Source organism: Anaeromyxobacter paludicola (genome assembly GCF_023169965.1).
Classification (GTDB): domain Bacteria; phylum Myxococcota; class Myxococcia; order Myxococcales; family Anaeromyxobacteraceae; genus Anaeromyxobacter_B; species Anaeromyxobacter_B paludicola.
The window spans coordinates 3,784,906-4,011,196 of sequence record NZ_AP025592.1 but is presented as its reverse complement, the minus strand read 5'-3'; the positions used below and the strand labels follow the sequence as shown (position 1 = coordinate 4,011,196).

Here is a 226,291-nt window from a genome sequence, read left to right as displayed (position 1 = left end):
CATCTGCCACTTCCCGCAGGACAACACCATCTGGTCGGTCGGCTCCGGCTACGGCGGCAACGCGCTCCTCGGCAAGAAGTGCCTCGCGCTGCGCATCGGCAGCTACCTCGCCCGCAAGGAGGGCTGGCTCGCCGAGCACATGCTCATCCTCGAGGCCGAGAGCCCGCAGGGCGAGAAGACCTACGTCGCGGCGGCGTTCCCGTCGGCCTGCGGCAAGACCAACTTCGCCATGATGATCCCGCCCCCGGCGTTCGAGGGCTGGAAGATCCGCACCGTCGGCGACGACATCGCCTGGATGCGCGTGGGCGAGGACGGCCGGCTCTGGGCGGTGAACCCGGAGAACGGCTACTTCGGCGTGGCGCCGGGGACGAACTACAAGACCAACCCCAACGCCATGAAGTCGATCGAGAAGGACACGCTCTACACCAACGTGGCCCTCACGCCCGACGGCGACGTCTGGTGGGAGGGGAAGGACGGCGAGGTCCCCGAGACCCTCACCGACTGGAAGGGCAACCCCTGGAAGAAGGGCTCGACCGAGAAGGCGGCCCACCCGAACAGCCGGTTCACGGCGCCGGCCCGAAACAACCCGGCCCTCTCCGACAAGGTGGACGATCCGAAGGGCGTGCCCATCTCCGCCATCATCTTCGGCGGCCGCCGCTCCACCACCGTGCCGCTGGTCCTCGAGGCCTTCAACTGGACCCACGGCGTGTACATGGGCTCCACCATGGGCTCCGAGACCACCGCCGCCGCCACCGGCGCGGTCGGCGTGGTGCGGCGTGACCCGATGGCCATGCTGCCCTTCTGCGGCTACGACTGCGGCAGCTACCTCGGCCACTGGCTCGAGATGCAGTCCCGCATCCCGAACCCGCCGCACATGTACCTCGTGAACTGGTTCCGCAAGGGCCAGGACGGCAAGTTCCTCTGGCCGGGCTACGGGGACAACATGCGCGTCCTCAAGTGGATGATCGACCGCGCCCACGGCCGCGTCGGCGTCCAGGAGACCCCCATCGGCAACGTGCCGAAGCAGGGCGACCTCGACCTCAACGGCGTCAAGGCCACGCCGGCGGAGGTGGCCCAGGCCACCCGCATCGACCTCGGCGAGTGGGAGCAGGAGCTCGGCTCGCAGACCGAGTGGTTCCAGAAGCTCGGGAAGACGCTCCCGCGCGCCATCGCGCTGCAGCGCGAGCAGCTCCTCGAGGCGGTGAAGACCGCCCGCAAGGTGCAGGGCAGCTAGCCGAGCCGGAGCGCGCAGGACAGGCGGCGAGGGCGCATCCCGGGTAGAAAGACCGGGTGTGCACCCTCGCCGTCGCCTTTGGAAGCGACCGCCGCTTCCCGCTCGTCGTGGCCGCGAACCGCGACGAGCTCCTCGCCCGGCCCGCGGAGGGCTGGGCCGTCCGCGAGAACCCGCGCGCCAGGCCCGGCGGGCCCTCCCGGATCCTCTGCCCGCTCGACCTCTCGGGCGGGGGCACCTGGATCGGCCTCTCCGAGACGGGCCTCTTCGCCGCGCTCACCAACTTCCACCCCGAGGACGGCGACTGGCCCGACCGGCGGCGGCTCTCCAGGGGCGAGCTGGTCCTGCGCGCGCTCGCCGAGCCGGACGCGGCCCAGGCGGCGGCCGCCGCCCAGGCCGTCGCGACCGACCGCCACAACCCCTTCCACCTCGTCGTGGCCGACCGGGAGCGCGCCTTCCTCTGGCGCCACGACGGGCGCCGCGCCGCGCTCGGGCCGCTCGAGCCGGGGCTGCACGTGGTGACGGAGCGGAGCGCCGACGGCTCCGACCCGCGCGCCGTCCGGGTGCGCGCCCGCTGGCCCCTCGACGCGAGCCCGCCCGCGCTGGCGGCGCTGCTGGCGCTCCACGAGGGCGGCCCCGGCGAGCCGGCGGTCTGCATCCACCACTCGGAGCTCTACGGCACGCGGTCCGCCACCCTCCTCCGGCTCGCGCCGCGGCTCGGCGAGTCCGAGCTCCAGACCGCCGACGGCCCGCCCTGCCTGGCGCCGTTCGAGGACAGGGGCCGGCTCCTGCGGGCGCTCGCCCGATCGTCTTGACAGGCCCCCCTCCGGACCAACATCTTCAAGCCCTCATGGGACTCCTCGACCGCATCCCCTCGCGCCCGAAGCCGGCCGCGCCCCCCGAGTCGATCGACGTGAACGACCGGGGCGAGCTCGAGATCGCCTGGCCGGGCGGGCCGCGCGTGATCATCCCCCCGGTCCAGCTCCGCGACGCCTGTCCGTGCGCCGGCTGCATCGAGGAGGGCACGGGCCGCAAGCTCCTCGACACCGCCTCCATCCCCGCCGACATCCGGCCGCTCGGGATCGACCCGGTGGGCAGCTACGCGGTGCAGATCCGCTGGTCGGACGGCCACAGCACCGGCCTCTACACCTGGGAGACCCTGCGGCGGGCCTCGGGGCTCGAGCCCTAGGGAGCCTCCCCGCTGCTGGTCTTCATCTCAGACCTCCACCTCCGGCCGGGCGCGGCGAGCCGCATCTCGCGCGCCGCCCAGCTCACCCGGCTCTGGCAGCGGATCGAGGGGGGCCGCCCCGGGGCGCCGGTCCGGCTCTGCCTCGTCGGCGACATCTTCGACCTCGTCCGCGCGCCCGACTGGCTCGACCGCGGGGTGAAGCCGTACCACCCGCCCTCGCCGGAGCAGGCCGCGGTGGTGCTCGAGGCGGTCGAGGCCACCATCGCCGCCGAGCGCCGCTTCTTCGACGCGCTGCGCGGCAAGGTCGAGGACGGCACGCTCGAGGTCCACTACCTCCTCGGCAACCACGACCGGCTCCTGGCCCACGCTCCGGCCGCGCGCGCGGCGGTGCGGCGCGCCCTCGGGCTCCCCGGGGGGGAGGCGGCGCTCCCCACGCGCATGATCTTCCCGGAGGAGCGGGTGCTCGCGTACCACGGCCACACCGTGGACGCCGTCTGCCACGAGCCCGACGGCTCCGCGCCGCTCGGCGATCTGCTCGCCTCCGAGCTCATCGTCCGCTTCCCGGTCGAGATCCGGCGGGCGCTGCAGGTGGAGCAGGCGAGCCTCGACGACATCGACGACGTCCGCCCGGTGCTGGCGGTGCCGGCCTGGGTGCGCACCCTCGCCGAGGGGGAGCCGCGCCAGGTGGCGCGCGTGGTGGCGCGGGTCTGGCGCGACCTCATCGAGGAGTTCCTCGAGAACCCCTTCGTGAAGGACTGGATGAAGGCGCACCACCGCCCGCTCAAGCTCGACCTGGCGCAGCGGGTGAAGCTCCTGCTCGCGCTCTCGGCCCGGGCGAAGCAGCGCGACGAGCCGCGCCTGACGCAGCTCTACTACCTGCTCTTCCGGCTCATCGACGTGCGGCTCGCGAAGGCGGCGGTGAAGGAGCTCGAGAAGCGCGAGCACCGGGGCCTCTCCTACGTGGTGAACGGCCACACCCACTTCGCCGGCATGAAGCCGCTCGGCGTCGTCCAGGGCGAGAGCGCCTGCTACTTCAACACCGGCACCTGGCGCACCCTGCACCAGCTCGGCAACGTGGCGCGCGGCCGGCCGTCGTTCCTCGCCTACGACGCGGCCGCCTACCTCGTCTTCTTCGGCCCGGGCGACCCGCTCGGCCGGCGGTTCGAGTGGTGGCAGGGAGCAGGCGGGTGACGGGCGGCGCGCGTCACCGCAGCGCCGCGGCCACGCCGCGGTAGCGGTTCACCTCGGGCTCGCCCCCCTTGCGCGCCTCCGAGAACGACACCGCGCCGAGCGACCCCTCCCCGCCGCGCAGGGCGTGCAGGAGCATCCGCAGGGGCGCCAGGTCGGCCCCCGACTCCCGCGCCTCGCGCACGAGGACGTCCAGCGCGGCGCGCGGCTCGTAGGGGCCTGAGCGGAACGGCCGGGGGGCGGTGAGGGCGCTGAACGCGCTCGCCACGCCCACGGCGGCGACGAGCGGCGACGCGGCCGCCTCGAGCCGCGGGTACCCCTCCCCCGCCCAGCCGTGGTGGCCCAGCGCGACCTCCACCGCCGGGTGCTCCCCGAGCAGGCTCGCCACGTACAGCGCCCCGAGGAGCGTGTGGGCCGCCACCTCCCGCGCCTCGGCGGCGTCGAGCGGTCCCGTGGCCTGCCGGATCCGGACCGGCACCTGCCGGAGGCCGATGTCGTGCAGCAGCCCGGCCGCGACCGCCTCCGGGAGGCCCGGGGGCTCGGCGCCCTCGGCCGCGAGCAGCATCCGGGCGGTCAGCGCCGCCGTCGAGAGCGCGTGGGCGTAGCGGAGCGGGTCGGCCAGCTTGACCGCCGAGAGCTCGTCGAACAGCGGGCCGGGCAGGCTCACCGCCCGGAGCGCCCGGAGCGTGCCGGCCTCCGCCGCCGGGCCGCGGAGCAGCCACTCCTGGGAGGCGCCGAGGAGCGGCAGCCGGAGATCCTGGGCGACGAAGCTGTCGGCGAGCAGGCGCCGCGGCCCCCGGGGCGCGCGCCGCGCCGCCTCGCGGATCGCGGCCGGCGAGACGACCGCCCCGCGCCGGGCGACGAGCACCCCGCGGCCGTCCACGATGTCGTGCTGGAGGGTGGCGCTGTCGAGCATGCCTCACCCAGCGTAGCGCGGGGGCGGCCGGCGCGCGACCGGCGTCGCGCCCGGGGCATCGCACGGGGGCTGCGCCCCCGCCCCGTCGGCAGAGCCGCCGGGGCCGCTCACCGCCGCTTCCGGGACATGGCCCGGTCCATCTCGCGCTTCGTCTCGCGCTCCGCGATGGCGTCGCGCCGGGCATCGCACGGGGGCTGCGCCCCCGCCCCGCCGGCAGAGCCGCCGGGGCCCCACCCCTGCTCGGCGGGTCCCTTGCGCTTCGCTCCGCGAAGCTCTCCCGCCGGGAGGGGCGCCGCCCCTCCCCGGCCGTCGCCGAGGCCGCTCACCGCCGCTTCCGGGACATGGCCCGGTCCATCTCGCGCTTCGTCTCGCGCTCCGCGATGGCGTCGCGCCGGTCCTCGTGCGTGCGCCCCTTGGCGAGCGCGAGCTCCACCTTGGCCCAGCCGTCCTTGAAGTAGAGGGCGAGCGGCACGAGGGTGTAGCCCCGCTGCTCCACCTTGCCGCGGATCTTCTCGATCTCGGCCCGGTGCAGCAGGAGCTTGCGCTCGCGCAGCGGCGGGTGGCCGAAGAAGGCGGCCGGCTGGTACTCGCCGATGCGGCAGTTCACGAGCACGAGGTCGGCGCCCTTGGGCTGGGCGTAGGCGTCGGACAGGCTCACGTTGCCGGCGCGCAGGCTCTTCACCTCGCTGCCGGAGAGCGCCAGCCCCGCCTCGAAGCGGTCCTCCACCTCGAAGGCGAAGCGCGCCTTCTTGTTCTGGGCGATCATGCGAACGCCGTCCGCGGGCCTGGCCGCGCCGCCCTTCTTGTTCATGGCAGCCGCAGGTTGTCGATGAGGCGGGTCTTCCCGGCGAAGGCGGCGACGAGCATCACCGTGCCCGGCACGGCCCGCTCCACCGGCCGGAGGGTCTCCGGGTCCATCAGCTCCACGTAGTCCACGCGCACCCCGCCGGCCTCGAGCGCCGCCCGCGCGCCGGCCACGAGCCGCGCCGCGTCGCGCTCGCCGGCGGCCGCCGCGTCGCGGGCCTGGAAGAGGGCGCGGGAGAGCGAGAGCGCCTGGGTCCGCTCGGCCGGCGAGAGGTAGCTGTTGCGGGAGCTGCGGGCGAGCCCGTCCGGCTCGCGCACGATGGGCATCCCGACGACCTCCACCGGGAACCCGAGGTCGCGGACCATGGCCCGCAGGACTTGAAGTTGCTGGAAGTCCTTCTCGCCGAAGAAGGCGAGGTGCGGCTGCGAGAGCAGGAGGAGCTTCGCCACCACCGTGGCGACGCCCCGGAAGTGGCCCGGCCGGCGCGCGCCGCAGAGCCCCTGCGAGACGCCGGCCACCTCGATCCAGGTCTGGTGGCCGGCCGGGAACATCGCCTCCGGCGCGGGCGCGAGGACGCGGGTGACGCCCGCCTCGCCGCACCGCCGGAGGTCGCCCTCGAGGTCGCGCGGATAGGCGGCGAGGTCCTCGTTGGGCCCGAACTGGGTGGGGTTCACGAAGACGCTCGCGAGCACCACCCCCTGCGGGCCGACGCGCCGGCGCGCCTCGCGCATGAGCGAGAGGTGGCCGTCGTGCAGGAAGCCCATGGTGGGGACGAGGGCGAGGGTGCGGCCCTGGGCGCGGTCCTGGAGCGCGCGCGCCTGCCAGGCCGCGGGGTCGCGGACGAGCTCTGGGGTGGTCATCTCGGAAAGGCTCTCCTAAACCGGCGCTCCTATCACGGAGGGCTCGCCGCCGTCCCCCTCCACGAGCTGGAGCAGCCGCAGGCTCTGCCCGTGGAAGCTCTGCTCCTCCGCCGGGAACTGGGCCTCGCGGACGTCGGAGACGTACGCCTTCACCGCCTCGCCGATCGCCTTGCCCACCTCGCCGTAGCGCCGCACGAACTTGGGCTTGAAGCCGTCGTCGAGGCCGAGGAGGTCGTTCACGACCAGCACCTGCCCGTCGCAGTGGACGCCGGCGCCGATGCCGATGGTCGGGATGGGGAGCTGGCGGGTGATGAAGCGGGCCAGCTCGGCCGGGATGCACTCGAGCACCACGGCGTACGCGCCGGCGGCGGCCATGGCGCGGGCGTCGGCCAGGAGCTGCTGCGCCTTCTCCTGGTCCTTCCCCTGCACCACGTAGCCGCCGAGCTTGTGGACCGACTGCGGGGTGAGGCCGACGTGGCCCATCACCGGCACGCCGGCGCGGACGATGCGGCGGACCACCTCGGCGTAGTCGTGCCCGCCCTCCACCTTCACCGCCTCGGCGCCGCCCTCGGCCACGAGCCGCATGGCGTTCTTCACCGCCTCGTCCACGCTCGCCTGGTAGCTGCCGAACGGCATGTCGCACACCAGGTGGGCGCGGCCGGAGCCCCGGTCGAGGCCGCGCCGGACCGCGGCGCAGTGGTGGATCATCTGGTCGAGGGTGACGGGGAGCGTGGAGCCGTGACCGAGCTGGGTCATCCCGACCGAGTCGCCGACCAGGACCACGTCGATCCCGGCGGCGTCGACCAGGCGCGCCATGGTGGCGTCGTAGGCCGTGACCATGGCGATCTTCTCGCCAGCCTGCTTCATCCGGAGCAGGTCGTTGACGGACAAGCGCTTGGGGGGAGCGTTCTGCTTGGACATTCTCTGTGGACCTCTGGTGCAGGCCCGTCGCCGGGTCCCGCCCTGGGTGAGAACGAGTTCGCCCTTTTGTAGCCGCTCGGCCGCCCGGATGAAAGCGCGCCGGCCTTGAAATCCGGGGCCCATCGAGACCGCTTGCTCCCCCGATCGGCGCATGTCATGTAGATCGCGCCAACCGTGATCTTCGGATCGCGGACACCCTGATCCGGGGATCATGGTGCGCCTTGACAGGCCATGCATGGCAACGTATCGTCACACTCGTTTCCGGCCCCGGCTGGAACGGGAATCGGAACGGGAGGCGTCAGGATGGGTGCAGCGCGGAGGTCGGCGGGTCAGGCGGTCGCGGTCGCCGCCCCGGTCGCGGCGAGGCGGGGGGAATCGATGGAGGTCGACCCGGCCTTCCATCGGGCCATCTTGAAGATCGCGCTCGAGCTCAAGAAGCCCGAGGCGACGAGCTACGACGAGATCGTGGAGCGGACCATCCGCGCCATGAAGCTCGATCCGGTGGGGTTTCGGCGGTATCTCGGCGAGAACGGGGCTCGGAACATGAGCCTCCTGCTCGCCACGGCGCGCGCGCTGGGGGTCTGAGCCCGGGGCGTGCCGGCAAGGGTCAATGGGCGCCTGTCCGACTGAAGGTGGACGGGCGGCGGGCGAGTTTGCGGCCAGGCGCCCATTGTTTTTCCGCTGAGCGGCGCGCGCTCCTTCGAGCGCACCCCCTCCCCGGCCCTCCCCCGCTCCGCGGGAGAGGGGGAGCCGGGCTCACCTCTCGGCCGCGATCTTCGGCAGCGCCCGCGCCAGCCTCGCCCACTCCTCCACGCTGAGCGTCTCGCCGCGGCGGCGCGGCTCCACGCCGGCCTCCGCGAGCGCGCCCAGGATCACCTCGGGCGCGCCGAGCCCGGCGCCGGCGAGGGCGTTCGAGAGCACCTTCCGCCGCTGCGCGAACCCGGCCTTCACCACCCGGCGGAACCAGGCCGGGTCGTCCACCGGCACGAGCGCCTCCCCGAAGCCGACCCGCACCACCGCGCTCTCCACCCTGGGCGGCGGCAGGAAGGCGCCGCGCGGCACCCGGCGCTCGAGCGACACGGTGGCGCGCTGCTGCAGGAGCACCGAGAGCAGCCCCCAGTCCTTCGTGCCCGGCGACGCGGCCAGCCGCTCCGCCACCTCCGCCTGCACCAGGAACACCGCCCGCGAGACGTGGTCGGCCTGGTCGAGGAGCGAGAAGAGGATGGGGCTCGTGAGGTGGTACGGCAGGTTCCCCACGACCGCGATCCGCCCCCCCGCGGCGAGGGCGCCGTAGTCGAGCCGGGCCGCGTCGGCCTCGAGGAGCGTCACCCGCTCGCCGAGCTCGCCCCGGAGCACACGCGCCATGTCGCGGTCCCGCTCGACGGCCACCACCACGCCGCCGTGGGCCGCCAGCCGCGCGGTGAGGTGGCCGAGTCCGGCGCCGAGCTCCACCACGCGCTCGCCGGGGGACTCGACCGCGAGCCGGGCGATGCCGTCGAGGATCTGCTCGTCGCCCAGGAAGTTCTGGCCCCAGCTCTTCTTGGCGCGCAGGCCGTACTTGTCGAGGAGGGCGCGGGGGCTCGGGTGCGAGCGGACGGTCTGTTCGGGCAAGGGTGGTCTTCCGTGTGTGCTAGAGCCGCCAGGCCGGGTCGGCGTTGAGCTCCGGTCCCTGCGCCTCGCCGCGCCGGAGCGCGTGGGTGCCGGCGACGGCGATCATGGCGGCGTTGTCGGTGCAGTGGCGGATCGCGGGCAGGAAGACCTCGATCCCCTCGAACTCGGCGGCCTTCTCCTGCACCGCCTGGCGGAGCCGCCCGTTCGCGGCCACGCCGCCGGAGAGGACCACCCGGTCGAGCTGGAGCCGGCGCGCGGCGCGGAAGAGCTTCTGCACCAGGGCACCCACGATGGCCTCCTGGTAGGAGGCGCAGAGGTCGGCCAGCGCCTGCCCCTCCGGGACCCCGAGCTTCTTCACGTGGTGGAGCAGCGCGGTCTTCAAGCCCGAGAAGCTGAAGTCGAGGTCGGCCCCCTTCACCACCGCCTTGGGGAAGCGCACCGCGGCGCGGTCGCCGTCCTTCGCCAGCCGGTCGATGGCGACGCCGCCGGGGTACGGCAGGCCGAGCAGCTTGGCGCCCTTGTCGAAGGCCTCGCCGGCGGCGTCGTCGCGCGTCTGGCCGAGGCAGCGGTACCGGCCGAAGTCCTCGGCGAGGTAGAGCGAGGTGTGGCCGCCCGAGACCACCAGCCCGAGGTACGGGAAGCTCGGCGGCGGGTCGGCGAGGAAGCTCGCGAGGAGGTGCCCCTCGAGGTGGTTCACCCGGGCGAGCGGCTTCTCCCACGCGAGCGCCAGCGCCTTGGCCGCCTGCACGCCGACGAGGAGCGCGCCCACCAGGCCGGGCCCCGAGGTGACGGCGATCCCGTCGATCCCGGCCGGCTCGACCCCGGCGCGCGCGAGCGCCTCGTCCACCACCGGCATCACCTGCACCACGTGGTTGCGCGAGGCGAGCTCCGGCACCACGCCGCCCCAGCGGCGGTGGATCTCGATCTGCGTGGCCACGACGTCGGACAGCGCGCGGCGCCCGTCCTCCACCACCGCCGCCGCGGTCTCGTCGCAGCTCGTCTCGATTCCCAGGATCCTCACGCGTGCCTCGTCAGCGGAAGAAATAGACGAGACCGGCCGCGGCCGCCAGCGCGGCGAGGACGGCGGCGAGGGTCAGCTGCCGCCCCGGCGGCTCGGGCGCGGGGCGCGGGGGCGGCGCCGGCCGCGCGCGCACCGGGCGCACCGGACGCGGCGGGGACGCAGCCGGGGCGGCGGCGCTCGGGGGCGGCACCCGCTCGCCTCCGAGCGGCACCGGGCCCGCGCTCGGCCGGAGCGGCTCGGGGCGGGGCGGGGGACCGGCCGGCGGGAAGCGCAGCACGGCGGGCGCCGGGCCGGACGGCCGGGGCGCGCCGAACTCGAACTCCTCCGCTGGGATCGGCGGTCCCTCCGGCGCGGGAGGGGGCGCCGGGGCCGGCGGCTCGGGCGCGCCCGGGTCCGGGCTCGCGAACCACTCGAGCTGCTCGGCCTGGGCCCTCACCTCGGGCGTCCGCAACAGCCCCTCGAACCAGAGCTTCGAGAGCACGGTCAGGTTGGCGAGGTCGTCCCCCTCCGCGTCGGCCACCACCGCGTCGAGCGAGCGCCGGCCGTCGAAGAGCCGGAGCAGCCCGTTCACGTCGTCGGGGATCTCCTGCAGCCGCTCCGCCAGGAGCGCCGCGTCCACCTCCAGCACCTCGCCCAGCGGCGGCAGCGCCTCGAGGAGCCGCGCCTTCTCGTCGAGCCGGCGCATGCCCTCCATGAGGAGCGCCTGCGTGCTGCCGGCGATGCGCCGCTCGCGCTCCACCGGCCCGAAGTCGATCCCGAACTCGCCCTCCTGGATCTCGAGCAGGCGGTAGAAGGCGCGGGCCCCGCCGGCCCCGCCGAGCTCGCAGTCCACCACCGCGCCCTCGCGGAACCAGACCGTGGCCTGCCGCCCGCCGGAGGTGATGCGCAGGGCCCCGCTCTTGCGCCCCAGCATCAGGGTCTGCACGAGGTCCACGATGCCGAGGTCCGCGAGGTTCCCGGCGAAGCGCGCCCGCTCCCGCTTCTCCAGCCGGTCCTTCTCCCGGCGCTGGAGCAGGATCTTGACCCGGGTGACGATCTCCTTCGTGTAGATGGGCTTCGTGAGGTAGTCGTCCACCCCGAGCTCGAGCCCGCGGACCTTGTGCTCCACCGACCCCTGGCCGGTGAGGAAGATGAACGGGATGTCGGCGAGCCGCGCGTCGGCCTTGAGGCGCCGGCAGAGCTCGTACCCGTCCATCACCGGCATCTGGGTGTCGGAGAGGACCAGGTCCGGCTGCGACATCTGGCACTTCTCGAGCGCGTCGGCGCCCTGGGCCGCGGAGGTGACCGAGAAGCCCGCGTTTCGCAGGCTCACCTCCATCAGCCTCAGCGACTCGGGGTCCGCGTCTACGAGGAGCAGGTGCTGCTTGGCCAAGGGTGCCTTCGGGTCTGTCGAACGTGGGTGCCCAGCGGGGGGCAATCGTCTGCCGGGGGCGCGCTGGCGTCAAGCCTCTGGGCTGCCCCGCCTGCGCTGGATCAGGACGGCCGCTGGCCCCGGCGCAGCGCGATGAGCCGCAGCTCCCGCGCGGCCTCGAGGTGCCGGGGGTTGGCCGCCACGGCCCCGCGAAAGAGCCGCTCCGCCCCGTGCTCGTCGCCGTCGTCGCGCGCGAGCAGGGCCGCCACGTAGAAGGCCCGGTCGCAGGAGGGGTCGTGCATGGCGGCGGCGGAGAGCTCCGCGGCGCGCGCGCGGTCCGGCCGCGCCGGGTCCATGAGGCAGGCGAAGGCGAGCAGCGCCTGGTACTCCGGGCGAGGGTCGGCGGCCACCGCCGACTCGAGGAAGCCGCGGGCGCGCACCCAGTCCCGCGTCTTCACGCAGGCGTCGCCCTTCTTGAAGTCCACGAGCGCGTACGGGTCCGGCGGCCGCCCGGCCGAGGTGCGGGCCAGGTACTCGGCGCGCCGGCCGGGATCGGCCAGCACCTGGTAGGCCTCGTTCACGGCGCCGAAGAAGGCGGAGACGCGCGGCGCGAGCTGGCGGACGCCGGGGGTGGCGAAGAGGTCGGGGTGGAACCGGCGCGCCAGGTCGAGGAAGGCGCGGCGGGCGCCGTCCACGGTCGCGGCCGGCTCGAGCCCGAGCCGGACGAAGAGATCGGCGCTCGCGGCGCGCGACTCGGCGAGCTCGAAGTCGAGCCGGAGCTGCCGCTCCTCGCCGGTGGCGGCGAAGCTGGCCCGGCTGGCCGGGTCGGCGGCGCGGAACTGGTCGCTCGCGCCGGCGTCCCGGCCGGCAGGGAACGCGGGCGGGGAGACCCGGGCCTCCCGCCGCGGCGGCGCGGGCGGGCCGTGGGGCGCGGGCGCCGGGGCCCCGGGCGGCGGGGGCGGGCCGTGGCGCGCGGGCGCCGGGGCTCCGGGCGGCGGGCGCGCGCCCATGTTCTCGAGGGCGCGCGCGAGCAGCCGGGCGCGGCGCCGACGTGACTCCTCGGCCGCCTCGTCCGGCGGGCGCGGGCGGGCCGGGGCGGCCACCGGCGCGGGACGCGGCGGCGCGGCCGGCGCCGCCTCGGGCGCGAAGGCCTCCTCGGTGGCGTCCGGGATCTCCACCTCACCCGTGATCTCGATGACCTCGGGCAGCTCGATGGGAGGCGCGGCCCGGGCCTCGTCGCCGCCGGCCAGCCCCAGCAGCACGAGCGCGGCGAGCACCGCCCTCGCCCGCTCCGGCGGGAGGTCGCCGCCCGCCACGAAGCGGGAGGGCTCCACCGGCGAGGCGAGCCGGGCCACGAGGGTGGTCTCCTCGGCGGTCCAGCCGAAGGCGCGGGCCACGGCGGCGTAGCCGGCCCGGAAGGCGACCTGGGGCCCCGCCTGGGCGAAGGCCGCCTCGACGAGGGACGCCGCCTGGGGCGCGGTCAACGCGTCCACCACCGCCCGGAGCGGGCTGGTGCGCACCCCGCGGGTCCACTCGGGCGGCTCGCCGGGCTCGAAGCGGAAGGTCCCCTCGGCGAGCCGCGCCACCTGCGCGAGGTAGCCCGACTGCTGCCGCGAGAGGGCGGCGTCCACCGCCTCGCGGCTCACCGCCCCCATCTCCACGAGGAGGTCGCCCTGCTTGCGGCCGGTGCGCGACATCTCCACGAGGCTCTTCTCGAAGGCCGGCAGGTCGATGAGCCGCGCCGCGAGCAGCTCCTGCCCGAGCGGCCGGAACCCGGCGTAGCTCTGGGCGCCGACCGGGACCCCGGCGCGGAGGTAGAGGCGCGAGGCGCCCCCGCCCGCGTCGAACAGCAGCGTGCCGGTGGCGCGGGCGTTGAAGGCGTCGAGCAGCACCGCCGCCAGCGGCACCGCCGACAGATCACCCGTCTTTTCCAGGAGCCCCACGCGACGGCGAGTGTACCGCAACTCCGGGTGCGGTAGATCTTCCCGGGCGGCCGAGGGGCCGGCCGGCGAGGGGGAGCATGGCGGTCATCGGCATCGTCAACAACCCGGGCTCCCGGCACAACCGCCGCCACCCCGACACGCCGCGCCGCCTCGCGAGCCTCGTGGACGGCGAGGGGCTCGTGGCCGACGCCAGCAACCTCGAGGAGCTCGCGCGCGCGCTCGGGGAGTTCCGCGGCGCGGGGGTCGAGGTCCTGGGCGTGAACGGCGGGGACGGCACCGCCCACGTGGTGCTCACCGCGGCGGTGACGGCCTGGGCCGGCGCGCCGCTCCCGGCGCTGCTCATCCTGCGCGGCGGCTCGATGAACACGGTCGCGCACGGCCACGGGCTCAAGGGCACGCCGGAGTCGATCCTGCGGCGCTGGGTCGAGGGGCGGCGCGAGCGGCGCCCGCTGCGGCAGGTCGAGCGCGACCTGCTTCAGGTCGAGTGGGGCGGCCGCCCGCCGCAGTACGGCTTCCTCTTCGGGACCGGCGCGGTGGTCCGCTTCCTGGAGACCTACTACGCGCGCGGCCGGACGACGCCGCTTCGCGCGGCGGCGCTCGCGGCCCGGGCGGTCGGCTCGGCCCTCGTGCGGGGCCGCTTCGCCGCCGACCTCACCCGCCGCGAGCCGGCGCGCGTCGTCGCCGACGGCGACGACTGGCCCTCCCTGCGCTACCTCGCGGTGCTCGCCGGGTCGGAGCCGGACATCGGGCTCGGGTTCAAGCCGTTCGCCCGCTGCGACGAGCAGCCCGGCTTCTTCCACGCGGTGGGGGTCACCTCGAGCGCCCTCACCCTCGCGGCGGCGCTCCCGGCGATCCGGCTGGGCCGGCCCTGGCGGCGGCGGGTGGCGATGGACGCGGTCACGCGCGACCTCGCCATCGAGGCGCCGGAGCCGTTCCGCTTCACGCTCGACGGCGATCTCTACGACTCCGACGGGTCGGTGCGGATCACCACCGGGCCGCCGGTGCGCATCCTCCTACCGTAGCGCCCGCCGGCCCACCCTTGACGGGGGCGCCGCGAGCCGGTACGAGCGCTCGCCGCGCCATGGAAACGACCTCCTCGCCCGCCCCCGCCCCCCGCCCCGGCCTCGCCGGACGGATCGCCGCCACCCCGCGCTCCTACCTCTACGGCTCGCTCGCCGGGATGGGGGCCTACCTCCTGGTGATGGGGCTCACGCTGGGCAACCGGCCGGAGCAGTTCCTGCTCTGCGCCCTGATGTTCCTGCTCGCGGTCTGGAGCGCCGGCACGCGCCGCTTCTTCGCGGGGATGCTGCCGTTCCTGCTGTTCGGGATCATCTACGACCTCACCCACCTCACCGAGCCGCTGGTGCGCTACCTGCACGTGCACGTGGCGGAGCCGTACCACTTCGACAAGCTCTTCTTCGGCGTCCCGGTGGACGGCGTCCGGCTCACGCCCAACGAGCTCTTCGCCCGGTTCCACTGGCCGGCGGTCGACCTCGTGACCGGGTCCGCCTACATCCTCTACCTTTACTGGTCGCTCGGCTTCGCGGCCTGGCTGCTGCTCGCGAAGCGGAAGGACGACCGGATCCAGCGGCTGGCGCGCCGCTTCGGCTGGACCTTCCTCGCGGTGAACGTGGCCGGGTTCGCGACCTACTACATCTACCCGTCGGCCCCGCCCTGGTACGTGACGCAGTACGGCCTCGGCCCCGCCAACATGGCGGCGCAGGCCTCGGCGGCGGCGGCGGCCCGCTGGGACGCGATGACCGGCCTCCACTACTTCGCCGCCTTCTACGGCCGGAGCGCCGACGTGTTCGGGGCCATCCCCTCGCTCCACGTCTCCTATCCGCTCTTCGTGTTCCTCTACGGCCGCCAGCTCGGCAAGCGCTGGCTCGACGTGGTCAGCTTCGGCTTCTTCCTCCTCGTCTGCTTCTCGGCCGTCTACCTGCAGCACCACTACATGCTCGACGTGCTCCTGGGCGTCACCTACACGCTCGTGGGGGTGGGGATCGAGCGGGCGCTCGCCCGCCAGCCCGCCGCGGCGGCCGCTCCGGCCGCGATGGAGCCGGCCGACGCCGAGTAGCCCGGGCCCTTTCCCGCTCGGCCTCTGCTAGGCTGCGCGCGCCATGTCCGAGACACTCCACCCGGTCGCGATCCTCGTGCCGTGCCTCAACGAGGAGGCGGCCATCGAGGCGGTGGTGCGCGGCTTCCGCGCCGCCCTGCCGGGCGCGCCGGTCTACGTCTACGACAACGGCTCGACGGACCGGACGGTGGAGCGAGCCCGGGCGGCGGGCGCGGTGGTCCGCACCGAGCCGCTGCGCGGCAAGGGCAACGTGGTCCGGCGGATGTTCGCCGACGTGGAGGCGGAGGTGTACGTCCTCGTGGACGGCGACGACACCTACGACGCCGCGGCGGCGCCGAGACTGGTCGCGAAGCTCGAGGACGAGCAGCTCGACATGGTCTGCGCGGCGCGGGTGACCGACGCGGTCGCCGCCTACCGGCCGGGGCACCGCTTCGGCAACGCGCTGCTCACCGGGCTCGTGGCCCGCATCTTCGGGAACCGCTTCCGCGACATCCTCTCCGGCTACCGGGTCTTCTCGCGCCGGTTCGTGAAGTCCTTCCCGGCCCTCTCGGCGGGGTTCGAGATCGAGACCGAGCTCACGGTCCACGCCCTCGAGCTGCGCATGCCGGTGGCCGAGGTGGACACGGCCTACCGGGAGCGGCCGGCCGGCTCGGCGAGCAAGCTCAACACCTGGCGCGACGGGGTCCGGATCCTCCGCACCATCCTGGCGCTGGCGCGGGAGGAGCGGCCGCTCCTCTTCTTCTCGGTCGCGAGCGCGCTCCTGACCACCCTCGCGCTGGCGCTCGCGGCGCCGCTCGTGCCGACGTACCTGGAGACCGGCCTCGTGCCGCGGATGCCGACCGCGCTCCTCTCCACGGGGCTCGTGATCCTGGCCTCGCTCTCGCTCGCGTGCGGGCTCGTCCTCGACACGGTCACGCGGGGGCGGCGGGAGCTGAAGCGGCTCCAGTACCTCCGGTGGCGGGCGCCGGAGCGGGCGGCGGGGCACGGGGCGCGGCGGGGCGGCGCGGCGGCGTAGCCGCAATGTCAGTCAGTCAACGAGCTTCCCTCGGCAGAACGGCGCTCGCGCGTCCACCCCGGACCTTCTTCGGGCCCTGACGCGAGCGGAGGGGGCACGCGCGAGCGATCCCGTCGATCTCGGCGGCGGCGCCGCCGCCTCGCCGGACGGAGTCTGTGCGCGCGAACGCGGGGGCCGGTGCAACGAGGCCGCGCCCGCGAGGAGGGACGGCTCGTGCCAGCAGCTCCGCGCAGCGTGCCACCATTGCTGCCGGTCCGTTTCGTTACCCATGCACCCAATCCGGACCGCGTCTTCGCTTGACACGACCCTGGGCCTTCGCGCCTCGCGACGGTCCCGCGCGCTGGGCCTGCCCCTCCCGACGCGTCCGGCGCGCCCTGCGCGGTGCGCTCGCCGTCTCCGAGGGAGCGCGGAGGCTGCTCCGGGAAATCCCGGCCACGGGCCGACCAGACCCCTTCCCGGAGGGCTCGAAAACCGCTGATAAAACGGAGCGTATGAACGCTCCGCTCTCCTCCGACCCGGCCGCGCTGTCCGACCGCGCGCTGCTCGATGCCCTCACTTTCCTCGTCCGCCGCGAGCGCGAGGCCACCGCCGACTTCGTGGCGCACCTCGCGGAGGTCGATGCCCGCAGGCTCTACCGCGACCACGCCTGCCCCTCGATGCACGCCTACTGCGTGAACGTGCTCCACCTCTCCGACGAGGCCGCCTACAAGCGCATCAACGCCGCCCGCGCGGCGCGCCGCTTCCCCGTCATCCTGGAGATGCTCGCCGATGGCAGGCTCCACCTCTCCGCCGTATGCCTCCTCGCGCAGCACCTCACCGAGGAGAACCACGGCGCGCTCCTGGACGCCGCGGTCCATCGCAGCAAGCGCGACGTCGAGCAGCTCCTCGCCGAGCGATTCCCCAGGCCGGACGTCCCCGAGGCCCTGCGCAAGCTCCCGAGCCCACCGCCGCGCTTCGCGCCGTCGGCGCAGCCCGAAGCGTCGTCGCTGGTCGCTCCGCCGGAAGCGCCTTCGCTCCTCGCTGCCCCCGCGCGCTCGCGCCCGCTCCCACGCCGGTCGCGGTGCCGCCACCGCCGCGCGCTGCGCTCGCCCCCACGGCGATAGTGGCGCCTCCTCCCCCGCCGCCGCGACCCGTGCTCGCCCCGCTCGCGCCCGAGCGCTACAAGCTCCAGCTCACCATCTCTCGCCAGACCCGCGACCGGCTGGAGGAGGCCAGCGACCTGCTCGGCCATCAGTTGCCGACCGGAGACCTCGCCGAGGTCGTCGACCGGGCGCTCGAGCTCCTGGTCCGCGAGCTTCGCAAGCGAAAGTTCGCCGAGACCCGAACGCCGCGCGCACCCAGGTCCGCCCCGGCGACCGAGGGCTCGCGGCACATCCCCAACCACGTGCGGCGCGAGGTGGCCCTTCGCGACGGCAACCAGTGCACCTTCGTCGCTGAGGACGGACGGCGCTGCCCGGCTCGCCGCAGGCTCGAGTTCCACCACCAGCGGGTCGCCTTCGCGAAGGGCGGGGAGGCGACGGCCGACAACATCTGCCTGCGCTGTGCCGCCCACCATGGGCTCGCGACCGAGCACGAGTTCGGCCGCGAGCACGTCGCCCGACGCGTCGCCGAGGCCCGGCAAGCGCGCGAGCGCCGCCGCGTTGCCAAGGCGCCGTCCCCGGGGACGGCGTTCACCACCTCATCTTTCGCGTTCGGCCCGACCTGACCGATGCGCGGGGCGCGTGCAGCTCCGTGCTCCATCCGCCGGTTCCTCCCACCGCGCGCGGCGGGACGAGCTTCCGTGAGTGTTCCTCATCTCGCGGGCGCGGCCTCGTTGCACGGGCCCCCGCGCTCGGGCGCACAGACTCCGTCCGGCGAGGCGGCGGCGCCGCCGCCGAGCTCAACGAGATCGATCGCGCGTGCCCCTCCGCTCGCGTCATGGCCCGAAGGACGCCGGGGTGCGACGCGCGAGCGCCCGCTCAAACCGAGGGAGGCTCGTCAGTGACTGGCATTGCGCCTGCCTCCCCGGCCCTACCGCCTCGCCACCCGCGCCTCGGCCCAGGGGGTCTCGAGGATGAGCCACTGGCGCGGGCTATCGGGGGCGGCGTAGGCGAGCGCGAGGTCGCCGGGGAACCCCTCCAGCGGGAGCGAGCCGTCGGGCCCGAGCGGGAGCAGGTCGTAGAACAGGTAGCGGCGCGCGGCGGGGTCGGCCGGCGAGCCCATGTGGGCGAGCGCGGAGCCGTCGAGCACCACGTAGCGGACGCGGTGATCGCGGAGCCAGTCGAGGAGCTCCTGCGCGGGCACCGGCTTCTCGTCCCAGCTCGCGGAGACGATGAGCTGCTCGGCGCCGGGGAGGAGCCAGCTCGCCTGCAGGTGGGTGCGGGCGTCCACGGCGTAGGTCTCGCCGGGGCGGACGTGGGCCACGAGCCAGTCCTCGACGGCGGCCATGCCCGGGGGCGGCGTCATGGCGGGGGCGTGGAGCAGCGCGGTGGCGGCGACGGCCCCGGCGGCGCAGAGGGCGGTGCGGCGGACCAGCGGGCGGGGCGCGGGGGCCTGCAGCGCCTCCCAGAGGCGCGAGGCGAAGGCGGGGACGAGCGTGGTCGCGACGAGCGGGAGGAAGTAGCGCGAGTTGGCGCCGCTGGCGCTGAAGGCGACGAAGAAGGCGTAGCTCCAGGCGCAGTGGACGAGGAGGAACGTCCGCGCCGGGCCGCGGGGCATGCGCCAGAGCCAGCGCAGCGAGATCACGAGCGCCGCCAGGGCGGCCACGATGAGCGCGACGTGGACCGGGCCGCCGGGCGTGGGCGCCACCAGGGCGAAGGCGTCGAGGAGGTTGAAGCTCACCTCCCCCACCCCGCCCACGACGCGCCAGGCGAGCGCCCTGGGCGTCACCTGGGCCACCCAGGCGAGGAAGCCGTCCGGCAGCTTGTCGTAGGCGTGCGGGGCGAAGACCTCGGCGAAGTCGGGGAGCTTGTCGATCCAGACGAGCCGCGAGTTGAACTGGTAGAGCGGCGTGTGGAAGAGCCGCACGTTCCGGCAGAGGAGCGGCGAGGCGGTGACGAGGAAGGCGCCGCCGAAGAGCCAGGCGCCGCGGTGGACGAGGGCGCGCCACCGCTGCTCCACGAGGAGCGCCAGGGCCACGCAGACCGGCAGGAAGATCGCCGTGCCCTTGGTGAGGAACGCGAGCCCGGAGAAGACGCCGCCCGCGAGCCAGGGCCAGGGCCGCCCGGGCCGCCGCAGGCCGTCGAGCACGGCGCCGACGGCCTGGGCCCAGAGCGCGACGAGCAGGGGCTCGCACCACTCGCGCGACGCCACGTTCACGAAGGTGCGGCCGCAGGCCAGCAGCAGGACGGCGACCAGCGCCGGCCCCTTCCCGAAGTGGCGGCGGATCACCTGCCAGCAGGAGAGGAGCGCGACGACGCCGAGGGCGAGCGTCAGCAGCTGCGCGTCGCGGTGGTAGCCGAGGTCGGGGCGCGCGACGAGCGACAGGAGGGCGAGGAAGAGCGGGTGGCGGTTCGACTCGGTGTAGCGGTGCCCGGCGTAGAGCTCGCGCAGGAGCCCCAGCGGGCCGCCGAGGGCCCGGATCTGGTGGCCCATCTCGAGGTACCCGACGTCGTCGAAGTACGGGTAGCTGTTGCGCCACGCCTCGGCGCCCGCGAGCGCGAGGAAGAGGACGCAGGCGAGCGCGACGACGAGCTTCTCGGCGCGCGGGCTCGGCGCGGGGACGGGGAGGCCGGCTTCGTTCACCGGCGCAGACTAGACCGGGGCCGGGCCGGGGCCAAGCGCGCGCGGCCCTCCGGCGCTACCGGCTCGCCTTGGCGCCGCCGGCGCCGCCGCTGCCGCCCTTCTGCGGCCCCTTCTCCAGCTTGGAGATGAGCGCCTCGACGCCGTCCTTGTTGATGATGCGCGCGAAGGACGAGCGGTAGTTCGCGACCGTGGAGACGCCGTCCACCACGATGTCCTCGATGCGCCAGCCCTCGGACCCCTTGCGCATGGCGTAGCTGATCTCGGTCGGCTCGCCCTGGATGGTCATCTCGGTGGGCACCTTCACCACGTCCTCGCCCGCCTTCTCCTCCGGCTTGTAGGCGATCTCGGTGGAGCGGTAGCCCTCCACGTCGCCGGTGGTGGCGCTGCGGAAGCGCTTCTCGAAGGCGCCGATGAGCCGCTTGCGCTGGCTCTCCGTCATCTTGTCCCAGTTGTGCCCGAGCGCCGCCTTCGCCATGGCGCGCAGGTCCACGGTGCGGGTCAGGAGCTTCTCCAGCTTCGCGCGCACGGCCGGCGTGATCGCCTCGCCCTTGGGCGGGAGCTCGGCGCGCACCTCGGCCGCGCGGGCCTGGAGCGCCTCGGTGGCGGAGCCCGGCGCGGCGGCGACGGCGAGGAGGAGCGCTAGCGCGAGGGACATGGATCGGTTCCTTTCCTGGGTGAGACGCCGGCGACCTGGTCGAGCTTGGCCCGGGCCACGAGGAGATCGTAAGCCGCCTGGACCTGCTCCACCTGCGTCTCGACATAGCCGGCGTAGGCGTCGAGCAGCTCCTTCGGCTCCGCCACCCCGGCCTCGAAGTCGAGGCCGGCCGAGCGGAACCAGCTCTTGCCCGAGCTGAGCGCGGCGCGGGCGGCGGAGAGCCGCTCCCTCGCCTGGACGACGTCGGCCACCGCCGACTCCACCTGCACGGTGACGAGGCGCATGAGCCCCTCGCGCTGGCGGCGCAGCGTCTCGCGCTCGGCGCGGACCTTGCGCGCCTGCGCGGTGAGGAGCGGGAAGGCGAGGTCCTGCTTGACGCCGAGGGCGACGCCGCCGCCGACGGTGTTGAAGGGGTCGTAGGCCCAGGGGTTGAACTGCGGCGAGCGGTTCGGCGCGTAGGCGAAGGTGAAGCTCCCCCCGAGGAAGAGCTGCGGCTTCATGGCGCCGTAGGCGGCGTCGAGCTCGGCGTCCTTGGCGAGGAGCCCCTGCTCGAGCGCGAGGAGGTCGGGCCGGTGCTGCACCGCCGCCGCGCGCGCCTCCTCCATCGTCGGCGCGGGGCCGGGGTCGAGCGGGAGGGGCGCGTCCTTGAGGACCAGCTCCTCCGGCAGCATGGCGGCCGTGGCGGCGAGGCCGTCGTGCGCGAGGGCCAGGCCCCGGGAGGCCTCGGCGCGCCGCTTGCGGAGCTGCGCCTTGTAGAGGTCGAGCCGGTACCGGTCGGCCTGCTTCACCGAGGCGTCCCCGGCCTCGAGCGCGTCGGCGAGCTGCTTCTCCACCTGGGAGAGGTTCTTCTCCACGTCGTCGCCGATGGCGAGGAGCTTCCTCGCGGCCGCCTCACCCCAGTAGAGCTGCACCACCCGCTGCTGCAGCTCGGCCACCTTGTCGGTGACGAGCAGCTCGCGCGCCCGGACCCCGGCGTCGGCGGCGTCGCGCGCCGCGTCGAGCCGCCCCCAGGTGTAGAGCGGCTGGACGACCTGCAGCTCGAACCGGACGAACGGTCCCAGCCCATCGAGCGTGCGGTTGGTGGAGGTCTCGGGGTGGAGGATGGTCCCCTTGGCCTCGGGCACCGGCCCGCCGAGGAAGGTGAGGGAGGCGCTCGGGAGGATGCGGGCGGCCCGGGCGATCGACTGGTCGGCCTCCGCGGCGCGCAGCTCCGCCCGCCGGATGGCGACCTCGTCCCCGTTGCGCGCGGCGAGGGCGAGCGCGCCGTCGAGATCGACGGGCCCGCAGACCGGCGCGGCGCCGAGCAGGAGGGAGAGGGACAGGGTGAGGAGCACGCGCACTCCGGCGAGTTCGATGGACGGGCAACCTACTTGGCAAGACTGGCGAAGTTCAAGTATTTAAGGGCGCGCGTGAAGGACGAGCTCCTGGTCTGGGTCAATTCCCCCGCCACCACCTGGCTGCCGCTGGTCGGCTTGACCGGCGCGCTGTTCGCGACGCTCCTCGCCTTCGGCCTGAAGAGCGCCATCCACGGGCGGCCCCACTCGGCGCGGGTCGCCCAGACCGGTGGGACGTTCCTGCTCGGCGAGTTCTTCATGGAGTGGGGGCTCTGGGTATTTGCCCCCTTCGCCCGATTCGCGGTCCGCCTGGGGCTGCACCCCGACACGCTCTCCTGGACCTCGCTCGTCCTGACCATCGCCGCCGCGGCCCTGATCGGGCAGGGCGCGTTCGGGCTGGGCGGCTGGCTGCTGCTCGTCGGCTCCGCGTGCGACTCGCTCGACGGCTCGGTGGCGCGCGCCCGCGGCCTCGCCTCCGACGCGGGCGAGACGCTCGACGCCGTGATCGACCGCTGGGCCGAGATCGCCACCTTCTTCGGCTACGCCTACTACTACCGCGACGACCCGATGGCCTTCTCCATCGCCTGCGCGGCCTGCGCCGGCGCGGTGCTCGTGAGCTACACCCGCGCCAAGGGCGAGGGCTTCGGGATCGACGCCAAGATGGGGACGATGCAGCGCCACGAGCGCGCCGCCTACCTCATCACCGCCACCATCCTCTCCTCCATCGCCGAGGTGGTCTGGCCGTCCGCCGGCCGCCCGCGGCACCTGCTCGTGCTGGGCGCCCTCGCGCTCATCGCCATCTTCGCGAACTGGACCGGCGCCCGCCGCACCGCCTACATCCGCGCGGAGCTGCGCAAGCGATGAGCTCCCTCACGCCGCAGGCGGAGGGCTGGGCGGCGGAGGCCGGCCGGATCGCCCGGGCGCAGGCTTCGTCCGCCCTCGCCACCTTCGTGGACTGGGCGCTCATGACCTCCCTCGTCGCCCTCCACGTGCACTACCTCGTGGCCGCCTGCGTGGGCGCCCTCGCCGGGGCCGTCACCGACTTCTCCGTGAAGAAGTGGTGGGTGTTCGGCGCCGGCCACGGCCTCATCCACGCCCAGGCGCTCCGCTACGCGGCGGTGTCGGCCGCCTCGGCGGGCTGGAACGTGCTGCTCGCCTGGGCCATCGTGGACCTCGCCGGCGTCCGCCCGGCCGGCTCGCCCGTGCCGGGCGTGATCCTGGCCTCGCTGATCGTCGGCTTCGTCTGGAACTACCCGCTGCACCGCCACTTCGTCTTCTCCCGCTCCACAGGGCACGCCTCGACATGAAGAAGATCCAGCTCCGCACCGAGATCCCCGGCCCCCGCTCGAAGGAGGTCGTCGCCCTCGAGCAGCAGCACCTCTCCCCGGGGCTCCAGGGCTTCGCGCTCTGGGCCGGGGTCGCCATGGCGAAGGGCCAGGGCTCGACCCTCACCGACGTGGACGGGAACGTCTACGTGGACCTCATCGGCGGCATCGGCGTGAACGCGCTCGGCCACTGCCACCCGCGTTACGTGGCGGCCCTGCAGCGCCAGGCCGAGACGCTCACGGTCGGCAGCTTCACCTCCGAGCCGCGGGCGAAGCTCGTGAACGAGGTCTGCGCCATGGCCCCGGCCGGCCTCGACCGGCTGCAGCTCTACTCGGGCGGCGCCGAGGCGGTCGAGTCGGCCCTCCGGCTGGCGCGGCATCACACCGGCCGCTCCGAGGTGGTCTCGTTCTGGGGCGGCTTCCACGGCAAGACCGCCGGCGCGGCGGCGCTGCTCGGCACCCCGGCCCGCGACGGGCTCGGCCCCCTCCCGGCGCACGCCACCCAGATCCCCTACGCCGACTGCTACCGCTGCCCGTTCCGCCTGGAGCGGGCGAGCTGCGACCTCGCCTGCGCCGACTTCGCCCGCAAGGCGATCAAGGCCCAGCCGGCCGGCCCGGTCGCCGCGGTGATCATGGAGCCGATGCAGGGCACCGCCGGCAACGTCGTCCCGCCGCCGGAGTTCGTGGCCGCGGTGGCGGACGCGGCGCACGAGGTGGGCGCGCTCTTCATCGCCGACGAGATGATCTGCGGCTTCGGCCGCACCGGGAAGCCGTGGGGCGTGTCGCACAGCGGCGCCCGCCCGGACATCGTCACCCTCGGCAAGGGCTTCGGCTCCGGCTTCCCGGTGGCGGGCGTGCTCACCACCGACGCCATCTCCAGGGCGAAGCCCTGGTCGAACCCCTCCGGCGCCTCCTCGAGCTACGGCGGGAACGCGCTGGCCGCCGCGGCCGCGCTCGCCTCGGTCTCGGTGATCCGCGAGGAGAAGCTCTGGGAGAACGCCGAGCGCGTGGGCGCGGCGATCCTCGCCGAGCTCCGGCGCATGCAGGAGCGCCACCCGTTCATCGGCAAGGTGGACGGCGCCGGGCTCTTCCTCGGCGTGGAGCTGGTGAAGGACCGGAAGACCCGCGAGCCGGTGGACGGCAAGGTGATGCAGCAGGTCTACCGGGACTGCGTGAAGAAGGGGCTGCTCGCGATGAGCTACTCCCCCCACCTGCGGCTGCAGCCGGCGCTCACCATCGACGCCGAGACGGCGCTCGAGGGGCTGGCGGTCCTCGACGAGGTCTTCGCCGAACTGAACCGGAGCGGCGCCTGGCGCTAGCCTCCGCGCGTGCCGCGGGCGCGCCGACGGAATAAGGAGCAAGTGAGATGACGGGAAGGACGAGCTCGGGTCGGCGCCTCCGCGGCGCCCTGGTCGGCTTCGGCTTCATCGGGGCCAAGGGGCACGTGCCCGCCTACGCGAAGCGGGAGGACGTCGAGATCGTGGCCGTGGCCGACGTCTGCCCGGCTCGCCGCGAGAAGGTGGCCGAGCAGCTGCCGCGCGCCCGGGTCTACGAGAGCCACGAGGCGCTCCTCGCGGCCGAGCGGGAGCTCGACTTCCTGGACGTCGCCACCCCGCCCTGCGACCACGCCGCCATCGCGCGCGCCGGGCTCGAGCTCGGGCTCCACGTGCTCTGCGAGAAGCCGCTCACCACCACGCTCGCCGACGCCGCCTCGCTGCTCGAGACCGCGAAGCGCGCCCGCCGCGTGCTCTTCCCGGCCCACAACTACAAGCACGCGCCGGTGGTGCAGGCCATCCGCGAGATCATCGCCAGCGGGAAGATCGGCAAGGTGCGCTCGGTGACCCTCGGCACCTACCGCAACACCCACGCCAAGGGCGTCACCGAGTGGAACACCCACTGGCGCCGCCAGGTCCGCTACTCCGGCGGCGGCATCGCCATGGACCACGGCAGCCACAGCTTCTACCTGACGTTCGACTGGATGGGGGCCTGGCCGACCGCGGTCACCGCCAAGATGTCGAACCTCGAGCCGCAGAAGTACGACACCGAGGACAACTTCTCGGTCGTGCTCACCTTCCCGAACGGCCTCGCGCACGCCCACCTCACCTGGACGGCGGGCGTCCGCAAGGTCCAGTACTCGGTGCAGGGCGACCAGGGCGCGATCACCGTGTCCGACGACGACCTCGAGATCGCGGTGATGAAGCGGACCGGCGGCGAGGACGTGGCGCAGGGCAACGTCACCTGGGAGTTCGAGAAGCGGACCATCGCCTCCGACTGGATGGACGCGAGCCACACCCGCTGGTTCAACGCCATGTTCGACCAGTTCCGGGCCGCCATCGACCGCGGCGACTACGCCGGCAAGGAGGCGCAGGACGCCTACCGGTGCATCGAGATCATCACCACCGCGTACCAGTCCGCCGCGCAGGGCTGCCGCGAGCTCCCGCTCGGCGTCCCGCCGGACGAGGCGGTCCGGAGCGGCAGGTGAGCCGAGGCGATCGGGCCGCCGGCGAGGCGGGCACCGCCCCGGGGGAGGCCCCGGAGGGCGGGGGGCCGGCGACGGAGACCTGGAGCGATCGCCTGGTCGCCTTCCTGGTCCGCTGGCGCAAGCCGATCCTGGTCCTCGCGGCCGCGCTCACGGTCGCGGGCGGCTGGTACACCCGCCAGCTCTACGGCGACCTGCGCTCGAGCGTGGAGGAGCTCCTCCCGGAGAGCGCGCCGTCCGTGGTGGCCGCGCGCACGCTCGGGCCCAAGCTCCACACGGTGACGCACCTCTCGATCGTCTTCGAGGGGAAGGACGGCGACGCCCTCGAGCGGCTCGCCGACGACGTGGTGGCGAGGCTGCGGCAGCTGCCGAAGGGCATGGTGGACTCGGTCGAGTACCGGACCGACGCCCAGTCGGAGTTCATGCACCGGTTCGGCCCGCTCTACCTGCACCTCGACGACCTGCGGGAGATCCAGCGGCGCATCGACGCCCGGGTGGCCTGGGAGAAGCAGAAGGCCAACCCGCTCATGGACCTGCTCGGGGAGAACGACCCGGGCCCGGCCCCGCCGCTCGACTTCTCCGACATCGAGAAGAAGTACGAGGGGGCCACCGGCCTGCTCTCGAGCTTCCGCAACGGCTACTACCAGACGCCGGACGGCCGGATCCTCGTGATCCTGGTCCGCCCCCCCGAGCTCATGGGCGGCTACGAGGCCAACAAGAAGCTCGTGAAGGCCGTCAAGGAGACGGTCGCGTCGATGCAGCCGGCCCGGTACGACCCGAGCGTCAAGGTCGGCTACGACGGCGAGGTCGAGTCGCTGCTCGAGGAGCAGGACGCGCTCGTCGCCGACCTCGCCTCCTCCACCGCGGTGGTCGTCGTCTTCGTGCTCGGGGCGCTCTGGCTCTTCTACCGGCGCTGGCGCGCCATCTACGCCATCTGCGCCGCGCTGCTCGTGGGCTGCTCGCTCACCTTCGGGGCCGCCTGGTTCCTGGTCGGCCACCTCAACGCCAACACCGCCTTCCTCGGCTCCATCGTCCTCGGCAACGGGATCAACGTCTCGATCATCCTGGTGGCGCGCTACCTGGAGGAGCGGCGGCTCGGGGTGCCCATCCTCCCGTCGCTCCAGGTCGCCTGGCGCGGCACGCTCGCCGCCACCTTCGTGGCCTCCTTCGGCGCCGGGCTCGCCTACCTCTCGCTCTCGGTCACGAGCTTCCGCGGCTTCAGCCAGTTCGGGCTCATCGGCGGCGTGGGCATGGCGCTCTGCTGGGTGACCGCCTACCTCCTCATCCCGCCGCTCGTCGCCACCATCGACGGCCGCCACCCGGACGAGCTGCCGCGGCAGGCGCCCGGGTACGTGGGCCTCTTCGCCTCCACGCTGGTGCAGCGGCACGGCAAGGCGATCCGCTGGGGCACGGTGCTCCTGCTGGTCGCGGCGGCGGGCGGGATCCTCTCCTACCGCGGCGACCTCATCGAGTACGACCTCTCCAAGCTGCGGGCCGCCAAGAGCGCCCGGAGCGGCTCCATGTTCTGGGGCCGCAAGGTGGACCAGGTCTTCAAGGCCTACCTCACGCCCATCGTGGTGCGGGCGGAGACGCCCGAGGAGCTCGAGCGGGTGGTCTCCACCATCGAGCAGAGCCGCAAGGCGCTCGGCGCCGGCGACCCCATCCGCGAGATCCGGACGCTGCAGAACGTCATCCCGGAGCACCAGGACGAGAAGCTGCCGCTGCTCGACAAGCTGCGCCGCTCGCTCAGCGACCAGCGGCTCTCGAAGCTCCCGCCCGACCAGCGCAAGCTGGCGCTCGAGCTGCGCCCCCGCCCCGACCTCCACCCGGTGACGGTCGCCGAGCTCCCCTCCTCCATCTCCGTCCCGCTCACCGAGCGCGACGGGACGGCCGGCCGCGTGGCGCTGGTGTTCCCGCGCGTGGTGGGCACGCTCGGGCCGAAGCAGCTCTCGGAGATCACCGGCCTCGTGCGCGGCTCGATCGAGCGCTCCGGGGTGCGGGCCCAGGCGGTGGGCGAGTCCCTGCTCTTCAACGACATCGCCGGCGCCATCTGGAGCGACGGGCCGCGCGCCACCTTCGCCGCGCTCGCCCTGGTCTGCCTGCTCGCGACGCTGGTCTTCGGCCGGCTCCGCCCGAGCCTCTGGACCGTCGGGAGCCTGCTCGTGGGCGTGGCCTGGCTCCTCGGCGCGGCCGCGGCGGCCCGGGTCCGGCTCAACTTCCTCAACTTCGTGGTGCTGCCGATCACCTTCGGCATCGGCATCGACTACGCGGTGAACATCGTCCAGCGCTGGCAGCTCGAGGGCGAGGGCTCGATGTGCCGCACCGTGCGCGAGACCGGGGGCGCGGTGGCGCTCTGCTCGGCCACCACCATCATCGGGTACGCCTCGCTGCTCGTGGCCGACAACCGCGCCCTGCGCGGGTTCGGGCTCCTCGCCTCGCTCGGCGAGGTGGCCTGCCTCACCGCCGCCCTCCTCGTCCTCCCCGCCTGGATCGAGCGCGGCGATCGATGTAGGACGGAGTAGGCGTTCCGTCCGGGCGGTCGCTTGACGCGACGCCTCCCGTTCGATACTCACGCAGCGCGGCGCCGAAGGGCCCCGGAAAGGGCGGAGAGTCAGGAACATGGCAGACATCTTCGAGAAGTGCGTCAACTGGAAGGACGCCGACCTCGCCAAGCTCGCGGGCCACTACGCGTACTACCGGGTCATCCAGGAGACCGACGGCACCGAGGTGGTGATCGACGGCAAGCGGGTCATCATGGCCTGCTCCAACAACTACCTCGGGCTCGCCAACGACCCCCGGGTCAAGGAGGCCGCCGCCGAGGCCTCGCGCCGGTGGGGCGCCTCCACCTGCGGCTCGCGCGTGCTCAACGGCACCACCGAGCTGCACGACGAGCTCGACCACCGGCTCGCGAAGTACCTCGGCCGCGAGGCCGCGGTCACCTACTCGACCGGCTTCGGCACCAACGTCGGCGTCCTCTCGTCGCTCATCCTGCGCAAGGACACCATCTTCGCCGACCGCATGGTGCACGCCTCGCTCGTCGAGGGCATCCAGGCGGCGCTCGGCGACTGCAAGCGCTTCCGCCACAACAACATGGACGACCTGGAGCGGCTGCTCGCCAGCGCCGATCCGGACTCCGGCAAGCTCATCGTCGTCGACGGCATGTACTCGATGGAGGGCGACCTCGCGAACCTGCCGAAGATCGTCGAGCTGAAGAAGAAGTACAACGCGCGGCTCTTCGTGGACGACGCCCACGGCTTCGGCGTCCTCGGCGAGGGCGGACGCGGCACGGGGGAGCACTTCGGGCTGCACGACGAGGTGGACCTCCAGATGCTCACCTTCTCGAAGTCGCTCGCCTCCATCGGCGGCTGCATCGCCGGCCCGAAGGAGGTCATCAACTGGCTCAAGCACAAGTCGCGGCCGCTCGTCTTCTCGGCCTCGATGACGCCGGGCGCCGCCGCCGCCGCGCTCAAGAGCCTCGAGATCATCGAGCAGGAGCCGGAGCGCCGCGCGCGGCTCTGGGACATCTCCGAGCGGCTCCACCGCGAGCTGCGCGGGATGGGCTTCGACACCGCGCCGTCGGTCACCCCGGTGCTCCCGATCGTGATCGGCGACCAGACCCTCTGCCTCTCCTTCTGGCGGAGGCTCACCGACGCCGGCATGTTCGCCTCGCCGGTGGTGAGGCCGGCGGTCGAGAAGGAGCTGGTCCGGACCGTCTTCACCGCGACCCACACCGACGAGCAGGTGGACCGCTCGCTCGACATCTTCCAGCGCTGCGGCCGCGAGATGGGGGTCATCCCCTACAAGAAGCCCTCCACGCGGGTGGAGGTGAAGATGGCCCGCCCCGGCTGCAACGGGTTCTACTCGTCGGCCGAGGACGGCATCACCGCCATCTCGGTGGAGCGCAGCCCGGTGAAGGGCAGCCTCGGCGTGGGCGAGGTGCTCCAGCAGTCGGACCGCCCGCTGTCGGAGCGGCTCGGCGACGTGGTCGAGATCATGACCTGGCGCGCCCTCAACGCCGGCCCCGAGGACGTGAAGAAGCTGGCGGAGCTGCCGACCACCCTCTGGCAGCAGCGCCGCCGCCTGCGCACCAAGCTCATGGGCGCCGGCGTGAAGCTGCTCCAGCGGCGCCAGTCCGGCGGCCGCACCGCCGACCGCGAGTAGCGGAGCGAACTTGCAGGATCCGAGGCACGACATGGTCCAGCCCGCCGTCACCGAGCACCCGGCCACCCAAGGCCAGCCCGCCCGCCCCGACCCGGAGGTGGAGGTCGTCTCCGTCCAGTCCGGGCTGGAGAAGGACGCCTTCATCCGGCTGCAGTGGCAGATCAACAAGGGCGATCCGAACTGGGTCCCGCCGCTGCTCATGGAGCGGCACGAGTTCCTCGATCCGGCCAAGAACCCGTTCTTCAAGCACTCCGAGGTGGGGCTCTACCTCGCGCGGCGCGGCGGGGAGACGGTGGGGCGCATCGCCGCCGTCAACGACCGCAACTTCAACGCCTTCCACGGCTCCAAGACCGCCTACTTCGGGCTCTACGAGTCGGTGAACGACCCCGGCGTCTCCGCCGCGCTCTTCGGCGCCGCCAAGGCCTGGGCGCGGTGGCGCGGCCTCGACTCGATGATCGGGCCGCTCAACCTCTCCACCAACTACGACTGCGGCCTCCTGGTGGACGGCTTCGACACGCCGCCGTACCTGCTCATGCCGCACAACCCGTACTACTACGCCGACCTCTTCGGCGCGTGCGGGCTCAAGAAGTCGAAGGACCTCTACGCCTTCGAGCGCACCGCCGCCGAGCCGCCGCCCGAGAAGTTCGCGAGCATCGCGGAGAAGGTGCGCAAGCGCGAGGGGCTCCTCGTCCGGCCGGTGAACCTGAAGGACTTCGAGGCCGAGGTGGCCCGGCTCAAGGCGGTCTACAACGCCGCCTGGGAGAAGAACTGGGGCTTCGTCCCCATGACCGACGCCGAGTTCGACAAGCTCGCCCGCGACCTGAAGCAGCTCGTGGCGCCGGGCCTGTGCCTCGTCGCCGAGGCCCACGGCGAGCCGGTGGCGTTCTCGCTCACGGTGCCCGACTTCAACCAGGCGCTGAGCCACGTGGACGGCCGGCTCACCCGCTTCGGCCTGCCCATCGGGCTCGCCAAGCTCATGTACTACTCGCGCCAGATCGACCGGGTGCGGCTCATGGCCCTCGGCGTGATCGAGCGCTACCGCAAGCGCGGCATCGACGCCGTCCTCGTGGTCGAGACCATCCAGCGCGCCCGCCAGCTCGGCTACAAGGGCGGCGAGATCTCCTGGACGCTCGAGGACAACCACCTCATCAACCGCGCCATCGAGGCCTGCGGGTGCGTCCGGCACAAGACCTACCGGATCTTCGAGACGCCGGTCGAGTAGGACGCGTCCGCCCGGTCCGGCGGGCGCCGGAGGGATCCCCGCGGTGAAGGTCCTCGTCACCGGCTCGACCGGCTTCATCGGCCAGCACGTCTGCCGCGTCCTGCTCGCGCGCGGCCACGCGGTGCGGGCGCTGGCGCGCAACCCCGCCGCCGCCGCGCCGCTCTCGGCGGCCGGCGCCGAGGTGGTGAAGGGCGACGTCTGCGAGCCCGCCACCCTGCCCGCGGCGGTGGAGGGCTGCGAGGCGGTGCTCCACCTCGCCGGCGTGGTGAAGGCCCTCGGCCGGCCCGCCTTCTTCGCGGTCAACGCCGGCGGGACGCGGCACCTCGCCGACGCCGCCATCGCCGCCGGGGCCACCCGCTTCGTCCTCGTCTCCTCGCTCGCGGCGGCGGGCCCCTCCACTGCGGCGCGGCCGCGCACGGCGGACGACCCGCCGGCCCCGGTCTCGGCCTACGGCGAGAGCAAGCTCGCCGCCGAGGCGGTGCTGCGGGACCTCGCCTTCCGGCTCGAGGCGACCGTGGTCCGGCCGCCCATCGTCTACGGCCCGGGCGACCGCGAGGTGCTGCCGCCGCTCCTCGCCATGGCCCGCGCCGGGCTCATCGTGAAGGCCGGCCTCGCCGAGAAGCGCTACAGCGTGGTGCACGTCGAGGACCTGGCGCAGGGGATCGCGCTCGCCCTGGAGCATGGGCGCCGGCTCGGGCCGGCCGGCGGCGAGGGCGTCTACTACCTCGACGACGGCGCGACCTACACCTGGGAGGAGATCGGCCGCGCCGCGCTCGGTCCGCTCGGGGTCTCGGGCCGCGTCCTCGCCCTGCCCGAGGCGGTGAGCTGGGTCGCCGCCGCCGGCGCGACCGCCTTCGCGCAGCTGCGCCGCAAGGCGGCGGTCTTCTCGCTCGACAAGGTCCGCGAGATCCGCCAGCCCTCCTGGACCTGCGACGCCTCCCGCGCCCGCAGCGAGCTCGGCTACGCGCCGCGGTTCCTGCTCGGCGAGGGGATGCGGCAGACGCTGGTGGCCGAGGGGCACCTCGCGGGCGGGCCGGCGCCCTCGCCGTGATGCCCCGTCATGGTCACCCGGTGACCATGACGGGCGCGTGGACCTCGCGCCGCCCGGCTCACCCCTTCGCGATCTTCTGCGCGGCCTCGCGCAGGATCCCGATCACCCGGCGGAGCTCCTCGACCGCGGCCCCGCGGCGCGACCGCACCGCCTCGCGCAGCGCATGCACGGCGTCGTGCAGCTCGGCCCGCTCCGGCGCCCCGCGCGCGTCGCCCTCCACCTCGTCGGCGAAGGCGTCGCGGACGCGCGCCATCCTCTCCCCGATGCGGGCGAGCTGCGCGAGGAGCGCGTCGGCCTCGGTCCGTCGCGCCGCGAGGTCCTTCGCGCCCTCCTCGGTGAGCCGGTAGCGCTTGCGCGCGCCCTCCGCCTCGGAGGCCGCGAGCCCCGCCTCCTCGAGGTAGGTGAGCGCCGGGTAGATGACGCCGGGGCTCGGCGTGTAGAAGCCGCCCGACCGCTCCTCGACCGCCTTGATGAGCTCGTAGCCGTGGCGGGGCGCCTCGCCGATCAGGGCGAGCAGGAGCAGCTGCAGGTCCGACGACGAGAGCTTCCGCCCCGCGCGGAACCCGAAGTCGCCCGGATCGCCGCCGCGGCCGAAGCCGAACGGCCGCCCGTGGCCGTGGTGACCGTGGCGGTGACCGCCGAAGCCGCGTGGCCCGCAGGCCCACGGGCCGAAGCCGGCCTCCGCGAGGCCCTGCTCCATCGCGTGGTGAAACCGATGTCCGAAGTGCATGTGCGTTCTCCTCGAAGCGGACGGCGCCGCGCCGCCCTGATCGCTCGACGTATCGAACGATACAGTCACTAGATATGTCGTACGATATAAGCCGTCAAGCGAAGCGCGCCTCGGGGCCCGCTGCTGCGTCCAACACCTCGTTCCTACAGGGAATCTCGCCGGTCGGAGGGAAGGCTCTCCCTGCTGTCGCAGGGGCCGGCGACGCGCTTCTAGCCGGCGGGAACCCGCAACGTCCCCGCCGCCACCGCGCGCTCGACCCGCTCGCCCGCCGCGACCTGGGTCCCCTCCCAGAGCACCGCCTCGCGCACCCGGGCGCCCTCCCCCACCCGGCTGCCAGGCTCGAGCACCGCCCCCGGCCCCACCTCGGCGAAGGCGCCGACCTCCGCCCCCTCGCAGACAAGCGCGGGGCCGTGGAGCCGCGCCTGCGGGTGGACCCGCGCGCCGGGCGCGACGCGCACGCCGGGCGCTGCCTCCCCGCCCGGGAGCCGCACCGCGCCCCCGGTCCTCCCCGCGAGCGCGTCGAGACAGGCCTCGAGGTAGCGGGCCGGCGTGCCGAGGTCGTTCCAGTAGCCGCTCGCGACGAAGCCGCGCACCGCGCCCGAGGCCATGAGCGGCGGGTAGACGTGCCGGTTGACGTCCACCTCGAACGGCGCCTCCGGCACCCGCGCCAGCAGCCCCGGCGAGAGCACGTGCACGCCGGAGAAGTGCCAGGGCGTGAGCCCCTCCCCGCCCGGCCCGAAGCGGCTCGCGATCCGGCGCACCGCGCCCTCGCCGTCCACCTCGACCGAGGCGTAGGTCGCGCCGGCGGGCATGGGGAGGAGCACCATCGTGGCGAGCGCGCCGCTCGCGCGGTGGGCGGCGAGGGCGGCCTCGAGGTCGAGGTCGAAGAGGATGTCGCCGTTCCAGAGCACCACCTCGCCGGCGCCGTCGAGGTGGCGCCGCGCCTCGCGCAGCGCACCGCCGGTCCCCGCGATCACCGGCTCCTCGGACACCGCGAGCGGGAGGCCGACCTCGGCCGCCGCGCCCTCGGCGGCGCGCGCGAGCGCCCCCGGGAGGTGGTGCGCGTTGACCACCAGGCGGGCGGCACCGGCGCGGGCGAGCGCGCGGAAGGCGTGGCCCAGCAGCGGGGCGCCGCAGACCGGCGCCGCCGGCTTGGGGAGGAGGTTCGTGAGCGGGCGCAGCCGCGTCCCGAGGCCGGCGCCGAGCACCATGCCGACGAGCGGCGCGCGCGGCGCGGGGCCGCTCTCCCCGGGGCGTTCCATGGTAGGAGCACCATAACCGATGACGACGCCCGCGCGCCTGCGCCTGTTCTACGCGCTCTACTACGGCAGCGTCGGCGCCACGCTCCCGTTCCTCGCGCCCTACCTGCGCGGCCTCGGGTTCTCCGGCGCGGCGATCGGGACGGTGCAGCTCATCGGCCCGCTGCTCTCCGCCCCGGTCGCCCTCGGCTGGGCGGCGGCGGCCGACCGGCTCGGCGCGCCGGCCCGGGCCCTCTCGCTCGCCGCGCTCTGGGCGGCGGCCGCCACCGCCTTCCTGCCGCTCGCCCACGCCCCGGCCGCGGTCGCGCTGGTGCTGGGGCTCCAGGCGCTCGCGCAGCCGGCCGTCATCCCGCTCGCCGACGCCGTCACCCTCGAGCAGACCCGTCCGCCGGGGCCGTCGTACACCCGCATCCGGCTCTTCGGCTCGCTCGGCTACATCCTGCTGGCGCAGGGGCTCGGGCTCCTCCTCACCGCGCGCGGCGACCGGGCCGGGGACGCGGCGGTCCCGCTCGCCATCGCCGCCTGCGTGGCCGGCTACGCCTGGGCGGCGCGCCGCCTGCCCGAGACCGCGGCCGCCGGCCCGAGGCCGGCCCTGCGCGAGACGCTCGCCCTGCTCCGGAGCCCGCCGCTCCTGGCCCTCATCGCCGCCTGCGCGCTGCACTGGGCCGCCTGCGCGCCGTTCCACCTCCTCTTCGGGGTCTTCGTCCGCGACGCCGGGCTGCCCTCGGGCGTCACCGGGCTCGCCATGACCGTGGGCGTCGGCGCGGAGGTGCTGGTGCTCCTCGCCTACCCGCGGCTCGCCGCCCGGCTCTCGCCGCGGGCGCTCTTCCTGGCCGCCTTCGCCGGCTCGGCGCTCCGCTGGACGCTCCTCTCGCAGGCGCGCTCGGCGGCGGCGGTGGTGGCGCTGCAGTCGCTGCACGGGCTCACCTTCGGCCTGTTCTGGGGAGCGGCCATGTCGGCGATGACGGCGCTCGTCCCCTCGCGGCTGCGGGTCACCGGGCAGGCGCTGTTCTCGGCCGTGGTGTTCGGCGCCGGGAACGGCCTCGGCTACCAGCTCGCCGGCATCGGCTACGACCGGCTCGGAGGCGTCGGGCCGCTGTTCGGCTGGGCGGCGCGGGTGGAGCTCGTGCCGCTCGTCCTCGCGGGCCTGCTCGCCCGCCGCTGGCGGCGTTGACCCACGGTCGCGCGAAGAGTTCCGCAGTCCGCTTGGGTCACGCCCCATTCATCGGGTGAATCGGGTACCCCCGTCCGGTCAAGGGAAGATCCGTCTTTTCCCCCTCTTGGCGCTGGAGGCGCACCCGATGGCGACGTCCGGAACCACCACCTTGCCCCCCTTGCACCGCCCGTCCGGAAGCGCGGCCGCGGCGATCACCCGCGACGAGAAGATGGTGATCTTCGCCTCGTCGCTCGGGACGGTGTTCGAGTGGTACGACTTCTACCTGTACGGCTCGCTGGCGGCGATCATCTCGAAGCAGTTCTTCTCCGGGGTGAACGAGACCAGCGCCTTCATCTTCGCGCTGCTCGCGTTCGCGGCCGGCTTCGCGGTCCGTCCCTTCGGCGCGCTGGTCTTCGGCCGGCTCGGCGACATGATCGGCCGCAAGCACACCTTCCTGCTCACCATCCTCATCATGGGGCTCTCGACCGCCATCGTCGGCCTCCTGCCCTCGTACGCGACCATCGGCGTGGCCGCCCCCATCATCCTCATCGGGCTGCGCCTCCTGCAGGGGCTCGCGCTCGGCGGCGAGTACGGCGGCGCCGCCACCTACGTGGCCGAGCACGCGCCGCCCGGGCGGCGGGGCAACTTCACGAGCTGGATCCAGACCACGGCCACGCTGGGCCTCTTCCTGTCGCTGCTCGTCATCCTGGCCTGCCGCACCGCCCTCGGCCCCTCGTTCGAGACCTGGGGCTGGCGCGTGCCCTTCCTCATCTCGGTGCTCCTGCTGGCGGTCTCGGTCTACATCCGGCTCCAGCTCGCCGAGTCGCCGGTGTTCAAGCGCATGAAGGAGGAGGGCAAGGCCTCGAAGGCGCCGCTCACCGAGTCCTTCCTGCGCTGGGGCAACCTCAAGATCGTGCTGCTGGTCCTGTTCGGCGGCGTCGCCGGCCAGGCGGTGGTCTGGTACACGGGCCAGTTCTACGCGCTCTTCTTCCTGCAGCAGACGCTGAAGGTGGACCCGCAGACGGCGAACCTGCTCATCGCCGGCGCGCTCGCCCTCGGCACGCCGTTCTTCATCATCTTCGGCTCGCTCTCCGACCGGATCGGCCGCAAGTGGATCATCCTCGCCGGCTGCCTCGTCGCCGCCCTCACCTACTTCCCGATCTTCAAGGGGCTCACCCGCTTCGCGAACCCGGACATCGCCGCCGCCGAGGCCGCGAGCCCGGTGACGGTGGTGGCCGACCCGAAGGACTGCAGCTTCCAGTTCGACCCGGTCGGCAAGACGCAGTTCACCTCGTCCTGCGACGTGGCCAAGAGCTGGCTCGCGAAGAAGGCGATCCCCTACCGCAACGAGGAGGCGCCTCCGGGCACGGTGGCCGCGGTCAAGATCGGCGGGACCACCATCCCGAGCTTCGCGGGCCGGCAGCTCGCCCCGGCCGACTTCAAGGCCCAGAGCGCCACCTTCGACAAGGCCATGGGCGGCGCGGTGAAGACCGCCGGCTACCCGGCCAAGGCCGACCCGGACAAGATCAACTACGTCGTGGTGCTGCTGCTGCTCACGCTGCTCGTGATCTACGTGACCATGGTGTACGCGCCGATCGCCGCCTGGCTGGTGGAGCTCTTCCCGGCGCGGATCCGGTACACCTCGATGTCGTTGCCGTACCACATCGGCAACGGCTGGTTCGGCGGCTTCCTCCCGACCATCTCGTTCGCGATGGTGGCGGCGACGGGCGACGTCTACTACGGCCTCTGGTACCCGATCGTCGTCGCGGTCATCACCTTCGTCATCGGCGCGCTCTTCATGCCGGAGACGAAGGACCGGGACATCCAGCACGCCTGAGCGAGCAGCCCGGTGCGCGACCTGGGGGGCGCGCACCGGTGCTCGCTCAGGCCAGATCAGAAGGGGGCTGCGCCCCCTCCCCGTCGAGCAGAGCTCGCCGGGGGCCCTCCCCTGCCGCGCCGGAGCCGGGCGCGCGGCGCTCCTCGCTTCGCTCGCGAGCTTGCGCGCCTTCCGGCGGGGAGGGGCCTGCCCCTCCCCACCTTCGGTGGGGCCCCTCCCCGCTCCAGTGACCGGGCGCCGCAGCCCACGGCTTCCGCTCACCTCGCCCGCACCACCGTCACCGAGCACGGCGCCTCGACCGCGACCCGGGTCGCGACCGTGCCGAGGATCCGCTTGAGCGGCCAGTCCGGCGGCGGGCCGCCGATGACCAGGTGATCGACCCGGTTCGCGCGGGCGTAGGCGAGCAGCGCCGCGGCCGGATCGGAGCCCTCGATGGCGTGGAACGAGACCCGGCCCGGCTCGAGCCCGAGCGGCTCGGCCCAGTGGCGCAGGATCGCGAGGTGCCGGAGCCGCCGGCGCGTGGCGGTGTCGGCCGCGTCGGAGCCGCCCAGCTCCGGCGCGGGCGGGATCACCGTCACGCAGGCGAGCCGGTTGCCCGGGTCGGCCGCGAGCAGCCGGCGCGCCGCCTCGCGGACCGCCTCGAGCTCCGCCCGGTTCCGGTGCTCGGTGGCGATCGCCGCGAGCACGATGGGCGCCCGCGCCAGGTGGACCGAGGGGTGCGACGGCGGGGGCGGCTCGAACCCGAGCGTCTGCAGCCAGCGCAGGAGCTCGCGGAGCCCGGCGCGCCGCCGCAGCCGCCGGCCCCGCTCGGTGACCACGATCTCGCCGGGGTGGGCGAGGTCCAGGGCCAGCTGCGCCGCCGAGGGGTGGCGCCGCTCCGGGTCGGGCTCGAGGCAGCGGAGCACCACCTCCTGCAGCCACTCCGGGATCCCGGGCGCGACGGCGCGCGGCGGGAGGGGGTCGCGGAAGAGCCGCTTGCGCAGCCCGGCGGGCGAGGTGGGCGCGCCGAACGGGAGCCGGCCGGTGGCGAGCTCGTACAGCACCGCGCCGAGCGCGAAGAGGTCGCTCCGCAGGTCCCCCCGCTGGCCGAGCACCTGCTCCGGCGCGATGTAGGGGGCCGAGCCGACCGGGTGGCGCACCTCCTCGGCGAGGAGATCGGGGAAGTGGGCGTGGTGCGCGAGGCCGAAGTCGAGCAGCACCGCCTCGCCGTCCGGCCGCAGGATCACGTTCGAGGGCTTGAGGTCGAGGTGGATCGCCTCCTGCGCGTGGACGTCGTGCAGCGCGCGGGCCACCGCCGCGCCGAGCCGCGCCACCTCCTCGGGCGGGAGCGGCGCCCGCTCCAGCTCGTCGCGCAGCGGGCGGCCCTCGACCCGCTCCATCACCAGCCACGGCCGGCCCTCCTCGAGCCCGCCGGCCGCCACGAACCGCGGCACGTGCGGGCCGCGCAGCGCCGCGTGCACGGTCTGCTCCACCTCGAAGGTGACCACCGTCTCGCCCGGCTCGCCGAAGCCGAGGCGCGGCACCTTCATGACGAGCGGCGCCTCCGACCCAGGCCGCCGCGCGGCGTAGACCACCCCCATCCCGCCCGCGTGGAGCGGCTCCCCGACGACGAAGCCGCCGAGCTCGGTCCCGGGCGCGAGGAGCTCGCTCGTCACCGCCCGCGCTCCAGCCGCGCGGCGAGCCGCTCCGGCAGCCCCGCCGCCCGGATCCGCGCCGCCGCGCCGGCGACGTCGTACGGCACCCGGTGAAAGGTGAGCGTGCCGCGCGCGAGGTCGGCGAGGGCGTAGCAGGCGGCCGCGATGCCGTCGCGCGGCTGGCCCGCCGAGCCGATCACCGCGAGCCAGCGCCGGTGCCCCGGCACCGGGATGGCCACCTCCGGCACCGGCGTGAAGGGGAGCACCCGGCCGCCGGCGCCGGCGTAGTAGAGGGCCGGCTGGTGCACGTGGCCGCAGTAGACCCAGGTCGCGCCCGCCGCCGCCAGGCTCTGCGCCGCGCGCCAGGGGTCGGTCACGTAGGTCCAGTCCGCCGGCCGGTCGGCGCTCGCGTGGACCAGGGCGAGCTCGCCCTGGCGCGCCACCAGGGGCAGCCCCTCGAGGAAGGCGCGCTCGGCCGGGCCGAGCCGGGCGCGGGTCCAGGCGATGGCCTCCGCCGCGGCCGGGTCCATGCTGCCGGTGAGACCGTCGATCGCCGCCTGGTCGTGGTTGCCCCGCACCACCATCGCGCCGCGCGCGGCGTGCTCGGCGACGATCTCCAGCACCGCCACCGGATCCGCCCCGTAGCCGACGAGATCGCCCGCGAACGCGTGGGCTTCCGCGCCCTCCGCGCGCGCGTGCGCGAGGCAGGCGCGGAGGGCCTCGAGGTTGGCGTGGACGTCGGCGAGGAGGGCCAGCCGCATCGATCTCAACTTCGCGCAAACGGACGATTACTGCTGCATCAGATCAAGCTCAAATGGGTGCGCAACGGCTGCGTCAAAGTAAATTTGCGATTTTCGCCTGAAACACCAGCGCGTTGACTCGATTGGGCATTGATCCGCCCCGTCTGAGCCATTGCGGCGTCTGGTACAGTTCTCTGGTCCGGAGGAGGTCTGGAGGAGGCGCGCAGGAAATTCCGCTGGCACCCACCCTGCGCACCGGCCGGAACGAATGTCGTGAAGTGCGGAGTGAGCGACGTACCCCCCACGCTGCTCGACCGAACCCGACGCGGGTCGATACGAGCCTGATGAGAGGTCATCGATGGCGAATGCGACGCACCAACTGAAGCAGGCTTCCACCGGCCCCGAGAAATCGGCGCACGAGGTCATCAACTCGCACGAGTTCAAGCGGCTCGTCGCGAAGCGCTGGACCGTGAGCACGGCGCTGCTCGCGGCGCTGTTCGTCACCTACTACGGCTTCATCCTCCTCATCGCCAACGCCAAGCCGGCCATGTCCCAGAAGATCGGCGAGGTGACCACCCTCGCGATCCCGGTGGGCATCGCGGTCATCGTCATCGCCTTCGTGCTCACCGCGATCTACGTGGCCTGGGCGAACGCGAGCTACGACCCCGAGGTCGAGCGGCTCAAGGGACAGCTGAAGAAGTAGGGCGACCAGACCCCCACGCGAGGAAACCGACCCATGCCCCCCAGCGCCCAGCCCATGCAGACCACCCTCGGCAGCCCCCAGGCGTCCTCCATCGCCTTCTTCCTCCTCATCGTCCTCGTCACCCTGGCCATCACCTACTGGGCCGCCAAGCGGACCAAGTCGGCCAAGGAGTTCTACGCGGCCGGCCGCAGCGTCTCCGCCGTGCAGAACGGCCTCGCGCTCGCCGGCGACTACATGAGCGCCGCGTCCTTCCTCGGCATCGCCGGCATGGTGGCCCTCAAGGGCTACGACGGCATGATCTACGCCACCGGCTGGCTCGTCGGCTGGCCGGCGCTGATGTTCCTCATCGCCGAGCCGCTCCGGAACCTCGGCAAGTTCACCTTCGCCGACGTGGTGGCGTTCCGGCTGCGGCAGACGCCGGTGCGCATCGCCTCGGCGGTGGGCGGCATCCTGACCGTGCTCTTCTACACCATCGCCCAGATGGTCGGCTCCGGCGCCCTCATCAAGCTGATGTTCGGCATCAAGTACGAGTACGCCGAGATCCTGGTGGGCTGCATCATGCTCGCCTACGTGCTCTTCGGCGGCATGGTCGCCACCACCTGGGTGCAGATCATCAAGGCGGTGCTGCTGCTCCTCGGCGTGAGCCTCCTCACCGTGCTCGTGCTCGGCAAGTTCGACTTCAGCCCGGGCAACCTCTACGCCGCCGTGGCCGGCCAGTACGGGCAGGCCGCGCTCGAGCCGGGCGGGCTCGTGACCAGCCCCCTCGACGCCATCTCCCTCGGCCTCGCGCTGATGTTCGGCCTGCTCGGCCTGCCGCACATCCTGATGCGCTTCTACACCGTCCCCGACGCCAAGGCCGCCCGCAAGTCGGTGCTCTACGCCACCGGCCTCATCGGCTACTTCTACATCATCATCCCCATCGTCGGCTTCGGCGCCGCTGCGCTCGTCGGGCGCAAGATGATCACCAGCATCGACAAGGGCGGGAACATGGCCGCCCCGCTCGTGGCGGAGCTCCTCGGCGGTACGCCGTTCCTCGGGTTCATCGCCGCGGTCGCCTTCGCCACCATCCTCGCCGTCGTCGCCGGCCTGACCCTCGCCGGCTCGTCGGCGTACTCGCACGACATCTACGTGTCGATCATCAAGAAGGGGAAGGCCACCGAGGAGGAGCAGATGAAGACCGCCAAGGTGGCGACCGTCATCTTCGGCCTGGCCGCCGTGATCCTCGGCATCTCCTTCAAGGGCCAGAACGTGGCCTTCATGGTGGGCCTCGCCTTCTCCATCGCGGCGAGCGCCAACTTCCCCGCGCTGCTCATGTCGGTGCTCTGGAAGCGCTTCACCACCCCCGGCGCGGTGGCCTCGATCCTCACCGGCGCGTTCCTCTCCATCGGCATGATCGTGCTCTCGCCGACGGTCTGGGTGGACGTGTTCCACAACGCCACCCCGATCGTCGGGCTCAAGAACCCGTGCATCGTCTCGATGTCCTGTGCCTTCGCGATCGGGATCATCGTCTCGCTGCTCACACCCGAGCCCCGCGCGCAGGAGATGTTCGAGGACGAGAAGCTCCGGACCTACCTCGGCGTCGGCGCCGAGTAGCTCTCGCGAGAAGCCTCCTGAGCCCAGGCGGGCGCTCCTCCTCGAGGGGCGCCCGCCTTTTCTTCGCCCGTCCGAGAGTCCTTGCCGGAGAGCCGTAACTCATTGCCCGTGTCAGGTCCCCGAGTGGCTCCAGAAGTCACCTGAACGGGGCTCTCGCCTCGCTGTGACCCGGGCGAGCAGACCACGCCGGGCAGCAGCGCGCACGCTTGCGCGGCGCGCGAGGAGGAAGACCCGACCGATCGACGAACGCTCCCCCGCGCTCCGAGCGAGGGCCGAGCCTGTTCCTACAGATGCTCGCGTCCTGGCGGGCGAATCAGGCCGGCACAGCGCAGCGGACGTCGTGCTCGACTCGCAGGTGGTACGTGCCCGCTGGGAACAGCGCGTCTCGCACGCCGGATCGCAGCTCCACGAGCGCGCTGCGGTAGGCTTCGAGGAAAGTCCGTAGCCTCCCGATGGCCTCGATGCGCTTCCACTTGTCCTGGGCGGCGATCCGCGGGTTGAGCGTTCTCCTGGGCGCGCCTGCCGCTGGCCGGCTGAGCGGCTGTTCCGCGAGCACGCGCCTCCGGCCCAGGAAACCGCGCGCTGGCGCCTCTGCCCGTGCCTTGACCTCGAGCTCCTCGAGCGCGGACCCGACGAGCCGCTGGAACTCCTCCACAGACGCGAATCCTGCGGGAAGCGACAGGTCGAGCGTGGCCGTCCCAGGCATCGTTGCGCTGAAGAAGACCTCCGGTCGGGCCGCCGTCAGGGTGGCGGTGCCGAGCAGCTCGGGAGCGGACCAGAGCCCGGGCCAGTCGCGCCCGTGACGAACCAGGCCTGCCGAGGCGGGATTTGCGAGGGTGTAGGCGATCTTTCGAACGACATCGCCTGAGTCCGCCTGTGAGACGGCGCTGTATGAAGCGTCCGCCGACCAGAAGCCCTCCCATCGACCGAGCGAGGCGTTCACTGCCCTGGCGACGAGGCCGTCGAGGTACTGCATGAACGCCGGCAGGCGGGCCTCGGGATCCGTGACCACGAGGTGGTAGTGGTTGGAAAGTACACAGAACGCGTGCACGCGGACGCCGTGAGTCCGGGCCGCGAGGGCGAGCACGTAGAGGAAGATTCCGTTCGTCTGCGCCGAGGGCCGCAAGAAGAGGCGGCGCTCCGAACACCGACGAGTGACGAGATAGACGGCCCCTGGAAGAATTTGTCTCGGCGCGGTCATGCCATTCCACAGGGCAGGAGGCGTGCCGGAGTTGGGTTCGAGCGAGATCGCGGACTTGGACCGACTCAGGCCGAGAGCGGGCGTCCGCCGCGCGGACCATGATCCGCGGTTCAGTTCTCTCGGTCGGGCGCGGCTACAATCCCCCCGTGCACCCCGCCCGCGCCCTGCGCCTCGTGAAGCTCGTCCACACCGCCGTCTGGGCGTTCTTCGCCGGCTGCATTCTGGCCATCCCGGTGCTCGCGCTCTCGGGCCGCCTCCGCGCCGCCGCCACGCTCTCGCTCGTCGTGCTCGGCGAGGTGCTCGTGCTCGCCGCGAACCGCCTGCGCTGCCCGCTCACCGACGTCGCCGCCCGCTACACCGACGAGCGCGCGGACAACTTCGACATCTACCTGCCGCTCTGGCTCGCCCGGCACAACAAGCTCGTCTTCGGGACCCTCTACGCGCTGGGCGAGCTGGTGCTGGCCTGGCGCTGGCTGGAGTGAGGGGCCGCCCAAGACATCCCGGGGGCGCCTCTACCCGAGCAGCTCCGGCACGTGCCTCCCGAGCACCCCCCGCAGCTCCGCCAGCTCCGGCAGCCGCCCGAAGGCGTCCCGGACGTACCGCAGCGACGCCGGGATCGAGACCAGGAACCCGGGGTTCTTCTTCACGCGGTCGATGAAGACGAACCTCCCCGCGTCCTTGAGCTTCCGCTGGACCGTGAGGAGGTCGAACAACTCTCGGAAGGGCCCGTACTCGAGCCGGGGCCCGCCCGCCTCGTGGAACCGCTCCAGCCAGCGGCGCAGCATCCGCTCCACGAGGTCGGCCGGGAGCTCGACGTAGCTGTCCCGGAGCAGCGCCACGAGATCGTACTGCCGCGGCCCGAGGAGCGCGTCCTGGAAGTCGAGGACCGCCTGCTCGCCCCCCGGGAGCACCATCAGGTTCCGGGATTGGTAGTCGCGGTGCGTGAACCCGAGCGGCTCGGCCGCGAGCCGGGCCGAGAGCCGATCGAACTCGGCGTCCACGAAGGCGCGCTCGTCCGGCGCGAGCGAGGCGCCCTTCCAGGCCTCGAGCAGCCACTCCCGGAAGTGGTCGAGCTCCCAGCGGTAGAGCCCCTGGTCGAAGCGGCGGCCGAAGGCGACGCAGGCCGGGTCCGGCCGCGCCTCCGCCGCGGCGCGCAGCCGGGCCAGCTGGTCCACGGCGGCCTCGTAGAGCTTCTCCCGGTCGTCGCCCGCCAGCAGCCGCGTCTCGAGCATGTCGTCCCCCAGGTCCTCGAGGATCATGACCACGCCCGGCACGCCCGCGAGCGCCCCCTCCGGCGGGAAGAAGGCCAGGATGCGCGGCACCCGGACGCCGATCCGGGCGAGGTACCGCTGCACGTTCACGAACGGCTCCTCCGCCGGCGGCCCGCCCTGCGTCGCCTCCTCCGGCTTCGCGCCGGGCGGCATGACCATCACCATGAGCGAAGGGGAGGCGCCGCGCGCCCGCCAGTAGGTGCGCAGGGAGGCGTGCCCGCCCAGCCCCTGCACCGGACCGTCCGCGACGGCGGCCCCGGCGTGGCGGCGCAGCGCCTCGCGCACCCGCGCCTCCGCCAGGGGCCCCGTGGTGGTCGTCACCGGATCGCTCGCCATCGCCTGCCTCCGAAGCCCTTCCGCGCCCCGACCCGCGCGTTGACACCCCCGCGAGCGGACGCCTATAACCCCTCGTTTACAGCCCGCAAATCCTCACCGGAGCCAAAGGCACATGCCCTACCACGACAGCGTCCTCTCGGCCATCGGCCACACCCCGCTGGTCCGGCTGCAGAAGGTGGTCGGCCCCGAGGACGCGACCGTCCTGGTGAAGCTCGAGTACCTGAACCCCGGCGGCTCCATCAAGGACCGCATGGCCCTCCACATCCTCGAGAAGGCCGAGCGTGCGGGCGTGCTCAAGCCCGGCGGCACCATCGTGGAGAACACCAGCGGCAACACCGGCGTCGGCGTGGCGATGGCCGCGGCCGTGAAGGGGTACCGCTGCATCTTCACGATGCCCGACAAGATGTCGAAGGAGAAGCAGGACACGCTCAAGGCCTTCGGCGCCCAGGTGGTCGTCACGCCGACCAACGTGCCCGCCGAGTCGCCCGAGAGCTACTACTCGGTCGCGAAGCGGATCGCCGCCGAGACGCCCAACAGCTTCTACCTGAACCAGTACCACAACCCCGACAACGTCGAGGCGCACTACCGGGTGACCGCGCCGGAGATCTGGGAGCAGACCGGCGGCAAGTTCGACGCCTTCGTGGCCGGCGTCGGCACCGGCGGGACGATGAGCGGCTGCGGCCGCTACTTCAAGGAGAAGAACCCGCAGATCCAGAACGTCGGGGTGGACCCGGTCGGCTCCGTCTACCACTCGATGTTCAAGACCGGGAAGCTGTCCCAGCCGCACGTCTACAAGGTGGAGGGGATCGGCGAGGACATGATGTGCGGCGCGATGGACCTCGCGGTGATGGACGACGTCCGCCAGGTGGACGACCGCCAGGCCTTCACCATGGCGCGGCGCCTCGCGCGCGAGGAGGGCATCTTCGCCGGCGGCAGCGCCGGCGCCGCGGTGCACGTCGCCGTGCAGCTCGCCAAGGAGCTCGGCAAGGGCAAGACCATCGTCGTGCCCCTCCCCGACGGCGGGCGCGCCTACATCTCCAAGTTCTTCTCCGACGAGTGGATGCGCGACAACGGCTTCCCGGTCGCCGAGGGCGCCGAGGGCGTCGCGTCGGCCACCGTGCGCGACATCCTCGGCGGGCGTCGCGGCGAGGTGATCACCGCGCGGAAGACCGACAAGGTCGAGGTCGTGGTGAAGGCCATGAAGGAGCACGACATCTCGCAGATGCCGGTGGTGGACGACGCCGGCCGCGTGCTCGGGATGATCCACGAGTACGACCTGCTCAACTTCCTCATCGAGGGGAAGCACCGGCTCACCGAGGTGGTGGAGCCGCTCGTCCAGCCGCTGCAGGGCGTGGTGTCGGCCGACACCGCCATCGGCAAGCTGCGCGACATCTTCAACGACGACAACGTGGCGGTGGTGAAGGAGGGCGACAAGGTGACCGGCATCGTCACCAAGATCGACCTCATCGACTTCCTGGGCCGCAAGCTCCACTAGCTCTTCGCGAGGCGACGACCATGGCCGACGACAAGGACCTCCGCTTCGAGACGCTGGCGATCCACGCCGGCCAGCGCCCCGACCCCACCACCGGCGCCATCATGACGCCGGTCTACCTCACGAGCACCTACGTGCAGGACGGCCCCGGCGAGCACAAGGGGTACGAGTACTCGCGCACGCAGAACCCGACGCGCGACGCGCTGCAGGGCTGCCTCGCCGCGCTCGAGGGGGCGAAGCACGGGCTCGCCTTCGCCTCCGGCCTCGCCGCCACCGACGCACTGATGCACCTCCTCGAGGCGGGCGACCACGTGCTCGTGTCCGACGACGTCTACGGCGGCACCTTCCGCATCTTCGACAAGGTGTACCGCCGGCACGGGATCGAGTTCAGCTACGTGGACGCGAGCGACGCCCGGAACGTGGAGCGCGGGCTCCGCAAGAACACCCGGCTCGTCTGGCTCGAGAGCCCGACCAACCCCATGCTGAAGCTGGTGGACCTCGCCGAGGTCTCGCGGCTCGCGCGGGCGCACGGCGCGCGCACCGTCGTGGACAACACCTTCGCCTCGCCCTACTTCCAGCAGCCGCTGTCGCTCGGGATCGACGTGGTCACCCACTCGACCACCAAGTACCTGAACGGCCACTCCGACGTCGTCGGCGGCGCCGTGATGACGAGCGACGACGCCCTCCACGAGCGGATCAAGTTCCTGCAGAACGCCGTGGGCGGCGTGCCCGGCCCCATGGACAGCTTCCTCGTGCTGCGCGGCCTCAAGACGCTGCACGTGCGGATGGAGCGCCACGCCCAGAACGCGCTCGCCGTGGCGAGGTTCCTGGAGGGCCACCCGCAGGTGGAGAAGGTCACCTACCCGGGCCTCGCCTCCCACCCGCAGCACGAGCTCGCCCGGCGCCAGATGAAGGGCTTCGGCGGCATGCTGACCTTCGTGGTGAAGGGCGGACTGGAGCCGGCCCGGGCCTTCCTGAAGGCGCTGCGGATCTTCGCCTGCGCCGAGTCGCTCGGGGGCGTCGAGAGCCTCATCGAGCACCCGGCCATCATGACCCACGCGAGCGTGCCCCCCGAGACCCGCGCGAAGCTCGGCATCGCCGACGGCTTCATCCGCGTCTCCTGCGGCATCGAGCACGTGGACGACCTCGTGGCCGACCTGGAGCGCGGGTTCGCGGCGGCGAAGCGGGCCTGAGGCGCCCGCCGCGGCGGCCCCGCTCCCGGAGGTGCGGGGGAGCCGGCCGCTGCTCCAGCGCGTGCTCGCGAACCTGCTCGAGGACGCCGACGAGTACTCCGGCGCCGGCCTACTGCGGCTCGACCCCCCGCTCCACCGAGCAGCTCCCGCCGACGCCCAGCTTCCGGAAGATCGTCGCCGCCGGGCAGAACCCGGTGAGCGCGCTCTGGAACAGGTTCGCGCCCACGAACGCCGTGAACCAGAGGAACCAGCTGCTCACGTACACCGGGCTCGCCGGCGCGCCGAGCGCCAGCGAGAGGAGCACGAAGGTCCCCGCCAGCATCCGCACCGCTCGTTCGACCGTCATCGAAGATCCTCCAGCCGGCGTCCCTGCCGGCGCAGCCGGTGTGAGCCGCGCCCCCCCGGATCGGTTCGCGGGACCGTTCGGGGATGCCCGTCTGGCCGCTTTGCTTGCACCCCCCGGACGGAGTGTTATCTCCCGCGCCATGAACCTCTTCAGCCCCCTGAAGCTGCGCGAGCTGACCCTCCGCAACCGCGTCGGCATGTCCCCCATGTGCCAGTACTCGGCCGAGGCCGGCCGGGCCAACGACTGGCACCTCGTCCACCTCGGCAGCCGGGCGGTGGGCGGCGCCGGCCTCGTCATCTTCGAGGCCACCGCCGTCACGCCCGAGGGGCGCATCAGCCCCGCCGACCTCGGGCTCTGGGAGGACGCCCAGATCGAGCCGCTGGCGCGCATCGTCCGGCTCGTCGAGTCGCACGGCGCCGCCTCCTGCCTGCAGCTCGCCCACGCCGGTCGCAAGGCCAGCACACGCGTCCCGTGGGAGGGCGAGGGCGCGGTGCCGGAGGCGCAGGGCGGCTGGAAGGTGGTGGCGCCGAGCCCCGTCCGCTTCTCGGACGACTACCCGTCCCCCGCCGCGCTCGACGAGGCGGGGATCCGCCGGGTGGTGGACGCCTTCGCCGCCGCCGCCGGCCGCGCGCGGCAGGCCGGGTTCCGCTCCGTCGAGGTCCACGCCGCGCACGGCTACCTCCTGCACCAGTTCCTCTCCCCGCTCTCCAACCTGCGCAAGGACGGCTACGGCGGCTCGTTCGAGAACCGGATCCGGCTCACGCTCGAGGTGGCGCGCGCGGTGCGCGAGGCCTGGCCGAGGGAGCTGCCGGTCTTCATCCGCATCTCCGCCACCGACTGGGCCGCGGGGGGCTGGGACCTCGCGCAGTCGGTCGCGCTCGCGAAGGCGCTAGAGGGGACGGTGGACCTCGTGGACGTCTCGTCGGGCGGGCTCGTCCCCAACGCGGCCATCAGCGTGGGCCCCGGCTACCAGGCCACCTTCGCCGAGCAGATCCGGCGCGAGGCCGGCGTCGCCACCGCCTCGGTCGGCATGATCACCTCCCCGGCGCAGGCCGACCACATCATCCGCAGCGGCCAGGCGGACCTCGTGCTCCTCGCCCGCGAGCTGCTGCGCGATCCGTACTGGACCCTGCGCGCCGCCCGCGAGCTGCGCCAGGAAGGGCCCTGGCCGAAGCAGTACCTGCGCGCCTCCCGGTAGTCGCGCGGGCTCCGGGGACGCGGCCGCCCGCCGCGCCCCGGGCCGCCGGCGCACGACCGACCCGGGGCCGGCCCCGAGCCGGAGCTGGCCGGGCCGCCTGCCTCAGGCCCGGCCGCCTTCGCCGACCCTCGCCGCGGTCCCGGGCTCCTCCTCCCGCGTGGAGCCCGGCGCCACCACCCGGCCGCGCCGCTCGAGCGACCAGCCCGTCTTCAGCCCCAGCACGAACCAGCCCAGGATCACCGCGCCGATGGCGAAGAGCGTGTCGCCCGGGACGCGCAGCCAGCGGAGCGCGTTCATGGTGGGCGTCTGCAGGAACTCCGACGAGCGGGCCCACCAGGTGCCGACCTCCACCGAGGCCCAGGCCTGCAGGAGCCCCAGCGGCAGGAGCGACAGGAGCACCATCAGCGACAGCCCCACGTTGATGGCCCAGAACGAGACCGCCAGCGGCGCGTTCTTCCAGGCCGCCCCGGGGCGCAGCGCCCGCAGGCAGAAGAGCATGAGGCCGATGCCGAGCATGCCGTACACGCCGAACAGCGCGGTGTGGCCGTGGACCGGCGTCGTGTTGAGCCCCTGCATGTAGTAGAGCGCGATGGGCGGGTTGATGAAGAAGCCGAAGAGCCCCGCGCCCACCAGGTTCCAGAACGCCACCGCCACGAAGTAGTAGATGGGCCAGCGGTAGGCGGCGAGCCAGCTCCGGGCGCGCGCCAGGCGCAGGTTCTGCCAGACCTCCATCCCCACCAGCGTGAGCGGCACCACCTCGAGGGCGCTGAAGACCGCCCCCACCGCCAGCACCCCGGCCGGCGTGCCGGTGAAGTAGAGGTGGTGGAAGGTGCCGAGGATGCCGCCCGCCAGGAAGACGATGGTGGAGAAGAAGACCGCCTCGGTGGCGCGGTGCACGTCGAGGAGCTGCAGCCGCACGAAGAGGAAGGCGATCACCACGGTGGCGAAGACCTCGAAGAACCCCTCCACCCAGAGGTGCACCACCCACCAGCGCCAGTACTCGACGAGCGCGAGGTGGCTGTTCTTCCCGTACATGAGCCCGGCGCCGTAGAAGGCGGCGATGGCCACGCTGGAGAGGACGAAGAGCAGGAGGAGCGGCCTCGAGTCGGCGGGCGCACCGGCCCGCCCCGCCAGCTCCGCCTCGCTCCGCCCCGCCCCCGCCGGCGCGGCCGTCCCGCGCAGCGCCGGCCAGAGCGCCCGCAGCATGATGAAGAGCCAGATGAAGAGCCCGGCGAAGAGGAAGAGCTGCCAGAAGCGGCCCAGGTCCACGTACTCGTACCCCTGGTGGCCGAACCAGTACCAGGCGTCGCCGGGGAGCCGCTGCTTCACCGAGAGCCACTCGCCGGCGAGCGACCCCACCACGATCACCAGCAGGGCGGCGAAGAGCACGTTCACCAGCGCGGCCTGGCCGCGCGGCTCGTGCCCGCTCACCGCCGGCGCCACGTAGAGGCCGGTGGCGAGCCAGGAGGTGGCGATCCAGAAGATGCCGAGCTGGGTGTGCCAGGTGCGCGCCACCGCGTACGGCAGCACCTCCGCGAGCGGGAAGCCGTAGAACCCGCCGCCCTCCACGCCGTAGTGGGCGGTGACGGCGCCGAGCAGGATCTGCACCACCAGGAGCGCCGCCACCACCCAGAAGTACTTCACGGTGGCGCGCTGGCTGGGCGTGGGCGCGAGCCCGAAGAGCGGGTCGCGCTCCGGCAGCGCCGGGCGGAGCGCGTGCTCCTCGCGGCCGGACTGGTACCAGACCAGGCCGCCGATGCCGGCCAGCAGGAGCACGAAGGAGAGCACGCTCCAGACCAGCGCCGCCCCCGTGGGGCGGTTGCCGACGAGCGGCTCGTGCGGCCAGTTCTGGGTGTAGGTGACCGTCGAGCCGGGGCTCTCGGTCCCGGCCGCCCAGCTCGTCCACCAGAGGAACGCGGCGAGGTCCTGCAGCCGGCCCGGGTCGGTGAGCGCGCCCCGCGGGATGGCGTAGGCGTCGTTGCCGTCGCGGAAGACGCGGCCGTAGTGCTCGGCGTTGGCCCGGAAGGCGGCCGCCCGCTCCGCGCCGAGGGTCACGGCGCCGGTCGAGGGGTCGTAGGTGTTGCGGCGCATCACCGCGGCCAGCCGCGCCTTCAGTCCGGCCTGCCGCTCCGGCCCGAGCGCCGCGAACCCGCTCGCCCCCTCGTCGCGGGCGAACCGCTCCAGCACGAAGACGCTCTCGCGGTGGAGCCAGTCGGCGCTCCAGTCGGGCGCGACGTAGGCGCCGTGACCCCAGATGGTGCCGACCTCCTGGCCGCCCATCGACTGCCAGACGTTCTGGCCGCGCTGGATGGCGCCCGGCCCGGCCAGCAGCGCTCCGCCGGGGCCCACCACCCGCTCCGGGATGGGCGGCTTGGCCGAGTCGATGCGCGGGACGAAGGCCGCCAGCGCCGCGAGCGAGCCGAACACGACGAGGGCGAGGGCGATCCAGTAGCCGCGGTAGCGCATGCGAGGGCTCCTCCGGGCGATGCCGCTCGCAAAGCTAGTGACCGCCCGGGTTCGCGCCATCGGGCCTGAAGGGGGAACCGGCTGGCGGTCGTCCGGCTCCCGCGGATCGCATCGACCGCCCGCCGCCCGGGCGCCCGAAAGGTTCGCCTCCCGCCCCGTCCTCCCTTACGATCGACGCATGCTGAAGCTCGGCCGTTACCAGCTCGCCTCGCTGCTCGACTGCACCTTCGCGCTCGACGGCGGCGCGATGTTCGGCATCGTCCCGAAGCCGCTCTGGGAGAAGAAGATCCCGGCCGACGCGCGGAACCGGATCCGGCTCGCCGCCCGGTGCCTCCTCGCCGTGGACGAGGGGAGCCGCCGGCGCATCGTGGTGGACGACGGGATGGGCGAGCGCTGGGATGCGAAGCGCGTCGAGATCTACGGGATCGAGCGCGTCCAGGGCGGGCTCCTCGCCGACCTGCGCCGGCACGGGGTCGAGCCGGAGGAGGTGACCGACGTGGTGCTCACCCACCTCCACTTCGACCACGCCGGCGGGACCGCGGTCGGGCCCGCGGGCGCGGCCCACCTCGCCTTCCCCAACGCCACCTGGCACCTGCAGCGGCGCAACTGGCAGTGGGCCCACGCGCCGAGCGAGAAGGACGGCGGGAGCTTCCGCGAGGAGGACTTCGCGCTCCTCGCCCACTCCGGGCGGCTGCACCTCGTGGAGGGGGACGCCGAGCTCTTCCCCGACGTGGAGCTCATCGTCTCGGAGGGGCACACCGTCGGGCAGCAGCTCCCGCGGTTCCACGGCGACGGCACCCACCTCACCTTCTGCGGCGACGTCATCCCGACCCACGCCCACCTGCGGACGAGCTGGGTGATGGGCTACGACCTCTACCCGCTCACCACGATCGAGGAGAAGAAGATGATCCTCGCCGAGGCGCTGGAGGAGGACGGGATCCTCTTCTTCGAGCACGATCCGGCCTACGCGGCCTGCCGCCTCGCCGAGGAGAAGGGCGAGCCGGCCTTCCGCGAACCGGTCGCGATGTAGTACGAAGCGGACCCCCTATGGAACCCTACGTCACCGTCACCCGGCGCGGCGCCGACCGGCTCGCCCACGGCCACCCCTGGATCTACCGCGGCGACGTCGAGTCGGCCCCGGCGCGCGTCGAGAGCGGCGACGTGGTCACCATCCAGGACGGCCGCCGCAAGTTCCTCGGCAAGGCCTTCTGGTCCGCCCGCTCCAAGATCGCGCTCCGCCTGCTCACGCGGGACGAGGAGCCGGTGGACGACGACTTCTTCGCCGAGCGGATCCGGAGCGCCATCGACCTGCGGCGCGTCGCCTTCGGGGACGAGCCCGCGGTGCGGCTGGTCCACGGCGAGGCGGACCTCCTCCCCGGGCTGGTGGCCGACCGCTACGGCGACGTGGCGGTGGTGCAGACGCTCGTCCCGGGCACCGACCGCCGCAAGGCGCTCATCGCCGACGTCCTGGCGGGCGAGCTCGGCCTGCGGACCGTGGTGCAGCGCAACGACGTGCGGGTGCGCGAGCTCGAGGGGCTGCCGCAGGAGAAGGGCGTGCTCCGGGGCGAGGCGCCGGGCGCGCTCGAGTACCGCGAGGGCGAGGTGCGGCTCGGGCTCGACGTGCTCGAGGGCCAGAAGACCGGCGCCTTCCTCGACCAGCGGGAGAACCACCTCGCGGCGGGGGGCTACGCGCGCGGCCGCTGCGTGGACTGCTTCAGCTACGCCGGCGGGTTCGCGCTGCAGCTGGCGCGGCGCGCCAGCGAGGTCACCGCGGTCGAGATGCAGCCGGTCGCGGCCGGGCTCCTGCGGGGGAACGCCGCCCGCAACCGGGCCGGCAACCTCTCGGTCGTGGAGGCGAACGCCTTCGACTGGCTGCGCGACGAGTCGGAGAAGGCGCCGTCCTGGGATCTCGTGGTGCTCGACCCGCCGGCCTTCGCCAAGAACAAGGAGGCGGTCCCGGCGGCGCGGCGCGGGTACAAGGAGATCAACCTGCGCGCCATGCAGATCCTGAAGCCGGGCGGGATCCTGGTCACCGCCTCCTGCAGCTACCACGTGCCCGAGGCGATGCTGGAGGAGATCGTCCACGAGGCGGCGCGCGACGCCGGCCGGCCGGTGCAGGTGCTGGAGCGCCGCGGGGCGGGGCGCGACCACCCGGTGCTCCTGGGCGTCCCCGAGACCCGCTACCTGAAGTGCTTCGTGCTCCGGCTGCCGTAGCCGCGGGCGCGCCGCGGCCGCTCCCCGGGGAAGGTGCAGGCGGCGGCCAGGGCCGCGAGGGCGGCCAGGGGTTGGCCGAGGCGGCGTCCCCGACGCTAGAATCGCCCCACATGCCCGCCCTGCCCGAGCCGTCGTCCCCGTCCTCCCACCCGGTCCAGGGGCGCTCGATCCCGCGCTCGCCCACGGTGACGGTCCGCCGCGGCGAGCGGGTGGACACCGTGCCCACCGGGACGCGCGTCGGCGCGCTCCTCCCCGGCGAGGTGGGCGGCGTGCTGGTGGTGGCCGGGCTCCTCGGCCAGAAGCCGGTCTCGCTCGCCACCCCGCTCGTCGCCGACGCCACCCTGGCGCCGCTCACCACCGAGCACTGGGAGGGGCGGCGCATCTACGCCCGCAGCGTGGCGCTGGTGCTCCTCGAGGCCGCCCGCCGGCACTGGCCGGAGTGCGTGGTCCGGCTCGGGCCCTCCCGCGGCCGCACCCAGGTGGTCGCCTTCGAGGGCGCGGCCCCCGCCAAGCTGCCGGTGCTCGCCGCGACGCTCACCGCCGAGATGGCGCGCGTCGCCGCGGAGGACCTCCCCATCCGCCACGAGACCTGGATGGTGGAGGAGGCCATCTTCCTCTTCGAGCAGCGCGGGTGGCGCGAGGCCGCCCGCCTGCTCCGGCACCGGCGCGAGAACACCGTGCCGCTCGTGGCCTGCGGCGAGATCTACGCCCTCGGCATGGGCCCGATGCTCCCCTCCACCGCCGAGGTCCGCGGCTTCACCCTCACCGCGGCCGAGAACCACCTCCTGCTCGACCTCGGCCGGCGCGACCCGCGCAACGGGGTGCAGGCGGTCGCCGCCGCGGAGGCGAGCGAGAGCTCCATGGAGCGGGCGCACGAGGCCTGGCTCGAGGCCATGGGCGTGCGGAGCGTGGGCGACTTCGGCGAGGCCTGCGTGAGCGGCCAGGTGAGCCAGCTCATCAACGTGGCCGAGGGGTTCCACGAGAAGCGGATCGGCCAGATCGCCGACGACATCGCCGCCGCCGGCGACCGGATCCGGATCATCGCCGTGGCCGGCCCCTCCTCCTCCGGCAAGACCACCTTCATCCGGAGGCTCAAGGTCCAGCTCCAGATCGACGGCAAGAACCCGCTCGGCCTCGGGCTCGACGACTACTACGTGGACCGCGAGAAGACCGTCCGCGACGCGGCCGGCGAGCTCGACTTCGAGGCGCTCGAGGCGCTCGACCTCCCGCTCCTGCAGGACCACGTGCGCCGGCTCCTGGCCGGCGAGGCGGTGCGCACCGCGCGCTACGACTTCAAGACCGGCCGGTCACACCCCGAGGGCGGACCGGTCATCCAGCTCCGGCGCGGCGACGTGCTCATGCTCGAGGGCATCCACGGCCTCAACCCGGCGCTCCTGGGCGGGATCCCGCGCCCCGGCGAGCTCTTCCGCGTCTTCGTGCACCCGGCCACCACGCTCGCCTTCGACCGGCTCTCGCGCGTCTCGGCGACCGACCTGCGGCTCCTGCGCCGGATCGTCCGCGACCGGCACCAGCGCGGCTACTCGGCCGCCGAGAACATCCTCCGCTGGCCGTCGGTGCAGGCCGGCGAGCGCAAGCACATCTTCCCCTTCCAGGCCGAGGCCGACGCGGTCTTCGACACCTCGCTCATCTACGAGCCGGCGGTGCTGAAGGTCTACGCCGAGCGGTACCTGCTGGAGGTGCCGGCGAGCCACCCCGCCTTCCCCACCGCGCACCGGCTCCGGCTGCTCATCGACCAGTTCGTCTCCATCTACCCCGATCACGTGCCCCCGACCTCGCTCCTCCGGGAGTTCATCGGCGGGAGCGGGTTCGAGTACTGAGGCGGGGGCGCCTCGCGCTGCAGCTCGGCCGCGCGGCCGCGCCGGGCGTAGAGGTAGTAGAGCACCGGCACCGCCACGCGGGAGAGGAGCGTGGCGGCCACCTCGCCGGCCATGAGCGAGATGGCGAGCCCCTGGAAGATGGGATCGGCGAGCATCACCGCGCTCCCCACCAGCACCGCCGAGGCGGTGAGCAGCATGGGCCGGAAGCGGACCACGCCGGCCTCCTCCACCGCCGTCTCGAGCGCCATCCCCTCGCGCAGCTTCAGCTCGATGAAGTCCACGAGGATGATCGAGTTGCGCACGATGATGCCGGCGCCGGCGATGAAGCCGATCATGCTCGTGGCCGTGAAGAAGGCGCGGGCGAGCCCGTGCGCCGGCAGGATGCCGATGAGCGAGAGCGGGATGGGCACCAGGATCACGAGCGGCACGAGGAAGCTCTCGAACCACCCGACCACCAGCACGTAGATGAGGACCAGCACCGCCGCGAAGGCGAGCCCGAGGTCGCGGAAGACCTCGAGGGTGATGTGCCACTCGCCGTCCCACTTGATCGAGGGCGTCTCCGTCTCCTCGGGGTGCGCGAGCCCGAAGCGCGGGACCACCTCGCCGCCCTGGCCGCGCAGCGCGTCGAGCTTCCGATCCAGCGCCGCGAGCGCGTAGACCGGGCTCTCGATCTCCCCGGCCAGGTCGCCGAAGACGTACGCGACCGGCTTCAGGTTCTTGTGGAAGACGGGCGCGTCGGCCCGGCCCTCCACCGGGCGCACCAGCTCGGAGAGCGGCACCGCCCCCCGCGCGCCGGGGACCGTGAGCTGCAGGAGCTGCTCGGCGCGGGCGCGCCAGGCCGGCGCGAGCTGCAGCACCACCGGCACCTGCGCCGCCCCGCGCTCCACGTGGAAGGTGCCGAGCCGGTCCCCCTCCCCCGCCGCGGCCAGGGTCTGCACCACCGCGGCCGGCTGCACCCCGTGCAGCGCCGCCTTCTCGGCGTCGAGCACCAGCGAGAGGCGCGGCGAGGTCGGGGTGAGCGTCGAGTCCACGTCCACCACGCCCCGGGTGCCCTGGAAGGCGGCGAGCACCTCGCCGGCGATCCGCTGGCGCTCCGCGGCGCTCGGCCCGTAGACCTCGGCCACCAGCGTGTCGAGCACCGGCGGGCCGGGCGGGATCTCCACGATCTTGAGCCGCGCCCCGGCCGGCCAGGCGAGCTCCTGGAGCGCCGGGCGCAGCCGGGTGGCGATGGCGTGGCTCTGGGCCTTGCGGTCCGACTTGGGCACGAGGTTGACCTGCAGGTCCACCTGCTCGGCCTCCTCGCGCAGGAAGGAGTGGCGCACCATGCCCACGAAGGTGAACGGGGCGGCCACGCCGGAGTGGACCTCGACGTCCCTCACCTCCGGCTCCTGCAGCAGGCGGCGCGCCAGCCGCTGCCCGACCGCGAGCGCGTCCTCGCGCGCCGTCCCGGCCGGCAGGTCGAGCTGGACCTGGAACTCGCTCTTGTTGTCGAAGGGCAGCATCTTCACCTTCACCGCCCCGAACCAGACCAGCGAGGCGGCGCCGGCGAAGAGCACCAGCACGAGGGCCAGGAACCCGAGCCGCGCCTTCCCGGAGCGGAGCAGCGTGCCCATCACCTTCCGGTAGGCGCGGGTGGCGGCGCCCTCCGGGGCGTCGGCGTGGCGCCGCTCGTCCTCCGGCGACGGCCTCGCCGGCTCGCGGGCCGGGTCGGCCGGGTGCAGGCCGGAGGGGTCGCACGCCGGGAGGCGGGCCTCCTTGCGGAAGACCTTCATCGCCGCCCAGGGGCTCACCGCGAAGGCGATGATCAGCGAGAAGATCATGGCGACGCTGGCGCCCACGGGGATGGGGCGCATGTACGGCCCCATGAGCCCGCGCACGAAGGCCATGGGCAGGATGGCGGCGATGACGGCGAAGGTGGCGAGGATGGTGGGGTTGCCCACCTCGTCCACCGCCTCGATCACCGTGGCGGCGAAGCTCCGGTCGCCGCGCGGGAGGTGCAGGTGGCGGTGGACGTTCTCCACCACCACGATGGCGTCGTCCACCAGGATGCCGATGGAGAAGATGAGGGCGAAGAGGGTGACGCGGTTGAGGGTGTAGCCGAACAGGTAGGTGAGGAGCAGGGTGAGGGCCAGCGTCACCGGCACCGCCACCGCCACCACCAGGCCGGCGCGCCAGCCCATGGCGAGCGCGATGAGGGCGATGACCGAGAAGGTCGCGATGAGCAGGTGCTCGATGAGCTCGTTCGACTTCTCGCCGGCGGTCTCGCCGTAGTTGCGCGTGACCGTCACCTTCACGCTCTCCGGCACGAGCCGCCCGCGCAGCGACTCGAGCTTGCGCTGGACGCGCTCGGCGAGGGCGGTGGCGTTGGCGCCCTTGCGCTTGGCGAGGGTGATCGACACCGCCTGCTCGAAGCCCGCGCTCCCCTTCTCGCCGTACAGCACCACCGCCGGCTCGGGCTCGGGGCCGTCCGCCACCCGCGCCACGTCCTCCAGGTAGAGGGGCCGGCCGCCGCGGACCGCCACCACCACCCGCCGCAGCTGCGAGGCGGTGAGCACGAACCCGCGCGCCTCCACCTCGGTGCGACGGCCGCCGTCCACCAGGGCGCCGGCGGGGAGCTGGGCGCTCGCGCCCTCGAGCGCGGGGCGGAGCTCCGCCAGCGAGAGGCCCAGGCTGCGCAGCTTGTCGGGATCGGGCTCGATCCGGACCACCCGGCGGGCCCCGCCCAGCACCTTCACCTGCGCGGTCTCGGGCACGTCGGCGAGCTCGCGGGCCACCTCCTCGCCGAGGGCGCGCAGCACGCCGGGCGGCGTCGGGGCGCCGTGCAGGGTGAGGGTGAGGAAGGGGACGTCGTCGATGGTGAGCAGCCGCACCAGCGGCGGGCGCGCGCCGGCCGGCAGCAGCTCCGGGTGCGCCACCAGCTCCTGGTGCACCTTCACCAGCGAGGGCTCGAGCGGCTCGTTCACCTTGAAGCGGACGGTGAGGAAGGCCGCGCCCGGGGAGCTCGTGGAGTAGAGGTACTCGACGCCGGGGATGCCCCAGAGCCGCCGCTCGAGCGGCGTGGTGAGCTGGCTCTCCACCTCGCGCGGGATGGCGCCCGGGAAGGGGACGATGACGTCCACCATCGGCACCACGATCTGCGGCTCCTCCTCGCGCGGCGTGAGCAGCACCGCGACGGCGCCGAGGAGGATGGCGGCGACCACCCCGAGCGGCGTGAGCTTGCTCGTGAGGAACGCCTGCGCGATGCGGCCGGCGAGGCCGCGCCTCGGAGCGGAGGTCATGGCGCGACCTCGACCGGCTCGCCGTCCTTGAGCGGGCCGGGCGCGTCGATCACCTGCTCGCCCGGGGCGAGGCCGGCGCGGACGGGGATCCGATCGCCGGCGGCCTCTCCCACCGCCAGCCAGCGCAGCTCGGCCCGGCCGCGGTCGAGCACGAAGACGCCGGTGAGGTCCCCGCGCTCCACCACCGCCGAGCGCGGGACCCAGAGCCCGGCCCGCGCGGCCGCGGCCGGGCCGCCCGCGGCCGGCAGCTCCACCCGGGCGAAGGCGCCGCTCGCGAGGCCGGCGGCGCCCTCCACCACCCGGGCCCGCAGGCTGCGGCGGTGGGAGAGCGGATCGGCGCCGGTGGCGAGGCCGGTCACCAGGGCCCGGCCGTCCTTGCCGTCGGCCTGGAAGCGGAGGCGGGTCCCGATGCGCAGCCCGGCGGCCTCCTCCTCGGAGAGCGTGACCTGCACCTCGAGCCCCCCGGCCTCGAGCTCCACGAGCGGCTGGCCCGGGCCGACGAGGTCGCCCGCCTGCACCCGCCGGGCCTGCACCGTCCCGTCGAAGGGGGCGCGGATCTCGGTGTAGCCGAGGCTGGCGCGGGCGGCGGTGACCGCCGCCTCGGCCTGCGCCCGCTGCGAGGCGGCCAGCTCGAGCTCGCTCCGGGTGGCGGCGCGCTCGGCCTCGAGCCGCTGCATGCGCGACTCCTGCGCCCGGGCCGCGGCGAGGGCGGTCTCGGCGGCCCGGCACTGGCCGCGCAGGTCGGCGTCGTCGAGCCGGACGAGGAGCTGGCCCTTCCTGACCCGCTGCCCCTCCTCCACCGCCACCTGGCGCACCTGGGCGGCGAGGCGGGTGGAGAGGGTGGCGCGCCGCTCGGCGGCGAGGCTGCCCGCGACCCAGCGGCCGGCGCCGGGGCGCTCGGACGAGACCAGGCGCACCGGGCGCGGCGCGGGGGCGCCGGCCGGGGCGGCCAGGGGGATGGCCGGGGCGACCCAGGCCAGGAGGAGGGCGAGCGCGGCGACGGGGCGCGCGAGCGACGCGCGGACCGCGGCGGGGGTGGCGGGGACGATGGTCTTCATGGCTGCACTCCTTCCACGGGCTCTCCCCGGGCGAGCTGACGCTCGGCGCGCGCGACGCGGGCCTCGAGCCGGCTGCCGCGCAGGAGGGCGCGAGCGCCGGCGAGGCCGGCCTCCGCGTCGAGGACGTCGGTGAGGGGCAGGAGCCCCTCGCGGTGGCGCGCCTGGCGGAGCGCGCGGGCCGACTCCGAGGCGGCCACCGCCTCCTCCGCGGAGCGGACGCGCGCGTCGGCGGCGGCGATGGCGCGCTCGGCCTCCTCCACCTCGCGGGCGGCCTGCCGCTCCTGCCACTCGAGGTTCCGGGCCGCGGCGGCGGCGCGCGCCCGGGCGGCCTCGACCTCGCGGCCGGTGGCGAGCGAGAGGTTCCAGCGGGCGCCGAGCACGGCGGTGAGCCAGGTCGCGCCCTGGTCGAGCGCCGAGCGCATCGTCTCGACGCTGCCCTGCGCGAAGACCTCGGGGAGGAGCCCTCCGCGCGCGGCGGCGACCCCCTCCCGCGCCGCCTCGACCTGCGCCCGGGCGGCGAGGAGGTCCGGGCGGCCCCCGGCCGCACCCCCTCCCCCGCCCTCCCCCGCTGGCGCGGGAGAGGGAGACGCAGCCCGGAGCTCCGCCCCTGCCGGCGCGGGAGAGAGGCCGCTCGGCCCGGCGCCCCCGGGAGCCTCCGCGAGCGGCGTCGTGAGCTGCGCCTCCCGCGCCCGCTCCCCCACGAGCAGCGCCAGCGCGGACCGGGCGCTCGCGAGCCGCTGCGCCGCCCCGGCGCGCTCCGCCTCGGCCTGGGCGCGGAACGCGGTCGCCCGCGCCACCTCGGAGTCGAGGAGGAGCCCCCGCGCGTTGCGGGCCCGCACGAACCGCTCCGTCTCCTCGGCCTGCCGCCGCACGTCCTCCGCGTGGGCGAGCCCCTCCGCCGCCACCTCGGCGCCGAAGTAGCTGCGGACCACCGCGAGCGCGAGCTCCTGCCGCCGCCGCGCCTGGCTCTCCCCCTCCGCCTCGGCGCCGAGCGCGGCGGCGCGGGCGCCGGCCGAGATCCGCCCGCCGCTGTAGAGGGGCACGGTGACCGAGCCGGAGAGCCCGAGTCCCCCGACCGGGGTAGGAGCATTGAGCCGGTCGGGCGCGAAGTCGCCCGCGGTGATCCGCTGCTCGTCGAGCCGCAGCCCGAAGGCGTTCATCGGCTCGTCGGTGACCAGGGCGCGGGCGCCGAGCCCGAGGGTCGGCCAGTGACCGGCCCGGGCCGCCTCGGCCTGGGCCCGGGCCGCCTCGAGCTGCGCCTCGCCGGCCGCGAGCCCGGGGTGGCTGGCCCAGGCGGCGCGGATGGCGTCGGCGAGCGAGAGCGACTCGGCGGCCCGGGCCGGCGCCGCGAGGAGGACCGCCGCCGCGGCGACGGAGATCAAGGAGCGGGTCATGGTGGGCCTCGGCGTCGGCACGCACGGTCCGAGCCAACACCTCGGCGGAGGATTCGAGAAGCGGCAGGATGGGGCGAGCCCGGACCCATCCCCGAAGGGCCGGAGCGCGCCTCCGAGCCTCCGGCCGGCCGGCGGGAGCCGCCTAGAGGAACTCGCAGGCGGGGAAGAGCAGCACCTCCTCGATGCGCTCCGCCCCGGCGAGCAGCATGAGCAGCCGGTCGAGGCCCACCGCCACCCCGCCGGCGTCGGGCATGCGCCCGACCGCCTCCACGAACCGCTCGTCGATCGGGTAGGCCGGCCGCCCGAGCCGCGCCCGCAGCGCCCGCTCCTCCTCGAGCCGCCGCCGCTGCTCGGCCGCGTCGTTGAGCTCGCAGAACCCGTTCGCGAGCTCGAGGCCGGCCACGTAGAGCTCGAACCTTCGCGCGTGGCGGCCGTCCGCCGTCAGCTTGGCGAGCGACGCCATCCGCGCCGGCCAGTCCACGAGGTAGACGGGGCGCGGGGCGCCCAGGCCCGGCTCCACCCGCTCGAGGAAGATGCGGAAGAAGAGGTCGTCGAACCCCTCCCCCTCCGGCCCGACCGGCAGCCCCCGGTCATGCGCCGCCGCCCGCAGCCGCTCGCCGTCCTCCCCGCAGGCGTCGAGGTCGAGCCCGGCGCGCCGCTGGAAGGCCTCCGCCACCGCGAGCCGCTCGAAGGGCGCCGCGAGGTCCACCGCGACCCCGCCGCGCCGGACGGCGGTGCCGCCCGCCACCGCCCCGGCCGCCGCCTCCACCAGCCGCTCGAGGTCCCGCATGATGTCCTCGTGGTCGGCGTGGGCCCGGTAGAACTCGAGCATCGTGAACTCGGGGTTGTGCGTCGCCGAGACCTCGCCGTTCCGGAAGACGCGCGCGAGCTGGAAGATGCGCTCGAACCCGGCGGCGAGGAGCCGCTTCATGGCGTACTCGGGCGAGCTGTGCAGCCAGAGCGGCACCGGCGCGCCGCCGCCCTCGGGCACGAACGGCGCCTCGAAGCAGGCGATGTGCGGCTCCATCCCGGGGGCCGGCACGAGGCACGGCGTCTCGACCTCGTCGTAGCCGTGCTCGGAGAAGAAGGCCCGCACCGCGGCGTTGAGCCGGGCGCGGGCGCGCGCCCGGGTCACCTTCTGGGGATCCATGCGCCGGAACTTAACCGAGGCCGCGGGCGGGTGGTTAACATGCGTCCTCGTGAGAACCCCCGCCCTCCTCGCCGCCCCGCTCGCGCTCGCGCTCGCCTGCGCCCACGCGACCCCGCCGCCGGCCGCCCCCGCGCCGGCCGCGCCCGGCGCCGCCCCGGCCGCGGGGGCCCCGGCCCCGAGCCCGCTCGCGCCGGTGCGCGACGAGGTGGACCGGCTCCTCCACGACGAGGCCGACGCCATCTGGAAGGGCTGGACCACCGGCGCCCCCATCGACCTCGACGCGGTCCACGCGCGCCACGCCCGGCTCTTCACCCCGGAGACCCTGGCCGCCGTGCGGGCCGCCCGCGCCGGCGCCGCCGGGGCCGAGCTGCAGGCCCTCGACGCCCTCGCGCGCTACCTGCAGGGCGAGCTCCTGGCGCGCGCCACCGCGGCCGAGTCCGAGCGCGCGGCGGCGGCGGCCGCCGCCGCCACCGTGACCTGGGACGGCCGCAAGGTGGCCGCGAGCCGCGTCCCGGCCCTGCTCGCGGCCGAGCCCGACCCGTCCCGCCGCGCCGCCCTCGAGCACCTCGCGGCGGAGGCGGCCCGCGCCCGGGCCCCGCTCGCGCAGGCCTGGGCCAGCGCCGTCCGCGACCAGGCCGGCCGGCTCGGGTACCCGGACGCCCGCGCCCTCGTCGCCGACCTGCGGGGCGCGCCCCCGGAGCGGCTCGCCGCCCTCGCCGAGGACGCGCTCTCGGCCACCGACAAGCTCTACCGGATGCTCCTCGCCGACCTCGCCGGGCGCGAGCTGAAGCTCCCGCTCGACCGGCTCCGCGAGCGCGACCTGCGCCGGCTCTTCCGCACCGCCCGCGACGCCCGGACCTTCCCGGCGCCGCGCGTGCTCGGCCACGTCTCGGCGCTGATGGACGGGCTCGGCTTCGCGGTGGGGCAGCAGAAGAACCTCACGGTGGACGACCGGACCGACGCCCGCAAGGATCCGCGGCCGCTGGTGATGCCGGTGGACGTGCCGGGCGACGTGCGGGTCTCCTTCGTCCCGCAGGGCGGCGCGCCCGAGCTGCGCGGGGTGCTGCACGAGCTCGCCACGGCGCAGTTCCTCGCCCACGTGCAGACGCCGGTCATGGAGTTCCGGCGGCTCCCGCCGCCCGCGCTCACCGAGGCCTACGGCACGCTCTTCGAGTGGCTCACCGCCGATCCCACCTGGCTCGTCGAGCGCGCCCAGCTGCCGCTCGGCCACCGCGACCTCGCGGTCCGCACCGAGCTCTGCGACCGGCTCCACGCCGTCCGGGGCCTCGCGGCGCGGGTGCTCGTCGAGGCGGCCCGCCTGAAGGACCCGGCCGGCGCCGAGGCGGCGGCCCGGCGCTTCGGCGAGCGGGCCTTCGCCCACCCGGTGGAGGCCGACGAGGCGGCGCTCTTCCTCGTGGACCAGGACCCCCTCCTCGCCTCGGCCGAGGAGCTGCGCGGCGCCCTGCTCGGCGCGCAGCTCGAGGCCTACCTCTCGCGCCGGGCGGTGGACGCGCCCTGGTGGCGGTCGCGCGAGGCGGGCGGCTGGCTGCTCGACCGCTGGTCGGTCGGCGGCCGGCTCACGCCCGACGAGCTGGCCCGGCTCACCGGGAGCCGCGCCCTCGACGCGGCCGGGCTCGCGGGGCTGGTGCGGGCGCGCGCCGAGGCGGCCGGTCTGCGGCTATGATGCGGCGCGCCCCGCGCTCCGCATGAGCCCTCCCTCGCACATCGACGTCGCGCACCCGGCCGACCTCGCGCCGCTCGGGAGCGCGCTCTCGGCCCTCGGGATCGGCCTCACGCTGGTCGATCGCGACCTCAAGGTCGAGTGGGCCAACGAGCACGTCTGCGCCTACGCCGCGGAGCTGTCCTGCGGCGGCCACCACTGCTTCGCCGCGCTCTGGAAGAAGGCGCACCGCTGCTCCGACTGCCTGCCGCTCCTCGTGTTCCGCACCGGCGAGCCGCAGGAGGGGGTGCGCGAGCGGTCCCGGCCCGGCGGCGAGGTGGAGGCCTGGCGCGTGCGCGCCGTGCCGGTGCGCGACGCCGCGGGCGCGATCCGCTGGGTGGCGGAGAGCTTCGTCCGGCTCTCGGCCCTCATCCCCGATCTCGCCGGCGGCCGGGGCCGCCTCGCGGCCCAGTCGGCGGCGGCGAGCGGCGCGGCCTTCCTGGTGGTGGACCGCGAGGAGCGGATCGTCTCCTGGGGCCCGGCCGCCGCGGCGATCTTCGGCTGGCCGCTCGAGGAGGCGCTGGGGCGCCGGGTGGAGCTCATCGTCCCCGAGGACCGGCGCGACGAGGAGCGGCGCGTCGCGGAGCAGGTCGCGGCCGAGGGGCAGGCGCCCCGCTTCGAGACGGTGCGCCGCGCCCGCGACGGGCGGCTCGTGCCGGTGGCGCTCTCGGCGGTGGCGCTCCGCGACGAGGCCGGCCGGCTCATCGGCCGCTCCTGCGTGGTCGAGGACCTCTCCGCGCTCGACCAGCTCCGCGGCCGGGTCGCCGCCCAGGAGCAGCTCCTCGCCCACATCACCCGCGAGGCGGCCGACGCCATCCTCGCGGTGGACGCCGCGGGCACCATCACGAGCTTCAACCGCGGCGCGGAGCGGCTCCTCGGGCTCACCGCCGCCGAGCTGGTGGGCCGCCCGCTGTCGCGGCTCGTGGACGGGCAGGAGGTGGCGCGGCTCCTCGAGCGGACCGAGCGGCGCGGCACGCTGCGCGGCGTGCGGCTCGCCCTGCGCGACGCCCGCGGCGAGGCCATCCCGGTGGACGTGTCGGCGGCGGCGCTCGGCGGCGGCGGGACGGCGCTCGTGGCCCGCGACGCCTCCGGCCGCGAGCGGCTCGAGCGGCAGCTCATGCGCTCCGAGAAGCTGGCGGTGGTCGGCAGCCTCGCCGCCGGCCTGGCCCACGAGATCGGCACGCCGCTCACGGCCATCAGCGCCACCGCCGAGTACCTGGCGCTCGACGCGCGCGACGAGGCGCAGCAGAAGGAGCTCGCCGCCATCGTGGGCGAGACCGAGCGGATCGGGCGGCTGGTGCGCGACCTCCTCGGCTTCGCCCGCAGCACCCCGCGGCCGCCCCAGGCGGTGGCGCTGGCCGAGGCGGTGGAGCGGGTCCGCGGGCTCCTGCGCATCCCGGCGGAGAAGCGCCGGGTGGAGCTCCTCTGCGAGCTGCCCCCGGGGCTGCCGGAGGTCTTCTGCGACCCCGACGCGCTCCACCAGGTGCTCCTCAACCTCATGCTCAACGCGGTGGCGGCCGTCGGCGAGGGGGGCCGGGTGGGGGTGCGCGCCCGGCGCGACGACGAGGCCGAGCCCTCGCTCACCTTCGAGGTCCACGACGACGGCCCGGGCGTGCCCGAGCCCCTGCGCGAGCGGATCTTCGACCCGTTCTTCACCACCCGCGCCGACGGGACCGGCCTCGGCCTCGCCGTCTGCGCCCAGGCGGTGGCGAGCCAGGGCGGCGACATCCGCGTCGGCACGGGGCCGCTCGGGGGCGCGAGCTTCCAGGTGCAGCTCCCGGCAGTGGCGCGGTCGCCGGCGCCCGGGGAGGCGCCGTGACCCGCGCCCTCGCGGTGCTGGTGGTGGAGGACGACGCGCGGCTGCGCGAGATCCTGGTGCGGCACCTCGAGCGGATGGGCTACGCGGTGCGCGACGCGCCGGGCGCCTCGCGGGCGCTGCAGCTCCTCGAGGAGGCGGCGGCCGACGTGGTGCTCTCCGACGTCCGCATGCCCGGCATCGACGGCCGCACGCTCCTGCAGCTCGTGCGCGAGCGCTTCCCGGCCACCAAGGTGGTCCTCATGACCGCCTTCGGCAGCGTGGACGACGCCGTCGAGGCGATGCGCGCGGGGGCCTACAGCTACGTCACCAAGCCGTTCCGGGTCGAGGAGGTCGCGGCGGTGCTGCGCAACGCCGCCCGCGAGGTGGCGCTCGGGCGCGAGGTGGAGGGGCTGCGCCGGGCCGCCCGCGGCCGCTTCAGCGCCGACCGGCTGGTGGGCCGCAGCGCCGCCATGCAGCGGGTGCGCGCCCAGCTCCTCGAGGCGGCGCGGGTCGGCTCGACCGTGCTCCTCACCGGGCGCAGCGGCACCGGCAAGGAGATGGCGGCGCGCGCCATCCACGGCGAGGGGCCGCGCGCGGGCGGGCCGTTCGTGCCGGTGAACTGCGCCGCCATCCCCGAGCAGCTCTTCGAGAGCGCCATGTTCGGCCACGTGAAGGGCGCCTTCACCGGCGCGCACGAGAGCCGGCAGGGGTTCCTCGAGCGCTCCTCCGGCGGCACCCTCTTCCTCGACGAGGTGGGCGAGATCCCGCTCTCGCTCCAGCCCAAGCTCCTGCGCGCCCTGCAAGAAGGCGAGGTGCTGCCGGTGGGCGCCACCCGCCCGGTCACGCTCGACCTGCGGGTCGTCGCCGCCACCAACCGCGCCCTCCCGGCGATGGTGAAGGAGGGCGCCTTCCGGGAGGACCTCTACTACCGGCTCGACGTGCTCCACGTCGAGCTCCCGTCGCTGTGCGACCGGCCCGACGACGTCCCGGTCCTGGCCGAGCACCTCCTGCTCGAGCTCGCCGACGAGCAGGGGGCCGCCTCCCTGGGGATCACCGCGCGGGCGCTCGAGGCGCTCTCGCGCCACCGCTGGCCCGGGAACGTCCGCGAGCTCCGGAACGTGCTCGAGCGGGCCCTGCTCTCCTCCTCGGGGCGGGCCATCGACGTCGGCGACCTGCCGCCGGGGCTCGGGGGCCAGGCGCGCCCGCTCGACCCGGGCGGCGCCCCGGCCGACGGCGGGCTCATGACCCTCGAGGAGCTGGAGCGGGCGCACGTCGAGAAGGTGCTGGCGGCGGTCGCCTGGAACCGCTCGGCGGCGGCGCGGATCCTCGGGATCGACCGGCGCACCCTCTTCACCAAGATCCAGCGCTACGGCCTCGTCGGCCCGCTGCGCGCCGGCCCGGCGGCGGACCTGGAAGAGGACGCCTGACGGCCCGATCGTGCCCCCGGCCGCCGGATCCTTACCGGCGGGTCGCCGCCAACGTACAAAACCGCCCCACCCGCCCGTTGGGATGAAACGCCCCACGGCCGGCGCGGGAGCCCGGGAGCGGCCGTTTTTCGCCGGGAACGCGGCGCCTCCCCTGGCATCTTCCTTGCCTTTACGCTGGCCCCGTGAGAGGCACCGCGACGCCCCCAGTTCCCACCGCCCCACCCGCCCGGGCGGGTGGCATGATGCACCCACAGTCACGCGGCGCGGCCCCCCGCTAGACCAGGAGCACTCGCAATGGACGCATTGATGCTCGCGCGGATCCAGTTCGCGGTCACCATCGGATTCCACTTCATCTTCCCCCCCATCAGCATCGGCCTCGGCTGGATGCTGGTCGCGGCGGAGTGGCTCGGCTGGAAGAAGAACGACCCCGACTTCGTCCGCGTCGGGAAGTTCTTCGGCAAGCTCTTCGCGGTGAACTTCGCGGTGGGCGTCGCCACCGGCATCGTGATGGAGTTCCAGTTCGGCACCAACTGGGCCCAGTACTCGAAGTACGTGGGCGACATCTTCGGCGCGCCGCTCGCGGCCGAGGGCGTCTTCGCCTTCTTCCTCGAGTCCACCTTCCTCGGCCTCTACCTCTACGGCCGGGGCCGGGTCTCGAAGGCGCTGCACTGGTTCTCGGCGCTGATGGTCGCCGTGGGCGCCACCCTGTCGGCCTTCTGGATCATCGTCGCCAACTCCTGGCAGCAGACCCCGGCCGGCTACGTCGTCCGCAACGGCCGCGCCGAGCTGACGAGCTTCTACGACGCGGTCTTCAACCCCTCGACGATGCCGCGCTACCTCCACACCGTGACCGCCGCCATCGTGACCGGCGCCTTCGTCATGGCCGGCGTCGCCGCCTGGCACCTGCTGCGCGACCGCGACTCGGCGTTCGCGCGCAAGGCGATGCGCATCGGCGTGGTGGCCGGGCTCATCTTCTCGATCCTCGAGGTGATGCCCTTCGGCCACCTCCACGCGCAGCAGGTGGCGCGGACCCAGCCCGAGAAGTTCGCGGCCATCGAGGGGCTCTACACCTCGCAGAACCACGCGCCGCTGGTGCTCTTCGCCATCCCCTTCTCGCCGCCGCCGCAGCTCAAGGCCAACATCGAGGTCCCGGGGATGCTCTCCTGGATGGCCTTCGGCGACATGGCGGCCCACGTCCAGGGGCTCGACGCGGTGCCGCAGGAGGACCGCCCGCCGCTCTGGCTCACCTTCGTCTCCTTCCACAACATGGTGGCGCTGGGGAGCTGGTTCATCCTCGTGATGAGCCTCGCCGCCTGGAACCTGTACACCGGCAAGCTCTTCACGAACCGGCTCCTGCTGAAGGCGCTCGTCTGGTCCATCCCGCTCCCGGTCGTCGCCTGCGAGCTCGGCTGGACCGCGGCCGAGGTCGGCCGGCAGCCCTGGATCGTCTACAAGCTCCTGCGCACCTCGCAGGCCCACTCGGCCACCGTCACCGCCGGGGAGATCTGGTTCTCGCTCCTGCTCTTCGGCGCCATCTACCTGGCGCTCGGGGCGCTCTGGCTCTTCCTCATGATCAAGAAGGCCAAGACCGATCCGGACGACATCCAGGTCGGCGCGGCGGCGGCCTAAGGGAGGCACGCACATGGACCTCAACACCACCTGGTTCCTCCTCGTCGGCGTCCTCATCTCCGGCTACGCGGTCCTCGACGGCTTCGACCTCGGCGTCGGCATCCTCCACCTGTTCGCGAAGAGCGACGCCGAGCGCGACGTCCACGTCGGCGCCATCGGCCCGGTCTGGGACGGCAACGAGGTGTGGCTCCTCACCGGCGGCGGCGCCCTCTTCGCCGCCTTCCCGGTGGTCTACGCCACCATCTTCAGCGGCTACTACCTCGCCCTCATGCTCCTCCTCGTCGCGCTCATCCTCCGCGCGGTGGCGATGGAGTTCCGGCACAACGTCGAGGCGCCGGCCTGGCGCCGCGCCTTCGACTGGGCCTTCGGCGTGGGCAGCCTCCTGCCGGCCATCCTCTTCGGCGTCGCCGTCGGCAACGTCCTGCGCGGCGTGCCGCTCACGCCGGAGCACGAGTGGGCCGGGAGCTTCCTCGGCCTGCTCAACCCGTACGCGGTGCTGATCGGGCTCGTGAGCCTCGCCATGTTCGTCATGCACGGCGCGCTCTACCTCCGGATGAAGAGCGAGGGCGCCCTCCACGAGCGGATGGGCAAGGTCGCGGTGGGGGCCTGGATCGCCTTCCTCGCCGTCTACGCGCTCGCGACGGTGGCCACCTTCTTCGTCTCGCCGTTCCTGTTCGAGAAGGCGACCTCCAACCCGGCCTTCTGGGGCCTCCTCCTGCTGCTCGCCGGCGGGCTCGCCACCATCCCGCGCGCCACCCGCGCGGGCCGGAGCGGCACGGCCTTCCTCGCCTCGTCGGTGGTGATCGTCTCCGCCATCTTCCTCGCGGCGGTGAGCCTCTTCCCGCGGCTCGTCCCGTCGCTGGGCGGCCTCGAGAACAGCCTCGACATCTACAACTCCGCCTCCTCGCCCAAGACGCAGGGCGTGATGCTGGTCATCGCGCTCCTCGGCATGCCGCTCGTGCTCGCCTACACCGCGGCCGTCTACCGGATCTTCCGGGGCAAGGTGCGGCCGGGCCACGCCTACGGCGAGGAGCCCTCGGCCGCCGAGCGGGCCGGCGCCCGCGCCGCGCGCTAGAGACCGGTCCCGGGCCTCGCAGCCCCCCAGGAGACCCCCGGCCCACGCCCCTGGGCCGGGGGTCTTCGTCTTCCGGCGCGCCCCCGCGCCGGCCAGCATCGTCAACCCGGATGCGCCCGCCGGTTGACGACCCCGGGCGGCTGCGGTACTCGGACCAGCGATGCCGGTCGAGCCCTCGCCCATCGCGCTGGCCGTGGCGCCCTCCGGAGCGGGCCGTCCGCTGGTGCTGCTCCACGGCTGGGGGCTGTCGTCGCTCGTCTTCTCGCCGCTCCGGGCGGCGCTCGGCGAAGGGCTCCGGGTCATCGCCCCCGACCTGCGCGGGCACGGCCGCTCCCCGGCCGCCCCCTCCGCCACGCTCGAGGACCACGTCGCCGACCTGGTCGCGCTCTTCGAGCGGCTCGAGCTGCGCGAGGCGCTCCTCGCCGGCTGGTCGCTCGGGGCCCAGGTGGCGCTCGCCGCCGTCCCCCGGCTGGCGCCGCGCCTCGCCGGGCTCGCCCTCCTCGCCGGCACGCCCCGCTTCACCCGGGCCGAGGGGTGGGAGTGCGGGCTCCCCGCGAGCACGGTGGAGGCGATGGCGCTGCGCTTCCGCCGCGACCCGGCCCGCGTCCTCTCGCGCTTCTTCGACGGGATGTTCGCGCCCGGGGAGGCGTCGCCCGAGGCGGTTCGCCGGCGCTCGGAGGAGCTGCTCCTCGCGGCGCCCCCGCCGTCCGAGGCGGCCGCGCTCGCCGGCCTCGACCAGCTGCTCCGGGTGGACCTGCGCGGCGACCTCGCCGGCGTGGCGGCGCCGGCGCTCGTGCTGCACGGCGACGCCGACGCGGTCTGCCCGCCCGGCGCGGGCGCCTACCTCGCCGAGCGGCTCCCCCGCGCCCGGCTCGTGCGCCTCGCCGGCGCCGGGCACGCGCCCTTCGTCACCCGCCCGGCCGAGTGCGCCCGGGCGCTGGCGCGCTTCGCGGGGGAGCTCCCGTGAACCAGGTGGACAAGGCGCGCGTCCGGGCCGCGTTCGATCGCGGCGCGGCGGCCTACGACGAGGCGGCCCGGGTGCAGGAGGCGGCCCGGGACGAGCTCCTCGCGCTCGCCGCGCCCCACCTCCCCGCGCGGCCCCGCCTCCTCGACGTCGGCGCCGGGACCGGGGCGCTCCTGGCCCGGCTCGCCGGGGAGAGCGCCCTCGCCGCCGGCGTGGACCTCGCCCCCGGCATGGCCGCCGCCGCCCGGGCCCGCTGCCCGCGCGCGCGGCTCGCGGTGGCCGACGCGGAGCGGCTGCCGTTCCGGTCGGGGGCGTTCGACGTCTACCTCTCGAGCTCGGCGCTGCAGTGGCTCACCCGGCTCGACCTCGCCTTCGCCGAGGCCCGGCGGGTGCTCGCCCCGGGCGGCCTCCTCGCCGTGGCGCTCTTCTGCGGGGAGACGCTCCACGAGCTGCGCGGCTCGTATCGCGCCGCCGCGGCCGCGCGCGGCGCGCCCGACCCGACGCACCGCTTCTTCTCGCGGGCCGAGGTCGCCGCCGCCCTGCGCGACGCCGGCCTCGCGGTGCTCGAGGAGCGCGGGGCGGTCCACGTGGAGTGGCACCCGGACGTGGCCGACCTGCTCCGCGCGCTCCGCCGCATCGGGGCGGGCAACGCGGCGCCGCTCGCCCCCTCCCCGGCCCTCCCCCGCTGCGCGGGAGAGGGAGAAGGCCTCCCGATCTCCGTGCCGCGGGCCTCCGGCCTCGCCGGCCGCCGCCTCATGCTCGACATGATGGACCGCTACCGCGCGGGCTTTTCCAGGGACGGTGCCATCCCGGCGAGCTACGAGGTAGGCTACGTGGTGGCGCGCGCCCCCTGACCTCACCTCGCCGCGCGCGCCGGGGAGCTTGCCGTGAAGACCCTCGCCGCCCTGGCCGTGCTGCTGCCCACCGTCGCCCTCGCGCAGGGCGCCTACCCGCCGCCCCCGAGCTACTACCCGCCCCCGCCGCCCGGCGCGCGGCGCTACCAGCCCGAGCCCACGCGCGACACCTGGTACATCGGGTTCGGCGTCGGCGCGGGGGACGGCAGCGTCAGCGGCCAGGGCCAGCGGCTCAACCTCTCGGACCTGGGCGGCGGCGGCCGGCTCGGGCTCAACTTCAAGGTGGGCGCCACGCTCACGCCGAAGCTGCTCCTCGGCTTCGACCTGCTCACGCTGTCGTCGTTCGGGACGCAGTACGACTCGGGCGGCTTCCCCTACGACGCGACCGCCACCATCGCCGACGCCGACCTGATGCTCACCTACTTCCCGTGGGAGAAGGGGTTCTTCGTCCGCGGCGGCGTCGGCCCCTCGTTCCTCACCTTCGACAGCCGGGGCCCCGGCTACCACGACAGCGTGAGCTACGGCGGCTTCAACGGCGACGTCGGCGCGGGGTACGCGTTCTGGCTCGGCCGCCGCTTCAACCTCACCCTGAACGCCGACTTCGCCGCGCAGACCTACGGCAGCTCGAGCACCCGGCCGGAGAGCTCGCGCTTCTTCCTGATGTGGGTCGGGTTCGACTGGTACTAGCCGGCGGTTCGGGACGCGCGGAGCTCCCGCCCCCTCTCCCTGGCGAAGGCCCGGGAGCTCCGCGCGACGCCGGGAGCTAGTCGAACGAGCCGAGCGGCAGCACCGTCCGCCCGTACATCTCGTTCCAGATCTGCGCCGCGCCCACGTACATGGCGCCGAGCCCGCAGAGGATGCCCTCGTAGCCGGCGAGGCGGGTGACCGCCTTCGAGCCGGTGGCGTCGCCCACCGCGAGCAGGAAGAAGAGGATCGTGAGCAGGAAGAACACGATCATGAGCGCGCGGGTGGTGCGGAAGGTCCCGACGAAGAGCACCAGGCTGAAGAGCCCCCAGACGAACAGGTAGGCCGCCATGGCCCGCCCGTCGGCCGCCTCGATGCCGAAGCGCGGCATGAGCACCAGCGCCACCAGGCTGATCCAGAAGAAGCCGTAGGAGGTGAAGGCCACCATGCCGAAGGTGTTCTTCTTCTTCCACTCCATGTAGCCGGCGATCACCTGGGCGATGCCGCCGTAGAACATGCCCATCGCCAGGATCATGCTGCCGATCCCGATGAAGCCGGCGTTGTGCATGTTGAGCAGGATGGTCGTGAGCCCGAAGCCCATCAGGCCGAGCGGCGCCGGGTTGGCGGTGGAGTCGCGGATCACCGTCTCGTGCGGCAGCGCGCGCGCGATGTCGCGCACCGGGGTCGAGGTCACGGCCTGCAGTTCGCTCATGGCAAGGGTCTCCTTCGTGAGGAAGGCATCCCCGTATCACACCGAGCGTGCGCCCACACCGTCAGCGAAAATTGACGCTACGCCAGGGCCTCCGGCGGCTGATCCCGGTCAACGGAGAGCCGCCGGCAGCGCCGGGGCCGGGGCGCGGGGGGCGCCGGGCGCGCCGCGGCGGAGCGATCCTCAGTCCGGGAGCTCGACCAGGTAGAACTTGTTGTCGGAGCGGTCCGCGATCCGCACCGGCCGCTTCTCGCCCAGCGCCGCGCGGAGCGCCGGCAGCCGCGCCCGCTCCACCACCACCCACTTGCGCCCCCTGCCCGCCGCGAAGGCCCGCAGCTTCTCCGCGCCGACGAGCTCCCGCACCAGGGCGCGCGAGTAGAAGGTCTCGCCGCGCCAGTTCATCTCCCAGGCGGCGACGGGCTCGTCGGGCGAGGCGCGCTCCCTGAGCCAGGTGCGGAACACGTCGCGCTGGCTCCAGTGCGGCGAGAGCTCGCGCCAGTGGTACCAGGACAGGTAGAGGGCGCCGAGGAGCGCCGTCCCGCAGAGCGACAGCGCGAGGCCGCGGCGCGAGCGCCAGAGCCAGGCGAGCAGGCCGGACAGGCCGCAGGCCACGAAGAGCGTCCGCAGCACCGCGCGCGCGCCGAAGGAGAAGAAGAGCGGCCCCACGGCGCGCCCGGGGTGGAGCGCGGCGAGCTCCGCCTCCGGGTAGGGGCGGTCGTAGTTGTAGACGAAGAGGTCCACGAGGTGCTTCGGCTGCTCCGCCAGCGAGTGGCCCACCACCGCGAGCGCCGCGGCGCCGAGGAGCAGCGCCGGGAGGTGCCGCTCCGGCGCCTCCTCCCAGAGCCGGTCGAGGAAGAGCGCGCAGAGCACCGCCAGCGGCGGCACCGCCGGGAAGATGTAGTGGTGGAACTTGGTGGCCGAGAGGCTCATGAGCACGTAGGCGACGACCGCCCAGAGCCCGCACAGCAGGGCCAGCTCGTCGCGCGGGGTCCGCGCCTCCCGCGCCCGCGCCGGCGCCCGCAGGAGCTCGCCGAGCGCGCCCGGCAGGGCGGCCACCCAGGCGCCGAGGCCGTAGCCGAGCTGCTCGATGAAGTAGTCGAAGGTGCCGCCCGGCGTGGTGGTGTGCACGCCCGACTCGAGCCGCTTCAGGTGGTCGTGGATCCAGAAGCGGTAGGCGAAGGTCTTCCCCTCGTCGTCCACGCCGCGGAAGAGCGAGAGCACCACGTACCAGGGCGCCGCCACGGCGAGGAACAGGAGCGGGCCGATCGGCAGCCAGAGTCGCCCCACCCGCTCCGCGAGCCGGAGCCGCCCGAGCCGCGACCACTCCCCGGTGGCGGCGAACCAGGCCAGGAAGGCGGCCCCGGCGAGCCCGAAGCCGAGGAGCCCCTTCGCGAGGGTGGCGAAGGCGAGGAACAGGTAGCCGGCGTACGCCCAGGCGGTGCGGTGGGCGCGCGGGTCCATCACCGCGACGGCGAAGCACATCGTGCCGCAGGTGGCGAGGGCCACGAACGGCATGTCGGTCGTGGCCTGCCGGGCGAGGAGCGCGTAGAAGGGCGCGGTCGCCGTCGCCAGCGCCGCGAGGAGGCCGGCGCGGCGCGAGGCGAGCCGGGCCACCGCCACGTACACCAGCGCCACGGCCAGCACGGCGAGGAGCGCCACCGGGAGCCGCACCGCCCACTCGGTGAGGGTGGAGAGGCCGCTCGGGGTGGGCGGCGCGAGGTCGGCGCCGGGCGGCAGGTGGGAGGTCTGCGCCCCGAAGAGCGCCATCCCCGCCGCGGTGAGCCACATGAGGAGCACCGGCTTGGAGAAGAACCAGGCCGACTCCCAGTACGGGTGGACGAAGTCGTCGCGCACCAGCATCTGGCGCGCCACCTCGGCGTAGTGCGGCTCCCACGGGTCCCACAGGCCGGCCGAGCCGAGCCATGGCAGGAAGAGGAGCGCGGCGAGGCCGGTGGCGGCGAGGAGGCCCCGCACCATGGGTGACGGGGCGCCGGCGGCGGAGGGCATCCCCTGCCTCATAACACGGGCGCCGGGAGGCCGCGGGCTCGGGTTGGGCCGCCGCGGCGCGCCTTGGCACCCCAAAAGGCGCGGGATATCATCCGGGTCCACCGTGACCACCCCCGCCCCGCCGCCGACGCCCGCGGAGTTCAAGCCGCACGTCTTCGGCAAGTTCTTCCTGCTGCAGCGGCTCGCCATCGGCGGGATGGCCGAGATCTACCGCGCCAAGACGGTGGGCGCGGGCGGCTTCGAGAAGGAGCTGGTGGTGAAGCGGATCCTGCGGGAGCGCTCGCAGGACCAGGGCTTCATCCGGATGCTCGTGAACGAGGCCCGGCTCACGGTCCAGCTCACCCATAACAACGTCGCCCAGATCTACGAGTGCGGCGAGGTGGACGGGCACTACTTCATCGCCATGGAGCTCGTCGCCGGGGTGTCGCTCCGGGAGATGCTCCACGCCTTCACCCGCGCCGGCGCGCAGCTCACGCCCGAGCAGGCCATCTACCTCACGCTGCAGCTCCTGCAGGGGCTCGACTACGCCCACCGCAAGGCGGACGGGCAGGGGCGGCCGCTCCGGATCGTCCACTGCGACGTCTCGCCCGACAACGCGCTCGTCTCCTGGGAGGGGGAGCTGAAGCTCCTCGACTTCGGGATCGCGCGCGCCGCCACCAGCCTCTCCAACTACAAGGAGGGCATGCTGATGGGGAAGCTCGGGTACGTCGCGCCCGAGCAGGCCTCGGTGGACCGCGCCTGGGACCACCGGGTGGACCTCTTCGCCGCCGGCATCCTCCTCTACGAGCTGCTGACGCGGCAGAAGCCGTTCCCGAAGGCGAACGACGTGGAGTCGCTCGTCGCCTCGCGCAAGGCGCGCGTGGTCCCGCCGTCGGAGATGATCGAGGGGCTCCCGCGCGAGCTCGACGGCATCCTCGCGAAGGCGCTGGCCTACGACCCGGAGAAGCGCTACGCGCGCGCCCGCGACTTCGCCGAGGCGCTCGTGGACGTCCTCTTCCCCACGCCCCACAGCGCCATCCAGGACCTCCTGGCGCAGCGGATCCAGGAGGTGTTCGCGGATCGCATCGGCCGCGAGCGCGCCGGCCGCGCCCACGACGCCCTGGTGATGAAGGTGCTCCAGCACGTGGCCGAGCGGCCGGAGGAGCGCCCGCGCCCGCCGCCCCTGGCCCTGGACGCGGCCCGGCTCACCTGGCCCGCGCCGCCGCCGCCCCCGCCGCCGGCGCCGACCCCCGCCGACCCGCTCGCCGACGTGGAGGTGGTGGTCCCGACGGCGCGCCCCGCCGCCCCCGGTCCGGCGCGCCGGCCCGCGGCCCGGCCCCGGCGCGGCGCCCTCGCCGCCGCCTTCGCCGCCGGCGCCGGCGCGGGGCTCGCCGTGGCCGCGGGCGCCCTCGCCTGGCAGGCCCTCGCGGGCGGCGCCACGCTGGTCGTCACCTCGGAGCCGCCCGGCGCGGCGATCACCCTCGACGGGGAGCGGCAGGACGCGGTCACCCCGGCGGTGCTGGAGCGCGTCGGCGTGGGGCGGGTGCACGAGGTCCGGGTCGAGGCGCCGAACCGTCGCGCCGCGACCGCCTCGGTTCCGGTGGGCGCCCTCGCGCGGGCGGCCCGCGTGCACGTCGCCCTCGCCCGGGCCATCGGGCCGGTCACCGTCCGCTCCTCGCCCCCCGGCGCGGCGGTGCGGATCGACGACGCGCCCGCCGGCGTCACCCCGGTCACCATCCCCGACGTGAAGCTCGACGAGCGCCACCGGATCGACCTCTCCCTCGCCGGCTACGAGCTCGACCAGTTCGTGGTGCTGCCGGCGCAGGACGGCGCGCGGTTCGAGCGGGAGCTGTCGCGGACCGGCCGGGCGCGGCCCCGGGAAGGCGGCCTCACGCGCCCGTGAAGCGCGGGGGCCGCTTCTCCAGGAACGCGGCCCGCCCCTCGGCGAGGTCGGCGCTCTCGAAGGCGCGCCGCCGCAGGTCCGACACCTCCTCCCGCTCGCCGTCGGTGAGGCCGCGCTCGTGGGCCGACTCGAGGAGCCGCAGGATCCGCTTCATCCCCTGCACCGCGAGCGGCGCGTTGCCGGCGATCTCCTCGGCGAGCGCGAGCGCGGCCGCCTCGGCGTCGGCCGCCGCGACCACCCGGTCCACGAGCCCGAGCGAGAGCGCCTCCTCGGCGCCGACCGGCCGGGCGGTGAAGAAGAGCTCGCGGGTGCGCGCCGGACCGAGGAGCGAGAGGAAGCGGCGCAGGCCGGCCGCCGAGTAGACCACCCCGAGCCGGGCCGGCGGCATCCCCAGGCTCGCCCCGGGCGCGGCGACGCGCAGGTCGCAGGTGACCGCCAGCTCGGCGCCGGCCCCGTAGGCGGCGCCGTTCACGAAGGCGATGGTCGGGCAGGGCACCGCCTCGACCGCCTCCATGGCCCGCTCCACGGCCTCGTCGGGCCGCTCGCCGGCGCCGCCGCTCCGGGGCAGGGCGCCGATGTCGAACCCGGCCGAGAAGGCCCGATCGCCGGCGCCGCGGAAGACGAGGCACCGCACCCGGTCGCGCGCCGCGGCGAGGCAGGCCTCCTCGAGCTCGAGCAGGCCCTCGAAGTCGAGCGCGTTGCGCTTGCTCGGGTTGGCGAGGGTGACCAGGCGGACGAGGCCGCGATCGGCCCAGGCGACGGCGCCCATCTACTCGAGCACCACGAGGACGTCGCCCTCGCTGACCGGCTGTCCCTCCTTGCAGCGGACCTCCTTCACCCGCCCGGCGGCGGTGGCCTCGACCGGCATCTCCATCTTCATCGACTCGAGGATCACGAGCGCGTCGCCGGGGCTCACGGCGTCGCCCGGCTGCTTCTCGATGCGCGCCACCGTGCCGGTGATGTGGGCTGCCACCTGGGCCATCTCGCCTCCGTCCGCTTCGAGGTTCCGGGCGTGAACGTAGCGTGCAGGCGGCCGCCCGGCAACGGCGACGGCGGGTCGCCGCCGCGCGCCCGCGCGCTAGTCGCGGCCGCCGGCGCGCCCCTGCTCGCGGTGGGCGAGCAGCGCGCGCACCGTGACCACCAGGTCCTGGTACTTCACCGGCTTCTGCAGGTAGAAGGCCGCGCCGAGCGACAGGGCCCGCTCCCGCTCCGGCTCGCCGCCGGCGCTGATCACCACCACCGGGATCCGCGCCAGCCGCGGGTGGCGCTGGATCCGCTCGAGCAGGGCCAGCCCGCTCATGATGGGCATGTAGACGTCGGTGACGATGAGGTCCACGCCCGGCAGCCGGTCGAGCCGGGCGAGCGCCTCGCCGCCGTCCTGGACCAGCTCCACCGCGAGCCCGGGCATCCCCTCGGCGGTCGCCCGGCGCAGGGCCGAGGTGTACATCGCCGCCACGAGCGAGTTGTCCTCCACCAGCATCACCCGGTAGGTCCGGTCGGCCCGCGGCATGCGCTCGGCGGCGCGGACCAGCGCGCGCAGCCGGTCCCGGTCCTCGCGCCGGTCCTCGGGGATGCGCACGCCCACGCCGGGCGGGGCGTCGGGCCCCTCGCCGCGCAGGCGGACCACCTCGGCCGAGATCTCGTGGGGGTCGAGGAGCTGCGGGAAGCTGAGCTGCAGGGTGACGCGGTCGCCCACCTGGAACTCGCGCTCGGTGCGGACGAACAGGCCGCCCTCGGAGAGGTTCTCGGTGTAGTCGTGCGCCCGCGCCTCCTCGTCGGGGTAGCTGACCGCGAGCACCAGGGGAGCCCGGGGATGCGCACGCTGTTCGCGATGTTCCATTCCGTCCCGTCCAGCCCCCGCCGGCACTCTACTCCCTCCGATGGAGGCGGCGAGGAATCGATCCGCGCCCGCGAGGTGCGCGCAGGTGCGCCGCCGGCGCACGCCGAAGCCCGCCCGGAGCACGACACCCGGCGGTTCCTGCGTTAGGCTCTCCGACCCATGAGTCGTCAGGCGCCGCGCATCCTCATGCCGGGAGAGCTGGAGAGCCGGCGGAGCTTCATCAAGAAGGGGCTGCTCGGCGCGGCGCTCCTCGCCGCCGGCGGGGGGGTGTGGCTCGGGACGCGCCGCACCCACCCCGAGCCGGCGCTGAAGGGGCCGTTCCAGGTGCTGACCGACGCCGAGGCGACGGTGATCCTGGCCATCGCCGACCGGCTGGTGCCGCCGCGCCGCGGGTTCCCCCGGCCCCTCGACGTGGGCGTGCCGGGGAAGGTGGACGCCATCGCCGCCATGGCGCACCCGGCGGTGCAGCGCGAGATCCGGCAGCTCATCGGGCTCTTCGAGAGCCCCCTCACCGGCGCCTTCCTCGACGGGCTCCCCGGCACCTTCACCGGCGCGTCGCCCGAGGCGCAGGACCGCCGGCTGCACGACTGGGCCACGAGCCGGCTCGCGGTGCGCCGCACCGGGTTCCGCGCGCTCAAGAAGCTGGTCTACGCCGCCTACTACGCCTCGCCCCAGACCTACCCGGCGGTCGGCTACCCCGGCCCGCCCATCCGCGCGGGAGGCCGCTGATGGCCGAGCCCTGGCGCGCCAACGGCCCCGGCCGCGTCCTCACCGGCGCCGACATCGCCCGCGACTACGAGGAGCGGGCCGACGCCTGCGTCATCGGCTCGGGCGCGGGCGGCGCGGTGATGGCGGCCCGCCTCGCCGAGATGGGCGCGCGGGTGGTCCTGCTCGAGGAGGGCGGGCTCTACACCCGCAACGACTTCGACATGCAGGAGGCCACCGCCTACCCGCGCCTCTACCAGGAGAAGGGGCAGCGGGCCACCGCCGACCTCTCCATCACCGTGCTCCAGGGGCGCTGCGTCGGCGGCGGCACCACCGTCAACTGGACCACCAGCTTCCGCACGCCGGAGCGGGTGCTCGAGCACTGGCGCGCCGCGCACGGCGTGGAGGGGCTCGACCCGGCCACGCTGGCGCCGCACTTCGACGCGGTGGAGCAGCGGCTCAACATCCGCGAGTGGCCGCTCGCGCAGGTGAACGGGAACAACCGGGTGCTCTGGGACGGCTGCGGCAAGCTCGGCTGGCAGCGCGCCCTCACCCGCCGCAACGTGGACGCCTGCGCCAACCTCGGCTACTGCGGCCTCGGCTGCCCCATCGACGCGAAGCGCTCGATGGACGTGACCTACGTCCCCGACGCCGTGAAGAAGGGGGCCCACCTCTACGCCAACACGCGGGCGGTGCGGATCGAGCTGCACCGCAAGCGCGCCAACCTGGTGCGGGCGGAGGTGCTCGATCCGGCCACCGACCGGCCCAAGGGCCACTCGGTGCTGGTGAAGCCCAAGGTGGTGGTCCTCTGCGGCAGCGCGGTGAACAGCCCCGCGCTGCTCCTGCGCAGCGGCCTCGACTTCAACGGGCGCGTCGGCAAGCGGACCTTCCTCCACCCGGTGGTGGCCAGCATCGGCGTCTACCCGCAGCGCATCGACGGCTTCTACGGCGCGCCGCAGTCGGTCACCTCGCACCAGTTCATCGAGCGCGGCCCGGGGAAGATCGGCTTCTTCATGGAGACGGCCCCGGTCCACCCCATGCTGGCGGCGAGCGCCGCGGGCGGCTTCGGGGCCGCGCACCAGGAGGTGATGGCCCGGCTCGGCCACGTCTCGGCCCTCATCGGGCTCACGGTCGACGGCTTCCTCCCCGGCGACGAGGGCGGCACCGTCTCGCTCCGCAAGGACGGCCGGGTGCGGCTCGACTACCGGCTCCGCCCGGAGCACTGGGAGGCGCTCCGCGAGGCCAACAAGGCGCTCGCCCGGGTGCAGCTCGCCGCCGGGGCCGAGTCGGTCCATTCGCTCCACGAGGACCCGGTGGAGCTCCGCCGCGAGGCCGACCTGCCGAAGCTCGACGCGGCCCCCTGGCGCCCGGTGCGCGTCGGGCTCTTCACCGCCCACCAGATGGGCGGCTGCGCCATGGGGAAGGACCCCGACAAGTCGGTCGTGAGCGCCCGGCTCAAGCACCACCACGTGGACAACCTCTTCGTGGCCGACGCGTCGATCTTCCCCTCCTCGCTGGGAGTGAACCCCCAGGAGACGGTGTTCGGGATCGCCCACTGGGCGGCCGGGCACATCGGGCGCAACCTGCGCTGACCGCCGTTCGCCGCCGCGGTCGCCCGTCACCCAGGGTGCCGCCGCGCCCGGCCGTGCCGACCCCGCCGGGCGGTTCTTTCCCGAGGGGTTCCCGGCTCCCCGGGCGCCCCCCGGCGTGGCACCGCCGATGCAACTGGGGCGGGAGACCCTCACCGCGACTCCCCAATGACCCCTTCGACGCGCATCACGATGAGTGGAGTCACCGCCGCGCTGCTGTTCTTCCTGGCGCTGGCCCTCCTGACGACGGGCTGCTCGGGCCGCTCCAGCGCGCCGCGCCCCCTCGGGAGCGCCGCCGCGGCGCTCACCGCCCAGGGCGGCGCCGACGCGGTGGTGACCGGCCTCGGCGGTCCGGACGACGTCGGGACCCTCGACCTCACGGCCCGCCCGCCCGACGACGGCGGCGACCTCGACGACGGCGCCTGGAGCGTCGACCTCTCCGCCGTCTTCCCGGACGGCGTCGCGCTCTTCGGCCGCCGGCTCGACCCCCGCGACGTGTGGGTCACCACCAACGGCTTCCTCACCTTCGGGCGCCGGGGGAACGCCTGCGTCCCGGGCGGCCTCGGGCTGTCCAAGGTCCCCATGCTGGCGGCGTTCTACGCCGACGCGGACCTCGGGCGCGGGGGCCACCTCTACGTCGCGGCCGACCCCGACCCGGCCGATCCGGTCGTGACGCTCACCTGGTGGCAGGTGGCCGCGTTCGGGAGCGACGGCACGGACCGGAACACCTTCCAGCTCCGGCTGCACCGCGTCGCGCTCGACGCCACCGGCGGCGACGCGGCGGCGGTCGAGTACCGCTACGGCCAGCTCCAGTGGACGGGGGCCGTGCCCGCCGCGGCGGGCTGGAGCGACGGCGCGGCGCCCGGGAACGAGGCGTACGACGCCTTCGGGACCGCGCCGACGCTGGTGGAGGCCGAGATCGCCTGGGCCGACACGACCGACGTGGCCCGCAACGCCACCCCGGATCCGGCGGCGTCCAACCTCGAGCCCGCCCTACCCGGCGTCTACCTCTGGCAGCCGCTCTCGGTCACCGTGACCGGCGGTTCCGGGCAGGAGGCGAGCCCGTCCACCGCCTTCCCCGCCCCCCTCTCGGTGCACGTGCAGGATCCGTCGGGCGCGCCGGTGGCCGGCGCCCGCGTGAGCTTCCGGGTGCGCGCCGGCGACCCGACCGCCAGCCTGGGCGCGAGCGAGGTGGTGACCGACGCGAACGGCGACGCCCGCACCACCGCCACCGCGGGCACCGCCACCGGCAGCTACGACGTGACCGCCTTCGCCTCGGGCGCGGGGATCTCGGGCGGCGTCTCCTTCGCGCTGGCCAACGCGGCGCCGGCGCCGACTCCGACCCCCACGCCCACTCCCACTCCTACGCCCGAGCCGACCCCCACGCCCACGCCCGCGCCGAGCCCCACGCCGGCCCCGACCGCGGCGCCGACGCCCGAGCCGACGCCGACCCCCGCCCCGACCGCGACCGCCACGCCCGAGCCGGCCCCGTCGGGCACCGAGCCGACGCAGTCGCCCGCGACGGTCGCGCTCCCCGCCGCGCAGGGCTGCGCGACGCTGCCGGGCCGTCCGGGCGCGAGCCCGGTCTGGCTCCTCGCGGGCGTGGCGCTGCTGGCCCGCCGGCGGCGCGCTTGACGGGAGGCGGCCAGGGTTGACCTAATGTGCGCTTCCCCCCTGCGGAGGCGCGGAATGGAGACGACGAAGTACCTGCTGCCCGAGAGCCAGATCCCGACCCACTGGTACAACGTCATCCCCGACCTGCCCGGCCCGCTCGCGCCGGTGATCCACCCGGGCACGCTGAAGCCGGTGACCCCCGACGACCTCCTGCCGCTCTTCCCGCTCGCGCTCGTCGAGCAGGAGGTGTCGCGCGAGCGGTTCATCGAGATCCCGCGCGAGGTGCGCGAGATCTACCGGCTCTGGCGCCCCACGCCGCTCTTCCGGGCGCGGCGGCTGGAGCAGGCGCTCGGGACGCCGGCCCGCATCTACTACAAGTACGAGGGGGTCTCGCCGGCCGGCTCGCACAAGCCGAACAGCGCCGTGCCGCAGGCCTTCTACAACCGGCAAGCCGGGATCAAGCGGCTCGCGACCGAGACCGGCGCCGGGCAGTGGGGCAGCTCCCTCGCCATGGCCTGCAGCATGTTCGGGCTCGAGTGCACCATCTACATGGTGAAGGTGAGCTTCTCGCAGAAGCCCTACCGCAAGAGCCTCATGCAGCTCTTCGGCGCCAAGGTCATCCCCTCCCCCTCCCCCGAGACCGCCGCCGGGCGCGCCATCCTCCAGCGCGATCCGGGCAACCTGGGCTCGCTCGGAATCGCCATCTCCGAGGCGGTGGAGGACGCCGCCACCCACTCCGACACCCACTACGCGCTCGGCAGCGTCCTCAACCACGTCTGCCTGCACCAGACGGTCATCGGCCAGGAGGCGAAGGCGCAGCTGAAGCTCGCCGGCGACTACCCGGACGTGGTCATCGCCTGCCACGGCGGCGGCTCCAACTTCGCCGGGCTCGCCTTCCCGTTCCTGGCCGACCGCGCCGCGGGGAAGCGGGTGCGCTGCCTCGCCGCCGAGCCGGCGAGCTGCCCCAGCCTGACGAAGGGCGTCTACGCCTTCGACTACGGCGACACCGCGAAGATGGCCCCCATCGCGAAGATGTACACCCTCGGGCACGACTTCATGCCGCCCGGGATCCACGCCGGCGGGCTGCGCTACCACGGCGCGTCGCCGCTCGTCTCGCAGCTCTTCGCGGCCGGCGAGATCGAGGCCCGCGCCTACGTCCAGAACGCCTGCTTCGAGGCCGCCCTGCTCTTCGCCCGCAGCGAGGCCATCGTGCCCGCGCCCGAGTCGTCCCACGCCATCCGCGCCGCGGTGGACGAGGCGCTCCGGGCCAAGGACGAGGGGCGGGAGCGCGTGATCCTCGTCGGGTTGTCCGGCCACGGACAGCTCGATATGGGGGCGTACGACGCTTATCTCTCCGGAAACCTCGAGGATCATGAATACTCCGAGGAGAAGATCCGGGAGGCGCTGGCGCGTTTGCCTGAGGTGGACCCGTAGGCGGCGCCGGGCCTCTCCCACCAGAGGTGGCCCGTCCCCCTCCCCGGGGCGGGCCCCCTCGACGAGAGGGAACCGCATGAAGCCCTTCGCCGCGCTCCTCGCCGCCGCCGCCCTCCTCGCCGCCCGGCCCACGCCGGCCGCCGACGTGGTCCGGCTCGGCAACCTCAAGTTCGCCCACTACGGCGCGGTCTCCTACATGAAGGAGATCGGCAAGAAGTACGACCTCGACGTCCGCGAGCGGATCTTCCCGAAGGGCGTGGACATCATCCCGGGCATCCTCGCCGGCGAGGTGGACCTCGCCGCGAGCGCCGCCGACGCCGCGGTGGCCGGCCGCGCGGCGGGCGCCCCCATCTTCGCGGTGGCCGGCTTCGCCAGGGGCGGGGCGCGCATCGTCGGCCGCGCCGACCTGGGCCTGAAGCGCATCGAGGACCTCAAGGGGCGCAAGGTGGGCGTCCCGCGCGGCGGCGCGCAGGAGATCCTGCTCTTCGCCGAGCTCGCGAAGCACCAGCTCACCTGGTCCGACCAGCCGGGCAAGGCCGACGTCCTCGTCGTCTACCTCCAGTACGCCGACCTGAACCAGGCGCTGATGGCGAAGCAGATCGACGCCATGTCGCAGTCGGAGCCGCAGTCCACCCAGGCCATCGCCAAGGGGTTCGGCACCGAGATCGTGAAGCCCTACGACACGCCGCTCGGCGAGCCGGAGCGGGTGCTGGTCATGACCGAGAAGCTCTACGCCAACCACGACCTCGCCCTGCGGGTGATGAGCTGCTTCGTCGAGGCGACCCGCACCTTCCTCGCCAACCCCGCCCTCGCCGAGAAGTACGTGCGCGAGAGCCTCTTCAAGGGGCAGCTCGGCTCGCAGGACTACAAGGACGCGATGCAGAACGCCGCCTTCACCTACGACCTGTCGCTCGACCACGTGCAGCGCACCACCGACCTCATGAAGAAGTACGGCGTCGGCAAGCTGCAGAGCCCGCCCCCGGCGTCGGCCTGGGTGAAGCTCGAGCTGCTCGAGCAGGCGAAGAAGCAGCAGGGCGTGAAGTAGCCGATGCGCGCGCGCCTCGTCCCGCTGCTGCGCGCGGTCCTCATCCCGGTCGCGGTGCTGCTCTTCTGGGAGTGGCTCGCGCGCAGCGGCCGCGTCTCGCCCCAGATCCTGCCGCCGCCCTCGCAGGTGGCGCGCCGCTGGGTGGCCTACCTGCTGCCGCTCGAGCCCTGGGACCCGGCCGGCGGCCGCTCGCGGCTCGCCTGGCTCTTCTCGGGCGAGCTCCCCGGCGACGCGGTCGGGAGCCTCAAGCGCGTGCTCGTCGGCTTCGTCATCGGGGGCGGCCTGGCGCTGCCGCTCGGGCTGCTCATGGGGGCGAAGGACTGGGTCTACCAGCTCTTCGATCCGCTGGTGCAGATCCTCCGCCCCATCCCGCCCATCGCCTTCATCCCGCTCTCGATCCTCTGGTTCGGGCTCGGCGACCCGCCGGCCTACTTCCTCATCTCGCTCGGCGCGTTCTTCCCGGTGCTCATGAACACCATCGCCGGCGTCCGGAGCGTGGACGCCATCTACATCCGCGCGGCGCGCAACCTCGGCGCCGGGCAGCAGGTGCTCTTCCGGCGCGTCATCCTGCCGGCCGCCACCCCGTACATCCTCACCGGCGTGCGGGTGGGGGTCGGGGTCGCCTTCATCGTGGTGATCGTGGCCGAGATGATCGCGGTGAACAGCGGGCTCGGCTACCGCATCCTGGAGGCGCGCGAGTTCTTCTGGTCGGACAAGATCATCGCCGGCATGTTCTCCATCGGCCTCGCCGGGCTCGGCATCGACCTCGGCATGAACGCCCTCAACCGCCGGCTGCTGCGCTGGCACCGCGGGCTGGAGCAGGGGCGATGACCGGCGGCGCCCCGATGATCGCGGCCCGCGGCGTCCGGCAGGTCTTCCGCACCGGGGGGCGCGAGGTGACCGCGCTCGCCGGCATCGACCTCACCGTCGGAGCGGGCGAGTTCGTCTGCCTCCTCGGCCCGTCCGGCTGCGGGAAGTCCACCCTGCTCAACGCCATCGCCGGCTTCACCGCCCCCACCGCGGGGACGCTCGAGGCCGGCGGGCGCCCGGTGACCGCGCCCGGGCCGGACCGGGCCATGGTGTTCCAGGAGTACGCGCTCTTCCCCTGGATGACGGTGGAGAAGAACGTCGCCTTCGGGCTCGAGCTCAAGGGCGCGCCGCGGGCCGAGATCCGCCGCACCGTGGACGCCTGGCTCGCCAAGCTGTCCCTGCAGGACTTCCGCGACCGCTACCCCAAGGACCTGTCCGGCGGCATGCGGCAGCGCGTCGCCATCGCCCGCGCCCTCGCCATCGACTCGCCGGTGCTGCTGATGGACGAGCCGTTCGGCGCGCTCGACGCCCTCACCCGCCGCAACCTGCAGGACGAGCTGCTCCGGATCTGGTCGGAGCTCCGCAAGACGGTGGTCTTCGTGACCCACGGCATCGAGGAGTCGATCTACCTCGCCGACCGGGTGGTGGTGATGACCTACCGGCCCGGCACGGTGAAGCAGATCGTGCCGATCGCGCTGCCGCGGCCCCGCGACCCGGCGAGCCCCGAGTTCAACGAGCTCAAGAAGTCGATCGCCCAGCTGGTGATGGAGGAGCAGCTCCGGCACCAGGAGGCGGAGGCGCGCGGGGCGACGGCGGACTAGCCGGAGGAAGCGGGCAGGCGAGCGCTCCGTGCCCCGCTCGAGCGGGTCACGGGGCGGGGTCCCGGCTCACCCGTTCCGCCAGGTTCACCCGGATCGAGATCGTCCGTTTACCGGCTCTTCCGCTGGCCCGCCGGCTGCACATGACGCGGCTCGCGCGCCCTCCCCATGGGCGACAGGAGCTTCGCCATGAAGATCTCTTCCAAGGTGGTCGCCCTCGCGGCCGGGACCGGCGCCGTGGTCGCCCTGGCCCTCGGCCTCTGCATGGCCCGCTTCGGCGCCCAGGCGTCGGACCGCCGCATCGACGAGTACGAGCGGACCCTCCGCGCCAACTTCGACCGGAACGCGCGGCTCCAGGTGGAGAGCGCCGTCTCCATGCTGCAGGCGATCTCCGACCGCGCCGGGCGCGGCGAGCTCACCGAGCCCCAGGCCCGCGCCCTCGGGGCGGACCTCCTGCGCGGGCTCCGCTACGACAAGGAAGGCTACTTCTGGGCCGACACCTACGACGGCGTGAACGTGGTGCTCCTGGGCCGGCCGGACGAGGGGAAGGGGCGCCTCGACAAGACCGACGCCAACGGCTACGCGATGGTCCGCGAGTTCCTCCGGAACGGCCGCGCCGGCGGCGGCTTCACCGACTACGCCTTCCCGCGCAAGGGCGGCGGCGCCGCCGCGCCCAAGCGCGCCTACACCCTCGGCTTCGCCCCCTTCGGCTGGGTGGTCGGCACCGGCAACTACGTGGACGACATCGACGCCCTCGTGGCGCAGCAGCGCGAGGCGGCGCTGCGCGAGCGGCGCGCCCAGCTCCTCACCATCCTCGGCGTGTCCCTGCTGGCGGTCCTCGCCGCCCTCGCCGCCGGCTTCACCCTCGCCCGCACCATCACCCGGCCGCTCCGCTTCCTCGGCGCCGAGGCCCGCCGGCTCCGCGAGGCGGTGGGGCGCGGCGAGCTCGCCGTCCGCGGCGACGCGGCGGCGGTCTCGCTCGAGTTCCGGCCCATCGTCGAGGGCATGAACGAGATGATGGACGCCTTCGTCCACCCCATCGAGATGACGGCCGCGTGCGTGGACCGGATCTCGCGGGGCGACGTGCCGCCCCGCATCGAGGAGGCCTACCGCGGCGACTTCAACGCCATCAAGGACAGCCTCAACCGCTGCATCGACGCGGTGAACGCGCTGGTCGCCGACGCCACCCGCCTCTCGGCGGCGGCGGTGGAGGGCCGGCTCGCCACCCGCGCCGACGCCGCGCGCCACCAGGGCGACTTCCGCAAGGTGGTGGAGGGCGTGAACGCCACGCTCGACGCGGTGATCGCGCCGGTGGAGCAGGCGGCCCGCTGCGTGGACCGGCTCGCGCAGGGCGACGTGCCGCCGCCCATCGCCGAGCCCTGGCCGGGCGACTTCGACGCGCTCAAGCGGAACCTCAACGCCTGCACCGCGGCGGTCCGCGCCCTGGTCGCCGACTCGCGCGCGCTGGCGGAGGCGGCGGTGGAGGGCCGGCTCGCCACCCGCGCCGACCTCTCCCGCCACCACGGAGACTTCCGCGCCGTGGTGCAGGGCCTGAACGACACCGTGGACGCGCTCGTCACCCCGCTCCGGGTGGTCGCCGACTACTGCGACCGGATCTCGCACGGCGAGATCCCGCCGCTCCGCACCGGCGTGGCGAAGGGCGACTTCCAGGCGATCCGCGAGAGCCTCAACCGCTGCGTCGGGGCGCTCGGGGCCCTGGTGCGGGACGCCGACGCCCTCGCCGCCGCGGCCGCCGCCGGCCAGCTCGACCAGCGCGCCGACGCCTCCCGGCACGAGGGGGCCTTCCGCAAGACGCTCGAGGGCGTCAACGGGGCGGTCGAGGCGATCGTGAAGCCGTTCCGGGTGGTCGCCGGCTACTGCGAGCGGATCTCGCACGGCGACCTCCCGCCGCTCCGCACCAACGCGGTGCAGGGCGACATCGTGGCGATGCAGCAGAGCCTCAACCGCTGCGTCGAGGCGGTCGCTGCGCTCGTGGCCGACGCGAAGGCGCTGTCGCGGGCGGCCGTGGAGGGCCGGCTCGCCGAGCGGGCCGAGGTGACGAAGCACGAGGGGGCCTTCCGCGAGGCCCTCCAGGGCGTGAACGCCACGCTCGACGCGGTGCTGGCGCCCATCGGCGAGGCCACGGCGGTGCTGGAGCGGCTCGCCGAGCGCGACCTCACCGCCCGGATGAAGGGCGACTACCAGGGCGACCACGCCCGCGTGCAGACGGCCCTCAACGCCTCCGCCCAGGCGCTCGACGAGGCGCTCTCGCAGGTGTCGCAGTCGGTGGGCCAGGTGTCCTCCGCGGCGAGCCAGATCGCGTCGTCCTCGCAGGCGGTCGCGAGCGGCGCCTCGGAGCAGGCGGCCTCGCTCGAGGAGACCACCGCCAGCCTCGACTCGGTGGCGGCGATGGCGCGCAGCAGCGCCGAGCACGCCGGCCAGGCGAGCGCGCTCGCGACGAGCGCGAGGGGCCAGGCCACCGAGGGCGCGGCGGCGATGTCGCAGATGCAGGTGGCGATGGATCAGATCCGGGCCTCGGCCGAGGGCACGAGCGCCATCATCCGCGACATCAACGAGATCGCCTTCCAGACCAACCTGCTCGCCCTCAACGCGGCGGTGGAGGCGGCGCGGGCCGGCGAGGCCGGGCGCGGGTTCGCGGTCGTCGCCGAGGAGGTCCGCTCGCTCGCGCTCCGGAGCAAGGAGGCGGCGCAGAAGACCGAGGCGCTCATCCAGCAGTCGGTGAAGCAGGCCACGCAGGGCGCCGAGACCTCGCGCCACGTCTCGGCGAAGCTGGGCGAGATCGTGGGCGGGATCGGGAAGGTGACCGACATCGTGGCCGAGATCGCCGCCGGCGCGAAGGAGCAGTCGGCCGGGATCGAGCAGCTCCACAAGGCGGTCTCCGAGATGGACAAGGTGACGCAGCAGAACGCCGCCAGCTCCGAGGAGTCGTCCTCGGCGGCGAGCGAGCTCTCCGGGCAGTCGGAGGAGCTCGCCGCCATGGTCGGGGCGTTCAGGCTCGGGGCGGCCGCGCGAGAGGGCTCGGCGCAGCGCTCCCTCCCCGCTCGCGCGGGGAGGGCCGGGGAGGGGCGGCCCGCCCTGCCCCGCGGGCTCACCCCCTCCCTGTCCCTCCCCCGCTCCGCGGGAGAGGGGAAGAGGAGCACCGCCGGCGAGGCACCGAAGCGCGCCCCCGGGGCCATCGCGCTGCGCCCCGAGGACCTCATCCCGCTCGAGGAGGACCCGCTCTCCGCCGAGTTCTAGGGCGCCTTCTCGGGGTCGAGGAAGAGGTCCGGGTAGAGCTCCGCCCCCGGCGTCACCGCGTAGCGGTCGAGGTCGGTGACGCCCTCCGCCCGCAGCACCTCGTCGTCGATGAAGAAGTTCCCGGTGCAGGCCCGCGCCTCGCGCGCCAGGATCGCGACCGCCGCGTCGCCCACGATCTCGGGCTTGCGCGAGTGGGCCGCCATCTCCTCGCCGCCGAGCAGGTTCACCACGGCGGCGGTGGCGATGGTGGTCCGGGGCCAGAGCGCGTTCACGGCGATGCCCTGGGGCCGGAGCTCCTCGGCCATCCCGAGCACGCACAGGCTCATGCCGTACTTGCTCATCGTGTAGGCGACGTGGCTCGCGAACCAGCGCGGCGAGAGGTCGAGCGGCGGCGAGAGGTTGAGGATGTGGGGGTTCCCCGACCTCGCCAGGTAGGGGATGGCCGCCTGCGTGCAGGCGTAGGTGGCGCGGACGTTCACCTGGTGCATGAGGTCGAAGCGCTTCATCGGCGTCTCGACCGTGCCGGCGAGGAAGATGGCGCTCGCGTTGTTCACGAGCGCGTCGATCCCGCCGAAGCGCTCGGCCGCCTCGGCCATGGCGCGCGCGATCTGCTCCTCGCTGCGCACGTCCACCTGCAGCGCGAGCGCCTTCCCGCCCGCCGCCTCCACCTCCTCGGCGGCGCTGAAGATGGTGCCAGGCAGCTTCGCGTGCGGCTCCACCGTCTTGGCCGCGATCGCGACGTTGGCGCCCTGGCGCGCGGCGGCGACGGCGATGGCCTTGCCGATGCCGCGGCTCGCGCCGGTGATGAAGAGGGTCCTGCCCTGGAGTGTGCCCACGCCGACCTCGCCTGATTGGGGAATCGGCTGGAACATGATCCGGCGGACCGCGGCGGCGCAACCGGTCAGGAGGGCCGGAGCGGCGCGACGGGCGCGATTCCCACCGATCGCGCGATCAGGACGCGATCCCCCCACGGCTTGCGTGTAGGTGTCCGCGCACCCCCAGCGCTGGCCGATCCGACCCCGGGGGTCACTGATCTTCCGAGCAGATCCAAGTCCTTGAATAACCGGGGCTTGTTGACAACCCCCGCCGATCTCCGTAGATCCGAGCGTGCCGGTGGGAAATGGTGTCAAAAAGCGGATCCCAGCGGCATCCAGAGGCGGCGCGCCTTGTTCAGCGGAACCTACGAGCACACGATCGACGCCAAGGGCCGCACGAGCCTGCCGGTGAAGCTGCGCGAGCAGCTCGCCCAGGCCGGCGAGGCGAGCATCGTGCTCACCCGCGACGCCCACAGCGCCTGCATCGCCGCCTGGCCGAGGAGCGCCTGGAAGAAGGTCGAGGAGAAGATCGCCACCTTCTCCCCGATGAACCGGGTCCAGCAGGCGAACCTGCTCCGCTTCTACTCGGCGCAGCACGAGGTCGAGCTCGACGTGCACGGCCGCGTGCTGGTCCCGCCGGCGCTGCGGCAGCACGGCGGGCTCCAGAAGGACGTGGTCTGGGTCGGGATGGTCCACACCATCCAGCTCTGGGACAAGGCGCGGTACGAGGCGGAGATGTCGAAGCAGCTCGCCCCCGACGAGGTCATCGACCTGTTCGCGGGCGCGTTCAGCACGGGTGCGTGAGGAGGGACGGGCATGTACGAGGCACGGCATCAGGACGGCGTCACCATCATCCGCGGCATCGGCGAGCTCTCGCGCGAGGAGCTCGAGGCCATCGCCCGGCTCGCCACCGTGGTCCGCGAGGGCGGCCGCATGGTGGTCATCGACATGAAGCGGGTCACCCACCTGCACTACGCCGGCGCGGCGCTGCTCAAGTCGATCCCCGGCCTGCGGGCCGCGGGCGCGAGCCGCTACGTCCGCGACCTCGTCTACGCCGGCGGCGCCGGCGGCTTCGTGGAGCTGTACGGCAACCTGGAGGAGGCCCTCCGGGCGGCGTGAGCGCGGAGTTCCACCATGTCACGGTCCTCGCCAACGAGACGGTCGAGCTGCTCGCGCCGGCCCCGGGGAAGCTCATCCTCGACGGGACGCTCGGCGGCGGCGGCCACTCCGAGCTCCTCCTCTCCCGGGGTGCGCGCGTGATCGGCGTGGACAAGGATCCGGCCGCCCTGGCGGCGGCCCGCGCCCGGCTGGCGCGCTACGGCGAGGCCTTCCGGGCGGTCCGCGGCGACTTCCGCGACGCCCGCAACGTGCTCGACGCCCTCGGCATCGGCGGGGTGGACGGCGCCCTCGTGGACCTGGGCGTCTCCTCGCCGCAGCTCGACGAGGCGGAGCGCGGCTTCTCCTTCTCCCGCCCCGGCCCGCTCGACATGCGCATGGGGCAGGAGGGCGAGACGGTGGCCGACCTCCTCGCGCGCATCGACGAGGCCGAGCTGGCCCGCATCCTGCGCGAGTACGGCGAGGAGCCGTTCGCGCGCCCCATCGCCCGGGCCGTGAAGCGCGCCGTCGCCGCCGGCGACCGGCTCGACACCGCCGGGCTCGCCGAGGTGGTGGCCCGCGCCGTCCCGCGCAAGGCCTGGCCGAAGCGCATCCACCCGGCCACCCGCACCTTCCAGGCGCTCCGCATCGCCGTCAACGACGAGCTCGGCGCGCTCGCGGCCTGGCTCGGCGCCCTCCCCGCCACGCTCGCCGTGGGCGGCCGGGCCGCCGTGATCAGCTTCCACTCCCTCGAGGACCGGATGGTGAAGGAGCGCTTCCGCGAGCTCACCCGCGGCTGCACCTGCCCGCCCGGCCTCCCGGTGTGCGCCTGTGGCGCCGATCCGGCCTTCCGGGCGGTCACGCGCAAGGCGGTCAAGGCTTCCGAGGACGAGGTGGCTGCGAACCCGAGGTCGCGCAGCGCCAGGCTGCGCGCCGTGGAGAGGCTGCGATGAGCGCGGATCCCGGTGTCTGCGGCCAGGGGGGCCGCGTGGTGCGTTGCGCCGCCTGGGTGGCGCTCTTCTCCGCGGTGGCCCTGTTCCGCATCTGGAGCCACACGCAGGTGATCACCTCCGGCTACGAGCTGGCGCGCCTCGAGGGCGAGCACCAGCGGCTGGAGGACGAGCACGGCAGGTTGCAGATGGAGGTCGCGCGTTTGCGCGCGCCGGGGCGCCTCGAGCGCTTCGCCCGCGCGCAGCTGGGCATGGCTCCGCCGGCGCCGGGAACGGTGATGGCGGGCACCGAGGTCGGGCGGGTGGTGGTGGCGGAACGGGCGGGCGGTGTGGCGGCGGACAAGGGGACCCTCTCCTCTCGCAAGCAGCAGGGGCGCGAGCGGACCGGGCATCCCGCGCCGGCGGAGCCAGCTGTCTTCAAGGTCGCGAGCGCAGGGTAGCCTCTTGAGGCCCGGCGTGGACGCGCAGGCGGCGAAGGGCGTCGCCTTCCGCATGTGGATCGTGGCGGCCGCGCTCGCGGCCGGCCTCGTCACCGTCGCGGTGCGGGCGGTGCAGCTCCAGGTGGTGCAGAAGGACCACCTCGGCGGCATGGCCCGCGACCAGTACGTCCGGCCCATCGAGCTCAAGCCGCGCCGCGGCGTGATCACCGACCGGAACGGCGCCGCGCTCGCGGCCGACGTGCAGGCCGACTCGGTCTTCGTGGACCCGAAGGACCTGCCCCCCGATCCGGCCCGCGGCCCGGCCGTCGCCCGGCTGGCGCGGACGCTGGGGGTGGACCCGGGCCCGCTCTTGCGCCGCATCGCCGTCTCGCGCCGGTTCGCCTGGGCCAAGCGGCGCGTCACCCCGGCCGAGTCGGCCGCGGTGAAGGCGCTCGGGATCCCGGGCGTGCACTTCGTGCAGGAGTACAAGCGCACCTACCCGCGGGGCGAGCTCGCCGGCCAGGTGCTCGGCGTGGTGGGCGACGACGGCGAGGGGCTCGAGGGCGTGGAGCTCTCGCTCGACGACGACCTGCAGGGCGAGGCGGTGCGGCTCGACTCCCTGCGCGACGGCCGGGCCCGCGCCCTCTACCCCGAGCGCGGCGGCGCCGGCCGGGTCCGCGAGGGCGCCCGCGTCGAGCTCACCCTCGACCAGGGGCTGCAGCACGCCGCCGAGCAGTCGCTCGCGGCCGCCGTCCAGGGCGCGCGGGCCAGGGCCGGCATGGCGGTCGCCCTCGATCCCCACACCGGCGAGATCCTGGCGCTGGCCAACGCGCCGCTCGCGAACCCGAACGCGGTGCGCCACCCGGCCGAGCTCCGGAACCACGCGGTGCAGGACGCCTTCGAGCCGGGCTCCACCTTCAAGGTGTTCTCGGTGGCGGGCGCCCTGGAGGAGCGGGCCGTGGGCCCCGAGGACTCGATCTTCTGCGAGAACGGGGCCTGGCGCGTCGGGCGCCACACCATCCACGACCACCACGGGCTCGGCTGGGTGACGCCGGCCAGGATCCTGGCCGAGTCGAGCAACGTCGGCGCCGGCAAGATCGCCGCGCGCCTGGGGCGCGAGAAGCTCTACCGCACCTACCTCGCCTTCGGCTTCGGCGCGCCCACCGAGGTCGGGGTGCAGGCCGAGGCGCGCGGCACCGTCAACGCGCCGCGCGCCGACATCTCGCTCGCCACCATGAGCTTCGGCCAGGGGGTCACCGCGAGCGCGCTGCAGATCACCGCCGCCATGGCGGCGATCGCCAACGACGGCCTGCTGCTCCGGCCCTGGCTGGTGCGGCGGGTGGTCGATCCGGCCGACGGGACCGAGCTGCTCCACGCCACCCCCACCCCGGTGCGCCGGGCGGTGTCGCCGCAGACCGCCCGCACCATGGCCCGCTTCCTGGAGGGCGTGGTCGTCGAGGGCACCGGCAAGAAGGCGCGGCTCGCCGGCTGGCGCGCCGCCGGCAAGACCGGCACCGCCCAGAAGGCGGATCCGCTCGGCGGCTACTCGGCCGACAAGCGCTTCAGCTCGTTCGTGGGCTTCGCGCCGGCCGAGGCGCCGCGGGTGGTCATCGGCGTCTTCATCGACGAGCCGAAGGGCGACGTGTACGGCGGCGACGTGGCCGCGCCGGTCTTCAAGGCGCTCGCCGAGACGGCGCTGCAGTCGATGGGCGTGCCGCCGAGCGCGCAGCTCCCGGCGGTGGCGAAGGCCGGCGCCCCCTCCCGCGCGACGCCGGTCGAGCCGGAGCCCGACTTCCCGGTGGTGGAGTCGGCCGCGCAGGAGGCGGAGCGCGCCCGCCGCGCCGAGCAGGGGGGAGTGGCCGTCCCGGCGCTCGCCGGCCTGCCCGCCCGCGCCGCGCTCCGCGCGCTGGAGCAGGCGGAGCTCATGGGCGAGCTGGCCGGGTCCGGCCGCGTCGAGTCCCAGTTCCCCCGGCCGGGCGAGGTGGTGGACCGCGGCACGCGCGTCCGCCTGCACCTCGCGCCGCCCGGCTAGGTTAGTGGTAGAGAAGGCGCAGCCCCCCGATGCGGCTCTCCAGCGTCATAGAAGGCACCGGCGCCCGCCCCGCCGGCCCCGCCTCCGACCCCGACGTCACCCTCGTCACCGGCGACTCGCGACGGGTGCGCCCCGGCGCCCTCTTCGTGGCGGTCCCGGGCACGCGCGAGGACGGCGCCGCCTACGCGGCCGCCGCGGCCCGCGCCGGCGCGGTGGCGGTGCTCGCCGAGCGGCCCGTCGCCTGCGGGCCCGCCGCCCTCCTCCTCGTGCCCGACGCCCACCGCGCCCTCGCCCTCGCCGCGGCCGCCTTCCACGGCCGGCCCGGGGACGCGCTCGCGCTCGCCGGCGTCACCGGCACGAAGGGCAAGACCACCGTCACCTGGCTCGTGGAGGCCTGCGCCCGCGCCGCCGGCGTGCCGCTCGGCGTCGTCGGGACGGTGAGCTTCCGCTACGGCGAGGTCTCCCGGCCGGCGACGCACACCACCCCCTCGCCCGAGGCGCTGCAGGCCTTCCTCGCCGAGATGCGCGACGCCGGCGTGCGCGCCGCCTGCCTCGAGGTCTCGTCCCACGCCCTCGCGCAGGAGCGGGTGGCCGGGCTCTCCTTCCGCGCCGCCGGCTTCACCAACCTGACCCGCGACCACCTCGACTTCCACGCGGGGTTCGAGGACTACTTCCAGGCGAAGCGGCGGCTCTTCTTCCCCGACCCGGCGGCGCGGGGCGGCCTCGCCGAGGACGGGCTCGCGGTGGTGAACGCCGGCGACGACCACGGGGCCCGGCTCGCCGCCGAGCTCGCCCAGGCGGGGCGGCGCGTCTGGCGCTACGGCGTCCCCGGCGCGGAGCTCCGGGCCGAGGGGGCCACCTTCTCCCTCGCCGGCATCCGCGCCCGGCTCGAGACGCCGGCCGGCGCGGGCGACCTCGCCTCCCCGCTGGTCGGGAGCCACAACGTCGAGAACCTGCTCTGCGCCGCCGGGCTCGCGCTCGGCCTCGGGCTCCCGCTCGGCGCCGTCCTCGCCGGCCTCTCCGCCTCGCCCGGCGCGCCCGGGCGGCTCGAGCGGATCTCCGCCCGCGGGGTGTCGGTGTTCGTGGACTACGCGCACACCGACGACGCCCTCACGCGCACGCTCGAGGCCCTGCGGGCGCTCCGGCCGCGGCGGCTGGTGGCGCTCTTCGGCTGCGGCGGCGACCGCGATCGCGGCAAGCGGCCGCTGATGGGCCGGGCGGCGGCGCTCGGCGCCGATCTGGTGGTGGTGACGAGCGACAACCCGCGCACCGAGGACCCGGCGGCCATCATCGGCGAGATCCTGCCGGGGGTGGAGGCGACCGGCCTCCCCCGGCTCGAGCCGGCGCTGGCGCTCGCGGGCGGGCGGGGCTATCTCGTGGTGCCCGACCGGCGCGAGGCCATCGACCTCGCGATCCGGGCGGCCCGCGAGGGGGACGCGGTGCTGCTCGCCGGCAAGGGGCACGAGGACTACCAGATCGTCGGGACCGAGAAGCGGCACCTCGACGACCGCGAGGAGGCGCGCCGAGCGCTCGGCATCCCATGAACGGCCCGGTCTTCACGCAGGAGGAGCTCGAGCGCGCGACCCAGGGGCGCTTCACCGGCCCGGCCGCGGCGCGCGCCGAGGGCGTCTCCACCGACACCCGCACCCTCGCCCCGGGCGCCTGCTTCGTCGCGCTGCGCGGCGAGCGGTTCGACGGGCACGACCACCTCCCCGAGGCGCAGCAGGCCGGCGCCGCCTGCGCGGTGGTGGAGGAGGGGCGCGCCGCGGCCCTCGCCGCCGGCCTCGCCCGGCTCGATCAGGGCAACGGCAGCCCCGGCCTCGCCGGCGCCGGGCTCCCGCTCCTCGCCGTGAAGGACACGCTCGCCGCCCTCGGCGCGCTGGCCCGCTTCCACCGCCGCCGCTTCCGGATCCCGGTGGTCGGCGTGACCGGCTCGAACGGCAAGACCACCACCCGCGAGATGGTGGCCGCCATCCTCGCCACCCGCGGCCCGGTGCTCCGGACCGAGGGGAACCTCAACAACGAGGTGGGCGTGCCGCTCACGCTCTTCCGGCTCGGCGCGGAGCACGACGCCGCCGTGATCGAGATGGGCATGAGCCACCCCGGCGAGATCCGCCGGCTCGCCTGCATCGCCGAGCCGCAGGTCGGGGTCGTCACCAACGCCACCGCCGCCCACCTCGAGGGGCTCGGCAGCGTGGACGGGGTGGCCGACGCCAAGGCCGAGCTCTGGGCCGGGCTGCCGCCGGGCGGCATCGCCGTCGCCAACGCCGACGACCCGCGCATGCTGAAGCGCGCCCAGGCCTCCGGCAAGCGGGTGCTCACCTTCGCGAGCGGGCGCGGCCGGCGCGGCGACGTGGTGGCGCTCGACCTCCTCTCCCACGGGCCGGAGGGGCTGGCCTTCACCCTCGGCATCGGCAACCGCGAGCTCGAGGTGCGGCTCCCGCTGGTCGGGCTCCACAACATGGCCAACGCCGCCGCGGCGGCCGCCGCCGCGGTGGCGCTCGGCTGCAGCGACCGCGAGATCGTGGCGGGGCTCGCCCAGGTCCGCACCGTGGGCCGGCGGCTCCGGCTCGAGGAGCTCCCCTCGGGCGTGCTCCTCGTGGACGACTGCTACAACGCCAACCCGGCCTCGATGCAGGCCGCCCTCGAGACCCTCTCCCAGCTCGCCGCCGAGCGCGGCGGCCGGCCGGTGGCGGTCCTCGGCGACATGCTCGAGCTCGGGGCGGCCGAGGAGCCGTCGCACCGCGCCCTGGGCGAGCAGGCCGCCCGGGCCGGGCTGAAGCTGCTCGCCGCCTTCGGCCCGCGCTCGCGGACCACCCTCGCCGCCGCCCGCGCGGCCGGCCTCGCCGAGGCCGCTTCGCTCCACACCGAGGACCTGGGCGAGCTCGCGCGCGAGGTGCGCGCCCGGCTCGCGCCCGGCGACGTCCTCCTCGTCAAGGGCAGCCGCGGCAACCGCCTCGAGCGGCTCGTCGAGGCCCTGAACGAGCGCCGCCCATGACCCGCGTCCCCCTCCGTCCGGTCCCCTAGATGCTCTACCACCTCCTCTTCCCGCTCGCGGGGCGCTTCGGCCTCTTCAACGTCCTGCGCTACCCCTCCTTCCGGATCATCGCCGCCGGCTTCACGGCGCTCGCGCTGGGGCTCCTGCTCGGCCCGGCCTTCATCGAGCGGATGCGGGTCATCCAGTACGGCGTCTCCAACGTCCGCGAGGACACGCCCGAGACGCACAAGAAGAAGTCGGGCACCCCGTCGATGGGCGGCGCCCTGGTGCTCTTCTCGCTGGTGGTGGCGACGCTCCTCTTCGCCGACCTGCGCAGCCGGCTGGTCTGGGGCGTGCTGCTCGTCACCGTCGGCTACGGCGCCATCGGCTTCACCGACGACTGGCTCAAGATCTCGAAGAAGAACTCCAAGGGGCTCGCCGGCAGGAAGAAGCTCCTCTGGCAGCTCGTCATCGTGCTCGCCGTCTACTACGGGCTCTTCACCGACCTGCACTTCTCGCTCGGGAGCGCCTTCCCGTTCGTGACGGTGGGGAGCCGGCTCGACCTGCACCTCTCCCTGCCCTTCGTCTCCACCGTGCGGTTCGAGCCGTCGCTCGGGTGGCTCTACCTGCCGTTCATGCTGGTGGTGATCATCGGCACCTCCAACGCGGTGAACCTGACCGACGGCCTCGACGGGCTCGCCATCGGCCCCACCATCGTCTCGGCCTCCACCTTCCTCATCCTGGCCTACGTGGCCGGGGCCACCATCGGCGGGTTCCACCTCGCGCCCTACCTGCGCATCCCGGAGATCCAGGGGGCGGAGGAGCTGGCGGTCTTCTGCGCCGCCATGGTGGGCGCGGGGATCGCCTTCCTCTGGTACAACACCTATCCGGCGTCGGTGTTCATGGGCGACGTCGGATCGCTGGCGCTCGGCGGCGGGCTCGGCACCCTCGCCGTGCTCACCAAGAACGAGGTGGTGAGCGCCATTCTCCACGGCGTCTTCCTCGCCGAGACGGTGAGCGTGATGGTGCAGGTGGCGTCCTTCAAGACCACGGGCAAGCGGGTGTTCCGGATGGCCCCCATCCACCACCACTTCGAGCTCGAGGGCTGGGCCGAGCCCAAGATCATCGTCCGCTTCTGGATCATCTCCATCGCGCTGGCGCTGGTGGCGCTGGCCTCGCTCAAGCTGAGGTGACCGTGGGCTTCCCCGACAGGCTCGAGGGCGCGCGCGTCACCGTGGTGGGCCTCGCCCGCTCCGGGGTCGCCGCGGCGCGGCTCGCCGCCCGCGAGGGCGCCCGCGTCACCGTGACCGACCGCCGCCCCGCGGCCGAGCTCGGGCCGCAGCGCGAGGCGCTCCGCGGGCTCCCCGTGCGCGAGGCCCTCGGGGGCCACGACCTCGCCGACTTCGAGGGGGCCGATCTCGTCGTGGTGTCGCCGGGCGTGCCGCTCTCCATCCCCCCCATCGCCGCGGCGCGGCGCGCCGGGGTGCCGGTGGTGGGCGAGGTGGAGCTCGCCTTCCGGCTCCTCGGCGGCGTGCCGGTGGTGGGCATCACCGGCACCAACGGCAAGAGCACCACCACCGCCCTGACCGCCGCCCTCTTCGCCGAGGACCGGCCCACCTTCGCCGGCGGGAACCTCGGGCAGCCGCTCTCGGAGCTGCTCCTCGACGGGCCGCGGGCCGAGGTGGCGGTGGTCGAGCTCTCCTCGTTCCAGCTCGAGGGGATCGAGGCCTTCCGGCCCACGGTGGCCGCCATCACCAACGTCACCCCCGACCACCTCGACCGCTACGCCAGCGTGGACGAGTACGCCGCCGCCAAGGGGCGCCTCTTCCTGAACCAGGGCGAGGGCGACTTCGCGGTCGCGAACGCGCGGGACGACCGGGCGCTCGAGCTCGCCCGCGCCTCCCGCGCCGCGCTCCACACCTTCGGCTTCGGCCCGCCCGAGCCGCGCGCCGCCCGCTGCGCCGGGGGGGCCGCGACCGAGCTGGTCGTCACCCCCGCCTCCGGCCCGGCGGAGACCTACGCGCTGCGCAACCGCGCCCTCCGCGGCAGCCACAACCGCGAGAACGCCATGGCCGCCGTGCTCTGCGCGCGGCTCCTGGGCGTGCCCCCGGCGGCGGTGCAGCGCGGGCTCGACGCCTTCCCCGGCCTGCCGCACCGGCTCGAGCTCGTCCGCGAGCGGGGCGGCGTGGAGTGGGTGAACGACTCCAAGGGCACCAACGTGGACTCGACCTGGGTCGGGCTCTCGGCCTTCGAGGCCGGCCGGCCCTCGGTGGTCCTCATCATGGGCGGCCACGGCAAGGGCGCCCCCTACGCGCCCTTGCGCGCGCTCTTCCCCGGCCGCGTGAAGGCGCTCCTCACCATCGGCGAGGACGCCCCCGCCATCGAGCGCGAGCTCTCCTGCCTCGCCCCCATCGAGCCCTGCGGCACGCTCGACCGGGCGGTGGCCCGGGCGGCGGCGCTGGCGGGTCCCGGGGACGCGGTGCTCCTCTCGCCGGCCTGCTCCAGCTACGATCAGTTCCAGAGCTACGAGCACCGGGGCGCGGTCTTCCGCCGCCTCGTCGAGGAGCTGCCCTGATGGCGCCGCCGGCCTCCGATCGCAGCTGGTCCCGCAGGCCGTCCGCGGCGCCCGTGGACGGGTGGCTCCTCTTCGCCGTCCTCGCCCTCACCGCCTTCGGCGCGGTGATGGTCTACTCGGCGAGCGCGGTGACCGCGGCCGCCAAGAGCGGCGACCAGTTCTTCTTCCTCAAGCGGCAGCTCGTCGCCGCGGCGGTGGGCGCGGGGCTCCTCGTCGGCGCCCTGAAGCTGGGGTACCGCCGCTTCGAGACGCTCGCCTACCCGGTGCTCCTCTTCACCCTCTTCTCGCTCGTGCTCGTGCTCGTCCCCGGGATCGGCAAGGTGGCCGGCGGGGCGCGCCGCTGGATCGGCGCCGGGCCGCTCTCGTTCCAGCCGGCGGAGCTCTGCAAGCTCGCGCTGGTGCTCTACCTGGCCCGCTCGCTCGCCTACAAGCGCGACAAGATGCGCCTCTTCTCCATCGGCTTCGTCCCCCACGTGATGGTGGCCGGGGTGCTGATGGTGCTCTGCCTCTTCGAGAAGGACCTCGGCACCTGCGTGGTGCTGGCGGGCGTGCTCCTGGCGATGCTGTTCGCCGCCGGCGCCAAGGTCACCTGGCTCGTGGCGGCGGTCTTCGCCGCCATCCCCATCGGCTGGAAGCTCATCGCCGGCACCGACTACCGGCTGAAGCGCTGGCTCGCCTTCAAGGATCCGTTCGCCTACCGCGACGGCGTCGGCTTCCAGATGGTGGAGTCGCTGCTCGGGGTGGGGAACGGCGGCTGGCTCGGGCAGGGGCTCGGCGACGGCAAGGGGAAGCTCTTCTACCTCCCCGCCGCGCACACCGACTTCATCGGCGCGGTCATCGCCGAGGAGCTGGGGCTCGTGGGCATGCTGCTCCTCGTCACCCTCTACGGCGTCTTCGTCTGGCGCGGGCTCAAGGCCGCCTTCGGCGCCTCCGACTCCTTCGGCTGCTACCTCGCGCTCGGGCTCACCACGCTCGTGGGCGTGCAGGCGGTCTTCAACCTCTGCGTGGTGCTGGTGCTCCTGCCGACGAAGGGGCTCACCCTCCCCTTCGTCTCCTACGGCGGCAGCTCCCTCATGACGCTGATGGGCGCGTCGGGGCTCCTGCTCTCGGTGAGCCAGAGCCAGGGCGGGTTCCTGAGGCGCGGCGCGCAGGCCGTGCGGCTCCAGGCGGAGGTGGCGCCGTGAGGATGCTCGTCGCCGGCGGCGGCACCGGGGGCCACGTCTTCCCCGGCATCGCGCTCGCCGAGGAGGTGGTGGGGCGCCACCCGAGGAACGACGTGGTCTTCGTCGGCACCGCCCGCGGCCTCGAGGCCAAGGTGGTGCCGCAGGCCGGCTTCCCCATCGAGCTCATCGAGGTGGCGGGGCTCAAGGGCAAGGGGCTCCTGGGGCTCCTCACCGGGCTCTTCCTCCTCCCGCGCGCCTTCCTCCAGTGCGTCCGGATCCTGAGGAAGTGGCGGCCCGACGTGGTGGTCGGCGTGGGCGGCTACGCCAGCGGCCCGGTGGTGCTCGCCGCCTGGCTCCTCGGGTTCCCCACCGCCATCCAGGAGCAGAACGCCCTGCCCGGCTTCACCAACCGGATCCTGGGGCGCATCGTCCGGAGCGTCTTCACCGCCTTCCCCGAGGCGGGCCGGTACTTCAAGGCGTCCAAGGTGCAGCAGCTCGGCAACCCCATCCGCCGGCAGCTCATGGACAACTACATGCGCCCGTCGGAGCCGCACGAGGAGCTCCGCCTGCTGGTGTTCGGCGGCTCGCTCGGCGCGCACGCGCTCAACATGCGGGTCATCGAGGCCCTGCCGCACCTCGCCGACCTGAAGGACCGGATCCGGATCACGCACCAGACGGGCGCGAAGGACCGGGAGCAGGTGGAGAAGGGCTACCGCGCCGTCGGCTTCCAGCCGGAGGTGCGGACCTTCATCACCGACATGTCGGGCGCCTACGCCGGCTGCGACCTCGTCGTCTGCCGCGCCGGCGCGACCACCCTGGCCGAGCTGACCGTCTGCAAGAAGCCCTCGATCCTGGTCCCCTTCCCCTTCGCGGCCGACAACCACCAGGTGGTGAACGCCCGCAGCCTGGTGGACGCCGGCGCGGCGGTCATGATCGAGGAGCGGGACCTCACGGGCGAGCTCCTCGCGTCCGAGGTGCGCGCCATCCTCACCAACCCCGAGCGGCGCGAGCGGATGGCCCGCGCCGCCGGCCTGCTCGGCGCCCCGCAGGCGGCGCGCGAGATCGCCGAGGTCCTGAGCGAGCTCTCGCTGCGCCGCTGGGGCTCGCGCCTCGGCCAGGACCGCGGCCCGGACTTCGCGCCGGTCCGCCCGCCCGAGCCGGAGCCCGGCCAAGAAGGAAGCGCCCGCCCATGATCCTGTTCCGTTCGCGCTCCGCCAAGATCCACTTCGTCGGCATCGGCGGCATCGGCATGAGCGGCATCGCCGAGGTGCTGCTCAACCTCGGCTACCCCGTGTCCGGCTCCGACCTCAAGGAGTCGGAGACCACCCGCCGCCTCGCCGGGCTCGGCGGGCGGATCCAGATCGGCCACGCCGCCGCCAACGTCGCCGACGCCGACGTGGTGGTCACCTCGTCGGCGGTGCGCCGCCAGAACCCCGAGGTGGTCGAGGCCCGCGCGCGGAAGATCCCGGTCATCCCCCGCGCCGAGATGCTGGCCGAGCTGATGCGGCTCAAGCACGGCATCGCCATCGCCGGCTCGCACGGCAAGACCACCACCACCTCGATGGCGGCGCACCTGCTCGCCCACGCCGGCCTCGACCCGACCGCGGTGGTGGGCGGCAAGGTCAACGCCTTCGGCTCGAACGCCAAGCTCGGCAAGGGCGACTACATGGTGGTCGAGGCGGACGAGTCGGACGGCTCGTTCCTGCGCATCTCGCCGACGCTGGCGGTGGTCACCAACGTGGACCCGGAGCACCTCGACCACTGGAAGACCCCGGCGGCGCTCCGGCAGGGGTTCGTGGACTTCGTGAACCGGGTGCCCTTCTACGGGCTCGCCATCCTCTGCGTGGACCACCCGACGGTGCAGTCGCTCATCCCCGACGTGGAGAAGCGCTTCGTCACCTACGGCGAGGCGCCGGTGGCCGACTACCGGCTCGCCGACATCGCCCTCGAGGGGCCGGCGGTGTCGTTCGACGCCTTCCGGCGCGGCGAGCCGCTCGGCCGGTTCCAGGTGGGCATGGTGGGGCGCCACAACGCGCTCAACGCGCTCGCCGTGATCGCCCTCGCCGACGAGATGGGCATCCCCACCGAGGTGACCCGCGCCGCCCTCGCGAACTTCAACGGCGTGCAGCGCCGGTTCACGGTGCGCGGGGAGGCGGGCGGGGTCACGGTGGTGGACGACTACGGCCACCACCCCGCCGAGGTGAAGGCCACGCTCAAGGGCGCGCGCGAGTCGTTCGGCCGGCGCGTGGTCTGCGTGTTCCAGCCGCACCGCTACACCCGCACCCGCGACCTCCTCGACGAGTTCGTGACCGCCTTCAACGACGCCGACGTGCTCGTGCTCTCCGAGATCTACGCCGCCGGCGAGGAGCCCTTGCCCGGGGTCTCGGGCGAGCACCTCGCCGAGGCCATCCGCGCCTACGGCCACAAGGACGTGACCTTCGTGCCGGAGCGGGCCAGGCTGGCCGAGGCGGCGCGGGCCAAGGTCCGGCCCGGCGACCTCGTCATCACGCTGGGCGCGGGCGACGTCACCGCCGCCGGCCCGGAGATCCTGAAGCTCCTGGAGGGCTGACGACCTTGGCCCTGTGGCGGGACGAGCTCGCGTCGCGGCTGCGCGGCGAGGTGATCCGCGACGCGCCGCTCGCGCCGCGCACCTCGATCCGGGTGGGCGGCCCGGCCGACCTGCTGGTGCGCCCCGCCGACCCCGACGACCTCGCCGAGCTGCTCCGCGCCTGCCGCGACCTCGGGGTGCCGCTCCTGGCGCTCGGCGGCGGCGCCAACCTGCTCGTCGCCGACGCGGGCGTGCGCGGGGTGGTGGTGAAGCTGCCGGGAGACCTCGGCGGCGAGTCCGGCGACGGCGCCCGCCTGGTGCTCCCGGCCGGCGCGCCGAGCGCCCGGCTGCCCGCCCGCGCGCAGGCGCTGGGGCTCGTCGGCTGCGAGTTCATCGCCGGCATCCCCGGCACCCTCGGCGGCGCGGTGGCCATGAACGCCGGCACGCGGCTCGGCGAGATGAAGGACGTGGTGACGCGGGTGGAGGTGGCGACCGCCGACGGCGCCGGGTGGCTCGAGGCCTCCGCGCTCGGGTTCGCCTACCGCACCTGCCGGCTGCCGCCCGGCGGGGTGGTGACGCGGGTCGAGGTCCTGCTGCGCGAGGGGGACGTGGCGGCGAGCGCCGCCGCCATGCAGGCCGACAAGGACCACCGCCGCCGCACCCAGCCGCTCAGCCAGCCCACCTTCGGCTCCACCTTCCGCAACCCCCCGGGCGACCACGCCGGGCGGCTCATCGAGGCGGTCGGGCTGAAGGGGCACCGCGAGGGCGGCGCCGCCTGGTCCGACGTCCACGCCAACTTCGTGGTCAACCTGGGCGGCGCGCGGGCCGCGGACGTGCTCGAGCTCGTCCGGCTCGCCCGGACCCGGGTGCGGGAGCGCTTTGACATCACCCTCGAGCCGGAGGTACGGCTCGTGGGCGACTTTCCGGACGGGCTGAAGGAGATCTGAGATGGGGACGTGGACTGGGAAGAAGGTGGCGGTGCTGCACGGCGGGCGCTCGGCCGAGCGCGAGGTGTCGCTGCGCACCGGCCAGGGCTGCGCCGAGGCGCTCCGCGCCCGCGGCTACGACGTGGACCTCATCGACGTGGACCTCGAGGTGGCGCGCGCCCTGCGCGAGCGGAAGGTGGACGTGGCCTTCGTGGCGCTCCACGGCCGCTGGGGCGAGGACGGCAGCATCCAGGGGCTCCTCGAGTCGATGGGCATCCCCTACACCGGCTCGGGCGTGCTGGCCTCGGCGCTCGGCATGGACAAGGTCTTCTCGAAGCTCCTCTTCCGCGAGCACGGCCTGCCGGTGGCGGAGTACCGCGTGTTCCAGCGCGGCCAGGCCGAGCACATCGGCGTGGGCGACCTGCCCTTCGGGCTCCCGGCGGTGGTGAAGCCGGCCGGCGAGGGCTCCAGCGTCGGCGTGCACATCGTGAAGGACGCGGCCGCGCTGCGCGACGCCTGCCGCGACGCCGCCGGCTACAAGGGCGACCTCATCGTGGAGCGGTACGTGAAGGGCACCGAGGTGGACGTGGCGGTGCTCGACGGCAAGGCGCTCGGCGCCATCGAGATCGTCCCCACCCGCGAGTTCTACGACTACACCGCCAAGTACACGCCGGGCGCGACCGACTACTACTACCCGGCCCGCCTCCACCCGCTGCACCTCACCCGCGTGCTCGAGGCGGCCGAGAAGGCCCACGCCGCGCTCGGCTGCAGCGGGGTCACCCGCATCGACTTCATCGTGACCGCCGACGGCACGCCGTACATCCTCGAGGCCAACACGCTCCCGGGGATGACGGCCACCTCGCTCGTCCCCAAGATCGCCGCCGGCCTGGGCATCAACTTCGGCGAGCTCTGCGAGCGGCTCCTGGACGGGGCCGCGCTCAAGGCCTGACGCCGGGCCGGGCTCCCCCGGGAGGCGCGCCCCCGCCTGCGGCGCGCCGGCCCGGGCCGCCCGGCTTACACGTCTCCTCGCCGCCGGGGTGCGGCGAGGAGGGACGCGTGAAATTCCTGGTGATGTGGGAGCTCGACGTGCCGCGCCTCAGCCCGGCGCTGGTGCAGGCCGTGCTGCGCATGCCCGACTACGCCAAGGGGATCCTGGCGCAGGGCAAGCTCGACAAGCGCTACCACGTGGTCGGGAAGCACGGCGGCGCCTGGATCTACGACGTGGACTCGAACGAGGAGCTGGAGCGGCTCCTGGCGCTGGCGCCGGTCTACAACTACGCCCGCTACGACGTCTACGCGCTCGCCGACATGGAGAGCCCGGCGCAGGTGCTGCAGCCCGGGCCGGACCCCGGCGCGGCGCCGTGAGCGGCGGCGGGCGGCCAGCGCGCGCCGGCCGCCCCCGGTGACGCACGGACCGCGCTACTTCGCGGCCCCGCAGCCCGCCTTGCCCTTCGCGGCGGCCTCGCTCTTGGGGTCGAGCGCGAGCGCCTGGTCGTAGACCTTGGCCGCCTCGGCGCAGTCGCCCTTCCCGGCCAGGCCGTCGCCGAGCAGCAGGTAGCCGGCGACGAGCTTCGGGTCCTTCTCGACCGCCTTGCGGCCGTGGTCGATGGCCTTGTCCCAGGACTTCGAGCCGAGCATCAGCTTGCCGTAGTTGACGTGCCGCTTCGCCTCGTTGTCGCTGCCGCCGGGCATGGTGGCCTTGGCCGGCGCGACCACCTTGTCGAGGCCGGCCTGGTCGATCTCGCCGAGCGCGAACCGGACGCGGGCCTCGACGAGGGCGCAGTAGTCGAGCTTGGAGAAGGGCTGGTAGGCGGTGACCTTGCCGGCCTTGTCGGCGATGGCGAGCTCGGGGGTCATGCGGAGGTTGAGCTTGCCGTAGAGCTTCCCGCCCTCGTCCACCAGCACCGGCATCTCCGCGCCGGACTCGGCGACCATCGGCGCGACCTCGGCGGCCGGGTAGGCGTCGGAGACCACCGCGGCCCAGTGGAGCTTCCGGCCGGCGAGGTCCTTCTCGCAGCGCGCCAGCTGGCGCAGCGCCTCCTTCGAGTGCTCCTGGTCCGGGCGGAAGAAGAAGACGAGGCTCACCTCGCCCTTCTTGGCCACCGGGGCCCGGCCGCTGCCGTCGAGCTTCGGCAGCACCTCGTCGATCACGTGGCCGGTCTCGGCGATGGCGCTGCTGGAGAACGGCCAGCCCAGGGCGGCCACCACCAGCCCGGACAGCATGAAGGCGCGGCGCACGTCGCGAAGAGTCAGCAGTGCCATGGATTCGTTCCCTCCCTCTCTGGCCCGATTCTCGGGCATCCCCCCGGCCGGGAGCAACGACGAACTCCCGCGCCGGGGACGTCACGCAAAGAAAACGGGCGCGGCCTTCGCGACCGCGCCCGGTATCCTGCCGCCGGCGAGGGCTACCTGGCCCCCGCGGCGCACCTCTGCTTCCCGGCCGTGGCGGCCGCGTTCTGCGGTTCGAGCTTGAGCGCCTCGTCGAACGCCTTGGCCGCCTCGGCGCACTTGCCCTGCCCGGCGAGCGCCCCGCCGAGCAGCGCGTGCGCGCTCGCCAGCGCCGGGTCCTTCTCGAGCGCCTTGCGCGCGTTCTCCTCGGCGCTGGCGGTGTTGCCCGACTTGAGCATCATCTCGCCCATCTTGACGTGGCGCCGGGCGACCTGGTCGTCGCCCCCCTGCGTCGCGCGCGGCGGCGCGAGCACGGCCTGGAGCTGCTGGGCGTCGATCTCGCCGAGGACGAACTGGATCCGGGCGGTCACGAGCGCGCAGTAGTCGATCTTGTGGAAGGGCTCGTAGGCCACCAGCTTCTGCTTGGCGTCCACGATCCCCACCACCGGGTGGAGGCGGATCCCCAGCTTGCCGTAGAGGGCGTCGCCGACGTCCCGGACCACCGGCATCTTGACCCCGGCGTCCTTCACCACCGCGCGGACCTCGTCCGGCGGGTAGGTGTCGGAGACCACCGCCACCCAGTGCACCGGCTTGCTCTCGAACCGCTTCTCGCAGTCCACGAGCTGGCGCAGCGTCGAGACCGAGTGCTCCTGGTCGGGGCGGAAGAAGACGAGGACGTTGGCGAGCGCCTTCTTCGCGAGAAGGGGCGCTCGCCCGCCGTCCAGGGTGGGCAGCTCTGCGTTCTCGACGGTACCGCCCAGGTCCACCCGGGCCCGGGCGACCTCCGGTGCCGTCGCCCCCCCGGCGACCAGCAGCATCAGGACAGGGAGACGACGGATGTTCACGCGGAGGACCTCGCTACTTCTTGGTTGCGACCGTCTTGTTGGAGTACGGCTTGGTGTCGTGGCAGGTCTTGGCGCACTGGCCGCCCGTCGCCGTCTTCTGCCAGCCGACGTTCAGGCCCCAGCCCGAGGAGCCGAACGGCGTCTTCTCGCGGATCTGGTGGTCGAACGGCGAGGCGTGGACCTCGTGGCACGCGCGGCAGGTGCGGCCGCGCTCGGTCTTGTTGACGTGCAGGAAGTGCAGGTTCCGCGAGCCGTCGCGGAAGTTGGTGAGCGTGGTGGTCTCGGCCGTCGCCGCCACCTTGTCGTTGTGGCAGGTGAAGCAGAGCGCGTAGTTCTTCGGGTCGTAGGGCGCGTAGAACTTCGCCGGGTAGTCCTCGACCAGCAGGCGGAAGTTGGGCGAGCCGTGGGTCATGTGGCAGGCCGAGCAGTCCTTGTTGGCGACCGGCGCGTGCCAGACCTTGTTGGCGGCGAGCAGCTTGGAGAAGTTGGTGAGGGTCACGCCCTTGTCGTCCTTCAGGCCCTCCTGGCTGTGGCAGTTCACGCACAGGTCGAAGGGCAGCTGGACGAGCAGCTTCTCCACGTTGGCGGCGTGCGGGTTGTGGCAGGAGACGCACTTGCCGCCCGAGGTGAGCGCGCCGTGCTTCACCTTGGCGTTCTCGGCGGTCGCCTTGATCTTGGTGTGGCAGCCGTTGCAGAGCGTGTAGACGTCGGCGTTGAGGAGCTTCTTCTCGGTCGCGTTGTGCGCGTTGTGGCAGTTGGTGCAGCGCTCGACCGCCGGCGGGTGCTTCACCTGCCGGTTCATGACGGCGTTGAACTCCTCGTGGCACTGGAAGCAGAGGTCGTTCACCGAGGCCTTGAGGGCGCCCGGGTTCTTCACGTCCTTGTTGACGTGGCAGATGGAGCAGTCGCCGTTCTCGTAGGCGGCGTGCGACCACCCGACCTTCACGCCGTGGGGCAGCGGCCCGCCCTTGCCGACGAAGGCGGTGCGCAGGGTGCCGGTGCTGGGCGCCGGCGCTCCCTTCTTGGCCGGGGCCGGCGCGGCGAGCGCCAGCGTGGGCAGGAGCAGCGAGACGAGTGCGAGTTGGACGGCACGGTGGCGAGAACGCATCGAGGACTCCATGGGTCTCCGGTTTTCGGAGATTTCCCCCGCAAGGGTTGCTCAGGCGAGCGGCTCATCAAAGGACGGATCGGCCAGGCGGATCCTTGATCTCGCCCAACTGGCGTCCCGTTACCGTCCGGACACGGCGCCCCGCCCGGCGCCGTCCCCCCCCATCATCGATCCAGGCGCAGCTTCTTCTTCTTCGAGTTGTGAGGCGAGTGGCAGGTGGTGCAGGTGGTCTTCGCGACCGGGTGGGCCTTGGGAGCGCCCCCCTTCTGCTTGAACTCGTCGTGGCAATCGTAGCAGAGCGCGTTGAGCGGCTTGACGAGGCCACCCGGGTTGTTCGCGTTCTCGCGCTCGTGGCAGGTCCCGCACTCCCCGGTCTCGAACGGCGCGTGGGTGCTCACGGCGACCTCGCGCGGCAGCGGCGCCAGCCGTCCCCCGGGTCTCGCGAATGCCAGCGCTGGCAGGAGGAGGGCGGCGGCCAGGGTGAGTCTCTTCGTCATTTCGATCGTTCTCTGTCCGGTGTTCGTGGGGTGTCGGGCACCCACTCACATTGAACGTTACCTCGACGGGTTATTCCTTGACGCCGATCATCTGACCGGACCATTCCCCGCGTCCGATAAATACTTGCCAAATCGGATCGGTCGGGCATGCTGCGAGACGGGCGATAGCGGCCGGAAGCGGCGCCGGGTTCCTGGGACCGGTGCGAGGCGACTGGCGAGAGTGGCGGTGTGGGCGTGGACTGGCGTGTGGCGCGGGGTGGCAACCGCAAGCGGCGAGACGCGGCGGCGGAGTCCGTCTCGTGGAAGCTGCGCCTGCGGCGCGCCGGGATCGGCCTCGCCGCCCTCGGCGCCTGCGCGGCCACCGCCGGCGCCGCCCGGGGCGCCTACCGCTTCCTCACCGCCGGCCAGCCGCTCCGCATCCGCGAGGTCCGCTTCGCCGGCCAGCAGCGCGCCTCCGAGCAGGACCTCGCCGAGGCGGCGACGGTCCGCCGCGGCGACAACCTCCTGCGCGCCGACCTCGGGCAGCTCGAGCGCGCCCTCGCCCGCGTGCCCTGGGTGAAGCGCGCCGAGGCGCACCGCCGCGTCCCCGCCGCCGTCGAGGTCCGGATCGAGGAGCACCAGCCGGCCGCGCTCATCGAGCTCTCCGGGCTCTACCTCGTCTCGAGCGAGGGCGACGTCTTCAAGCGCGCCGCGCCGGGCGACGGGCTCGACCTGCCCATCGTGACCGGCATCGCGCGCGAGGACTTCGTGCAGCGGCCGGCCGAGGTGCGCCCGCAGCTCCAGGGCGCGCTGGCGCTGGCCCGGACCTACGCCGCCGCCGGCCTGGCCGAGGGCGCGCCCATCTCGGAGATCCACCTCGAGGCCGACCAGGGCGTCACGCTCTACGTCGGCGCCGAGGGCACGGAGGTCCGCCTCGGCACGGGCGACCTCCCGCAGAAGCTGTCGCGCCTGCAGAAGGTGCTCGGGGCGCTCGCCGCCACGGGCAGCAAGCCGCAGGTGCTGCACCTCGACAACCGGGCCCACCCGTCGTGGGTGACCATCCGGCTCGCAGGGGCGAAGGAAGCGTTGAGCAAAACGGGTCCGAGAGGGCCCTAGGGACGTGCGCGCGACTGCGCGGCCCGTCCACAGGAGGTGTTACATGGCGAGGAAGGGAGAGATCCTGGTCGGTCTCGACATCGGCACGACCAAGATCTGCGCCATCGTCGGCGAGGTCACCGACGAGGGCATCGACATCATCGGCATCGGCTCGCACCCGTCGAAGGGGCTGCGCAAGGGGGTGGTGGTCAACATCGACGCCACCGTCGCCTCGATCAAGCGCGCGATCGAGGAGGCCGAGCACATGGGCGGCTGCGAGATCAGCACCGTCTACACGGGCATCGCGGGCGGCCACATCAAGGCCTTCCCCTCCCACGGGGTGGTGGCCATCAAGGACAAGGAGGTCCGGCAGGCCGACGTCGATCGCGTCATCGACCAGGCCAAGGCCGTCGCCATCCCGCTCGACCGCGAGGTGATCCACGTCCTCCCGCAGGAGTTCGTGGTGGACGACCAGGACGGCATCAAGGAGCCGGTGGGCATGAGCGGCGTGCGCCTCGAGGCCAAGGCGCTCATCGTCACCGGCGCGGTCTCCTCGGCGCAGAACATCATCAAGTGCGCCCAGCGCACCGGCCTCAACGTCTCCGACATCGTGCTCCAGCCGCTCGCCTCGTCGCTGGCGGTGCTCTCGGAGGACGAGAAGGAGCTCGGGGTCTGCCTGGTGGACATCGGCGGCGGGACCACCGACATCGCCATCTTCGCGAACGGCGCCATCGCCCACACCGCGGTGCTCTCGCTCGGCGGCAACCACCTCACCAACGACATCGCGGTCGGCCTGCGCACGCCCAGCCACGAGGCGGAGCGCATCAAGAAGGCCAAGGGCTGCGCGGTCGCCAAGATGGTGGACCCGGCCGAGACCATCGAGGTGCCGAGCGTCGGCGGCGGCAACCCGCGCGTCCTCTCGCGCCAGATCCTGGCCGAGATCATCGAGCCCCGCGTGGAGGAGATCTTCATGCTGGTCCAGCACGAGATCCAGAAGTGCGGGCTCGAGGAGACCATGGCCTCCGGGGTGGTGATCACCGGCGGCTCCACGCTGCTCGACGGGATGCAGGAGATGGCCGAGGAGGTGCTCGGGATGCCGGTGCGCCGCGGGATGCCGCGGGGCATCGGCGGGCTCGTGGACGTGGTGAAGAGCCCGCAGTTCGCGACCGCGGTGGGGCTCGTGCTGTACGGGAAGGAGCAGCAGGAGGGGAGCCCGTACTTCAAGATTCGCGAGGAGAACGTCTACCGCAAGGTGAAGAGCCGGATGAAGGACTGGCTCGGAGAGATCTTCTAGGGGTTCGGGAAAAGGGACAGGGTGACGGGAATGGAAGACTTCAAGCGGACGGACGTGGAAGGGGCTCGGATCAAGGTCATCGGCGTGGGGGGTGGCGGCGGGAACGCCATCAACACCATGGTCGCCGGCGGCATGGACGGCGTGGAGTTCATCGCCGCCAACACCGACGTGCAGGCGCTGGCGGCGAACCGGGCGCAGGTGAAGCTCCAGATCGGGCGCAGCGGGTCGCGCGGCCTCGGCGCCGGCGCGAACCCCGAGCGCGGCCGCGACGCCGCCGAGGAGGCCCGCGGCGAGATCGCCGAGGCGCTCGCCGGCGCCGACATGGTGTTCGTGACCGCCGGCATGGGCGGCGGCACCGGCACCGGCGCCGCCCCGGTGGTGGCGCAGGTGGCGAAGGAGTCGGGCGCCCTCACGGTGGGCGTGGTGACGAAGCCCTTCCTCTTCGAGGGGAACAAGCGGCGCAAGCAGGCCGAGGCGGGCATCGAGGCGCTGAAGCAGGCGGTGGACACGCTCATCCTCATCCCCAACCAGCGGCTGCTCTCGGTCTGCGACCAGACCATGGCGCTCGCCGACGCCTTCAAGCGCGCCGACGAGGTGCTGCTCAACGCGGTGCAGGGCATCAGCGACCTCATCACCGTGCACGGCCTCGTGAACGTGGACTTCGCCGACGTGCGGACCATCATGAGCCAGCAGGGCATGGCGCTCATGGGCACCGGCCGCGCCCGCGGCGAGCACCGGGCCATGGAGGCGATGCAGGCCGCCATCTCGTCGCCGCTCCTCGAGGACATCACCGTGGACGGCGCCACCGGCCTCCTCGTCAACATCACCGGCGGCGCGTCGCTCGGCCTCCACGAGATGAACGAGGCGGTGAGCCTGGTCCAGTCCGCCGCCGACCCCGACGCCAACATCATCTTCGGCGCGGTGGTGGACGAGCGGCTCGGCGACGAGGTGAAGATCACCGTCATCGCCACCGGCTTCGCGCAGAAGGAGGCGCCGCGCGCCGAGCGCTGGCACCTCGCCGAGCGGACCCTCCCGGTGCAGAAGGCCCGGGTGCAGCCGCTCCCGCTCCGGCTCACCGAGGAGGTGAAGCCGGCCGCGCTGCAGCCCGCCCCGGCCCCCGAGCCGGTGCTGGTGCGCGAGGTGGTGCGCGAGGCGGTCCCGGTCGGCGCCGGCCGCGCCCAGCCGCGCCCCGCCGCCGCCCCGCGCGCCCCCGCCCGCGAGGCGGCCCCGGCCGCGAGCGACGACCAGTGGGACATCCCGGCGTTCCTGCGCCGCGGCGGGCAGGGCGTCGCCGAGTAGCGCGGCCTCGCGGCCCGGCAGCATCCCGAGGGCGGTCGCGGCGACGCGGCCGCCCTCCTCGTCTCTCGGCCGCCCTCGGCGTCAGTGCACCGGCGCGGAGGGCGCCCGCGCCGCCGGGCTCCGCCAGGTGAACTGCAGCCCGGCCGGAGAGGGCTGGAAGCCGGCGGCCACGAGCCAGGCCGCGAGCGGGTGCTCCCCCGCGGGCCGGCCGTCGATCTCGGCGAGGAGCGTGGCCTCGCGGCGGGCCAGCGCCGCCCGCGCCGCCGCCGCCAGCGTGGACGCCACCGCGGCGCCCACCCGCGAGCGGTCGGGCTCGAGCTCGGGCAGGAAGGCGAGGAGCTGCCGGCCGCCGCGCGCCACCCAGGCGGCGAGCGCCCCGTCCACCAGCACCACCCTCGCCCCGGCCGCCCGCGCCGGCCGGCGGCCCGACGCGCTCTCCGGCCAGGCGAGGAGCCCGCCCCACGGGCTCGCCGGGTCGGCGGCGGAGAGCGTCACCACCTCCGGCTCCTCCCCCGGCTGCCGGAGCGAGCGGAGCAGGTCGAGCGCGCCCGGCTGCGCGAACTGCATGGCGCCCACCCCGGCGACGAAGTAGCCGCGCCGGATCCGGCCCGCCTCCTCGAGCCGCCGCAGCACCTCGTAGACGGCGCCGAAGCCGCCGGGCAGCCCCTCGAGCTGCGCCACCTCGCGGGTGACGAGGCCGTAGCGGAGGAGGAGCTGCTGGGCCATCCCGGCGCTCCAGGCGGTCGGGCCCGGTCCGGTCGCGCCCGGCCGCCGCGGCTCGATCAGCGTCCAGCGCCCGCCCGCCGCGGGCGGCGCCGCCCGTCGGGAGCGGAAGGGAGCGCGCGCCTCGAGCCGGGCCCGCTCGCGCCGCACCGCCCCCTGCTCCGCGTAGGCGCGCAGCGGCCCGAAGCCGTCGTTGGTCACGAGCCCGCGCCAGACGAGCCCCCAGAGCGCGTCCACCGTCTGCCCCTCGTAGCCGCCGCCCGCCGCCGCGTGCAGCTCCGGGAAGAAGGACGCCCCGCGCAGGGCGAGCGCGGCGAGGATGGCCGCCTCGCGCCCGGCGGGCGGCGCGGCGGCGTCGGCGCGCAGGGGCGGCAGGAGCCGCGGCAGCGCGTCCGCGAGGTAGAGCGCCACCCGGCCGTCGCGCTCGCCGATGGGCTCGACGCCCACCCAGCGCACCTCGCCCGCGGCCGCGAGCGCGTCGAGGTCGCCGCGCCGGTACCCCTCGACGCGCGCCGGCAGGAGCTCGGTCTCGAGGAGCGACGCCGGGAGCGGCGCGCCCTGCAGCTTCTCCACCGCGTCGAGGATCGCGTCCGGGCCGGCGCGCGCGGGGCGCAGCACCCCCTGCCAGGAGAGGAGCGCGCGGGAGAGAGCCGCCGGCTCGGCCGGCTCGATCTCGGCCCGCAGCCGGGAGAGGGAGCGGCGCCGCACCGCCCGCAGCACCTCCGGGTCGCACCACTCGCGCCCGGCCCCGTGCGGCCGGAAGGCGCCCTCGAGCACCCGCCCCTTCGCGGCGAGCCGCTCCAGCGCCGCCTCGGCCACCGCCACGCCGAGGCCGAAGCGGGCCGCGAGCGCGCTCGACGCGAACGGCGCGTGGCGGCGCGCGAAGCGGGCGCAGAGCTCGCCCAGCGCGTCCGGCGCCGGCTCCAGGAACGGCGCCGGCACGAGGGGCGGGAGCGGCGTCCCGAGCGCGTCGCGGTAGCGGGCCGCGTCCTCCACCGCGATGTAGCGCGCCTCGCCCGCCACCCGCACCGGCAGGGCGCGCCCCTCGCGCACCAGCCGCTCCACCTCGGCCGCCACCGCGGGGCTGGCGCAGCGCCGCTCGAGCTCGGCGCGCGAGAGGTCGCCGAGCCGGAGCAGCAGGTCGGCCACCCCGTCGGCGCTCCTCGCCCGCAGCTCCGGCTCGAGGAGCTGCAGCCGCGCCTCCACCTGCGCCAGCGCGGCCTCGTCGAGGAGCTCGCGCAGTTCCGCCTCGCCCAGCAGCTCCCGGAGCTGGGCCTGGTCGATGGCGAGGGCCTGGGCCCGGCGCTCGGCGAGCGGGGCGTCGCCGTCGTAGATGAAGCTCGCCATGAAGCCGAACAGGACCGAGGCGGCGAACGGCGACGGCGCGGCCGGGTCGGCGGTGACGACGCGCACCTGCCGCGACCGCACCTGGCCGAGCAGCTCCGCCAGCGCCGGGAGGTCGAAGAGGTCCTGCAGGCACTCGCGCCAGGTCTCGAGCAGCATGGGGAAGGCCGGGTAGCCGGCGGCCACCGCGAGCAGGTCGCCGGCGCGCTTGCGCTGCTGCCAGAGCGGGGTGCGGCCGCCGGGGCGGCGCCGGGGCAGGAGCAGCGCCCGCGCCGCCACCTCGCGGAAGCGGCCGGCGAAGAGGGCGGTGCCGCCGAGCTCGCGCGAGACGAGGTCCTGCACCTCCTCCGGCTCCGGCAGGAGGAAGGCCGGGTCCGGGGCCGCCTCGAGATCGGGGAGCCGCACCGCGAAGCCGTCGTCGGTCCAGAGCGTCTCCGCCTCCACCCCGAGGATGGAGCGGGCGCGCGCCGACGCCGCCAGGGCCCAGGGCGCGAGCACCCGCCCGCCGAAGGGCGTGAGGACGCACACGCGCCAGTCGCCGAGCTCGTCGCGGAACCGCTCCACCACCACCGTCCGGTCGTCCGGCACCGCGCCCACCGCCGCCGCCTGGTCGTCGAGGAAGCGGAGCAGGTTCTCGGCGGCCCGCGGGTCGAGGGCGTGCTCGCGGCCGAGCCGCTCCAGCGCCGCGGCGCGCGGCAGGGCGCGCAGCTCGCGGGTGAGGCGGCCGATGCGCCGCCCCAGCTCGAGCGGCCGCCCCGCGGCGTCGCCGTGCCAGAAGGGCATCTTCCCCGGCTCGCCGGGCGCGGGCGAGACGAGCACCCGGTCGTGCGTGATCTCCTCGATGCGCCAGGTGGAGGCGCCGAGGACGAAGGTCTCGCCCTCCCGCGACTCGAAGACCATCTCCTCGTCGAGCTCGCCGATCCGGGCCTGCCCCTTCTCTCCGCCGGCCAGGAACACGCCGTAGAGCCCGCGGTCGGGGATGGTGCCGCCGTTCGCGACCGCGATGCGCCGCGCCCCCTCGCGCGCCCGCAGCGCGCCGGCGGCCCGGTCCCAGGTGAGCCGCGGCCGGAGCTCGGAGAACTGCTCCGAGGGGTAGCGGCCCGAGAGCATGTCGAGCACGCCGTCGAAGACGCTCCGGGGGAGCTCGGCGAAGCCGGCGGCGCGGCGGACGGTGGCGAAGAGCGCCTCCACCGGCTGGTCCTCGAACGAGACCATCGCCACGATCTGCTGCGCGAGCACGTCGAGCGGGTTGCGCGGGAACCGGATGGCCTCCACCGCCCCCTCGCGCATCGCCGCCACCACCGCCGCGCAGGCCACGAGGTCGGCCCGGTACTTGGGGAAGACCACCCCGACGCTCGGCGCGTCCACCTGGTGGCCGGCGCGGCCGATCCGCTGCAGCCCGCTCGCCACCGACGGCGGCGCCTCGATCTGGACCACCAGGTCCACCGACCCCATGTCGATGCCGAGCTCGAGCGAGGAGGTGGCGACGAGCCCGCGCACCCGCCCCGCCTTGAGCTCGCTCTCGATCTGGACCCGCTGCGGCCGCGCGATCGAGCCGTGGTGGGCGTGGACCAGGACCTCGCCGGCGAGCTCGTTCAGGGCCGCGGCGAGCCGCTCGGCCACGCGCCGGCTGTTCACGAAGACGAGCGTGGTCCGGTGGGCGCGCACGAGCGCGAGCAGCCGCGGGTGGATGGCGGTCCAGATCGAGGCCCGCGCCGGCCCGGCCGCGGCCGAGCCGCCGGGGAGGTCGAGCGGCGCGCCGAGCCGCGCCATGTCCTCGACCGGCACCTCGACCGTGAGCTCGAGCGGCTTGCGCGACCCGGCGTCCACCACCGTGACCGGCCGCCAGCGCGGCGGGGCGCCCCCCTCCCCCGGCGCCTCGGCCCCGCCGAGGAAGCGGGCCACCTCCTCGAGCGGCCGCTGCGTCGCCGAGAGCCCCACCCGCTGCAGCCGCCGGCCGCAGAGCGCCTCGAGCCGCTCGAGCGAGAGGGCGAGGTGGGCGCCGCGCTTGCCCGGCACGAGCGCGTGGATCTCGTCCACGATGACGAGCTCCACCGTCCGGAGCGCCTCGCGGGCCTGCGAGGTGAGCAGGAGGTAGAGCGACTCCGGCGTGGTGATGAGGACGTCGGAGGGGGCGCGCCGGAACCTGGCCCGCTCCCGGGCCGGCGTGTCCCCGGTGCGGACCCCGACCTCGGGGATCCGGTGCGGATCGCCGCGCGCGGCCGCCACCCGGGCGATGCCGGCCAGCGGGGCGCGCAGGTTCCGCTCCACGTCCACGGCCAGCGCCTTGAGCGGCGACACGTAGAGCACCTTGAGCCGCTCGCGCTTCGGCGGCTCGGGGGAGAACATCAGCCGGTCGAGGCAGGAGAGGAAGGCCGCGAGGGTCTTGCCGCTGCCGGTCGGCGCGAGGAGCAGCGTGCTCTCGCCGCGGCGGATGGGGGGCCAGGAGAGGGACTGCGCCCGCGTCGGCGCGGGGAACGAGCGCGCGAACCACTCCGCGACGGCGGGGTGGAAGAGCGATGGGGCGTCGCCCGAGGCCATCCCGGAGGTCTAAGCGGGGCGCGGCGCCGGCGCCGGGGGGCCGGAGCGGGGCAGCTCGACGGTGAAGGTGGCGCCCTCGCCGGGCTCGCTCTCCACGGCGATGGTGCCGCCGTGCGCCTCCACCGTCTGGCGCACGATCCAGAGCCCCAGCCCGAAGCCGCCGAAGGAGCTCCCGGAGACCGCCCGCTCGAAGCGCTCGAAGATGCGCTGCTGGTCGGCGGGGGCGATGCCGATGCCGCGGTCGCGCACGGTGAGGCGGGCCCGGTCCGCCACCTCCTCCAGGATCACCTCGACCGGCTGCCCCGGCCCGTACTTGACCGCGTTGCCGATGAGGTTCGTGACCACGTGGTCGAGCCGGAGCGGGTCCCAGCGGCCGACGAGCGCCGGGGGCGCGATCACCACGAGCTGGCACCCCGACCGCTGCGCCTCGTCGGCGAAGCGCTCGGCCACGTCCTGCACCACCTGCGCGAGGTCGGCGTCCTGCGGCTCGAGGGAGAGCCCGCCGGCGGCGATGCGCGAGATGTCGAGCAGCGTCTCCACCAGCCGCGCCATTCGGTCGGTGCTGCGCCGGATGGCCTCGGTGCGGGCCTGCAGGACCTCGGGCGCGAGGCCGCTCGCGTTGCGCGCCAGCGCGTGGGCCTGGAGCCGGAGCGCCGTGAGCGGCGTCTTGAGCTCGTGCGAGGCGAGGGAGATGAACTCGTTGCGCGCCTGCACCGCCTCCTGCGCCTGCGCCAGCAGCTGCGCGTTCTCCGCCGCGAGCTCCGCCTGCCGCCGCCCGGCCTCCTCGGCGGCGGCCCGCCCGCGGACCTGCGCGCGCACCACCCCGAACCCGAGCAGCGAGAAGGCGAGGCCGGCCATCGCCACCGCCGCCGGGAGCCGCTGGGTGGAGCGGGGCCCCACCCCGCCGGGCGCCGCGAAGAGGACGGTCCAGATCCGCCCGGCCACCTCGAGGCGGGTGACGCGCGTCATCCCGCCGGCGCCCTCCGCGATGGGTCTCGGGTCCTGGTCGAAGAGCACCGCCCCGGGCTCCACCCGCTCGCCGTCGTAGACCTCGAGGTCGAGCCGGGGCGCGCCGCCCGCCCCGAGGATGGCCCGCAGGAGGTCGTCGGCCCGGAACGGCGCGTACACCCAGCCGACGAGCCGCTCCCGCCGCTCGGCGACGGTCCTGGGCTGGCCGCGGTAGACCGGCAGGTAGACCAGGACCCCCGGCTGGCGCTCCGTCCCCGCCTCCTGCACCAGCACGACCTTCCCCGTGGCCGAGGGCAGGCCGGTGTCGCGGGCCCGCTCCATCGCCGCCCGCCGCCGCGCCTCCGAGAACATGTCGTAGCCGATGGCGCGCTGGTTGCGCCAGTCGAGCGGCTCGAGCCAGACCACGCTCGTGTAGACCGGCCGCGGGTCGGTCGGCCAGACGCGGTAGCCGGCGCGGCCGACGGCGCGCTCCCGCGCGACGTGCGCCGCCAGCTCGTCGGGCCGGAGCAGCTTCGAGAACCCGACGCCCTGGATGCCGGGGTAGTGGCTCTCGAGCTCGAGGCTGCGCACCAGCGCCGCCCCCTCCGCCGGGGTCGGCTCGTGCCCCTCGGCGAACAGGCCGCGGGTGCCGCGCAGGAGGGCGAGGTAGGCCTCGAGCCGGGCGCGGACGTCGCCCTCCAGCACCGCCGCCAGCTCGGAGAACCGGGCGCGCTGCTCGGCCTCGATCGAGGCGGTCACGACGCGCACCGCGACGCCGGTGGCGAGCAGGCCGGCGAGCAGCACCGCCCACGCCGCGGACTCGCGCAGGTTGGGGCGTGGCGGGAGCGTCGGGTCGGCGCGCATGGCGGGCCGCATCAAGACAGGTTCACCGCTCGCGCGCGAGCACCCCGTCGGAGCGCGCGGTCAGCTCGGCGGTGCGCGCGAGCAGCACCTGCACCTGCCGGTACAGGAGCGCCCCCTCGCCGCCCTCCTCCGGCCGCTCTCCCAGCTCGCCGAGGCGGGCCAGGAGCTCGCGGACCTTGATGAGGTGCTGCTGGGCGAGGAGCAGGTCGCGGCCGAGCCGCGCCCCGTGGCGCGTGTAGATGAGCCCCGACTGGAAGAGGCCGCCGAGCGCCTTCCGGTTCACCTCGACCACCTCGCGCAGCCGCGCGTGGCAGTCGCGCAGGCGGCGATCGTCGCGGGCCCGTTCGAGCTCGACGACCGGGCCGGCGTAGCGGCGTGCGCGGGTGCGCTGCGAGGGCGTGTCCACCGCAGCGAATGGTAGGGCCGCTCCCGCGCGCGGGTCAATCGGCGCGCGAGGGCCCCGGACCGGCCCGGGGCTTGACTCGCGCTAGGCGATCGCCCTCTCGACGAGCTCGGCCACCCGGGCGAGCGCGCGGTCGAGCCCGGCCGGCTCGGCGCCGCCGGCCTGGGCGAGGTCGGGCTTGCCGCCGCCGGAGCCGCCCACGAGCTTCGCCGCGTCCTTCACGAGGTCGCCCGCCTTCACCGTGCCGACGAGGTCCTTGGTGACCGCCACCAGCAGGATCGCCTTGCCGTCCTGCTCGGCGCCGAGCGCCACCACGCCGCGGCCGAGCTTGCTGCGCAGCTGATCGGCGAGCTCGCGCAGGGCCTTGCCGTCGCCCTCGACGCGGGCGGTGAGGAGCTTCACGCCCTTGAGCTCGCGGGCCTGGCCGGCGAGGTCCCCGCTCTTCGCGGCCGCCACCTTGGACTGGGCCTCCTCGAGCGCGCGCTCCAGCTCCTTGGCGCGCTTCTGCGACTGCTCGAGCTTGGCCGAGACCTCGAAGAGGCCCGCCTTGAGGAGCGCCGCGGCGCGGCCGAGCTCCTCCTCCTCCCGCTGCGCGAGCTCCACCGCCTTCGGGCCGGTCACGGCCACGATGCGGCGGACGCCCGCGGCGATGCTCTCCTCGCTCGCGATCTTGAAGAAGGCGATGTCGCCGGTGCGGCGCACGTGGGTGCCGCCGCAGAACTCCTTCGAGGGGCCGATCCGGACCACGCGCACCACGTCGCCGTACTTCTCGCCGAAGATCATCATGGCGCCCGACTGGCGCGCCTCCTCGAGCTTCAGGACGGAGGTGTCGGAGGCCTCGTTGGCCCGCACCAGCTCGTTCACGCGCCGCTCCACCCGGTGGAGCTGCTCCTGCCCGAGCGGCTGGAAGTGCGAGAAGTCGAAGCGCAGGTAGTCGGGGTGGACCACCGAGCCGGCCTGCTTCACGTGCTCGCCGAGCGCCTCGCGGAGCGCGAAGTGGAGCAGGTGGGTGGCGGAGTGGTTGGCGCGCACCAGGTCGCGGCGCGCCTCGTCCACCGAGAGCTCGACGAGGTCGCCGACGGCGATCGCCCCCTCGGTCACCTCGCCGCGGTGGACGGTGAAGCCGGGCACGGGGCGCTGGCAGTCGGTCACCGACACCGCGCCCGCCGGGCCGGCGATGGCGCCCTGGTCCCCCACCTGGCCGCCCGACTCGCCGTAGAACGGGGTGAGCTCGGTGACGACGTCCACCTTGTCGCCCTTGCCGGCGCGGGCGGCGCGGTGGCCGTTCACCACGAGCGCCTTCACCTCGGCGCGGGTCGCGGTCCGCTCGTAGCCGACGAACCTCGTCTCGCCGAGCTCCTGGGCGATGGCCTTGTAGAGGTCGCCCACCGCCTCCTCGCCGGAGCCCTTCCACTCGGAGCGGGCCCGCTGCTCGGCGAGGTGCTTGTCGAACCCGGGCTCGTCCACGCCGAAGCCGCGCTCGCCGGCGATGACGCGGGTGAGGTCCATCGGGAAGCCGAAGGTGTCGGAGAGGAGGAAGGCCACCTTGCCCGGCACCACCTTCTCGCCCGCCGCCTCGAGCCGGCGCATCTCGTCCTCGAGGATGGCGAGCCCCTTGTCGAGGGTGCGCCGGAAGGACTCCTCCTCGTTCTTCGCCACCTCGAGGATGAAGGCCTGGTTCTCGCGGGTCTCCGGGTAGGCGTCGCCCATCTCGGCGATCACCGCCTCGCAGACGCGGGCCAGGAACGGCTTCTCGAGCCCGAGCCGCTTCCCGTGCCGGATGGCGCGCCGCATGATGCGGCGGAGCACGTAGCCGCGCCCCTCGTTCGAGGGCAGCACGCCGTCGCCCACGAGGAAGGTGGTGGCGCGCGCGTGGTCGGCGATGACGCGCATCGAGACGCCGTCGTCGCTCCCGGCGTCGTACCGCTTGCCCGAGACGCCCTCGATGGCGCGGATGATGGCCTGGAAGAGGTCGGTGTCGTAGTTGGAGCGCTTGCCCTGCACCACCGCGGCCATGCGCTCGAGGCCGGCGCCGGTGTCGATCGACGGGCGCGGCAGCGGCGTGAGCGCGCCGTCCTGGCTGCGCTCGAACTGCATGAACACGAGGTTCCAGATCTCGAGCCAGCGATCGCAGTCGCAGGCCACGCCCTGGCACTCCCGCCCGGCCGCCTCCTCGGCGCAGGGGATGTCGCCGCCCTGGTAGTAGTGGAGCTCGGAGCAGGGGCCGCAGGGGCCGGTCTCGCCCATGGCCCAGAAGTTGTCCTTGGCGCCGAGCTTGTAGATGCGCTCCTCGGGCACGCCCTGGGCCTTCCAGAAGCCGTAGGCCTCCGCGTCCCAGGGGATGGCGCCCTCGCCGGCGAACACGGTGGCGGCGAGCCGGCTCTCGTCGATGGCGAGCCACTGCGGGCTGGTCACGAACTCCCAGGCGAAGGCCACCGCGTCCTGCTTGAAGTAGTCGCCGAAGGAGAAGTTCCCCAGCATCTCGAAGAAGGTGTGGTGGCGCGCGGTGAAGCCCACGTTCTCGAGGTCGTTGTGCTTGCCGCCGGCGCGCACGCACTTCTGCGAGGTGGTGGCGCGCTTGTAGTCGCGCTGCTCGCGGCCGGTGAAGACGTCCTTGAACTGGTTCATCCCGGCGTTGGTGAAGAGCAGCGTCGGATCGTTCTGGGGGACGAGCGAGGAGCTCTTCACGCGGCGGTGCTGGCGCTCCTCGAAGAAGCGGAGGAAGGCCTCGCGGATCTGGGCGGCGGTGGCGTTCTTCATGGCGTTTTCCAGGGGAGGACGGGCTTAGATAACACAGGGCCGGGCGAGCCGCAGCCGCCACACCGGCTGGCCGGTGGCGAGGTACCGCTTCTCGCGGGTGGAGGGGATCTCGGCGGGATCGTGGGGGGCGAAGGCGCCCTCGCCGCACAGGTTCTCGAACCCGACCTCCTCGAGCCGCACGATGGCGTCCCGGGCGTAGCGCTCCACGTCGGTGCGGAAGTCGAGGAGGCCGCCCGGGCGCAGCAGCCGGAGGATCAGCCCGGACATCGCGTCGTCCACCAGCCGGCGCCGGTGGTGGCGCCGCTTCCACCAGGGGTCGGGGAAGTGGACGTGGACCGCGGCGAGGGTGCCGGCGCGGAAGAGGCGCGGGGCGAGCAGCCGGGCGTCGCCCTGGAGCGCGAGGACGTTCGCGTGGCCGCGGACCTCGAGCTTCTGCCGGAGCTCCTCGGCGAACTTCTTCCGCTGCTCGACGGCGACGAGGGCGCGCCCGGGGCGGGCCTTGGCGAAGCCGAGCGCGTACCCGCCGTGCCCCGACCCGATCTCGAGCTCCAGCCCCTGCGCCGCCTCCCCGAACCGGTGATTCCAGTCGGGGAAGTGGTCGAGCGCGAGGGGCGCGTCGTCCTCCAGGTTGAAGATCATGAGCGGCGGTTTTCTAGCATGATAGAACCGCACCATGCGCGCAATCGCCACCCTCACGGCGACGCTCCTCGCCCTGTCCGGCTGCGCGCGCTGCGGCGCTCCGCGCGAGCAGGGCGCGCCCCCCGAGCGCTGGCTCCCGGCGAGCGCGCCCTTCGCGGTGGTCCTGCCGGAGCTGGGGCGCGGCGCCGAGCAGCTCGCCGCCCTGGCCCGCGCCGCCCGCTCCTACCCCGCGGCCGGGTCGCTCATGGAGACGGTGGACGGGCTCCGGTCCCAGCTCGGGTTCGATCCGCTCGACCGGCGCGGGCTCGAGGCGGCCGGCTTCGACCCGGCCCGCGGCGCCGCCCTCGCCGCCGGCCCCGGGCAGCCGCTCGTGCTGGTGATGCCCATCGCCGACGAGCGGCGGTTCGAGGACACCCTGACGCGGCTCGCCCGCGACCGGACCGGCGCCACCGCACGCGGCCGCGCCACCTCCGGCGCGGTCACGGTGGAGGCGCTCCGGAAGGACCCGGGCGGCCCGCCGGTGCTCGCCTTCGCCTACGCCTCGCGCTACGCGCTGCTCGCGACCGGCCCGAGCAGCGAGGACGCCGTCCGCGGCGCGGCCGGGATCGCGCAGGCGGAGTCGCTCGCCGCCTCGGCCCCGTTCGCGGAGGCCCGCGACGCGGCGGGCCGGGATCAGGCCGCGCTCTTCTGGGCGCCGCCCGCCTCGGCGGCGGTGAAGCCGGTGGCGCTCCTGCGCGACGGCCTGCTCGTGGGGGCGCGCGCCAGCGACCGCCTCCTCGCGCTGCGCGCGGTGCTGCCGCTCTCGCCGGAGCGGGCGGTGGTCTGGCGCGAGGTGGCGGGGGTGGACCGGCGCGCCGGCGCGGCCGAGCTCGCCCTGCTCCCGGAGGACGCCCTCCTCGCGGCCCGCTTCGGCGGCGACCCCTCCGCGCTCGGGCGGCGCGTCGGGTACGCCCTGCCGGCGGCGGCGCGCGAGCGGCTCGCGGTGGCCAGGGTGGACCTCTCCTCGCAGCTCTGGGACCAGCTCGCGCCCGGCGCGGCGGTGTCGCTCTCGCTCGCGCCGAGCTTCGACGTGGCGCACCTCTCGGCGCGCGGCTGGGAGTACGTCCTCTCCGACCCCTTCCGGCTCCTGCACCTCACCTTCGCGGCGCGGGTGAAGGAGCCCTCGCGGCTGGAGCCGCTGGTGGCGCGGCTGCCCGAGCTCGCCCGCGCCCTCGGCTTCGGGAGCCCGCCCCCGGCGGCGCCCGCGCGCGCCAAGGGGCGCCCCGCCCGCGGGGCCGCGGCGGCCAAGGCCGTGGCGGCGAAGGCGGCGGCCCCGAGCCCGCCACAGCCCCCGGCCCGCCCGCTCCCGCCCGGCGCGGTCCGCCTCCCCTGGGGCGGCGACGCGCTCACGGTGGCCCTGCGCGGCGACCGGCTCCTCGCCGCCGGCGGGCCCGGCCGCTTCGAGGCCCTCCTCGCCCGCGTCGAGGGCCAGGGCGCCGGCTACGCGGCCCCGAGCCCCGGCGCGCGCGACCTGCTCCGCGACGGCCCGGGCGCGCTGGTGCTCGACCCGGGCAACCTGGTGCGGAGCGCGCGGGCGCTCCCGCCCGAGGCGTACGGCACCGGCCCCGACGGCTTCGTGATGCGGTCGCTCGCCGAGCGGTTCGTCGAGCCGGCGTCCCATTTGAAGTCGATCGCGGTGCGGCTCGAAGTCCGCGAGAAGGCCGCCCTCCTCGACCTCGCCATCGAGGGCGAGCCGCCGCAGGCCGCCGAGCCGGCGTCCTCGCCGGGACCGGGGAAGCCGTGATCCAGCTGCGCGGCATCCGCAAGGCCTTCCAGGACGGCGCGGCCCGGGTGACCGTGCTCGACGGCGTGGACCTCGCGGTCCACCCGGGCGAGATGACGGCGGTGGTCGGCCCCTCGGGCTCGGGCAAGTCCACCCTGCTCTACGTGGCGGGCGCGCTCGACGCCGACTTCGAGGGCGAGGCGCTCGTGGCGGGTGAGAGCCTGCGCGGCCTCTCGGAGGCGCGCCGCGCGCGGCTGCGCAACGAGGCGATCGGGTTCGTCTTCCAGTCCTTCAACCTCCTGCCGGCCATGACCGCGCTCGAGAACGTGCTCTTGCCGGCCTTCTTCGGCCAGGGCGGGCCGCGCCCCGACGCGCCCGCGAGCCCGCGCGAGGCGGCCCGCGAGGCGCTCTCGCGGGTGGGGCTCGCCGAGAAGGCGCACCGGCGCCCCGGGGAGCTCTCCGGCGGCGAGCGGCAGCGGGTGGCGATCGCCCGCGCCCTGTTCGCCCGCCCGCGGGTGCTCCTCGCCGACGAGCCGACGGGCAACCTCGACCTCCGGACCGGGCAGGAGATCATCGAGATCTTCGTCGCGCTGGCCCAGGCCGGGCTGGCGGTGCTGGTGGCGACGCACGAGGAGCGGGTCTCGTCGGCCTGCGGCCGCGTGCTCCGGCTCGACCACGGGAGGCTGCAGACGTGACCCTGGGACGGCTGGTCCGGCTGGCGCGGCTCGACCTGCGCGCCGACGTGCGCGGCGCGCTGCTCGACGGCGCGGCGGCCTGCGCCGGCGCGGCGGCGCTGGTCTTCTTCGTGGCGCTGGGGCTCGGGGTCGGGCGCGCGGCGCAGCGGATGTTCCCGAGCGAGGCGCGCGCGGTGGAGGTGGTGCCGGCCAACGTCTCGCTGGGCGCGGTGCTCGGCGGCGGCAGGCTCGACGACGAGGCGGTGCTCCGGCTGGCGGCGCTCGCGGGGGTGGCGGAGGCCCACCCGAAGCTCAACTGCCGGGTCCCCATCGCGGCCTCGCGCGGGCCCGAGGGCGTGCCCCTCAACTGGCCGCCCGGGTTCGTGGCGCAGCTCCCGGCGGTGGGGGTCGATCCCGGGCTCGTGAAGCGGGACCTCGGCCCGGGGCAGTCGTTCCAGGACCAGGGCGAGGCCGGCCCCATCGACGTGGTGGCGTCGAAGCGGCTCCTCGAGATCTACGACAAGACCATCGCCCCGGCCTGGAACCTGCGGCGGCTGCCGCCCGGGCTCGCGCTCATCGGGCTGCAGCTGCCGGTGCAGGTGGGCTTCTCCATCGTGCCGCTCAAGACCGAGGACCGGGTCTACGACGCGCGCCTCCTGCTCGCGGGGCTCTCCGACCGCGTCCCGGTGTACCAGCTCGCCCTGCCGCTCGAGACGGTGAAGCGGCTCCACCGCGACTACGGCAAGCAGGACCAGGGCTACAGCGCGGTGACCCTCTTCACGCAGCGGCCGGAGGACGTCCCGCCGGTCGCCGCGGCGGTGCGCCACATGGGCTTCGCGGTGGACGAGGGGGAGCGGAGCGTGGCCGAGCGGGTGGGCACGGTGGTGGCGGTGACCACCGGGGCGCTCGCGCTCCTCGCGCTGCTCATGTGCGCGCTCGCGGCGCTGGCCGTGGCCCAGTCGCTCTTCGCCACCGTCCGCGGCCGCGCCCGCGAGCTCGCCATCCTGCGGGCGGTCGGGGCGACGCCGGGCGACCTCGCCGCGCTGGTGATCGCCGAGGCCGGCATCGTCGGCCTCGGCGGCGGCCTCGCCGGGCTCCTCATCGCCTGGGCGGCGTCGCTCGGGGCGGACCACCTGTTCGCGCGGCTGCTCCCCGAGTTCCCCTTCCGGCCCGAGACCTTCTTCGCCTTCCCCTGGTGGCTCGTGCTCCTCGGCCCGGCGGTGGCGCTCCTCTCCGCCATGGGCGGCGCGCTCGCCCCGGCGCGGGCGGCGGCCCGGGCCGAGCCGGCGCGGGCGCTCTCGTAGCCGAATGCCAGTCACTCGACGAGCTTCACTCCGCAAAACGGATCCGGGCGACAGCGGCCCCTCGTACCGCCGCTAGGCCAGAACGGCGCTCGCGTTGCACCCCTGAGCTTCTTCGGGCCCTGACGCGAGCGGAGGGGGCACGCGCGACCGATCCCGTCGAGCTCGGCGGCGGCGCCGCCGCCTCGCCGGACGTGTCCGAACGCACTGGGCAGGGGCGCGCGAAAGGAGGCCGCGCCCGCGAGGAGGGGCCGGCCAGGAGCCGTCCCCGCGGACGGCTCGGGCCAGGAGCTCCGCGCAGCGTGTGCCCCCCGTGCTTACGGCGCGTTGTCACCGATGCACCCAAACCGGACCCCGTCTTCGCTTGACGGGGCTCTGGGCTTTTCCGCCTCGCGACGGTCCCGCGCGCTGGGCATGCCCCTCCCGACGCGCCCCGCGTCCCCGTGAGCGGCGGGCCCGAGCGCTGCGGGGTGCCGGGCCGTTCCCCGCCCCTACGTCCCCGGCGGCCGCGCGGGCCTGGGCGGCACCGGGGTCGTCGGCAGCGCCTGGTTGACCCGCGCCCCGGCCGGCGGCGGCCGCTGGCCGTCCTTGAAGAGGTTCATGGCGAGGGCGATCATCGAGCCCACGTCGGAGAGCGTGGCCGGCAGCACCACGGTGGTGGAGCTGCGGGCGAGGTTGCCGAACTCCTTCACGTACTGCTCGGCGACCCGGAGCTGCACCGCCTCCATCCCGCCCTGCCCCGCGAGCGCCGCGCCGACGCGGGCGATCCCCTCGGCGGTCGCCTTCGCGACCTCGAGGATGGCGAGCGCCTGGCCCTCGGCCTCGTTGATCTGCTGCTGCCGCTTCGCCTCCGACTCCTTGATCACCTGCTGCTTGCGCCCCTCGGCGGAGTTGACGGCGGCGTCGCGCTCGCCCTCCGAGGTGAGGATCACGGCCCGCTTCTCGCGCTCCGCCCGCATCTGCTTCTCCATGGCGGCGAGCACGTCCTTGGGCGGCGTGATGTTCTTGATCTCGTAGCGCAGCACCTTGATGCCCCAGGGGCCGGTCGCCTTGTCGAGCTCGGAGACCACCTGCGTGTTCACGTGGGTGCGCTCCTCGAAGGTGCGGTCGAGGTCGATCTTCCCGATCTCGCTCCGGAGCGCCGTCTGCGCGAGCTGGCTGATGGCGAACAGGTAGTCGGAGATGCCGTAGCTGGCGCGCTGCGGGTCCATCACCTTGAGGTAGAGGATCCCGTCCACCGCCACCTGCACGTTGTCCCGGGTGATGCAGATCTGCTCCGGGATCTCGAAGGACTGCTCCTTCAGCGTGTGCCGGTAGCGGACCGCGTCGAAGAAGGGCATGAGCACGTGGAAGCCGGCCTCGAGCACGCCGGAGAACCGGCCGAGCCGCTCCACCACGTAGGCGCTCTGCTGCGGGACCACCACCGCGGTCTTGGCGACGACGTACACCGCGAACACGGCGAGCAGGACCACCATCAGGAACACGGCGCTCACGATCGCGACCTCCCGGGCCCTACTCGGGCCGAATGAACAGCATGAGCCCCTCGACGCCCACCACCTGGCAGCGCTGGCCGCGCGCCACGGCGACCTCGGCGACGTTGCGGGCGGTCCAGGCGGAGCCGCGCAGCTCGGCCTTGCCGGCGCCGTGCGACGGCAGGTCCTCGAGCGGCACCGCCAGCTCGCCCACGAGCGAGTCCACCGGCGGCCGCCCCGCGAGGCGGGCCTTGAGGCGCCGGCGCAGGAGCGCCAGGGCGGCGAGGGAGAGGGTGCTGAAGAGGACCCACTGGAGCTCCGGCGAGCCGCCGGCGCCGAGCGCGACGAGGCACCCCACCACCAGCGCCCCGAGCCCGAAGAAGAGGGCGAAGAGGCCGCCCGGCGTGGCGAGCTCCGCCGCGAGCAGCCCCAGCCCCAAGAGGATCCAGCCCCACCACGCCATGTCGCTCCCTCCCGGCGGCGAGCGTAGCACGCCCGGGGACGCGGGACGGGCTCGGCGCCTCCTGCGGCGGGGAGCGGCGCGCCGCGCCCCGGACGCGGCGAGGGCCGCGCGGCCCCACCCTCGTGGGAGCCGGCGGCCCTCGGGGTCGCGGGGGCGGCGGTTACTTCAAGCCGTGCACGTACTTCGCGAGCCCGCTGATCTCGGCGTCGGAGAGCTTGCCCTTGTAGGCGGGCATCTTGCCCTTGCCGTCGGCGATCGCCTTGTGGGCGTCGGCCTCGGCCATGCCGGCGATGGGGCTCTTGGCCATCGACCCGCCCTTGCCGTCCTTGCCGTGGCAGGCGGCGCACTTCGAGGCGAAGAGGCTGGCGTCGTCGGCGCGCGCGGCGGCGGCGCCGAGGGCCAGGGAGGCGACGAGGGCTGCTGCGAAGAGGCGCTTCATCGGGTGCTCCTGGAATGGGGTTCGAGCTGCTCACACGCCAGACGGCGCGCGGCCTCAAGCTATTCACCCGCCCGGACGCTGCGACGATGGGACCCGTCGGAGCTGGCGGCGCCCCGGGTGCTCACGCGGCGGCCGCCTGGCCGCTCGGTCCCTCTCCTCCGCTCGCTCGCGAGCGGGCGCCGCGGCGCCTTCGAGGGGGTCCCCGGAGGGCGCTCAGTCTCGCGCCAGCACCGGCCGCGCCCCGCTGCTCGCGTCGGCGGAGCGCTCGGGCTTGCGGAAGACCACGAGCTGGCCGCCGGCGTGGAGCTTGTACTTGCGCGGGCTCTTGATGCCGTTCCAGCGGCAGAGCTCCGAGAGCCCCACGCCGTACCGGGCGGCGATGCTGGAGAGCGAGTCGCCGGTCTTCACCCGGACCGTGGCCTTCACGCGGGCGGGATCGGCGCGGTCCGCCCGGCGCGCCACCTCGGGCCGCTCGGCGGCGGCGGCCTTCTCGGCCTTCCCGGGCTTCTCGCTCCGCTCCGGCTTCTCGGTGGAGGCCGCCTCGGCGCGCGCCAGCTTCACCGTGGCGCTCCTGGCGCCGGCGCCCTTCCTGTCCTTCGCCGCCGGCGCCGCGGCCAGCTCGACGTCGTCGTCGCGGGCCACGAGCTTCACCACCTTCTTGCGGCCGTGGCGGGTCTTCACCCACTTCACGACCTTCACCATGCGCGGGCCGGGCGGGTCGGCGGGGACGGCGGCGGCCTCGCCGCGGGCGAGCGCCTCGAGCGGCACCACCAGCTCGGTGCCCGCCTTCGGACGGCCCTTGGCCGGGAGCCCGTTCATGCGCGCGAGCGTGGCGGCCGGCACGCCGTAGGCCCGCGCGAGGTAGGCCATGCTCTCACCCTTCTGCACCTTGTGGTGGGCGACCATCTGGCCGGCCTCGGCCGAGACCGCCGGCCAGTTGCGCGCGAACGCCTCGGCCTTCCCCGACGGCACCTTCACCTGGTACGAGCGCGGCGGCGTGCAGGAGCGGCGCAGCTCGGGGTTGAGGTCGAAGAGGTCCTTCTCCTCCACCTCGGCCGCCCGGGCCACCGCCGACATCGGGGTCGCCGCCGGGACCTGGACGAGCTCGTAGTCGGCCCACCGCTCGGCCTGGATCTCCTTCTCGGAGAAGCCGAACGACTCGGGGTGCTTCGAGATGATGGCCGCCGCCATGAGCTTCGGGACGTAGCCCTTGGTCTCGGCCTTGAGGACGCGGCCGCGGGTCATGGTCCAGAAGTCGTTCTGCCCCTTGCGCTGGGCCTGGTAGATCTTCCCGACCCCGGCGTTGTAGCCGGCCCACGCGAGCTTCCAGTCGCCGGTCTGGCGGTAGAGCTCCTTCAGGTACCGCGCGCCGGCGCGCGCCGCCTTCTCGGGGTCGCGCCGCTCGTCCACCCAGAAGTCCTGCCTCAGCCCGAAGCGCCGCCCGGTCTCGGCGATGAACTGCCAGGTGCCGGAGGCGCGGGCGCGGCTGTAGGCCATGTTGGCGAAGCCGCTCTCGATCATCGAGAGGTAGACCGTGTCCTCCGGCAGCCCCTCCTCGCGGAGGATGGCGCGGAAGCGCGGCACGTACTTCTCGGCCCGGCCCAGCCAGCGCACGAAGTGGCTGCGCGGGAGCGGCTGCTGGAAGAACCGGATGTACGAGAGGACCGCCTCGTTCACCTCGATCGGGATGTCGTACTCGGCCTGGAGCCGCTTCAGGTCGTGGTCGATCTGCGGCAGGCCCGGGATGCGGCCGAGCGCCTCGTAGGTGGCGCCCTCCTGCCGCTCGCCGGCGTCCTCCAGCCTGCGGCGAAGGGGCGACTCCAGCCCGAGCCGCGCGCCGGCGCGGGCCGCCTCGTCGGACGCGGGGGGCGGCTCCTCCATGAGGTGGGCCCTGGCCTCCGCCTCCTGCAGCTCGCTCATCTCCTTGGACTGCGCCTCGATCGCCTGGCGCTCCACCTCGGGCACCGCGGCGTCCCCCGCCTCGGCGTCGGCGTCCTCCTCGTCGGTGACCGGCTGCAGCTCGGGCAGCGCGACCTCGAGCGGCCTGGGCTGGGCCGCCGGGACGATCTCCTGCTTGACGGCGCGGGCCAGCCCCTGCGGCGCCGCGGCCAGGGGCTCGCGGGCCAGCGCGGGGAGCGCCAGGAAAAGCGCCATCGGCGCGAGGAGGATTCTCGTCGGCATCATCACCCGCTTGCAGTGGGGGCCAGCGGCGGACCGCTGCCTGATTTCAGGTGCGGGATGGTATCCGGCAAAGGCCCGTGAGGGCAATTGCCGCTCTGGAGCCCCCGCGCGCGGGTCAGGCGCTCGTGTGGTGGCTCGTGGGACGGGCGCCGGATCACGTGCCGGCGGCGGGGCGGCCGTGCTACATCAGCCGCGCACCGCCCCATGCACATCGGACCGCACCAGTTCTCCGGCAGCTTCTTCCTGGCGCCGCTCGCCGGCGTCTCCGACCGCCCCTTCCGGCTCCTCTGCCGCGAGATGGGTGCGGCGTTCGCCTACACCGAGATGGTGAGCGCTCACGGGCTCCTGCACGGGAGCCTCCAGACGGAGAGCTACCTCGATCGCGACCCCTCCGAGGTCCCCTTCGCGGTGCAGATCTTCGCCTCCGAGCCGGAGGTGCTGGCGCGAGCCGGCGCCGAGGCGGTCAAGCGGGGCGCCGACCTCGTGGACATCAACATGGCCTGCCCGGTGAAGAAGGTGTGCGGCACCGGCGCCGGCGCCGCCATGGCCCGCGACCCCGCCCGCGTCGAGGCGGCGGTGCGCGCCGTCGCCGCCGCCACCGGCGGCGTGCCGGTCTCGGTGAAGATCCGCGCCGGCTGGGACGCGAACGAGGTGAACTGCGTGGACGTCGCCCGCGCGGCCGAGGCGGGCGGCGCGGCGGCGGTCGCGCTGCACGGGCGCACCCGGGCGCAGGGCTACTCCGGCCGCGCCGACTGGACGAGGCTCGCGGCGGTGAAGCGGGCCGTCGGCATCCCGGTGCTCGGCTCGGGCGACGTCTTCACCGCGCAGGACGCGCTCCGCATGAAGCGCGAGACCGGCGTGGACTTCGTGCTCGTGGCGCGCGGCGCCTGCGGCAACCCCTGGATCTTCCGCGAGCTGCGCTGCGCCGAGGAGGGCCGGGCGGCGCCGCCGCTCACCCGCGACGAGTGGGTCTCCACCATCCTGCGCCACGTGCGGATGCAGATCGACCACCGCCGCGCGCAGCGCCCGCGGGAGCGGCCGGAGGTCGCCGAGGACCACGCCGTGCGCGAGCTGCGCCGGCACCTCCTCTGGTACACGCGCGGGCGGCGCGGCGGCGTGGCCTTCCGGCGCGACGCGGTGTCGGTGAACACGCTCGCCGGCGTGGAGGCGCTCGTCGAGCGCCACTTCCCGCCCGGCAGCCCCGCCTTCGAGCTCGACCCGTCGATCGCCCCGACCCCGGTGGACGAGCCGTGACCGAGCTCGGGACCCTCGCCCTCTACGCCGGCGCCATCCTCGCCGGCTCGCTCGCCGGCGGCGTGCTGCCGCTGCTCGGCGGCGTGCGCCGCTCCGACCCGCTCCTCGCCTTCTCGGCGGGGGTGATGCTGGGCGCGGCCTTCTTCCACATGCTCCCGGAGGCGGTGGAGGGGGTCGGGATCCTCCGCGCCCTGCCGTTCGTGGCCGTCGGGTTCCTCTGCCTCTTCGCCCTGGAGCGCTGGGTGCTCGTGCACGTCTGCGACCCGGGCGGCGCGGCGGCCGCGCTCGAGCCGTCCGGCGCCGGGGAGGAGATCGGGCTGCCCGCCGACACCGGCCTCGTGGGCGCCGCCCACCCGCACGCGCACGCCCACGTCCACTCCCACGAGCACCCGCGGCCGGGCGGCGCCGGCTGCGACGTCCACACCATGGGGCTCGCCGCCTTCGTCGGGCTCTCGCTCCACACCCTCATCGACGGCTTCGCGCTCGGCGCCGCCAACGAGCGGGCGGCGCTCGGGCTCATGGTGTTCGTGGCCATCCTGGCCCACAAGATCCCGTCGAGCTTCTCGCTCTCGGCCATCCTGCGCGCCGAGGGCTGGTCGCGGCGGCGCGCCCTCGCGATGAACGCCGCCTTCGCGCTCATGGTGCCGGCGGGCGCGGTGCTCTACGTCGCGGCCCGCGATCTCTTCGGGCTGCAGGCGTTCACGCCGCTGGCGCTCGCGGCGAGCTGCGGGACCTTCCTGCACCTCTCGCTGTCCGACATCCTCCCCGACCTGCACCGGCGCGGCGGACCCAGGGTCAAGCTGGCCCTCGCGCTCGCCGCCGGCGTGGCGCTGATGTGGGCGCTGCGCCACCTCCATCACGAGTGACCGTGGGTGCGGCGCGCGCCTGAGGTGCGGCGCGACCCCTTTGCGAAAAAGCGTTCGCTTTCCGCGCGCCTGGATCGAAACGTCCCCAGCACGGGGGGCGTGGGTGGTCCCTCGCGCACCCGCCACCTTCGCGCGGGCGCGGCAAGGTTTTCCTTGCGTGACGGGCCGTTGGGCAACTCCTGCCCATTGGCGCGCCGTTCGCTTTGCGAAGGGGCATGACGCGCCGACTCCCCGCCCTCGCCTCCGCTGCCGCAGCAGCCGCGGTGCTCCTCGCCTCCGGACCGGTCAGCTCGGCCGACTGGTCGGAGTCGGACGTCGGGGACGGCGCCGTCTGCGTGCTCGGGCGGGTCAACCGGCTCGAGGCGAGCAGCCGCAGCTGCCTCACCTGCCACGACGGGAGCGTGGAGGGGAAGCGGATCTACCGGAACGCCGCCGGCCACCGGGGCGAGAACGTCCACCCGATCGAGGTGAGCTACACCGACCGCGCCGCCTTCAGCGACAGGTTCGAGCCCCCGCGGCGGCTCCACCCGGCGCTGGTGCTCCAGGACGGCAAGGTCACCTGCGTCACCTGCCACGACGGCATGTCGGAGCAGCCGTACCACACCGCCCTCCCCATGAACGGCAGCCGGCTCTGCCTGAGCTGCCACCGGGTCTAGGCGGCGAGACCCGCGCGACGGCCATGATCGGGCGCCGCGCCGGAGCTACAATCCCGCCGTCCTTCACCAGGCGGCGAGCGTGCACGAAGAGATCCGGGCCATCGGAGAGCGGGTACAGCGCCAGTCGGCGTTCGTGGAGCTGATCGCCGGGGAGACGTCCCGGGTCATCGTGGGGCAGCGCTACCTCGTGGAGCGCGCCCTCATCGGCCTCCTCACCGGCGGGCACGTGCTGCTCGAGGGCGTGCCCGGGCTCGCCAAGACGCTGGCGGTGAAGACCATCGCCGACACCCTGGAGTGCAGCTTCCAGCGGATCCAGTTCACCCCCGACCTGCTCCCGGCCGACCTCGTCGGGACGCAGATCTGGGACCCGGCCTCCCGCACCTTCGGCGTCCGCAAGGGGCCGGTCTTCGCGAACGTGGTCCTCGCCGACGAGGTGAACCGCGCCCCGGCCAAGGTGCAGTCCGCGCTCCTCGAGGCGATGCAGGAGCGGCAGGTGACCATCGGCGAGGAGACCTTCCGGCTCCCCGAGCCGTTCATCGTCATGGCCACCCAGAACCCGATCGAGCAGGAGGGGACCTACCCCCTGCCCGAGGCGCAGGTGGACCGCTTCATGCTGAAGGTGAAGGTGGGCTACCCGACGCGCGAGGAGGAGCGGACCATCCTCGACCGGATGGGCGTGAAGGACCCGCCGCGCGCGACCGCGGTCGCCGGCCTCGCCGAGATCGCCCAGGCGCGCGAGGTGATCCACGCCATCTACATGGACGACCGGGTGAAGGCGTACGTGGTGGACCTGGTCTTCGCGACCCGCGACCCGCGCGGCCACGGCCTGCCCGAGCTCGAGGGGCGCGTGGAGTACGGCGCCTCGCCCCGCGCCACCCTCTTCCTCGCGCTCGGGGCGAAGGCCCACGCCTTCCTGCGCCACCGCCCCTTCGTCACCCCCGAGGACGTGAAGGCGGTGGCCTACGACGTGCTGCGGCACCGGATCGCGCTCACCTACGAGGCGGAGGCGGAGGAGCTCACGCCCGAGAAGGTGATCTCGAAGGTGCTCGACCGCGTCGAGGTGCCCTGAGGCCCGCCGATGCGCCTCGAGCCGCGAGAGCTGATCCGGCGGGTCCGGCGCATCGAGATCGCCACCCGGCGCGCCGTGGAGGGCACGCTCTCCGGCCAGTACCACTCCGTCTTCCGCGGCCGCGGCATGGCCTTCGACGAGGTGCGCGCGTACGCGCCCGGGGACGAGGTGCGCAGCATCGACTGGAAGGTCTCGGCGCGGATGGGGGAGCTGTTCGTGAAGCGCTTCACCGAGGAGCGCGAGCTCACGGTGGTGCTGCTCTGCGACCTCTCCGGCTCGTCCGAGTTCGGCTCCCGCCGGCGGAGCAAGGCGGAGGTGGCGGCCGAGCTCGCGGGGCTGGTCTCGTTCAGCGCCGTCGCCAACGGCGACCGGGTGGGGCTCGTGCTCTTCACCGACCGGGTGGAGCGGTTCGTGCCGCCGCGCAAGGGGCGCAAGCACGCGCTGCGGCTCGTCTCCGAGATCCTGAAGCTCGAGCCGGCCGGGCGCGGCACCGACCTCGGCGCGGCGCTCGAGTACGTGCACCGCGTGCTGCGCCGGCGGGCGGTGGTGTTCCTGCTCTCCGACTTCCAGCAGGAGGGGGGCGCCCCCTCCCCGACCCTCCCCCGCTTCGCGGGAGAGGGAGAGCACCGAGGCGCTCCCTCCCCGCCTGTGCGGGGAGGGCTGGGGAGGGGCGGCCCGGAGGACCTCGAGCCGCCCTTCGCCCGCGCCCTGCGCATCGTGGCGCGGCGCCACGACGTGGTCCCGGTGGAGCTCGTCGACGCGCTCGAGGAGGCGCTCCCCCCGCTCGGGCTGGCGCTCCTCGAGGACCCCGAGACCGGCGAGGCCTTCCACGCCGACCTCGCCGACCCGCGCGTGCGCGCCGCCTGGGCCGGGCGGGCGGCGGCCCGCCGGGCGCGCCTCCACCGGCTCTTCGCCGGCCTCGAGCTCGAGCCGGTCCGGGTCCGGGCCGACGACGCCGACCACGTGAAGCCGCTCCTCGCCTTCTTCGCGGCGCGCGCCCGGAGGCTCGGGTGACGGGGGCCGCGCTGCTCCTCCTGCTCGCCGCCGCCGACGCGGAGCCGGCCGCGCGGGCCGAGGCCGACAAGACCGAGGTGAGGCTCGGCGAGACGTTCCGGTACGAGCTCTCGCTGCGCCACCAGCCGTCGGAGGGGTACGTCCTCGCGCCGCTGCCCGACCTCGCGCCGTTCGCGGCCCGGAGCGCCACCTGCCGCACCGAGCCCGACGGCCCCGACGCGGCGGTCTCGCGCTGCACGCTCACGCTCGCGGTCTACGCGCTCGGCGAGCACCGGATCCCCGACCTCGCGCTCCAGGGCGGCGGCGCCCTCGGCGAGCGGAAGGTGAAGGTCCCCGGGCTCGCCGTGAAGACCGTGCTCGTCACCGACCCGGAGACGCCGCCCCGGGACCTCCCGCTCGAGGACGTCTCCGGGCCGGTGGAGGTGCGGGTGCGCTCCTGGCGGCTCGTCGGGTGGGCGGCGGGGGTCGCGCTCGCGGCCGCGCTCGCCTTCCTGGGCGGCCGCGCGGCGCTCCGGGCCTGGAGGCGCCGGCGCGCCGCCTCGGCGCCGGCGGCCCCGCCCGAGCCGCCGGACGCCGCCTTCGCCCGGGCGCTCGAGGCCCTCGCCGCCGCCCCGCTCGACGCCGGGCTCTTCGACCGGCTCTCCACCGCGGTGCGCCGCTACCTGGGCGCGCTCTCCGGCCTCCCGGCGCTCGACCTCACCAGCGCCGAGCTCCTCGAGGCGCTGCGCGCGCGCCCCGTGCCCGGGCTCGACCTCGCCGCCCTGGCGCGCTTCGCCGCCGACGCCGACCTCGTCAAGTTCGCCCGCGCCGCGCCCGGCGCCGCGGAGCGCGACCGGGCGCTCGCCTTCGGGCGCGCGCTCCTCGCCGCCACGCGCGCGGCCTGGGTGCCGCCGGGGGAGGCGCCGCGGTGACCGGCCTCGCCCTCGCGCACCCCGGGGCGCTCGCGCTCCTCGCCGCGGTCCCGCTCGCCGCGCTCGCCCTCTGGCGCTCCCGCCGCCGCGCCGCCCGGCTGAGGCTCCCCGGCGCCGCCGCGCTGCGGGCGAGCCCCGGGCCGTGGGCGCGCCTCGCCGGGCTGCCCCGGGCGCTCCTCCTCTGCGCCCTCGGGCTCACCGCGGTGGCCCTGGCGCGGCCGCGCGTCCCCGACACCCGCCCCGGGGAGGCGAGCGTCGAGGGGATCGACGTGGTCATCGCCTTCGACCTCTCCACCTCGATGAAGGCGGTGGACTTCCGCCCGGAGAACCGGCTCCACGTCGCGAAGCAGGTGCTGAAGGACTTCATCGCCCGCCGGCCCAACGACCGCATGGGGCTCGTGGTCTTCGCCGGCGAGGCGTACACGCAGTGCCCGCTCACGCTCGACCACGGCATCCTCTCCCGCCTGGTGGACCAGCTCCGCTTCGGCGTCATCGAGGACGGCACCGCCATCGGCAACGCCGTCGCGACCGCGCTCAACCGGCTGCGAGAGTCGGACGCGAAGAGCCGGGTGGTGATCCTCCTCACCGACGGCGACAACAACGCGGGCCAGGTCTCCCCGCTCGAGGCGGCGCGCATCGCGAAGGAGATGGGCGTCCCGGTCTTCCCCATCCTCGTCGGCCGCGGCGGGGTGGTGCCCTACCCGGTGGACACCGACGTCTTCGGCCGCCCCATCTACCGGGACGTGGAGATCCCGGTGAACCCGGAGCTCCTGCAGGAGATCGCGCGGACCACCGGCGGCAGCTACGCCAACGCCACCGACCGGGCCTCGCTCGCGCAGGGGCTCGACGCGGTGCTCGACCGGCTCGAGCGCTCGCGCCTCTCCGGCCTCACCGCCCCGCCCGAGTGGCGGGAGCTCGCGCCGGCCCTCCTCCAGCCCGCCTTCTGGCTCACCGCCGCCGCGCTCCTCCTCGGCGCCACCCGGCTGCGCCCCTTCCCGTGACCGGCGCCCCGCTCGAGCTGCGCCTCCTCGGCGCCCCCGCCCGCCTCGCCGAGCCGCGCTGGCTCTGGCTCCTGCTGGTCGTGGCGGCGCTGGCGGCGCTCGCGGCCTTCTCCCTCCGGCGGCGCCGGGCGCTCCTGGCGCGGACCGCCGGCGGGCTCGCCGCGCGCGTCGCCCCCGGGGCGGGCGCGGCCCGTCCCGCGCTCCGCGCCGGGCTCGCCGTCGCCGCGCTCGCGCTCCTCGCGGTGGCCCTCTCGCGGCCGCAGCGCGGGCAGCGGGTGGAGGGGGCGAAGCGGTACGGCGTGGACGTGGTCTTCGCGCTCGACGCCTCCCGGTCGATGCGCGCCCGCGACGTGGCGCCCGACCGGTTCGGCCTGGCCCGGCTCGAGGTGGAGGCGCTCCTCGACCGGCTGGCGGGCAACCGGTTCGGCATCGTCACCTTCGCGCGCTCCGCCTTCGTGCAGTGCCCGCTCACCACCGACACCGCCGCCGCCCGGCTCTTCCTGCGCGCCGCGAGCCCGGAGGCCATGCCCGACCAGGGCACCTCGCTCGAGGCCGCGCTCTCCGCCGCCGGCGAGGTGCTCGCCGCCGGCGAGCGGGGGCCGCGCGGGCGCGTGGTGGTGCTGCTCTCCGACGGCGAGGACCACGAGCCGGGCGCGGCGGCCGCCGCGCGGGCGCTCGCCGACGCCGGGGCCCGGGTGTTCGCGGTCGGCATCGGGGGGACCTCGGGCGAGCCCATCCCGCTGCGTGGCAAGGGCGGCGCGCTCGACGGGTACCAGCGGGACGGCCGCGGCGAGCTGGTCCTGTCGCGGCTCGGCGAGGCGGCGCTGCGCGAGGTGGCCGAGAGCGGCGGCGGCGCCTACCTGCGCGCGAGCGACGCCGGCGTGGGGCTGCCGGCGGTGGCCGCGGCGGTGGAGCGGCTCGAGAAGGCCGAGCTCGAGAGCCGGGTGGCGGTGAGCTGGGAGGAGCAGGGCGGCTGGTTCGCCGGCGCGGCCTTCCTCTGCCTGCTCGGCGCGCTCCTCGTCCCCGACGTCCGGCCCCGGCGAGAGGAGGGCCCGTGACCCGCGCCGCCGCCCTCCTGCTCCTCGCCGCGGGCCTCTCGCCGCTCACGCGGCCCGACCCGGGCGTCGAGGCCGGGAACGCCCGGCTCGAGGCCGGCGAGCCGGCCGAGGCGCTGCGGCGCTACGACGACGCCGAGCGGCGGCTCGGCCCCCGCGCCGGGCTCGACCTCGACCGCGGGCTCGCGCTCTACCGGCTCGGCCGCTACGGCGAGGCCCGCGACGCCTTCGCGAAGGCGCTCACGAGCCCGAAGGGCGAGCGGCCCGGCCGCGCCCGCTACGACCTCGCGGGCGCGCTCGCCGCCGCGGGGGACGACGACGGCGCCATCCGGGAGCTCACCCGCGCGCTCGCCGAGGACCCGGGAGACGTGGCGGCCCGCCACAACCTCGAGGTGCTCCTGCGGCGCAAGCAGGAGGGCGGCGCGGGCGGGAGCGCGAAGCGCCCGGACGAGCGGAAGGGCGCGGGCGCGCCGCAGCCGTCCGGCGACGCCGCGCGGGCGGGCCCGCGCGCCGCCTCCGCGCCATCCGCCGGGTCCTCCTCGCAGCCCCCCGCGTCCCCTCCCTCGCCCTCCCCCGGGTCCGCCTCGCAGCCCCCTACGTCCCCTCCCTCGCCCTCCCGTCAGCCCTCTTCCCAGCCCCCCGCGTCCCCTCCCTCGCCGCATCCCGGGGCCACCCCCTCCCCGCCGGGCGGGGAGGGCGGGGGAGGGGCGGCCACGCGCTCCCCGCGGCCCGACGCCCAGGGCGCCCCTCGGCCCGGCCGCGCCGGCCCGGGCGCCTCCGGCGAGCGCCGCGACGAGGCCTTCCGCTTGCTCGACGCCCTCCGCTCGCGCGAGAAGAACCTCCCCATGTGGCCCGCCCGCGAAGGACAGGAGAGGAGCCGCGGCGATGCCGCCCAGGACTGGTAGCCCGGTCCCGCGCCGCGCGCCGGCCCGCGCGCGGCCCCGGCTCGCCGCGCCGGCCCTGGCGGCCCTCGCCCTCGTCGCGCTCGCCGCCCCGCCCGTCGCCCGCGCCGCGGTCCCGGTGAGCTTCACCGCCGAGCTCGACCGGGGCGAGGTGGCCCTCGGCGACACCGTTCAGCTCACGGTGACGCTCCGGAGCGGCAGCGCCCCCAAGGACCTCGCCCTCCCCGGCGAGAAGGGCGAGGACCTCGCGATCGCCTCGCGCTCCCAGGCGGCGCAGACGTCGGTGTCGCTCGGCGGCGGCGGGCTCGTGCTGCAGCAGCAGCACACCTGGACCGTCGCGCTCCGGCCGCTCCACGCCGGGCGGATCACCGTCCCGCCCGCCCGCTGCACGGTGGAGGGCAAGCCCTACGAGACGCTCCCCTTGCAGCTCACGGTGCGCCCCCCGGGCGCGGCCCCGCCGGCCGCCTCACCCGCCGACGTGCGCGGCGCGGAGCGCGGCCCGGCCCTCCGGGTCTCGCTCGACAAGCGGCAGGCCTTCCCCGGCGAGCAGGTCACCGCCACGGTCTACCTCGTCTCCCCCGCCGCCGTGCTCCGGTACGAGGGCTACCGCGCCCCCAGGCTGGAGGGGTTCTGGGCCGAGGACCTCGAGACGCCGCAGCGGCTCGACTACCAGCTCCGCTACGTGGACGGCGTCGCCTACCGCTTCTACCTCCTGCGCAAGGTGGCGCTCTTCGCGACGCGCCCCGGCCGGCTCACCTTCGACCCCGTGGAGGCCGACGTGACGGTGCAGGTGGGCGGGGGCGACCCGTACGGCCTCTTCCCGGAGACGCGCCGGCTCCACCGCCGGAGCGAGCCCGTCGCGGTGGAGGTGCGGCCGCTCCCGCCCGGCGCCCCGCCCGGCCTCGACCCGGCCAACGTGGGCGAGCTGCGGCTCGAGGAGGAGCTGCCCGAGCGGCAGGTGAAGGCCGGCCAGCCGTTCACGGTGCGGCTCGTCGCGAGCGGCCGCGGCAACCTGACCGGCTGGGCGCTGCCCCGCCTCCCGCCCGTCCCCGGGACGCAGGCCTTCGCGCCCACCACCGCCGACCAGCAGGCGAACGAGGGCGACCAGCTCGCGGGCCGGCGCGTCGCGGAGACGGTGCTCGTGGCCGAGCGCCCGGGCCCGCTCCTGCTGCCGGCCCTCTCCTGGCCCTACTTCGATCCGCGTACCGGCCGGTACGAGGAGGCCCGGATCCCGGCGCAGCGGCTGGAGGTGCTCCCGGGGACCTCCCCGGGCGGCGCGCTGCCGGAGGCGCCGCGGCCGTCCGCCTCCGGCCCGGCTCCCCGCGGCGGCCGGGCCGGCCGGCTCGCCGCCCTGGGCGCGGGCGCCGCGGCCCTGATCGGCCTCGCGCTGCTCGCGGCGCGCGCGCTCCGCCGGCGGCGGCGGGATCGCGAGGCGGCGCGGCGGCGGACGGCCGCTGGGGCCGGCGACCTCGCCCGCCGGAGGCTGGACGCGGCGCGGGCCAACGAGGGCGACCCGGCGCTCGCCGCGGGCCAGGTGGCGCGGGCGCTCCTCGGCTACCTCGCCGACCGGCTGGGAGAGGGCGTGTCCGGCCTCACGCGCGAGGCGCTCGCGGCCCGCCTCGCCCGCGAGGAGGCGCCGCCGGAGGCGATCGCCGCGCTCACCGCCGCCCTCGACCTCGCCGACAGCGCCCGCTTCGGCGGCGGCGCGCCGGCCGAGGCGGTGCGGCGCCGGGCCGAGGAGGCGCTGGCGCTCCTCGACCGCGCCCCCTGGCTCAGGCGATCCTGAGCCGGGCCGCCAGCGCCGCGTCGCCGCCCCGGCGCCACGCCTCGAGCGCGTCGTCGGCCGGCGAGCGGCCCGACTCGGCGCGGGCCGCGAGCGGCTCGAGCCAGACCCGCTCGTCCTCGCCGCGCTGGCCGCAGCACTTCTGCCGGCAGAGCCCGTTGGCGGCGAGGCCGATGAGCGCCGCCGCGACCTCGCCGAGCGTCCGGCCGTCGGGGAGCCGCGCCGCGAGCCCCTCCCGCCCGGCCGCGGCGCCGAGCGCGCGCCGCTCCTCGAGCGAGAGCCCGCAGACGAGGTCCCACGCGGCGGCCCGCGAGGAGGCGTCGTAGAGCAGCCCCTTCCAGAAGGCGGCCAGGGCCTTGGTCATCGGGGCGTCGCAGGCGTCGGCGCCGCGCACCTCCACCACCCCCTTCACCCGCACGTCGGTGAAGACGGTGGTGAGGTGGTCCTCCCAGTCGGCGAGGGTCGCCCGCTCGCCGTCCAGCCCCTCGGCCAGGAAGGCGCGGAAGGTCCTGCCCCCGGTCTCCCGGTAGGCGCCGTCGCGCCGCAGGAAGATCATGGGGACGTCGAGCGCCCACTCGACGTAGCGCCGGTAGGCGTCGGCCTCGAAGCCGGGCTCGAACGCGAAGGGGAGGAGCCCCTGGCGCGACGGGTCCACGTGCTCCCAGACCTGCGCCCGGAAGCTCTTCCAGCCGCTCTCCCGGCCGCCGACCACGGGCGCGTTGGCGTAGAGCGCCACCACCGCCGGCTGCACCGCGAGCGCCGCCCGGAGCTTCTCGGCCATGTCGCGCTCGGAGCCGAAGTCGAAGGAGGCCTGGGTGGAGCCGGTCATGGACATCATGTCGGCCGCGAGCGCGCCGCGCGCCTCGAGGAACGGCCGCATCACCCGGTAGCGGATCTTGGGGCACCACTCGGCCGTCGCGGGCACGCCCCAGGGCCGGTAGCCGACCGCCAGGAACTCGAGGCCGAGCTCCGCGCCGATCTCGCGGCACTTCTCGAGGTGCCGGTCGAGCTCCGCCGCCACCACGTGGACGTCCTGGAAGGGCCGGCCGGAGAGCTCGAGCTGGCCGCCCGGCTCGATCGAGACGGTGAGCCCGTCGCGCTGCGCGGCGATGACGTTCCCCTCCTCCTCGAAGGGCTGGTAGCCCCAGCGGCCGAAGGACCGCAGCACCGCGGCGATGCCGCGCGAGCCGGCGTAGGGGATGGGGTCCCGCGTCCCCGCGAGGAGCCCGACCTTCTCGTGCTCGAGCCCCACCTTCCACTCGGAGGGGGGCCGCTCCCGATCGCGGAACCAGCCGACGAGATCGCCCATTCCGCGAATGGGCAGGGGGGCTTCGGAGCGCCGGTCGAGTGACATCGCGCGGAATGTACCCGGGGCAGGGCTGTTGTGCCATCCAGAAGCCGGCCGGTCCGATGCAGCTTGCGCGCCCCCCGGCCCAAACCTATGCTCGCAGGGTTGCTCGCTTTCCCATCCAGTACCCATTCGCGCTCGGACCCCCTGACATGATCCGTCCCCTCCGCCTGGTCGCGTCGCTCGCGGCGACGCTCGCCCTCGCCTTCGGCGTCACCTACCGCTTCGTCTCCTGGGAGGCGAAGGCCCACGCCGACGAGCTGGGCTTCCGGCCGGGGCTCGCCGCCGCGGGCGCGGAGGCCGCGGGCCGGTCCGAGGCCGACGAGCCCCCGTACCCGCTCTCGAAGCTCCCGGTCTTCTCCCGCGTCCTCATCGCGGTGAAGGAGAACTACGTCGATCCGAAGCGCGTCGATCCCAAGGCGATGGTGGTCGCGGCGCTCGACCAGGTCGAGAAGACGGTCGCCGAGGTGATGGTCGAGGGCGACGCGCAGTCGGGCCGGCTCGACGTGACCGTCGGCAGCGCGCGCAAGGCCTTCGACATCACCCAGGTCGACTCGGTCTGGAAGGTGCGCGTCGTGCTCGGCGACGTGATGGCCTTCATCGAGAAGAACCTCGTCGCCCACAAGAACCTGCGCGAGATCGAGTACGCCGCCACCAACGGCATGCTCTCCACGCTCGACCCGCACTCGATGCTGCTCGACCCGAAGATGTTCAAGGAGATGAAGCTCCAGACCAAGGGCGAGTTCGGCGGGCTCGGCTTCGTCATCGGGATGCGCGACGGCAACCTCACCGTGATGAAGGTGCTGAAGGGCACCCCGGCGCAGAAGGCCGGCGTGAAGCCCAAGGACGTCATCACCCGGATCGAGGAGCAGTCCACCGTCAACATGGACCTGAACGACGCGGTGGACCGGCTGCGCGGCAAGCCGGGCACCCGGGTGACCATCACCACCCAGCGCCCGGCGGCGGCCGAGCCGAAGAAGCTCGTCCTCACCCGCGAGATCATCAACTACGAGACGGTGCCGCAGGCGAAGCTCCTCGAGCACGGCGTCGGCTACGTCAAGGTGTCGCAGTTCTCCGCCAACACCACCCGCGACCTCCAGGCGGCCATCGCCCAGGAGAAGGCCCAGGCCGGCGGCAACCTCAAGGGGCTCGTGCTCGACCTGCGCGGCAATCCGGGCGGCCTGCTCGACCAGGCGATCCGCGTCTCCGACCTCTTCCTCTCGGAGGGCGTCATCGTGAAGCAGGTGGGCGGCGGCGACCGCGGCCGCGTCAACCAGACGCACGAGGCCACCGCCGAGCCCGACGACATGACCGGGCTGCCGCTCGTGGTCATCGTCAACAACAGCTCCGCCTCGGCGAGCGAGATCGTCGCCGGCGCGCTCAAGAACAACAACCGGGCCCTGGTCATCGGCCGCCAGACCTTCGGCAAGGGCTCGGTGCAGGTGCTCTACCCCGATCTGCAGGATCCCATCCGCCCCGACGACGAGCTCGCCCTCAAGCTCACCATCGCGCAGTACCTCACGCCGGGCGACGTCTCGATCCAGGAGACCGGCGTCACCCCCGACGTGCTGCTGCTCCCGGGCCGCGCCCTCAAGGACGCCGTCAACTACTTCGCCCCGCCCCGGATGATGGGCGAGGTGGACCTCGAGCGGCACATCTCCAACCTGGCCGACGCCACCCTCTCCGAGGCGGAGCGCGAGAAGCGCGCCGCGGAGCGGAAGGCGCGCACCGAGAAGGCGGCGCTCGAGCTGCGCTACCTGCTCGACGAGAAGGAGGACCTGGTCGCGAAGGCGATGAAGAAGGAGGAGAAGGAGGCCCGCGCCGCCGCGGCGCACGCCGAGCTCGCCGAGATGACGCCGGAGCAGCAGGAGGACGACGAGGCCGAGCAGAACCCGGACCAGCTGGTGGAGGACTACCAGATCCGGTTCGCGAAGGACCTGCTCGCCCGCGCCCCCTTCGGCGACCGGCCGCGCCTGCTCGAGGCCGCCAAGGGCTTCGTGGCCGAGCGGCGCAACGAGGAGGACCGGCGGCTCCAGGCCCGGCTCGAGGCGCTCGGCGTGGACTGGTCGAGCGGCCCGGCCCAGGGCGCGCCGCGCCCGGTCGTGACCGTGACCCCCGCCCCGGCGCAGCAGCAGGCGGCGGGTGACAGCGTCCCCTGGACGGTGACGGTGGAGAACAAGGGCGACGGCCCGCTGCGCCGGCTCCGCGCCTGGACGCTGGTGGACAAGAACCCGCTGCTCGACCGGCGCGAGTTCGTGTTCGGCCTCGTGAAGCCGGGGCAGAAGCGGAGCTGGACCGTGCCGGTGAAGCTGCCGAAGGGCATGGACAGCCGCCGCGACGACGTCACCTTCCACTTCCAGGAGGAGGGGGGCCGCGCGCCCTCCGACCTCGTGACCCAGCTCGACGTGGTCGAGGGGCCGAAGCCGCTCTTCGCCTTCAGCTCGCAGGTGCTCGATCCGTCCGGCAACGGCGACGGGCTCGTCGAGCGCGGCGAGCAGATCGAGCTGCGCGTGGACGTGCGGAACGAGGGCAAGGGGCCGTCGGGCGACAAGACCTACGTGATCCTCAAGAACCTGGGCGACGGCGAGACCTTCATCCAGAAGGGGCGCGCGGTCGTCGGCGCGGTGCCGCCCGGCGAGAGCCGCCCGGCCACCTTCCAGCTCCAGGTGAAGAAGGGGCTCAAGGGGCAGGAGGTGCCGCTCCGGGTCACGGTGGTGGACGAGAAGCTCGACGAGGTGACCTCGGAGAAGCTCTCCCTGCCGCTCGCCGACAAGGCCCCGGCGCACGTCGCCGTGAAGGCGGTGGTCCCGGTGAACAAGGACGCCGTGCTCCGGTCGGGCGCGCGGGGCGACACCGCGCCGCTGGCGCTCGCGCCGCGCGGCACCGCGCTCACCGCCGTCGCCGCCTACGGCTGCCCGCCGGGCGCGGTGCCCGGCACCGGCAAGGCCGCCGAGGGCTGCTTCTACAAGGTGGACTGGCAGAAGGACCGCGCCGCCTTCGTCTCGGCCGCCGACCTCGCCGCGCCGCAGCACGGCAAGGCGCCCGCCCTCTCCGCGGCCGAGATCTGGCAGCGCGAGCCGCCCCGGATCACGCTCTCGCCGGACCCGGCCCAGGGCGCGCCGGTGGCGAGCGGCGACCACTTCAAGCTCACCGGCACGGCGAGCGTGCCGCCGGCCCCGGCCGGCGTGAAGGGGACCCGGCTCCGCGACGTGTTCGTCTTCGTCAACGAGCAGAAGATCTTCTTCAAGGTCGCCCCCGAGAACGGCGCCCAGACGAGCGTGGACTTCTCGGTGGACGTGCCGCTCAAGCCGGGCAACAACGTCGTGACCGTCTTCGCCCGCGAGGACGAGGACTTCCAGTCGCGGCGCAGCCTCGTCATCCACCGGCGCTCCGGCGCCGAGGTCGCGCAGGGCAAGGCGCAGTGAGCCGGCGCAAGGTTCGGGAGGAGCGGAAGCCCCGCGCGGTGGTGCTGCTGTCGGGCGGCCTGGACTCGACCACCTGCCTCGCGGTCGCGGTGCGCGACGGCTTCGAGCCGCACGCGCTCTCGGTGGACTACGGCCAGCGCCACAAGGAGGAGCTGCGGCGGGCCCGCCGGCTCGCCGCCGCGCTCGGCGCCGCCGACCACAAGGTGGTGAAGGTGGACCTGTCCGCCTTCGGCGGCTCGGCGCTCACCGACGGGAAGCTCCGGGTGCCGAAGGGGCGGCGCGAGCAGGAGATGGCGAAGGAGATCCCCATCACCTACGTGCCGGCCCGCAACACGGTGATGCTGGCCCTCGCCCTCGCCCACGCCGAGACCCTCGGCGCGCAGGACGTGTACGTGGGCGTGAACGCCATCGACTACTCCGGCTACCCCGACTGCCGGCCCGAGTTCATCCGGGCCTTCGAGAAGCTGGCCGGCCTCGCCACCAAGGCGGGCGTGGAGGGGGCGAAGCTCCGGATCCACGCCCCCCTGCAGAAGCTCGGCAAGGCGGAGATCGTGAAGCTCGGGACGTCGCTCGGCGTGCCCTACGCGCTCACCCTCTCCTGCTACGATCCGGTCCGCGGCAAGGCCTGCGGCCGCTGCGACGCCTGCACGCTCCGGCGCAAGGGCTTCGAGGCCGCCGGCGTGCCCGATCCCACCGTCTACGTCTGACCGCCGGGCACGTCCCCGGCGCTCCAAGGAGGAGCCCCATGGCCCACGAGATCAAGCGCAGCTACCCCGGCAAGAACGCCGACGAGATCTACGAGAAGGTCCACCAGGTCATGAACCGCATGGCCGACAAGCTCGCCATGAAGTACCAGACCGATCCCGCCGGAAAGTCCGGCTCGGTGGACAAGATGGGCGTGAAGGGCGCCTACACCGTGAAGGACGGCGAGGTCACGGTGAAGCTCGACTTCCCGATGATCTTCCCGATGAAGAAGCAGGTGACGCAGAACATCGAGGAGAAGCTGGACGGGCTGTTTGCGTGAGCGGCGGAGCCGTCCGGGCTCCGACCTCGCCCGCTGCGCTGGGACCCCTCCCCTTCGTCGCGGCGCCTAGTCCAACTCGACGACGATCGCACCGGCCTTCTCGTTGAGCCGCTCCACCGCCTGGTAGAGCGCCTGCAGCGGGGAGTCGCCGGTGCCCATCACCGCCCCAGGGACCGCGCCGCCGCGCTTCTTGGCGGAAGGTCCGGGGGCGATGCGCACCTGGGCCTTGCCGCGGAGCGCGTCCGGCGCGAGCCGCACCTGCATCCCGGCGCGGTAGAGCATGAGGAGGGCGCGGCCGGTCTCGGCGGCCATCCGTTCGTCGGCGTAGGTCATGTGCGAGCGTCGGGGAGGCTTGGTCATCGGTCCCGGTGGGGGCGCTCGACCATAACCGGCCGGCGCGGCAAAGCCAGTTTTGGCCCGGCGGCCCGAAGCCGCTCCGTCCCAGGTGGGCCTGCTCGGACGCCCGGACCCTTCGCGCCTTGACGGGTGGCGGTCCGGAAATACCTTCCGGACATGGGGGCACGCTGGGCCACCTTCGGAGTCGGGCTGGCGCTCATCCTGGCGCCGCTGGCCCTCGGCTACGACGCGCTCGGCCCGGTGCTCCACGAGGTGGCGCTCGGGCTGTTCGTCTGCGTCGCCACGCTCGCCGCGCTCGAGTGGCCGGCGGCCCGCTTCGGGCTCGCCGCGCCGGGCGCCTGGCTCCTCCTGGCGCCGCGGCTCCTCGGCTGGCAGCAGCCGGTCGTCGGCCTCGTCGAGCTCTGCGCCGGCGGGCTGCTCCTCCTGCTCGCGCCGGTGCCGAGCGTCTCGCTCTCGGCGCTGCGCGGAGGCGGGCGGGTGCAGGCTAGAATGCCGGCGTGAGCCGGACCGCGGCCGAGCGCCCTTCCCAGACGGACGACGACGCCGGCCTCGACGCGGCCGTGGAGCGGGCGCTCGCCGGCGCGCGCGGCGCGGTCTTCACGCCACCCGCCGAGGCCCGGCTCCTGGCCGCGCTCGGGCTGGCCCACGCCGCGGCCCGGCGCGGCGGGCCGCCGCCCGCGGACGGGCTCGCCGCGCTGCTCGGCCTCGCGCCCGCCTCGGCCCCCCTCGCCGCGGCGCTCGACGGCCTCGCGGTGCTCGACCCGGCCTGCGGCGCCGGCGCGCTCCTCGCCGCCGCCGCCAGGCTCGCCGGCGCGGCGGGCGCGAGGCTCCGGCTGCACGGCATCGAGATCGCGCCGGAGGCGGCGGAGGCGTGCCGACGCCGGCTGGAGGGCCACGAGGACCCGCCCTCCATCCGCTGCGCCGACGCCCTCGCCGTGCCCTGGCCCGCCGCCGACCTGGTCCTCATGAACCCGCCCTTCCTGCGGCACGAGTCGCTCTCTCCCGCGGAGAAGGCGCGCGCCGGGGCGAGGACCGGGCTCTCGCGGCAGGCCGACCTGTCGGCCCACTTCGCGCTGGTGGCGCTCCGGCACGCGCCGGTCGCGGCGCTGGTCTGGCCCCGCGCCCTCTCGAGCGCCCGCTCCGCCGCGCCGCTCGCGGCCGAGGCCCGCGCCCGCGGCGGCTTCGCCCTCACGCTCCGCTCGCGCGCGTCCGGCAGCTTCGCCGCCTCGGTGGACACCGCGCTCGCGGTCTGGGTGGAGGGGGCCGAGGCCGGGCCGTCCGCGGAGGCCGCGGTGGCGCTCGGCGCGCTCGAGGACGGCGCGCTCCGCGACGCGCTCCGCGGCCTCTCCACCCGCCGCCTCACGCTGCGCCGCCCGCCGCGGCCGGCGCCCCGGGGCGCGGTGACCGTCGGCGACGTCGCCCAGGTCCGCTTCGGGCTCAAGTCGGGCTGCAACGCCTTCTTCCACCTCGAGCCGCTCGGCGCCGGCCGCTACCGGAGCCCGCTCGCCGGCGAGGTCTCGCTCGATCCGGCCGACGCGCCGCCGCTCCTCGCCAGCCTCAAGGAGGCCACCGCCCCCGCCCGCGCCGCGCCCGTCCGCGTCCTCTTCCGTCCCGCCGGCGAGCCGGGACCGCTCGCCCGCGCCTACCTCGCCCGCGGCGAGGCCCTCGGCGTGGCCGACCGGGCCACCTGCCGCGGCCGCGCGCCCTGGTGGGGCCTCTCGCCGGGCCGTCCCCCCGCGCCGGTGCTCTACCCGGCGAAGGTGGGCGCCCGCGCCTTCGCCTTCCTCAACCGCGAGGGCTGGTGCGAGGACAAGAAGTGGCTCGCCGTCTTCCCGCGGGCGGCGGAGCCGGCGCTGATCGCCGCGCTGCTCGGCGCCACGCCCATCCGGCTCGCGGTGGACGAGGCGGCCCGCCAGCTCACCGGAGCGCAGGCGATCGCCGACGTGGACCAGGGGGTGCTCGCGCGCGCGCCGTTCCCGCGGCCGGAGGCGCTCGCGCCGCTCGCCGCCGAGGTGGCGCGCTGCTTCGAGGCGCTGGCCGGGGACCCGGTCACGACCGACCTCGCCGCCATGCTCGACCGCCCCGCGCAGCGCGAGCTCGACGCCCTCGCCGGCCGCGCCCTCGGCCTCGGGCCCCGCGCGGTCGCCGAGGCCCGGAGAGCCCTGCGGGCGCGCGTCGAGGCGCGGCTCGCGCACGCCGCCGCGATCCGGGAGGCGCTGGCGCGGGCGGGGCGGTGACCCCCTCCCTGTCCCTCCCCCGCTTCGCGGGAGAGGGGAAGAGGGGCTCGCGGTCGGCAGCCGAAGCGTGCCTCCGCGCCTAGTACTCCACGTGCACCCGGCACCCCACGATGTTCACCGGCCCGCGGTCGGCGTTGTAGGCCGGGTTGGCGATGTGCTGGGCGTCCGCCGTGAACCAGAGCCCCGGGAAGGCGCGCAGGCTGTAGTAGGCCTCGACGATCTGCTCGGTCCGGGCGTTGAGCCGCCCGTCGCCGATGAGGAAGCCGGTGCCGCCCGCGGCGAGGTAGTCGCGGTGGTCGTCGGAGAGGCCGTTCACGGCGACCGCCACGCCGAGGGTGTCGCCCTCGCGCCGCCAGGGGCGCCCCTTCACCACCACGCCCGCCGTGAAGGACCGCTCGATCTCGGCGAAGGCGTAGGTCTCGGTGCGGCCGTCGTTGAGGCTGTAGCGGGCGAAGGCGGCGACGTCCTCGAGGAGCCCCTGCTCGAGGCCGATCCCGAGCGCGTACTTCGACTGCTCCCGCCGCACGTCGGCGACCGAGGGCGGCCCGCCGTGCGCCGCGGCGTAGGCGAGCGCGTCCCGGAAGGCGCCCATGCGCGCCCGGTTGTGGAAGCCGGTGACGCGCACCTTCCCCGGCTGGCCGAACAGCTCGTGCGCGTGCTCCACCTCCAGCACGTCGCCGTAGTGGCGCCAGAGGTCGAGGTCGAGCGGCAGCCCGTTCGACTCCTCCGGCTGCGCGAAGCGCCCGGCGCGGACGGCCCAGGCGTCCCAGTACCACTCGAGCGCGAGCCCCACCGTGTAGCCGCGCACGTCGGCGGCGTAGTCCGAGGCGCCGTAGCCCATGAGCGACCAGTTGAGGAACTGGGTGCGGGGATCGTGCGCGAGCGCGTTCTGGTCGAAGACGTCGGCCACGGCGAAGTTGCCGGCGGTGAGGACGAGCCGCCGGCTCGCCACGGTCCCCGCGACCTGGTTCGGCCCGGCGTCCACGCGCGACTCGGCGCCGCCGAGCGCGAAGCTCTGGCGCAGGAACGCCCGCGCCCGGTAGAGCGTCGGCAGCGGGCCGCCCGACTTCTGGTTCTCGCCGTTCGAGAGCCCGCCGAGGCCGGCGAGGTGCGACAGGTCCTGGCTCTGGATCACCTCCGGGTTCACGAAGAGCTCGGCCCCCGGCCACGGGCGCACGCCGAGGAAGAGCGTGGCGGTGAGCGTGTAGCCGGTCTCCGGCGCGGTCACGAGGCTGTTCGGCCCGGTGTAGGCGGCCTGGAAGCCGGCCTTCCGCTGCAGGACGTAGGTGCTCTGGAAGCTCGCGGTCCAGGGGGAGGGCTCGCCGGCGGCCGGAGCGGGCGCGCCCTGGCCGAGCGCGGGCCGCTCGCCGACGGGCGAGGGCTCGGCGAGGGCGGCGAGGGGGGCGAGGAGCGAGGCGAGGAGGAGGGCGGCGCCGAGGAGGCGCGGAGGGCGGGTCGGCATGGGGACGGTCGGGAGGGGTCGGGCTCGGGGTTCGCGACCGCTGGCCTTGGGGGAAGGCTAGTGCGCCGGCTGGATGGGGATGCGCCAGGTCTGCTTGCAGCGCCGGCACTTCAGCTCGACCGTCTCCCCCACCACGCGGGCGAGCAGGCTGCCGCAGCCACACCGGAGGTCGCCGTGGTCGGCGCAGGGGCGGCGGAGCTTGGGGCTGACGGCGCGGTCGGGCTGCAGGGTCGGCATGGGCGCGCTCCAATTTTCGGTATTGAGACTCATTCTCATTACCGAAGTGGCGCCAACCTATCCCCTTAAAGGGCGGCCTGTCAACCGGGCCCGGCACCGGCTGGAAATACCCCAGCGGGTCGAAGGGTTGCAGGGGTGCCGCCCCCGCACCGCCCGCCCTGCCTGCCGCCCTGCGGCCGTGCGAGAAAGAGAATCGTGTCCACCGTCCCGCTCCGACCCGCCGCGGTCGCCGCCCTCGCCCTCGCCCTCGCCCTCCCCGCCTCGGCCGCCGCGCCGGCCGCTCCCGCCGTTCCCGCCGCCCCGGCCGACCGCCCGCCCGCCGCCGCGCCAGCGGCCGCCTCCGCGCTCCAGGGCGAGGGCGCCGCGCAGCTCGCCCAGGCGCTCACGCGGATCCTCGGCACGAGCGCGCTGCGCCGGACCCGCACCGGCGTCGCGGTCGTCTCCCTCGACTCGGGCCAGCTCCTCTTCGCGCGGAACGCCGACGACCTCTTCAACCCCGCGTCGAACGTGAAGCTCTTCACCGCGGCCGCGGCGCTGGCGCGGCTCGGCCCCGAGTTCCGCTTCGAGACCGAGTTCTACGCCGAGCCCGGCGCCGCCGAGACGGTGCGCGCCCTCTACGTCCGCGGCAAGGGCGACCCCTCGATGGTGACCGAGCGGCTCTACGCCATCGCCGGCGAGCTGGCCCACCGCGGGATCCGCACGGTGAAGGGCGACCTCGTCCTCGACGACTCCTGGTTCGACGAGCAGCGCGAGGGGCCCGGCTACGACCAGGAGCACGGGGACCGTGCCTACCTCGCGCCCACCGGCGCGCTCTCGCTCAACTTCAACGCCGTCGCCATCCACGTGGCGGGCGGGCCGAAGCCGAAGGCGCGGGGCCGGGTGGAGCTCGAGCCGGCGAGCGACTTCTTCACGCTCGACAACCGCACCGTCACCGCGCGGGCGCGCGCCCGGCGCCGGGTGGTCCCCTCCTCGAGCCTGCAGGGCGGGCTCGAGCGGATCACGGTCACCGGGCGCCTGCCGCTCAACGGCGGCGACCAGGTCTTCTACCGGAAGATCGGCGACCCGACCCTCTACTTCGGCCACACCCTCAAGCGCATGCTGGAGCTCCGCGGCGTCCGCGTCACGGGCCAGGTGCGGGCCGGCCGCGTGCCCCCGGCGGCGCGGCTCGTCTACCTCGCCCAGTCCGACGAGCTCGCCGAGATCGTGCGCACGCTCCAGAAGCACTCGAACAACTTCATCGCCGAGCAGCTCGTGAAGACGCTGGGGGCGCAGGTGAAGGGCGCTCCGGGCTCGTGGCCCAAGGGGATCGAGGCCATCCAGGACTTCCTCGCCGAGGCGGGCATCCCGCGCGGCGGGTACCAGATGCGCAACGGCTCGGGCCTGAACGACGCCAACCGCTTCACCGCCCGCCAGACCGTCACCCTGCTCGGCGCGATGTGGCGCCGCTTCCCCCTCGCCGCCGAGTACGTCGGCGCGCTCCCGGTGGCCGGCAAGGACGGCACCATCCGCTGGCGGATGTGGGGCACCGACGCGGTCGGCCGCCTGCGCGCCAAGACCGGCACCCTCGACGGCGTCCGCAGCCTCTCCGGCTACGTGGAGACCGCCGCGCACGAGCACCTCGCCTTCGCCATCTTCGTGAACGACTTCCCCGGCCGCACCCACGCGGTGGTGCGGGGCGTGGACGCGCTCGGCGCGGCGCTCGCCGGCGCCGGCCGGCCCTCGGAGCTCGGCGCGGCGGTGGCCCTGGCGGAGGCGCCCGCGGCGGCGGAGGAGCTGTCCGAGCCCGAGGCCCGGGCGCGCGTGGCCCGCTACCAGGAGCTCGGTCGCGCCGGCGATCCGCGCAACCTGCCGGAGCTCCGCACGGCGTTCGCCGCCGAGCGCGATCCGGCGCTCCGGCTCGCCGCCGCCGAGGCCATCTTCCTGTCGGACACCGCCTCCGGCTCCGGGCGCCGCGCGCTCCTCGACGCGGCGGCCGTGGACGCCCGCGCGGGCTTCCCCCGCCTGCGGGCGCTCACCACCCCGGAGGTGCCGGCGCCGCTCGTGGGCTCGCTCGCCGACCTCGCCGCCGAGGGGGAGGCGGAGCCGATGGAGCGGCTCCTGGCGCTCGCGCCCGAGACCTCGGCCTCGCCCGCGCTCGCCGAGGCCTACGCCGATGCGCTCGCCGAGGTGGGCCGGACCGCGCCGGACGAGCTGCTCTTCGCCCTGCTCGCGGCCGAGCCGGCCGCCGCCGACGCCGGGCTGGCGGCGCTGGCGCGAGGGCTCGCGCGCGACGGCGACGAGGAGCACCCGTTCCCGGCCGCGCTGCGCCGCGCCCTCGCCGACCCGAACCCGACCCGGGCCGCCCGCGCCGTGGCCCTCTCGGCCCGCCTCGACGAGCGGAGGAAGGTCCAGGCGGCGCCCGCGCTCTCGCCGCTCCCGGCGGGCGACGCCGCCCGGCCGGTGCCCATCCCCCCGGCCGCCGGCAGGTGAGCCGCCGGAGGTCCGGGCAGCGCGTGTCAGCGCGCCGTGCTAGGTTCCGCTCCTCACGAGAACGTCACGACGGAACTGCGTGGCGTCCCCAAAGGGAAGGACTCTCCTCATGGTGAACAAGGTCATCCTCATCGGCAACCTCGGCAAGGATCCCGAGGTCCGCTACACCTCCGGCGGCCAGGCCGTGGCCACCCTCCGCATCGCCACCTCCCGCAGCTGGACCGACAAGGCGTCCGGCCAGCGCAAGGAGGAGACGGAGTGGCACGACGTCGAGGTGTGGGGCAAGCAGGCCGAGCAGTGCGGCGAGTACCTCTCCAAGGGTCGCCAGGTCTACGTCGAGGGCCGGCTCAAGACCGACAAGTGGCAGGACAAGCAGTCCGGCCAGGACCGCTACAAGGTGAAGGTGGTGGCCGAGGGCGTCCGGTTCCTCGGCGGCCAGGGCGCGGGCGGCGGCGCGGGCCGCGGCGGCGGCCGGCCGCAGCAGCAGCACGACGAGGGCGCGCCGCACTACGACGAGTCGCAGGGCGGCGGCGGCGACATGGGCCCCGGGCCGGGCGGCGACGACATCCCGTTCTAGGGATCACTCCCCAGGCGATCGGCTCACGAGGAGCGGCGCGGCCCACCGGCCCCGCCGCTCTTCTCGTCTTCAGACGGCCCGGCTTCGGGCGGCGCTCGGAGGTGGGCCGAGGGACGCCGGCCCGCGCCGGGCCGCGGGCGCCACGGGGCGGCTCAGTCGCTCTCGCCGCGCCACGAGGGCGGGACGGTGAGGACCGGCACCGCGCAGCGGCGCACCACCTCCTCGGCCACGGAGCCGAGCAGCACCCGGCGCAGGCCGGTCCGCCCGTGGGTGCCGAGCACCACGAGATCGAAGTGGCCGTCCTCGGCGAAGCGCGCGATCTCGCCGGCCGGCATGCCGGGCGACCGCGCCAGCGCGACCTCCTTCACGCCGAGCGCCACGGCCTGATCCTTCCAGTCGGTGAGCGACCGGTCGGCCTGGCTCGAGAGGTCGGCCAGCATCTCCGGCGTGATCGCGATGACGGTCTCGGGGTAGCTCGAGCCCGGCACCATGTCGGCGTGGAAGAGCGTGAGCTTCGCGCCGAGTCGCGCGGAGAGCTCGCAGGCCACACGGAACGCCGCCTTCGACGGCTCGGAGAAGTCCACCGCACAGCAGATGGTCGCCCAGGTCATCGCTCGCCTCCTCGGTCCCACCCGGCACGTGAGAGCGAGCCGCGGCGCGGCCAGCGGCGTCCCGCGACTCGCTCTCCCCCCTCCTCGCCAGCCCAGCGGGAGCTTCCCCCCGGTGGCCCCCTCGTGGCCGGCGGAGCGTGCCACCTTGGCTGGAAGCATCGCGCGTTCCAGGGGAGGTTCCGCTGCGGATGGCCGAGAGCGGTCCTCTTTTTGCTGACCCAGCCCCGCTTCCGGACGAGGAGGGCTCCGGACGGAGCATGAAGTGATTGCGTCCGCGGCTCCGCCGGTCGCAACCGCTGCGCGAGACCCGCTCGGGAATCAGTCGGACCGCCAGGGGATCTCCGCCGCCCGTCGCCGCAACCTCCGGCGCGCCCGCTCGGTGCTGGCGCGATCCACGCGCCCGTTCGACAGGCAGTCGCCCTCGCGCGCCCCCCGCGCCTCGCCCGGCGGGAGCGCCCGCGAGCGCCCGGCGTCGACGACCACGGCGCGCCCGTCCTCGACCCGGTCCACGAACACCGGCCGGGCCCGCGCGGCCGCGAGCGCGGCGAGCAGGATCAGCGACGCCACCGGCCCGCCTCGACGAAGGAGTAGTAGCCGCCCGCCGCGACGATCACGTGGTCGCGCGCCAGCACGCCGACGAGCTCGGCCGCCGCCCGGAGCCGCTCGGTCAGCTCGGCGTCCTCGGCGCTCGGGGCCGGATCGCCCGAGGGGTGGTTGTGCACGAACACCACGCCGTGGGCCCCCTCGCGCACCGCGGGCCGGAGCGCGTCCCGCGGCGAGACCGGGCACTGCGACAGCGAGCCCTCGGCCACGCGGAGCGTCCGCAGGAGGCGGCCGCGGACGTCGAGCAGCACGACGTAGAAGCTCTCGCGGTCGGCGTGGGCGGCGTGGCGCAACAGCTCGTGCACGCGCGCCGGATCGAGGCAGCGCTCGCCGCGGCGCGGCGGGGACCAGGCCCCGCGGCGCCCCAGCTCGAACGCGGCGGCCACGGCGGCGGCGCGGGCCGGGCCGATGCCGGGGTGGGCGGCGATGAGATCGGGCGGCGCCCAAGCCAGCTCCGCCAGCGGGACCGCCTCGGCGAGCGCGAGGGCGAGGGCGCGCGCCGAGCGCCCGGCGGTGCCGGAGCCGAGCACGAGCGCCAGGAGGTCGGCGTCGGAGAGCGCCCGCGCGCCGTCGGCCAGGAGCCGCTCGCGGGGGCGCTCGCAGGGAGCGGAGTCGCGCAGCATGCCCGGCGCAGGGAGCAACGGGCGTGCCCGGGGCGAACTCCGCGCCGGCGCGGGGGAGGGCGCGAGGCGCGGGCCGCGGCGCGTCCGCGCGGGCCGCGGTACGCACTCGGAGCGGGGCCGGGGGCACGGCTGGCCGCCCCTCCCCATCCCTCCCCGCCCGGGCGGGGAGGGTGTGCAGCAGGTGAGCGCCGCGAGGACGGGCTGCGGCGCCGAGCGGCCCCTACTTCTCGCTGGAGGCCGCGCCCGCGGGCGGCTTCTGGACCAGCTCGGCGTCGATCTGGAGGTCCACCGTGTCGCCCACCACCGGCCCGGCCTCGATGGCCTTGCTGTAGTTGAGCCCGAAGTCGTGCCGGTTGATCCTGGCCGTCGCGCTGGCCGACCGGCGCAGCTCGCCCTGCATGCCCTTCACGGTCCCGCTCGGCCCGGTCACGTGGAAGGTCACCGGCTTCGTGACGCCGTGCAGCGTGAGGTCGCCCGTCACCTCGAGCTTGCCCTTCCCCGCCGCCCGGACCTGGGTGGACTTGAAGGCGATGGTCGGGAACTTCTCCACGTCGAGGAAGTTGGACGACTTGAGATCGTCGTCGCGCTGCTTCACGCGGGTGTCGATGGTGGTCGCGTCCACCGTGGCCTCCACCTTGGACCGGGCCGGGCTCTTCTCGTCCAGCTCCACGGTGCCGGTGGTCTTCCCGAACACGCCGCGCACGGTGGTGATGACGAGGTGCTTCACCGAGAACGAGGTGGACGAGTGCGCCGGATCGATCTCCCAGGTGGCGGCCCCGGCGAGCGCCGGGAAGGCGAGTGCGGCCAGCAACGACGCGAAGCGCTTCATGGTCTCTGCTCCTTCGTCTCGCCGCCCGGGAGGAGGGCGAAGCTCCTCATCCCGAGCGTGCGGTAGTGGAACCCTTCGTAGACGGTCGCGACGCGCTCGCCCGGGGGGGCGGCGCCGAGCGCGACGAAGCTCGGGGCGAAGCGCTCGCTGGTCGGGGCCGCGGCGACGGCGGCCGGGGCGGGCCAGCGCGGGCCGACCTCCCGCAGCGCCAGCGCGTAGCCGTCCTGCGCGAGCGCCACCGTGGGGGCGCCGTGCGAGACGAAGAGGACGGGGGCTCGGTCCACGTGTCGGCTCCGGTCGGCTGATCTAACGCCCGCCCGCCCGGCTTCAAGGGAAGCGTCCCGGGATCGCGGGAAGTGCCGCCGGGGGGCCCCAACGTCGCCGGCGGCCCGGGGCGCGCTCGCGGGCCGGACGCGGGGCTCTCCGGCGAGGGTGACGCGCGCCCGCGGGACACCCGGTGGTGACTGTGAGTCAACTCGCGCGCTTCGGCCGAGCGCCCCCCGCCCCTTTCGACCGAGGCGGCGCGCGAGCGGCCGCGAACCCCGCGGCCCCCGCCCTCTCCGCGTTGACCCTGCGTGCACTCGCGCCCCCACACGGCACCTTTACGCACCGGCGCGCCCGGCGCTCTCATCGCGCCCGCCAGCGCCCGCAGCACGGTCCCGCCCCCGCAAGCCGGCGCGAGACCGGGCCGCCGCGCCGGGCCGCGCGCGCCACCTGGGCGGCGCGAACGAACCAGGGGGGTTCGGCACATGACGTCTTTCGTGAAGTGGGCAGCCGGAGCGCTCGCGGCGGCGGCGCTGGCCGCGTGCGGCGCGAGCAGCTCGCAGCAGGCCGGCGCGACGGTGCGGGTGCTGGCGCAGGGGGACGCGCTCCTCCTCGGCGCGGAGACGGCGACCTTCTCGGTGGCCTGCACGGGCGGGATCGGGCCCGACTACCAGAGCAGCCTCACGGCGTACAAGGGCCGGACCCAGCTCTACGAGGCGATCTTCGGCAAGGTCCCGGTGGGCTCCTGCACGTTCAGCGCGGAGGCCGCCGAGAGCGGCCGGCACTTCCGGGGCAGCGTGGCCCTCGAGATCACGCGGCTCGGTGACTACGACGCCTTCGTGGTGATGCAGCAGGACCAGGACGACTCGATCACCTTCGACGACCACGCGCCGCTCATCAAGGGGCTCGCGGCGTCGCACAACGACCTCGACGTGGTGCTCAAGCTCGTGGACCTGCTCGTCCCGCGCAGCGAGGTGGTGGGCGACTCGGTGCTGGTGCTCTACGCCGACGTCCGCGACGAGGACGGCGACCCGATGACGTTCCAGTGGGCGGCCGACGTGTGCGGCCAGTTCTTCGTCGTCGATCCGGAGACCGGCAAGGCCGTCGAGCGCGACTCCGGGAAGGTCCCGCAGGGCGGCAAGCTGCTGGCGTACTGGTTCCCCAAGGCCATCGTCCCCGAGCTCGCCGCCTGCACGGCCGCGAAGCTCGTCGATCAGGCCATCCCGGTGAACATCACCCTCGCCGTGACGGACCAGCACGCGAGCTCCGCCGGCGGGACCGCCAGCACCACCTCGCACCTGACCATGGGCGTCACCCTCTCCACGCTCTCGGCCAAGAAGAGCGTCTCCTTCACCGCCGACCTGAACCACTGGCCGGACGTGAACTTCCTGCGCGCGCCGTACGCCATCGGCGGCGCCGGCCTGGCGCAGGGCGGCCAGATCGAGCCCGGCCAGGAGACGGTCGTGGAGGCGAGCGTGAACGACCTCGACGGCGACGTCCTCCGGTTCGCGTGGAAGAGCGACTGCGGCGCCACCTTCGATCCCGCCGCCGGCATGCTGTCGCGGAACGCGAAGGGCGAGTACCCGCTGCTCTCGACCGTGGTCACGGCGCCGGCCGAGGCGCCCGCGTCCGCCACCTGTGAGGTGAGGCTGCTCCTCACCGACGGCCGCGGCGGCACCACCGCCGCCGAGGAGGGCGAGACCACCTCGGCGCTCGCGCTCAACGTCCTGCCGGACCCGATCGGCTTCGGGCCCGAGATCGTCGAGGCCGGCGCGACGCCGTACGACGTCGAGCCGGGCGACCTCGTCCACCTCTCGATCGCCGGCGCTCCCATCGCGCCCTCGACCTCCTCCGCGGCCGACCTGAGCTACGACGCCAGGGTGGCGAAGCTCACCTTCAACCCGTTCGACCTCGACCTCGACGAGCTGCCCACGCCCGGCTGGGTGATGCCGGAGCCGGCGCCGGTCGAGGGTCAGCCGGGCGCGTTCACCTGGACGGTCCCGGCCTGCTCCCGGAAGGCGAGCCCGATCGTGAGCTACTACTTCGTGCTCACCGCCAGCGACCCGAACACCGCCGCGACGCCGACCGTCGCGACCAACTACGCGCTGGTGCCGTTCATGGTGCGCTGCTGGCCGGCGCTCTAGCCGGGGCGGCACGCGAGTGGCCTGCGCTCGAGCGGCGTGGCGACCCCGCTCCCGCGCGGGCCCGCAGGCGGGCCCGGGGTCCTCACGGGGGATCCCGGGCCCTCTGCGTCCGGGTCAGCCGGTCCGGAGATCCTCACGAGGCGGCAACCTGCGTGACCGCTTCACCCGGCGGCGCCGCCGTCGTCTCATGTGCGGGCAGCGATCCTCCACGGCAACGGAGGACGGCCGCCCGCCCGCACGGGTCCGGCGGCCGCTGCGCTCGCGGGCCCGGAGAGACCCCACTCCGCCGGCCCGCGGGCCTTGTCAGGGCCGCAGGAACCGCTCCAGCATGAGGTAGCTCCGCTCGAGCTCGGCGAGGTCGAGCCACTCGCCCGCCTGGTGCGCCTGGGCGGTGGCGCCCGGGCCGAGGTTCGCCGCCGGGACGCCCGCCTGCGCGAGCCGGGCCACGTCGGTCCAGGCCTGCTTCGCCTCGAGCCGGGCGCCGCTCCGCTCGCGCAGCCGCCGCACCAGCGGGTGATCCGCGTAGGAGGGGCAGGACGGGGATCGATCGGTGATGGTCGCCTCGGCGCCGACGCGCCGCGCGAGCTCCTCGACCTCGGCCGCGGCCGAGTCGAGCGAGCGGCCCGGCGCGAAGCGGAAGTTGAGGTTCGCCGTGCACTGGTCGGGCACGACGTTGCGCGCCCGGCCGCCCTCGATGCGGGTGACGCTCATGACCTCGCGGTACTCGAGGCCGCCGTCGTGGACCGCGTGGAACGGGAGCCGGTGCAGGAGCCGGAGCAGCTCGCCCGCCTTGTGGACCGCGTTCTCGCCCTGCCAGGGCCGGGCCGAGTGGGCCGAGCGCCCGGTGAACCGGAGCGTGGCGTGCATCGAGCCGACGCAGCCGAGCTGCAGCGCGTTGTCGGTCGGCTCGAGGCAGAGGGCGAGCGCCGCGCGGGAGACCTCCGGGACCTCGCGCAGCACGTCGCCGAGCTCGTTCTCCTCGAACGGCCCCTCCTCGCGGCTGTAGAGCACGAGGGCGAGGTCGCAGAAGCGCTCCGCGGCCGGGAGCCGCTCGGCGAGCTCCAGCGCCACCGCCACCCCGCCCTTCATGTCGGAGGCGCCGGGCGCGTAGAGCCGCCCGCCCTCGCGGCGAGGGAAGCGCCCCTCGTCCTCGGCGTGGATGGGCACGGTGTCGAGGTGGCCGCAGAGGGCCACGAGCGGCCGGCCGGAGGGCGCGGCGCCGTCGGCGAGGACCACGAGCGAGTTCTTCACCCGCCGCACCTCGGCGAAGCGGCCGCGGACCTGCCGCTCCACCTCGTCGCAGAGGGCCCGCTCCTCGCCGATGGGCGAGCGGACGGCGCACAGCGCCTCGGTCCGGGCGGCGAGCGCCTCGGCCAGGGTCACGGCGCCCCCCGCCCGCCTCGCGCCGCCATCAGACCTGCACCTCGAACTCGCGCAGCGCGTCGTTGAGCGAGACCTTCTTGTCGGTGGACGCGCTGCGCCGGCCGACGATGAGGGCGCACGGGATCTGGTAGGTGCCCGCCGGGTACTCCTTGGCGCGGGTGCCGGGGATCACCACCGACCGGGCCGGGACGCGCTTCTTGTAGATCACCGGCTCCTTGCCGGTGACGTCGATGATGGGCGTGGAGCCGGTGATCACGGTGTTGGCGCCGAGGACGCAGTCCTCCTCGACCAGCGTGCCCTCCACGATGATGCAGCGGCTGCCGATGAAGCAGCCGTCCTCGATGATGTTGGGCCGGGCCCCGGGCGGCTCGAGCACGCCGCCGATCCCGACGCCGCCGGCGAGGTGGCAGTTCTCGCCCACCTGCGCGCAGGAGCCGACGGTGGCCCAGGTGTCCACCATGGTGCCGGTGCCGACCCGGGCGCCGATGTTCACGAAGCCGGGGAGGACCACCGCGCCCGGCGCGACGTACGAGCCGTAGCGGACGATGCCGCCGGGGACGAGCCGCACGCCGGCCTCCTCGAGGCCGTGCTTGAGCGGCACCTTGTCGCGGGTCTCGAACGGCCCGTACTCCTTCGTCTCCATGCCGGCGACGCCGAAGTAGAGGTTGATGGCCTGCATGATCCAGGCGTTCACCTGCCACTCGCCGCCCCGCTTCTCGGCCACGCGGAGGGCGCCCTTGTCGAGCGCCTCCACCACCGCGAGCACCGCCTCGCGCGCGGCCGGCAGCCTCGCCCGGTCGGCGAAGGCGGCGGTGACGAGCTCCTCGTGCTGCTTCCAGTCGTTCATGGCTTCACCTTGGACCAGGCCGCGATGGCCTCGTCGCACTCGGACAGCGTGGGGACCAGCGAGACGCGCACGTAGCCCTCCCCGGCGCCGAAGGCGGTGCCGGGGGAGACCACGATACCCTCCTCGAGGAGGCGCAGCGCGTAGGACTCGGAGCCGTGGCCCGGGGGGACCCGCACCCAGAGGTAGAGGGTGGCGTCGGAGCCCTCGCAGGAGAGCCCGTGGCGCGCGAAGAAGGAGAGGAAGAGGTCGCGCTTACGGCGGAAGATCTCGCGCCGCTCGGCCGGGTGGGCGTCGTCGCCCCAGGCGGCGGTGGCGGCCGCGTTCACGAAGTCGGGCGAGGCGGCGCCGATGTGCGGCCGGGTCCGCTTGAGCAGGGCCACCAGGTCGGGGTCGCCGGCGACGAAGCCGCTGCGGTACCCGGTCATGCCGCTCCGCTTCGAGCAGGAGTGGATGGCGAGGACGTTCTCCACCTGCACCTCGAGCATCGAGAGCGGCTTCTCGCCGAAGTAGACGTCGGCGTAGCACTCGTCGGAGAGGACGATGAAGCCGTACCGCAGCGCCGCCCGCGCCACGCGCTCGAGGTAGTCGCGGGGCGCCACCGCGCCGGTCGGGTTGTGCGGGTAGCTCACCCAGAAGAAGAGGGTGTCGCGCAGCACCTCCTCGCCCACGTCCTCCGGCTCGAGCAGGAAGCGCCGCGCCGCGGTGAGCGGGTGCTTCACCGGCTCGAGCCCCGCGAAGCGCGCGCCGGCCTCGTAGGTGGGGTAGCCGGGGTCGGGCAGCACCACCTTGCGCCGCCCGCCGGGGGCCGCGAAGGCGAGCGGGAGGTGGAAGATGGTCTCCTTGGCGCCGGTCGCCGGGACGATCTGCCGGTCCGGGTCGAGCTTCACGCCGAAGCGGCGATCGAGGTAGCCGGCCACCGCCGCGCGCAGGGCCGGGGTGCCGGCGGCGCTCGGGTACTGGGAGCTCTCCGGCACCGCGGCGCGGAGCGCCTCGCGGATGAAGGGGGGGGTCGGCTCGCGGGGGTCGCCGAGGCCGAAGTCGAAGAGCCGCTTGCCCGCCCGGGCGAGCGCGCGCTTCTTCTCTTCCGTCTGGACCATCAGGTTCGTGGCCAGGGCGTCGAGGACCGGGTTCTTCGGGGGATTCTTCACGGGTGGCGGAGGCTCCAACTTCGTCGTCGGCGGGGGTAAAAGGCATTATAAGCGGGTCACCGAGGAGATCGAATGGCACTCCACTACGACGTCGTCGTCATCGGCAGCGGCCCGGCAGGCGAGCGCGGCGCCACCCAGGCCGCGTTCTTCGGCAAGAAGGTCGCGCTCGTGGAGAAGGAGGCCGTGCCCGGCGGCGCCTGCGCCAACACCGGCACCATCCCCTCCAAGGCCCTGCGCGAGACCGCCCTCGCCATCCAGCAGGCCCGCAGCCGCGACGCGCACGGCATCGAGCTGCACGTGTCCGGGGCCGTCACCATCCCCGAGCTGATGGGCCGCCGGGGCCTCGTCACCGCCCGCGAGCACTCGCGCATCCGGAACCACCTCAACGACTTCGGCGTGGAGACCTTCCGCGGGACGGCCAGCTTCGTCGATCCGCACCGGCTGCAGGTCACCATCCCCGACGGCTCCTCCCAGACCCTCACCGCCGACACCATCCTCGTCGCCACCGGCACGCGCCCCTTCCACCCGTCGAACGTCGCCTTCGACCACGCGCGCATCTACGACTCCGACTCGATCCTGATGATGAGCGCGGTGCCGCGCTCGCTCGCCATCCTGGGCGGCGGCGTGGCCGGGTGCGAGTACGCCTCCATCTTCGCCGCCCTGGGCGTCCACGTGACGCTGGTGGACAGCAAGAGCCGGCTGCTCACCTTCCTCGACGCCGAGGTCTCGCGCGCCCTGCAGGACCTGCTCGCCATGGCGGGCGTGGAGCTGCACCAGGAGAGCCGGGCGACGAAGCTCGAGCCGGGCGACCGGGACGTGCTCATCACCCTCGACGACGGCTCGCGGCTGGTCTGCGAGAAGGTGCTCGTCGCCTCGGGCCGCATCGGCAACGTGGAGTCGCTGAACCTCGAGGCGGCCGGGCTGCAGGCGAGCGAGCGCGGCCTGCTCAAGGTGAACGAGAACTACCAGACCACCGTCCCGCACATCTACGCGGCGGGCGACGTGGTCGGGTTCCCGGGGCTCGCGGCCACCGCCATGGAGCAGGCGCGCGTCGCCATGACCCACGCCGCCGGCCACTCCTACAAGCAGAAGCTCACCGACCTGCTCCCGGTCGGCATCTACACCATCCCCGAGGTGAGCTCGGTCGGCGAGACCGAGGAGACGCTCCAGGCGAAGGGGATCCCCTACGTCGTCGGGCACGCGCGGCTGGTGGACAACGCCCGCGCCAACCTCATCGGCGAGGCGGTCGGGTTCCTGAAGCTCATCGCGTCGCCGACGGACCAGGCGCTGCTCGGGGTGCACTGCATCGGCCCGAACGCGTCGGAGCTGGTGCACCTCGGCACCGCCGTCATCGCGCTCGGCGGGGACCTGCACTACTTCATCCACGCCGTCTTCAACTACCCGACGCTCGGCGAGGCCTACAAGTACGCGGCCTACGACGCGCTCGACAAGATCAAGAGCTGGCGCCCCGCCAGCGCCGAGGGGACCGCGGCGGCGAAGCCGCGGGCGGTGGAGAAGGCGGGGTAGCGCCGCCGGGCTTGGCGGGTCTCACCCCCTCCCTCGCCCTCCCCCGCTCCGCGGGAGGGGGGATGCCTCGGGTCACGCGGGGCGCAGCGTCTCCAGCCCGCCGCGGATGAGTGTTCGGCGGCTCGCCAGGCCCTGCGGGGAACGAAGCGCCGCGCGGCACACCCTCCCCGCCGGGCGGGCAGGGATGGGGAGGGGCGATCCGCGGTGCCGCGGCCCCTCAGCCCAGCCGCGAGCGGGCCTGGGCCAGCGCCTGGTGCACCTGCTCGAGCGCCTTCTTGGTCTCGGCGAGCTCGTCGCGCTCGCGGCGGATCTGCGCCGACTCGCGGGAGAGGTCGTCCCGCTCGCGCGTGACCTGGGCCAGCGCGGCGCGCAGCCGCGCGCCGTCGGAGGCGCGCTGGTCGAGGTCGTCGGAGAGCCGCTCCAGCTCGGCGCGCGCCTCCTCGCCCCGCTTCTCCAGCTCCTCCACCCGGGTGCCGAGCGCGTCGAGCAGCGACTGCCGCTCCTCGTCGATGGCGGCGAGGGCCTGCGCCCGCTCCACCGCCTCGTCGCGCTCGGCCTCGAGCGCGTTCATCTCGGCGAGCAGCTCGGAGAGGACCGCCCGCTTCTCCTCCAGCTGGCGGGTGAGCTCCTCCCCCCGGCCGGCGGCCTCGCGCAGCTCGACGGCGCCGCGCGCCACCTCGCCGCGGGCCTCGTCGAGGTCGGCGCGGAGCGCGGCCTCGGTCTCGCGGGCGCGCGAGAGCTGGGCCTCGAGCTCCTGCACGAGCGAGAGCGCGCTCTCGGCGGCGCGCCCCGGCTCGGCCGGCGCGGCCGGGACCGGGCGCGGGGTGCGCGCGGCGTCGGCCACCCGGCGCTTCACGCGCTCGAGGCGAGCGCGGCGGTCCTCGAGGGAGCCGGGCGGGGGCGGCGGCTGCGGCGCGGCGGCGGCTGCGGGCGGCGCGGGAGCGGCGGCCGGTGCGGCGACCCTGGCCGCGGGCGCCTCGGGCAGCGCGGTGGCGGCGGGCGCCACCACTCCCTGGCCCTCCCCCCCTCCGGCGGGGAGGGGAATCGGCGCGGCGGTCGGCGCCGGCGCTCGCATGACCTCGGGCGCCGGGGCGGCGACTTCGGCCGGCGCGACCTCCGCGGCCGCGGTCGCGAGCAGCTCGGCCGGCGAGGGCTCCGCGAAGCTCACCGGCGGCGCCTCGGCGGGGACCGGCGCGGCCTCCTCCTCCTCGACCGTGGGCATCGGGAGCTCCGGCTCGGGCTGGGCCGGCTCGCTCCCGGCGAGGCTCACCACCGAGCCCACGCCCTTGAGGCGCGGCTTCAGCTTGGGCACGTTGGCGTCGAAGGCCTTTCTCATCTCTTACGCTCCAGCCGCGCCCGCCTGGGCGCCCGTGTTGCCGATCTTCCGCAGGACCTCGTCGAGCATCGCCTCGATGTCGGCCGCGCCCTTCGAGTCGGGGTCGTAGCCGAAGATCGGGCAGCCCTCGCTCGACGCCTGGGCGAACTTGGTGCACTGCCGGATCACGCTGCCGAGCAGGTACTCGGGGTAGTGCTCCTTCAGCGCCGAGAGCGCCTCGCGGGCGATCTTGAAGGTCTGGTTGTAGGCGTTCACCACGATCGAGATGCTCTCGAGCTGGTGCGACAGGTCGGTCTCGAGGTCCTGCAGGGTCTCGAAGAGCAGCCGGAGCCCGTCGTAGGAGAGGAAGTCGGCCAGCACCGGGATGACGAGGTCGGTCGCCGCCATGATGGCGTTGAGGTTCAGGAGCCCGAACGACGGCGGCGCGTCCATGACCACGTAGTCGTACTGGCTCGCGGCCTCCTCGAGCGCCTTGCGCAGCCGGTACTCGCGCCCGGCCATCGGCATGAGCGCGAGGTCGATGGTGCTCATCTTGAGGTTCGACGGGACGAGCGAGAGGTTCGGCATGCCCGTCGCCACCGTCACCTGCGAGAGCGGCGTCTTGCGGACCAGCACGTCGTAGAGCGTGTGCTGGAAGCTGCCGCCCTCCTTGCCGAGGCACTTCGTGGCGTGGCCCTGGCTGTCGAGGTCGATGACCAGCACCCGGTGGCCGCGCTCGGCGAGCCGGAAGGCGTAGCTCGTGGAGAGGCTGGTCTTGCCGGTGCCGCCCTTGAAGTTGAGGAAGAGCTGGTGCCGGACCGGCTGCTTCGGCGGGGCGCGGTGCAGGAGCGCGCGCGCCGCGGCGAGGTCGTCGGGGCTGTAGGCGTCGCTCCGGCCCACGGCCTCGAAGAGGGCCTTCTGGGTGATCCCCAGGACCTCGGCGAAGCGCTTGGGCGTGTAGCGGATGTTCTCCATGAATCCTTGGCTCCTAGCTCATGAAGAAGCGCGGGCCGCGGGCCACCAGCGCTCCCTGCGCCACGAGCGCGCGCAGGGCGGCCTCCACCTCGAGGGGCTCGGCGGAGAGGGACGAGGTGATCCCGGCGACGGTCTCGCCGCGCAGGCTGGCGCGCACCTCCCCGAGCACCGCGGTCATGAGGGCCCGGGCGGCGGGAGAGGCGGCGTGGACGGGGGCGCGGCGGGGGGCGGGGGCGGCTTCGCGGGCGGCAGGCGCCACCCCTCCCCGGCCCTCCCCCCCTCCGGCGGGGAGGGTGGGCTGCGCGGGGCGCGGGGGCGCCGCGGAAGCGGAAGCCACTGAAGTGGAAGCCGCGGGGGCCGAAACGAGGCTCTCCCTCTCCCCGCGCGCGGGGGGAGGGGTCGAGGCGGGCCTCACCGGGGCGCGGGCGGTCCGCATCACCGCGCCCCGGAGCGCCTCGCCGGTCATCCCGGCCAGCTTCTCCGAGATGCGCCGGGCGGCCCGGCGGCGGTCGGCCTCGGTGCCGGTGACGTCCACCACCTCGCCGGCCCAGCGCGCCACGGCGCGGGCGGCGGCGGCGCGGACCGTCGGGTCCCGGTGGTCCACGGCGCGGGCCAGCGCGCCCTGCGCGCGGGCGCTGGGCCGGCCGGAGAGGGCCGACACCGCGGCGCGCGCCACGCCGGCGTCCTGGTCGAGGAGCGCCGAGGCGAGGGCGTCGTCCGCGCCGGGCCCGGGCACGAACCCGAGCAGGAGCGCGGCCCGGCGGCGCACGAGCGGGCTCGGGTCGCCGAGCGCGCCGGCGAGGTGCGGCTCCGCCCGGCCCTTCGCGAGCGCGTTCACCGCCTCGAGGGCGGCGGCGCGGACGGCGGGCCGGTGGTCCTGGAGCTCGCGCGCGGCGAGGTCCACCGCCTCGTCGCCGGCGAGGGCGGCGATGGAGCCGAGGAGCGCGATCTTGACGCCCTCGTCCCGCTCGCGCCCGAGCGCGGCGGCCACGAGCGGCGCGGCGGCCCTGGACGCGAGCGCCTTGAGGCAGTCGGCGGCCCGGCGGCGCGCCCCGGCGTCGGCCGAGGCGAGGTCGTCCATCGAGGCCTCGTAGAGGGCGCGGTCGGCGCGGGTCGGCAGCGTGCTCTCGAGGGTGCGGGCCTCCGCGGCCGAGACCGCGGTGCGCCCCTCCTCCTCGAAGCGGGCCGCGACCTGCTCGAGCGGCGCCGGCGCGGCGCGGAGCGAGGCGAGCGGCGCGGCCCCGCCGTCGTCGAGCGCGATCCCGGCGGAGAGCGCCGCCTGCTTCCAGCGCTCGAGCCGCACGTTCTCGGCCCGCAGCTCGGCGATGAAGCCGGCCAGCTCGGCGCCGCCCTCGCCGTCGTCCCCCTCGGCCCCCGGCGCGCCCTGCACCCGCGCCTGCTCGATGAGCCCGGAGAGGAACCGGGCGCGCTCGCCCTCGAGCAGGCGCACCCGCTCGAGGAGCTCGGCGTTCTTGGACTGGGCGTCGGCGAGCTGGGCGCGCGCCTCGGCGGCCGCCCGCGAGAGCTCCACCTCGCGCTGCCGCGATCGGGTCGCCTCGCCCTGGGCGCGCGCCGCCAGGCTGCGCGCCGTCTCCAGCTCCGCCTTGAGCTGCTCCACGCGGCACTCGAAGAAGACGATCTTCTCGAGCGTGCTGCGCAGCAGCTCCTCCGGATTGCCGCTCACCCGCCCTCCTTCGCCCGCCACGGCCTGCCTTCCACCTGCCCCCGGTTGCCGGGATCATTCCGTGATCCCGAGATCTTGCGTGGGGCCGAGCATAGAAGAGCGGGATCCGAAAGGCAATCGCGGCGGCCGCCCCGTTTCGTGCTACAGGCGGAACATGTCGCCGAAGCCCCTCGTCCCCTACGTCCCGCCCGACCGCGTCCTGCGCGACTTCACCTTCCGGGCGGTGGCGCTCGGGGTGCTGCTCTCGATCGTCTTCGGGATGGTGAACGCCTACGTGGGGCTCCGCATCGGGCTCACCGTCTCGGCCTCCATCCCGAGCGCGGTGCTCTCGATGGCGGTGCTCCGCGGGATCTTCAAGAACGGCACCATCCTCGAGAACAACGTCACCCACGCCGTCGGCTCGACCGGCGAGTCGGTGGCGGCGGGCGTGATCTTCACCCTGCCGGCGCTGCTCTTCCTCGGCGTCCGGCTCTCGCCGTTCCAGATCTTCCTGCTCGGCGCGGTGGCGGGGCTCCTCGGCCTGCTCATGATGATCCCGCTCCGCCGCGGGCTCATGGTGGAGGAGCACGGCACCCTCCCCTTCCCCGAGGGCACCGCCTGCGCCAAGGTCCTCATCGCCGGCGACAAGGGCGGCACCACCGCGCGCCCGGTCATCCTCGGCGGGCTCGTCGGCATCGGCTACAAGCTCGCCACCGGCGCCTTCTCGCTCTGGAAGGACTCGGTCACCTGGACCTTCGCCGCGCTCCACAAGGCGACCATCGGGTTCGACCTCTCGCCGCTCATGCTCGGCGTCGGCTACCTCATCGGCCCGCGGGTGGCGGGCGAGATGCTGGCCGGGGGCGTGCTCGGGTTCTGCGTCCTCATCCCCTTCTTCGACGCCGCCGCCGGGACCGGCCTCGGCGCCGCGCTCGGGGTCGCGCCGGAGGCGGCCGGCTGGAGCGCCCTGGGCGGCGAGCACAGCCTCTGGAGCGAGTACGTGCGCTACGTCGGCGCGGGCGGCGTCGCCTTCGGCGGCATGGTCTCGCTCCTGCGCGCGCTCCCCACCATCGGCTCCTCCTTCCGCGGCGGGCTCGCGGCCATCGGCGCGGGCGGCGACGGCGCGAAGCGGGCGGGCGGCGCGGGCGGGCTCGGCCTGGTCCGGCCGGCGCTCCTCGCCCTCGGGCTCTTCGCGGTCCTCTCGGCGGGGCTCCGCGCCGTCCCGGCGCTCGCCATCGGCGGCGTGCCGGTCTGGGAGAAGCTCGGCGCCGGGGACGCCGCGCTCATGGCGGGCATCGTCGCCGCGATCGCCTTCGCGGCCACCTGGAGCCTCTCCTGGCTCTCGCGGTCGTCGCTCCCCCGCAACGACCGCGACCTCCCCATCCCGGTGGTGCTCGGGGGCGCGCTGCTCCTCTCGCTCGGGCTCTGGCTCGTCCCGCAGCTCGGGCTCGACCTCCTCGGCACCGTGGTCGCGGTGGTGTTCAGCTTCTTCTTCGTGGTGGTCTCGGCCCGCATGGTCGGGCTCATCGGCACCACCTCGCAGCCGATGAGCGGCATGGTGATCACCGCCCTCCTCGCCACCACGGTGCTCTTCAAGGTCCTCGGCCGGACCGGGCCGGAGACCATGACCATGGTCATCCTGGTCGGCGCGGTGGTGTCGATCACCATCTCGATGTCGGGCGATCTCGCGCAGGACCTCAAGACCGGCGCCCTCATCGGCACCGCGCCGGCCCACCTCCAGGTCGGGCAGATGATCGGCACGGTGGCCGCGGCGCTGCGGGCGGGGTCGGTGCTCCTGCTCCTCGACGCCGCCTACGGGCTCGGCTCGAAGCTCCTGCCGGCGCCGCAGGCGCGGCTGATGGCCACCATCGTCCGCGGCGTCATGGAGGGGCGGCTGCCGTGGCGGCTCATGCTGCTCGGCGTGGCCATCTGCGTGGTGGCCTGGGCGGTCTTCAAGGTCTCGCCGCTCACCTTCGCCATCGGGCTCTACCTGCCCATCACCACCAGCGCGCCGCTCGTCTTCGGCGGGCTGGTCTCGCTGCTCCTCGCCCGGCGGGTGAAGGACCCGGCGCGGCACGCCGAGGCCGACGAGCGGGCCACGCTCGCGGCGAGCGGCATGATCGCGGGCGACGCGCTCACCGGGATCGCCATCGCGGCGCTCACGGTCACCGGGCTCTCCGACAAGCTCGCGCTCCGCGCGCTCGGGGAAGGTCCGCTCGAGGACCTCGTCGCGGTGGCGCCGTTCGCGGTCGCCGCCTTCTACCTGTACCGGGCGGCGCGAGGGCGGCGGGCAGGGGCGCAGGCGGCCGCGGAGGGGTGAGCGCAGCCGCGCTGGGCGGCGCGCCCCCGGCGCTCGCGGCCCCCAGCCCTCTCCGCCCGAGCGGGGAGGGAGGGCTTCCTGGCCCGCCACGGCTCCGCTCAGGAGTCGTAGCCCGGGCCTTCGCTCGGCTTCCCCGGCGCCTCCAGCTCGCGGTTGCCCGAGGCCGACCGCTCGGCCGCCTCGCCCTCCTCGCGGAAGGTGCCGGCGGTCCCGGGCGCGGGCGGCTGGTGGGCGCGCTCCCACTCCTGCTCCTCGTCGGTGGGCTGCACGGTGCCGTGCGCGGTGCGCACCGGGTCGGTGGGCAAGGGCAGGTCGGCGCCCGGCTGGGCGAGCACGTCGCTCAGCTCGTGGTCGCCCCTGCCGCCGGCGGCGCCCGGCTCTCCGGTCTTCTTGGCCATGGTGGTGCCTCCTCCCGGGAAGCTAGCCACCCCTAATCGTGGACGCCGGTCCCCGGGGGCTCGTGCAGGCTCTGGCCCCGCGAGGCGACGTACCGGCGCTCCTCCTCCCAGGTGAGCGGCAGCTCGAGCGTCTCCGGGAGCACGGGCTCGCGGGGGAACTCGTCCTTGGGGCCGAGCACGACGGTGGTGGGGTGCGCGGTCCCGGGGACCACGGACTCGAGCGGCCCGACCACCGGCGGCGGCTCCGAGCCGCGCCAGGTGTCGGGGATCTGGCCGGCGGCGAGCTGGAAGAGCGCCCGCTCGCTGCGGGCGAGGACCACCGTGCCGTCCCGGAGCGCGTGGACCTCCCGCCACGGCGCGACGCCGCCTTGCTTGAAGAGCAGCCCCTTCTCGTACTCGAGCCCCCACTCGTCCAGGCGGCTCACCCGGCCGAGCAGGCGGCCGTCGAGGTCGCGCACGGGCATCCCGCGCTGCACGGAGCTGGTCGCCATGAGCGCAAGGTAGGGACGCCCGCGCGCGGCGCCGCCGGCCGCGGCCGGTGGCGGCGCCCCGCTAGAGCCGGTCGAGGTCGTCCTTGCCGATGCCCGGGACCCACGGCAGGAGCTCGTACTGGGCGATCCCCTGCTGCCAGAAGGGGTCGCCGTCCCGCACCGCGTCGAGCGCCGCGAGCGGGGCCTCGTCCGGCACCCGGAGCAGCAGGGCGCCGCCGTTGCGCGGGTCGAGCGGCCCGGACGCGAGGAGCGTGCCCTGCTCCTTGAGGCCGCGCAGGTAGGCGCGGTGCGCGTCCTGGACCTTCACGACCTCCTCGAGCGGCTTGCGGTAGCGGACGATGGCGATGGCGTACACGGGAGACTCCTGGGGGTGGGAGGTTCAGGCGCCGGCGCCGGGCCAGTCGCGCCGGAGCAGCGCCATGGTGACGAGGTCGTGGTGGCGCCCTTCGTGGAACACGGCCTCGCGCAGGAGCCCTTCCCGCACGAAGCCGACCTTCTCGTAGCACCGGACGCCGGCCAGGTTCTCGGAGAAGACGTGCAGCCAGATGCGGTGGAGCTGCAGCGCCTCGAAGCCGTGGCGCACCACCACCCGCGTCGCGTCGGTCCCGAGCCCGCGGTTCCAGAGCGCCGGGAGGCCGATGAAGATGCCGAACTGCGCCGCGCGCGAGGTCCGGTCGATGGCGTGGAGCCCGGTGACGCCGACGAGGCGCCGCTCGTCGAGCGTCTCGATCCCGAAGACGGCGTCCACGGTGGAGGCGCGGACCCGGAGCACGAACTCCTCCTCGTCCCGCACCGACACCGGGCCGGCGAGGAGCGCGGTGCGGCGGACGCTGGGCTCGTTCACGAACCCGGCGAGCGCCGGCGCGTCGGCGCGCACGAGCGGCCGCAGGCGGACCCGCGCCCCCTCGAGCGGCGCCCCGGTCACGCGGGGCGCTCCGCCGCGGAGGGCGTGCCGCCGGCCACCTCGCCCGGGCGCTTCACCCGCACCGCGCGCAGCTTGGTGACCCGGCGCGGGTCGGCCTCCGCCACCGTGAAGAGCCAGCCGCGCCAGAAGAAGCGATCGCCCGCGGCGGGGATGGCGCCGGCGAGCGCGTTGAGGAAGCCGGCCACCGTCTCGTAGTCCTGGTCCTCCGGCAGCTCCGCCTGCGCCGAGCGGTTGAACTCGGAGACCGGCGTCTCGCCGAGCACGGTGTAGCTGCCGTCGGGGTGGGTCTCGACGTGCCGGCCCTGCTCGACCGAGAACTCGTCGTCGATCTCGCCGACGATCTCCTCGAGCACGTCCTCGATGGTGCAGATGCCCATCACGCCGCCGTACTCGTCCACCACCACCACCATGTGCAGGTGGAGCCGCTGCATCTCGCGCAGGAGCTGCTCGACCGGCTTCGACCAGGGGACGAAGTGCGGCGGCCGCACCAGATCGCGCAGCACGATGAGCCCGGGGTTGGCGAGCAGGGGGACGAGGTCGCGGGCGTGCAGGAAGCCGACGATCCGGTCGAGGCTCTCCCGGTAGACCGGCACGCGCGAGTGCCCCTCCTCGGCGAGGAGCCGGATGATCTCGGACACCGGCGTGTCCTCGTCCACCGCCACCACCTCGGTGCGCGGCACCATCACGTCGCGCGCCGTCTTCTCGCGGAACTCGAAGACCGCGTGGATGAGGTCGCTCGTGGTCTGCCCCGAGGCGCCGCCGCGGGCCTCGGCGAGCGCGGCGAGGGCCCGCTCCATCTCCTCGAGCGGCGGCGGGGGCAGCGTGTAGCGGCCCGGGCTGCCGGCGAGGGGGCGCACCAGCCCGGAGAGCAGCCGCCCGACGGGGCCGAGCGCCAGCCGCACGGCGGCGACGGCGGGCGCGAGGGCGAGCGCGGTGGGCTCGCCGTGGTGCGAGCCGAGCGCGCGGGCGCCGGCGGAGAGGGCGACGGAGAGCAGCGTGGCGGCGGCGACGAGGAGCGCGACGCCGGCGGCGCGGGCGCCGGGGAGGAGCTCCGCCCCGGCGAAGGCCGCGAGCGCGCCGGCCGCGAGCGAGCAGCCGGTGCCCACGAGGCGCACCGCGGCCAGCGTCGGCTCGGGGTCGGCGAGGAGCGGCAGGAGGCGCCGCGCCCGGGAGCTGGCGCCGGCCGCCGCCGCCAGCTCCTGCGCGCGCGGCAGGCCGACCGCGACCATGGCCGCCTCGAAGCCGGCGAGGAGGGAGCGGAGCGCGAGCAGCGCGCCGGCCGCGGCGACGGGCCACAGCACCTCCGGTGCGAGGTCCGCATTCACGAACCGGACCATAACACCGAACGGGCTTTGCGGCCCGGTGCCGAACGTGTTAGCTCCGCGCCGTGACCCCCGACCAGCGCCGCCGCACGGCGGCTTTCATGATCGGCCTCGCCATCTTCTCGGGCGTCGCCTCGGCCGCCGTCCACCTCACCGCCTTCCCGGCGGGCCTCGCCGCGACGCTCTGCTTCTCCGCGGTCATCGCGGCGGCGCTCCTCATCAGCTGGGGCGCCGAGGCGGCCCAGTTCTTCATGTCCCAGGGGCTCGCGGTGGCGCTCATCGCGCTCTTGCAGGTGGTCCCGGAGTTCATGGTGGAGGCGGTCATCGCCTGGCAGGCGGGCAAGACGGGCCAGCTCGACCTCGTCTTCGCGAACGCCTCGGGCTCGAACCGGCTCCTCACCGGCTTCGGCTGGCCGCTCATCTTCTTCGTCACCGACTTCTACCACCGGCGCAAGCACGGCCGCCCGCTCGAGGCCCTCACGCTCCGCGGCGAGCACGTGGTGGAGGTGCTGGCGCTCCTGCTCGCGTCCTCCTGGTACCTGGTGCTCATCTGGAAGGGCACCCTCTCGCTGCTCGACTCGGCGGTGCTGGGCGGCGGCTTCGCGCTCTACCTCTGGACCCTCAACCGGCTCCCCTGCGAGGACGAGGAGGACATGGAGGACCTCATCCCGCCGCCCCGCCTGCTCGCCGAGACCGGCGCGAGCCGCGGCGGCCGCCTCGTCATCTACGGGCTGTTCCTCCTCGGCGGCGGCGTGATGTGGGCGGTGGCCGAGCCGTTCCTCGGCGCCATGAAGGACGTGGCCGTGGCGGTCGGCGTGTCCGAGTTCGCCTTCGTGCAGTGGGTGGCGCCGTTCCTCACCGAGTTCCCGGAGAAGGTGACCGCGGTCTACTGGTCGCGCACCGTCCGGCTCGCCCCGATGGCGCTCCTCAACATGGTCTCGTCCACGGTGAACCAGTTCACCGCGCTCGTGGCGATGATCCCGATCGCCTTCGCCGTCTCGGCCGGGCACGCGCAGGCCATCCCCATGGACCCGCTGCACAAGACCGAGGTCTTCCTCTCCTTCGCCACCACGGCCTACGGCGTCGCCTGCCTGCTCAAGATGCGGTTCACGCGCGTGAACGCCTACGTGATGCTGGGGCTGTTCCTGCTCCAGTTCTTCTACAAGGGGCCGGTGGACCTCTTCCCGCACACGGACGGCTTCAGCGGGACCGCGGTCTCGGCGCACACGCTCATCGCCTGGGCCTACCTCGTGGCGGCGGCGGCCGAGGTCGTCACCCACCGCCGCGAGATCCGGGTGCCGGCGCTCCTGCGCGGGGCGCTCGAGTCGATGCGGTAGGGCAGGCCCGGGCTGCCGGCGCCGCCGGGGCAGGCGGCCGGGCGTCGCGTCGGCGCCGTCGAGGCTGACGGAGCGGCCGTTTCTGCTATAAAGCCGTGCCTATGCCCAAGACGGCTCGCGTCTACGTCACCTTGAAGCGCGGGGTGCTCGACCCCCAGGGCTCGGCGGTGGCCCGCTCCCTCCACGCCCTCGGCTACGACGAGGTCGCCGACGTCCGGCTCGGCAAGTTCATCGAGGTGGCGCTCCGCGAGGGCGCGGCCCCGGCGGACGAGAAGGCGCGGCTCGAGGAGATGTGCCGCAAGCTCCTCGCCAACACCGTCATCGAAGACTTCCGGATCGAGCTCTAGAGGGCCGCGATGAACGTCGGCATCGTCACCTTCCCCGGCTCGAACTGCGACCACGACGTCTACCACGTGGTGAAGCACGCCTGCGGCGCCGAGGCCCACTACGTCTGGCACAAGGACCGGCTCCCGGCCGGGCTCGACGCGGTGATCCTCCCCGGCGGCTTCAGCTACGGCGACTACCTGCGCTGCGGCGCGCTGGCCCGCTTCTCCCCGGTCATGGAGGACGTGGTCGCCTTCGCCCGGGGCGGCGGCCCGGTGCTCGGGATCTGCAACGGCTTCCAGATTCTCTGCGAGTCGGGGCTGCTCCCCGGCGTGCTCATGCGCAACGCCTCGCTCAAGTTCATCTGCGAGGACGTGCGCGTGGCGGTGACCGGCCACGAGACCCCGCTGACGCGCGGGCTGGTGGGCAAGACGCTGCGGATGCCGGTGGCGCACGCCGAGGGCAACTACTTCGCCGACCCGGAGACGCTCGACCGGCTCGAGGGCGAGGGGCTCGTGGCCTTCAAGTACGCCGGCGGCGCCCCGAACGGCTCCTCCCGCGACATCGCCGGCGTGAGCGGCGGGCCGCGGCGCAACGTGGTCGGGCTCATGCCGCACCCCGAGCGCGCCGCCGAGGCCATCCTCGGCTGCGACGACGGGATCGCGCTCTTCCGGTCGCTGCTGGGCTGAGGCGGGGGGCGGGCCGCGAGGTCCGCGCCCCCTCCCTCGCCCTCCCCCGCTTCGCGGGAGAGGGGAAGGCCGCGCGCCCGCGGCTACTTCTTCGCCTTCGCCATCATCGCCTCCATCTTCCCGGCCACCTTCTCGAGCTCGGCGATCGCCTCCGGCGTCACCTTGTTCTCCGGGACCTGGTTCTTCACCGGCGGGATCGACCGGAGGTAGGCCCAGATGGCCCGGAGGTCCTCGTCGGTGGCGGCGGCGAGGTTGGGCCAGGGCATGGGCGGGAGCACCGGGCGGCCGTCCTCGAGCCCCATGTGCCGGCCCGTCCGCAGCGCCCCCATGAACTGCTGCTCGGTCCAGCGCCCGAGCCCCGTCTCCACGTCGGGCGTGAGGTTCGGCGCGTAGACGATCCCGAACGGCATGGCGAAGCTCGTCATGGTGGCCCCCATCACGCCCATGTCGCCCTGGGCGTACTTGCCGACCGGGTCGGGGGCGTCGGCGGGGTGGCCGGAGAGCATCCGCTCCATCATCGGCACCGGGGCGCCCAGCTCCTTGTCGAAGCGCATCGGCGTGTGGCAGTCGTGGCAGCCGGCGACGCGGACGAGGTAGCCCCCGCGCTGGATGAGCTGGGTCTTGCCGGGCGGCCTGGCGGGCTTGCCGGCGGCGAGGGCGGGGAAGGCGGCGCTGACGGCGAGGGCGGCGGCGAGCAGCGGGAGAGGACGCATCCGTGGACCTCCGGGTTCGGGGAGCGCTGGATCTGGGCGGCCGGCGCGCCGCCGTCATCGCCCTCGGTGGGGCCGCCGCGGCGGGATTATGCTTGGTCCATGCAGGTCGAGCTCCAAGGCCCCGCGGGGCGTCTCGAGGCACTCTGGGAGGAGCCGGCCGACCCGCGCTTCGCCGCGGTGGTCTGCCACCCGCACCCGCGCTTCGGCGGCACCCTGCACAACCACGCCACCTTCCGGCTCGCCAAGGCGGTGCGCGCGCTCGGCGGCGTGACGCTCCGGTTCAACTACCGCGGCGTGGGGCTCTCGGCCGGCGCCTACGACGACGGGCACGGCGAGACCGACGACGCGCGCGCCGCGCTCGCGCTCGTGGCCGCGCGGCGCCCCGACCTGCCGCGGCTCGCCTGCGGCTTCTCGTTCGGCGCCTGGGTGGCGCTCAAGGCCGGCGCCGGCGACGAGGCGGTGCGCGCCGTGGTCTGCGCGGGCGTGGCGCTCCGGGAGCTGATGGACCGGCCGCTCGACCTGCTGCGATCGTGCCCCAAGCCGCTCGCGGTGGTGCAGGCGGAGCGGGACGAGTTCGGCGCGCCGGAGGCCGTGCGCGAGCTCCTCCAGGGCGCGGCGGCGCCGCGCGAGCTCGTGCAGGTGGGCGGGGCGACGCACCTCTTCACCGAGAAGCTGCCGGAGTACCAGCGCGCCTGCGAGGAGGCGCTGCGGTGGGCGCTCTCCGAGGCGGGGGTCGCGGTCGCCGCGCCGCCGCCGTGACCGCGCCTCGCGGTCGCCGCGCCCGCTCCGTGGCCCGCGCCTCGCGTCCGCCGCGCCCCCTGCCTGGCCCTCCCCCGCTGGCGCGGGAGAGGGGAAGAGGCGACACCCAGGCGCGCGCTCGGAGCGCCGCGTTGCGCTCCCTCCCCGCCGGGCGGGGAGGGGCGGCCGGACCGATCACTCGGAGAAGCTCTCGTGGTACCCCGGATCCTCCACCCCGAGCGCGAACGGGGTCGGCGCGAGCGGCCGGTAGCAGTCGAGCATCACCGCCACCTCGCTCGTCGCCTTCTGGCCGATCGACGCCTCGTAGGCGCCGGGGTGCGGGCCGTGCATCACGCCGGCCGGGTGGTGCGAGATCGAGCCGGGCCCGACGCCGCGGCGGCTCGTGAACTCGCCGCTCACGTAGAAGATCACCTCGTCCACGTCCACCGAGGCGTGGGGGTACGGGCAGGGCACCGCCTGCGGGTGGAAGTCGAGCGGCCGGGGCACGAAGCTGCAGACGAGCGCGCCGCGCGCCGCGAAGGTGCCGTGCCAGGTGGGCGGCAGGTGCACGAGCCCGACCCGCGGCTGGAAGTCGCGGATCTGGAACGCGACCGGGTAGACCGCGCCGTCCCAGCCGACCACGTCGAGGGGCGAGCGCTCGAGCTGGTAGGCGTGGAAGGCGCCGCCACGCTTCACCCGGAGCTCGCGGATCCCCTCGTCGCGCGGCCCCTGGAACGCCGGGGCGCGGAAGTCGCGGTGCGAGTAGGGCGCGTCCATCCGCAGCTGCCCCGCCTCGTTCCGCCACTGCCGCGGCAGCCCCACCCCGCCCGCGAGCTCCAGCGCGAGCCAGCGCTGCGGCCCGTCGCCGGGCAGGAACCGGTGCAGCAGCCCCCGCGGCACGAGGACGTAGTCGCCCGCGCCGAAGGCGAGGTCGCCGAGGGCCGTCCGGAGGAGCCCGCCCCCCTCGGCCACGAACCAGAGGTCGTCGCCGTCGCCGTTCGAGAAGTAGGCCGGGTCCTCCGCGGTGGGCGCGGCCACCGAGATGGCGACGTCCTCGTTGAAGAGGAGCGGGAGCCGGGCCCGCGAGGGCGGGCCGCCCGGTTGCGCGAGGTCCTGGCTCCGGTAGTGGCGCCGCAGGAGTGGCCGCGGCGGCACGGCCACCGGGAGCGGGAAGGCCTCCGGCGGCGGGAGCGGCCGGCTCGGGTGCGGGCGGTTCACGTGGTACGCGAGCGTGTAGGGGCCGTCGAACCCCTGGCGCGTGAAGGCCTCCTCGTAGCGGAGCCGCCCCTCCGCGTCGCGGAAGGCGAGGTGGTGCTTCGGCGGCACCTCGCCCATCTGCAGCCGGGCGATCACGGCGCGCGCCCCTCCCGCTCCTGCTCGCGCTCGATGCTCTCGAAGAGCGCGCGGAAGTTGCCGGCGCCGAAGCCCTGGTCGCCCTTGCGCTGGATGATCTCGTAGAAGAACGGCCCGGCGGCGGGCTCGCGGTACATCCCGGCCGCGTCCTTGAGGAAGATCTGGAGCAGGTAGCTGCCGGGCGCGCCGCCGTCCACCAGGATCTCGAGCTCGCGCAGCTCCGCCGGGTCCTCGGCGATGGCCCCCACCCCGAGCGCCTTCAGCCGCTCGGGGAGCGCCTCGTAGTAGGTGGGCGGCGTGGGCATGAACTCGAGCCCGCGCGCCCGCATCCCGCGGACCGCCGTGAGGATGTCGGCGGCGGTGAGCGCGGCGTGCTGCACGCCGTCCCCGCGCAGGTCCTCGTGGAACAGGTTGATCTGCGAGCTCTTGAAGGCGGGGCGCCAGGGCTCGTTGTTGGCGAACTTCACCCCGCTCGCCGGGTCGCGCATCACCACCGAGCGCAGCCCGGAGCCGTGCGCCTGCATCGCCCGGCGCCGGGCCTCGCTGCCGGCCGCGTCGGCCGTGTGGAACTCCACCTCCCAGAACTCCTCGAACCCGAGCACGTGCTCCATCCAGAGGAGCGCCGGCTTCATGGTCTCGAAGTTGGAGGTGACGTGGTCCACCTCGCCGAAGCCGAAGGCGTTCTTCCCGCCGCGCGGGGCGTCGTGCCAGCGCATCCCGGGGAAGGGCTGGCGATGGCCGCGCCGCTCCACGAACCGGAAGGTGGTGTCGCCGAACGGGGTGGCGATGTTGAAGGTCGCGAGCGCGCCCCCCTCGTCCTCGTGCCGCTGGACGTCGGTGATGGGCGTGCCGCCCCGCTCCTCCAGCAGGCGGAAGGCGCGCCCGGCGTCCTCCACCTCGAAGACCAGCGTGCCCACGCCGTCGGGGTGCTTGCGCAGCCAGCGCCAGGCGCGCCCGCCCTCCCCCACCGGCTCGGAGCAGATCACCCGCACCCGGCCCGCCTCGAAGACCGCCGAGCGCTGCCGCCCGGCCACCTCCAGCTCGCGCGTGGAGGCGGCGGTCTCGGCGAAGTCGAGGAGCCCGGTGTAGAAGCGGCGGCTCCGCTCGAGGTCGTGGACGTAGTAGTGCATCGCCTCCAGCCGGACGATGCCCAGGGATTCCTTGGCCATCAGACCACCTCCTGCTCGACGCGGCCGAAGACGCTCCGCCCCGCGGCGTCGAGCGCCTCGATCACCACCCGCTGCCCGCGCGCCAGGAAGGGCGTGCGGGCCGCGCCCGACTCCAGGATCTCGCGCATGCGCCGCTCGGCGAGGCAGAGCGCCCCGCGCGAGGGATCGGCGTTCGAGACCGTGCCGCTCCCGAGGAGCGTGCCGGCGGTGAGGGCGCGGGTGCGCGCCGCGTGGGCGGCGAGGTCGGCGAAGGAGAAGTGCATCTCCGGTCCGGCCTCGCAGTCGCCGAGGAGCGCGCCGTCCACGAGGGCGCGCACGCGCAGGTGGGCGCGCCCGTCGCGCCAGGCCGCCCCGAGCTCGTCGGGGGTGGCGGCGAAGGGCGCGAAGGCGGTGGCGGGCTTGGACTGGAAGAACCCGAAGCCCTTGGCGAGCTCGCCGGGGACGAGGTTCCGGTAGGTCACGTCGTTGGCCAGGCAGAGGAGGCGCACGAGGGGCAGCGCCGCCTCCGGCGAGGCGCCGAGCGGCACGTCGCCGAGCACGGCGCAGAGCTCGCCCTCGAGGTCGAGGCCGAAGGCGGGATCGAGGAGCCGCAGCGGGTCGGTGGGGCCGAGGAGCACCCCGGAGCCGCCCTGGTAGACGAGCGGATCGGTCTCGAGCGAGGGCGGCGGCTCGGCCCCCCGGGCCCGGCGCGCCAGCCGGACGTGGTTCAGGTAGGCGGAGCCGTCGATCCACTCGTAGGCGCGCGGGAGCGGCGCCGAGAGCCTCGCCGGCTCCACCGGCGCGCCCTCGAGCCGTCCCTCGTCGAGGTCGCGCGAGAGGGCGCGGAGCCGGGGGGCGAGCTCTTCCCAGCGGTCGAGCGCCGCCTGGAGCGTCGGGGCCACCTCGGCGGCGCTCGCGAGCCGGGCGCCGTCGGCGCGGACCACCGCCAGGCGGCCGTCCCGCGTCCCGTCCCGCAGCGTCGCGAGCCGCATGCGCCTCCCGGAAGCTAGAGCCCGGCGAACTGCACCCCTTCGAAGAGCAGGCTCGGGGTGCGCATCGCCGAGTAGGGGTAGGGATCGGAGCCGACCGCCGCGAGCCGGTGCCAGAGCTCGAGGTGGTTGCCGGAGACGTTCATCTCGCCCACCGGCTCGGCGAGCTGGCCGCCGCGGATCCGGAAGCCCTGGGCGCCGAGCGAGAAGTCGCCGGTGGTCCCGTTCGAGTTGCCGCCCAGGAAGCCGGTGACGAGGATGCCCTCGCCGACCGCGCGCACCAGCTCGGCCTGGTCGCCCACGCCCGGCCCCCAGGCCAGGTTGGACGGGCCGCGGGTGGTGGGCGCCATCCGGAGCTTCTTCCCGTAGTAGGTGTCGATGTAGTAGCTCGCGAGGCGCCCCTGCTCGAAGACGCGGAACGGCTTCGACGCCAGCCCCTCGCGGTCGTAGAGGCGCGAGCCGAAGCCGCGCTTCACGTGCGGCTCGTCGCGGATGTCGAGGGCCGGGCTGCCGATCTCCTCCCCGAGCTTGCCCTCGAGGAAGGAGCGGCGCTGCTGGAGGGACCCGCCCGAGAGGGCGCCGAAGAGGAAGCTCACGAGCCGCGCCGCGCACCGGTTCTCGACCAGCATCGGCAGCACCGCCGACTCGCCCTTGCGCGAGCCGAGCCGGGACAGCGCCCGCTCCGCGGCGGTGCGGCCCACCCCGGCGGCGTCCGGGAGCGCCGCGTAGAAGCGGCTCCCCACCGCGCTCCAGTCCTCCGGCCGGCGGCCGTCGGGGTCCTTCGCCGAGACCTCCGCCGCGATCCAGAAGTCGGTGCCGCGCGAGCTGCCCTCGAAGCCGTTCGAGTGGACGCGGAAGCCGGTGGAGTGCGAGTCGCTGAAGCTGGTGGTGACCGAGAGGATGGCGCCGGCGCCCTTCACCGCGCGGGCCGCCGCCTCGACCTCGGCCACGATCTCGCGGCGCCGGGCCGGCGTGAGCGCCTCGTGCGAGGGGTCCTCGAGCTCGAGGTCCACCTGCGCCCGCGGGTGGTAGAGCTTCTCGTCGGGGAGCGTGCGGAAGGGGTCGGGCTCGAGCTTGCGGGTGAGCGCCACCGCGTCGCCGAGGAACCGGTCCAGCGCCTCGGGGCGCAGGTCGCTCGTGCCGACCGCCGAGTAGCGCCCGTCCACGTAGAGCTCGAACCCGAGCCCGCGGCTCGTCGCCTCGGAGACCTTCTCGAGCTGGCCGTCGCGCCAGGAGACCTCGACGTGGCGCGCCCGGTAGGCGCCGGCGGCCACCTCCTGCGCCCCCTTCTTCCGCGCCAGCTCCACCGCCGCCCGCGCCGCCGCGGCGAGCTCGCCCTGATCCATCGGATCGCTCACGGCTGCCCCCGCCCGCCCACGGTCATGGAGGAGACGCGCACGGTCGGCAGCCCCTGCGAGACCGGCACGCTCTGCCCGTCCTTGCCGCAGGTCCAGCCCCCCTCGTCGATGGCGAGGTCGTCGGACACCATGTCCACCTTCTCCAGGGCCCTGGGGCCGTTGCCGATGATGTTCACGTCCTTGACGGGACGGCTCAGCTTCCCGTCCTCGATGAGCCAGCCGTTCTTCACGTAGAAGGTGAAGTCGCCGGCGCCGATGTTGACCTGCCCGTTGGTGAAGTTCTCGCAGTAGATGCCGCGCTTCACCGAGGCGATGATCTCGTCCTTCTTGTGCGGCCCGGGCAGCATGTAGGTGGCGCGCATGCGCGGCAGCGGCGCGTGCTGGTAGCTCTCGCGCCGGCCGTTGCCGGTGGGCGCGACGCCGTAGTGCTTCGCCGAGATGGCGTCGTGCATGTAGGTGGCGAGCACGCCGCCCTCGACGAGCCGGGTGCAGCCGGCGGCGTTCCCCTCGTCGTCCACGTTGATGGCCCCGCGCGCGCCCTCGTTGGTGCCGTCGTCCACGATGTTCACGAAGGGGGCGGCGATGGGCTTGCCGATCTTGTCGGCGTAGATCGAGACGCCCTTGCGGTTGAAGTCGGCCTCCATGCCGTGGCCGATCGCCTCGTGGAGCAGGATCCCCGAGGACCCGGCGGCGAGCACCACCGGCATCTCGCCCGCCGGCGCCGGCACCGCCTCGAAGAGGATGGCGGTGCGCTTCACCGCCTCGCGCACCACCCGGTCGAGCCGGTCCGGCGTGTAGAACTCGAACCCCGCCCGGCCGGCCACGTTGTAGCCGCCCGACTCGCGCCGGCTCCCGTCCTCGGCCAGGCAGGAGACGTACAGCAGGGTCATCGGCTGCTCGTCCTCGACGATCCGCCCCTGGCTGTCGGCGATCAGCACCGCCCCGGCCTCGTCGCGGAAGTGGACGCTCACCTTCCGCATGCGCCGGTCGGCGGAGAGCAGCCGCTCGTTCAGTCCCCCGAGCAGCGGGAGCTTCCTCTCCGCCCCGATCTCCTCCCAGCGGAGCCGCACCGGGTAGCGCTGCGGGAGCCCGCTCTGGACGTGGTAGCGCGACGGGGCCTCGCGCGAGGGGCCGTCGGCGATGGTGGCGGCGGTGCGGGCGCAGGAGAGGAGGGCCGGGAGCGACAGGTCCTCGCTGTAGCCGTACCCGGTCTGGTCCCCCTTGACCACCCGGACCCCGACCCCGAGCTGGACGGTGGTGAAGGCCCGGTTGACGCTGCCGTCCTCGAGGGCGAGGTCGTTCGTGACCGCGTGCTGGAAGAAGACGTCGGCGAAGTCCCCGCCGCGGGAGAGCGCCTCGGCGATGGTCCTCGCGATGAGCTCCTCGGTGACGCCGAACCTGTCGAAGTAGCGGATGCCCGCCGCGGCCATGCCCTGCACCTCCCACCGGGGATTCCACGCCCGGTGCCAGGATCGGCCCGCGGCGGCGTAAGATAGATAACCGGAGGTTCGGCCCATGCCCAGGATCCGCATCGGAGACGCTGACATCCACTACGAGGACGCGGGCCGCGGCCCGGTGGTCTTCCTGCTGCACGCCTTCCCGCTCCACTCGGGGATGTGGCGGCCGCAGATCGACCTGCTCGCCCGCGAGCACCGGGTCATCGCCATGGACTACCGCGGCCTCGGCCGGAGCGGGCCCGCGCCGGAGGTGGCGACGATGGAGCTGCTCGCGTCCGACGCCGCCGAGCTCCTGGCGCGGCTCGGCGTGGCCCACGCCACGGTGGCCGGGCTCTCGATGGGCGGCTACGTCGCCCTCGCGCTCTACCGCAAGAGCCCGCAGCTCTTCCGCGGCCTCGTGCTCTGCGACACCCGCGCCGGCCCCGACTCGGCCGAGGGGCGCGAGGGGCGGCACCGGTTCGCGCAGGACGCGCTCGCGAAGGGGATGGGCTGGGTGGCGGACCAGATGATCCCGAAGCTGCTCGGCCCGAACGCCGCCGAGGAGGTGGTGAAGCGGGTGCGCGCGCTCATCGGCGAGAACGACCCGCGCGGCGTCGCGGCGGCGCAGCGGGGCATGGCCGCCCGGCCCGACTCGGAGCCGCTCCTGAAGCAGGTGCGCTGCCCGACCCTGGTGATGGTGGGCTCGGAGGACTCGCTCACCCCGCCGTCGATCTCCGAGGAGATGGCGGCCACGCTGGGGGCGCGGCTCGCGCTCCTCCCGGGCGCCGGCCACCTCGCCAACCTCGAGAGCCCCAAGCTGTTCGCCGGCGAGCTCGCCTGCTTCATCGCCGGGCTGGAGACGCCCCGGCGAGCGCAGCCGCCACCGCTGCAATGACCCGCTCCACCTGCGCCCGCTCGCCGGCGGCGAAGGACGGGTCCTCGGCCTCGACCACGTCGAGCATGTCGGCCACGTAGGCAGCGAGGGCCGGCTCGGCGGTCTCGAGCGCCGGCGGCTCCGCGGCCACGGCGGCGAGCTCCTTCCAGCGGGCGGCGCGCAGGGCGTCGCCGAACGCCTGGTCGAACATGGCCCAGGCCTCGAAGGCGAGGTCGCTCGCGGCGAGCGCGCCCGACTCGGGGAGCGGGACGGCGTCGAGCCAGGCGGCGAGGTCGGGCTGGGTGTTCGAGAACCGGTCTCGGCGCCGGGCGAGCTCCTTCTCCGGCAGGGCGGCGAGCTCCTTCCAGACCGCCTCGACGAGGAGCGGCTCGAGGGGTCCCGCGGGCGCGCCGCCCCGCGGGGGCAGCTCCGGCCGCTCCGGCGGGAGCGCCGGCTCGGGCGCGCCCGAGTCGGGCACCGGCATCCCCGCGCCCGCCCCCTGCGCGACGCGCCCCCAGAGCGCGAACAGGTTCTCGTAGAGCCGGCGGGCCTCGTCGGGCGAGCCGAACCGGGGCTCGCCTTGGAAGAGCCGCGGGATCACCTGCGAGCGGTCGAGCCCCTCGCCCTGCGCCTCGGCGAACCGGGCGGCGGCCTGGGCGGCGTCCACGGTGGCGCCCGCGCTCCGGAGCAGGGCGGTGAGCGCCTCGGGCCCCTCGTAGTGCGGGGAGAAGGCGGGCGGGTCTTCGGCGTGGCGGCGGCGGGACATGGCGGGAGCTTAGGTCAGGCGCGGCGCCTCGGCGAGGACCTCGGGTGACCTCGGCGCCGGGCCCGAAAGAAAGAACCCCTTCCTCCCCGATGGAGGAAGGGGCCGCGGGGATCTCAGGGAGGAGGGAACCGCCGCGAAGGGGGGTCTACTGGTCGCCGAAGAGGTCGTCGTCGTCCGGGCCGGGTCCGTTCATGCCGAGCGACGCGCCGCCGCCCGGGCCCTTCCCGCCGGGGCCGCCGCGCAGGCCGGGGCCGCCGTGCATCCCGGGGCCGTGGCCGCCCGGGCCCATGTCGCCGGGGCCCATGGTGCAGCCCGGGCCGCCGGCGCCCATCATGCCGGCCCTGCGCTCCAGCATCATCCGTCCCATGCGCGCGTGGAACTTGGCGAAGAAGACCGCCAGGCGGGCGCGGCGCGCCGGGGAGAGATCCTTCGCGAGCGCCTGGTACATCTCGCGGTCGATGGCGTGCATCTTCTCGCGCGCGTCGAAGATCCGCTGCACCGCCTGGTCGGCCTGGGCGACCGCGTCCTTGTCGCCGTCGGCGGCGCGCTTCACGGTGCGGGCGTCGTCGTGGAGCTGCTTCATGATCGGCCGCCGCCGGTCGTCGAACCGGGCCATGACGTCGCGCATCTTGAGCGCGTCGGCCTCGGAGAGATCGAGCGCCTCGGCGAGCCCGAGCGTGCGGGCGAGCTTCATGCGCTTCTCGAAGCGCTCGGACCGGGCGGGCTCGCTGCCGGTCGCGGGGGGCGCGGCCTGCGGGGCCGCGGCGGAGGCGGTGAGGGGAAGGACGAGCAGAGCTATCGCAAGGCGGTGCGTCATGTGAGCACTCCGGTACGGTTGAAAGCTGCGGTTTTCTCTTCAGGGGCTGCTGGAGTCGAAGATCGTCCCCTCGTCGGCCATCGCCACCTCGTCACCCGAGCCGCCGCCGACGACGGCGCTCGCCTCCCAGACTTCGTCGAGATCGGGCCCGCTCCAGCTCGCCGCCTGGATGGCGGGCGTGGTGGGCTGGCCCTGCGGCTGCCCGGCCGCGGCGCCGGCCGGGGCCGGCGAGGCGGCGCCGGGCGCTTCGGCCCCGGTCGCGGTCGCGGCCTGGGCCAGCTCCTGCGCCTGGCGGGCGCGGGCGTAGGCGCGGTCGCGCAGGTAGGCCGGCGCGAGCACCATGGCGAGCGCCGCCGCCGCCGCGACCGAGATCCCGAGCAGCCGCGAGATCCGCTGCCGCCGCCGCTCCGCCCGCCGCCACTCCACCGCCGTGCGGTCGGGGAGGCGGTCCACGGCGGCGCGCAGCTCGCTCGTGACCGGCGGGAGCGCCAGCTCCTCGAGCAGGTCCTCCTCGCGCGCCAGCACGGCGCGGCAGGCGGTGCAGGTCTCGAGGTGCGCCGAGAGCAGCTCCTCGTCCTCGCGGTCGAGGGGGCCGGAGGCGCGGCAGGAGACGAGCGGCAGGAGCTCCTCGCACAGGCTCACGGCGCGTCCTCCCGGCGCTCGCCCACGAGCTCCCGGAGCTTCCGGGTGGCGTGGTGGAAGTGGACCTTGGCGTTGTTGGTGGTGATGCCGAGCGTGCTCGCGATCTCGTCGAAGGGCAGCTCGGCGTCGATCCGGAGCTGCAGCACGGCGCGCTGGCGCTTCGGCAGCTTGAGCACCGCCTCTCGCAGCAGCCGGCTCCGCTCCTCGCGCTCGAGGGCGTCGGTGCCGGTCGGCTCGCTCCGGACGGCGTCGTCCACCGCCTCGAGGGGGGCGCGGCGCCAGCGGGCGAGGTCGCGCTGGTGGTTCTTGCCCAGGTTCACGGCGATGCGGACGAGCCAGGCCCGGAACGGGACCTCGTCGGCGTGGCGGAGCTCGAAGCTCCGGCGGGCCGCGGTGAGGGCGCGCAGGAAGGTGCGCTGCACGAGGTCGGCGGCGTCGTCCGGCCCGGCGGCGTAGCGCCGCAGGAGCGCCAGGACCAGCCGCTCGTGCCGGGCGAAGAGCTGCCCGAGAGCCTGGTCCTCCCCCGCCAGGAACGCCCGGACGAGCGCCGCGTCCTCGGCCCCCGCCTCGGCGCCGCCGTGGAGGAGCTTGAAGCGGGTCCGGTCTGTGGGCTCGCGGGTTTGGGCCATGTGTGGCGCCGCTTTCACGAGGGCAAAGACCCCTTGCCCGCCTGCAGGTTAAAGAATAGAGGTTGCCAATGCTTGACCTCAAGTCAGTGATCGCCGACCCGGAAGCGGTCGAAAAAAGGCTGGCACGACGCGGCCCTGAGGCGGCGGCCCTCTTGGGTCCGGTGAAGGAGCTGGCGGCCCGCCGGCGCGAGCTGAACGTGGCGCTCGAGGGGCTGAAGAAGGACCAGTCCGCGGCCAACAAGCGCGTCGGCGAGCTCATGCGCACCGACAAGGCGGCCGGCGAGCAGGCCCGCGGCGAGGCCCGGGCGCTCGGGGAGCAGGTCAAGGAGAAGGAGGCGGCGCTCGCGCAGGTGGAGGAGGAGATCGCGCAGCGCCTGCTCGTGGTCCCGAACCCGCCGATGGACTCGGTGCCGGACGGGGCCGACGCCGAGGCGAACGTCGAGGTGAGCCGCTGGGGCGCGCCCCCCAAGCTCGAGTTCCAGCCCAAGCCGCACTGGGACGTGGGCGAGGGGCTCGGGATCCTCGAGTGGCAGCAGGCGGCCAAGCTCTCCGGGGCCCGCTTCACGATCTACAAGGGCGCGGGGGCGCGGCTCGAGCGCGCCATCATCTCGTTCTTCGCCGACGTGCACGGGTCGCGCGGGTACACCGAGATCCTCCCGCCGTACCTCGTGACCCGCGAGACGATGACCGGCACGGGGCAGCTCCCCAAGTTCGAGGAGGACCTGTTCAAGACGGCCGGGAGCGACCCGCTCTACCTCATCCCGACCGCCGAGGTGCCGCTCACCAACATGCACCGCGACGAGATCTTCGAGGCGGAGGACCTCCCGATCTCGTACTGCGCCTTCTCCCCCTGCTTCCGGGCCGAGGCGGGCGCGAGCGGCAAGGACACCCGCGGCCTCATCCGGCAGCACCAGTTCCACAAGGTGGAGCTGGTGAAGCTCGCGAAGGCGGAGGAGAGCGAGGCCGAGCACCAGAAGATGCTCGACGACGCCTGCGAGGTGCTGCGCCGGCTCGAGCTGCACCACCGCGTGGTGCTCCTCTGCGCCGGCGACATGGGCTTCTCCTCGGCCAAGACCTACGACATCGAGGTCTGGTGCCCGGGCCAGGGCACGTTCCGGGAGATCAGCTCGGTCTCCAACTGCGAGGACTTCCAGGCGCGCCGGATCCGGGTGCGCTACCGCGGCGAGGGCGGGAAGCCCCGGCTCTGCCACACCCTCAACGGCTCGGGCGTGGCGGTGGGGCGCACCGTGGTCGCCATCCTCGAGCAGTACCAGCAGGCCGACGGCTCGGTGATCGTGCCGCAGGCGCTGCGCCCGTACATGGGCGGGCTCGAGCGGATCGTCCCGCAGAAGTTCCCGCGGGGCGTGGAGCGGTAGCCCCCCCCTGACCCTCCCCCGCTTCGCGGGAGAGGGAAAGCAGCGGCACCCCCTCCCCGCCGGGCGGGGAGGGACGGGGAGGGGCGGCCAGAGGGGTCGCGCGACTACGCCACCCTCCCCTCCTCCTCGAGCGGGGGCGGCGCCGCCTGCGCGGGCCGGCGCCCCGCGAGCCACGGGTAGAGCGCCGGCAGCACGAGCAGCGTGAGGATGGTGCTCGTCACGAGCCCGCCGCAGACCACCGTGGCGAGCGGCCGCTGCACCTCGCTGCCCACCCCGGTGGCGAGCGTCATGGGGATGAACCCGAGCGCCGCGACCAGGGCGGTCATGAGCACCGGCCGGGCGCGCTCGCGGGCCGCCTCGGCCGCCGCCTCGGCCGGGCTGCGCCCCTCCTCCTCGAGGGCGAGGAGCCGGGTCATGAGCACCACGCCGTTCAGGACCGCCACGCCGGAGAGGGCGATGAAGCCGACCGCGGCGGAGATGGAGACCGGCATCCCGCGCGAGGCGAGCGCGAGCATGCCGCCCACCGAGGCGAACGGCACGTTGAGGAAGATGATGGCCGCGGGGCGGAGCCGCCGGAAGGCGATGAGCAGCACCACCACGATCCCGACCATCACCACCGGGATGACCACCGCCAGCCGCCGCTTCGCCGCCTCCAGCGTCTCGTACTGGCCGCCCCACTCCAGCCGGTAGCCGCGCGGGACCGGCACGTTCCTGGCCGCCGAGGCCTGCGCCGCCGCCACCACGCTGCCGAGATCGGCGCCGCGCACGTTGAAGCCGACGATGAGCCGCCGCTCGGCGTCCTGGCGCGACACCATCGACGGCGCGGCCCCCTGAACCACGTCGGCCACGCTGGCGAGCCGCACCAGGCCGCCGGAGGGCGCCGGCAGGGAGAGGTCCGCGACCGTGAAGGCGCTCGCCGGGCCGCCGAGCCGGAGCACGATGGGGATGCGCAGCGGGCCGTCCCAGGTGGCGCCCACCTCGAGGCCGGTGCGGACCGCCTGCACCGCGTCGAGCACCGAGCGGACCGTGAAGCCGGCGCGCGAGGCGTCGAGCGGCCGCGGACGGACCTCGAGCAGCGACACCGCCGGGGGCGCCAGGATCCGCACGTCCTCGGCGCCGCGCTCGCGGCTCACCACCGCGGCGAGGTACTCGGCGGTGCTGCGGAGCTGGTCGAGGTCGTCGCCGTAGACGCTCACCGTCACGTCGGCCACCGAGCCGCCCAGGAGCTCGTTGAAGCGCATCTGGATGGGCTGCGTGAACGAGACCTCGGCCCCCTTCGCCTCCTCGGCGATGGCCTTGTCGATCTGGGCGATGAGCGCCTCGCGCTCCAGGCCCGGCCGCCACTCGGCCCGCGGCTTCAGGCTCATGAAGACGTCGGCCTGCTCGAGCCCCATGATGTCGGTCGCCACCGCCGGGCTGCCGACGCGCGAGACCACCCGGGTGACCTCGGGGACGCGCCGGAGCACCGCCTCCTCGAGCCGGCCCGCCTCGCGCACCGCGGAGTCGAGGCTCACGTCGGCGGCGCGGGTGGTCTGGACCACGAGGTCGCCCTCGTCGAGCTGCGGCACGAACTCGGAGCCCGCGCGGTGGAAGGCGAGGCCGCCCGCGGCGAGGAGCGCCAGGGAGCCGGCCAGCACCGCCCACGGCCGCTTCAGGGAGAAGGCGAGGAACGGCAGGTAGGTCCGGTTCACGAGCCGCACGAGCGGCGGCGGCCGGGCCGGGATGTCCCTCGCGCGCAGGAAGAGGCTCGCGCCCGCCGGGATGTAGGTGAGCGAGAGCAGGAGCGAGGTGAGGAGCGCGAAGACCACCGTGAGCGCCATGGGGCGGAACATCTTCCCGTCGGCGCCGGTGAGCGTGAGCACCGGCACGTAGACGAGGAGGATGATGAGCACCGAGAAGAAGACCGGCTGCGCCACCGCGCGCGTCACCCGCGCCACGTGGGCCCGCATGCCGTCCCGCGCCTCGGGGCCGCCGCCGAAGGAGGTCGGGCCGACGCCGTGGTAGACGCTCTCCACCATCACCACCGCGCCGTCCACCAGCAGGCCGAAGTCGAGGGCGCCCAGGCTCATGAGGTTGCCCGGCACGTCGAGCGCCACCATCGCCGCCGTCGCGCCGAGCATCGAGAGCGGGATGGCGGAGGCGACGAGCAGGCCGGCGCGCAGGCTCCCCAGCATGAGGAAGAGCACGGCGATGACGAGCAGGCCGCCCTCGATCAGGTTCTTGAAGACGGTGTGGAGCGTCCCCTGCACCAGCCTGGAGCGGTCGTAGACCACGTCCACGCGGACGTCGTCGGGGAGGTCCTGGCGGATCCGCTCCATGCGGGCGTGGACGCCCTTCATCACCTGGAGCGCGTTCTCGCCCCGGAGCATCTGCGCCATGAGGTACACGGTCTCGCCGCGGCCGTTGGCGGTGGCGGCGCCGATCCGCGGCGTCTCGCCCTGCGAGAGCTCGGCCACGTCGGCGAGCCGCACCGGCGGGCCGGCCGCGCCGCGGCGGTAGACGAGCGCGTGGGCGAGGTCGGAGGCGTCGCGCGGGAGCGACACCGCGCGGAGCAGCGTCTGGCCCGAGCCGGCGGCGAGGCTCGCGCCGGCGGCGGTCCCGGTGGCCGCGTCGAGCGCCTCCTTGACGTCGTCGAGGGTGAGGCCGCGCTGGGCCATCCGCACCGGATCGGCCCGGACCTCGAGCGTGCGCTGCTGGCCGCCCCAGGTGTTCACCTCGACCACGCCCGGCACCGCCCGCAGGCGCGGCGCCACCCGGTAGGTGGCGAGCTCGAGCAGCTCCGCGGCGGTGCGGCGCGGGGACGAGAGGGTGAAGTGGAAGATCTCGCCGAGGCCGCCGGTGACCGGCCCGAGCTCCGGCCGCTCCACGCCGGCGGGGAAGCCGCTCGCGAGCCCGTTGAGCCGCTCCTGCGCCATCTGCCGCGCGAGCCACGGATCGACGCCGTCCTCGAACACCGCGGTGACCGAGCTGATGCCGTAGCGCGACAGCGAGCGCTGCTCCTGCAGCCCCGGCATGCCGCCCAGCGCCGCCTCGATGGGGCGGGAGACGAGCCGCTCGACCTCCTCCGGCGTGAGCCCCGGCGCGCGCGTGAGCACCAGCACCTGGTTGGTGGTGATGTCGGGCATGGCGTCGAAGCGCAGCCACGACCCGACCACCGCGCCGGCGGTCATGAGCATCGAGACCAGCACCAGCACCGCGGTCCGGTTCCGGACCGACCAGGCCACCAGGGCGGCGATCATCGCGTGCCCCCGGCCTCCCGCTGGTCGGGCGCCCCGCCGAGCGGGGAGCGCGCCGGCGCGGCCGGCCCGGGCGGCGCGGCGCCGCTGCCGGCCGGCGGCACGCCCGCGCCCGGCCTCGCCTCCGCGAGCGCGGCGTCGGCGGCCACCTCGTCCCCGGCCTTCAGGTCGCCGCGCACGAGGGCGTCGGCGCCGCTGGTGGCGAGCACCTGCACGGCCACCCGCGCCGGAGCGCCGCCGCGGTTCACGACCACGTAGGCGCCCTCCGGCGCGAGCGCGACGGCGCGCGCCGGCACCGCGGCCCCGGCGCCCTGCCCGAGCTGCACCACCAGCCGCCCGGCGAGCCCCGGCGTGAGCCGGGCCGCGGCGGGCGGGCTGAACCAGGCGAGCGCGGTGCCGTCGCGCCCGTCCACCACCGGGGCGCGGCCGATGAGCGCGAGCGGGTGGCGCTCGCCGGTGGCGAGCGCGAGCTCGTAGCGGGCGTGGGCCGGCAGGCTGCGCGCCAGCCGCGCCTCGACCCGGGCCTCGCCCTCCCCCGCCACCCGGGCGATGGGCTCGCCGGCCGCCTCGCGCGTCTCGCCGAGCGACGCCTTCACCTCGGTGACGATCCCGTCGATGGGGCTGCGCAGCGTGAGCTGGCCCGCGCCGGCGAGGAGGCGCGCCGCGTCGGCCCCCTCGAGCCCCGCCACCCGCAAGGTCGCGAGCGCGCCCTGCTGGTCGGCCTTCGCCTCCGCGAGCCGGGTCTCCACCTCGAGGAGGTCGGCGGCGCGCACCAGCCCCTCCTTCTTCAGCGACTCGAGCTGGTCGCGCCGGCGCTGGTAGGCCTGGACGCGGGTGCTGGCGGCGGCGTAGGTGCCGGCGGCCTGGAGCACCTCGGGCATGATGACGTCGCAGACCGGCTGCCCCTTGCGGACCTGCTCGCCGGCGCGCACGTGCACCCGGGCGACGCGGGCGCGGAAGGGCGGGACCACGTTGCCGCTGCTCTCGGGCGCCGGCAGGACCGTGGCCGGCGCCTCGAGCAGCGAGAGCCCCTCGGCGGTGCGGGCCTTCACCCACGGGGTCGCCGCGCTCGGGGCGGCCGGCGCGGTCGGTTCCGGCTGCGGCGCGCTCGGGGCGCCCTTGCAGGCGAGGAGGAGCGCGAGCAGCGGGAGCGCCGCGCGTCGCGCCCCCCCGGCGGCCAGCGGCGAAAGATCGTTCTTCACGACAGTCCCCCCATCTCTCCGAGCAAGAGGCTCACCTTCACCCTGGCCCAGGCGTGCGCGGCCGTGGCCCGGGCCAGGCGGGCCTTGGCGGCCGCGGCGCCGCGGCGGGCGATGAGCACCTCGAGCACCGTCGCCTCGCCGGCGTTCATCGCCGCCTCGCGCAGGCGCGCCGACTCGACCGCGGCCGGCACGAGGGTGGTCTCGATGGCCCGGAGGAGCTCGCCCGTGTGCTCCACCTCGTGGAGCGCCCGCGCCAGCTCCGACTGCGCCTGCGCCGCGAGGTCCCGGTGCTCCCCCTCGAGCCGCCGGGCCGAGGCGGCGAGCGGCGCCGACTCGCGCTCGGCCCGATCGAAGAGCGGGAGCGTGAGGCCGGCGGAGAGGAAGGCCCCGGTGAGCCCCTGGTTGTCGCGCTGGGCCGAGAGCCCGAGGGCGAGCTGCGTCCCCTTGCTCGCGCGGGCCTCGAGCTCCCGCGCCCGCTCCGCCTGGGCGAGCAGCGCCCGGGCCTGCACTTCGGGCAGCGAGGCCGCGCGCGGCAGGAGCGCCGCCCACCGCTCGCGCGGGGGGAGCCCGAGATCCGGGAGCGCGCCCGCCGCCTGGAGCGGCGTGAGCGACGCCCGCCCGAGCTGCCGCGCGAGCTGGTAGCCGAGATCGGTGGCCTCGCCCTCCACGGCGAGCGCGGCGAGCCGCGCCTCGGCCCGGTAGCTCTCCGCCTCGGCGAGGTCGGAGCGGGTGAGGGCCGCCGCCTGGGCCGCCCGCGCGATCCGGTCGGCGAACTCGTCGGCGAGCCTCACCTCCGCCTGGGCGCTCTGCCACGCCTGCTGCGCGCCCCAGAGCCCGATCCAGGCCTCCGCCGCGGAGAGCCTCCGCGAGAGCGCGGCCGCACGCGCCTCGTTGGCGAGCGCCGCGCGCTCGGAGGCCGCCGCGTCGCGGCGTGCGCCGCCGAGACCGGCGAGGCTGAAGGGCTGCGAGATGCCGATCGTGCCCTCGACCTTGTTGCTCGCGCTCTCCGGCCGGACGCCCGGCTCGGCGAAGATCGTCGGGTTGCCCGGCAGGCCGCTGATCGCGCGGTCGCGCTCCTCGCGCAGCCGCACCGCGTCCCTGGCCGCCTGCACCGCCGGCGCCTCCGCCGCCACTCCGAGCGCCTCGTCGAAGGTGACGACTTCCCCACTCGCCGCCGCTGCGGCGAGCACTGCCGTGAGTAGGACCCCCATCGCCCCGCGGACCTAATGGCTGCTCGCCAGGGGTGCAAGCGACCGTTCAGGGCGTGGCCCAGGGGCGTAAGTGACCGTCGAGGCGGGCCCACCGCGGCCCCGGGAATTTGCCGAAGTGCCCGGAACCGTTCCCGCTTGATCTCCCGGCGGCTCTCCCGTATACGGACGGGCTCGGAGCGCGGAGAGCCGGATTCGGGAGGAGTGGCCGAGCGGTTTAAGGCGGCGGTCTTGAAAACCGTTGAGGGTTCACGCCCTCCGAAGGTTCGAATCCTTCCTCCTCCGCCAAGGATGAAGGCAGTAGGGAAAGGTGGCCGAGAGGCCGAAGGCGCTGGTTTGCTAAACCAGTATAGGGGTAACCCTATCGCGGGTTCGAATCCCGCCCTTTCCGCCATTTTGAAGCTGTGGTAGTAAGCCGTCCCCCGGTCGCCGCGGCCACCGGGTCGAAGTCCGAAGCACCAAGGGTTGGCGCCCTTAGCTCAGCTGGATAGAGCGTCTGACTACGGATCAGAAGGCCGGGGGTTCGAATCCCTCAGGGCGCGCCAGTCTAGAAGGCCTGAAAGGCCCCGTCCGGTACCGGGCGGGGCTTTTCGTTTGTGGGGCCCACCTCTACGTTCCTGCGTGATGCCAAGCGGGGCCACGGCTGCGGCGACCGACCCGGCTGCCGAGATCGTGGTGGCCATCGAGCGGCGCGCCGGGCTCTACGACCCGGCCTGCGCCGAGCGGCTCGAGGTGGAGCTCTCGCGGCGCTTCCCCGGCCACCCGGCGCGGGTGCTGGTGGTCCGGGTGCAGGGCGGGTCCGCCGCGCTCGTCCCGCCGCACGACTCCGCGCTCGTGGCCGCTCCGGCGCCGGAGGTGGCGGCGCCCTCCACCGGCCAGGACGGCGCGATGGCGGCGCTCCTGCGCGCCGGCGCGGAGCGGAGCGCCGCCGCGATGGCGCTCGTCGCCGACGCGCGCGACGGCCGCTCCGCCGAGTGGCTCGGCGCGCTCCTCGCCCCGGTGCTCGAGGGCGGCTTCGACTGCGTGCGGCCGGCCTACCTGCGCCACCGCCAGGACGCCCCGCTCAACACCGGCGTGGTCTACCCGCTCCTGCGCGCCGCGTTCGGCAAGCGGCTGCGCCAGCCGCTCGGGCGCGAGACCGCCCTCTCCCTCACGCTCGCCCGCCGCCTGCTCCTCGACCCCGACTGGCGGCGCGACCCGGGCTTCGCCGGCTCCGAGGCGTGGCTGGTGGGGAAGGTGCTCGCGGGGCCGGAGCGCGTCTGCCAGGCGTGGCTCGGCCCCTGGCCCGGCGCGGCGGCGCCCCCGGAGGAGGCGAGCGAGGCGCTGGCCCGCGTGCTGGGGCAGGTGTTCCGGGAACTGGAGCGGCACGCCGGGCGCTGGCAGCGCGTGGACGGGTCGGCGGAGGTGCCGTCGTTCGGGGAGGCGGGCACGCTGCCCGGCGAGGCGCCGCGGGTGAGCCTCGAGGCGCTGGTGGGCGCGTTCCGGCTCGGGCAGAGCGAGCTCGCCCCGCTCTGGTCGCACGTGCTCCCGCCGGCGACGCTGCTGGCGCTGCGCCGCTGCGCGGCCTGCTCCGCCGAGGCCTTCCAGCTCGAGGACCGGCTCTGGGCGCGCATCGTCTACGACTTCGCGGTCGCGTGGTTCGCGAAGCTGGTGGAGCGCCGGCAGCTCCTCGCCTCGATGACCCCGCTCTACCGCGGCTGGACCGCGAGCTTCCTGCGCGAGACGCGGGACCTCGACGACGCCGCCACCGAGGCGCGGATCGAGGCGCTCTGCCGGGCGTTCGAGCAGGAGAAGCGGTACCTGGTCGCGCGCTGGCGCTGGCCCGACGGCTTCAATCCGTGACGGAGGGAGTGGCCATGTGGGACGAGACCCAGCGCATCTTCCTCGACTCGCTCGCGCGCATGCTGCACGCCGCGGCCCGGCAGCTCCCGGGGGTGGTGGCGATGCTGCTCTTCGTCGCCCTCGCGGTGGCGGTCGCGGCGGCGCTCCACCGCCCGGTCCAGCGCGCCTGCGCCCGGCTCGCCCTCGACCGCCGGCTGCGGGAGTGGGGGGTGGTGCCGGCCGGCCTCGAGGGGCGCGGGCCGTCGCTCCTCGTCGCCCGCGCGCTCACCTGGACCGTGCTCGGCATCCTGGTGCTCGCCATCGTGAGCGGGATCGACGCTGGGTCGATCAGCGTCTGGGCGGGGCGCGCCCTCGCCTTCGTGCCGCGCCTCTTCGCGGCGGCGCTGGTGCTGGTGGTGGGGCTCGCGGCGTCGCGCGTCGTGGAGCGGAGCGCGCTCATCGGCGCCGTCAACATGGGGCTCCACTCGGCGCGGCTGCTCGGGCTCGGCGGGCGCTGGCTGGTGGTGATCCTCTCGTTCGCCATCGCGCTCGACCAGCTCGGGATCGGCGGGCCGGTGGTGCCCATCTCGCTCGGCATCCTCTTCGGCGGGGTGGTGCTCGCGCTGGCGCTCGCGGTGGGGCTCGGGGCGAAGGACCTCGTGGCGCGCTCGCTCGACCGCCACTTCCACGCGTCGCCCCACCCGCTCGAGGAGGCGGGGGAGGACGGCGGGGAGCTGCACCACCTGTGACCCTCCTGGCCGACCGATGAGCGCGCGCCGCAGCGGCCTCCTCCTCCACCCCACCTCGCTGCCCGGCCCCTACGGCATCGGCGACCTCGGGCCGTCGGCGCGCCGCTTCGCCGACTTCCTGGCGCGCGCGGGCCAGACGCTCTGGCAGGTGCTCCCGCTCGTCCCCACCGGCTACGGCGACTCGCCGTACCAGGGGCTCGGCGCGTTCGCCGGGAACCCGCTCCTCGTGAGCCCGGAGGCGCTGGTGGAGGACGGGCTCCTCGAGGCGGGCGAGGCGGCGGCCCCGCCGGCGTTCCCCGAGGGGACCGTGGACTACGGCCCGGTCATCGCCTGGAAGACCGCCCTGCTGCGGCGCGCCGCCGAGCGGTTCCAGGCGCGCGGCGCCCCGGCGCTGCGGCGCGACTTCGAGGCGTTCCGGGCCCGGACCGCGCGCTGGCTCGACGACTTCGCCCTCTTCGTCGCGCTGAAGGACCGGCACGGCGGCCTGCCCTGGACCCGCTGGCCCGCGCCGCTCGCGCTGCGCGAGCCGGTGGCGGTGGCGCGGGCGCGCGACGAGCTCGCGCCGGAGATCCGGGCCATCGAGCTCGCCCAGTTCGCGTTCGACCGGCAGTGGCGCGCGCTGCGCGCCCACGCGAGGGGGCGCGGCGTCTCGCTCGTGGGCGACCTCCCCATCTACGTGGCGCACGACTGCAGCGACGTGTGGGCCCGGCCCGACCTCTTCCAGCTCGACGCGCGCGGGGAGCCGGCGTTCGTGGCCGGCGTGCCGCCCGACTACTTCAGCGCCACCGGGCAGCTCTGGGGCAACCCGCTCTACCGCTGGGAGGAGCGGGCCGAGGCCTGCCACGGCTTCATGCTCGAGCGGCTCCGGGCGGCGCTCGAGCAGGTGGACCTCGTGCGCGTGGACCACTTCCGCGGCTTCGAGGGCTACTGGGCCGTGCCCGCCGGCGCGGCCACCGCGCAGGAGGGAGCCTGGCGCCCCGGGCCGGGCGCCGCGCTCTTCGACCACCTCCGGCGCGAGCTGGGCCGCCTGCCGCTCATCGCCGAGAACCTCGGGGTCATCACGCCGGAGGTGGAGGCGCTGCGCCACCGGTACGGGCTCCCCGGGATGGCCATCCTCACCTTCGCGTTCGGGAAGGATCCGCAGGCCCCCGGCTTCCGGCCCCACGCCTACGGCCGCGACCTCGTCGCCTACACCGGCACGCACGACAACGACACCGTGGTGGGCTGGTGGCGCAGCGGGGGCGGCGACTCGATCCGGAGCGACGAGGACGTGCGCGAGGAGAAGGCGCTCGCGCGCCGCTACCTCGACCTCGGCGACCGGCCCATCCACGAGGCGATGATCCGGACGCTGCTCGCGTCGGTGGCCGACACGGCCATCGTGCCGCTCCAGGACGTGCTCGGGCTCGGCAGCGAGGCCCGGATGAACCGTCCGGCCACCGCCACCGGCAACTGGCGCTGGCGGTTCCGCGAGGGAGAGCTCGGGGACCGGCAGGCGGCGTGGCTCGGGGAGCTCGCGGGGCTGTACGGGAGGGCGTGAGCCGCCTCAGTGCCCTCCCCGCAGCTCGAACCAGAAGAAGCCGTAGCCGTTGGGCGTGAGCACGTAGGGCTCGTTCCGGATGCTCGGGAAGGGCGTGAACCCCAGCATCTCCACCGGCGTGGCGCCCTCCCAGCGTGACAGATCGAGCTCCACCGGCTGCGGGTGGCGCGACAGGTTGGCGACGCAGAGGATGGTGTCGTCCTCCCAGTGGCGCACGTACGCGATCACCTTCGGGTTCGCGACCGGCAGGAACTCCATCGAGCCCCGGCCGAACACCTGGAAGTGCTTCCGGAGGCGGATCATGTTGCGGACCCAGTGCCACATGGAGGACGGGTCGGCGCGCTGCGCCTCCACGTTCACCGCGGCGTAGCCGTAGATCGGGTCGGTGATGGGCAGCGAGTAGAGCTTCGAGGTCTCCGCGGTGGAGAAGCCCGCGTTCGGCTCGTTGCTCCACTGCATCGGCGTGCGGACGCCGTCGCGGTCGGGGCGGCGGATGTCGTCGCCCATCCCGATCTCGTCGCCGTAGTAGAGGATCGGCGTCCCCGGGAAGGAGAAGAGGAGCGAGTTGAGGAGCTGGATGCGCCGGCGCCCGTTGTCCACGAGCGGCGCGAGGCGGCGCCGGATGCCGACGTTGAGGGTCATGCCCGGGTCACGGGCGTAGGCGAGGACCATGTAGTCGCGCTCGAGCTCGGTGACCATCTCGAGCGTGAGCTCGTCGTGGTTGCGCAGGAAGAGCGCCCACTGGCAGGTCTCCGGGATCTCCGGGGTGCGGCGCATGATGTCCACGATCGGCTCGGAGTCCTCGCGCCGGATGGCCATGAAGATGCGCGGCATCACCGGGAAGTGGAACGCCATGTGGCACTCGTCGCCGTCGCCGAAGTAGGGGCGCACGTCGGCCGGCCACTGGTTCGCCTCGGCGAGGAGCATCCGGCCCGGGTAGTGCTGCTCCACGTAGGCGCGGATCTGCTTGATGACGGCGTGCGTCTCCGGGAGGTTCTCGCAGTTGGTGCCGTCGCGCTCGACCAGGTACGGGATGGCGTCGAGCCGGAAGCCGTCGATCCCCATGTCGAGCCAGTGGCGCATGATCTGGAGCAGCGCCTCGAGCACGCGCGGGTTGTCGAAGTTGAGGTCCGGCTGGTGGTGGAAGAAGCGGTGCCAGTACCAGGCGCCGGCCACCTCGTCCCAGGTCCAGTTCGACTTCTCGGTGTCGGTGAAGATGATGCGCGCGCCCTTGAACCTCTCCGGCGTGTCGCTCCAGACGTAGAAGTCGCGCTCCACCGAGCCCTTGGGCGCCCGCCTGGCGCGCTGGAACCAGGGGTGCTGGTCGGAGGTGTGGTTGACCACCAGCTCGATGAGCACCGCGATCTCCCGCCTGTGCGCCTCCTCCACCAGCCGCCGGAAGTCGTCCACCGTGCCGAAGGACGGGTTCACGCCCAGGTAGTCGGCGATGTCGTAGCCGTCGTCGCGCAGCGGCGAGGGGAAGAACGGGAGCAGCCACAGGCAGGTGATGCCCAGGTCCTCCAGGTACGGGAGCTTCTCGAGGAGCCCCTGGAAGTCGCCCACCCCGTCCCCGTTGGAGTCGCGGAAGGCCTTCACGTGGGTCTCGTAGATGATCGCGTCCTTGTACCAGAGGGGATCGCGGGGGTAGTCCATGCGGGAGGAACTATGCGGCCCGGGGCGGGGCGCCGCACTCGCCCCGAGCGGGCGCTCGCCCGCCGGGCGCGACCCCGCCCGCGAACGCCCTTCGCCGCCGCGCCTCGTTCCGGCGAATCCCACGGGGCCGTGGCGGCGCCGCCCTGCCGCGCCGACGTTCCGTGCGGACATCGAAGGAGGCGCGCATGGCGACGTACGTCTGTCTCTTGAACTACACGGACCAGGGCATCCGCAGCATCAAGGAGAGCGCGAACCGGCTCGACCTGGCCAAGAAGACGTTCCAGTCGGCGGGGGCGGAGCTGAAGCAGTTCTACCTGGCGCTGGGAACGTACGACCTCGTCATCGTGGCCGACGCGCCGGACGACGAGACGATCGCGCGGATCCTGCTGGGCCTCGGCTCGCTCGGCAACGTTCGCACGCAGACGCTCCGGGTCTTCCCCGAGCCCGAGTTCCGGAAGATCATCGGCTCCCTCAAGTGAGCCGCGGCCGGGGGCGGCCCCGGCCTCACGCGTCGCACTCGCGTCGTTTCGCCTGGAACGCAGCGTCTCTCGGGGTCGAGCGCGCGGCGAAAGTCCGTCGCCGCCCCGGCCAGACTTTACCCAGAGATCGCCCACCCTTGGGGCAGGTCGGTCACTCCCGACCCAGGCGTCGTCCACACCCATGCCCGCGCGCAGCGATTGCGCGATTCCCGGGGATCTTTTGGCTGGCACGAGCCTCGCTAGGAGCTCTCGTGCCGCGGGGACATCGCCAGCAAATGGAGCGCGCCGAACCGGCGCGGGTGCGACATGTCGTTCTCGAACCTGACCATCTCCCGGAAGATCCTGCTCTCGTACCTCGTCGCCATCGCGCTCTCGCTGGTGGTCGGCGCGCTCTCCTGGTCGAGCCTGAACCGCGTGCGTGGCCGGCTCGACGAGGTGGCTGCGAACAAGTTCCCGAGCCGGCAGGCCCTCTCCATGATCCAGCAGGGGCAGGATCGGCTCGGGCGCGCGGTGAACGCCCTGATGGTGCCGCACCTCGACGGCGCCAAGCGCGCCCCGTTCTACGAGCGGCTCGACGGCGCGCTGAAGACGGTCGAGGAGGGGCGCAAGCAGTTCGCGGCCCTGCCCCAGGACGCTTCGGCGCTGCGCCAGCTCGAGCAGAGCGCGGCGCCCTGGCAGGAGCTGAAGGCGATCTCCCTGCGGGTCGCCGAGGCCTCCCGCGCGCGGGACCAGGTCCTCGCGCGCGGCTACGGCGAGGAGAGCCCGGAGGGCCGCGCCGCCGAGCGCCGCCTGTTCGAGGCCTGGGATCCGATCCGCCCGGCCCTGGTGGCGCACGAGGCGGCGGTGACGCCGATCGTGGAGGAGGTGAGCGCCGAGGTGGCGGCGGCGAAGAAGGACGGGGAGTCCACCGCCGCGCTCGCCAACGCGCTCGTGCTCGCGACGGTCCTCGGCGGCGCCGCGCTGACGCTCGCGCTGGCCTGGCTGCTCCAGCGCAGCATCGGCCGCACCGTGAGCGGGCTCGCGGCCGAGGCCGGGAAGCTCGGGGAGGCGGTCCGCGAGGGGCGGCTCGACGTCCGCGGCGAGCCCACGGCGGTGGGGGTGGAGTTCCGGCCCATCGTCGAGACCCTGAACGGCACCATGGACGCCTTCGCCGGCCCGTTCGGCGTCGCCTCCGACACCGCCGACCGGCTCGCCCGCGGCGAGACGGCCGCGCCCATCAGCGCCCCGTACCGCGGCGACTTCAACCGGCTCAAGGACAGCCTCAACGCGCTCATCGCGGTCGTCAACGCGCGCTCCGCCGACGTGGACCAGCTCATCGAGGCGGCCGTCGCCGGCCGGCTCGAGGTGCGCGCCGACGCCTCCCGCTACCAGGGCGACCACGCGCGGCTGATGCAGGGGATGAACCGGCTCCTCGACGCGGTGGTCCAGCCGCTCGAGGCGGCCGCCGGCTGCGTGGACCGGATCTCGCGCGGCGACGTGCCGGAGCGGCTCTCCGCCGGCTACCAGGGCAAGTTCGGCGAGCTCGAGGCCGACCTCAACCGCTGCATCGACGCGGTGAACCTGCTCGTGTCCGACGCGAAGCTGCTGTCGCGCGCCGCCGTGGCGGGGCAGCTCTCCACCCGCGCCGACGCCTCCCGCCACCAGGGCGAGTTCCGCGCCGTGGTGCAGGGCGTGAACGACACCCTCGACGCGGTCATCGGCCCGCTCTCGGTGGCCGCCGCCCGGGTGGCCCGCATCGCGCAGGGCGAGATCCCGCCGCGCATCTCGGAGGCCTACGCCGGCGACTTCGGCAAGCTCGCCGCCGACCTCAACGCCTGCATCGACTCGGTCAACGCGCTGGTGGCCGACAGCAAGGCGCTCGCGGCGGAGGCGGTCGAGGGCAACTTCGCCGCCCGGGCCGACGCCTCGCGCCACCGCGGCGACTTCCGGGCGGTGATCCAGGGCGTCAACGACACCATCGAGGCCATCCTCAAGCCGTTCCGGGTGATGGCCGACTACTGCGAGAAGATCTCCCACGGCGAGCTCCCGCCGCTCCGGACCAACCAGGTGAAGGGCGACGTGGTGGCGATGCAGCAGACGCTCAACCGGTGCGTCACCGCGGTGAGCGCGCTCGTCGAGGACACGAGCGCGCTGGCGCAGGCCGCCGTCGAGGGCCGGCTCTCGACCCGCGCCGCGGCCGCCCGGCACGAGGGGGCCTTCCGCAAGACCCTCGAGGGCGTCAACGCCACCCTCGACGCGGTGCTCGCCCCGGTGGGCGAGGCGACCGACGCGCTCGAGCGGCTCGCCTCGCGCGATCTCCGCGCCCGGATGTCGGGCGAGTACCCGGGCGACCACGCCCGGCTGCAGTACGCCCTCAACGCCACCGCCGAGGCGCTCGACGCCGCGCTCTCGCAGGTCTCGGACGCGGTGGGCCAGGTGTCGAGCGCGGCCGGCCAGATCGCCTCGTCGTCGCAGGCGGTCGCGAGCGGCGCCTCCGAGCAGGCGGCCTCGCTCGAGGAGACCTCCTCCAGCCTGGAGTCGGTCGCCGCGATGGCGAAGGGGAGCGCGGAGCACGCGGCCCAGGCCGACGCGCTGGCGCGCGGCGCGCGCGGCTCGGCGGAGCAGGGCGCGGCGGCGATGGCCCAGATGCAGGGCGCCATGGACAAGATCCGCGCCTCCGCCGAGGGCACCTCCGCCATCATCCGCGACATCAACGAGATCGCCTTCCAGACCAACCTCCTCGCGCTCAACGCGGCGGTGGAGGCGGCCCGGGCCGGCGAGGCCGGCCGGGGCTTCGCGGTGGTCGCCGAGGAGGTCCGCTCGCTCGCGCTCCGCAGCAAGGAGGCGGCCCAGAAGACCGAGGCGCTCATCGCGCAGTCGGTGCGGCAGGCGGCCGAGGGCGCCGAGACCTCGCGCCAGGTCTCGGGCGAGCTGGCCGGCATCGTCGGCTCGATCGGCAAGGTCACCGACATCGTGGCCGAGATCGCCGCCTCCGCCCGGGAGCAGTCGGCCGGGATCGAGCAGCTCAACAAGGCCGTCTCCGAGATGGACAAGGTGACCCAGCAGAACGCCGCCAGCTCCGAGGAGTCCTCCTCGGCGGCGAGCGAGCTCTCGAGCCAGTCGGAGGAGCTCGCGGCGATGGTCGGCTCCTTCCGGCTCTCCTCGTCCGCGTCGCCCTCCAGGGCCGCGCTCCCGGCGCAGCGCCAGCCGGCGGCCTCGGCCGCGCCCCGCGCGCAGAAGCCCGCGCCCTCGCTCCTCCCCGAGCCCAGGCGGAAGCGCGCCCCGGCGCGCGCCGCCCAGGGCATCCCGCTCGCGCCCGAGGAGGTCATCCCGCTCGAGTCGGACCCGTTCGTCTCCGAGTTCTGAGGCCGCGGCCGGGCGCGGCGCGGGCGCCGCCCGTCCCCCGCGCCCGGCCCCCGCACGCGCGGTCCGATGGGTCGATCCGCGCCTCACCGCGGCGGCCCCAGGGGCGCCCCCCACCCCTCACCCGGCCCGGCAAGATCGGCCCAGTTCCGCCGATCCGGCCTGGCACGATCCTCGCTATGGCGTCCCATCCTCAGGAGAGTGAATGGCCGGCGGCAGACCACGGGAACCCAGCTCCACCATCGACGCCCAGCACCGCGCGCTCTTCGACCAGCTGCACCGGGTGATGGACGCCCGGCAGCGCGGGCCGGCGGACGCGGCGCTGGAGCTGGCGGAGTTCCAGCGCCAGGTCCGGGCGCACTTCGCCGACGAGGAGCGGATGCTCGCGTGGCGCGGGTACCCGGACCTCCCCGAGCACCGCGCCGAGCACGCCGCCTTCCTGGCGGAGCTCGAGACCATGGACGGCGACCTGAGCGCCGCCTCGGCGGCGTTCCTGCGCGGGTGGCTCGTCAACCACACCACCGGCAGCGACCGGCGCTACCTGGAGTGGACGGCGCGGGCCCACCCGGAGCGGCCGAGGCCGGCGCGCTCGCGGCAGGCGATCCGGACCGAGACCTAGGGGCCGAATCGACCCCGGACTCCGTGTCCGGGCCGGGCGTACAATGGTCGCGTCCCGAGCCGCGAGGCGTCGATGACCACCGCGAACCCTCCCCTCTCCGGTCCCGCCCGGTCCCGCGCGCGCGGCGCCCTGCTCGGGCTCGCCGTGGGCGACGCCCTCGGCACCACGCTCGAGTTCGTGGTCGCGCCGCGGATCCCCTTCCCGGCGCTGGCGCTCGGCCCGCACGCCGAGGTGGTGGGCGGCGGCCCGTTCTCGGTCGCGCCGGGGCAGGTGACCGACGACACGCAGATGGCCACCTGCCTCGCCACCTCGCTCCGGGCGCGCGGCGGGCTCGACGTCGCCGACCTCGCCGCGCGCTACGTCGCCTGGCTCGAGCACGCCTTCGACGCCGGCGCCCAGACGCGCGAGGTGCTCGGGCTCCTCGCCGGCGGCGCGGCGCCCGCAGAGGCCGGCCGGAAGGTCTGGACGGACCGCGGCCTGCGCGCCGCCGGCAACGGTTCCCTCATGCGCACCGCGCCGATCGGCGTCGCCTTCGCCCTGCAGCCGGCGGCGCGCCGGGAGGCGGCGCTCCTCGACTCGGCCCTCACCCACTACGACCCGCGCTGCCAGCTCGCCTGCGCCGCCTTCGACGCCGCCATCGGCGCCGCGGTGAGCGGGAAGGCGCGCTCGCCGCAGGCGGTGCTGGAGTCCGCTCGCGCCGAGCTCGCCCCGGCCGCCCAGGCGATCGCCGCGCTGCCCGGGCTCCCGGAGCCGCTCGTCGAGGAGGCTCGGGCCGCGCTCGAGGAGGACCTCGCCCGCGCGGCGCAGGACGACCCCGGCCTGTACGGCCCGGAGCTGCACCTGCACGAGCGCCAGGGCTTCGTCCGGGTGGCGTTCCGGCTCGCCTTCTGGGAGCTCCTGCACGCGCCCGACCTGCGCGCCGGCCTCGTGGACGTGGTGAACCGGGGCGGCGACGCCGACACCAACGGCGCCATCGCCGGCGCGCTCCTGGGCGCGCTCCACGGCGACGGCGCCATCCCCGAGCCCTGGGCCGCGCGCGTGCTCGGCGCGCTCGCGGACGAGCCCGGGCCGCTGCGCGACCTCTACCATCCGAGGCTGCTGCTGGAGCTGGTGGCGGGGTGACGGGCCGGGCGATGGATGCTACGCACCCTCCGGACGCGCCCGTGCGTGAGCCGGATCATGGCGCCCCGCCGGGCCGGTGCCGTACTCTCCGCGAATGCCACCCACGGTCCGGCTCTACCCCGCCGAAGGGCTCCGGCCCACGCTCTCGCAGGCCGAGCACGCCGTCCACCGGGCGCTCCGCAAGGGCCTCCCGCCGGGCTGGACCGCCTGGCACTCGCTGCGCATCCGCACCCGGGACGGCGTCCTCGGCGAGGGCGACTTCGTGCTCGCCCACCCGGAGCGCGGGCTCCTGGTCCTCGAGGTGAAGGGGGGACGGGTCGAGCAGCGCGACGGGATCTGGCTGCAGAACGGCGCGCCCATGTCGCCCGCCCCGCTCGACCAGGCGAACGGCTTCCTGCGCAAGCTCTCGCGTCGCCTCGGCGAGGACGGGTGCCAGGCCCCGGCGTTCGGCGCCGCCGTCTGCTTCCCGGACGTGGACTTCGAGCGCGGGCCGACGGAGGACGACCTCGCCGGCGTCGTGCTCTCGGGACGCGACCTGGGCTGGCTCGAGCAGGCGCTGCCGCGGGTGGCGGAGCGCGCCCTGCCCGCCCCGGGCCAGGCGCTCGGGGCGTGGATCGACCGGCTCCACCGGTACTGGGGCGAGACCGCCGTCCCCTGCCTCTCGCTCGGCGCCCGCGCCAGCGAGGTGAACGCGCGGCGGCTCGAGCTCGACCCGCTGCAGCTCCTCGCCCTCGACAACCTGCTCGCCAGCGAGCGGCTCCTCGTGCGGGGCGGCGCCGGGTCGGGCAAGACGCTGCTCGCCGCCGAGGCGGCGCGCCGGGCCGCCGCCTCCGGCCAGAAGGTGCTCCTCCTCTGCTTCACCGCCCCGCTCTCGCGCTGGCTCTCGGAGCGGCTCGCCGGGACGGGCGTGGAGGTGCACACCGTGAGCGGGCTCGCGAAGCAGCTCGTGGACGCCGCCGACGGCCCGCGCCAGCCCGACGGCCCGCTCGACGCGCCCTTCTGGAACGCCGTCCTGCTGCGCGCCTCCGAGCTCTGCGAGGCCCGCTGGGACACCGTGATCGTGGACGAGGCGCAGGACCTGCAGGACGAGGCCTGGTTCCTGCTCGAGGGGCTCTCGCGCGGGAGGCGGCTCTGGGGGTTCCACGACCCGGCCCAGACCTTCTGGCCGAGCCGCAAGCCGCCGGTCGAGCTGTTCGGGCGCCCGTTCCTGCTCACCCGGGGGCAGCGCTGCCCGCCCGGCATCCAGGACCTCGCCAACGTCTACGCCGGGGCACCCTACGAGGAGGCGGCCATCCGCGCCGCGTTCGCCGAGGGGTCGCTGCGCTTCGTGCAGGCGCCGAGCGCCACCAGCGTGGGCGACAAGCTGGCGGACGAGGTGGACCGGCTCCTGGGCGCGGGGCTCGCTCCCGGCGACGTCGCCATCGTCTCCCTGCGCGGGCAGTCGGTCCCGGGGGTGCTCCACGAGACCGGCCGGATCGGGCGGCACGAGGTGGTCCGCGCCGACGCCCCGGACGCGCCGGAGCGGCTCGTCGCCGACACCTTCCTCCGCTGGAAGGGGCTGGAGCGCCCGGCGGTCCTCCTCACCGACCTCCCCGAGGGCGAGGTGTCGCAGCCCGGCGTGCGCAGCTACGTGGCGCTCACCCGGGCCCTGGTCACCGCCCGGATCGTGGCCCCGCGGGACCGGCTGGCGCGCGATCCGGTCCTGCGCCGGTTCCTGGAAACCTGAGCGCGAGCGCGGGGGGGGGGGGCGCCGGGGCGGGCCGAGGCGGCGCTGCTCGAGGGCGAGCCGGTGCCGTTCGCGGTGCCGAGGGTGGCGCGCGGATGACGCCGCGGCTCAGGTCCCGGCCCGCGCCGGCGGCCCCTTCGCGAGCCCGGCGTCCTCCCGCGAGAGCCGCCCGAAGCTCGACCAGTCGAGGTCGGCCCAGCCGCGCGCCAGCGCCGCGATCATCCGGTCGCGCACCAGGCTCGCGAGCGGCATGGGGACGCCGGCCGCCTCCGCGGCCTGCAGCAGCAGCCGGTTGTCCTTGGCCCCGAGCGGCAGCGCGAAGCCGGCGGGCGAGAAGCGCTCCTCCACCAGCGTCTTCCCGTAGCCCTGGTAGACCGGCGCCGCGAAGAGCGACTGGGTGAGGATCTCGACCAGCCGCGCCGGCGGGATCCCGCCCTTCTCGACGAGGGCGCAGGCCTCGGCGAGCGCCTCGATCACGGTGGTGATGAGGAAGTTCCCGGTGAGCTTCACCAGGCTCGCGTGCGCCGGGTCGTCGCCGAGCGGGAAGACGCGCTGCCCCATCGCCTCGAGGAGCGGCCGCGCCCGCTCCAGGGCGTCGGCCGGGCCGGCGGCGAGGACGAAGAGCTTCGCCGCGGCGGCCGCGTCGGGTCGGCCGAAGACCGGCGCCGCCAGGAGCGCCTGACCGGCCGCGGCGTGCGCCTTCGCGAGCCGGGCGGTGGTCGCGGGCGAGACGGTGCTCATCGAGAGGTGGAGCCCGCCGCGCGGCAGCCCGGCCCGCACGCCGTCCTCGCCGGAGGTGACCGCCTCGAGCGCGGCGTCGTCCGCCACCATGGTGATGGCGAGCCCGCCGCGGGCCGCCTCGGCGGGCGACCGGACCGCCTGCGCCCCCTCGCCCGCCAGCGCCTCGGCCTTGGCGGGGGACCGGTTCCAGACGGAGACCCGGTGCCCGGCCCGGAGCAGGCTCCGCGCCATCCCCTGCCCCATCGCCCCCAGCCCCACGAACCCCACGTCCATGCCGTGCCTCCGGCGGGAACGTGTGCACGGGGGCGCGGCGGGAGAAGGCGCAGCCCCTCACCGGTGGATCGGCTTGTACCGGATCCGCTTCGGCTTGGCCCCCTCCTCGCCGAGCCGCCGCCGCTTGTCGGCCTCGTACTCCTGGTAGTTGCCGGTGAAGAAGGTCCACTTCGACTCGCCCTCGGCGGCGAGGATGTGGGTGGCGATGCGGTCGAGGAACCAGCGGTCGTGCGAGATGACCATCACGCAGCCGGCGTACTCGAGGAGCGCGTCCTCGAGCGCGCGCAAGGTCTCCACGTCGAGGTCGTTCGACGGCTCGTCGAGCAGCAGCAGGTTGCCGCCGGTCATGAGGGTCTTCGCGAGGTGCAGCCGGCCGCGCTCGCCGCCGGAGAGCGTGCCGACCACCTTCTGCTGGTCGGCCCCCTTGAAGTTGAACCGGCCGATGTACGCGCGGCTCGGCATCTCGAAGCGGCCCACCTGGATGAGGTCGCGGCCGCCGGAGAGCTCCTCGAACACGGTCTTGCCCGAGGAGAGGTTCTCGCGGCTCTGATCGACGAAGGCGAGCTTCACCGTCTGGCCGATCTTCACCTCGCCCGCGTCGGGCTGCTCCGCCCCGGTGATCATCTTGAAGAGCGTGGACTTGCCGGCGCCGTTCGGCCCGATGATGCCGACGATGGCGCCCGGCGGGACGATGAAGGACAGGTCGTCGATGAGGAGCCGGTCGCCGAAGCCCTTGCTCACGTTCTTGAACTCGACCACCTGGTCGCCGAGCCGCTCGGCCACCGGGATGAAGATCTCCTGGGTCTCGTTCCGCTTCTGGTACTCGACGCTGGAGAGCTCCTCGAACCGGGAGAGGCGGGCCTTGCTCTTCGCCTGCCGCGCCTTCGGGTTCTGGCGCACCCACTCGAGCTCGACCTTCATCGCCTTGATGCGCGCGCTCTCCTGCTTCGCCTCCACCTCGAGCCGCTGCTCCTTCTGGTCGAGCCAGCTCGAGTAGTTGCCCTTCCACGGGATGCCGCGGCCGCGGTCGAGCTCGAGGATCCACTCGGCCGCGTTGTCGAGGAAGTAGCGGTCGTGCGTCACCGCCACCACGGTGCCGGGGAAGCGGGTGAGGTACTGCTCGAGCCACTCCACCGACTCGGCGTCGAGGTGGTTGGTGGGCTCGTCGAGGAGCAGCATGTCCGGCTTCGCGAGGAGCAGCTTGCAGAGCGCCACGCGCCGCTTCTCGCCGCCGGAGAGGTGCTTGATGACGGCGTCCCAGGGCGGGAGGCGCAGCGCGTCGGCGGCGATCTCGAGCTGGTTGCCGGTGTCGGCGCCGGCCGCGGCGATGACCGCCTCGAGCCGCGCCTGCTCCTCCGCCAGCTTGTCGAAGTCGGCGTCGGGGGCGCCGTAGGCGGCGTAGATCTCCTCGAGCCGCTTCTGGGCGTCGGCCACCTCGCCCATCCCGCCCTCGACCTCCTCGCGCACCGTCTTCTCGCCGTCGAGCTTCGGCTCCTGCGGCAGGTAGCCCACGCGGACGCCCGCCTGGCGGGTCATCTCGCCCTCGAACTCCTCGTCGGCGCCGGCCATGATCCGGAGCACGGTGGACTTGCCGGCGCCGTTCAGGCCGAGGAGGCCGATCTTGGCCCCCTGGAAGAACGAGAGGGAGATGTCCTTGATGATCTGCCGCTTGGGCGGGACGATCTTGCTCACGCGGAGCATCGACATCACGTACTGGGGCATGGCGTTCCTGGCGTTCGGGGGGACCGGCGGGGGCGAGAGAGTACCCGAATCCGGCCCGGCGACAACTCCGACGGATTAACCGCGGGCCCGTCCCGCCGCAGCGGCCCGCCCGCCTGCGCTATGTTGGCGGCCGGGAGGAGCGCGACGTGAAGACCATCGGCCTCATCGGCGGCATGAGCTGGGAGTCGTCGGCCCATTACTACCGGCTCCTCAACGAACAGGTGAAGGCGCGGCTCGGCGGGCTCCACTCGGCCCGCTGCCTGCTCGCCTCGGTGGACTTCGCCGAGGTGGAGCCGCTCCAGCGCGCCGACCGCTGGGAGGAGGCCGGCGCGCTCCTCAACCGGGCGGCGCTCGGGCTCGAGCGGGCCGGCGCCGACCTGCTCCTCATCTGCGCCAACACCATGCACAAGGTGGCGGATCGGGCCCTGCGCGGCGTGAACGTCCCGCTGCTGCACATCGGCGACGTCACCGCCGAGGCGGTGCGGGCGGCCGGCCTGCGGAAGGTGGCGCTCCTCGGCACCCGCTACGTCATGGAGCAGGACTTCTACCGGCGCCGGCTCGAGGAGCGGCACGGGCTCGAGGTGCTGGTGCCGGGCCCGGCGGACCGCGCCGAGGTGCACCGGGTCATCTTCGAGGAGCTGGTGCTCGGGAAGGTGGAGCCGCGCTCGAAGGCCCGCTACCTCGAGGTCATGGGCGCGCTCGTGGCCCAGGGGGCCGAGGGGGTCGTCGCCGGCTGCACCGAGATCGGCATGCTGGTGCAGCAGGCGGACCTGGCGGTGCCCCTCTTCGACACCACCGAGCTGCACGCGCGGGCCGCGGTGGAGCGGGCCCTCGGGTGAGCGAGCCGGTCCTCTCGGTCGAGTCCCTCTGCAAGCGTTACGGCGAGAGCGCCGCCGTGGACGGGCTCACCTTCCAGGTGGCGCGCGGCGAGACGGTGGGGCTCCTCGGCCCGAACGGCGCCGGCAAGACCACCACCATCAGCACCGTGCTCGGGGTGCTCGCGCCGACCAGCGGCCGGATCGTGGTGGACGGCTGCGACCTCGCCCGGCACCGCTCGCAGGCGCTTGCGCGCACCAACTTCGCCGCGGTCTACGCGCCGCTCCCGGGGAACCTCACCGTGGAGGAGAACCTGCGCATCTTCGGTCTGCTCTACGGGACCGCGGCGCTCTCGCGGCGCATCGACGAGGTGATCGCCGAGCTCGACCTCGCCCGCTTCCGGCGCACCAAGTGCGGCGTGCTCTCCTCGGGCGAGCAGACCCGGGTCGCGCTCGCGAAGGCGCTCCTCAACCGGCCCCGGCTCCTCCTCCTCGACGAGCCGACCGCCTCGCTCGATCCGGCCACGGCCCGCGACGTGCGCGCCCGCATCCGCGCCTTCGCGGCGGCCGGGCACGGCGGGGTGCTCTGGACCTCCCACAACATGTACGAGGTGCAGGAGGTCTGCGACCGCGTGCTCTTCCTCTCCCACGCCCGGATCCTGCTCGAGGGCGACCCCCGCACGCTGCCCGCCGAGCACGGCAAGGCCACCCTCGAGGACCTCTTCGTGGCGGTGGCGCGGGAGCCGCTCTCGCTCCAGGAGGCCTCGTGAAGGGCCCCGGGCGCGTCGGCGCCATCCTGCTCCGCCAGCTCTACCTGCTGCGCGGCAACCCGGCCCGCCTCATCCCGCTCTTCGCCTGGGTGGCGATCGACGTGGTGCTCTGGGGCTTCATCACCCGCTACCTCGACGCCGTGGCCGGCTCGGGCTTCAGCTTCGTGCCGGTGCTGCTCGGCGCGGTGCTCTTCTGGGACTTCTTCGGCCGGGTGATGCAGGGCGTGACCATGGCGTTCTTCGAGGACGTCTGGAGCCGAAACTTCCTCAACGTCTTCTCGAGCCCGCTGACGCTCGGCGAGTACCTCGCCGGGCTCGTGCTCTCGAGCGTGGCCACGAGCGCGGTGGGCGTGCTGGTGATGGTCTCGGTGGCGCGCGCCGCCTTCGGCCTCTCCTTCGCGGCGTACGGCCCGGCGGTGGCCGGCTTCCTGGGCGTGCTCTTCCTGTTCGGCATCGCCCTCGGCGTGCTCGGGTGCGCCATCGTGCTGCGGCTCGGCCCCTCCGCCGAGTGGCTCATCTGGCCCATCCCGGCGGTGCTCTCGCCCTTCGCCGGCGTCTTCTACCCGCTCGCCACGCTGCCCGCCTGGATGCGGGCGGTCTCGCGCGCCCTGCCGCCGGCGTACGTGTTCGAGTCGCTGCGGGCGGTGGCGGCCGGGGGCCGCGCCTCCGGCCGGGCGCTCGCCACCGGCGCCGGGCTCTCGCTCCTCTGGCTGCTCGCGGCGGCGTGGCTCTTCGCGGCCGTCTATCGCGCAGCCGTGCGGAGCGGGCACCTCGCCCGCTACAGCGCCGAGAGCTGAGCACCGCCCGGGGGGTCCGCCCCCGGCGCGCCCGCCACCGCGCCACGCCCCGGCGCGCTCTCGCGACCGGGCCACGCCCCGGCGTGGCCGGGCGCGCGGGAAGCCGTGCGGCTTATGGCTCGCCGCCGTGGCGCGTCCTACCCAGCCCGCACTCATCCGGCTCACCCACTGGGCGAACCTGGTCCTCTTCGCGATCATGGCGGGGAGCGGGCTGCGGATCCTCGCGGCCCACCCGATGCTGGGCGCGGTGGGCGAGGAGTACCGCTGGGTCCCGTTCCAGGGGACGCGCCCGCCCGCCTTCCTCACCCTGGGCGGCTGGCTCGCCGGCGCGCGCCACTGGCACTTCGCCTTCGCCTCGCTGTTCGTGCTGAACGCGCTCGTGTACCTCGCCTACTTCGTCGCGAGCGGCGAGTGGCGGCGGCGGCTCTTCTTCCCGCGGCGCGACGCCCGGAACGCCTGGGAGACGCTGCTCCACGACCTCCGGCTGCGCCGGGCGGCGCCGGGCGAGCACGGCCTCTACAACGGCATGCAACGGCTCGCCTACACCGGCGTGCTCGCCACCGCGCCGCTGCTGGTGCTCACGGGACTCGCGCTCTTCAAGCCGGTGCAGCTCCCCCGGCTGACGGCGCTCCTCGGCGGCTACGACCTCGCCCGCGCGCTCCACCTCGGCGTGCTCGTCGCGCTGGCGGCCTTCACCGTGGTGCACGTGGTCCAGGTGGCGCTCCACCCGCGCACGCTCGTGGACATGACGGTGGGCCGGCGCGCGCGGCACGAGGGGGGTCCGACGTGAGCCGGCGCCGCCCCTCCCCGCTCGCGCCCTTCGGCCCGCCGCGGCCGGACCCCTCGCGCCGCGCCTTCCTCGCCGCCGGCCTCCGCTCGGCGGGCCTCCTCGCCCTCGGCGGCCTCGCCTGCGACAGCGCCCGCCCGCGCGCGGGCTTCCTCGGCGCCATGGAGCGGCTCAACGAGCGCTTCGAGCGGGCGCTCTTCGACCCGAAGCGGCTCGCCCCCGAGCTCCCCGAGGAGGACGACACCGCGCCCGAGGACTTCCCCGCCTACAAGATCTCCCGCGCCTTCCCGGCCGCCCCCGCCGGCTGGGCGCTCCGGGTGGGCGGGCTCGTCGCCCGGCCGCTCCTCCTCTCGGGCGCCGACCTGCAGCGGCTCCCGCGCACCAGCGTGCGGGTGCGCCACCACTGCGTCGAGGGCTGGTCGGCGGTGGCGTCGTGGCAGGGGGCGCGGCTCTCGGAGGTGGCCCGCCTCGCGGGCGCCGACCCGCGGGCGCGCTACGTCGAGTTCCGCTCGTTCGACGCGGGCTACTGGTCGTCGTGGGACCTGGAGAGCGCGCTCCACCCGCAGACGATCCTGGCCTACGGCATGAACGGCGCCCCGCTCGCGATGGAGTACGGGGCGCCGCTGCGGCTCTACTCGGCCGTGAAGCTCGGCTACAAGATGGTGAAGTACCTCACCGAGGTGAGCTTCCTCCCGGAACGCAGCGGCGGCTACTGGGAGGACCAGGGCTACGAGTGGTTCGCCGGCGTGTGAGGCGTCGCCGGCCGGACCGCTCAGGTCGCCCGCGCCGCCGTGGCGGCCGCCGCCTCGCCCAGGTAGGCGCTGCGCACGCGGTCGTCCGCGAGGAGCTCCTTGCCCGGGCCCTGCAGGATGATGCGGCCGGTCTCGAGCACGTAGCCGTGGTCGGCGATCTCCAGGGCGGCCTTGGCGTTCTGCTCGATGAGCAGCACCGTCACGCCCTCCTGGTTGATGGCGCGCACGATGCCGAAGATCATCTTCACGACCAGCGGCGCGAGCCCGAGCGACGGCTCGTCCATCATCAGGATCTTGGGGCGGGTCATGAGCGCGCGCCCCACCGCCAGCATCTGCTGCTCGCCGCCGGAGAGCGTGCCCGCCTTCTGCTTCGCCCGCTCCTCGAGCCGCGGGAAGAAGCCGAACACCTTCTTCCGGTCGGCGGCGATGCCGGCCTTGTCGCTCCGGGAGTAGGCGCCGAGCGTGAGGTTCTCGTCCACGGTGAGGTTCGGGAACACCCGCCGCCCCTCGGGCACGAGGCAGACGCCGCGCTTCACGATCTCGCGGGTGGGGAGCCCGGTGAGCGTCTCGCCGTTCCAGCTCACCGTGCCGGCGGTCGGCTTCACCAGCCCGACGACGGAGCGCAGCGTGGTGCTCTTGCCGGCGCCGTTGGCGCCGATGAGGCTGACGATGCTGCCGTCCGGGACCTCGAGGCCGATGCCCTGGAGCGCGTGGATGCCGCCGTAGTGGACCGACAGCCCTTCGACCTTCAGCATCACTCCACCCCCAGGTAGGCTTCGATCACCTTGGGATCGCGCTGGATGGCGGCCGGATCGCCCTGGGCGATGGTGACGCCGTACTCGAGGACCCAGAGCTTCTGGCAGATGCCCATCACCACCTGCATGTGGTGCTCGATGAGCAGGATGGTGAGGTCGAACTGGTCGCGGATCCTGCGGATGAAGTGCATCAGCTCCACCGACTCCTGCGGGTTCATGCCGGCCGCGGGCTCGTCGAGGAGGAGCAGCGCCGGCCTGGTCGCCAGCGCGCGGGCGATCTCGAGCCGCCGCTGCTTGCCGTAGGGCAGGCTCACCGCGAGCTCGCCCGCCTCGCCGGCGAGGCCCACCTCGGCGAGGAGCTCCATCGCGAAGGCGCGCGCCTCCCGGTCCTTGCGCCGGTAGCCGGGCAGGTGGAGCGTGGAGGCGAAGAGGCCGCTGTCCATCTGGAGGTGGCAGCCCACGAGCACGTTCTCGAGCACCGACAGGTCCTTGAAGAGCCGGATGTTCTGGAAGGTGCGCGCCATGCCGCGGCGGGTGACCTGGTGCCGGGCCAGCCCGGTGACGTCCTCGCCCTTGAAGAACACCTTCCCCTCGGTGGGCGGGGTCACGCCGGTGATGACGTTGAAGGCGGTGGTCTTGCCGGCGCCGTTCGGCCCGATGAGGCCGACGATCTCGCCCTTCCCGATGTCGAGGGAGAGCTCGGAGACGGCCGTGAGGCCGCCGAACTTCATGGTGACGCCCTCGGTCCTAAGCATGGCCGTCCCTCCCCTCCGCGGTCCGCGGCAGGAGGCCGGCGCGCGACAGCATGCTCCAGGAGAACTCGCGGTTGCCCATGAGCCCGCGCTGCCGGAACAGCACCACGCCCATCAGCACCAGCGAGAAGACCACCATCCGCAGCCCGGGCCGGGCCTCGAGGGCGAAGATCCCGAAGTCGAGCGGCCCGTCGAGGAAGCGCAGCGCCTCCATGCCGACGGTCACCGCGACGGCGGAGATCACCGAGCCGGTGATGGAGCCGATGCCGCCGAGCACCACCACCAGCAGGATGTTGAAGGTGAGCATGAAGGTGAACATCTTCGGGTCGATGGTGGTGAGGAGGTGGCCGAGCAGCGCGCCCCCCACGCCCGCCATGAAGCTCGAGGCGGCGAAGCTCACCACCTTCACCCGGAACACGTCGATGCCCATGGCGCCGGCGGCGATCTCGTCGTCGCGCACCGCCTTCATCGCCCGCCCGTAGCTGGAGCGGGTGAGGAGCACCATGAAGGCCACCGAGAGCGCGGCGCAGGGCCAGACCACCCAGGTGGTGGAGAACATCGGCAGGCCCTTCAGGCCGAGCGCGCCGTTGGTGAGGCTCTGGGTGTTGGTGAGCACCACCCGGATGATCTCGGCGAAGCCGAGGGTGGCGATGGCGAGGTAGTCGTCCTTGAGCCGGAGCGCCGGGGCGCCGATGAGGAACCCGAGCGCCGCGGCCACGATCCCGGCCGCGAGCAGCGCCGGCAGGAAGGGCAGGTGCACGTGCGCCAGCCAGGGCACGATGGGCGCGAGGAAGAAGTTCATCTCCTTCTGCTCGGGCGTCATGGTGAGGAGGGCGCAGGTGTACGCGCCCACCGCCATGAAGCCGGCGTGGCCGAGCGAGAAGAGGCCGGTGAACCCGTTCACGAGGTTGAGGGAGAGCGCCAGGACCACGTAGATGGCGCAGAGGTTCCAGACCCGCAGGCTGAAGGAGTCGAACCAGAGGTCGCCGGCGACGAGCAGCGCCAGGAAGGCGGCGGTGGCGGCGAGGGAGTAGAGGTGGTTGCGCGCGAGTCGCATGGGCGTCACACCTTCTCCGCCTGGCGGCTGCCGAGGAGCCCGGCCGGCTTCACCAGCAGCACCACGATGAGGAGCACGAAGGCGAAGGCGTCGCGGTAGCCGGTCAGGGTGGGCAGGAAGGCGATGGTGAGGAGCTCGATCCCGCCGAGCAGGAAGCCGCCCAGCACCGCGCCCTGGATGTTGCCGATGCCGCCGATCACGGCGGCGATGAAGCACTTGAGGCCCGGCATCACGCCCATGAGCGGGTTCAGCTGCGGGTACTTGTAGGACCAGAGGATGCCGCCGAAGGAGGCGAGCAGCGACCCCGAGCCGAAGGTGAACGAGATGATCCGGTTCACGTCGATGGCCTGGAGGCGCGCGGCGTCGAGGTCGGTGGAGACCGCGCGCATGGCCATGCCGGTGCGGGTCTTGCCGACGATCCAGAGCAGCACCGCCAGGATGGCGAAGGTGAAGACCGGGATCACCACGCTCACCGACATGACGCTCACGCCGTGGCTCGAGAGCTTCACGTTGAAGACGTCGGGGACGGTGACGCCCTTGGGGCGCCCGCCGAAGAGCACGATGGCGACGTTCTCGATGAGGAACGAGGCGCCGATGGCGCTGATCATCACCGAGATCTTGGGCGAGTCGCGCAGCGGCCGGTAGGCGACGCGCTCGAGCCCCACGCCGAGGAGCGCGGTGACGAGGATGGCGATGGCGAAGGTGGCCCACCAGGGCATCACGAACAGCGCCACCCCGTAGAACGCGAGGTAGGCGCCGAGCATGAACAGGTCGCCGTGCGCGAAGTTGATGAGCCGGAGGATGCCGTACACCATCGTGTAGCCGATGGCGATGAGGGCGTAGAGGCTCCCCAGCGCGAGGGCGTTCGCGAGGTGCTGGAGGAAGAGCGCGAGCGTCATGAGGGCACGCAGACTACTTGAAACGAGAGCGGGGGACCAACCGGGGTCCCCCGCTCCAGGCGACCGGGCGGGCGGCGGGATGCCAGCGGCAGACCGCCGGCACCCTCTCCCCTGCCCTCCCCCTCGCGGAGGGGGAGGGAGGCGCCGCCGCCGAGGTCAGCGAGAAATGGCCGTGCGTCCTGGGCGGACTACGGCTGCACCGTGGTCAGGTAGGTGAACTTCCCACCCTTCACCGTCTTGATCACCGCGCTCTTGGTGGCGTCGCGGTTCTGGTCGAAGGTGATGAGGCCGGCCGCGCCGGGGAAGGCCTGCACGCCGGCGAGGGCGTCGCGGATCTTGGCGCCCTCGAGGCTGCCGGCCTTCTCGATGGCCGCGCGGGCCACGAGGTAGCCGTCGAAGCCGAGGGCGGTCACCGCCGCGGGCTCCTTGCTGTACTGCTTGCGGTAGGCGTCGAGGAAGGTCTTGCTGGTGTCGGTGATCGGCACCTCGGTGGCGAAGAAGGTCGAGAACACCGCGCCCTCGGTGGCCTTCTTGCCGACGTCGATGAACTCCGGGGCCTCCCAGGTGTCGCCGCCGAGGAACGGGGCGGTGATGCCGAGCTCCTGGGCCTGCTTGATGATGAGGGCGCTCTCCGTGTAGTTGCCCGGCGCGAAGATCACGTCCGGCTTCATCGACTTGAGGGTCGTGAGCTGGGCGGTGAAGTCCTGGTCGTTGGTGTTGTAGTTGAGCTCGCCGAGGATGGCGTTCTCGTCGCCGGTCAGCTTCTTGAAGCTGTCGGCGAAGAACTTGGCCAGGCCCACCGAGTAGTCGTTCGAGACCTCGCGGATGATGACCGCCTTCTTGGCCTTGAGGTCCTTGGCCGCGTAGTTCGCCATCACCGTGCCCTGGAACGGGTCGATGAAGCAGACGCGGAAGTAGTAGTCGTTCCCCTTGGTGACGAGGGGGTTCGTGGCCGACATGGCGATGGCCGGGATCTTCTTGTCCTTCACGATCGGGCCGGCGGCCATGGAGAGCGAGGAGCCCCAGGAGCCGAGGACCACGTTCACCTTGTCCTGGTCCACGAGGCGCTGGGCGGCGTTGGCGGCCTCGACCTTGTCCGACTTGTTGTCGGCGAGGACGAGCTCGATCTTGTACTCCTTGTCGCCCACCTTGACGGTCGGATAGAGCTGGTTCGCGAGCTTGATGCCCTCGACCTCCATCGCGCCGCCGGCCGCGTTGGCGCCGGTCATCGGCTCGAAGATGCCGATCTTCACCGTGGTGGGCTTGGACGACTTGCAGCCGGTCGCCGCGAAGATCGCGGCGAGGGAGAGGAGCAGGGAGATCTTGCGCATTCCGGCCTCCTGGCCTGGGTTGAATTCGGCGCGCAGGGTACCACAATGGACGACCCCGCCAACCCTCGGCGGGGCCATCCCACTCCCTGCGGCCGATCGGCCGGGATGCGCAGCGGTTACACGGCCTTGAGCCGGCCGGCCCGGGGGGCGCGCTTCTCCTCGGCCCGCTGCTCCGACGCCGAGAACTTCTCGGCGAAGGTGGTGAGCACGGCCTTGAGGTACTCGCCGGTGCGGGCGCGGCGCTCGCGCTCGACCTCCTTCGGATCGACCTCCACGAACTTCTCGTCGGGCACGATCTTGAAGAGCGGCTGGCCCTTCTGGACGATGGTGCCGTCGCCGCCGGTCATGAGGACCTTCTCGACGGTCCCGGAGAACGTCGCCCGGACCGTGTTGAACATCTTCATCACCTCGATGATGTAGAGCGGCTGGCCCTTCTCGAAGTGCATGCCCTCGTGGACGAAGCGCGGGCGGCCGGGGGCCTCCTGCCCGTAGTACATGCCGCCGCACACCGCCACGATCTCGTCGGCCTTGGTGGCCGGCGGGGGCACGAGCACCTTCTTCATGCGCGCCTGCAGCTCGGGGTCGTTGAGGTACTCGGGGATGGTGACGTCCAGGTTCTCCTCCACCCGGAAGTCGAAGAACCGGACCTTCTCGGCCAGCATGAAGAGCATGCCGAGGAGCTCGTTGCCCGACTGGAAGCCGAAGTGGGCCGCCCGGATGTGGGCCCAGGTGTCGGCGTCGTAGCCGCCCTGCGGCGCCTCGTTCCGCAGGATCTCGTCGAGCTTGTAGTACTCCTGCCGCTCGAGCCCGAAGGTGTGGCGGAGCTGCTGGTAGAAGCGCAGCGGCTTCTGGATGAGCTCGTGGTCGTGCTGCCAGATGACCTCGGCCGCCGGGGCCTTCGGGTCGTGCACCATGTTGAGGTACTCGTAGGTGTCGTTGAGCACCCCGAGGGCGTTGCGGATCCAGATCAGCCGGCCGTCCTCGATCCGGTAGTTGTGGCGGAAGAGGCTGAGCCACCCGGCGAAGAGGTGCGGGTCCTCGAGCAGCCGGAGGATGGGCCGGGTGAGGAGCGTGCTCTTGCGGTCGAGCACCTCCGCCACCGCCTTGGCCATGGCCGGGTCGCCCGGGTACTCGACGCCGGCCTGCCGCGCGTAGTGCTTCTTCATCTCCACGAAGCCGAAGGTCGGGTCCACCTTGCTCGCCTCCTCCTTGAGGCGGCCGAGCAGGGTGAGGTACGGGACCACGAACCGGGTGGTCGGCTTCGCCATCACGTTCTGGCCGATGAACCAGTTCACGAGCCCGTAGTGGAACTCGAGGTTGGTGGCCAGGTTCACGCCGCGGATGCGCATGTACCCGAGCACCTTCGCGAGGTGCTGGTAGCTGTCGAGCCGGTCCTCGCCCTTGGTGAGGAGGAGGGCGATGTTGGAGTCGTAGGCCCCGGCCACGCGGTAGCGGATGAACTTGCCGGTGTCGGGGTTGGGCAGGCAGATGCCCTGGTCGTCGCGGATCTCGCCCTCGACGGGCTTGGACCAGTAGCGGATGAGGCCCCCGGCGTGCGGGGAGAGCGAGGCGTCGGTGGCGTTGAGGCGCGCCTCCACCGCGGCGGCGAAGCGCGGGACGCGCCGCGGCTTCGGGAGCCGCGCGCCGTGGCGGGCGATGAGGGCCATCGCCTCGACGAGCGACTCCACCCGGAAGGTGTCGGCGGGGTCGTCGGGGTTCGCGAACTCGAGCGCGTAGCAGAGCTCGGTCACCCGGTGCTCCACCTGGATCCGGGTGTTCACCTCCATGAAGTAGTACCGGTCGCGATCGACGATGCACTCGAAGGTGGAGGCGGAGTCGAGCCCGACCGCCTCGCCGAAGCGGGCCGCGTCGGCCTCCATCCGCTTCAGGATCTCGAGGTCGGTGAGGAGCGCGCGGGCCTCCTCGTCCTTCCCGGCCTCCTGGGCGCGGGCGGCGGCGGCGGCGAGCGCCTCCTGCGTCACCGAGACCTCGAGCAGCTTCTGCTCGTGCATCTGCAGCGAGCAGTCGCGGCCGCCGAGCGAGACGCACCACTTCCCGTTGCCGAGGAGCTGGATCTCGTTGTGGCGGGTCTGCTCGATGTTGAGCTCGATGAGGACGTTCTTGTTGTCGCCGACCCCGGTGGCCTTCACCTCGTTCAGGATCTCGCGGACCGCCGCGGGCGCGTCGGCCGCCGCCAGCTCGATCTGCTCCGCCGTCGGGTTCGGGTGGGAGAGGAGGCTGGCGCCGAGGATGCGCTGCCCCTTGCCGCCGCCGCCGCCGATGGCCTTGAGCCGCACCCGGCTGGCCGGGTGGTCGCGGAACATGGTCGCCACCTCGTGCTGGACCTGCTCGGCCAGCTCCTCGATGGTGAACATGTCGATGCCCTTGGCGTAGCACCCCTGCAGCACGTGCTCGGCCAGCACCTCGAGCGGCGCCTTCTCGTCGTTGACGATGGCCGGGTCGCACTCGAGCTCGCGCGCCTCCACCACCAGCAGGAGCTTCTTGCGGGTGGGGAGCTTCTTGAGCAGCGTGCGGGCCGAGACGTCGTTCACGCCCGGCGTCACGCTCACGCCCACCTCGAGCGCGGTGCGCTTCGCCTCGTCCTTCTTGCCGGCGCGGGCCTGGATCTCGGAGTTGGGGCCGATGAACTTGAGGCCCGCCTTCTCCACCGTGGCCACGAACTCCTCGTCCTCGGCCATGAAGCCGTAGCCGGCGAAGATCGAGTCGTAGCCGTTGTCGTGCGCGATCTGCACGATCTGGTGCATGCGCTCGACGCGCTCCTCCTTGCTCGCGCCGGTGTAGTCGGGGAGCCGGTGGACGCGCCGGTTGTCGGTGAGCTGCCGGAGCTCGGGCGCGAGGGCGTTCGGGTAGACGATCGAGTCCTTCTCGGAGAGGAGGATCCCGTAGTGGGTGATCCCCATCTCGTCGAAGACGTCCATCGCCTCCTTGCGGATGGGGCCGCGGCAGACGATGAGCGGCTTCAGGTCCTCGCAGGCGAAGGACCGCGCCCACTCCGAGGCCGAGGCGGCGAGGCGGCGGTCGCGGTGGGTGAGCGGGTTGTCCTGGTACCAGTCGGTGGTGGGAGCCATTCGGTCTCTCTCCGGTCTCGTTCGAGTGGTTCGCTGCCGCCTTCGACTAGTGGAACTCGCGCTGCGGCCCGCCCATCGGGCAGGGCTTGTAGTGCCGCAGCAGGAACTGCATGTTCTCGCCCAGCACCTTGCGCAGGTCGGTGGGCATCACGATGGAGGAGATGGAGCCGAGCGAGAGCCCTTCCTTCGGGTTCATGAGCTCCTTCTCGTAGCGCTTGCCGAGCTGGGCCTCCTCCAGCTTGAGCCAGTCGCCCGCCTCCTTCTCGGCGTCGCGCTTGGCGTCCTCGCCGTCCATGCCGGCGGCGGTGCGCTGCTGGATCCCCTTCTTCACCATCTCGGCGGCGGCGGCGCGCAGCTTGCGGAGCTCGTCCTTGTAGACGAACTCCTTGCCGGCCGGCCCCATCACCGCGAGGCGGGTGGTGGGGAGCGCCAGCACGAGGTCGGCGCCGGTGGGGTAGTTGTTGTACGAGGCGTAGGCGCCGCCGAAGGCGTTGCGCAGGATGAGGAGGATGCGCGGGGTGCGCACGTCCACGATGGCGTCGAGCATGGAGCGGCCGGCCTGCACGATGCCGCGCGCCTCCTGCTCGCGGCCGGGGAGGAAGCCGGTGGTGTCCTCCATGAAGATGATGGGGATGTTGTAGACGTTGCAGAACCGCACGAACCTCGCGATCTTGAGGGCGGTGTCGCAGTCGATCTGGCCGGAGCCGACGGCGCTGTTGTTGGCGACGAAGCCGACCACGTGCCCGCCGAGGCGGCCGAAGGCGGTCACCACCTCCTTGGCGCGCTCGGGCTGGAGCTCGAAGTAGTCGCCGTGGTCGCAGACCTGCTGGATGATGATCGACACGTCGAAGGGCGTGTTGAACCCGGTCGGCGAGTTGAACGCCTTCTTGAGGAGGGTGTTGATCTCCCAGGTCTTGCGGTCGATGGGGTCGCTCGTCTGCTGGAACGGCGCCGACACCGAGTTGTTGTCGGGGATGTAGCCGAGGAGCCGCACCGCCTGGCGCAGCGCCGCGAGCTCGTCCATCACCGTGAGGTCGGCCACGCCGGAGGCGCCGTGCACCTTGGGGCCGCCCAGGTCCTCGGGGCTGATGTCCTCGCCGAGCACCGACTTGACCACGCCCGGCCCGGTGAGGCCGAAGAAGGTGTCGTTGGGCTGGATGACGAAGCTGCCCTGCCGCGGCAGGTACGAGCCGCCGCCGGCGTTGAAGCCGAACATGCACATGATCGACGGGACCACGCCGCTGATCTTGCGGAGCGCGGTGAAGGCCTCGGCGTAGCCGTCGAGCCCGCCCACGCCGGCCGGCACGTAGGCGCCGGCCGAGTCGTTCATGCCGATGAGCGGGATGCCCTTCTCGCCCGCGAGCCGGAAGAGCCGCGCCAGCTTGTTGCCGTTGGTGGCGTCCATCGAGCCGGCGCGCACCGTGAAGTCGTGGCCGTAGCAGGCGACGTCGCGGCCGTCGATGTTCAGCACGGCGGTGACGAGCGAGGCGCCGTCGAGGTTCTTGCCCCAGTTCTGGTAGAGGACGTTGGGCGGCTTGTCGGTGAGCACCCGCATGCGCTCCCAGACGGTCATCCGCTTCTTGGCGTGCTGCTTCTCGATCTGGTCGATGGCCACCGACCGGACCGGCCGCTGGATGAGGTCGTACCCCTCCTTCATGACCTCTTCGTACGCGCCGGTGGCGCGCGAGATCTCGTTCGGGATGTTGAACTCGACCTTCTCGGGAGGATCGAGGGGGTTGGTCAGGGTCGGCTTGATCGCCTTCACGGCCATGGGAGTTCCTCGGGAGGGTCGCTGAAGAGAGCCGGTGAGTGTCACTTGAGCCCACACAGAGAGCAAGAACACTTACGGGTGGCTTGACTTTGAGATAATGACGCGACGCGCTACCCGGCCCCGGGGTCCGAGCCCCCTCATTGACGGCGGCGGCCGCGGAGGGGCATAGGCCGCGGGTGCGCGCACCGTCTCCCCGCCGGCTCACCCTCCTGCTCGGCGCCCTCTCGGCCATCGGCCCGCTGTCGATCGACATGTACCTGCCGAGCTTCCCGAGCGTGGCCCGCGCCCTCGGGACGAGCGTGGCCGCGGTGCAGCTCACCCTCGCCACCTACCTCGCCGGCCTCGCGATGGGGCAGCTCGCCTACGGTCCGCTCTCGGACCGCTTCGGCCGGCGCGCCCCGCTCCTCGCCGGGCTGGCGCTCTACGCGGCCGCCGGGCTCGCCTGCGCCGCCGCCCCGAGCCTCGCCTTCCTCGCCGCCGCCCGCTTCGTCCAGGCGCTCGGCGGCTGCGCCGGGCTCG

General features: G+C 74.4%; 192 protein-coding genes and 3 tRNA genes (2 of these 195 running past the window's edge). 110 read left to right on the top strand and 85 right to left on the bottom strand.

The genetic code is table 11. The features are described from left to right. The 4 genes from AMPC_RS17885 to AMPC_RS17870 form a co-directional block, all read left to right on the top strand. A protein-coding gene (locus tag AMPC_RS17885) for a phosphoenolpyruvate carboxykinase (GTP) (RefSeq protein WP_248342858.1) crosses the window boundary here: on the top strand, positions 1 to 1,234 show its 3' portion. Its footprint begins 533 nt before the window's first position; the window shows 1,234 of its 1,767 coding nt (coding positions 534–1,767); its start codon lies off the left edge, out of view; it ends in the stop codon at positions 1,232 to 1,234. 56 nt (positions 1,235 to 1,290) lie between these two features. Further along, positions 1,291 to 2,046: an NRDE family protein gene (locus AMPC_RS17880; protein ID WP_248342857.1), complete on the top strand. Its 756-nt coding sequence runs from the start codon at positions 1,291 to 1,293 to the stop codon at positions 2,044 to 2,046. Between the two features lie 35 nt (positions 2,047 to 2,081). Beyond that, positions 2,082 to 2,420: a DUF971 domain-containing protein gene (locus tag AMPC_RS17875; protein ID WP_248342856.1), complete on the top strand. Its 339-nt coding sequence runs from the start codon at positions 2,082 to 2,084 to the stop codon at positions 2,418 to 2,420. A 195-nt stretch (positions 2,421 to 2,615) separates the two neighbouring features. After that, on the top strand, positions 2,616 to 3,611 hold the full coding sequence (locus AMPC_RS17870) for a hypothetical protein (RefSeq protein ID WP_248342855.1): 996 nt from the start codon (positions 2,616 to 2,618) through the stop codon (positions 3,609 to 3,611). Between the two features lie 13 nt (positions 3,612 to 3,624). On the opposite strand, the gene AMPC_RS17865 is transcribed toward AMPC_RS17870, so the two are convergent. From AMPC_RS17865 to panB, 4 genes are all read right to left on the bottom strand, one after another. Next, positions 3,625 to 4,524: an HD-GYP domain-containing protein gene (locus AMPC_RS17865; protein ID WP_248342854.1), complete on the bottom strand. Its 900-nt coding sequence runs from the start codon at positions 4,522 to 4,524 to the stop codon at positions 3,625 to 3,627. A gap of 322 nt (positions 4,525 to 4,846) precedes the next feature. Continuing rightward, positions 4,847 to 5,335, bottom strand: a complete 489-nt coding sequence (gene smpB, locus AMPC_RS17860; RefSeq protein ID WP_248342853.1) for an SsrA-binding protein SmpB — start codon at positions 5,333 to 5,335, stop codon at positions 4,847 to 4,849. Further along, positions 5,332 to 6,189, bottom strand: coding sequence for a pantoate--beta-alanine ligase (gene panC, locus AMPC_RS17855; protein WP_248342847.1), 858 nt, complete (start codon positions 6,187 to 6,189; stop codon positions 5,332 to 5,334). Before panC ends, smpB begins: the two co-directional genes overlap by 4 nt. Before the next feature lie 15 nt (positions 6,190 to 6,204). Next, complete coding sequence (gene panB, locus AMPC_RS17850; protein ID WP_248342845.1) at positions 6,205 to 7,110, bottom strand: 3-methyl-2-oxobutanoate hydroxymethyltransferase; 906 nt, start codon at positions 7,108 to 7,110, stop codon at positions 6,205 to 6,207. 378 nt (positions 7,111 to 7,488) lie between these two features. On the opposite strand from panB, the gene AMPC_RS17845 reads away from it, so the two are divergent. Then, complete coding sequence (locus AMPC_RS17845; RefSeq protein ID WP_248342843.1) at positions 7,489 to 7,695, top strand: hypothetical protein; 207 nt, start codon at positions 7,489 to 7,491, stop codon at positions 7,693 to 7,695. Positions 7,696 to 7,866: 171 nt separating this feature from the next. Here the strand turns inward: AMPC_RS17845 and rsmA are convergent, their stop codons facing one another. From rsmA to AMPC_RS17825, 4 genes are all read right to left on the bottom strand, one after another. Beyond that, positions 7,867 to 8,721: a 16S rRNA (adenine(1518)-N(6)/adenine(1519)-N(6))-dimethyltransferase RsmA gene (gene rsmA / locus AMPC_RS17840; protein WP_248342841.1), complete on the bottom strand. Its 855-nt coding sequence runs from the start codon at positions 8,719 to 8,721 to the stop codon at positions 7,867 to 7,869. 19 nt (positions 8,722 to 8,740) lie between these two features. Then, positions 8,741 to 9,742 (bottom strand): tRNA (adenosine(37)-N6)-threonylcarbamoyltransferase complex transferase subunit TsaD, encoded by a 1,002-nt coding sequence (gene tsaD, locus AMPC_RS17835; protein ID WP_248342839.1) that lies wholly within the window; start codon positions 9,740 to 9,742, stop codon positions 8,741 to 8,743. Between the two features lie 10 nt (positions 9,743 to 9,752). Beyond that, positions 9,753 to 11,114, bottom strand: coding sequence for a response regulator (locus AMPC_RS17830; RefSeq protein WP_318654304.1), 1,362 nt, complete (start codon positions 11,112 to 11,114; stop codon positions 9,753 to 9,755). A 101-nt stretch (positions 11,115 to 11,215) separates the two neighbouring features. Then, positions 11,216 to 13,036: a DUF4388 domain-containing protein gene (locus tag AMPC_RS17825; protein WP_248342838.1), complete on the bottom strand. Its 1,821-nt coding sequence runs from the start codon at positions 13,034 to 13,036 to the stop codon at positions 11,216 to 11,218. A gap of 77 nt (positions 13,037 to 13,113) precedes the next feature. On the opposite strand from AMPC_RS17825, the gene AMPC_RS17820 reads away from it, so the two are divergent. From AMPC_RS17820 to AMPC_RS17800, 5 genes are all read left to right on the top strand, one after another. Continuing rightward, a complete protein-coding gene (locus AMPC_RS17820) occupies positions 13,114 to 14,058 on the top strand; it encodes a diacylglycerol/lipid kinase family protein (protein ID WP_248342832.1) in 945 nt (314 codons plus the stop codon). 59 nt (positions 14,059 to 14,117) lie between these two features. Continuing rightward, positions 14,118 to 15,113, top strand: coding sequence for a phosphatase PAP2 family protein (locus AMPC_RS17815; RefSeq protein WP_248342831.1), 996 nt, complete (start codon positions 14,118 to 14,120; stop codon positions 15,111 to 15,113). Between the two features lie 43 nt (positions 15,114 to 15,156). After that, complete coding sequence (locus tag AMPC_RS17810; RefSeq protein WP_248342830.1) at positions 15,157 to 16,128, top strand: glycosyltransferase family 2 protein; 972 nt, start codon at positions 15,157 to 15,159, stop codon at positions 16,126 to 16,128. Positions 16,129 to 16,619: 491 nt separating this feature from the next. Next, positions 16,620 to 17,231 (top strand): hypothetical protein, encoded by a 612-nt coding sequence (locus tag AMPC_RS17805; RefSeq protein ID WP_248342829.1) that lies wholly within the window; start codon positions 16,620 to 16,622, stop codon positions 17,229 to 17,231. A gap of 29 nt (positions 17,232 to 17,260) precedes the next feature. Further along, positions 17,261 to 17,833: a hypothetical protein gene (locus AMPC_RS17800; protein WP_248342828.1), complete on the top strand. Its 573-nt coding sequence runs from the start codon at positions 17,261 to 17,263 to the stop codon at positions 17,831 to 17,833. A gap of 305 nt (positions 17,834 to 18,138) precedes the next feature. Here AMPC_RS17800 and AMPC_RS17795 read toward each other — a convergent pair whose 3' ends face one another. Genes AMPC_RS17795 through AMPC_RS17785 form a run of 3 tightly spaced genes read right to left on the bottom strand, consistent with a single transcriptional unit; the run spans position 18,139 to position 21,846 of the window. Next, positions 18,139 to 19,851, bottom strand: a complete 1,713-nt coding sequence (locus AMPC_RS17795; protein WP_248342827.1) for a glycosyltransferase family 39 protein — start codon at positions 19,849 to 19,851, stop codon at positions 18,139 to 18,141. Positions 19,852 to 19,906: 55 nt separating this feature from the next. Next, entirely contained in the window at positions 19,907 to 20,506 is a 600-nt protein-coding gene (locus tag AMPC_RS17790; RefSeq protein ID WP_248342826.1) for an MlaC/ttg2D family ABC transporter substrate-binding protein, read from the bottom strand. Next, positions 20,491 to 21,846, bottom strand: a complete 1,356-nt coding sequence (locus AMPC_RS17785; RefSeq protein WP_248342825.1) for a TolC family protein — start codon at positions 21,844 to 21,846, stop codon at positions 20,491 to 20,493. Before AMPC_RS17785 ends, AMPC_RS17790 begins: the two co-directional genes overlap by 16 nt. Before the next feature lie 30 nt (positions 21,847 to 21,876). Between AMPC_RS17785 and AMPC_RS17780 the strand changes: the two genes are divergently transcribed. From AMPC_RS17780 to AMPC_RS17745, 8 genes are all read left to right on the top strand, one after another. Continuing rightward, the gene (locus AMPC_RS17780; RefSeq protein ID WP_248342823.1) at positions 21,877 to 22,704 is read left to right on the top strand and encodes a CDP-alcohol phosphatidyltransferase family protein; all 828 of its coding nucleotides are present in this window, start codon (positions 21,877 to 21,879) and stop codon (positions 22,702 to 22,704) included. Next, positions 22,701 to 23,147 carry a GtrA family protein gene (locus AMPC_RS17775; protein ID WP_248342821.1) on the top strand — a complete coding sequence of 149 codons (447 nt, stop codon included), beginning with the start codon at positions 22,701 to 22,703 and terminating at the stop codon, positions 23,145 to 23,147. The genes AMPC_RS17780 and AMPC_RS17775 overlap by 4 nt, the downstream gene beginning before the upstream one ends. Further along, complete coding sequence (locus tag AMPC_RS17770; RefSeq protein WP_248342819.1) at positions 23,144 to 24,484, top strand: aspartate aminotransferase family protein; 1,341 nt, start codon at positions 23,144 to 23,146, stop codon at positions 24,482 to 24,484. The genes AMPC_RS17775 and AMPC_RS17770 overlap by 4 nt, the downstream gene beginning before the upstream one ends. A gap of 47 nt (positions 24,485 to 24,531) precedes the next feature. Next, entirely contained in the window at positions 24,532 to 25,647 is a 1,116-nt protein-coding gene (locus tag AMPC_RS17765; protein ID WP_248342818.1) for a Gfo/Idh/MocA family protein, read from the top strand. Beyond that, positions 25,644 to 28,166 (top strand): efflux RND transporter permease subunit, encoded by a 2,523-nt coding sequence (locus AMPC_RS17760; RefSeq protein WP_248342817.1) that lies wholly within the window; start codon positions 25,644 to 25,646, stop codon positions 28,164 to 28,166. The genes AMPC_RS17765 and AMPC_RS17760 overlap by 4 nt, the downstream gene beginning before the upstream one ends. Before the next feature lie 97 nt (positions 28,167 to 28,263). Beyond that, positions 28,264 to 29,805 carry an aminotransferase class I/II-fold pyridoxal phosphate-dependent enzyme gene (locus tag AMPC_RS17755; RefSeq protein ID WP_248342815.1) on the top strand — a complete coding sequence of 514 codons (1,542 nt, stop codon included), beginning with the start codon at positions 28,264 to 28,266 and terminating at the stop codon, positions 29,803 to 29,805. A gap of 31 nt (positions 29,806 to 29,836) precedes the next feature. Then, positions 29,837 to 31,027, top strand: coding sequence for an N-acetyltransferase (locus AMPC_RS17750; RefSeq protein ID WP_248342814.1), 1,191 nt, complete (start codon positions 29,837 to 29,839; stop codon positions 31,025 to 31,027). A 43-nt stretch (positions 31,028 to 31,070) separates the two neighbouring features. Next, entirely contained in the window at positions 31,071 to 32,078 is a 1,008-nt protein-coding gene (locus AMPC_RS17745; protein WP_248342813.1) for an NAD-dependent epimerase/dehydratase family protein, read from the top strand. 58 nt (positions 32,079 to 32,136) lie between these two features. Here AMPC_RS17745 and AMPC_RS17740 read toward each other — a convergent pair whose 3' ends face one another. After that, positions 32,137 to 32,808, bottom strand: a complete 672-nt coding sequence (locus tag AMPC_RS17740; RefSeq protein ID WP_248342812.1) for a PadR family transcriptional regulator — start codon at positions 32,806 to 32,808, stop codon at positions 32,137 to 32,139. A 209-nt stretch (positions 32,809 to 33,017) separates the two neighbouring features. Further along, positions 33,018 to 34,070 (bottom strand): sugar phosphate nucleotidyltransferase, encoded by a 1,053-nt coding sequence (locus AMPC_RS17735; protein WP_248342811.1) that lies wholly within the window; start codon positions 34,068 to 34,070, stop codon positions 33,018 to 33,020. Positions 34,071 to 34,089: 19 nt separating this feature from the next. On the opposite strand from AMPC_RS17735, the gene AMPC_RS17730 reads away from it, so the two are divergent. After that, positions 34,090 to 35,241: an MFS transporter gene (locus AMPC_RS17730; protein ID WP_248342810.1), complete on the top strand. Its 1,152-nt coding sequence runs from the start codon at positions 34,090 to 34,092 to the stop codon at positions 35,239 to 35,241. Positions 35,242 to 35,368: 127 nt separating this feature from the next. Further along, a complete protein-coding gene (locus AMPC_RS17725; RefSeq protein WP_248342809.1) occupies positions 35,369 to 37,060 on the top strand; it encodes an MFS transporter in 1,692 nt (563 codons plus the stop codon). A gap of 257 nt (positions 37,061 to 37,317) precedes the next feature. Here AMPC_RS17725 and AMPC_RS17720 read toward each other — a convergent pair whose 3' ends face one another. Then, positions 37,318 to 38,715 carry a bifunctional serine/threonine-protein kinase/universal stress protein gene (locus tag AMPC_RS17720; protein WP_248342808.1) on the bottom strand — a complete coding sequence of 466 codons (1,398 nt, stop codon included), beginning with the start codon at positions 38,713 to 38,715 and terminating at the stop codon, positions 37,318 to 37,320. Beyond that, complete coding sequence (locus AMPC_RS17715) at positions 38,712 to 39,455, bottom strand: metallophosphoesterase family protein (RefSeq protein WP_248342807.1); 744 nt, start codon at positions 39,453 to 39,455, stop codon at positions 38,712 to 38,714. Before AMPC_RS17715 ends, AMPC_RS17720 begins: the two co-directional genes overlap by 4 nt. 337 nt (positions 39,456 to 39,792) lie before the next feature. Between AMPC_RS17715 and AMPC_RS17710 the strand changes: the two genes are divergently transcribed. Further along, a complete protein-coding gene (locus tag AMPC_RS17710) occupies positions 39,793 to 40,137 on the top strand; it encodes a DUF485 domain-containing protein (RefSeq protein WP_248342806.1) in 345 nt (114 codons plus the stop codon). Positions 40,138 to 40,170: 33 nt separating this feature from the next. Further along, positions 40,171 to 41,730: a solute symporter family protein gene (locus tag AMPC_RS17705; RefSeq protein ID WP_248342805.1), complete on the top strand. Its 1,560-nt coding sequence runs from the start codon at positions 40,171 to 40,173 to the stop codon at positions 41,728 to 41,730. 313 nt (positions 41,731 to 42,043) lie between these two features. Here the strand turns inward: AMPC_RS17705 and AMPC_RS17700 are convergent, their stop codons facing one another. Next, the gene (locus AMPC_RS17700; protein ID WP_248342804.1) at positions 42,044 to 42,931 is read right to left on the bottom strand and encodes a transposase; all 888 of its coding nucleotides are present in this window, start codon (positions 42,929 to 42,931) and stop codon (positions 42,044 to 42,046) included. A gap of 146 nt (positions 42,932 to 43,077) precedes the next feature. Here AMPC_RS17700 and AMPC_RS17695 point away from each other — a divergent pair, with 146 nt between their 5' ends. Next, positions 43,078 to 43,413 carry a hypothetical protein gene (locus AMPC_RS17695; RefSeq protein WP_248342803.1) on the top strand — a complete coding sequence of 112 codons (336 nt, stop codon included), beginning with the start codon at positions 43,078 to 43,080 and terminating at the stop codon, positions 43,411 to 43,413. A 30-nt stretch (positions 43,414 to 43,443) separates the two neighbouring features. Here the strand turns inward: AMPC_RS17695 and AMPC_RS17690 are convergent, their stop codons facing one another. Continuing rightward, positions 43,444 to 44,538, bottom strand: a complete 1,095-nt coding sequence (locus AMPC_RS17690; protein ID WP_248342801.1) for an aminoglycoside phosphotransferase family protein — start codon at positions 44,536 to 44,538, stop codon at positions 43,444 to 43,446. 112 nt (positions 44,539 to 44,650) lie between these two features. Here AMPC_RS17690 and AMPC_RS17685 point away from each other — a divergent pair, with 112 nt between their 5' ends. Both AMPC_RS17685 and AMPC_RS17680 read left to right on the top strand, forming a co-directional pair. Continuing rightward, positions 44,651 to 46,033: a cystathionine beta-synthase gene (locus tag AMPC_RS17685; RefSeq protein WP_248342800.1), complete on the top strand. Its 1,383-nt coding sequence runs from the start codon at positions 44,651 to 44,653 to the stop codon at positions 46,031 to 46,033. Positions 46,034 to 46,053: 20 nt separating this feature from the next. Continuing rightward, entirely contained in the window at positions 46,054 to 47,223 is a 1,170-nt protein-coding gene (locus AMPC_RS17680) for a cystathionine gamma-synthase (RefSeq protein WP_248342799.1), read from the top strand. Between the two features lie 109 nt (positions 47,224 to 47,332). Here AMPC_RS17680 and AMPC_RS17675 read toward each other — a convergent pair whose 3' ends face one another. Further along, positions 47,333 to 47,569 (bottom strand): YgaP family membrane protein, encoded by a 237-nt coding sequence (locus AMPC_RS17675; RefSeq protein WP_248342798.1) that lies wholly within the window; start codon positions 47,567 to 47,569, stop codon positions 47,333 to 47,335. A 139-nt stretch (positions 47,570 to 47,708) separates the two neighbouring features. Here AMPC_RS17675 and AMPC_RS17670 point away from each other — a divergent pair, with 139 nt between their 5' ends. After that, entirely contained in the window at positions 47,709 to 48,767 is a 1,059-nt protein-coding gene (locus AMPC_RS17670) for an NADH:flavin oxidoreductase/NADH oxidase (protein ID WP_248342797.1), read from the top strand. A gap of 102 nt (positions 48,768 to 48,869) precedes the next feature. Here AMPC_RS17670 and AMPC_RS17665 read toward each other — a convergent pair whose 3' ends face one another. Then, on the bottom strand, positions 48,870 to 51,233 hold the full coding sequence (locus tag AMPC_RS17665) for a nitric-oxide reductase large subunit (RefSeq protein WP_248342796.1): 2,364 nt from the start codon (positions 51,231 to 51,233) through the stop codon (positions 48,870 to 48,872). Between the two features lie 178 nt (positions 51,234 to 51,411). Here AMPC_RS17665 and AMPC_RS17660 point away from each other — a divergent pair, with 178 nt between their 5' ends. The 3 genes from AMPC_RS17660 (at position 51,412) to AMPC_RS17650 (ending at position 55,285) form a co-directional block, all read left to right on the top strand. Then, positions 51,412 to 52,263 carry an MBL fold metallo-hydrolase gene (locus AMPC_RS17660; protein ID WP_248342795.1) on the top strand — a complete coding sequence of 284 codons (852 nt, stop codon included), beginning with the start codon at positions 51,412 to 51,414 and terminating at the stop codon, positions 52,261 to 52,263. A gap of 17 nt (positions 52,264 to 52,280) precedes the next feature. Beyond that, positions 52,281 to 53,447 carry a class I SAM-dependent rRNA methyltransferase gene (locus AMPC_RS17655; protein WP_248342794.1) on the top strand — a complete coding sequence of 389 codons (1,167 nt, stop codon included), beginning with the start codon at positions 52,281 to 52,283 and terminating at the stop codon, positions 53,445 to 53,447. A 110-nt stretch (positions 53,448 to 53,557) separates the two neighbouring features. After that, positions 53,558 to 55,285, top strand: a complete 1,728-nt coding sequence (locus tag AMPC_RS17650) for a nucleoside kinase (RefSeq protein ID WP_248342793.1) — start codon at positions 53,558 to 53,560, stop codon at positions 55,283 to 55,285. Here AMPC_RS17650 and AMPC_RS17645 read toward each other — a convergent pair. The 4 genes from AMPC_RS17645 to epmA form a co-directional block, all read right to left on the bottom strand. After that, on the bottom strand, positions 55,225 to 58,563 hold the full coding sequence (locus AMPC_RS17645; protein WP_248342792.1) for an efflux RND transporter permease subunit: 3,339 nt from the start codon (positions 58,561 to 58,563) through the stop codon (positions 55,225 to 55,227). The genes AMPC_RS17650 and AMPC_RS17645 overlap by 61 nt on opposite strands. Beyond that, positions 58,560 to 59,621 carry an efflux RND transporter periplasmic adaptor subunit gene (locus AMPC_RS17640; RefSeq protein WP_248342791.1) on the bottom strand — a complete coding sequence of 354 codons (1,062 nt, stop codon included), beginning with the start codon at positions 59,619 to 59,621 and terminating at the stop codon, positions 58,560 to 58,562. Before AMPC_RS17640 ends, AMPC_RS17645 begins: the two co-directional genes overlap by 4 nt. Continuing rightward, positions 59,618 to 61,015 carry a TolC family protein gene (locus AMPC_RS17635; RefSeq protein ID WP_248342789.1) on the bottom strand — a complete coding sequence of 466 codons (1,398 nt, stop codon included), beginning with the start codon at positions 61,013 to 61,015 and terminating at the stop codon, positions 59,618 to 59,620. The genes AMPC_RS17640 and AMPC_RS17635 overlap by 4 nt, the downstream gene beginning before the upstream one ends. A gap of 142 nt (positions 61,016 to 61,157) precedes the next feature. Next, positions 61,158 to 62,165 carry an EF-P lysine aminoacylase EpmA gene (epmA, locus tag AMPC_RS17630; protein WP_248342787.1) on the bottom strand — a complete coding sequence of 336 codons (1,008 nt, stop codon included), beginning with the start codon at positions 62,163 to 62,165 and terminating at the stop codon, positions 61,158 to 61,160. A 49-nt stretch (positions 62,166 to 62,214) separates the two neighbouring features. Between epmA and AMPC_RS17625 the strand changes: the two genes are divergently transcribed. The 8 genes from AMPC_RS17625 to AMPC_RS17590 all read left to right on the top strand — a co-directional run bounded on the left by AMPC_RS17625 (position 62,215) and on the right by AMPC_RS17590 (position 72,319). Then, entirely contained in the window at positions 62,215 to 63,849 is a 1,635-nt protein-coding gene (locus AMPC_RS17625; RefSeq protein WP_248342785.1) for a hypothetical protein, read from the top strand. A 22-nt stretch (positions 63,850 to 63,871) separates the two neighbouring features. Beyond that, entirely contained in the window at positions 63,872 to 65,704 is a 1,833-nt protein-coding gene (locus AMPC_RS17620) for a PAS domain S-box protein (RefSeq protein ID WP_248342783.1), read from the top strand. Then, positions 65,701 to 67,110, top strand: a complete 1,410-nt coding sequence (locus AMPC_RS17615; RefSeq protein WP_248342781.1) for a sigma-54-dependent transcriptional regulator — start codon at positions 65,701 to 65,703, stop codon at positions 67,108 to 67,110. Before AMPC_RS17620 ends, AMPC_RS17615 begins: the two co-directional genes overlap by 4 nt. 294 nt (positions 67,111 to 67,404) lie before the next feature. Beyond that, a complete protein-coding gene (locus tag AMPC_RS17610; protein ID WP_248342780.1) occupies positions 67,405 to 68,739 on the top strand; it encodes a cytochrome ubiquinol oxidase subunit I in 1,335 nt (444 codons plus the stop codon). Between the two features lie 13 nt (positions 68,740 to 68,752). After that, complete coding sequence (cydB, locus tag AMPC_RS17605) at positions 68,753 to 69,814, top strand: cytochrome d ubiquinol oxidase subunit II (protein WP_248342779.1); 1,062 nt, start codon at positions 68,753 to 68,755, stop codon at positions 69,812 to 69,814. 160 nt (positions 69,815 to 69,974) lie between these two features. Further along, a complete protein-coding gene (locus AMPC_RS17600; RefSeq protein ID WP_248342778.1) occupies positions 69,975 to 70,781 on the top strand; it encodes an alpha/beta fold hydrolase in 807 nt (268 codons plus the stop codon). Further along, on the top strand, positions 70,778 to 71,632 hold the full coding sequence (locus tag AMPC_RS17595; RefSeq protein ID WP_248342777.1) for a methyltransferase domain-containing protein: 855 nt from the start codon (positions 70,778 to 70,780) through the stop codon (positions 71,630 to 71,632). Before AMPC_RS17600 ends, AMPC_RS17595 begins: the two co-directional genes overlap by 4 nt. 33 nt (positions 71,633 to 71,665) lie before the next feature. After that, complete coding sequence (locus tag AMPC_RS17590; protein ID WP_248342776.1) at positions 71,666 to 72,319, top strand: outer membrane beta-barrel protein; 654 nt, start codon at positions 71,666 to 71,668, stop codon at positions 72,317 to 72,319. A 76-nt stretch (positions 72,320 to 72,395) separates the two neighbouring features. Here the strand turns inward: AMPC_RS17590 and AMPC_RS17585 are convergent, their stop codons facing one another. Together AMPC_RS17585 and AMPC_RS17580 are read right to left on the bottom strand one after the other, a co-directional pair. Further along, complete coding sequence (locus AMPC_RS17585) at positions 72,396 to 73,028, bottom strand: acetate uptake transporter (protein WP_248342775.1); 633 nt, start codon at positions 73,026 to 73,028, stop codon at positions 72,396 to 72,398. Between the two features lie 180 nt (positions 73,029 to 73,208). After that, positions 73,209 to 75,032, bottom strand: coding sequence for an ArnT family glycosyltransferase (locus AMPC_RS17580; protein ID WP_248342774.1), 1,824 nt, complete (start codon positions 75,030 to 75,032; stop codon positions 73,209 to 73,211). 103 nt (positions 75,033 to 75,135) lie between these two features. Between AMPC_RS17580 and AMPC_RS17575 the strand changes: the two genes are divergently transcribed. Next, complete coding sequence (locus tag AMPC_RS17575) at positions 75,136 to 76,914, top strand: serine/threonine-protein kinase (protein WP_248342773.1); 1,779 nt, start codon at positions 75,136 to 75,138, stop codon at positions 76,912 to 76,914. On the opposite strand, the gene AMPC_RS17570 is transcribed toward AMPC_RS17575, so the two are convergent. The 3 genes from AMPC_RS17570 to AMPC_RS17560 form a co-directional block, all read right to left on the bottom strand. Then, on the bottom strand, positions 76,901 to 77,683 hold the full coding sequence (locus AMPC_RS17570) for an enoyl-CoA hydratase-related protein (RefSeq protein WP_248342771.1): 783 nt from the start codon (positions 77,681 to 77,683) through the stop codon (positions 76,901 to 76,903). The two genes, AMPC_RS17575 and AMPC_RS17570, sit on opposite strands and share 14 nt — an antisense overlap. Continuing rightward, positions 77,684 to 77,896, bottom strand: coding sequence for an acetyl-CoA carboxylase biotin carboxyl carrier protein subunit (locus tag AMPC_RS17565; RefSeq protein WP_248342769.1), 213 nt, complete (start codon positions 77,894 to 77,896; stop codon positions 77,684 to 77,686). It abuts the gene before it with no gap. A gap of 96 nt (positions 77,897 to 77,992) precedes the next feature. Continuing rightward, positions 77,993 to 78,712, bottom strand: a complete 720-nt coding sequence (locus tag AMPC_RS17560) for a TIGR02266 family protein (RefSeq protein ID WP_248342767.1) — start codon at positions 78,710 to 78,712, stop codon at positions 77,993 to 77,995. Positions 78,713 to 78,913: 201 nt separating this feature from the next. Here AMPC_RS17560 and AMPC_RS17555 point away from each other — a divergent pair, with 201 nt between their 5' ends. The 8 genes from AMPC_RS17555 (at position 78,914) to AMPC_RS17520 (ending at position 90,027) form a co-directional block, all read left to right on the top strand. After that, positions 78,914 to 79,483: a gluconate 2-dehydrogenase subunit 3 family protein gene (locus AMPC_RS17555; protein WP_248342765.1), complete on the top strand. Its 570-nt coding sequence runs from the start codon at positions 78,914 to 78,916 to the stop codon at positions 79,481 to 79,483. Then, positions 79,483 to 81,051 (top strand): GMC family oxidoreductase, encoded by a 1,569-nt coding sequence (locus AMPC_RS17550; protein WP_248342763.1) that lies wholly within the window; start codon positions 79,483 to 79,485, stop codon positions 81,049 to 81,051. Before AMPC_RS17555 ends, AMPC_RS17550 begins: the two co-directional genes overlap by 1 nt. A gap of 165 nt (positions 81,052 to 81,216) precedes the next feature. Further along, on the top strand, positions 81,217 to 82,683 hold the full coding sequence (locus tag AMPC_RS17545; protein WP_248342762.1) for an Ig-like domain-containing protein: 1,467 nt from the start codon (positions 81,217 to 81,219) through the stop codon (positions 82,681 to 82,683). Between the two features lie 54 nt (positions 82,684 to 82,737). After that, positions 82,738 to 84,096 (top strand): TrpB-like pyridoxal phosphate-dependent enzyme, encoded by a 1,359-nt coding sequence (locus AMPC_RS17540; protein WP_248342761.1) that lies wholly within the window; start codon positions 82,738 to 82,740, stop codon positions 84,094 to 84,096. A gap of 76 nt (positions 84,097 to 84,172) precedes the next feature. Further along, on the top strand, positions 84,173 to 85,141 hold the full coding sequence (locus AMPC_RS17535; protein WP_248342760.1) for an ABC transporter substrate-binding protein: 969 nt from the start codon (positions 84,173 to 84,175) through the stop codon (positions 85,139 to 85,141). Positions 85,142 to 85,144: 3 nt separating this feature from the next. After that, positions 85,145 to 85,972: an ABC transporter permease gene (locus AMPC_RS17530; RefSeq protein WP_248342757.1), complete on the top strand. Its 828-nt coding sequence runs from the start codon at positions 85,145 to 85,147 to the stop codon at positions 85,970 to 85,972. Beyond that, complete coding sequence (locus tag AMPC_RS17525) at positions 85,969 to 86,772, top strand: ABC transporter ATP-binding protein (RefSeq protein WP_248342756.1); 804 nt, start codon at positions 85,969 to 85,971, stop codon at positions 86,770 to 86,772. The genes AMPC_RS17530 and AMPC_RS17525 overlap by 4 nt, the downstream gene beginning before the upstream one ends. Before the next feature lie 186 nt (positions 86,773 to 86,958). Further along, entirely contained in the window at positions 86,959 to 90,027 is a 3,069-nt protein-coding gene (locus AMPC_RS17520) for a methyl-accepting chemotaxis protein (RefSeq protein ID WP_248342755.1), read from the top strand. Here AMPC_RS17520 and AMPC_RS17515 read toward each other — a convergent pair. Then, complete coding sequence (locus AMPC_RS17515; protein WP_248342754.1) at positions 90,024 to 90,863, bottom strand: SDR family oxidoreductase; 840 nt, start codon at positions 90,861 to 90,863, stop codon at positions 90,024 to 90,026. The two genes, AMPC_RS17520 and AMPC_RS17515, sit on opposite strands and share 4 nt — an antisense overlap. A 330-nt stretch (positions 90,864 to 91,193) precedes the next feature. Here AMPC_RS17515 and mraZ point away from each other — a divergent pair, with 330 nt between their 5' ends. The 15 genes from mraZ (at position 91,194) to AMPC_RS17440 (ending at position 106,892) form a co-directional block, all read left to right on the top strand. Further along, positions 91,194 to 91,646: a division/cell wall cluster transcriptional repressor MraZ gene (gene mraZ, locus AMPC_RS17510; protein ID WP_248342753.1), complete on the top strand. Its 453-nt coding sequence runs from the start codon at positions 91,194 to 91,196 to the stop codon at positions 91,644 to 91,646. A 12-nt stretch (positions 91,647 to 91,658) separates the two neighbouring features. Then, the gene (locus AMPC_RS17505) at positions 91,659 to 91,961 is read left to right on the top strand and encodes an STAS domain-containing protein (protein ID WP_248342748.1); all 303 of its coding nucleotides are present in this window, start codon (positions 91,659 to 91,661) and stop codon (positions 91,959 to 91,961) included. Beyond that, on the top strand, positions 91,958 to 92,890 hold the full coding sequence (gene rsmH, locus AMPC_RS17500; protein WP_248342747.1) for a 16S rRNA (cytosine(1402)-N(4))-methyltransferase RsmH: 933 nt from the start codon (positions 91,958 to 91,960) through the stop codon (positions 92,888 to 92,890). Before AMPC_RS17505 ends, rsmH begins: the two co-directional genes overlap by 4 nt. Beyond that, a complete protein-coding gene (gene ftsL / locus AMPC_RS17495; RefSeq protein WP_248342745.1) occupies positions 92,887 to 93,327 on the top strand; it encodes a cell division protein FtsL in 441 nt (146 codons plus the stop codon). The genes rsmH and ftsL overlap by 4 nt, the downstream gene beginning before the upstream one ends. A 4-nt stretch (positions 93,328 to 93,331) precedes the next feature. Next, entirely contained in the window at positions 93,332 to 95,338 is a 2,007-nt protein-coding gene (locus tag AMPC_RS17490) for a penicillin-binding protein (RefSeq protein ID WP_248342744.1), read from the top strand. Between the two features lie 29 nt (positions 95,339 to 95,367). Next, positions 95,368 to 96,882, top strand: a complete 1,515-nt coding sequence (locus AMPC_RS17485; RefSeq protein WP_248342742.1) for a UDP-N-acetylmuramoyl-L-alanyl-D-glutamate--2,6-diaminopimelate ligase — start codon at positions 95,368 to 95,370, stop codon at positions 96,880 to 96,882. Further along, positions 96,879 to 98,336: a UDP-N-acetylmuramoyl-tripeptide--D-alanyl-D-alanine ligase gene (locus AMPC_RS17480; protein ID WP_248342740.1), complete on the top strand. Its 1,458-nt coding sequence runs from the start codon at positions 96,879 to 96,881 to the stop codon at positions 98,334 to 98,336. The genes AMPC_RS17485 and AMPC_RS17480 overlap by 4 nt, the downstream gene beginning before the upstream one ends. Before the next feature lie 29 nt (positions 98,337 to 98,365). After that, entirely contained in the window at positions 98,366 to 99,508 is a 1,143-nt protein-coding gene (mraY, locus tag AMPC_RS17475; protein ID WP_248342738.1) for a phospho-N-acetylmuramoyl-pentapeptide-transferase, read from the top strand. 2 nt (positions 99,509 to 99,510) lie between these two features. Then, positions 99,511 to 100,890, top strand: a complete 1,380-nt coding sequence (murD, locus tag AMPC_RS17470; RefSeq protein WP_248342732.1) for a UDP-N-acetylmuramoyl-L-alanine--D-glutamate ligase — start codon at positions 99,511 to 99,513, stop codon at positions 100,888 to 100,890. After that, positions 100,890 to 102,074 (top strand): putative lipid II flippase FtsW, encoded by a 1,185-nt coding sequence (ftsW, locus tag AMPC_RS17465; protein ID WP_248342731.1) that lies wholly within the window; start codon positions 100,890 to 100,892, stop codon positions 102,072 to 102,074. Before murD ends, ftsW begins: the two co-directional genes overlap by 1 nt. After that, positions 102,071 to 103,246 (top strand): undecaprenyldiphospho-muramoylpentapeptide beta-N-acetylglucosaminyltransferase, encoded by a 1,176-nt coding sequence (gene murG, locus AMPC_RS17460; protein WP_248342730.1) that lies wholly within the window; start codon positions 102,071 to 102,073, stop codon positions 103,244 to 103,246. Before ftsW ends, murG begins: the two co-directional genes overlap by 4 nt. Further along, on the top strand, positions 103,243 to 104,622 hold the full coding sequence (gene murC / locus AMPC_RS17455) for a UDP-N-acetylmuramate--L-alanine ligase (RefSeq protein WP_248342729.1): 1,380 nt from the start codon (positions 103,243 to 103,245) through the stop codon (positions 104,620 to 104,622). The genes murG and murC overlap by 4 nt, the downstream gene beginning before the upstream one ends. A gap of 11 nt (positions 104,623 to 104,633) precedes the next feature. After that, the gene (gene murB / locus AMPC_RS17450) at positions 104,634 to 105,548 is read left to right on the top strand and encodes a UDP-N-acetylmuramate dehydrogenase (protein WP_248346351.1); all 915 of its coding nucleotides are present in this window, start codon (positions 104,634 to 104,636) and stop codon (positions 105,546 to 105,548) included. A gap of 1 nt (position 105,549) precedes the next feature. Next, the gene (locus AMPC_RS17445; RefSeq protein WP_248342727.1) at positions 105,550 to 106,476 is read left to right on the top strand and encodes a D-alanine--D-alanine ligase; all 927 of its coding nucleotides are present in this window, start codon (positions 105,550 to 105,552) and stop codon (positions 106,474 to 106,476) included. Positions 106,477 to 106,583: 107 nt separating this feature from the next. After that, positions 106,584 to 106,892 carry a muconolactone Delta-isomerase family protein gene (locus tag AMPC_RS17440; protein WP_248342725.1) on the top strand — a complete coding sequence of 103 codons (309 nt, stop codon included), beginning with the start codon at positions 106,584 to 106,586 and terminating at the stop codon, positions 106,890 to 106,892. Between the two features lie 54 nt (positions 106,893 to 106,946). Here the strand turns inward: AMPC_RS17440 and AMPC_RS17435 are convergent, their stop codons facing one another. The 4 genes from AMPC_RS17435 to AMPC_RS17420 all read right to left on the bottom strand — a co-directional run bounded on the left by AMPC_RS17435 (position 106,947) and on the right by AMPC_RS17420 (position 110,365). Further along, entirely contained in the window at positions 106,947 to 107,789 is an 843-nt protein-coding gene (locus AMPC_RS17435) for a thioredoxin domain-containing protein (protein ID WP_248342723.1), read from the bottom strand. Between the two features lie 143 nt (positions 107,790 to 107,932). Next, positions 107,933 to 108,760 (bottom strand): thioredoxin domain-containing protein, encoded by an 828-nt coding sequence (locus AMPC_RS17430; protein WP_248342721.1) that lies wholly within the window; start codon positions 108,758 to 108,760, stop codon positions 107,933 to 107,935. A 13-nt stretch (positions 108,761 to 108,773) separates the two neighbouring features. Continuing rightward, entirely contained in the window at positions 108,774 to 109,868 is a 1,095-nt protein-coding gene (locus AMPC_RS17425) for a cytochrome c3 family protein (RefSeq protein ID WP_248342720.1), read from the bottom strand. Between the two features lie 164 nt (positions 109,869 to 110,032). Next, complete coding sequence (locus tag AMPC_RS17420; protein ID WP_248342719.1) at positions 110,033 to 110,365, bottom strand: cytochrome c3 family protein; 333 nt, start codon at positions 110,363 to 110,365, stop codon at positions 110,033 to 110,035. Positions 110,366 to 110,599: 234 nt separating this feature from the next. Between AMPC_RS17420 and AMPC_RS17415 the strand changes: the two genes are divergently transcribed. From AMPC_RS17415 to ftsZ, 3 genes are read left to right on the top strand one after another with little or no spacing between them, the layout of a single operon-like run. Continuing rightward, positions 110,600 to 111,460, top strand: a complete 861-nt coding sequence (locus AMPC_RS17415; protein WP_248342718.1) for a cell division protein FtsQ/DivIB — start codon at positions 110,600 to 110,602, stop codon at positions 111,458 to 111,460. A gap of 43 nt (positions 111,461 to 111,503) precedes the next feature. After that, on the top strand, positions 111,504 to 112,733 hold the full coding sequence (gene ftsA, locus AMPC_RS17410; protein ID WP_248342717.1) for a cell division protein FtsA: 1,230 nt from the start codon (positions 111,504 to 111,506) through the stop codon (positions 112,731 to 112,733). 30 nt (positions 112,734 to 112,763) lie between these two features. Continuing rightward, positions 112,764 to 114,032: a cell division protein FtsZ gene (gene ftsZ, locus AMPC_RS17405; RefSeq protein ID WP_248342716.1), complete on the top strand. Its 1,269-nt coding sequence runs from the start codon at positions 112,764 to 112,766 to the stop codon at positions 114,030 to 114,032. Between the two features lie 81 nt (positions 114,033 to 114,113). Here the strand turns inward: ftsZ and AMPC_RS17400 are convergent, their stop codons facing one another. From AMPC_RS17400 to AMPC_RS17380, 5 genes are all read right to left on the bottom strand, one after another. Further along, a complete protein-coding gene (locus AMPC_RS17400) occupies positions 114,114 to 118,640 on the bottom strand; it encodes an Lhr family helicase (protein WP_248342715.1) in 4,527 nt (1,508 codons plus the stop codon). Positions 118,641 to 118,649: 9 nt separating this feature from the next. Beyond that, entirely contained in the window at positions 118,650 to 120,452 is a 1,803-nt protein-coding gene (locus AMPC_RS17395) for a CHASE domain-containing protein (RefSeq protein ID WP_248342714.1), read from the bottom strand. A gap of 22 nt (positions 120,453 to 120,474) precedes the next feature. Further along, complete coding sequence (locus AMPC_RS17390; protein WP_248342712.1) at positions 120,475 to 120,858, bottom strand: hypothetical protein; 384 nt, start codon at positions 120,856 to 120,858, stop codon at positions 120,475 to 120,477. A gap of 81 nt (positions 120,859 to 120,939) precedes the next feature. Next, the gene (gene alaS, locus AMPC_RS17385; RefSeq protein WP_248342711.1) at positions 120,940 to 123,615 is read right to left on the bottom strand and encodes an alanine--tRNA ligase; all 2,676 of its coding nucleotides are present in this window, start codon (positions 123,613 to 123,615) and stop codon (positions 120,940 to 120,942) included. A 24-nt stretch (positions 123,616 to 123,639) separates the two neighbouring features. Continuing rightward, positions 123,640 to 124,254, bottom strand: coding sequence for a tRNA (guanine-N(7)-)-methyltransferase (locus tag AMPC_RS17380; protein ID WP_248342709.1), 615 nt, complete (start codon positions 124,252 to 124,254; stop codon positions 123,640 to 123,642). 34 nt (positions 124,255 to 124,288) lie between these two features. Here AMPC_RS17380 and AMPC_RS17375 point away from each other — a divergent pair, with 34 nt between their 5' ends. The 3 genes from AMPC_RS17375 to AMPC_RS17365 are packed head-to-tail and all read left to right on the top strand — an operon-like array spanning position 124,289 to position 127,994. After that, complete coding sequence (locus tag AMPC_RS17375) at positions 124,289 to 126,037, top strand: hypothetical protein (RefSeq protein WP_248342708.1); 1,749 nt, start codon at positions 124,289 to 124,291, stop codon at positions 126,035 to 126,037. Then, positions 126,034 to 126,711 carry an ABC transporter ATP-binding protein gene (locus AMPC_RS17370; protein ID WP_248342707.1) on the top strand — a complete coding sequence of 226 codons (678 nt, stop codon included), beginning with the start codon at positions 126,034 to 126,036 and terminating at the stop codon, positions 126,709 to 126,711. The genes AMPC_RS17375 and AMPC_RS17370 overlap by 4 nt, the downstream gene beginning before the upstream one ends. Beyond that, positions 126,708 to 127,994, top strand: a complete 1,287-nt coding sequence (locus AMPC_RS17365) for an FtsX-like permease family protein (RefSeq protein ID WP_248342706.1) — start codon at positions 126,708 to 126,710, stop codon at positions 127,992 to 127,994. The genes AMPC_RS17370 and AMPC_RS17365 overlap by 4 nt, the downstream gene beginning before the upstream one ends. Before the next feature lie 488 nt (positions 127,995 to 128,482). Here AMPC_RS17365 and AMPC_RS17360 read toward each other — a convergent pair whose 3' ends face one another. The 4 genes from AMPC_RS17360 to AMPC_RS17345 all read right to left on the bottom strand — a co-directional run bounded on the left by AMPC_RS17360 (position 128,483) and on the right by AMPC_RS17345 (position 132,519). Continuing rightward, on the bottom strand, positions 128,483 to 129,484 hold the full coding sequence (locus tag AMPC_RS17360) for an SPFH domain-containing protein (RefSeq protein ID WP_248342704.1): 1,002 nt from the start codon (positions 129,482 to 129,484) through the stop codon (positions 128,483 to 128,485). Positions 129,485 to 129,503: 19 nt separating this feature from the next. Then, complete coding sequence (locus AMPC_RS17355; RefSeq protein WP_248342702.1) at positions 129,504 to 129,926, bottom strand: NfeD family protein; 423 nt, start codon at positions 129,924 to 129,926, stop codon at positions 129,504 to 129,506. A gap of 160 nt (positions 129,927 to 130,086) precedes the next feature. After that, positions 130,087 to 130,365: a c-type cytochrome gene (locus AMPC_RS17350; protein WP_248342700.1), complete on the bottom strand. Its 279-nt coding sequence runs from the start codon at positions 130,363 to 130,365 to the stop codon at positions 130,087 to 130,089. Between the two features lie 213 nt (positions 130,366 to 130,578). Beyond that, positions 130,579 to 132,519 (bottom strand): LysM peptidoglycan-binding domain-containing protein, encoded by a 1,941-nt coding sequence (locus AMPC_RS17345; protein ID WP_248342699.1) that lies wholly within the window; start codon positions 132,517 to 132,519, stop codon positions 130,579 to 130,581. 231 nt (positions 132,520 to 132,750) lie between these two features. Between AMPC_RS17345 and dusB the strand changes: the two genes are divergently transcribed. From dusB to AMPC_RS17295, 10 genes are all read left to right on the top strand, one after another. Continuing rightward, positions 132,751 to 133,800: a tRNA dihydrouridine synthase DusB gene (gene dusB, locus AMPC_RS17340; protein WP_248342697.1), complete on the top strand. Its 1,050-nt coding sequence runs from the start codon at positions 132,751 to 132,753 to the stop codon at positions 133,798 to 133,800. After that, entirely contained in the window at positions 133,797 to 134,666 is an 870-nt protein-coding gene (locus AMPC_RS17335; RefSeq protein WP_248342696.1) for a ZIP family metal transporter, read from the top strand. Before dusB ends, AMPC_RS17335 begins: the two co-directional genes overlap by 4 nt. Before the next feature lie 215 nt (positions 134,667 to 134,881). Further along, complete coding sequence (locus AMPC_RS17330; protein WP_248342695.1) at positions 134,882 to 135,322, top strand: hypothetical protein; 441 nt, start codon at positions 134,882 to 134,884, stop codon at positions 135,320 to 135,322. Positions 135,323 to 135,401: 79 nt separating this feature from the next. Then, complete coding sequence (locus tag AMPC_RS17325) at positions 135,402 to 136,391, top strand: AAA family ATPase (protein ID WP_248342693.1); 990 nt, start codon at positions 135,402 to 135,404, stop codon at positions 136,389 to 136,391. Positions 136,392 to 136,400: 9 nt separating this feature from the next. Continuing rightward, complete coding sequence (locus AMPC_RS17320; RefSeq protein WP_248342692.1) at positions 136,401 to 137,405, top strand: DUF58 domain-containing protein; 1,005 nt, start codon at positions 136,401 to 136,403, stop codon at positions 137,403 to 137,405. After that, positions 137,402 to 138,316 carry a hypothetical protein gene (locus AMPC_RS17315; RefSeq protein WP_248342691.1) on the top strand — a complete coding sequence of 305 codons (915 nt, stop codon included), beginning with the start codon at positions 137,402 to 137,404 and terminating at the stop codon, positions 138,314 to 138,316. The genes AMPC_RS17320 and AMPC_RS17315 overlap by 4 nt, the downstream gene beginning before the upstream one ends. After that, positions 138,313 to 139,317, top strand: a complete 1,005-nt coding sequence (locus tag AMPC_RS17310) for a vWA domain-containing protein (RefSeq protein ID WP_248342688.1) — start codon at positions 138,313 to 138,315, stop codon at positions 139,315 to 139,317. Before AMPC_RS17315 ends, AMPC_RS17310 begins: the two co-directional genes overlap by 4 nt. Next, positions 139,314 to 140,375 (top strand): vWA domain-containing protein, encoded by a 1,062-nt coding sequence (locus AMPC_RS17305; protein WP_248342687.1) that lies wholly within the window; start codon positions 139,314 to 139,316, stop codon positions 140,373 to 140,375. The genes AMPC_RS17310 and AMPC_RS17305 overlap by 4 nt, the downstream gene beginning before the upstream one ends. Then, positions 140,372 to 141,277 carry a tetratricopeptide repeat protein gene (locus AMPC_RS17300; RefSeq protein ID WP_248342686.1) on the top strand — a complete coding sequence of 302 codons (906 nt, stop codon included), beginning with the start codon at positions 140,372 to 140,374 and terminating at the stop codon, positions 141,275 to 141,277. Before AMPC_RS17305 ends, AMPC_RS17300 begins: the two co-directional genes overlap by 4 nt. Next, entirely contained in the window at positions 141,258 to 143,060 is a 1,803-nt protein-coding gene (locus tag AMPC_RS17295; protein ID WP_248342685.1) for a BatD family protein, read from the top strand. Before AMPC_RS17300 ends, AMPC_RS17295 begins: the two co-directional genes overlap by 20 nt. On the opposite strand, the gene AMPC_RS17290 is transcribed toward AMPC_RS17295, so the two are convergent. Next, the gene (locus AMPC_RS17290; RefSeq protein ID WP_248342684.1) at positions 143,047 to 144,366 is read right to left on the bottom strand and encodes a glutamate--cysteine ligase; all 1,320 of its coding nucleotides are present in this window, start codon (positions 144,364 to 144,366) and stop codon (positions 143,047 to 143,049) included. The two genes, AMPC_RS17295 and AMPC_RS17290, sit on opposite strands and share 14 nt — an antisense overlap. Positions 144,367 to 144,557: 191 nt before the next feature. Between AMPC_RS17290 and AMPC_RS17285 the strand changes: the two genes are divergently transcribed. Genes AMPC_RS17285 through AMPC_RS17275 form a run of 3 tightly spaced genes read left to right on the top strand, consistent with a single transcriptional unit; the run spans position 144,558 to position 148,854 of the window. Beyond that, positions 144,558 to 147,830, top strand: a complete 3,273-nt coding sequence (locus tag AMPC_RS17285; protein WP_248342682.1) for an MXAN_5808 family serine peptidase — start codon at positions 144,558 to 144,560, stop codon at positions 147,828 to 147,830. Continuing rightward, complete coding sequence (queC, locus tag AMPC_RS17280) at positions 147,827 to 148,537, top strand: 7-cyano-7-deazaguanine synthase QueC (protein WP_248342681.1); 711 nt, start codon at positions 147,827 to 147,829, stop codon at positions 148,535 to 148,537. Before AMPC_RS17285 ends, queC begins: the two co-directional genes overlap by 4 nt. A 38-nt stretch (positions 148,538 to 148,575) precedes the next feature. Then, on the top strand, positions 148,576 to 148,854 hold the full coding sequence (locus tag AMPC_RS17275) for a polyhydroxyalkanoic acid system family protein (protein WP_248342678.1): 279 nt from the start codon (positions 148,576 to 148,578) through the stop codon (positions 148,852 to 148,854). A gap of 66 nt (positions 148,855 to 148,920) precedes the next feature. Here AMPC_RS17275 and AMPC_RS17270 read toward each other — a convergent pair whose 3' ends face one another. Then, a complete protein-coding gene (locus AMPC_RS17270) occupies positions 148,921 to 149,187 on the bottom strand; it encodes a hypothetical protein (RefSeq protein ID WP_248342677.1) in 267 nt (88 codons plus the stop codon). Between the two features lie 180 nt (positions 149,188 to 149,367). Here AMPC_RS17270 and AMPC_RS17265 point away from each other — a divergent pair, with 180 nt between their 5' ends. Both AMPC_RS17265 and AMPC_RS17260 read left to right on the top strand, forming a co-directional pair. After that, positions 149,368 to 149,712, top strand: a complete 345-nt coding sequence (locus tag AMPC_RS17265; RefSeq protein ID WP_248342676.1) for a hypothetical protein — start codon at positions 149,368 to 149,370, stop codon at positions 149,710 to 149,712. Continuing rightward, positions 149,709 to 151,448: a methyltransferase domain-containing protein gene (locus AMPC_RS17260; protein WP_248342675.1), complete on the top strand. Its 1,740-nt coding sequence runs from the start codon at positions 149,709 to 149,711 to the stop codon at positions 151,446 to 151,448. Before AMPC_RS17265 ends, AMPC_RS17260 begins: the two co-directional genes overlap by 4 nt. 79 nt (positions 151,449 to 151,527) lie before the next feature. Here the strand turns inward: AMPC_RS17260 and AMPC_RS17255 are convergent, their stop codons facing one another. After that, positions 151,528 to 152,910, bottom strand: coding sequence for a carbohydrate porin (locus AMPC_RS17255; protein WP_248342672.1), 1,383 nt, complete (start codon positions 152,908 to 152,910; stop codon positions 151,528 to 151,530). A 57-nt stretch (positions 152,911 to 152,967) separates the two neighbouring features. Next, complete coding sequence (locus tag AMPC_RS17250; protein ID WP_248342671.1) at positions 152,968 to 153,147, bottom strand: hypothetical protein; 180 nt, start codon at positions 153,145 to 153,147, stop codon at positions 152,968 to 152,970. Between the two features lie 195 nt (positions 153,148 to 153,342). On the opposite strand from AMPC_RS17250, the gene dacB reads away from it, so the two are divergent. After that, on the top strand, positions 153,343 to 155,616 hold the full coding sequence (gene dacB, locus AMPC_RS17245; RefSeq protein WP_248342670.1) for a D-alanyl-D-alanine carboxypeptidase/D-alanyl-D-alanine endopeptidase: 2,274 nt from the start codon (positions 153,343 to 153,345) through the stop codon (positions 155,614 to 155,616). Positions 155,617 to 155,725: 109 nt separating this feature from the next. Then, entirely contained in the window at positions 155,726 to 156,193 is a 468-nt protein-coding gene (locus AMPC_RS17240) for a single-stranded DNA-binding protein (protein ID WP_248342669.1), read from the top strand. A gap of 152 nt (positions 156,194 to 156,345) precedes the next feature. Here the strand turns inward: AMPC_RS17240 and AMPC_RS17235 are convergent, their stop codons facing one another. The 5 genes from AMPC_RS17235 to AMPC_RS17215 form a co-directional block, all read right to left on the bottom strand. Continuing rightward, positions 156,346 to 156,804, bottom strand: coding sequence for a universal stress protein (locus AMPC_RS17235; protein ID WP_248342667.1), 459 nt, complete (start codon positions 156,802 to 156,804; stop codon positions 156,346 to 156,348). A 318-nt stretch (positions 156,805 to 157,122) separates the two neighbouring features. Continuing rightward, entirely contained in the window at positions 157,123 to 157,371 is a 249-nt protein-coding gene (locus AMPC_RS17230) for a hypothetical protein (protein ID WP_248342665.1), read from the bottom strand. Beyond that, entirely contained in the window at positions 157,359 to 158,030 is a 672-nt protein-coding gene (gene radC / locus AMPC_RS17225; protein ID WP_248342664.1) for a RadC family protein, read from the bottom strand. Before radC ends, AMPC_RS17230 begins: the two co-directional genes overlap by 13 nt. A gap of 220 nt (positions 158,031 to 158,250) precedes the next feature. After that, on the bottom strand, positions 158,251 to 158,859 hold the full coding sequence (locus tag AMPC_RS17220; RefSeq protein WP_248342663.1) for a YceI family protein: 609 nt from the start codon (positions 158,857 to 158,859) through the stop codon (positions 158,251 to 158,253). Next, a complete protein-coding gene (locus AMPC_RS17215) occupies positions 158,856 to 159,143 on the bottom strand; it encodes a hypothetical protein (RefSeq protein WP_248342661.1) in 288 nt (95 codons plus the stop codon). The genes AMPC_RS17220 and AMPC_RS17215 overlap by 4 nt, the downstream gene beginning before the upstream one ends. Positions 159,144 to 159,608: 465 nt before the next feature. Between AMPC_RS17215 and AMPC_RS17210 the strand changes: the two genes are divergently transcribed. Next, positions 159,609 to 161,267 (top strand): hypothetical protein, encoded by a 1,659-nt coding sequence (locus tag AMPC_RS17210; protein WP_248342660.1) that lies wholly within the window; start codon positions 159,609 to 159,611, stop codon positions 161,265 to 161,267. Positions 161,268 to 161,570: 303 nt separating this feature from the next. On the opposite strand, the gene dapE is transcribed toward AMPC_RS17210, so the two are convergent. Genes dapE through dapC form a run of 3 tightly spaced genes read right to left on the bottom strand, consistent with a single transcriptional unit; the run spans position 161,571 to position 164,645 of the window. Beyond that, positions 161,571 to 162,650, bottom strand: coding sequence for a succinyl-diaminopimelate desuccinylase (gene dapE, locus AMPC_RS17205; RefSeq protein WP_248342658.1), 1,080 nt, complete (start codon positions 162,648 to 162,650; stop codon positions 161,571 to 161,573). Positions 162,651 to 162,678: 28 nt separating this feature from the next. After that, positions 162,679 to 163,497 (bottom strand): 2,3,4,5-tetrahydropyridine-2,6-dicarboxylate N-succinyltransferase, encoded by an 819-nt coding sequence (locus AMPC_RS17200; RefSeq protein WP_248342657.1) that lies wholly within the window; start codon positions 163,495 to 163,497, stop codon positions 162,679 to 162,681. Then, entirely contained in the window at positions 163,494 to 164,645 is a 1,152-nt protein-coding gene (gene dapC / locus AMPC_RS17195) for a succinyldiaminopimelate transaminase (protein ID WP_248342656.1), read from the bottom strand. The genes AMPC_RS17200 and dapC overlap by 4 nt, the downstream gene beginning before the upstream one ends. 72 nt (positions 164,646 to 164,717) lie before the next feature. Here dapC and sthA point away from each other — a divergent pair, with 72 nt between their 5' ends. Continuing rightward, positions 164,718 to 166,172, top strand: coding sequence for a Si-specific NAD(P)(+) transhydrogenase (gene sthA, locus AMPC_RS17190; protein ID WP_248342655.1), 1,455 nt, complete (start codon positions 164,718 to 164,720; stop codon positions 166,170 to 166,172). A 217-nt stretch (positions 166,173 to 166,389) separates the two neighbouring features. Here the strand turns inward: sthA and AMPC_RS17185 are convergent, their stop codons facing one another. The 3 genes from AMPC_RS17185 to AMPC_RS17175 are packed head-to-tail and all read right to left on the bottom strand — an operon-like array spanning position 166,390 to position 170,146. Next, the gene (locus AMPC_RS17185) at positions 166,390 to 167,508 is read right to left on the bottom strand and encodes a hypothetical protein (protein WP_248342653.1); all 1,119 of its coding nucleotides are present in this window, start codon (positions 167,506 to 167,508) and stop codon (positions 166,390 to 166,392) included. A 3-nt stretch (positions 167,509 to 167,511) separates the two neighbouring features. Further along, a complete protein-coding gene (locus tag AMPC_RS17180) occupies positions 167,512 to 168,462 on the bottom strand; it encodes a ParA family protein (protein WP_248342649.1) in 951 nt (316 codons plus the stop codon). Positions 168,463 to 168,475: 13 nt separating this feature from the next. Beyond that, positions 168,476 to 170,146 carry a HEAT repeat domain-containing protein gene (locus tag AMPC_RS17175; RefSeq protein WP_248342648.1) on the bottom strand — a complete coding sequence of 557 codons (1,671 nt, stop codon included), beginning with the start codon at positions 170,144 to 170,146 and terminating at the stop codon, positions 168,476 to 168,478. A 154-nt stretch (positions 170,147 to 170,300) separates the two neighbouring features. Here AMPC_RS17175 and AMPC_RS17170 point away from each other — a divergent pair, with 154 nt between their 5' ends. Beyond that, the gene (locus tag AMPC_RS17170; RefSeq protein WP_248342647.1) at positions 170,301 to 172,442 is read left to right on the top strand and encodes an OPT family oligopeptide transporter; all 2,142 of its coding nucleotides are present in this window, start codon (positions 170,301 to 170,303) and stop codon (positions 172,440 to 172,442) included. A 98-nt stretch (positions 172,443 to 172,540) separates the two neighbouring features. Here the strand turns inward: AMPC_RS17170 and AMPC_RS17165 are convergent, their stop codons facing one another. From AMPC_RS17165 to AMPC_RS17145, 5 genes are all read right to left on the bottom strand, one after another. After that, on the bottom strand, positions 172,541 to 172,840 hold the full coding sequence (locus tag AMPC_RS17165; protein WP_248342646.1) for a hypothetical protein: 300 nt from the start codon (positions 172,838 to 172,840) through the stop codon (positions 172,541 to 172,543). A gap of 32 nt (positions 172,841 to 172,872) precedes the next feature. Beyond that, positions 172,873 to 173,331, bottom strand: a complete 459-nt coding sequence (locus AMPC_RS17160) for a hypothetical protein (protein ID WP_248342645.1) — start codon at positions 173,329 to 173,331, stop codon at positions 172,873 to 172,875. A 61-nt stretch (positions 173,332 to 173,392) separates the two neighbouring features. Next, on the bottom strand, positions 173,393 to 173,686 hold the full coding sequence (locus tag AMPC_RS17155; protein WP_248342644.1) for a YciI family protein: 294 nt from the start codon (positions 173,684 to 173,686) through the stop codon (positions 173,393 to 173,395). Positions 173,687 to 173,710: 24 nt separating this feature from the next. After that, on the bottom strand, positions 173,711 to 174,256 hold the full coding sequence (locus AMPC_RS17150; protein WP_248342643.1) for a GNAT family N-acetyltransferase: 546 nt from the start codon (positions 174,254 to 174,256) through the stop codon (positions 173,711 to 173,713). Next, positions 174,253 to 175,581: a hemolysin family protein gene (locus AMPC_RS17145; protein WP_248342641.1), complete on the bottom strand. Its 1,329-nt coding sequence runs from the start codon at positions 175,579 to 175,581 to the stop codon at positions 174,253 to 174,255. The genes AMPC_RS17150 and AMPC_RS17145 overlap by 4 nt, the downstream gene beginning before the upstream one ends. Before the next feature lie 62 nt (positions 175,582 to 175,643). On the opposite strand from AMPC_RS17145, the gene AMPC_RS17140 reads away from it, so the two are divergent. The 3 genes from AMPC_RS17140 (at position 175,644) to purQ (ending at position 177,928) form a co-directional block, all read left to right on the top strand. Then, complete coding sequence (locus AMPC_RS17140; protein ID WP_248342639.1) at positions 175,644 to 176,915, top strand: hypothetical protein; 1,272 nt, start codon at positions 175,644 to 175,646, stop codon at positions 176,913 to 176,915. 101 nt (positions 176,916 to 177,016) lie between these two features. Then, positions 177,017 to 177,262, top strand: a complete 246-nt coding sequence (purS, locus tag AMPC_RS17135) for a phosphoribosylformylglycinamidine synthase subunit PurS (protein ID WP_248342637.1) — start codon at positions 177,017 to 177,019, stop codon at positions 177,260 to 177,262. Between the two features lie 9 nt (positions 177,263 to 177,271). Then, a complete protein-coding gene (purQ, locus tag AMPC_RS17130; protein ID WP_248342636.1) occupies positions 177,272 to 177,928 on the top strand; it encodes a phosphoribosylformylglycinamidine synthase subunit PurQ in 657 nt (218 codons plus the stop codon). 83 nt (positions 177,929 to 178,011) lie between these two features. Here purQ and AMPC_RS17125 read toward each other — a convergent pair whose 3' ends face one another. Beyond that, positions 178,012 to 178,641 (bottom strand): diheme cytochrome c-553, encoded by a 630-nt coding sequence (locus tag AMPC_RS17125; protein ID WP_248342635.1) that lies wholly within the window; start codon positions 178,639 to 178,641, stop codon positions 178,012 to 178,014. Positions 178,642 to 178,740: 99 nt separating this feature from the next. Here AMPC_RS17125 and AMPC_RS17120 point away from each other — a divergent pair, with 99 nt between their 5' ends. Continuing rightward, positions 178,741 to 179,400, top strand: coding sequence for an alpha/beta hydrolase (locus AMPC_RS17120; RefSeq protein WP_248342633.1), 660 nt, complete (start codon positions 178,741 to 178,743; stop codon positions 179,398 to 179,400). A gap of 174 nt (positions 179,401 to 179,574) precedes the next feature. Here AMPC_RS17120 and AMPC_RS17115 read toward each other — a convergent pair whose 3' ends face one another. From AMPC_RS17115 to AMPC_RS17095, 5 genes are read right to left on the bottom strand one after another with little or no spacing between them, the layout of a single operon-like run. Continuing rightward, positions 179,575 to 180,732, bottom strand: coding sequence for a homogentisate 1,2-dioxygenase (locus tag AMPC_RS17115; protein ID WP_248342632.1), 1,158 nt, complete (start codon positions 180,730 to 180,732; stop codon positions 179,575 to 179,577). Beyond that, positions 180,729 to 181,901: a 4-hydroxyphenylpyruvate dioxygenase family protein gene (locus AMPC_RS17110; RefSeq protein ID WP_248342631.1), complete on the bottom strand. Its 1,173-nt coding sequence runs from the start codon at positions 181,899 to 181,901 to the stop codon at positions 180,729 to 180,731. Before AMPC_RS17110 ends, AMPC_RS17115 begins: the two co-directional genes overlap by 4 nt. Further along, on the bottom strand, positions 181,901 to 182,872 hold the full coding sequence (locus tag AMPC_RS17105; protein ID WP_248342630.1) for a fumarylacetoacetate hydrolase family protein: 972 nt from the start codon (positions 182,870 to 182,872) through the stop codon (positions 181,901 to 181,903). Before AMPC_RS17105 ends, AMPC_RS17110 begins: the two co-directional genes overlap by 1 nt. 14 nt (positions 182,873 to 182,886) lie before the next feature. Next, positions 182,887 to 184,227, bottom strand: a complete 1,341-nt coding sequence (locus AMPC_RS17100; protein ID WP_248342629.1) for a TldD/PmbA family protein — start codon at positions 184,225 to 184,227, stop codon at positions 182,887 to 182,889. Further along, positions 184,224 to 185,657 (bottom strand): TldD/PmbA family protein, encoded by a 1,434-nt coding sequence (locus AMPC_RS17095; RefSeq protein ID WP_248342628.1) that lies wholly within the window; start codon positions 185,655 to 185,657, stop codon positions 184,224 to 184,226. Before AMPC_RS17095 ends, AMPC_RS17100 begins: the two co-directional genes overlap by 4 nt. 85 nt (positions 185,658 to 185,742) lie before the next feature. Between AMPC_RS17095 and AMPC_RS17090 the strand changes: the two genes are divergently transcribed. Next, positions 185,743 to 186,558 (top strand): alpha/beta fold hydrolase, encoded by an 816-nt coding sequence (locus AMPC_RS17090; protein ID WP_248342627.1) that lies wholly within the window; start codon positions 185,743 to 185,745, stop codon positions 186,556 to 186,558. On the opposite strand, the gene AMPC_RS17085 is transcribed toward AMPC_RS17090, so the two are convergent. The 4 genes from AMPC_RS17085 to AMPC_RS17070 all read right to left on the bottom strand — a co-directional run bounded on the left by AMPC_RS17085 (position 186,506) and on the right by AMPC_RS17070 (position 189,391). Beyond that, a complete protein-coding gene (locus tag AMPC_RS17085) occupies positions 186,506 to 187,303 on the bottom strand; it encodes a hypothetical protein (protein ID WP_248342626.1) in 798 nt (265 codons plus the stop codon). The genes AMPC_RS17090 and AMPC_RS17085 overlap by 53 nt on opposite strands. Positions 187,304 to 187,448: 145 nt before the next feature. Continuing rightward, positions 187,449 to 187,997 carry a hypothetical protein gene (locus AMPC_RS17080; RefSeq protein ID WP_248342625.1) on the bottom strand — a complete coding sequence of 183 codons (549 nt, stop codon included), beginning with the start codon at positions 187,995 to 187,997 and terminating at the stop codon, positions 187,449 to 187,451. 162 nt (positions 187,998 to 188,159) lie between these two features. Then, positions 188,160 to 188,762 carry a zf-HC2 domain-containing protein gene (locus AMPC_RS17075; RefSeq protein WP_248342624.1) on the bottom strand — a complete coding sequence of 201 codons (603 nt, stop codon included), beginning with the start codon at positions 188,760 to 188,762 and terminating at the stop codon, positions 188,160 to 188,162. Further along, on the bottom strand, positions 188,759 to 189,391 hold the full coding sequence (locus tag AMPC_RS17070) for an RNA polymerase sigma factor (RefSeq protein WP_248342622.1): 633 nt from the start codon (positions 189,389 to 189,391) through the stop codon (positions 188,759 to 188,761). Before AMPC_RS17070 ends, AMPC_RS17075 begins: the two co-directional genes overlap by 4 nt. Positions 189,392 to 189,459: 68 nt before the next feature. Between AMPC_RS17070 and serS the strand changes: the two genes are divergently transcribed. Then, positions 189,460 to 190,767, top strand: a complete 1,308-nt coding sequence (gene serS / locus AMPC_RS17065; RefSeq protein ID WP_248342620.1) for a serine--tRNA ligase — start codon at positions 189,460 to 189,462, stop codon at positions 190,765 to 190,767. A 104-nt stretch (positions 190,768 to 190,871) separates the two neighbouring features. Here the strand turns inward: serS and AMPC_RS17060 are convergent, their stop codons facing one another. The 3 genes from AMPC_RS17060 to AMPC_RS17050 are packed head-to-tail and all read right to left on the bottom strand — an operon-like array spanning position 190,872 to position 196,416. Continuing rightward, entirely contained in the window at positions 190,872 to 194,006 is a 3,135-nt protein-coding gene (locus tag AMPC_RS17060) for an efflux RND transporter permease subunit (protein WP_248342618.1), read from the bottom strand. Continuing rightward, positions 194,003 to 195,205 carry an efflux RND transporter periplasmic adaptor subunit gene (locus AMPC_RS17055; RefSeq protein ID WP_248342617.1) on the bottom strand — a complete coding sequence of 401 codons (1,203 nt, stop codon included), beginning with the start codon at positions 195,203 to 195,205 and terminating at the stop codon, positions 194,003 to 194,005. The genes AMPC_RS17060 and AMPC_RS17055 overlap by 4 nt, the downstream gene beginning before the upstream one ends. Further along, on the bottom strand, positions 195,202 to 196,416 hold the full coding sequence (locus AMPC_RS17050; RefSeq protein WP_248342616.1) for a TolC family protein: 1,215 nt from the start codon (positions 196,414 to 196,416) through the stop codon (positions 195,202 to 195,204). Before AMPC_RS17050 ends, AMPC_RS17055 begins: the two co-directional genes overlap by 4 nt. A gap of 195 nt (positions 196,417 to 196,611) precedes the next feature. Between AMPC_RS17050 and AMPC_RS17045 the strand changes: the two genes are divergently transcribed. The 6 genes from AMPC_RS17045 to malQ all read left to right on the top strand — a co-directional run bounded on the left by AMPC_RS17045 (position 196,612) and on the right by malQ (position 200,520). Then, positions 196,612 to 196,701, top strand: a tRNA-Ser gene (locus AMPC_RS17045). A gap of 16 nt (positions 196,702 to 196,717) precedes the next feature. Beyond that, positions 196,718 to 196,807: transfer RNA gene (locus tag AMPC_RS17040), tRNA-Ser, on the top strand. 74 nt (positions 196,808 to 196,881) lie between these two features. Then, a tRNA-Arg gene (locus tag AMPC_RS17035) sits at positions 196,882 to 196,958 on the top strand. 79 nt (positions 196,959 to 197,037) lie between these two features. After that, positions 197,038 to 198,255, top strand: coding sequence for a hypothetical protein (locus AMPC_RS17030; protein WP_248342615.1), 1,218 nt, complete (start codon positions 197,038 to 197,040; stop codon positions 198,253 to 198,255). Between the two features lie 14 nt (positions 198,256 to 198,269). Further along, positions 198,270 to 198,983 carry a mechanosensitive ion channel family protein gene (locus tag AMPC_RS17025; RefSeq protein ID WP_248342614.1) on the top strand — a complete coding sequence of 238 codons (714 nt, stop codon included), beginning with the start codon at positions 198,270 to 198,272 and terminating at the stop codon, positions 198,981 to 198,983. A gap of 16 nt (positions 198,984 to 198,999) precedes the next feature. Then, positions 199,000 to 200,520, top strand: a complete 1,521-nt coding sequence (gene malQ, locus AMPC_RS17020) for a 4-alpha-glucanotransferase (protein WP_248342613.1) — start codon at positions 199,000 to 199,002, stop codon at positions 200,518 to 200,520. 6 nt (positions 200,521 to 200,526) lie between these two features. Here malQ and treS read toward each other — a convergent pair whose 3' ends face one another. Further along, a complete protein-coding gene (gene treS / locus AMPC_RS17015) occupies positions 200,527 to 202,173 on the bottom strand; it encodes a maltose alpha-D-glucosyltransferase (protein ID WP_248342612.1) in 1,647 nt (548 codons plus the stop codon). Positions 202,174 to 202,358: 185 nt separating this feature from the next. Between treS and AMPC_RS17010 the strand changes: the two genes are divergently transcribed. The 5 genes from AMPC_RS17010 (at position 202,359) to AMPC_RS16990 (ending at position 209,461) form a co-directional block, all read left to right on the top strand. Next, on the top strand, positions 202,359 to 202,652 hold the full coding sequence (locus tag AMPC_RS17010; protein WP_248342611.1) for a GYD domain-containing protein: 294 nt from the start codon (positions 202,359 to 202,361) through the stop codon (positions 202,650 to 202,652). 306 nt (positions 202,653 to 202,958) lie between these two features. Then, complete coding sequence (locus AMPC_RS17005) at positions 202,959 to 205,997, top strand: methyl-accepting chemotaxis protein (protein WP_248342610.1); 3,039 nt, start codon at positions 202,959 to 202,961, stop codon at positions 205,995 to 205,997. 202 nt (positions 205,998 to 206,199) lie between these two features. Continuing rightward, complete coding sequence (locus tag AMPC_RS17000; protein WP_248342609.1) at positions 206,200 to 206,613, top strand: bacteriohemerythrin; 414 nt, start codon at positions 206,200 to 206,202, stop codon at positions 206,611 to 206,613. A 72-nt stretch (positions 206,614 to 206,685) separates the two neighbouring features. Beyond that, positions 206,686 to 207,735 carry an ADP-ribosylglycohydrolase family protein gene (locus AMPC_RS16995; protein ID WP_248342608.1) on the top strand — a complete coding sequence of 350 codons (1,050 nt, stop codon included), beginning with the start codon at positions 206,686 to 206,688 and terminating at the stop codon, positions 207,733 to 207,735. Between the two features lie 94 nt (positions 207,736 to 207,829). Next, the gene (locus AMPC_RS16990) at positions 207,830 to 209,461 is read left to right on the top strand and encodes a nuclease-related domain-containing DEAD/DEAH box helicase (RefSeq protein WP_248342607.1); all 1,632 of its coding nucleotides are present in this window, start codon (positions 207,830 to 207,832) and stop codon (positions 209,459 to 209,461) included. 108 nt (positions 209,462 to 209,569) lie between these two features. On the opposite strand, the gene AMPC_RS16985 is transcribed toward AMPC_RS16990, so the two are convergent. Together AMPC_RS16985 and ettA are read right to left on the bottom strand one after the other, a co-directional pair. Beyond that, on the bottom strand, positions 209,570 to 210,475 hold the full coding sequence (locus AMPC_RS16985) for an NAD(P)-dependent oxidoreductase (protein WP_248342606.1): 906 nt from the start codon (positions 210,473 to 210,475) through the stop codon (positions 209,570 to 209,572). Positions 210,476 to 210,532: 57 nt separating this feature from the next. Further along, entirely contained in the window at positions 210,533 to 212,197 is a 1,665-nt protein-coding gene (gene ettA, locus AMPC_RS16980; protein WP_248342605.1) for an energy-dependent translational throttle protein EttA, read from the bottom strand. A 146-nt stretch (positions 212,198 to 212,343) separates the two neighbouring features. Between ettA and AMPC_RS16975 the strand changes: the two genes are divergently transcribed. From AMPC_RS16975 to AMPC_RS16955, 5 genes are all read left to right on the top strand, one after another. Beyond that, on the top strand, positions 212,344 to 213,036 hold the full coding sequence (locus AMPC_RS16975) for an aspartate/glutamate racemase family protein (protein ID WP_248342604.1): 693 nt from the start codon (positions 212,344 to 212,346) through the stop codon (positions 213,034 to 213,036). After that, positions 213,033 to 213,782 (top strand): ABC transporter ATP-binding protein, encoded by a 750-nt coding sequence (locus AMPC_RS16970; RefSeq protein ID WP_248342603.1) that lies wholly within the window; start codon positions 213,033 to 213,035, stop codon positions 213,780 to 213,782. The genes AMPC_RS16975 and AMPC_RS16970 overlap by 4 nt, the downstream gene beginning before the upstream one ends. Further along, positions 213,779 to 214,579, top strand: a complete 801-nt coding sequence (locus AMPC_RS16965; protein ID WP_248342602.1) for an ABC transporter permease — start codon at positions 213,779 to 213,781, stop codon at positions 214,577 to 214,579. The genes AMPC_RS16970 and AMPC_RS16965 overlap by 4 nt, the downstream gene beginning before the upstream one ends. Before the next feature lie 127 nt (positions 214,580 to 214,706). Next, positions 214,707 to 215,369 carry a cytochrome b/b6 domain-containing protein gene (locus tag AMPC_RS16960; protein ID WP_248342601.1) on the top strand — a complete coding sequence of 221 codons (663 nt, stop codon included), beginning with the start codon at positions 214,707 to 214,709 and terminating at the stop codon, positions 215,367 to 215,369. Continuing rightward, positions 215,366 to 216,118, top strand: a complete 753-nt coding sequence (locus AMPC_RS16955; RefSeq protein WP_248342600.1) for a molybdopterin-dependent oxidoreductase — start codon at positions 215,366 to 215,368, stop codon at positions 216,116 to 216,118. Before AMPC_RS16960 ends, AMPC_RS16955 begins: the two co-directional genes overlap by 4 nt. 20 nt (positions 216,119 to 216,138) lie before the next feature. Here AMPC_RS16955 and AMPC_RS16950 read toward each other — a convergent pair whose 3' ends face one another. The 7 genes from AMPC_RS16950 to AMPC_RS16920 form a co-directional block, all read right to left on the bottom strand. After that, on the bottom strand, positions 216,139 to 216,873 hold the full coding sequence (locus tag AMPC_RS16950) for an ABC transporter ATP-binding protein (protein WP_248342599.1): 735 nt from the start codon (positions 216,871 to 216,873) through the stop codon (positions 216,139 to 216,141). Further along, the gene (locus AMPC_RS16945; RefSeq protein ID WP_248342598.1) at positions 216,873 to 217,628 is read right to left on the bottom strand and encodes an ABC transporter ATP-binding protein; all 756 of its coding nucleotides are present in this window, start codon (positions 217,626 to 217,628) and stop codon (positions 216,873 to 216,875) included. The genes AMPC_RS16950 and AMPC_RS16945 overlap by 1 nt, the downstream gene beginning before the upstream one ends. Next, entirely contained in the window at positions 217,621 to 218,682 is a 1,062-nt protein-coding gene (locus AMPC_RS16940) for a branched-chain amino acid ABC transporter permease (protein WP_248342597.1), read from the bottom strand. The genes AMPC_RS16945 and AMPC_RS16940 overlap by 8 nt, the downstream gene beginning before the upstream one ends. Before the next feature lie 5 nt (positions 218,683 to 218,687). Next, on the bottom strand, positions 218,688 to 219,581 hold the full coding sequence (locus AMPC_RS16935) for a branched-chain amino acid ABC transporter permease (protein WP_248342596.1): 894 nt from the start codon (positions 219,579 to 219,581) through the stop codon (positions 218,688 to 218,690). A gap of 188 nt (positions 219,582 to 219,769) precedes the next feature. Continuing rightward, on the bottom strand, positions 219,770 to 220,912 hold the full coding sequence (locus AMPC_RS16930; protein WP_248342595.1) for an ABC transporter substrate-binding protein: 1,143 nt from the start codon (positions 220,910 to 220,912) through the stop codon (positions 219,770 to 219,772). A gap of 116 nt (positions 220,913 to 221,028) precedes the next feature. Continuing rightward, positions 221,029 to 224,001, bottom strand: a complete 2,973-nt coding sequence (locus AMPC_RS16925) for an ATP-binding protein (protein WP_248342594.1) — start codon at positions 223,999 to 224,001, stop codon at positions 221,029 to 221,031. A 46-nt stretch (positions 224,002 to 224,047) separates the two neighbouring features. Next, on the bottom strand, positions 224,048 to 225,772 hold the full coding sequence (locus AMPC_RS16920) for an acyl-CoA carboxylase subunit beta (RefSeq protein ID WP_248342593.1): 1,725 nt from the start codon (positions 225,770 to 225,772) through the stop codon (positions 224,048 to 224,050). Positions 225,773 to 225,948: 176 nt separating this feature from the next. On the opposite strand from AMPC_RS16920, the gene AMPC_RS16915 reads away from it, so the two are divergent. Then, positions 225,949 to 226,291, top strand: partial view of a multidrug effflux MFS transporter gene (locus AMPC_RS16915; RefSeq protein WP_248342592.1) — the 5' portion only. Its footprint extends 863 nt past the window's final position; only the first 343 of its 1,206 coding nucleotides appear in the window; it begins with the start codon at positions 225,949 to 225,951; the stop codon falls past the right edge of the window.

Excerpts from the sequence above, each read along its gene's own strand:
- AMPC_RS16990 (WP_248342607.1), top strand. The coding sequence starts at position 207,830 with ATGCCACCCACGGTCCGGCTCTACCCCGCCGAAGGGCTCCGGCCCACG.
- AMPC_RS17220 (WP_248342663.1), bottom strand. The coding sequence starts at position 158,859 with ATGAAGCGCTTCGCGTCGTTGCTGGCCGCACTCGCCTTCCCGGCGCTC.
- AMPC_RS17275 (WP_248342678.1), top strand. The coding sequence starts at position 148,576 with ATGGCCCACGAGATCAAGCGCAGCTACCCCGGCAAGAACGCCGACGAG.
- AMPC_RS17320 (WP_248342692.1), top strand. The coding sequence starts at position 136,401 with ATGCGCCTCGAGCCGCGAGAGCTGATCCGGCGGGTCCGGCGCATCGAG.
- AMPC_RS17700 (WP_248342804.1), bottom strand. The coding sequence starts at position 42,931 with ATGACCGCGCCGAGACAAATTCTTCCAGGGGCCGTCTATCTCGTCACT.
- AMPC_RS17865 (WP_248342854.1), bottom strand. The coding sequence starts at position 4,524 with ATGCTCGACAGCGCCACCCTCCAGCACGACATCGTGGACGGCCGCGGG.
- AMPC_RS17665 (WP_248342796.1), bottom strand. The coding sequence starts at position 51,233 with ATGCGCTACCGCGGCTACTGGATCGCCCTCGCCCTCGTCGTGTTCGGC.
- AMPC_RS16950 (WP_248342599.1), bottom strand. The coding sequence starts at position 216,873 with ATGCTGAAGGTCGAAGGGCTGTCGGTCCACTACGGCGGCATCCACGCG.
- AMPC_RS17180 (WP_248342649.1), bottom strand. The coding sequence starts at position 168,462 with ATGGAGAACATCCGCTACACGCCCAAGCGCTTCGCCGAGGTCCTGGGG.
- AMPC_RS16995 (WP_248342608.1), top strand. The coding sequence starts at position 206,686 with ATGACCACCGCGAACCCTCCCCTCTCCGGTCCCGCCCGGTCCCGCGCG.
- AMPC_RS16925 (WP_248342594.1), bottom strand. The coding sequence starts at position 224,001 with ATGGCTCCCACCACCGACTGGTACCAGGACAACCCGCTCACCCACCGC.
- ftsL (WP_248342745.1), top strand. The coding sequence starts at position 92,887 with ATGAGCGCGGATCCCGGTGTCTGCGGCCAGGGGGGCCGCGTGGTGCGT.
- AMPC_RS17090 (WP_248342627.1), top strand. The coding sequence starts at position 185,743 with ATGCCCAGGATCCGCATCGGAGACGCTGACATCCACTACGAGGACGCG.
- AMPC_RS17240 (WP_248342669.1), top strand. The coding sequence starts at position 155,726 with ATGGTGAACAAGGTCATCCTCATCGGCAACCTCGGCAAGGATCCCGAG.
- AMPC_RS17480 (WP_248342740.1), top strand. The coding sequence starts at position 96,879 with ATGAACGGCCCGGTCTTCACGCAGGAGGAGCTCGAGCGCGCGACCCAG.
- AMPC_RS17010 (WP_248342611.1), top strand. The coding sequence starts at position 202,359 with ATGGCGACGTACGTCTGTCTCTTGAACTACACGGACCAGGGCATCCGC.
- radC (WP_248342664.1), bottom strand. The coding sequence starts at position 158,030 with ATGCTGCGCGACTCCGCTCCCTGCGAGCGCCCCCGCGAGCGGCTCCTG.
- AMPC_RS17005 (WP_248342610.1), top strand. The coding sequence starts at position 202,959 with ATGTCGTTCTCGAACCTGACCATCTCCCGGAAGATCCTGCTCTCGTAC.
- AMPC_RS17380 (WP_248342709.1), bottom strand. The coding sequence starts at position 124,254 with ATGATCTTCAACCTGGAGGACGACGCGCCCCTCGCGCTCGACCACTTC.
- AMPC_RS17750 (WP_248342814.1), top strand. The coding sequence starts at position 29,837 with ATGGTCCAGCCCGCCGTCACCGAGCACCCGGCCACCCAAGGCCAGCCC.
- AMPC_RS17565 (WP_248342769.1), bottom strand. The coding sequence starts at position 77,896 with ATGGCCCAGGTGGCAGCCCACATCACCGGCACGGTGGCGCGCATCGAG.
- purS (WP_248342637.1), top strand. The coding sequence starts at position 177,017 with ATGCCCAAGACGGCTCGCGTCTACGTCACCTTGAAGCGCGGGGTGCTC.
- AMPC_RS17525 (WP_248342756.1), top strand. The coding sequence starts at position 85,969 with ATGACCGGCGGCGCCCCGATGATCGCGGCCCGCGGCGTCCGGCAGGTC.
- AMPC_RS17095 (WP_248342628.1), bottom strand. The coding sequence starts at position 185,657 with ATGGCCGCGGCGGGCATCCGCTACTTCGACAGGTTCGGCGTCACCGAG.
- AMPC_RS17125 (WP_248342635.1), bottom strand. The coding sequence starts at position 178,641 with ATGCGTCCTCTCCCGCTGCTCGCCGCCGCCCTCGCCGTCAGCGCCGCC.
- AMPC_RS17655 (WP_248342794.1), top strand. The coding sequence starts at position 52,281 with ATGGAACCCTACGTCACCGTCACCCGGCGCGGCGCCGACCGGCTCGCC.
- mraY (WP_248342738.1), top strand. The coding sequence starts at position 98,366 with ATGCTCTACCACCTCCTCTTCCCGCTCGCGGGGCGCTTCGGCCTCTTC.
- AMPC_RS17330 (WP_248342695.1), top strand. The coding sequence starts at position 134,882 with ATGACGCGCCGACTCCCCGCCCTCGCCTCCGCTGCCGCAGCAGCCGCG.
- AMPC_RS17755 (WP_248342815.1), top strand. The coding sequence starts at position 28,264 with ATGGCAGACATCTTCGAGAAGTGCGTCAACTGGAAGGACGCCGACCTC.
- AMPC_RS17165 (WP_248342646.1), bottom strand. The coding sequence starts at position 172,840 with ATGGCCAAGAAGACCGGAGAGCCGGGCGCCGCCGGCGGCAGGGGCGAC.
- AMPC_RS17585 (WP_248342775.1), bottom strand. The coding sequence starts at position 73,028 with ATGAGCGAACTGCAGGCCGTGACCTCGACCCCGGTGCGCGACATCGCG.
- ftsZ (WP_248342716.1), top strand. The coding sequence starts at position 112,764 with ATGGAAGACTTCAAGCGGACGGACGTGGAAGGGGCTCGGATCAAGGTC.
- AMPC_RS17375 (WP_248342708.1), top strand. The coding sequence starts at position 124,289 with ATGCGCGCAATCGCCACCCTCACGGCGACGCTCCTCGCCCTGTCCGGC.
- AMPC_RS17635 (WP_248342789.1), bottom strand. The coding sequence starts at position 61,015 with ATGACCCGCTCCTTGATCTCCGTCGCCGCGGCGGCGGTCCTCCTCGCG.
- AMPC_RS17235 (WP_248342667.1), bottom strand. The coding sequence starts at position 156,804 with ATGACCTGGGCGACCATCTGCTGTGCGGTGGACTTCTCCGAGCCGTCG.
- AMPC_RS17025 (WP_248342614.1), top strand. The coding sequence starts at position 198,270 with ATGTGGGACGAGACCCAGCGCATCTTCCTCGACTCGCTCGCGCGCATG.
- AMPC_RS17735 (WP_248342811.1), bottom strand. The coding sequence starts at position 34,070 with ATGGAACGCCCCGGGGAGAGCGGCCCCGCGCCGCGCGCGCCGCTCGTC.
- ftsA (WP_248342717.1), top strand. The coding sequence starts at position 111,504 with ATGGCGAGGAAGGGAGAGATCCTGGTCGGTCTCGACATCGGCACGACC.
- AMPC_RS16920 (WP_248342593.1), bottom strand. The coding sequence starts at position 225,772 with ATGGCCGTGAAGGCGATCAAGCCGACCCTGACCAACCCCCTCGATCCT.
- AMPC_RS17160 (WP_248342645.1), bottom strand. The coding sequence starts at position 173,331 with ATGGCGACCAGCTCCGTGCAGCGCGGGATGCCCGTGCGCGACCTCGAC.
- AMPC_RS17290 (WP_248342684.1), bottom strand. The coding sequence starts at position 144,366 with ATGGGCGATCTCGTCGGCTGGTTCCGCGATCGGGAGCGGCCCCCCTCC.
- AMPC_RS17540 (WP_248342761.1), top strand. The coding sequence starts at position 82,738 with ATGGAGACGACGAAGTACCTGCTGCCCGAGAGCCAGATCCCGACCCAC.
- murC (WP_248342729.1), top strand. The coding sequence starts at position 103,243 with ATGATCCTGTTCCGTTCGCGCTCCGCCAAGATCCACTTCGTCGGCATC.
- ftsW (WP_248342731.1), top strand. The coding sequence starts at position 100,890 with ATGGCGCCGCCGGCCTCCGATCGCAGCTGGTCCCGCAGGCCGTCCGCG.
- AMPC_RS16985 (WP_248342606.1), bottom strand. The coding sequence starts at position 210,475 with ATGGACGTGGGGTTCGTGGGGCTGGGGGCGATGGGGCAGGGGATGGCG.
- AMPC_RS17080 (WP_248342625.1), bottom strand. The coding sequence starts at position 187,997 with ATGAAGCTCGCCCGCACGCTCGGGCTCGCCGAGGCGCTCGATCTCTCC.
- AMPC_RS16945 (WP_248342598.1), bottom strand. The coding sequence starts at position 217,628 with ATGCTTAGGACCGAGGGCGTCACCATGAAGTTCGGCGGCCTCACGGCC.
- AMPC_RS17000 (WP_248342609.1), top strand. The coding sequence starts at position 206,200 with ATGGCCGGCGGCAGACCACGGGAACCCAGCTCCACCATCGACGCCCAG.
- AMPC_RS17675 (WP_248342798.1), bottom strand. The coding sequence starts at position 47,569 with ATGACGGTCGAACGAGCGGTGCGGATGCTGGCGGGGACCTTCGTGCTC.
- AMPC_RS17170 (WP_248342647.1), top strand. The coding sequence starts at position 170,301 with ATGTCGCCGAAGCCCCTCGTCCCCTACGTCCCGCCCGACCGCGTCCTG.
- AMPC_RS17875 (WP_248342856.1), top strand. The coding sequence starts at position 2,082 with ATGGGACTCCTCGACCGCATCCCCTCGCGCCCGAAGCCGGCCGCGCCC.
- AMPC_RS17050 (WP_248342616.1), bottom strand. The coding sequence starts at position 196,416 with ATGGGGGTCCTACTCACGGCAGTGCTCGCCGCAGCGGCGGCGAGTGGG.
- AMPC_RS17350 (WP_248342700.1), bottom strand. The coding sequence starts at position 130,365 with ATGAAGCGCCTCTTCGCAGCAGCCCTCGTCGCCTCCCTGGCCCTCGGC.
- epmA (WP_248342787.1), bottom strand. The coding sequence starts at position 62,165 with ATGGATCCCCAGAAGGTGACCCGGGCGCGCGCCCGCGCCCGGCTCAAC.
- AMPC_RS17555 (WP_248342765.1), top strand. The coding sequence starts at position 78,914 with ATGAGTCGTCAGGCGCCGCGCATCCTCATGCCGGGAGAGCTGGAGAGC.
- AMPC_RS17730 (WP_248342810.1), top strand. The coding sequence starts at position 34,090 with ATGACGACGCCCGCGCGCCTGCGCCTGTTCTACGCGCTCTACTACGGC.
- ettA (WP_248342605.1), bottom strand. The coding sequence starts at position 212,197 with ATGCCCCAGTACGTGATGTCGATGCTCCGCGTGAGCAAGATCGTCCCG.
- alaS (WP_248342711.1), bottom strand. The coding sequence starts at position 123,615 with ATGAAGAACGCCACCGCCGCCCAGATCCGCGAGGCCTTCCTCCGCTTC.
- AMPC_RS17295 (WP_248342685.1), top strand. The coding sequence starts at position 141,258 with ATGCCGCCCAGGACTGGTAGCCCGGTCCCGCGCCGCGCGCCGGCCCGC.
- malQ (WP_248342613.1), top strand. The coding sequence starts at position 199,000 with ATGAGCGCGCGCCGCAGCGGCCTCCTCCTCCACCCCACCTCGCTGCCC.
- AMPC_RS17765 (WP_248342818.1), top strand. The coding sequence starts at position 24,532 with ATGACGGGAAGGACGAGCTCGGGTCGGCGCCTCCGCGGCGCCCTGGTC.
- AMPC_RS17530 (WP_248342757.1), top strand. The coding sequence starts at position 85,145 with ATGCGCGCGCGCCTCGTCCCGCTGCTGCGCGCGGTCCTCATCCCGGTC.
- AMPC_RS17740 (WP_248342812.1), bottom strand. The coding sequence starts at position 32,808 with ATGCACTTCGGACATCGGTTTCACCACGCGATGGAGCAGGGCCTCGCG.
- AMPC_RS17580 (WP_248342774.1), bottom strand. The coding sequence starts at position 75,032 with ATGCCCTCCGCCGCCGGCGCCCCGTCACCCATGGTGCGGGGCCTCCTC.
- sthA (WP_248342655.1), top strand. The coding sequence starts at position 164,718 with ATGGCACTCCACTACGACGTCGTCGTCATCGGCAGCGGCCCGGCAGGC.
- AMPC_RS17815 (WP_248342831.1), top strand. The coding sequence starts at position 14,118 with ATGGAAACGACCTCCTCGCCCGCCCCCGCCCCCCGCCCCGGCCTCGCC.
- AMPC_RS16935 (WP_248342596.1), bottom strand. The coding sequence starts at position 219,581 with ATGACGCTCGCGCTCTTCCTCCAGCACCTCGCGAACGCCCTCGCGCTG.
- AMPC_RS16940 (WP_248342597.1), bottom strand. The coding sequence starts at position 218,682 with ATGCGACTCGCGCGCAACCACCTCTACTCCCTCGCCGCCACCGCCGCC.
- AMPC_RS17085 (WP_248342626.1), bottom strand. The coding sequence starts at position 187,303 with ATGTCCCGCCGCCGCCACGCCGAAGACCCGCCCGCCTTCTCCCCGCAC.
- AMPC_RS17070 (WP_248342622.1), bottom strand. The coding sequence starts at position 189,391 with ATGGCCCAAACCCGCGAGCCCACAGACCGGACCCGCTTCAAGCTCCTC.
- AMPC_RS17505 (WP_248342748.1), top strand. The coding sequence starts at position 91,659 with ATGTACGAGGCACGGCATCAGGACGGCGTCACCATCATCCGCGGCATC.
- cydB (WP_248342779.1), top strand. The coding sequence starts at position 68,753 with ATGGACCTCAACACCACCTGGTTCCTCCTCGTCGGCGTCCTCATCTCC.
- AMPC_RS17620 (WP_248342783.1), top strand. The coding sequence starts at position 63,872 with ATGAGCCCTCCCTCGCACATCGACGTCGCGCACCCGGCCGACCTCGCG.
- AMPC_RS17790 (WP_248342826.1), bottom strand. The coding sequence starts at position 20,506 with ATGTCCCTCGCGCTAGCGCTCCTCCTCGCCGTCGCCGCCGCGCCGGGC.
- AMPC_RS17285 (WP_248342682.1), top strand. The coding sequence starts at position 144,558 with ATGATCCGTCCCCTCCGCCTGGTCGCGTCGCTCGCGGCGACGCTCGCC.
- AMPC_RS17110 (WP_248342631.1), bottom strand. The coding sequence starts at position 181,901 with ATGGCCAAGGAATCCCTGGGCATCGTCCGGCTGGAGGCGATGCACTAC.
- AMPC_RS17420 (WP_248342719.1), bottom strand. The coding sequence starts at position 110,365 with ATGACGAAGAGACTCACCCTGGCCGCCGCCCTCCTCCTGCCAGCGCTG.
- smpB (WP_248342853.1), bottom strand. The coding sequence starts at position 5,335 with ATGAACAAGAAGGGCGGCGCGGCCAGGCCCGCGGACGGCGTTCGCATG.
- panC (WP_248342847.1), bottom strand. The coding sequence starts at position 6,189 with ATGACCACCCCAGAGCTCGTCCGCGACCCCGCGGCCTGGCAGGCGCGC.
- AMPC_RS17805 (WP_248342829.1), top strand. The coding sequence starts at position 16,620 with ATGAACGCTCCGCTCTCCTCCGACCCGGCCGCGCTGTCCGACCGCGCG.
- AMPC_RS17425 (WP_248342720.1), bottom strand. The coding sequence starts at position 109,868 with ATGCGTTCTCGCCACCGTGCCGTCCAACTCGCACTCGTCTCGCTGCTC.
- AMPC_RS17650 (WP_248342793.1), top strand. The coding sequence starts at position 53,558 with ATGCCCGCCCTGCCCGAGCCGTCGTCCCCGTCCTCCCACCCGGTCCAG.
- AMPC_RS17120 (WP_248342633.1), top strand. The coding sequence starts at position 178,741 with ATGCAGGTCGAGCTCCAAGGCCCCGCGGGGCGTCTCGAGGCACTCTGG.
- AMPC_RS17255 (WP_248342672.1), bottom strand. The coding sequence starts at position 152,910 with ATGCCGACCCGCCCTCCGCGCCTCCTCGGCGCCGCCCTCCTCCTCGCC.
- AMPC_RS17660 (WP_248342795.1), top strand. The coding sequence starts at position 51,412 with ATGCTGAAGCTCGGCCGTTACCAGCTCGCCTCGCTGCTCGACTGCACC.
- treS (WP_248342612.1), bottom strand. The coding sequence starts at position 202,173 with ATGGACTACCCCCGCGATCCCCTCTGGTACAAGGACGCGATCATCTAC.
- AMPC_RS17710 (WP_248342806.1), top strand. The coding sequence starts at position 39,793 with ATGGCGAATGCGACGCACCAACTGAAGCAGGCTTCCACCGGCCCCGAG.
- AMPC_RS17105 (WP_248342630.1), bottom strand. The coding sequence starts at position 182,872 with ATGCGGCTCGCGACGCTGCGGGACGGGACGCGGGACGGCCGCCTGGCG.
- AMPC_RS17640 (WP_248342791.1), bottom strand. The coding sequence starts at position 59,621 with ATGAAGACCATCGTCCCCGCCACCCCCGCCGCGGTCCGCGCGTCGCTC.
- AMPC_RS17550 (WP_248342763.1), top strand. The coding sequence starts at position 79,483 with ATGGCCGAGCCCTGGCGCGCCAACGGCCCCGGCCGCGTCCTCACCGGC.
- AMPC_RS17485 (WP_248342742.1), top strand. The coding sequence starts at position 95,368 with ATGCGGCTCTCCAGCGTCATAGAAGGCACCGGCGCCCGCCCCGCCGGC.
- AMPC_RS17775 (WP_248342821.1), top strand. The coding sequence starts at position 22,701 with ATGAGCTCCCTCACGCCGCAGGCGGAGGGCTGGGCGGCGGAGGCCGGC.
- AMPC_RS17645 (WP_248342792.1), bottom strand. The coding sequence starts at position 58,563 with ATGACCTCCGCTCCGAGGCGCGGCCTCGCCGGCCGCATCGCGCAGGCG.
- AMPC_RS17250 (WP_248342671.1), bottom strand. The coding sequence starts at position 153,147 with ATGCCGACCCTGCAGCCCGACCGCGCCGTCAGCCCCAAGCTCCGCCGC.
- AMPC_RS17270 (WP_248342677.1), bottom strand. The coding sequence starts at position 149,187 with ATGACCTACGCCGACGAACGGATGGCCGCCGAGACCGGCCGCGCCCTC.
- dusB (WP_248342697.1), top strand. The coding sequence starts at position 132,751 with ATGCACATCGGACCGCACCAGTTCTCCGGCAGCTTCTTCCTGGCGCCG.
- AMPC_RS17265 (WP_248342676.1), top strand. The coding sequence starts at position 149,368 with ATGGGGGCACGCTGGGCCACCTTCGGAGTCGGGCTGGCGCTCATCCTG.
- AMPC_RS17845 (WP_248342843.1), top strand. The coding sequence starts at position 7,489 with ATGGAGGTCGACCCGGCCTTCCATCGGGCCATCTTGAAGATCGCGCTC.
- AMPC_RS17820 (WP_248342832.1), top strand. The coding sequence starts at position 13,114 with ATGGCGGTCATCGGCATCGTCAACAACCCGGGCTCCCGGCACAACCGC.
- AMPC_RS17210 (WP_248342660.1), top strand. The coding sequence starts at position 159,609 with ATGACGTCTTTCGTGAAGTGGGCAGCCGGAGCGCTCGCGGCGGCGGCG.
- AMPC_RS17770 (WP_248342819.1), top strand. The coding sequence starts at position 23,144 with ATGAAGAAGATCCAGCTCCGCACCGAGATCCCCGGCCCCCGCTCGAAG.
- AMPC_RS17810 (WP_248342830.1), top strand. The coding sequence starts at position 15,157 with ATGTCCGAGACACTCCACCCGGTCGCGATCCTCGTGCCGTGCCTCAAC.
- panB (WP_248342845.1), bottom strand. The coding sequence starts at position 7,110 with ATGTCCAAGCAGAACGCTCCCCCCAAGCGCTTGTCCGTCAACGACCTG.
- AMPC_RS17570 (WP_248342771.1), bottom strand. The coding sequence starts at position 77,683 with ATGGGCGCCGTCGCCTGGGCCGATCGCGGCCTCGTCCGCCTGGTCACC.
- AMPC_RS17435 (WP_248342723.1), bottom strand. The coding sequence starts at position 107,789 with ATGGCACTGCTGACTCTTCGCGACGTGCGCCGCGCCTTCATGCTGTCC.
- AMPC_RS17715 (WP_248342807.1), bottom strand. The coding sequence starts at position 39,455 with ATGCGGCTGGCCCTCCTCGCCGACGTCCACGCCAACCTCGAGGCCCTC.
- AMPC_RS17445 (WP_248342727.1), top strand. The coding sequence starts at position 105,550 with ATGGGGACGTGGACTGGGAAGAAGGTGGCGGTGCTGCACGGCGGGCGC.
- AMPC_RS17200 (WP_248342657.1), bottom strand. The coding sequence starts at position 163,497 with ATGAACGACTGGAAGCAGCACGAGGAGCTCGTCACCGCCGCCTTCGCC.
- AMPC_RS17535 (WP_248342760.1), top strand. The coding sequence starts at position 84,173 with ATGAAGCCCTTCGCCGCGCTCCTCGCCGCCGCCGCCCTCCTCGCCGCC.
- AMPC_RS17680 (WP_248342799.1), top strand. The coding sequence starts at position 46,054 with ATGGCCGACGACAAGGACCTCCGCTTCGAGACGCTGGCGATCCACGCC.
- AMPC_RS17395 (WP_248342714.1), bottom strand. The coding sequence starts at position 120,452 with ATGCGCGCCGACCCGACGCTCCCGCCACGCCCCAACCTGCGCGAGTCC.
- AMPC_RS17355 (WP_248342702.1), bottom strand. The coding sequence starts at position 129,926 with ATGGCGTGGTGGGGCTGGATCCTCTTGGGGCTGGGGCTGCTCGCGGCG.
- AMPC_RS17685 (WP_248342800.1), top strand. The coding sequence starts at position 44,651 with ATGCCCTACCACGACAGCGTCCTCTCGGCCATCGGCCACACCCCGCTG.
- AMPC_RS17725 (WP_248342809.1), top strand. The coding sequence starts at position 35,369 with ATGGCGACGTCCGGAACCACCACCTTGCCCCCCTTGCACCGCCCGTCC.
- AMPC_RS17030 (WP_248342615.1), top strand. The coding sequence starts at position 197,038 with ATGCCAAGCGGGGCCACGGCTGCGGCGACCGACCCGGCTGCCGAGATC.
- AMPC_RS17060 (WP_248342618.1), bottom strand. The coding sequence starts at position 194,006 with ATGATCGCCGCCCTGGTGGCCTGGTCGGTCCGGAACCGGACCGCGGTG.
- AMPC_RS17670 (WP_248342797.1), top strand. The coding sequence starts at position 47,709 with ATGAACCTCTTCAGCCCCCTGAAGCTGCGCGAGCTGACCCTCCGCAAC.
- AMPC_RS17610 (WP_248342780.1), top strand. The coding sequence starts at position 67,405 with ATGGACGCATTGATGCTCGCGCGGATCCAGTTCGCGGTCACCATCGGA.
- AMPC_RS17545 (WP_248342762.1), top strand. The coding sequence starts at position 81,217 with ATGACCCCTTCGACGCGCATCACGATGAGTGGAGTCACCGCCGCGCTG.
- AMPC_RS17345 (WP_248342699.1), bottom strand. The coding sequence starts at position 132,519 with ATGGCGCTTTTCCTGGCGCTCCCCGCGCTGGCCCGCGAGCCCCTGGCC.
- purQ (WP_248342636.1), top strand. The coding sequence starts at position 177,272 with ATGAACGTCGGCATCGTCACCTTCCCCGGCTCGAACTGCGACCACGAC.
- AMPC_RS17400 (WP_248342715.1), bottom strand. The coding sequence starts at position 118,640 with ATGGCCTCGGGCGACGCCCCATCGCTCTTCCACCCCGCCGTCGCGGAG.
- AMPC_RS17185 (WP_248342653.1), bottom strand. The coding sequence starts at position 167,508 with ATGAGAAAGGCCTTCGACGCCAACGTGCCCAAGCTGAAGCCGCGCCTC.
- AMPC_RS17600 (WP_248342778.1), top strand. The coding sequence starts at position 69,975 with ATGCCGGTCGAGCCCTCGCCCATCGCGCTGGCCGTGGCGCCCTCCGGA.
- AMPC_RS17705 (WP_248342805.1), top strand. The coding sequence starts at position 40,171 with ATGCCCCCCAGCGCCCAGCCCATGCAGACCACCCTCGGCAGCCCCCAG.
- AMPC_RS17690 (WP_248342801.1), bottom strand. The coding sequence starts at position 44,538 with ATGGCGAGCGATCCGGTGACGACCACCACGGGGCCCCTGGCGGAGGCG.
- AMPC_RS16930 (WP_248342595.1), bottom strand. The coding sequence starts at position 220,912 with ATGCGCAAGATCTCCCTGCTCCTCTCCCTCGCCGCGATCTTCGCGGCG.
- AMPC_RS17520 (WP_248342755.1), top strand. The coding sequence starts at position 86,959 with ATGAAGATCTCTTCCAAGGTGGTCGCCCTCGCGGCCGGGACCGGCGCC.
- serS (WP_248342620.1), top strand. The coding sequence starts at position 189,460 with ATGCTTGACCTCAAGTCAGTGATCGCCGACCCGGAAGCGGTCGAAAAA.